We start from the raw sequence: 227,138 nt of genomic DNA, 5'->3' as shown, positions 1-227,138 counted from the left end.
GAGCAGCAGCGCGGGTGGGGCTGGCTTGGGCTGGTGGTATTAGTTTCGCTGAGTGTGGTGGCCTGGCAGGTCAACCGGCTGATCCAAAATGGCCTGTTGCGGCGGTTCCAGAACCAGGCGCTGATCGAGCATTGGCAGCAGGCGCAAGCCCGCAGCGCACAGCTCAATGAGGCGCTGGGTCGTGAAGTCGAACAACGTCGCTCTGCCGAGGAAAAACTGCGGGTGGCCCAAGTTGGTCTGGAGGCGCGGGTAGCGCAGCGCAGCCTTGAGTTGGAGGCGGCCAGCCAGGCCCTGAGCAAGAGTGAGGCGCGTCTGGCCCTGGCGCTCAAGGCCAGTGAGCTGGGTTTGTGGGACTGGAACCTGCAGACCGACGAAGTCCACCACACCCAACTCAAGGAGCTGTTCGGCCTGGAGCCCGAATTTGTCACCGCTATGCTCAGTCATCTCAAGCCGCGCCTGCATCCCCAGGACCTGCCGGCCCTCAAGCGTGCGTTGGTCGAACACCTCAAGGGTCGCAGCGAGGATTACCAGATCGAATATCGTGTGCGACACGGCGACGGTCATTGGGTGTGGATCGAAGACCGCGGCCGGGCCGTGGAGCGCAGCGCGAGTGGGCGGGTGCTGCGCATGGTTGGCACCCGGCGAGACATCAGCGCCAGTAAAGAGCTCGAGCAGCAACAACAGCTGGCGGCCACGGTATTCGAGGCCGCCAGCGAGGGCATCGTGATTTTCGATCCGAGCTTCGCGCTGCTCGCCGCCAATCAGGCGTTCACGCGGGTCACCGGCTTCAATATCGAAGACATGCTAGGGCACAACGTGGTGGACCTGCCGTGCAGTCGTGATGCGCGCCGGCACTACCCCGTCATTCGCCAAGCCCTCAAGCAGCACGGTACCTGGCAGGGTGAACTGGTCGAAGCGCGGGCCAATGGCGAACTGTATCCGCAGTGGCTGCAACTGAACGTAGTGCGCGACACTCGGGGAAATACCAGCCATATAGTGGGCTTCTTCGCCGATCTGTCGGCTCGACGCGAATCCGAAGAGCGGATGCGCTACCTCACGCATTACGACGAACTGACCGGCTTGGCCAATCGCTCGCTGTTCCGCGAGCGCCTGCACGAGGCTCACCAGCGGGTGCGCCAAGGCGGACGGCGCAGCCTGGCGTTGCTGCATATCAACCTGGACCGCTTCAAACTGCTCAACGACAGCCTCGGCCACGACATTGCCGACCAGCTGTTGCAGAAAATGGCCCGGCGCCTGATCAATGCACTGCCCGAAGCCGACACCATCGCTCGATTGTCCGGCGATGAGTTCGCCGTGCTGTTCGATGCCTATGGCAACCTTTCCAGCCTGGCGCGGGTGACGACCCGTTTGTCCGCCAAGCTGCGCCTGCCGCTGACCATCGAAGGCCATGAACTGGTGGTCAGTGCCTCCATCGGTATCAGTATGCTGCCCGATAACGCGCGGGAAATTTCCACGCTGGTCAGCCAGGCAAACATGGCCATGCAACATGCCAAGCATCTGGGCGGCAACAATTTCCAGTTCTACACCGACAGCCTCCAGGCCAGCACGCTGGAGCGCCTGCAGCTGGAGAATCAGCTACGCAAGGCCCTCGAAGAGCAGCAGTTGAAGGTTTTCTACCAGCCCAAGTTGTGCCTGGCGACCGGGCGCTTGAACGCCGCTGAGGCATTGGTGCGCTGGGATCATCCGGTCATGGGCGAGGTCCCGCCGGTAGATTTCATTGGCCTGGCGGAAGAGACCGGGCTGATCGGGCCGATTGGCGAGTTCGTGTTGCGCCAGGCCTGTTGGCAGGCGTGCGAATGGCAGCGCCAGGGCCTTGCGCCGATCAGGGTGTCGGTCAACCTGTCGGTGCATCAGCTGCGCCAGGGCAAGCTGGTCAGCCTGGTGCGACAAGTGCTGGAAGAAACCGGCCTGGAACCCCAATACCTGGAACTGGAGCTGACCGAGAGCCAATTGCTCGACAGCGTTGAACACATCATTGCGACGTTCCAGCAACTGCGCGACCTTGGGGTCAAGCTGGCGATCGATGATTTTGGCACCGGCTACTCGTCCCTGAGTTACCTCAAGCGCATCCCGGTGGACTACGTGAAGATCGACCAGGCGTTCATTCGTGGGTTGGAAGAGGGGGGAGAGGATGCGGCGATTACCCGGGCGATCATTGCAATGGCCCATGGGTTGTCGCTCAAGGTAGTGGCCGAAGGTGTCGAGCGCCAGGAGCAGCTTGAGTTTCTGGAGGCCGAACGCTGCGACGAGGTCCAGGGCTACCTCATCAGCCGGCCGGTTGAGGCCGAGGGCCTGGCCCAACTGCTGCGAGAGCAGCGCTTGGAATGAGGCTTCCCGCCGGAGTGTCACGCCCGGTGTCGCTCCGACGGGAAGCTTATTATGTATTAATGCGTGATGATGACTTCATCAATATGATGAACGAGTTCATCTTCGAAGAAGATGCTGACGCCGGTTACGTTAGAATCACCGAGAACTTTATACTCGACATGTTTGTGCGTGATCACTTGTAGCGAAACTTCTTCACTTTGTTCGAGTACCAAATCCAGGCGCAGATCGAAGGATTTATCCTGTTTTTCACTCAGGACCAGCTTTGGTGTGATGCCACTGTTCGATACCTCTACCGTTCCAGAGGCGCGGAAAGAAGCTGCGCCGGGCATACGGTCGATTTGGGCTGTCCAGTCTTTGGTATTAATAGCCATGTTAGATAACTCCTGTAGTGGATAGTAAGTTGCGTCCTGCGTCGCCAATATAAGTATGTGCTGCCGCTTGGGAAAGAGATAAATAGTGAGAATTTGAAAGCGTATGTGTGCATGGTCTGTTGTAAGTGCGTCATGAAACTGAGTCGCTGTGGGAAAATATATAGGGCGGGTTTGTATTTATTTTTATACGCGCAAGCTATCTGACTCGTCAGCCGTTTTCGGAAGATAAGGGGGGGCGAAGGAGTGCCCGGTCCAGGGATGAGTGAGTTTTCTCCCTTGTCACAGCCGGCCCGGATGGCTACATGAAGCGCTCTCCGCGAAAACAAGGGGTGGCAAGCTGATTCGGTTACGTATTGGGGCGGGCAAAGAGCCGATTCTTGTAGTATAACTACAAGCTTGCTACATCCCGGCAGCTGCCAATAACAAGAGTCCAGTCCCTTGAACCTGTTGCAACACATCGCCCAGTCACGCCACCTGCTGCGCAAGTCGGAGCTGAAAGTCGCCGATCACGTATTGCTTGATCCTGCGGCCGTGATGCACAGCTCCATGGCTGACCTTGCCCACAGCGTCGGCATCAGCGAACCGACCATCGTGCGTTTCTGCCGGGCCATCGGTTGTTCAGGTTTCCAGGACCTGAAACTCAAGTTGGCGCAAAGCCTTGCGGCTGGTGCGAGCTTTGGCCAGTTTGCGATCCATGAGGACGACTCGGTCGCGGATTACAGCCTGAAAATCTTCGACACGACCTTGCACACGCTGATGGAGGTGCGCGAGAAGCTTGATCCGGTGGCGTTGCAAAAAGCCGTCACGGCGATGTCCCAGGCCCAGCGTGTCGAATTCTATGGCTTCGGTGCTTCGGGCGCGGTGGCGGCCGATGCCCAGCACAAGTTTTTCCGCTTGCTGCTCACGGCAGCGGCCTATTCCGACCCGCACATGCAGGCGATGTCGGCGGTGACGTTGAAGCCCACCGATGTGGCGATCTGCATCTCCCAATCGGGGCGTTCCAAAGACTTGTTGATCACCGCCAACCTGGTGCGCGAAAGCGGTGCCTCGCTGATTACCTTGTGCCCAAGCCAGACGCCATTGGCCGAGCTCTCGACGGTTAACCTGGCCATCGACGTACATGAAGACACCGAAATCTACACGCCGCTGACCTCGCGCATCGCGCACCTGGTGGTGATCGATGTGCTGGCGATGGGCGTCGCCATGGCGCGCGGCCCGAGCCTGGTCAACCATCTCAAGAGCGTGAAGCGCAGCCTTCGTAGCCTGCGGCTGTCGCCCAAGTCGGTAAAAGCGTTGGACGACTGATGCCTAAGTCCTGAGGTCGAGGGCTTTTGTGGCGAGGGAGCTTGCTCCTCGCTACAGGGGGCATTTGCGAATTCATCGTTCTGTAACGCTCGCGCCGCCAAACCGTCATCGCATGCCTTCATCGTAAAGCTCCCGTATACGTCTTGGGAGACTCGACATGACCCAGTCCTACGAAGAACGCAGCGCCGTCAAAACCCGTCGTCAGCAGGAAGACCAGCGCCGCATGGCGTTTCGTCGTGCGATCGAAGACCGCTACGAGCAGCGTCAGCTCCTGGCAGAAATCAGCGAATTTCCCGACGCGGCAGAGTTCAACTACTGGCAGGCATCGCCGGCGGCTTCCCGTCGAAACGCTCAACCAGGCCAATGATCTGAGCGCGTTCACCGCGAACGAATGCCAGGAAGGCATGAGCCACCGGTGACAAGCGTTTTGCTCGGGCCTGTACCAGGCACCAACTGCGGTACAGCGGCAGTTCCTCCACCGGCAACTCGATGAGTGCGCCGGACGACAGCTCCCGGCTCACGGCGTGGCGCGTCAACAGCGCCACGCCCAGCCCGGCCACCACGCATTCGCGTTGGGCCTCGGCCGATGCCACTTCCAGTGTCTGGGTAAAGTGCACCCGTTTCTCCTTGAAATACTCCTCACAGGCCTGCCGCGTGCCTGACCCCGGTTCGCGCAACAGCAGCGTATACGGCTCCAGATCCTGCAGGCGCAGCGGGCCCATATGGCACAGCGGATGATCGGGCGGTGCCACGGCTACGATCGGATTGTTGAGAAACGGCAAGAACTCCAGCCCCATGTCCTGAGGCACCATGGACATGATGACCAGGTCATCACGGTTGTCCGAAAGTCGTCGAATGACCTGCCCGCGATTGACCACCGTGAGGTTGAGGTTGACCTCCGGATGTTGGCGCTTGAACGCGGCGAACAGGTGCGGCACGAAATACTTGGCGCTGGACTCCACTGCAAGCTTGAGCTGCCCTTGCAGCGAACCCTGCATGTCCGAGAGCTGCATGTCGAGGTTTTCCAGGCGCCCGAAGATGTCCCGGCTGGCGCGTTGCAGCGCTTCGGCGGCTTCGGTCATGTAGAGTTTTTTGCCGACGTATTCGAACAGTGGCTGGCCAATCAGCTCTTCAAGGGATCGAATCTGTAGGCTAACGGCCGGTTGTGTGAGAGACATTTCGTCAGCTGCACGGCTGTAGGACCTCAGGTCGCACACCTCGTTGAAAATCTGCAATTGACGCAATGTCATACGCATCAATGACTTACGCATTGTCTAAGCACTCGAGAGCGAAGCGGGTAGCACAACTATAAGTCTTTACTTATGCGCGACCCAATAAATATTCATTTTTGTTAATCCCCAGCCAGGACTAGTGTGGAGCTGCGACCAATTGTTACATCTGGTCACGCGTCGGCCTGGACACCAGGTCGTGGTACCACCGGCTCAAGGGAACCTCCAATTGATAACAAAGATCCTGATCGCCAACCGTGGTGAGATTGCCGTTCGAATCGTGCGCGCGTGCGCCGAGATGGGCATTCGCTCGGTCGCGGTCTATTCCGACGCTGACCGCCATGCCTTGCATGTCAAGCGTGCGGACGAGGCCCACAGCATCGGCGCCGATCCGCTGGCCGGCTATCTCAACCCGCGAAAACTGGTGAACCTGGCGGTGGAAACCGGCTGCGATGCATTGCACCCCGGTTACGGCTTCCTTTCGGAAAATGCCGAGCTGGCAGACATCTGTGCCGAACGCGGAATCAAATTCATTGGCCCGTCGGCGGAAGTCATTCGCCGCATGGGTGACAAGACCGAAGCACGCCGCAGCATGATCAAGGCCGGTGTGCCGGTTACGCCAGGTACCGAAGGCAACGTGTCGGGCATCGAAGAAGCCCTGACCGAAGGTGACCGCATTGGTTATCCGGTGATGCTCAAGGCCACCTCCGGTGGCGGCGGTCGTGGTATCCGTCGCTGCAACAGCCGTGAAGAACTCGAACAGGCCTTCCCGCGGGTCATCTCCGAAGCGACCAAGGCGTTCGGCTCGGCGGAAGTGTTCCTGGAAAAATGCATCGTCAATCCCAAGCACATTGAGGCGCAGATCCTCGGTGACAGCTTCGGTAACGTGGTGCATCTGTTCGAGCGTGACTGCTCGATCCAGCGGCGCAACCAGAAGCTGATCGAAATCGCCCCCAGCCCGCAACTGACACCCGAGCAACGCGCCTACATCGGCGATTTGTCGGTGCGCGCCGCCAAGGCGGTGGGCTACGAGAACGCCGGCACCGTGGAGTTCCTGCTCGCCGAGGGCGAGGTGTACTTCATGGAGATGAACACCCGGGTGCAGGTGGAACACACCATCACCGAAGAAATCACTGGTATCGACATTGTCCGCGAACAGATCCGCATCGCCTCCGGGCTGCCGCTGTCGGTCAAGCAGGAAGACATTCTGCACCGTGGTTTTGCGTTGCAATTTCGGATCAACGCCGAGGACCCGAAAAACAACTTCCTGCCCAGCTTCGGCAAGATCACCCGCTACTACGCCCCTGGCGGCCCGGGCGTGCGCACCGATACGGCGATCTACACCGGCTACACCATTCCACCGTTCTACGATTCGATGTGCCTGAAACTGGTGGTCTGGGCGTTGACATGGGAAGAAGCCATGGACCGTGGCTTGCGGGCTTTGGACGACATGCGCCTGCAAGGGGTCAAGACCACCGCCGCGTATTACCAGGAGATCCTGCGCAATCCGGAATTTCGCAGCGGCCAGTTCAATACCAGCTTCGTCGAAAGCCATCCTGAACTGACCAACTACTCGATCAAGCGCAAACCCGAAGAGCTGGCCCTGGCCATCGCCGCCGCCATTGCCGCCCACGCAGGCCTGTAAGGAAGTATGACCATGTCCAAGAAGATCTTTGTTACCGACACAATCCTGCGCGACGCCCACCAATCGCTGCTTGCCACCCGCATGCGCACCGAAGACATGCTGCCGATTTGCGACAAGCTCGACAAAGTCGGCTATTGGTCGCTGGAAGTCTGGGGCGGCGCGACGTTCGATGCCTGCGTGCGCTTCCTGAAGGAAGACCCGTGGGAACGCCTGCGCCAACTGCGTGCGGCGCTGCCCAACACCCGTCTGCAAATGCTGCTGCGCGGCCAGAACCTGCTGGGCTATCGCCATTACAGCGATGACGTGGTCAAGGCGTTCGTGGCCAAGGCTGCGGTCAACGGCATTGATGTGTTCCGTATTTTCGATGCGATGAACGACGTGCGTAACCTGCGGGTTGCCATCGAAGCGGTAAAGGCCGCTGGCAAGCACGCCCAGGGCACCATCGCCTACACCACCAGCCCGGTGCACACCATTGAAGCTTTCGTGGCCCAAGCCAAACAGATGGAAGCCATGGGTTGCGACTCAGTGGCGATCAAGGACATGGCCGGCCTGCTGACCCCATACGCCACTGGCGAGCTGGTGAAGGCACTGAAGACCGAGCAGTCGTTGCCGGTATTCATCCATTCCCATGACACCGCCGGCCTGGCCGCGATGTGCCAGCTCAAGGCGATCGAAAACGGCGCCGATCACATCGATACCGCCATCTCCAGCTTCGCCTGGGGCACCAGCCATCCGGGCACCGAATCGATGGTCGCGGCCCTCAAGGGCAGCGAGTTCGACACCGGCCTGAATCTGGAATTGCTCCAGGAAATCGGCCTGTATTTCTATGCCGTGCGCAAAAAGTACCACCAGTTCGAAAGCGAGTTCACCGCGGTGGACACCCGGGTCCAGGTCAACCAGGTACCGGGCGGGATGATTTCCAACCTGGCCAACCAGTTGAAAGAGCAGGGCGCGCTGAACCGGATGAACGAAGTGCTGGCGGAAATTCCGCGAGTGCGCGAAGACCTCGGCTTCCCGCCGTTGGTGACCCCGACCTCGCAGATCGTCGGTACCCAGGCGTTTTTCAACGTGTTGGCCGGCGAGCGCTACAAGACCATCACCAATGAAGTGAAGCTCTACTTGCAGGGCGGCTACGGCAAGGCGCCGGGTTTGGTCAATGAGAAGCTGCGCCGTCAGGCCATCGGCAGCGAAGACGTGATCGACGTGCGTCCGGCTGACCTGCTCAAGCCGGAAATGACCAAGCTGCGCGGCGAGATCGGCGCGCTGGCCAAATCCGAAGAAGACGTACTGACCTACGCCATGTTCCCGGACATCGGGCGCAAGTTCCTCGAAGAACGGGAAGCCGGCACCCTGACGCCAGAAGTGCTGTTGCCTATTCCTGAGGCGGGCAGTGTGAGCTCGGCGGGCGGCGAAGGTGTGCCGACCGAGTTCGTCATCGACGTTCACGGCGAAACCTACCGCGTTGATATCACCGGTGTGGGCGTCAAGGCCGAAGGCAAGCGTCACTTCTACCTGTCCATCGACGGCATGCCCGAAGAGGTCGTGTTCGAACCGCTCAATGAATTTGTCGGCGGCGGCAGCAGCAAGCGCAAGCAAGCCACTGCGCCGGGCCACGTCAGCACCACCATGCCGGGCAACATCGTTGATGTGCTGGTCAAGGAGGGCGACGTGGTGAAGGCCGGCCAAGCGGTGCTCATCACCGAAGCCATGAAGATGGAAACCGAAGTGCAGGCGGCCATCGCCGGCAAGGTCACCGCTATTCATGTGGCCAAGGGCGACCGGGTCAATCCGGGCGAGATCCTGATCGAGATCGAAGGCTGAGTTAACAGCCTCGATACAACCTTTTAACCTCGGGGGGGCATGTGCTCCCCTTTTTTTTGCCCGCCAAATGGTCAGAACATCATTCGCCATTGACCCATCAGAGCACTGTTGCGGTTGTCCTGACCGGTTTCACCCTTATAGCTCACCCCCAATGTGTGCCGAGACGAAACAGCCAGGTCCAGCCCTGTTTCAAAGAGCAGGCTGTCACGGTCCAGTTCGACGCCTTCGACGGTATACGTGTTGCCTGCGCCGGCCAGGCGCTGGCGGGACGTGCCCCGGGTCTTGCCGTATAGGTGTTTCCAACCGAGATTCAAGCGGGGAGTCAGTTGCATACCTTGATCAAGAGGGAAGGCCCGGTCGAGGCGTAGGCCCACGTTGCTGTTGTAGTTGTCCTGGGTTTGGCCATTGAATCGCAGCGCCGCGTCGCCACCTTTCTCTGTGTAGCGATCACGTTGGTAGCGTTGGTAGCCCAGTTGGAGATAAGGCTCGATATCGACATGACCGACGTCCAGGTTGTAGCCGATTTGCCCAAAGACCTGCTGCGTGTTGGCATCGTACCGCCCCTTGAGGCGATCGCTGAAACCGTTAAAGGTCACCTGGCGCTTGGTACTGCCGTCATGATTGCCGTGAACGGCGCCCAGGCGCAGCGCCAGCGGTCCGTCCTGGCGCACGGCGTAGGCGCCCACATGCCAACTGTCGAGCCGGCCATCGAAGCGGTGACTGTCCAGCCGTGTCTGGGTCTTGCTGCCGATTATCCCCAGACGCCAATCAGGGCTGACAGCCCAATCGGTCCCCAGCATCAGACCTTTGGTCGAATGCTTCAGGGCATAGCTGCCCAATTGCTTCCCGATGCGCCCGCTGTTGCCGATGGCCTGCACCCAGACTTGGCCGTCGGTATGTACGTTCTCCGGGTTTTTCTGGCCCATGGCTGAGAGCATGCCGGTGCCGATTGGCGTGACGCTGCTCAAGGTGGCATTGCCCAGGTCCGCCGTGTTGTAGCCGCTTAGTTGGTCGATGGCATCGGCGGCGGTCGCCATGTTGGTGCCGAGCAGGGCGTTGATGGCTTTGTTAGGTTTCGCGGCTGGCTTGGAGGCTTGCAATTGGCCGAGGGGTTTTGATGCGGCACTGGGGATTTCTGGTGGCTCGGCGGGTTTGTGTGAGGTGTCTACGACCTTCGTTTTGCTGGCGTCGGCGGCGCTAGTCATATCGCTGCCGAGCAGGACGTTGATGGCTTTGTTGGGTTTTGTTTCTGGCTTGGCAGCGTGCAATTGGCCGACGGGTTTTGATGCGGCACGGGTGATTTCTGGCGGTTCAGCGGGCTCGTTTGTTGGGGCCTCGGTTTTTGGGTTGGCTGCAAGTGCCTGTGCGACGGTGGGGACATCAATGGGTTCGGCTGGTTTGGCCGGTAGCGGCTCTTCGATACTGGCCGTAAATGCTCGCCCGTTATCGGAAGTGGCTGCTTCCTTGAGTGGGACATCGTTGCGGGCATAAGTCAGGCTGACTTGCGTATCGGTGGGGGTCAGCGTCGCCGTCATGAATGCAAGCTTGCTGGAAACCGTGCCGAACGCTCCTTCGATCGTCCTCGCACGGATGACGGTGTGCTCGCGCGCCTCAATGTATTCGCCTGGCACGCCGGCAACTGTCAGCGTCGCGTTGTTCAGGAACGCGGTGCCTTCAACGTTGATCGTGGAGCTACCGCCATCTACATTAACCCCGTAGATCAGCTCGGCAGTCTCCGCCAACGAGAAATCCTTGGTAATGGAGGGGGCGCCCATTTCGGGGCCGACTTCCAACTGGCCCGCGACACTCAAGAACTCCACTGTCCCATTGCCGCTGAAGCTGGCCTTCTCACGCACTTCCACGTGACCGGCCATTCCTGAGTTCATCATGTGGGCGCCTGGCTCGACAATCACACGATTGGCCACCACTCCCTTGTTATCCAGCTTGCCGAGAACCCCTAGCTGTCCGTCGATTCGGCCAGTGTTGATCAACGTGGTGTCCGGCTCGATCACTCCCCAGCCAGCGAAACTCCCGGTGTGCTGCCATTCGCCTGTGGCAACCTGCAAAGCTATGAAGTTGCGGGTTTCAGCCAATATTGGATGTTTGGCGGCATCAAGTCGCAGAACGTTTTTTCCACCACCGCCATCAATGATTCCGGGGAATTTTCCATTTCCGCTGATGATGACCAAGTCATTTTTGCCAGTCCATTTCGCGTCGCCTTTGCGGGAAGTGTTGGCATTTTGCTGCTTGGTGTCCGCAGCGTCGGAGAAGGCCTTGAGGCGCTCTTGTTGCTCGGCGGTTGTGGGGATCTCGGCTGGTTGCTGAGCCATCGAAACATCGACGCAACCAAGCGCCAAGGCGACTGCCAGGGCAAGGTGTTGGGGTGGGGAAAAGTGTTGAATAGACATCGAATGCGGCCTCTCTTGAAAGGAGTCCGCACTTTAAAAATTCCACCCCAGGCCACGATGCCAGCTAACGCCACGCCTTGGGCAAGACACAGCAGATGAAATCTGTAGGCTGGTCGTGTTGCGATCCAGACATCGTCGCGTTGGCTTCCACGATCTGAAGCTTCGCCCTACAACTTCTTCGGATCTGTCCTGTCAGCTGCGCTTGAGATACGCCTTCCCATAATGCCGCTCCATCCGCGCCTGAATCAGCTCCAGCGCAATGGACATCAACCAGTAAATGATCGCCGCCGTCGTCAGCATCTCGATATAGCGATAGCTGGAACGACCGTAGGATTGCGCCAGGAACATCACTTCCCAGACACCCATCACCGAGATCAGTGAGGAGTCCTTGAGCATCGAGATGAACTGGTTGGTGGTCGGCGGGATGATGGTGCGCATGGCCTGGGGCAGGGTGACGCGCCAGAAGATCACGGTTTCGCTCAAGCCCAGCGCCAGCGAGGCTTCGCGCTGGCCGTGGGGGACGCCGAGGATGCCGGCGCGGAAGATTTCGCTCAGGTAGGCGCCGTAGTTCAGCGACAGGGCGATGATCCCGGCGGCGATGGCGCCCGGGACCACGCCCAGTTGTGGCAGGCCCAGGTAGATCAGCAAGATCTGGATCAGCAGCGGCGTGCCGCGAAAGAACGATGCGTAGAAGCTGGCGATGCCGAACGCCACCGCGCTGTTGGACAGCCGCGCCAGGGCGGTGATGAAGCCCAGCAATGACGACGCGACGATGGAGCACAGGCACAGAAACAGCGTCAGCACCGCGCCTTGCAGAAAGCCGTTGGGGGCCAGGTGCACGCCGAGCAGGTTCGGCAGTTTGTCGAGGATGATGGAGAACTTCAGGTCGAAGCTCAGGAAAAAACTCGCGAACAGCACCAGCATCGCCGCCCAGGTCAGGTACAGCCGGGTGCGAAAGCCGAAGATTTTTTGCAGACGCGACTCAGCCACCGGGTGCGGTGGCCGAGACGGAGACGGAAAAGAGGTCATTGGGTGATGTCGGCGCCGATCCATTTCTGCGAGAGTTTGCTCAAGGTGCCGTCCTGTTTCAACTGCGCGAAGACTTCACGCACCTTGGCGTTCCACTGGGCGTCGCCCTTTTCGATGGCCACCGAGTTCGGTTCGGAATAGAGCGCCTCGCCCGCCAGTTTGAAGCGCTTGTCTTCGGTCAGGCGCGGCTGCGCGGTCACCAGGTTGGTCAGCACCGCATCCAAACGCACCCCGGCGCCCAGGCCAAGGTCCTGGAACGCTACGTTGTCGGTGTCGTACGGGGCGATCTGCACGTTCTCGAAGGGATAGCTCAGGCGGGTGTCTTCAGCGCCTTCGATCACCAGGTTCTTGTTCAGGTAACTCTCGTAGCTGGAGGCGCTGGTGAGGCCGACTTTCTTGCCGCTCAGGTCTTTGGCGCCGTGGATGCTATCGTCCTTGGCGTTGACCACGATCACCGCTGGCGAGGCGTAATACTGCACCGGGAAATCGAACACTTCGGCGCGCGCCTTGCTCGGCGTCATGGAGCAGATGCAGATGTCATAGCGCCCGCTCCAGTGCCCGGCAGCGATCACGTCCCAGGACGGTGTTTCCAGGCGTAGCTTCACGCCCAGCTTTTCAGCGACCGCTTTGGCGACATCTACGTCAAAACCGTCGAGCTGGTTCTGATCGTTCAGGAACGAGAAGGGCGGGTAGCTTTCCATCAATACACCGACCAGTTCTTTTTTCTGTTCGATGCGATCCAGGGTGGTGCCGGCGAAGGCTTGCGACGAAGCGGCCAGCAGGGTCAGGCCCAGGGCCAGCAATGGTTGTAGTTTCACGTGAAGTCCCTGGTAGAAAAATAAGTTGTAGTTAGCCGATTGGTGCGTATTAAATAGTTATAAGAACAACTCCGGTAGTGAGTATTTTTCATAAGCTTATGAGTGAATCGCATATGGGCTCAGCAACGACAGTCATTCTCGATGGCGGCATGGGCCGCGAACTGCAACGCCGGGGCGCGCCGTTCCGACAGCCCGAGTGGTCGGCCCTGGCCTTGAGTGAAGCGCCTCAGGCCGTAGAGGCCGTGCATGCAGCCTACATCGCCAGCGGCGCCCATGTAATCACCAGCAACAGCTACGCCGTAGTGCCGTTTCACATTGGTGAAGCGCGCTTCGCTGCAGAAGGCCAGGCCCTGGCCGCGCTGGCGGGAGAGCTGGCGCGGCGGGCGGTGCAAGCTTCAGGCAAAGCGGTACGGGTTGCCGGGTCGCTGCCGCCGTTGTTCGGTTCCTATCGTCCGGATCTGTTCGACGCTTCCCGCGCCAGTGAGTTGCTCGCGCCATTGGTGACCGGCCTGGCGCCCCATGTCGATCTGTGGCTGGCCGAAACCCAAAGCTCGACGGTCGAAGCGCAGGCGATTCACGCCGGGCTGCCCAAGGACGGCAAGCCGTTCTGGCTGTCGTTTACCTTGAAAGATGAAGACACCGATGAAGTGCCGCGCCTGCGTTCCGGTGAACCGGTGGCGGACGCTGCGGCGGTCGCGGCCGAGCTGGGTGTCGAAGTGCTGCTGTTCAACTGCAGCCAGCCGGAAGTGATCGGCGCGGCGATTGATGCCACGCGGGAAACCTTCGAGCGCCTGGGGGTGAAGATCCACATCGGTGCCTACGCCAACGCCTTCCCGCCGCAACCGAAGGAAGCGACGGCCAACGACGGCCTGGACCCGCTGCGCGAAGACCTCGATCCACCGGGCTACCTGCAGTGGGCGGCGGATTGGCAGCAGCGTGGAGCCAGTCATCTGGGTGGCTGCTGCGGGATCGGGCCGGAGCATATTGCGGTGTTGGCGCAAAAGCTGATCTGAATCTTGATGTGAAATACTCCTGTGGCGAGGGAGCTTGCTCCCGCTCGGTTGCGCAGCAACCACAAAATCCTGGGGCCGCTGCGCAGCCCACGGGGATAAATCCCCTCGCCACAGCACTCGCTGAAATTCGGGCTTACGCTTTTCCCCGAGTCCTCTAGCCTCCGCTATACATATGTATGTCATTTGCGCTCGAACGGCGCGATAGGGTCCCAGCCCTGATCACAACCGGGACACTTAAATGACGGTCTTCTCTGAACATGAACATGGCGCGCCTTCTGTCGTGCCCTTGAAACCCCTCACCCTGTTATCCAACGGTCTTCGATTCCAACCGCATGCCTTTGCCGATCAATGGCTGGGCCAGTGGGGCCTTGTTGGCGACGCGCCAGTGCTGGTCACTTATCAAGAGGTCGAGACCGAAGAGTCGGCCGCGATCAGTCAGCGCACATCGGTGCCGTTGCGTGACGCCGTGACACAAGGCTTTTTGATCGCCCACCAAAGCCGGGTCTATCCCTCCGGCCATTCGCCGCGTGAGGGCTGGATTTATCCACATCGAAGCCATATGTCCCTGGACTTCTCGTCGCTGCGGGTCAACGGTAACGCCCTTTCGCCAGACGTCTTGCAGCAGTTGCAGACGGGCATTGCCCCCGGCTACCAGGGCACGGGCCAGCCCGTTGTCACCGAGGTGGATGCCCAAGGCAATCTGCTCAGTGTCCGTGGTAAAGAACAAGTCCGGCAGTTGGCACTGCTGGACAGCAATCAGGTGAAACTGGCGCGTTTGTTCGCCGGCCTGCCCACGTTCGACTCGGTGCTCAAGAGCCTGCTGATCGGCAAGCTCAAGATAAAGATCGCCGAGACGAAATTTCGCCCATCACTGCTTGAGCATATCGATCCGGATCATTGGTATGTGAACCACTTCCGCATCGACGCCGTCGGCGGACGTTCATTGATCGCCTCGCAGAGTTTTACCGATGTTCTATTGAGCTGTCTGGCGACGGATACACCGCCGACGTACTCGGTCGGTGGCGTGGGGTTCTTCACCCGTCCGGATGCCGTGGAAGAGGCGGACAGCGTATTTGCCAGCCCGGTGGGCAGGAACATCCTGGCGGCCATGGAGGCGGTTTTCTATATCGCCCAACCCACAATCAACGACAGCCTGAAACGTCAGTTCCGTGACGATTTCATCGCCTTTCGCCGTAACAAGCACTGGGGCGACTCGCTCGAGACCTCAACCCCGTCTACCGCTGAAGCGGCCCTCGCTCATTTGTTGTCTCGACGATTCCTGCACCTTTTCGACCTGTACAAGGCCGATCGGGATTCAGGCATTGCGTTAACCCAAAGTGAACGAAGCCAGCAGGGTGAAGAAGATCGCCTGTTGGACCTCATCACCACCCATCCGGGCATGGCGGACAGAAACCGCTTGTTGCGAGCGCCCATCCCCCATGTCTACGCCGTCATGCTCGATATGGGCAGCGCGACCGCGCAGAAATGGCCCGCTGCAATGGTGATCAAACGCACGGATCAACCTTCATTGTTTCTCTACTCCCTGGAAGGGGGTATACAGCGCTTCCATTCTTTCCAGGCGTTGGTCAATCAAGTAAGCCCTACCTACGACGGGCAGAAACGCACGATTCGGGATATTTCCTCTGAATTGTCCGGACATGTTTTTGAAGTGGCGGCAGATGACCTGCTGCAGATCCAAGGCACTGCCCTGGAAGCGTATCTGAATGCTCCGCAAAACGAGACGGTCGCTTTGGCGGCCTTTGCGCTGAATGTTGAAGATGTGCTGGATTTACCCATGTTGTCACTTGCCGGACCGCTGGCTGTCCGTCAGGAAGTCCTGGTTGAAAACAGTCGCCCGGATTTCTACAAGCGCGCGGCTGGTTCGGAGCAATCGACCTATCGCAACTTGGAAAAACAGGTCTTGGAAGCGGCCTATGAACTGGGTGCCCGCGATATCCAGACGCTGTGGCAGTTCACCCGCCAGAAGGTCAAACACTACCTTCAACAAACGGTGCACCCGGGCATCGATCCCGATCCGGACAAGTGCCTGGTCACGTTTTCCTTCGGGGAAAGTGCCAGCTCAAGGCAGTCCCGTACCTCCAGCTTGACTCAGTTGATGCTCGATAACCTGCGTCCGACTCAGTACCCCAATGCCCTGCGGGAAGTGCAGACGGTCTATGTTGCCGACCAGGATGGGCAACGTATCCGGCATCCGGCCAACGGTTATTTCGTCACGTTGAGCGGGCGCGAATTGGCCCGGATGGTGACGAGCATCGATGCCGGAGGAAGCTACCAAACCCTGCTCGGCAAGGAGATGAACAAGCCGGACTACAAGAGGGCTTGGCAAACGGCGTATCTGGCCAATATGAAATTCAAAGGTTACGAAGCTGCGCTCAGGGGCAATGAAGTGTTCAAGAGCACCGTGCTCGATACGGCCTGCACTCCACCGAAGCCGTGCAAGCGCCTCGCGCTCTGGCTGGATGCGGTCCTGCGTTCGCCGACGGCACAGGCACGCCCCTTGGTCTTGGGGCGACGGGTGCATGTCCATGGTCTTCTGCTTGGCGGTAGCGTGGGCGCTGGAGAGCAGCATGGAAGGATGAGCAATGCGCTCAGCATCGATGGCCCGCTGATCTTTTCCGATCAGGAAGGGCCGGACATCAAGGGAACGGTTGGCGTTTATTTTCCAGACAGCCCCGAGGGCGACGACTTCCATGAGTTTGCCGATCTGAGCGATGGCGTGGCAGGGCTATTGCCACGAGAGGAATGGCAGGCGTATTTCCGTTCGCGCATTGCCACCAGCGATCCTGAAGAGATCAAACGTACCCTGGGGCAGCGAGGCGGCCGCCCGCTGATTCGTGGCGCGTTGATCAGCGGCGATCTGCTGGAGGCCCTTCACCGGGCGCACGTCAACTTCCACAGTGCGCATGCCGACCATCGCTCCACTAGCAACCTGGATGTTCATTATCAAACGCTCGGCAGGTTTGGACAGGTGGCGGTCGAGATTGCCCTGGAACTGGCGACGATGTTCCTGGCCCCCGGTTTCCAGATGCTCAAGAGCATCATCAAGACCGGCCTGTTGATATCCAGGACCGGTTCTATCCCGCTGAACCTGAAAACCCTGGCATTCGTGCACACGGTGGCCAACCACGGAGGCTGGCGCCTGGTCCGAAACGTGACGCTTGCGCCACGAGGCCAATCCTCTTTCCGGACGCTGACGGCTCGCCAAACCCAGGACGAGGCACTGACGGGGCTGCCGTTGGAGGCGGCGGTCTACCGATCCTATGCCGTTTCGGATACCTCGGTGATACAAGGACTGACAGCGGACGCACGCGGCTTTTATCGCACGACAGTCAGCGATATGGCCACCGGCCGGGTTATTGCTCACCCGGTCTATGTGCGACAACCCGATGGCACCGTGTTCCGCGTGCACGACCATACGAAGTTGAACGCAACCGAGGCCACGCTGGTGGACCCTGTTACCGGATTGAACATCCGCTCTGTCGGGGTGATGAGAAGTACGGTGGCGCGGCTGCCCAATGGCGAGTGGCGCGCCGTAGGATTTGGCCGGGGCGGCGGCAAACGCCCGGCGGATACGCCTGCCCAACCGGGCCCTTCAAAGAAGCCTGCCCTATCGGTTTCCGCTGTTTCCAATTCGATACGCACGCCGGGCACTTGGAACAATCGGATCATGGACCTGGTCCCGTCAATCATGACGCGGCTGGCGATCTGGCCACAAAACCGCAGCTTGCTGATCATTGATGAAATATCCGCAGGGCGTGCCTGGTCGGTGCGTTTTACCCCTGGGCAACATGAAACGATTTATCCGGTGGCCGAGCATCCGGATAGAGCGGACACAGATGTCGTTTTGAGACGAACCGGTCATAGCCATTACAGTTTGCTCTTGGGTGAGCGCGTGGTGGAGATCAATGCCGATGGCGATTGCTTATTCAATGGCTTGGCGGCGGGGTTGAATGAAGGGCAGTCTCAGCAGACGTTCACGATGCAGGGGCTGCGCGATGCCGCAGCCGATCATATCGATCAGCATCCGGAGTTGAGTCAATATGTGGCGCCGCCAGTCTCCAGAGTGCAGCAAGCGCTCGTTGAATATGCGCCATCGCTGGTCAATCTCCTGGACAATGCGGCGATGCTCGATCTCACCCGGATCGTCCACGGAACGGCCAACCCGTATCGCTTGTTCCAACCGACCTTGGATTACTTGGATTTGCATGCAAACAGGACTGTTCGTATGGCAATCACTGAGGCGCCAGGGACTAAGTTACCCCCCGAGATCCTGCAGGAAGTCGGCCGCATATTATCGCCCCGGTCCCCGGCCAAGCTGACGGCGGGCACCAGCGCCCCTTTTTCCGCACAGGAAAAAGTCACCATGAAGCAATTGTTCGAGGACATTCTGCTGTGGCCTGTCGATGATCAGAACATTCTCCGGCTACTCGATAACAAGTACCTGCTGGTTTCCAAGGACGTGGCTCATATCATGCTGGAGTATGGGCTCACCGCCCGGCAGTTGCTCGGTCATCATCCCCGCAATAGCCTGGGCTATGTCAGGTACGATGAAGAGTTGCACGGCCATCTGGACGCGGATGCGATTGAAGAGCTGCTGGACGGTGCCCATCTCGTGGATCGCAATGATTTGGATGACGCAAAAGACCTGCTGATGCGTGTTCGGGGCAGGTTCGTCGATGACGATGCTGAGCTGTTCGATCAGTTCATGTATGCCGACAGGGTCGAGCGGACCATTGATTTACTCAGAACGGCCCTTGGGCGTTTCCCTGTTTTGCGGCGGCGGGTCGACATTATCCTGAGATCCCCCGTTATCATTCACAATCTCGGTGGCATGTTGCCCGTGAGTGAAGTCGCGAGGTTGATCCGTAATCCGGCGCTCTCCGACAGGCGCTTTGAACTCATCGCCGCGTATGCAGACGCCCGTTATGGCGAACTGGAGCGTACGGGGCGCATCGACCTCGACTGGATGCAGGTGTTCGATGATCGGAACCTGCAAAGCATCATCACTTATCAAGATAATCTGACGGCGTTCATGAGGTTCCTGGGCGGAGCGCGGCAGAACATCGAGAGCATAGACGTGCCTGCCGTCGCAAAGCTGTTCAGCCCTCCAGGGCAGTCGCCTTCCAATGCCCGGGCGGCCCTCCTGTTCAATACCCCGGGTTTATTGGGGAACCTCATGCGCCTGCCCCCCGATTACGCCATGCAGATCTGGCTTGACCTGATTGGGCCGCACTTTAGCGATGCGACTATTCGGCAGGCGCTTGGACGACCGGGGTCGCTGCGTACTGGACTGGATTTTGGATTGGCATTAAGGGACAGCCTGGGAGCAGAAGAAGCCCGTGCGAATCGGATTGTTCAACACCTGCTTTCCGTCAGCCAGCGTCGGGCCCAGCTCTATCTCTACAACTTTGACTTCCCCACTAACCGCTTGGGGCATAGCCGTCTGGATTTTGCCGTGTACTTGGAAAGTCATCTGAGCATCCCGGCCTGGGCCTGGCAGTATGCGCGGCGAGGCGTGACCCCTGACTCGCTCAAGCAGTTTGGTGAGATGAAGCCGAAATTGGAGTGATGGGTCAGTTGGCAGGCGACGAATGCGTTGACTGATAAATCGCCATCGCGAGCAGGCTCACTCCCACAAGGGGTTGGCGGCGAACGCAGATTTTGCAGCCGCCCCGGGCCCCCTGTGGGAGCGAGCTTGCTCGCGATAGCGGACGACCCATCACCGAAAATCTACGAGCGACACTCCACCAACCCAAGCACCTGCCCATCCGCGCTCTGGTTCTCCTCACTCAACCAGCGCTCGAACCCCGCGGCGATCGCCGGCCATTCCGAATCCAGTATCGAGTACCACGCGGTGTCGCGGTTCTGCCCCTTGACCACCATGTGCTGGCGGAACACCCCTTCAAACGTGAAGCCCAGCCGTTCGGCGGCGTATTTGGAGCGGGCGTTGCCGTTGTTGCACTTCCATTCCAGGCGGCGATAACCCAGGGCGAAAGACTCCTTGGCCAGCAGATAAATTGCCTCGGTGCTTTTCGGCGAGCGCTGCATCGGCGCGCCGAAGGTCACGTGGCCGATCTCGATGCGGCCCTGGGCCGGCACGATGGACATCAGGCTGAGGATGCCCTGCACCTGGCCATTGGCGCGGTCGATCACGCTGAAGAAATACGGGTCGACATTGGCCGCATGATTCTCCAGCCAGGCATCGAAAGCGCCGCGATCCTTGAAGGGCCCGTAGGGCAAGTAATCCCAGAGTTTCGGGTCGGCCCCGGGACCTTCCAGCGCTTGCCACAGACCGTCGGCGTGACGCGCCGGATCGAGTTTTTCCAGGCGAATGAAACGCCCTTCGATCAACTGCGTAGACGGCGCCGGGACACCTTTCCAATCGGCGAGTGAAGTCGACATGCTGCGCTCCTTACAGGGCTTTGCGAAATTGAATGAAACCCGGGCGTTCGGCGATGCGCTCGTAGAGCTGGATCGCGGTCGCGTTGGTTTCGTGGGTCAACCAGTGCACTTTGCAGCAACCGTCGGCCTTGGCGGTGCGGTAGACGAACTCGATGAGCTGGCGACCGACGCCAGTGCCGCGGCAGTGTTCCGTTACCAGCAGGTCTTGCAGGTAGCAGGAGTTTTCAATGCTCCAGTTCGATCGGTGATAAATGAAATGCACCAGGCCCACCGCCGTGTCGCCGTGCCAGGCGAGGGCAGCATGGGTCGGCTCGCGGTCGTCGAGCAAGCGCTGCCAGGTGCTTTGGCTGACCGCGTCTGGCAGTTCGGTGTTGTAGAACCGCAGGTAGGCTTGCCACAACGGCAGCCAGGCGGCGTGATCGTCTGCGCTGACGAGGCGGATTTCGGCTTGGTTCATGTTCACTCCTTGGACAATTGTTCAGGCATCAGGCACGCAAGCGCCTGGTCCTGTGGATCAGGGCTGGCGGCGAGCCCGTTGCGCACCCCGGCGGCATCCACCGGGCTGCGGTTCTGGCTGAGCTTGCGTTTGCCTTCCAGGCGCTGGATGGGCAGGGCGAAGCCAACGATGGCCCTGAGCATGCTGTCGATGTACTCGGCCGGAGCATCGTCGATGCTCCAGGGCAAGGCGCGGCCGCTTTCGTGGCGGTCGGTGAGGGCGCCGACCAGGTTGCGCAGGCGCTCAGGATCGTTGAACACCTCGGCGGTGCCGTAGGCGTGTACGGCCTGGTAGTTCCAGGTTGGAACGACTTTGCCGTGTTCGGCCTTGCTAGGGTACAAGTCCGGGCTGACGTAGGCGTCGGCCCCGGCGAAGATCACCAAGGCTTCGGCGCCGGCTTGCAGGTCGCGCCATTGTGGGTTGGCCCGGGCCATGTGCCCGTAAAGGCTGCCGTTGGGGCCTTGTTGCGTGTCCAGCAACAGCGGCAAATGACTGGCTTGCAAGCCGTGTTCACCGTGAGTGATCAATACGGCCAGGCGGCAATCGACCATCATCTGTTGCAGTTGGAGCAGGTCTTCGACGGCAAAGGCTTTAGGGTTGTACATGACGATTTTCCTTGGCGAATGCGAGCATCCTAGGCAGGCTATTGGTCTGTTGTAAGAGCCACTTCTGACCAATTTGATAGGTCCATTTTCAGGTGCCGTCATGAACAACACCGTACCGCCACTGTCATTCAACCCCGCCGGCATCGAACTGGATCGGCGTCAGGGGCTCAGTCGTCAGCTGTACCAAGCGTTGCGTGCCCGGGTGCTGGACGGGCGGTTGGCCAGCGGCACGCGCCTGCCGGCCAGTCGCGATCTGGCGGCGGCCTTGTCGATTTCCCGCAACAGCGTGGTACGGGCCTACGATCAGCTCTACGCCGAAGGCTTCATTGAGGGGCGGGTCGGTGACGGTACTTATGTGGCAAAGCTGTCTGCGACGGCGTTACCGCTCAAAAACATATCCACAAAAGTGTCCACAGGGTTTTCAACAGGCTTACCCACAGCCTTATCCACAGATTGGCTGGATTTACCTGTGGTTTCATCCAGCCAAGTTATCCACAGCGACGCCTTGGAGCGGGTTGAAAAGCATCATTTGGTCCAGCCGCCCAGCGGCCCGCCGAGGGCGTTTCGAGTCGGTATTCCTGCGTTCGATCTGTTTCCTTTTGACGTGTGGGCCAAGCTGAATGCGGCTTTCTGGCGCAAGCCGGATCTGCAGCAGCTGTGTTATGGCGATTCTCAAGGTGATGCACGCTTGCGCGGCCTGATCGCGGCGTACCTGCGCAGCTCCCGAGGGCTGCACTGCACTGCTGAACAAATTGTGATCACCAGCGGTGCCCAGCAGGGCATCAGCCTTTGTGCACAGCTGTTGGTGGACCCGGGCGATGTCGTCGCTGTGGAAAACCCCGGCTATCGCGCCGCCGGGCATGCGTTTGCCGTGGCCGGTGCCGAGGTGAGAGGCGTATCGGTTGATAGCGATGGTCTCGATTGCACGGCATTGAGTACGTTGAGCCACTGTCGGCTGGCCTATGTCACGCCGTCCCATCAGTACCCGACCGGGGTGGTCATGAGCCTGGCACGGCGCTTGGAACTGCTGGCCTGGGCCGAGCGCAACGACGGCTGGATCGTCGAGGATGACTACGACGGTGAATACCGCTACAGCGGCGCGCCGTTGGCGCCATTGGCCGCGCTGGATCGCCAGGGCCGTGTGCTTTACGTTGGCACCTTTGGCAAAGTGGCTTTTCCGGCCCTGCGCCTGGGTTATCTGGTTTTGCCGCCTGGCCTGGTGAGCGCCTTCGCCCGCCGCCGCGCCGTGGATGTGCGCCACTCGGAAGTCAGTACCCAGGCGGTGATGGCCGAATTCATGGCAGCGGGGCATTTTCAGCGGCACATCAGGCGCATGCGTCGGGCCGCCCTGGTCCGGCGTGATGCGCTGCTGGCCGGCTGGCCGAAGGCGGTTGCCGGTGTCGGCACCATGCCCACGGTGGTGGCCGGGCTGCATGTCACCGTGCCGGTGGACAGCGTCGAGCGTGAATACGAGCTCATAGCGCAAGCGACCCATGCCGGTGTCGAAATCAATGGCTTGAGTGGCTATTGGTTGCCCACTACGACGACGCCAGTGCGAGCCGGGCTGGTGCTGGGGTTTGCGGCTGTGCCGCCAGCGGCGATTGGCACCGCGCTGGCGAACCTGGCAAAGGCCTGGAAAAGATGAAGGCGGAATGCCTGCCGGTCAGTCAAACGCCATCCCTGTGGGAGCGGGCTCCTGACCGTTATGAGGGCTGCTTTGGAAAGAACACTTCCTTGGCCTGGTCCACCGCGATTTCGCTGCGGTAAAGATCGATCAGTTGACGCTGGGTGAGGTCCTGGGTGGTGTCGGCGCGTGCTCCCTTGTTGACTTGTTCCGGTGTTTTCAAGCGACCGGAAAGGTAGGCGTGGGCGGGGACCCAGTCGGTGGAGTAACGGAAATCCGCAAACCAAAGCGTTTTGTTTTCCTTCACGTCCCGGATCTCGTACCGGTCGAGATAGCCGTGAAGCGGGCCTTTGTTTTTTTGTCGGTTCTTTAGTTTGGTGATGGAAATGCGATTGCGGCTTTTAAGCCATATGACGCCATCCATGGTTGGGGGACGATGTTTGATGACATTCAGTACGGCATCGAAGGCTTCCTCATAAAGGGCCTTCGCTTGCGTCTTGAGTTCCGTACGCAAGGCTTCGGCCGTACGCTTTTGTTTCACTGAAACTTCAACGGTTTCGTTCGAGGCACTGTCCATTGCCTTTTTGATTGCAATGCCGACTTTCTCCATCCTGTTTGCATGAGCGTTCAGAATCATCCCGATACCGGTGGGCGATCGGCCTGGCGCATTCATGTGCTCCTCGACCTGCGCCTGGAGCGCCTCCAGTCCATCGACCAGGGCTCGGCCCTTTGCAAGGCTGGTTGCCAGGGACGGGACGATCTGTGGCGTATCGGTGAGCGCATGGGGCACCCACTCACCCGTTCCCTTGCGGTGGAAGGTGGCGATGATCTTGTCTGTGACCGGGTTCTTGACATCGACCCAATCGGTTTCTTCGTGCATTTTCGTTAACCGAGGTTCGCCGCTGACCAGGCCCCAGAAACGTGCCCTGATGAACTTCTTCCTGAACCTGGGGCGTGGCTCATAAGGGTTGCCCATGCTGCGCCGGTTGCTCCTCTCATCGAGGGCCTGGGCCAAATGTTGCAATGCCCGTTTTTTCAGGCTGCTGATCTGCTTGCTCAGCCGATTGAGTTCGGCCGGGCGGGCGCTCTCCTTGTACTCGGTGCCCACGTATTCGAGTTGTTCTTCAAGGGCGGTGAACTGCTCCGTAAGGCTGCCGAATGCATCGATTTGTTCGTCCAGTCGGATCACGCTGCGTTCCTCGATGGCATCGTGCAGGCTTTGAAAGGCAATCGTGGCGCTATCAACCAGTTGGTTAATGACTGCCCAACCTTCGGGCATGGTATTGACGCTATCGAGCGTCAGGCAGAGGTGGCGATACATGTCTAACTGGATAAGGCGGATACCGTCGCTCTTGTAGGTCGGCATTCTTCCTCGGTGCTGCCGGATAAATTCAAAACCTTCACGCCCCAGTACCTTGAGCCTGGAAAAACGTGTCTCCATGTAATCCAGGCGCTCGTTCATGTCCTCGCCGACCCGGATCATGCTCTCGGCTGCATCGACGTGCTGCTGCTCCACGACCGCGACGCCGGTGGTGGCCATGTCCATGGCTGTTCTCAGGGCCGGGGTAAACCGCTCTTTCAGCGCGTCTATCTCTTCGAACGTGAAGTTGATTTGTGCGTTCAGGTAGCCAAGCCTGGCTTTGGGCGCGTCGGGCCTTGATTGGAAGACGGGCCATTGAGTCAAGATGTTCAACGCTTCTTCATAGCTTTCGCGCTGGGTTTTCAAGGTACTCAAGTAAACGTTGCGCTTGGTCTCCTTGGTGGAGCCCGAGGCGTTGTTCAGCTCCTGCGCGTTCATTGTCAGCAGCGCCTGGTGCTCCGGTTTTTTTTCTTCGAAGTGGTTCAGTTCGGCCAGCAGTTGAACACTGCGGCGGTGAGTGTCGGCGATGACTTTTTCCATCGCACCTTTTGATCCCGTGCCGCGCAGGCGCAGGCGGATGTCGATATGCCAATGGCCGTGTATATCGAGCCGCAGGGGAGGGCCCAGGCGCGAGGGATTCTTCCCGTCGACGACACAGACCTTATCGCCCACCATCGTCACGTTGAACCATTTTTCTGCCACTTTGGCGTACCACAGCCCCTGTCGGTGATAGAGCCCTTTGAACGTGCCATCGATATGGGCCTGCCCTGGTGTTTCGGGCGCGTCGACACTGAACGTCTCAAGGAGCTTGGCGCCCTCTCCCGATTTGCCCGTCAGGGCGCCGCTGGAATGGATGGACTCATAGTGCTCAGGGTGCAGTTCCTTGCCGGTGGAAGGCGCGAGTTTTTCGATGACGAGCTTGGGTTTAACCAGCTTGACCGGCTCCTCTATCACCTCCGGCGCCGCTGCCCTGCGACTGCGTGTGCCTTCTCTGGCATGGTCGATAGCGTGAGTGGTGATCGCCATGGCCAGGTTCAGCAACAGGTCGACGAATGCCTCCCATGTGGCCTGGTCGTTGGCGTGTTCGCTGTCCTGCATCAGCGTTTCAATGTCATCCAGAATTTGCCAGAGCCAGACGGCGGTGCCCACGGCAGCGCCCAGGTAAGGCAGGGCCAGGTTGAAAATCAGCCAGCCAGCCTGCTTGAAGGTACTCCAGCGGGTTTCGCTGTTAGACACCGATTGTCGATCTGCAAGCTCGACCAGGGCATTGGCATTGGCCTTGAACAACAGTGGCAGGAAATCGGGGCCCAGGGTTTTTTCGCTCAAGCCGACGGGGGCGGTATCGAGCCATGATGTAAAAGGGTCCGTCGCAAACTCAACGATGACCCAGGGTGAGGGCAGGGGGCCCGAGAAAATGTATCGGCTGTAATTGCTGCGCACCTCATCGGGCAGCCAGGCCAGGACCGATTGGCGCAATTCAGGGATTTGCCTGATCGCATACAACAGGTTGCTGGACGAGGGGTACTGGCACAACTGCGGCTCGAGCAGCGGTCGATAAAGCAGGCAGGGACCGGCGCCTGGATTCTTCGGACCGATCACGAACATATTGGTCACGATGTCCTCCGAGGGGATCAGTTTCTGTTCGGATATGAAGGCCAGCCTGCGCAGAACGATGGGTTGTCCGTCGACCTTGCGATCGGCTTCCTCCGGCTCCATCAGTGCGGCGACATAACGGTAGCCCCGTTCGTCGATGTTCCCACGCCCTCGGATCTTTCCCTCCAGCGCGAGCATGGGCAGTTGAATGCGCAACTGGGAGGTGTACAACTCTTCGCGGCGGGCCGATTCGGTCGGATCGTCGAGCAGTTTGCTCTTCACCAGATCGGGATAGACGCGACCGATATCGATTTTGGTGATGAGGCTTTCGATGTAGTCAGTCGTCATCCAGGTGGGCAACACCTTGCCGTTGAGGGACCTGACGGTTTTGTTGCCCAAGGGCAGTGCAATCAGGTTTTGCAAGGCCAGCTCAACGAGATTGAACCGGGTGGTCTCGAATTTGCCCGGAACGATAAAAGAACCCCAGGCCACGAGGCTGCGAATCTGGATCTCGATTTTTTCCGGATCGAGTGTCGCAGCGTCGGCATGGTCCGCTTGCATCTGTTTCTTGAGGGCGTTCAACGCAAACTCTTTGATAGGAGCAATAGCGTCGAGGTAGGTCTTGCCGGCATGGGAACTGCTCAGCGCCGAAAGGTTTTTCATGTGCTGGGCGAATAGAATCTGATCGGATATCGACGCTGCCAGCAGCCAGTCGGGTATCTTTTTATCGAACCAGGTCGCGCCAATACCTTTTTCTGCGTCCAGCCCGCTGGTCACGGGCTGGTCGTCCTCGATGGATGAAACTTTTTTCAGGAAGCTGGGGGAGCCGAGGATCTTGACCTGCATGGCGATCAGCCCGCAGGCCTTGTGATCGAAGATGTTGCCGGTGGGCTCATACAGCCGCCACTGGATTTTCTTGCGGAATGTGGTGTCCAGTTGCGTCGGGAGAAATTGCCCCAGCGCTTGCTGTGAGTCGAATTTTTTATAGCTGTCGCGCAGCGAGTACGTAAGGATGACCTCTTTGCCGGCGATGGTTCCGATCAGTACCACCAGCGAGTTTTCGTTCAGGCGACGGACGTTGGTCCCGTCAACTTCATCGATGTCGATCAGGTACGCGTGAGTGTCGTAGCGATCATGTTGCTTGCGGTCCTCCAGATTGGGGTAAAGGAACAATTGCCTGGCCATGTCGCATTCAGTCGCGGTCCAGCCATTGACCTCTTTGACGTCCCAGATCTTGCGCAGCGTTCTGGAGAGCTCATGCCAGCGTGGGCCGGAGGTGCCCACTGGAGCGTTCCAGTACGCCAGTTGTTGTTCCTGGCAGGCGGACAACATGACAGGCTCCAGTTCGTTGATCAGGGCTCCGATCTGTTCGATACGTACCGGCAGATGCACCTCCGGGGTGCTGATCGGCAGTTGGGTCAGAAAGTGCACGCCTTCGATCAGCATGGTCGAATCGCTCGCGCCTACTCGTTCGGCCACCATATCGCTGAGGGTTTCGTAACGAGTGGGCAGTTCCAGGATTTCGCTGTCGACAATGTCCCAGCGAGGCTCGCCAACGACTGTGTTGAGCGGATCGAGGTCCAGGGCCGGATACATTTTCTTGAGGGCCCTGCGCAGGAGCACGGCGGCAACTTCCGGGGAGGTGGGGCCTGCGAGTAGCTGGTTGAGCACAGCATTCTTGAGGCTGGCTTCGGGTGTAGTGTTCGTGGTTGTAGAGGTTCTGGTCATCTGACGCTCCCTGTCTTGCGCTAGGTGGAATCCCCGCCGCTGAATGCTTCGGGGATTCCATGCTAGGGAGGTACCAGACAGGGAGGGTGGTAACTATGTATATGCCAAGTAAACCTTGTGGCGAGGGGATTTAACGAAACGTCGCACCGCCCCGCTGGGGCTGCGAAGCAGCCCTGATTACGTTCTCCTCGCTCAGGCTACTGCCCGGATTTGATCCGGGTCCAGGCCCGTGTCCGCGCGCGCTCGGCATCCCGGGGCAAGGGTTGCAGGGTGTACAGCGTGGCCATCGCCGCCTCGGTCGGGTACAGGTTGGGATTGTTGCGGATCGCCGGGTCGACCATGTCCGTGGCGTCCTTGTTCGGGTTTGGATAGCCGACGAAATCGCTGACGGGTGCGATCACCTTCGGTTGCAACAAATAGTTGATGAAGGTGTAGGCGTCGTCGGGGTTTTTCGCGCCTTTGGGGATGGCGAGCATGTCGAACCAGATCGGCGCGCCTTCCTTGGGCAGGCGCATGTCCACGGTCACGCCGTTCTTGGCTTCCTTGGCGCGGTTGGCCGCCTGGGAGAAGCTGCCGGAGTAACCGACGGCCACGCAGATGTCGCCATTGGCGATGTCGGCCATGTACTTGGATGAGTGGAAGTAAGTGATGTGCGGGCGGATCTTCATCAACAACGCTTCAGCCTTGGCGTAGTCCGCTGGCTTCTTGCTGTTAGGGTCCAGGCCCAGGTGCTGCAAGGCCAGGGGCAGGATTTCCGACGGTGAATCGAGCAGTGCCACACCGCATTGCTTGAGCTTGCTGAGGTTCTCTTCCTTGAAAATCAGGTCCCAACTGTCCACCGGTGCGTTGTCACCCAGGGCGGCCTTGACCTTGTCCGGGTTGAAGCCGATCAGGATGGTGCCGTACATGTAGGGCACGGCGAATTTGTTGCCCGGGTCGTTGGCTTCGATCAGCTTCATCAGCTTGGGATCGAGGTGGTTCCAATTCGGCAGTTTGCTGCGGTCCAGGGGCTGGAACACACCGGCTTCGATCTGCTTGGCCAGGAACACGTTGGACGGCACCACCACGTCGTAGCCGGAATTGCCGGTCAGCAGCTTGGCCTCCAGCGCTTCGTTGGTGTCGAAGATGTCATAGACCAGTTTGACCTGGCTGTTCTGCGCCTTGAAATCGTCCAGGGCCTTGGGCGTGATGTAGTCGAACCAGTTGTAGACGCGCAGGGTGCGCTCTTCGGCCTGGGCAGCGCCGCACAGCAGCGCGGCGCACAGGCTGGGAACCATTAAACGCTTGAGTCTGTTCATGCTGTTATTTCCTCATTGGGCGCTTTGAAAACCTTCGAGAACGTTCACGGCATTGATGCCGATTTCTGCTACCGCGTAACCGCCCTCCATCACGAACAGGGTCGGTTTGCCGAGCGCCGCGATGCGTTTGCCCATCGCCAGGTAATCCGGGCTGTCGAGCTTGAACTGCGAGATCGGGTCGTCCTTGAAGGTGTCCACACCCAGGGAGACGACGATGACATCGGCGTCGTAGCCTTGGATTTCGCCGCAAGCCTGCTCCAGCGCGGCGCTCCAGGTGTCCCAGCCTGAGCCGGCCGGCAGAGGATAGTTGAAGTTGAAGCCGTCACCGGCGCCTTCACCGTACTCATCGGCGTAGCCGAGGAAGAACGGAAACTCGGCTTCAGGGTGGCCGTGGATCGAAGCGAACAGCACGTCGCTGCGCTCGTAGAAAATCGACTGGGTGCCGTTGCCGTGGTGGTAATCGACATCGAGGATCGCGACCTGCTTATGGCCCTGGTCGAGAAAAGCCTGGGCGGCGATGGCGGCGTTGTTGAGGTAGCAATAGCCGCCCATCAAGTCACTGGCGGCGTGGTGTCCCGGCGGGCGGCACAGGGCAAAGGCACTGCGGGCGCCGCGCTGGATCTCGGCCTGGGCGGTGAGGGCGACCTGGGCGGCGCTGTAGGCTGCCTGCCAAGTGCCCGCGGTAATCGGTGCGCCGCCGTCGAAGCTGTAATAGCCGAGCTGGCCGTGCAGGCTTGTCGGAATGACCGTGCGCAAGGTCCGCGCCGGCCAGGTGAAAGGCAGCAAATCGCCGTCGCGCTCGAACTCAGCCCAGCGATCCCAGGCGCCTTTGAAAAATTCCAGGTACGCCGGGCTGTGAATGCGCTGGATCGGCCCCAGGCCGAAATCATGGGGCGCTTCGACCGGGCCCAGCGCCCGGGCCTTGACCCGCTCCAGCACATGATCGGCCCGGGAGGGCATTTCAAAGCAGGGCATCAATTGCCCGTCCATCAACTCGCAGCGTCCGTGGTGCAGGTGGTGATCGTCTGAGTAGATCGTCAGCATTATTGTTCTCCGCAAGGCTGATCCGGTTGCTCACAGTCTTGCGGCGCGTGGGGTTTTGGAGAACGGCAGGAGAGGCCAAAAGGGGATCGAAATGGCCAAAAGGTTTGACCGTAAATCGCCCCTTGTTGGCGCAGGTGTGCGCGGGTTTGGGGCATAAGGGCGGCTTCGATGGCGACGCGGAGATTTGTGGCGAGGGCGCTTGCTCCCGCTCGGCGGCGCAGCCGTCGTAGACCGGTTAATGCGCTCTGCCTGAATGAATGCGTCAGCCTGTTTTGGGGCGACTGCGCCACCCAGCGGGAGCAAGCTCCCTCGCCACGGGGTTGATGGTGTAACGGCTAGCGTGACTCGACGTTATCCAGCGCTCGATTCGCCAGCAATGAACTCAGTTCGATCAGTTGCTGGATGCCGAGGGCGATGTGGCGGCGTGAGCCTTCCAGTTCGAAGGCCAGGTCGTTGACCATTGCATCGGCTGACGCCAGGGTTTCGCTAAGATTGGTCAGTAGGCTTTCGTTGTCGATGTCTTTTACGACGGTGAATATCTGGCCGGGGTGGGTCGCGTCTTCAGGCTTTGTCTTTGGCGACAGATAGAAATCCAGAGCGCGATTGGCGGCTTCGTCGAGCTTTTGGGTTTTGGATTTGGTGCGCGAGGGAGTGGGGGCCGCCTCTGGCGGATTCGGTGTAGGTTTGAACATGGTGGAGCTCCTTTCGTAAGAGGAACCATCACCGTCTGCCGCCAAGCAGATTGGGTGACGGATTACACAAGGTTGGCGGACCGGAACGAAAGGAACCCGGCATCCCCGAAGGGATCCTTGCGCAACCCGCCATAATGTAAGAGTGCCTATGCCCGAGGCATCGCAATCATGCTTGAAGGTGTTGTTGCGCCTTTCGAGTACCGGGCCGCCAAGCCCGTTCGCTGGGTGTGCAGCGACGGGGAAACGATAGAGCCCGGGAGCAAGGCGCACAAGCGGGCGGATTCTGGCGTAGTTGTAGGCAATGGCGCAAGGTTGCGTGGGTTGGTGGAGGGGTGGCGGTGGGAGGATAAACAGAGCTTCGTGTTGCTCTGCGATTCGTGGCGAGGGAGCTTGCTCCCGCTCGGCGGCGCAGCCGTCGTAGACCGGTTGTTGCGGTCTACCTGGCGTCCGCCTTTAGGGCGCTGGATGTGTCTGAGCGGACGCCATCGCGGGCAAGCCTTGCTCCCACAGGGGTTAGGTGTTGTGCGTGAAAGCGGCGATTGCCGAAGGTTCAGGACCTGAACTGACTCGGCGCCACCCCACTCCAGCGCACGAAGGCATGCCGAAAACTGGCGGTTTCGCTGAAGCCGAGTATTTCGGCGATCCGATAGATTGGCAGTTGGTCTTCGCAGAGCATTTGCTTGGCCCGCTCAAAGCGCAGTTCGTCCAGCAATTCTTGATAGCTGCAACCCAGATTCTTGAGGTGTCGGCGCAAGGTGCGTGCCGAGCAGTTCATTTGCGCGGCCAGGCCTTCCAGGCCGGGGGCGGCGTCCAGTTGTGCGCTGAGCAATTGGCGAATCCGCCCCAGCCAGGCCTGGCGTCCGGTGAACTCGGTGTTCTGTCGGCGGCAGCGTTCGGCCATGGCGTGATGGGTGATGGGGTCGGCCAGGGGCAGGGGCTGTTCGAGCCAGTGACGGTCGAAGGCAAACGCGTTATCGAGGCTGTCGAAGCGCACCGGGCAATTGAACAGCGCTGCGTAGCGCGCCTGGTAATCGGGCGCCGGATGTTCGAAGCGCGCCGCGCGCAATGGTAGCGCATGGCCGAGCAGGTCGTTGCAGATGACTTTCAGCGAGACCATGCAGAACTCGGCGTTGAACACCGCCAGGGTCGGGTTCTCCCGATAATCGCTGGCGCTGAGCCAGACCGTCTCCTGGTCTTCTTCCAGGTTCAGTTCGAAGAGTGTTCCCAATAGCGCCGGATAGCGCAGCGCCAGGCGCAAAGCGTCACCTAAGGTGGCACTGGTGAGCAGGGCATAACCGAGCATGCCGTAGGACGAAACGTGCATGCGCAGACCCAGTTCCAGGCCGATGTCGCGCTTGAGGGCCACGGCGTTGGCGCAGACCTGCATCTCCTGGTTGGTGGTGATGCGCGTGTCGGCCCGGCTCAGATCCGCCGCGCTGATGCCGCTGCCGGCCAGCAACGCGTCGCTGGGCAGCCCTTCATGCTTGAAGGTGCTGAGCACCAGGGAGACGGCGTTGAGGGTGGTGAGGTGGGAATGAAGCATGTCCGTTTCCAGCCTTGGGAGGCTGGAGATGGAGCAAGTTGTATGCCGGGCGAAGATTGCCAGGCTTGAGCGAACCCCTGTGGGAGCTCGTTCCCACAGGTTCTGCTAGGTGTCAGGCGAGCTCGCCACACAGATCCAGCTCAACCAGCCGCCGAATCTCTTCCACTGGCAACCCCGCGCCAATCAGCGCCTGCAACTTGCCGAATGCGGCCTCGCGGGTCATGCCGCCACCGGATAGCACGCCGACGCCACGCAAGCGACTGCCGGCCTCGTACACATCCAGCTCCACGCCGCCTTCATGGCATTGGGTCACCGCCACCACCACCACGCCGCTGTCCCGCGCCCGCTCGAGGCTGGCGAGGAAGGCTGGGTTGTCGCTCGGCCCGGTGCCGCTGCCGTAGCACTCCAGCACCAGGCCCTGGATCCCGCTGCCGAGCAGGCCATCGAGAATCTCGGCGCTGATGCCGGGAAACAGCGGCAGCACCGCGATATTCGCCAGTTGCTTGGGCTGGTTGTAATTCAACGGCGCCGGCAGCGAAGCGGCTTTGGTACCGCCACCCTGACGCTCCAGGCGCTTGAACGGATGACGCCCGAAGCTGCGCACCTTGGCGCAACGGGTGGGTTCCAGCAGCTCACCGTGGAAATACAGATGCACCCCCGGCGCCAGACCCTGGCCGAGGGCAACCAACGCGCCGCTGAGGTTTTCCCAGGCGTCGCTGTCGGTCACGCCAGCGGGCAGCATCGAACCGGTGAAGCATACCCGCGCATGCAGGCCCAGCAGTTGGAAGCTCATTGCGGCCGCGCTGTAGGCCAGCGTATCGGTGCCGTGCAGGATCAGTACGCTGTCGCAGCCCTGCACATCCACGGCATCGACCACCGCTTCACGCAGTTGCTGCCAGTAGGCCGGAGTCATGTTGGCGCTGTCGATCAGCGGCGACATTTCCCGGAAGCGCCATTGCGGAACAACGAGTTCGGGTTGGCTGTGCAGGTAGTCGCGCATCCGCGCTTCGAAACCGGATGCCGGGGCCAGGCCGTGGGCGCTGGCCTGCATGCCGATGGTTCCACCGGTGTAGAGCACCATGACGTGCTGCGCGGCAGGATAGGTCGAGGAATTCATGGGGGTTCTCCGAGGACGAAAACGGCAGCTTTACTTCGCTGCCACAACATAAGGCCGAGCATGACGCCGACCTTAGGCTGTGTCACGCCGGGCGCAGGGGATGCGCCCGGTTTTTTCCAAACAGCTTATTACCGATCAGCGTTGCGCTGCGGCCACGCCAGCAGTCTCGGCGTCAGGTTTGGCAACCGGTGCCGACGGGGTGGCTGGCCAGGCGTTGCGGTCCAGATCCAGGTCCGGGAACTTGCTGGAGTCGAAGACCGGAACCTTGATGCCGGCCGAACGCTGGTCATCGTAGTCACGCAGGATGCGCATGCCGACCTTGAACAGCAGGAACAGCGCGATCAGGTTCACGAACGCCAGCAGGGTCATGGTGATGTCAGCGAAGGCGAACACGGTGCCCAGGTTTTCGATGGCACCCCAGAAGATCAATACCAGCACCAGGGCGCGATAGCCCATCAGCACCTTGCGGTTTTCACCGACCATGAAGCGCAGGTTGTTCTCACCCAGATAGTAGTTGTAGAGGATCGAGGTGAACACGAACAACGACAGGGCCACGGAGATGAAAATCCGACCCCAGTCACCGACCACGGCGGCCAGGGAGTTCTGGGTCAGGGCAATGCCGTCGCCTTCGAAGCCAGGGGTGTAGAAGCCCGACAACAGGATCAGCAACGCGGTGCAGGTGCAGATGACGAAAGTGTCCAGGAATACGCTGAACGCTTGGACCACACCTTGGGCTACCGGATGCTCGACCGAGGCTACTGCGGCGACGTTAGGCGCACTGCCCAGGCCGGCTTCGTTGGCGAATACGCCACGCTTGACGCCCATGACGATGGCGCTGCCGATCAGGCCGCCAAAGGCTTGGTCCAGGCCGAACGCACTTCTGACGATAGTCACCAGCATGTCCGGTACGTGTTCGAACTGCAGCACGATCACGTAGAGAGTTACGCCGATGTACGCCAGGGTTTTGACCGGTACCAGCAGGTCGGCCACCTTGGCGATGCGCTTGATCCCGCCAATGAACACCAGGCCCAGCAATACCGCCAGGGCCAGGCCGGTGTAGGTAGTGTCAAAGCCGAAAGCGTTGTTCAGGGAGTGGGTCACGGCGTGGGCTTGCAGGCCGTTGAAAGCGAAGCCGAAGGTGATCAGCAGCAGGAATGCCATGATCATGCCCAGCCAGCGTTTCTGCAGGCCGTGCTGGATGTAGTAGGACGGGCCGCCACGGTACTGGCCTTCGGAGTCGCAGCGCTTGTAGAGCTGGCCGAGGGAGCATTCGAAGAAGCTGCTGGACATGCCGACCAGCGCGGTCACCCACATCCAGAACACCGCACCAGGACCGCCGAGGGTCACCGCGATGCCGACACCGGCAATGTTACCCGCGCCGACACGACCGGCCAGGCTGAGCATCAGGGCCTGGAACGAACTGAGCTGGTCAGTGCTGCTCTTGAGGCTGTCACGGAACACCGTGAACATGTGAAAGAAATGGCGGAACTGGACGAAACGCGAGCGGATCGTGAAGTAGCCACCGAGCCCGACAATGAGCACGATCAGCACTTTCCCTGAAAGGAAGTCGTTGATGACTTCGAGCATGAGTATTCCTCGCTGTTTTTTGTTTAAGCGAATGCTGGCCATTTGGACACATCGTGTTACATCGGTTGGCGCGCGGCACATGAGGTAAGGCGATGTTTCGTTCCGGTCTATTCGCGGGTTTGTTATTAGTTCGGTTTTCGCATGTTTTAAGGCCTCGTTACCGACGACCGCTCACGCGAAGAGGGGCGGCACTATACCTATCAGCGCGGTGCCCGTCTGCACAGTTGTGGTGCGTCCGACGAAACGGAGCCTATGTTTCACCTGGCCTCCTGGTCAGGTTTTTGTGGGGGCGAGCCCGCTCGCAATGGCTGATGACGCGGTTTACAACGGCAGCGCGTCATCGTTTATCGCGAGAAGATTCGTTCCTACAGTTCGGTCATCCTTGTCGCTATCAATTAAAAAAAGGGCTTGGGGAAGATCCCCAAGCCCTCAAAAGGTGAGAGGTGTCTAGTCCCTCGACCTGGTGAGCGTTAGTTGCGTCGATCACGCTTTGAGCGGAACCAGACGCGGAGCAATCATGTTTTCCGGGCGCAGGATGTCGTCGAGCATGGCGTCGTCGAGCAAGCCTTCTTCGCGCACCAGCTCCAGCACGCCGCGGCCGCTTTCCAGGGCAACACGGGCGATGCGGGTGGCGTTTTCATAGCCGATGTACGGGTTCAGCGCAGTGACCAGACCGATCGAGTGCTCGACCAGTTCGCGGCAGCGCGCTTCGTTGGCGGTGATGCCGACGATGCAGTGCTCGCGCAGCATGTCCATGGCCCGTTGCAGCAGGCGGATCGAGTCGAAGATCTTGAAGGCGATCAGCGGTTCCATCACGTTCAGTTGCAGCTGGCCGCCTTCGGCCGCGATCGTCAGGGCCAGGTCGTTGCCGATGATCTGGAACGCCACTTGGTTGACTGCTTCCGGGATGACCGGGTTGACCTTGCCGGGCATGATCGAGCTGCCTGGCTGGCGGGCCGGCAGGTTGATTTCGTTGATGCCGGTACGTGGGCCGCTGGACAGCAGGCGCAAGTCGTTGCAGATCTTCGACAGCTTGACCGCGGTGCGCTTGAGCATGCCGGAGAACAGCACGAAGGCGCCCATGTCGGAGGTGGCTTCGATCAGGTCGGCGGCTGGAACCAGCGGCTGGCCGCTGATGGTTGCCAGGCGCTGCACGGCCAGGGCCTGGTAGCGCGGGTCGGCGTTGATGCCGGTGCCGATGGCGGTGCCGCCCAGGTTCACTTCGGTGAGCAATTCCGGGGCCAGGGTTTTCAGGCGCGCCAGGTCTTCGCTCAGGGTGGTGGCGAAGGCGCGGAATTCCTGGCCGAGGGTCATCGGCACAGCATCCTGCAGCTGGGTGCGGCCCATTTTCAGGACGTGGCTGAATTCTTCACCCTTGGCCGCGAATGCCTGGATCAGGCTGTCGAGGCTGGCCAGCAACGCATCGTGACCTAGCAGCAGACCGAGGCGGATCGCGGTCGGGTAGGCGTCGTTGGTGGACTGCGCCATGTTCACGTCGTTGTTCGGGTGCAGGTACTGGTATTCGCCTTTCTGGTGACCCATGGCCTCCAGCGCGATGTTGGCGATGACTTCGTTGGCATTCATGTTGGTCGACGTGCCGGCGCCGCCCTGGATCATGTCCACCACGAATTCTTCGTGGAAGTCGCCGCGGATCAATCGTGCACAGGCTTCGCTGATGGCTGCGTGCTTGGCTTCGCTGAGCTGGCCCAGTTCGCGGTTGGCGTCAGCGGCGGCTTGTTTGACCATTGCCAGACCGACCACCAGCTTGGGGTAATGCGAGATCGGGACGCCGGAGAGACGGAAGTTGTTTACCGCTCGCAGGGTCTGGATGCCGTAATACGCTTGCGCCGGTACTTCGAGTACGCCAAGCAGGTCTTTTTCTGTGCGGAAGGATGCAGCGGAGGACATGATAGAAATCATCTCGAATAAGGACCCGGTCTGAGCCGGAACGCTGTGAATCCTAGGCTCTGGAAAAAAATAGGGCCAATGCTGTTAAACACTGGCCTATGCATATTCGGCATAATGTCGGTGTGACGTCGGCGGTGCGGCGAACGTGTGACCTGTTTTGGTGCGTTTAACGGGAGGACGTGATGAATCTTGAAAGCAAGTGGCTCGAGGACTTCAGTGCCTTGGCCGCCACCCGCAGTTTCTCCCAGGCGGCCGAGCGGCGCTTCGTGACACAACCGGCCTTCAGTCGGCGAATTCGCAGCCTCGAAGCGGCGTTGGGACTGACCTTGGTCAACCGTTCCCGCACACCTGTTGAGCTGACGGCGGCGGGGCAGCTGTTTTTGGTGACGGCGCGCACGGTGGTCGAGCAACTGGGTGAGGTGCTGCGGCATTTGCATCACCTGGAAGGTGGGCAGGGCGAAGTCATCCAAGTGGCCGCCGCGCACTCCCTGGCATTGGGCTTTTTCCCGCGCTGGATCGCGCAACTGCGCAACGAAGGGATGAACATCGCTACGCGACTGGTGGCCACCAACGTCGGCGATGCCGTGCATGCCTTGCGCGAAGGTGGTTGCGACCTGATGCTGGCTTTCTACGACCCGGATTCGGCGATGCAGATGGACCCGGAGATTTTCCCGTCACTGCACCTGGGCCAGACCGAAATGCTTCCGGTGTGCGCGGCCGATGCCGATGGCAAGCCTCTGTTCGACCTCGAGGGCGAGGCCAGTGTGCCGCTGCTGGCCTACAGCGCAGGGGCGTTTCTCGGTCGTTCGGTCAACCAGTTGCTGCGCCAGCGGGCGCTGCGTTTCACCACGGTCTATGAGACGGCCATGGCTGACAGCCTGAAAAGCATGGCCCTGGAAGGCCTGGGCATCGCCTGGGTGCCGCATCTGAGCGTGCGCGCCGAACTGGCCCGGGGTGAACTGGTGATCTGTGGCGGTACGCAATGGCACGTGCCACTGGAAATTCGCCTGTACCGCTGCGCCCTGGTGCGCAAGGCCAATGTGCGGTTGTTGTGGCGCAAGCTTGAGGGTGGTGCGGCGCAGGGTGCCGCGGGGTCTTGATAACAACGCTCCCACAGGAAGATTTTGTGTGGTGCATTCGCTGACCTGCGAGTCAATAAAACCACCGCCTCCCCCCAAACGACAGACTGTCGGCGAAAGTGCGTTTAACGCACCATTTTCGGTATACTGCCCGGCCTTCGGTCGGCTTGCCCGGCCATAATTCGTACAACAAGCCACGCCGGTTTCCTGCGTGGCTTGTTGTTTTTTGACGCGCCTGCGGGCGCCCAGAGAGAAGAGGCACGACGATGAGTGCACTGGTTGGCGTGATCATGGGCTCCAAGTCCGATTGGTCCACCCTTAGCCACACCGCCGATATGCTGGAAAAGCTCGGCATCCCTTACGAGGTGAAAGTGGTTTCCGCCCACCGCACCCCGGACCTGCTGTTCCAGTACGCCGAAGAGGCTGAGTCCCGTGGCATCGAGGTGATCATCGCCGGTGCCGGTGGCGCGGCCCACTTGCCTGGCATGTGTGCGGCCAAGACCCACCTGCCGGTGCTGGGCGTGCCGGTGCAGTCGTCGATGCTCTCGGGCGTCGATTCGCTGCTGTCGATCGTGCAGATGCCGGCCGGTATTCCGGTCGCGACCCTGGCCATCGGCAAGGCCGGTGCGATCAACGCGGCCTTGCTCTCGGCGAGCATCCTGGGCGCCAAGCATCCACAATTTCATACCGTGCTGAAAAAGTTCCGCGCTGAGCAGACAGACAGCGTCCTGGACAATCCAGACCCACGCATTGCCTGAGGTTGTTGACGAATGAAGATCGGTGTAATCGGTGGCGGCCAGTTGGGTCGCATGTTGGCCCTGGCGGGTACGCCGCTGGGGATGAACTTCGCTTTCCTGGACCCGGCGCCGGACGCCTGCGCCAGCGCGCTGGGTGAACACCTGCGAGCCGACTACGGCGACCAGGATCACCTGCGTCAGTTGGCCGATGAAGTGGACCTGGTGACCTTCGAGTTCGAAAGCGTCCCGGCCGAAACCGTTGCATTCCTGTCCCAGTTCGTCCCGGTCTACCCAAGTGCCGAAGCCTTGCGCATCGCCCGTGACCGCTGGTTCGAAAAGAACATGTTCAAGGACCTGGGCATCCCCACGCCGGCCTTCGCCGACATTCAGTCCCAGGCCGACCTGGACGCAGCCGTTGCGTCCATTGGTCTGCCGGCCGTGCTCAAGACCCGTACCCTGGGTTACGACGGCAAGGGCCAGAAAGTCTTGCGCAGCCCTGAAGACGTGGTCGGCACGTTTGCCGAACTCGGCAGCGTGGCCTGCCTGCTGGAGGGCTTCGTGCCGTTCACTGGGGAAGTCTCGCTGATTGCCGTACGGGCCCGCGACGGTGAAATCCGTTACTACCCGCTGGTGCACAACACCCACAAGGACGGCATCCTCAAGCTGTCCGTCGCCAGCACCGACCATCCGTTGCAGGCCCTGGCCGAAGACTACTCCAGCCGGGTGCTCAAGCAGCTCGACTATGTCGGCGTGATGGCCTTCGAGTTCTTTGAAGTGGACGGCGGCCTCAAGGCCAACGAAATCGCGCCTCGGGTCCACAACTCCGGGCACTGGACGACCGAAGGCGCCGAGTGCAGCCAGTTCGAAAACCACCTGCGGGCGGTGGCCGGGTTACCGCTGGGCTCGACCGCGAAGGTCGGCGAGAGCGCGATGCTCAACTTCATTGGCAAGGTGCCGGACAGCGAGAAAGTCCTGGCGATTGCCGATTGCCACCTGCATCACTATGGCAAGGCATTCAAGGCCGGGCGCAAGGTCGGCCACGCCAACCTGCGCTGCGCTGATCGGGCGACGCTGGCCCAGCAGATCATCAAGGTCGAGACGCTGATCGCCGAGCAATAATCTGAAGCACCGGTGGAACCATTCGTCGGCCGGCTTCTCTCATGGCAAGGTGCCAAAGCCCGATTAGGCTTTGGCCTAGCTGTTCAACCAAAGGGGATATGCCATGGGAATCATTGGAACCATCTTTATCGGCTTGATCGTAGGCCTGCTGGCGCGCTTCCTGAAACCGGGCGATGACAGCATGGGCTGGATCATGACCATCCTGCTCGGTATTGGCGGTTCGTTGGCAGCCACGTATGGCGGCCAAGCCCTGGGCATCTACCAGGCCGGTCAAGGCGCTGGCTTCATCGGTGCCCTGGTGGGCGCGGTGGTGCTGCTGGTGATCTACGGCCTGATCAAAAGAAACTGATTCAAATGCGACAAAGCCCTCTCTGCGTGGCGCGTGGAGAGGGCTAGAATGCCCGGCGTTGTACTTCCCACTTATTGCCGAGCCCTTCATGCGCCGTCTAGTGTTGACCCTTCTTCTGCTGGGCAGTGGCCTGGCCCATGCCGCCGAGCTGCCGGAAACCGACTGGCTCCAATTGATGCCCAAGTCGGACCAGAAAGCCCTCGAGGCCATGCCCGAGATCGACCACGACTCCCCAGAAGCCAATGGCACCTTCACTGAGAAAGGGGGCCTGAAGCAAAGCAAAGGCTTGCCGGCGGTGATGTATTCGACCAAAACCGTGGCGTCGATGAACGACAAGCACATTCGCATCGGCGGTTACCCGGTGCCCCTGGAAAGCGACGCCAAGGGCCGTAGCACGCTGTTCTTCCTGGTGCCTTACCCAGGCGCCTGCATCCACGTCCCGCCACCGCCGCCTAATCAACTGGTGCTGGTTCGCTATCCCAAGGGCCTGAAGCTGGACGACATCTACACGCCGCTGTGGGTGACCGGTACGCTGAAGATCGAAAAGGTCGACAACGACCTGGCCAGCGCGGCGTATGCGCTGGACGCGGAGAAGGTGCGGGTGGTGCAGGAGGCGGATTTGTAATAGGCCGGTTGGCCTGACACAAATCCCAATGTGGGAGCGAGCTTGCTCGCGATGGCGGTGTGTCAGTCGACGCTGATGTTGACTGTTATCCCGCTATCGCGAGCAAGCTCGCTCCCACAGTGGTTTTTGTGGTGTGGCTTAGAGCGGCTTGCTGCCGATGCTCACACCCAGGGTATGACTGGCCTGCGGCAACAGCGTCACCACGTCGTTCATCACATTCGCCGTCTCGATGCACAGCATGCGCTGCCAGCCATCGTCGGCCATGTCGCTGAACGCCTTGGCACGTTCGGTCCAGGGGTTCCAGATCACCGCCGAGCGCGAACCGCTGCTGGTCAGTTCGATCCGTCGTTCCCACTGCGGGTCGACGATGCTCAGCTTCGGTGGGGTATCGAGGTAGATGCGGTCGGTCTCGCCGGCAAAGTGCAGGTCGCCGGCCTGGGTGACGGTTTTCCAGTCGTCCAGGGTCTCGATATAGCTCAAGCCATCCACCCCTTCGACGTGCACATTGCGCACATCGCTCACGGCGAAATAGCTGTGCAGCGCCTGGCTGAGGCTGACGGTTTCGCTGCCGCGGTTGTGGCTGGTGAGGCTGATGTGCAACTGCTCGTCCATCACGATGGTCAGCGTCAGGTCCACCTGATGCGGCCAGCCTGAGAGACCGTTTTCGGGGTAGGGCAGCACGAACTCGACCTTGAGGCGTTCGCCTTCGGCTTCGATGCCCTTCAACTCCCAGTCCATCGCCCGCACCAAGCCGTGGGCGGTGGCCGGATCGTTGGTTACGCGCATGGCCTGAACGCTGTCGGGGTTACGGGTCAGGTTGCCGAACCACGGCCAGCACACCGGCACGCCGGCGCGGATGCTCTTGCCGGTCTTGAACGTGGCCTGGTCGTTGAGCCAGATCAGCGGCGGCTGGCCGTCCACTTGATAGCTGAGGATGTGCGCGCCTTGCTGGGCCACCAGCAACTCGGCCTGACCGTGGCGGATGCGCCAGCCGTTCAGTTCATCCAGTTTGACGGCTTCGACATGGGGCGTAGGCATGCTGCAAATCTCGTTCAGGAACAGGGACTGCAATGGACCGCAAAACGGCCGTCGTGTTTAACGCGCGCGCGGCGGAACCGAGCGGGTACGGCCACTGCCGTCGATGGCGACGAACACAAACACCGCTTCGGTGACCTTGCGCCATTCGCTGGACAACGGGTCGTCGCTCCAGACCTCGACCATCATCTGGATCGAGCTGCGGCCGATTTCCAGCGCCTGGGTATAAAAGGAAAGCTGCGCACCCACCGCCACCGGTACCAGGAACGCCATGCGATCGATCGCGACGGTGGCCACGCGTCCGCCGGCCACCTTACTGGCCATTGCGGTGCCGGCCAGGTCCATCTGGGACACCAGCCAGCCGCCGAAAATATCGCCGAAGCCGTTGGTCTCGCGAGGGAGCGCGGTGATTTGCAGGGCCAGGTCGCCTTGCGGGATTGGATCTTCTTGTTCGAGCTCTATCATGCCGGGGGTGCCTCTGACCCGTAACGCTGTCTTGTGTTGCAGGTGAATAGCCGTCTTTGTAAAAAACGATTCAGCCCGAACATGCTACGTTCGTCACGTTTTTCGTAAAGGCGTGCCAAAGGGAAACTCTGCGAAACCGGCTGGTTCTGGTACTACGCCACCAACGACGTTTTCGCACAGCAACCCCTTACAGAGTGTTGCAACATTGCGAGTATATCGGGCGATAGTCGTCGAGACGACCACTCGGTTCTGATTTTGACTGTCAATTACGCGCCTCTATGTGTTTTTTCGAACAATTTGCTATCGTGCCGAACTCGCCACAGGCCGTAGGCCCTACCCACGCGGTCGGGTTGCGGAACTGACTAATAAGAGAAGCCTTGCCATGACCACTGCGCCTTCGAGCACAGCGACACCTGCACAACCCGCTCGTCCGTTGACCCGCAACGATTACAAGACCTTATCGCTTTCTGCCTTGGGCGGTGCGCTGGAGTTCTACGATTTCATCATTTTCGTGTTCTTTGCCACCGTGGTCGGCAAATTGTTTTTCCCCGCGGAAATGCCCGAATGGCTGCGCTTGATGCAGACGTTCGGCATTTTTGCCGCCGGTTACCTGGCCCGGCCGCTGGGCGGGATCATCATGGCCCACTTCGGCGACCTGCTGGGGCGCAAGAAAATGTTCACCCTGAGCATTTTCATGATGGCCGTGCCGACCCTGATCATGGGCCTGCTGCCGACCTACGCGCAGATCGGCATGTGGGCGCCGATCCTGCTGTTGCTGATGCGGGTGATCCAGGGCGCGGCCATTGGCGGCGAAGTGCCGGGGGCCTGGGTATTCGTTTCCGAACATGTTCCGGCGCGCCACATCGGCTATGCCTGCGGCACGTTGACGTGTGGCCTGACGGCGGGAATCCTGTTGGGTTCGCTGGTCGCCACCGCCATCAACAGTATTTATACGCCGGTGGAAGTGGCGGATTACGCCTGGCGGATTCCATTCCTGCTGGGCGGTGTGTTCGGCCTGTTCTCGGTGTACCTGCGCCGCTGGCTGCACGAAACCCCGGTGTTCGCCGAGCTGCAGTTGCGCAAGGCCCTGGCCGAGGAAGTGCCGCTGCGGGCCGTGCTGCGTGATCATCGTGGTGCCATCGCCATTTCGATGCTGCTGACCTGGCTGTTGTCGGCCGGCATCATCGTGATCATCCTGATGACCCCGACCGTGCTGCAGACCGTGTACCACTTCAGCCCGACTACCGCGCTGCAGGCCAACAGCCTGGCAATCGTGTTCCTGAGCTTTGGCTGCATCGGCTCCGGCGTACTGGCCGACCGTTTCGGTGCCGGGCGGGTCTTCGTGTTTGGCAGCACTTTGCTGCTGATTACCTCCTGGACGTTCTACCACTGTCTGTTCGACCACCCCGAGTGGCTATTCCCGCTCTATGCCCTGAGCGGGCTGCTGGTGGGCACCATCGGCGCGGTGCCCTACGTCATGGTCAAGGCGTTCCCGGCCGTGGTGCGCTTCAGCGGCCTGTCGTTCTCCTACAACCTGGCGTACGCGATCTTCGGCGGCTTGACCCCGATGATCGTTACGTTGCTGCTCAAGGAGAGCCCACTGGGACCGGCCTATTACGTGGCGGTGATCTGCGGTATCGGGATTGCGGTGGGTGCTTATCTTTGGAAGAAGGGGCGCTAGGCGCCAATATCGTTCACTTAAGGTGGGTGTGATTCATTGTGGCGAGGCTGCGCAGCAGCCTTTTTTGTGAGCGCTACGCGCTCAAGCGGGAGCAAGCTCCCTCGCTACGGAGTCATTCGTCTCTGTAAATGAGCGGGTCTTTCGCCTGACTCTTTTATTGGTGCCAATCACGTTGTAGAACTCAATGCTGGCCTTTCATCCAATTGTCATATTTCAGCCATAGAGTGTTCACACGGCTTACAGATACTTTGGCCGACTTAACACACCCTATCTGCTAGGAGTAAGGCATGAAACTGAAGCGTTTGATGGCGGCAATGACTTTTGTCGCTGCTGGCGTTGCGACTGCCAACGCGGTTGCCGCTGTTGACCCTGCGATCCCGAGCTACACCAAGACCACTGGTGTGTCGGGCAACCTGTCCAGCGTCGGCTCCGATACCCTGGCCAACCTGATGACCTTGTGGGCTGAGCACTACAAGAAAGAATACCCGAACGTAAACATCCAGATTCAAGCTGCCGGTTCCTCCACCGCGCCGCCCGCACTCACCGAAGGCACTGCCAACCTGGGCCCGATGAGCCGCAAGATGAAGGACAACGAGCTGCAGGCTTTCGAAACCAAGTACGGTTACAAGCCTACCGCCATCCCGGTTGCCGTGGACGCCCTGGCTGTATTCGTACACAAGGACAACCCGATCAAGCACCTGACCATGGAACAGGTCGACGCGATTTTCTCGTCCACTCGTCTGTGCGGCGGTAAAACCGACGTGAAAACCTGGGGTGACCTGGGCGTGACCGGCGACCTGGCCAACAAGCCGGTTCAACTGTTCGGTCGTAACTCGGTATCCGGTACCTACGGCTACTTCAAGGAAGAAGCCCTGTGCAAAGGCGACTACAAGCCAAACGTCAACGAACAACCAGGCTCGGCTTCGGTCGTGCAGTCGATCAGCTCTTCGCTGAACGGCGTCGGTTACTCGGGCATCGGCTACAAGACCGCCAGCGTGAAGACCGTGGCCCTGGCCAAGAAAGGCAGCACTGAGTTCGTTGAAGACACCGAAGAAAACGCCCTGAACGGCAAGTACCCGCTGTCGCGCTTCCTCTACGTTTACGTCAACAAGGCGCCGAACAAGCCTCTGGCTCCGCTGGAAGCTGAGTTCGTGAAGCTGATCCTGTCCAAGCAAGGCCAGGAAGTTGTGGTCAAGGACGGCTACATCCCGCTGCCAGCCAAAGTAGCCGCCAAGGCACTGGCTGACCTGGGTCTGTCGGAAGGCGGCAACGTCGCCAAGAAGTAACACCTGAGCCCGGGCCAAAGTCCGGACTCTTGTGGGAGCGAGCTTGCTCGCGACGCGGTCAGTGCATTCAACACGGATGTTGACTGACCCGGCGAGCTAGCCTGCTCCCACACCCCAAAATTCCTGTCCGCTGCCGATACTCTCGGCGGCGGATTTGTTGCGTCACTGCATTGTCATCTTTCTGTCATACAGGATCGCTAGGGTGTGCGCATGAATGATCTGGCCAACTCCACAATGACTACGACTTCCCCTCCCAAGCGCATTGACTTCAATACGCCTGAGCTGCAACGCAAGCGCCGTATTCGTGCGCTCAAGGATCGCCTGACCCGCTGGTACGTCCTGATTGGCGGCCTCGCTGTTCTGGCGGCCATTACCCTGATCTTCTTCTTCCTGGCTTATGTGGTCGTCCCGCTGTTCCAAGGTGCGGACCTGACCGCCAAGGACTCGATCACTCCGGCCTGGATGCAAGACGCCGGCAAACCGCTGATGATCGCTATCGAAGAGCAGAATCAGGTGGCGATGCGGGTTTCCGACAAGGGGCAGGCGCTGTTCTTCGACATCGACAGCGGTGCGCAGCTGCGTCGTGTCGACCTGCCGATTCCGGCCGGTGTCAGCGTGGCCTCCATCGGCGAAGACCAGCCCGGTAGCCCACTGGTAGTGGTCGGCCTGTCCAATGGCCAGGCCCTGGTGTTCCGTCATACCTATAAGGTCAGCTATCCGGACGGTAAGAAAACCATCTCGCCGGCTATCGAATACCCTTACGGCGAGACGCCAATTGCCTTGAACGAGCAGGGCATGCCCTTGGAGCATGTCAGCCTCAATGCCACCGATTCGACCCTGCTGCTTGCCGGTTCCAGCGGTGCCCAGTTGTATGTTCTGTCGCTCTCCAGCGAAGAAAACATGATGACCGGTGAAGTCACCAACGAGCAGACGCGTATCGAGCTGCCGCAGATGACCGAGCCTGTAAAGAACATCTTCGTCGACCCGCGTCAGCAATGGCTGTACGTGATCAACGGTCGTGCCCAGGCCGACGTGTTCAGCCTGCGGGAAAAGAGCCTCAACGGTCGTTACAAACTGCTGGAAAACGGTGACGCCCAAGTCACCGCCACGACCCAGTTGGTGGGCGGGATTTCGCTGATCGTTGGCGACTCCACAGGCGGCCTGGCCCAGTGGTTCATGGCCCGCGACCCAGACGGCGAGCTGCGCTTCAAACAGATTCGTACCTTCCAGATGGGCAGCGCGCCCATCGTCGAGATCAGCGCCGAAGAACGCCGCAAAGGCTTCGTCGCCCTTGACGCATCCGGCAAGCTCGGCGTGTTCCACAGTACCGCCCACCGCACCTTGCTGGTGGATCAGGTGATCGAAGGCGAGGGTCTGTTCGGCATGTCGCCACGGGCCAACCGCCTGATCGTGGAGCAGGGCGGCAAGCTGCAACCGCTGCTGCTGGAAAACCCGCACCCGGAAGTTTCGTGGAGCTCGTTGTGGAGCAAGGTCTGGTACGAAAACTACGACGAGCCTAAATACGTCTGGCAATCGACCGCCGCCAACACCGACTTCGAACCCAAGCTGAGCCTCTCGCCGCTGACCTTCGGTACCCTGAAAGCCGCGTTCTACGCAATGCTGCTGGCCGCGCCACTGGCGGTTGCCGCGGCGATCTACACCGCGTACTTCATGGCTCCGGGCATGCGTCGCAAGGTCAAGCCGGTGATCGAGCTGATGGAGGCGATGCCGACGGTGATCCTCGGTTTCTTCGCCGGCCTGTTCCTGGCGCCGTACGTCGAAGGGCATCTGCCGGGCATCTTCAGTCTGCTGATGCTGCTGCCGATTGGCATCCTGGTGGCCGGTTTTGTCTTCAGCCGCCTGCCCGAGTCGATCCGCCTGAAGGTGCCGGAAGGCTGGGAAAGCGCGATGCTGATTCCGGTGATCCTGTTCGTGGGCTGGCTCTCGCTGTACATGAGCCCGTACATGGAAGCCTGGTTCTTCGGCGGCGACATGCGCATGTGGATTTCCCATGACCTGGGCATCACCTACGACCAGCGCAACGCCCTGGTGGTTGGCCTGGCAATGGGCTTTGCGGTTATCCCGAACATCTACTCCATTGCCGAAGACGCTGTGTTCAGCGTGCCGCGCGGTCTGACCCTGGGCTCACTGGCCCTCGGTGCCACGCCGTGGCAGACCATGACCCGCGTGGTGATCCTCACCGCCAGCCCGGGCATCTTCTCGGCGCTGATGATCGGCATGGGCCGGGCGGTCGGCGAGACCATGATCGTGCTGATGGCCACCGGTAATACGCCGGTCATGGAAATGAACCTGTTCGAAGGTCTGCGCACCCTGGCGGCCAACGTGGCGGTGGAAATGCCGGAATCGGAAGTCGGCGGCAGCCATTACCGCGTGTTGTTCCTGTCGGCACTGGTGCTGCTGTTGTTCACCTTCGTCATGAACACCCTCGCCGAGCTGATCCGTCAGCGTCTGCGCAAGAAATATTCGTCGCTTTAAGAAAGGTAGAAGTCTGTGAAACAGAACTCCCTGAAAGGATGGTTCAAGAGCGGCGCCCCCGGCGTCTGGATCAGCGGTGGTGCGGTGTCCATCGCGGTCATCATGACCATTGGCCTGCTGGCGGTGATTGCCGTGCGCGGTCTGGGCCACTTCTGGCCGGCGGACCTGATCCACGCTAACTACAACGTGCCGGGCATGCCTGCGCACTTGGTGGTCGGCGAAGTGGTGCAGAAAGAAGAAGTGCCTCGCGAACGCCTGAAAAGTGCCGGCCTGCCGGTGCCGGACGAAGGCCCCGAGTTCATGACCCGCGAGCTGATCAAGGTCGGCAACCGGGACCTGAACGGCACCGACTTCACCTGGATCGTTGGCGACTGGTTGACCAACCAGACGACCCCGCCAGAGCTGATGGCCCTGGAGCGACGTGAGTGGGGCAACTTCTACGGTTACCTGGTCAACGTCAAGGAGCAAGGCAAGGTCATCGCCGAAGGCGAGGCTGCCTGGCCGCAACTGCAGGCCCGTATACAACGGGTCAACCAGTTGGCCGCCGATCTCAAGACCTTGGAAAAAGTCGACATCGGCGCGATCAACGCCGGCCTGGAACGCGTCCGTCTGCATGGCCGCAAACTGGAGTTGGCGGGCAAGCTCGATGCCGCCGCACAAGCAGACCTGGAAAGCGAACGGGCTGAATACACTGCCCGTTACAAGGACATTGAAGTCCGCCTCGCCGACCTGCATGCGCAGTTCAATCGTGACAGCCTGACCGCACGCGATGCCAACGGCAAAGAAGTGGAAATCGACATCGGTAAAGTGGTGCACGCCTACCAGCCGAACGGTATGGGCACCTTCGCCAAGATCGGCTTCTATTTCAGTAAGGTCTGGGAGTTCCTCAGCGACGACCCACGTGAAGCCAACACTGAGGGCGGGATTTTCCCGGCGATTTTCGGCACGGTGATGATGACCCTGATCATGGCGATGATCGTGACGCCATTCGGCGTGCTGGCAGCGGTTTACCTGCGCGAATACGCCCGCCAGGGGCCGATGACTCGCCTGATCCGCATTGCGGTGAATAACCTGGCGGGAGTGCCGGCCATCGTTTACGGCGTGTTCGGCCTGGGCTTCTTCGTCTATGTACTGGGCGGCTCGGTTGACCGTCTGTTCTTCCCCGAAGCCCTGCCGGCGCCGACATTTGGTACCCCAGGCCTGCTCTGGGCCTCGTTGACCCTGGCGCTGCTGGCGGTGCCGGTGGTGATCGTGGCCACCGAAGAAGGCCTGGCGCGGATCCCGCGTACCGTGCGTGAAGGCTCCCTGGCCCTGGGCGCGACCAAGGCCGAGACGCTGTGGAAAATCGTCCTGCCCATGGCGAGCCCGGCGATGATGACCGGCATGATCCTCGCCGTGGCCCGCGCCGCGGGTGAAGTGGCGCCGCTGATGCTGGTGGGCGTGGTGAAACTGGCCCCGTCGCTACCGCTGGACGGCAACTACCCGTACCTGCACCTGGACCAGAAGATCATGCACTTGGGCTTCCACATCTATGACGTGGGCTTCCAGAGCCCGAACGTCGAAGCGGCACGCCCGCTGGTGTACGCCACGGCGCTGTTGCTGGTGCTGGTGATCGCCACGCTCAACCTGTCGGCGGTGTGGATCCGTAACCACCTGCGCGAGAAGTACAAAGCACTGGATAGCTGATTTCCATGTGGGAGCGGGCTTGCTCGCGAAGACGGCGGCACATTCAGCACAGATGCAAGCTGACACACCGCTTTCGCGAGCAAGCCCGCTCCCACAAGTACACCGAATGGCATTGCCGCTCAGCGGCCAACGAACCGAATTTGTTAGCACAGGGAGCCTCCCATGCAACACGAAGTACAAGCACGCGGCATCAACATGTCGGCCCTGGGCCGCGACAAGCAGAGCCTGGACCTGGCTCAGGAAACCGTCGCCATCGAAGTGCCCGGCCTGAACCTGTTCTACGGCCAGAAGCAGGCGTTGTATGACGTCAGCCTGAACATCCCGAAACAGCGCGTCACCGCGTTCATCGGTCCGTCGGGCTGCGGCAAGTCGACCTTGCTGCGCACCTTCAACCGCATGAACGACCTGGTGGACGGTTGCCGCGTCGAGGGTGAAATCAACCTCTACGGCAACAACATCTACCGCAAGGGCGAAGACGTGGCCGAGCTGCGTCGTCGCGTGGGCATGGTGTTCCAGAAGCCCAACCCGTTTCCGAAAACCATCTACGAGAACGTGGTCTATGGTTTGCGCATCCAGGGCATCAACAAGAAGCGCATCCTCGACGAAGCCGTAGAGTGGGCCCTCAAGGGCGCGGCGTTGTGGGACGAGGTCAAGGACCGCCTGCATGAGTCGGCGCTGGGTTTGTCCGGCGGTCAGCAGCAGCGTCTGGTGATTGCCCGCACCATCGCCGTGGAGCCGGAAGTCTTGCTGCTCGACGAACCTTGCTCGGCCTTGGACCCGATCTCGACGCTGAAAGTCGAAGAGCTGATCTACGAGCTCAAGTCCAAGTTCACCATCGTCATCGTGACCCACAACATGCAACAGGCGGCGCGGGTTTCGGACTACACCGCGTTCATGTACATGGGCAAACTGGTGGAATTCGGCGACACCGATACCCTGTTCACCAATCCGGCCAAGAAGCAGACCGAGGACTACATTACCGGTCGTTACGGCTAGTCGAGGTCGCTGCAAGCCGCAGGACCGAGGCGGTGCGATCAGGATCAACATTTAACTGCTTGAAGCTTGCAGCTTGAAGCTTGCAACTTTCGCGGAGCGAACAAGATGATTTCGAAGGAAGGCCTTACTCACCACATTTCCGCCCAGTTCAACGCCGAGCTGGAGGAGGTGCGCAGCCACCTGCTGGCCATGGGCGGGCTGGTGGAAAAGCAGGTCAACGACGCGGTGACCGCGCTGATCGAGGCCGATTCGGGCCTGGCCCAGCAGGTGCGCGAGATCGACGACCAGATCAACCAGATGGAGCGCAACATTGACGAAGAATGCCTGCGCATCCTGGCCCGTCGTCAACCGGCCGCTTCCGACCTGCGCCTGATCATCAGCATTTCCAAGTCGGTCATCGACCTTGAGCGGATCGGCGACGAAGCCACCAAGATCGCCCGCCGTGCCATTCAGTTGTGTGAAGAAGGCGAAGCGCCGCGCGGTTATGTCGAGGTTCGCCACATTGGCGACCAGGTGCGCAACATGGTCCGCGATGCGCTGGACGCCTTTGCCCGCTTCGATGCCGACCTGGCGTTGTCGGTGGCCCAGTACGACAAGATCATCGACCGCGAATACAAGACCGCCCTGCGCGAGCTGGCGACCTACATGATGGAAGACCCACGCTCCATCTCCCGGGTACTGAGCATCATCTGGGTGCTGCGTTCCCTGGAGCGTATCGGCGATCATGCGCGCAACATCTCGGAACTTGTGATCTATCTGGTGCGCGGCACCGATGTGCGGCATTTGGGGCTCAAGCGAATGAAAGAAGAAGTTGAGGGCACCCTGTCCGAAACTGCTAATGTTCCTGGCGAAACTGACGATAAGTAAGATTGCCCGAGAAAAGCGCCCGGCCTTCTGGTCGGGCTTTTTTTTGTGGTCTTTTTAATTGAAAGCAGCACCCCGCGAACGAAGAGTCCCGGCGTGACTGAAGGTTTTTGGCAATGTGCCATCAGTAAAAGCGGTATGCTTGCCGGGATTTTTTAGAGGTGTATCTGGATGAGTAAGGTCAGTGTGTTGGTCGTGGACGATGCTTCGTTCATTCGTGACCTGGTGAAGAAGTGCCTGCGCAACTACTTCCCGGGCATCCGCATCGAAGATGCCGTGAATGGCAAGAAAGCCCAGGCTATGCTGGCCCGTGAGGCGTTCGACCTGGTGCTGTGCGACTGGGAAATGCCGGAAATGTCCGGCCTGGAACTGTTGTCGTGGTGCCGCCAGCAGGACACCCTCAAGGGTATGCCGTTCGTGATGGTCACCAGCCGCGGCGACAAGGAAAACGTGGTCCAGGCGATTCAGGCCGGCGTTTCCGGCTACGTCAGCAAGCCGTTTACCAACGAACAGTTGCTGACCAAGGTCAAGCAGGCGCTGCACAAGGTCGGCAAGCTCGACACGTTGATGAACAGCGCCCCGACCAAAATGAACTCGGCGTTCGGCAATGACTCCCTCAGCGCTCTGACCGGTGGCAAGGCGCCAGTTGCCGCTGTCGCTTCGGCGCCTGCGGCGAACCCTTTTGCCAAGCCAGCCGTCGTTGCAGCGCCTGCTCCCGCAGCTGCAGCAGCCCCGGCCCGTGGCTTGCTCAACAGCCCGCCCGTCAAGGCCCCGGCGGCCTCCGCTCCGGCCGCCAACCGTGGCCAGGGCCAGTTGCGCCTGCCTAGCGGCACCCAGCAATGCGTGATCAAGGCCTTGAGCCTCAAGGAAGCGCTGCTGGTGGTCAAACGCACCGACACTCTGCCGCAAGTGCTGGAAAGCGCGGTGCTGGACATGGAGCAGGGCGACAACGCCGAAACCGCTCGCCTCAACGGCTACCTGCACGCCATTGTCGCCCACGAGCAGACGCCCGACAGCGAATGGCTGCAACTGACTTTCCGCTTCGTCGACAAAGACCCGCAGAAACTCGACTACATCTCCCGCCTGATCGCTCGCGGTACGGCGCAGAAACACTTCGTGCCGGGCGCCTGATTCGGCGGCGTCTGTCAGTCCGTCATCGCGAGCAAGCCCGCTCCCACACTCGATCCAGTGAACACTGAAGATTTTATGTGGGAGCGGGCATGCTCGCGAAGGGGCCATAAGATTCAACATCAATAGTTGATCCAATTTTGAAACATCCGTCGACTACGCTGGTCCATCCCAGCTGCTAGGCTGCTGTGCAGGCCTTCACTTTTCGACAGAACCTTTGCCCATGCTCGCGCCCCTGTTGTTCGCCTGCGGTCTTGTCCTGGCCTCCACCTCGGCCATGGCCATGACGATCTATAAATCCACCGACGCCAATGGCGTGGTGTCCTACAGTGACCGTCCCAGTAGGGGCGCCCAAGTGTTCGTGTTCCGTGACCGCATGGTTGAACGCCTGGAGCGACAGGTCTTTCTCGACATCAAGAAGCAAAAGGGCGCGGATGCAGTGTTCGTGCGCAACGACCTGTACGCGCCGGTGGAGATCGAGTTGAGTTTCGCCGGGTTGCGCAACGTCAGCGGGGCGCCGAGCCGGCCGATTCGTCGGGTGCTGCCGGCGCGTAGCAACCTGCGTCTGGCGCTGCTCACGGCCACGCAACCTGGCAGGCCGTTGGTGTATACCCCAAGGTTCGAATATTCCCTGGGCGACCCTGCAGGCTCGGCACAGGCCTATCGGTATCCGTTGCCGTGGCAAGGAGGGCCGTTCCGGCTGAGCCAGGGTGCCAACGGGCAGTACAGCCACTACGGGCCGAAAAACCGTTACGCCATGGACATCGCCATGCCCGAAGGCACGCCGATCATCGCGGCGCGGGGCGGCGTGGTGATCAAAACCGAAAATGCGCAGACCGGCCGTGGGGATGATCCCTCGGGCAATTTCGTGCGGGTGCTGCACGATGACGGGACCATGGGCGTTTACCTGCACCTGCAAAAAGGCTCGGTGAGCGTGCGGGAAGGGCAGCGGGTCGGGGTGGGCTCGCCGTTGGCGTTGTCGGGCAATACCGGCAACAGCTCGGGCCCGCACCTGCATTTCGTGGTGCAGCGCAATACCGGGTTGGGGCTGGTGTCGATTCCCTACCAGTTCAATCAACCGGTGGGGGAGTTGCCCAACTTTGCGGTGGGCAAGCAATAGCGCTGAGGTGTGGCGAAGGGGCTTTTGTGGTGGAGGGCTCTATCTGTGGGAGCAAGGCTTGCCCGCGACGAAGGCGACGCGGTCTTTCAGCTCTGTAGGCGCTGGCGAAGCCTGCGATCTTCCGCTCCAGACTCAATGGGCAGTGAAAAGATCGCAGCCCCGCTTCGCTCGTCAGCTCCTACAGACTCAGTCATGCACTCGGCTTGGTGTTGATGCTCAATCGAGCATCAACACCTTCGCCAGAATGATCTTCGGCCCTTTCATCTTCTTGATGATGATCCGCAGGCCTTCGACTTCCAGTACTTCTTCCTCTTCCGGCACCCGCTTCAGGGTTTCGTAGACCAACCCGGCGAGGGTTTCGGCCTCGATGTGATCCAGATCGATCCCGAGCAAGCGCTCGACCTTGAACAGCGGCGTGTCGCCGCGTACCAGCAGCTTGCCCGGCTGGTAGGCCAGGATGCCGCGTTCGGCCTTGCGGTGTTCGTCCTGGATGTCGCCCACCAGCACTTCCAGCACGTCTTCCATGGTCAGGTAGCCGATGATGTTGCCGTCGGCTTCTTCGACCACGGCGAAGTGCGAACCGCCCTTGCGGAACTGCTCCAGCAACTGCGACAGCGGCATATGCCGCGATACGCGCTCCAGCGGTCGGGTCAGCTCGGCCAGGTTGAACGACTCGGGAATGTGATCCAGGGCCGCCAGTTCCAGCAGCAGGTCCTTGATGTGCAGCAGGCCGACGAACTCCTGGCGCTCGCTGTCGTACACCGGATAACGGCTGAACTTGTGGCGACGGAACATCGCCAGGATTTCCTTGAGCGGTGCGTTGAACTCCAGCGTCACCAGGTCTTCCCGGGAGTTGGCCCAGTCCACCACTTCCAGCTCGCCCATCTCCACGGCCGAGGCCAGTACGCGCATGCCCTGGTCGCTGGGGTCCTGGCCACGGCTGGAGTGCAGGATCAGCTTCAGTTCTTCACGGCTGTAATGATGTTCGTGATGTGGGCCGGGCTCGCCTTGGCCGGCGATGCGCAGAATGGCGTTGGCGCTGGCGTTGAGCAGGTAGATCGCCGGGTACATGGCCCAATAGAACAGGTACAGCGGCACGGCGGTCCACAGCGACAGCAGCTCGGGTTTGCGGATTGCCCAGGATTTGGGCGCCAGCTCACCGACCACGATGTGCAGGTACGAAATGATGAAGAACGCGGTGAAGAACGATACGCCCTTGATCACTTCCGGCGACTCGACGCCAACCGCGCCCAGCAGCGGCTCGAGGATGTGGGCGAACGCCGGCTCACCGACCCAGCCCAAGCCCAGGGAGGCCAGGGTGATACCCAACTGGCAGGCCGACAGGTAAGCGTCGAGCTGGCTGTGGACGGTGCGCAGGATATGCCCGCGCCAGCCGTTTTTTTCGGCAATGGCTTCGACTCGGGTCGAACGCAGCTTGACCATGGCGAATTCGGCCGCAACGAAAAAACCGTTGAGCAAAACCAGGATCAGAGCAAAAAGAATCATGCCGAATTCGGCGAAGAGTGTTGCGAGGGACAAGCCAGGGGAAGGGTCCATGATGGAGTTTTGCGGGTTCCGTATATTCGTAAGGGTTAGAAATGAGTACCTGAAAAGGCAGGCACAAGTCAGCCAATGTAGCGGCTGACTCGGCGGTTGCCTAGTGGCGAGTGCTGATCGGCATCAATCGGCAGGGCTGGCGAGACGCACGCGAACCACCTGCGTCGGGGCGAAGTGGCAGGTAAACGTGCTGCCGTGGCCTGGCACGCTGCTGATTTCCATGCGTCCGCGATGACGTAACAAAACGTGCTTCACGATCGCCAGGCCCAACCCGGTGCCGCCGGTGTTGGAGTTGCGGCTGGAATCGACCCGGTAGAAGCGTTCGGTCAGGCGCGGCAGGTGTTTGCTGTCGATGCCGATGCCTGAATCCTGCACGCTCAAGTGCGCGCCTTGCTCATCGCCCCACCAGCGAACGCGGATCTGGCCTTGCTCCGGCGTGTACTTGACCGCGTTGAACACCAGGTTGGAAAACGCGCTGCGCAGTTCGGCCTCGCTGCCTTTGAGCTGCACGACCGGGTCGGCTTCCAGTGTGATGCGCTGCTGCTTGGGGCCGGACAGTTCTTGCGCGTCTTCAGTGATGGTTTGCAGCAGGTCGTCGATGGGCACCGGTTGGTTGTCCGACGGGTAGTCGGTGGCTTCCAGTTTCGCCAGCAGCAGCAAGTCGTTGAGCAGGGTCTGCATGCGCCCGCTCTGCTGGTGCATCTGCTGCAAGGCACGGGTCCAACGCGGGTTCACCTCCTCGACGTTGTCGAGCAGGGTTTCCAGGTAACCGCAGATCACCGTCAACGGCGTGCGCAATTCATGGGAAACGTTGGCGATGAAGTCTTTGCGCATCTGTTCCAGCTGATGGATGCGCGTTACGTCACGCACCAGCATCAAGTGCTCGTTGTTGCCATAGCGGGTGATGTACAGCTGGATACGCAGCCGATCATTGGTGGGCGAAGGAATTTCCAGCGGCTCGGCATAGTTGCTTTGCTCGAAATATTCCTTGAAGCGCGGATGGCGCACCAGGTTGGTTACCGGCTGACCGCTGTCCTGTGGCGTCTTGAGGCCCAGCAGGGTCTCGGCGGCGCGGTTCCACCATTCCAGGTTGCCGTCGCTGTCGAGCATGATCACCGCGTCTTTCAGCGCGGCAGTGGATTCCTGGACCCGGTCGATCACCGCTTGCAGGCGCCCGCGAACGCGCTGGTCACGCCGTTGCAGGTGGTAAATGCTGTCGAACACTTCACCCCACAGGCCATAGCCGTCGGGCGGTGCTTCGTCGGGTTGGTGCAGGCGCAGCCACTCATGCAGGCGCAGCAATTGCTTGAGGGTCCAGGCCAGGTAGAGCCCCAGGCCTGCGGCCAGGCTCCAACCGTAATAGCCGCTGATCAAGCCGATCACCAGACAGCCGGTCACCAGCAGCAACATGTGGCGAATCAGGGTGCCATGCCAGTTTTGATTCAATTGAACGCGCGTCCTTGTCAGCTTGTCGGGCGGTAAGGGCTCGGATCAGGCCTTGGTAGAAAAACGATAACCGGTGCCGCGCACCGTTTGTACCAGATTCTCGTAAGCATCGCCGAGGGCTTTGCGTAGGCGACGGATGTGCACGTCCACCGTGCGTTCCTCGACATAGACGTTGCCGCCCCAGACCTGATCCAGCAGTTGCCCGCGGGTGTAGGCGCGCTCCTGGTGGGTCATGAAAAACTGTAGCAGGCGGTATTCGGTCGGGCCCATCTCGGCGGGTTTGCCGTCGATGGTCACGCGGTGGCTGATGGGGTCCAGCAGCAGGCCACCGACTTCAATCGGCGCCTCGCCATCGGTTGGCCCGGCACGACGCAGCACGGCCTTCAGGCGCGCCACCAGCTCCCGTGGGGAAAACGGCTTGGTGATGTAGTCATCGGCGCCCACTTCCAGGCCCTGGATCTTGTTGTCCTCTTCGCCTTTGGCGGTGAGCATGATGATCGGAATATCACCGGTCAGCTCATCACGCTTGAGGCGCCGCGCCAATTCAATGCCAGACGTACCGGGCAGCATCCAGTCCAGCAGAATCAGGTCGGGCTTGCGGTCGACGATGATGGCGTGGGCCTGTTGAGAGTTCTCTGCTTCCATGCAGTCATAGCCGGCCATCTCCAACGCGACGGCAATCATCTCGCGGATGGGCGCCTCGTCGTCGACGATCAGAATGCTCCTGCCAACCATGGGGTAATCCTCTTGTCATTTAACTGTCTTGCGCCGCATTAGATAACGGAATTATTGCAGTCGTGTGACAGATATTTCGGTATCCGGCAGTGTAGAGGATCCTCGACTAAGCTTTTCAGTCCGAATCCTGACAACCACACAAGAAGGTTTCCATGACTTACTTCACCCAAACCATCAAGGTTCTGGCGGTGACCGCTGCGCTGGCGCTGCCGGCATTGGTGTTCGCGGCTGAGCCGGCGATGGAAAAAGGCGGCATGTTCACCGATCACAAAGGCATGACGCTGTATACGTTTGCCAACGACAAAGACGGCAGGTCGGTGTGCAATGATAAATGCGCGCAGAACTGGCCGCCGCTCATGGTCGAAGGCGAGGCCAAGCCTTCAGGCAAATGGACTGTGATCACCCGTGACGATGGTAAGAAGCAGTGGGCCTACGATGGCAAGCCGCTGTACACCTTCATCATGGACAAGAAGGAGGGAGACATGACCGGCGACGAGAAAATGGACGGCGCCTGGAAGATCGCCAAGCCTGATTAACAGGTTTTCACCAAGTTAAGCGACAGATCCTCTGTGGCGAGGGGATTTATGTGGGAGCAAAGCTTGCTCGCGATGAAGGCGCTGCGGTCTTTCAGAGATCGAGGCGCCTGTTTCGCGAGCAAGCTTTGCTCCCACAGCAAACGGGGATAAATCCCCTCGCCACAAGGTAACAGCCTGGAGACCGGTGGCCTCACCGCAACGCATAATCCAGCACAATTCCCACGAAAATCGCCAACCCGGCCCAATGGTTGTGCAAAAACGCCTGGAAGCAGCGCATCCGGTCCCTGCCACGGGTGTACCAGAACTCCCAGGCGAAGCACGCGGCAGCGGCCACCAGCCCCAGGTGGAACCAGCCGCCCAGTTGGAACTTCGACCCGGCCAGCAACAGGCAGCCCAGTGCCAGGCCTTGCAGCGTCAGGATGATCACCCGGTCGGCATCGCCAAACAGGATCGCCGTGGACTTCACGCCGATCCGCAAGTCATCGTCCCGGTCGGTCATCGCGTAATAAGTGTCGTAGCCTACCGTCCACAGCAGGTTGGCGATGTACAGCAGCCACGCGGCCGCCGGTAAATGGCCGGTCTCGGCGGTGAACGCCATCGGCATGCCCCAGGAAAACGCCGCGCCCAGCACCACTTGCGGGTAGTAGGTGTAGCGCTTCATGAACGGGTAACTGAACGCCAGCGCCAGTCCACCGAGAGACAGCAAAATAGTTGGCGCATTGGTGCACAGCACCAGCAGGAAACTTACGCTCATCAGCACCGCAAAGAACACCAGCGCCTCTTTCGAGCTGATCTTGCCGCTCACCAGCGGGCGCTGTTCAGTGCGTTTGACGTGGCCGTCCACCTTGCGATCGGCCCAGTCGTTGATCACACAACCGCCGGCGCGGGTCAGCACCACGCCCAGGACGAAAATCACGATGTTGGCGACAGACGGTGAACCTTCACCGGCAATCCACAACGCCCACAGGGTCGGCCACAGCAGTAGATAAATGCCGATGGGCTTGTCCATGCGGGTCAGTTGCACGAAGTCCCAGGCCCGCGGGTTCAGGCGGTTCAAGGATTTGAGCAGTTGCACGTACATCAGCAATTCTCCGAATAGGCGCGGGCGACGGTCCACAGGCGCGGCAGGAAGACTTCCGCCACCAACACGCTCAACGCACCGCGATCGAAACGCGAACGGCGGCCCCATAGCTGCGCGGCGCGAGCCTCAACCGGCAACCAGGCCTCGGGGTAATGGCAAACCTCGATGGCCCGGCGCTGGAACGCCTGGTCACAAAACAGCAACTCCCCCAGGGAACGGCTGCCCAGCTCATCCATCTGCAGCCCATCGCCCTGCAACGCGCTGCGCGCCGCCACACTGCGGGCGAACACCCAAGGCTGGCCGTGGCCGCGCAAATACACTTCGCGTACCCAGCCCTCGCTGCCTTCGGCCAGATCCAGTGCCGCGCACTCGTCGGCGCGCAATGGCTGCCAGCCTTCGAACAACGGCGTCACGCTGAAGCGCTCGTCCGACAGGCGCGTCAGGCGTCGGGTCAACGAGCCTTCGTCGAACAGCCAGTCGAGCACACAGGCGTCGGGGCGGGGCGACAGCAGGGGCTGGGGCAACCATTGGAGTGTAGGAAATATCGAATTTGTATGCGGCACAGAGGTCTTGATTGGCAGCAAATGAGGCCGCGAGCTTACCATGTCGGTCGTCGATTTTAACGGCCCTGGCCGCTGGCGCGCGCGATCATGCTTGCATCTGCGGCGACCGATCAGTACAAAACGCCCTGAGCCGGAAAGCGCCTTGAGCGACCCGAGCATACCGGCAAACGCCTGACCCCTGAGGAAGTACCTGAATGAAGAAGTGGCAATGTGTCGTCTGCGGCCTGATCTACAACGAAGCCGATGGTTGGCCGGATGATGGCATCGCCCCCGGCACCCTTTGGCAAGACGTCCCGGAAGACTGGCTCTGCCCGGACTGCGGCGTCGGCAAAATGGATTTTGAGATGATCGAAATCAACTGATCGTTTCCCACCTGCATGGAGAGCACCACATGGAGAGCAACATGAGTGCACCTGTCGTCATCGTCGGTACCGGGCTGGCCGGTTACAACCTGGCCCGGGAGTTTCGCAAACTCGACAGCGAAACCCCGTTGCTGCTGATCAGCGCCGATGACGGCCGCTCATACTCCAAACCCATGCTCTCCACGGGCTTTGGCAAAAACAAGGATGCCGACGGCCTGAGCATGGCCGAGCCGGGGGCGATGGCCGAGCAACTCAAGGCCCAAGTGCGCACCCACACCCGCATCAGCGGCATCGATCCGGGCCACAAGCGTTTGTGGATCGGCGAAGAAGCGGTGAACTACCGCGACCTGATCCTGGCCTGGGGCGCGGAAACCGTGCGCGTGCCGGTGCAGGGCGATGCAGCGGATCTGATCTTCCCCATCAACGATCTGGAAGATTACGCACGCTTTCGCGCGGCGGCCGCCGGCAAGCGCCGGGTGCTGCTGCTCGGCGCCGGCCTGATTGGCTGCGAATTCGCCAATGACCTGATCCTGGGCGGCTACGAAGTGCAACTGGTGGCGCCATGCGAGCAGGTCATGCCAACGCTGCTGCACCCGGCCGCCGCCGCTGCCGTGCAGGCCGGCCTGGAAAGTATTGGCGCGCGCTTCCACCTGGGGCCGGTGCTCAACCGTTTGCAACGAGTGGCCGATGGATTGGAAGCCCACCTGTCCGATGGTCAGGTGATCGCCTGCGACCTGGTGGTCTCGGCCATCGGCCTGCGCCCGCGCATCGACCAGGCCGCTGCTGCCGGCCTGGTGGTCAATCGCGGCGTGGTGGTCGACCGCCAGCTGAAAACCTCCCATGCCAACATCTACGCCCTGGGCGACTGCGCCGAAGTCGACGGTTTGAACCTGCTGTACGTCATGCCACTGATGAGCTGCGCCCGCGCCCTGGCCCAGACCCTGGCCGGCAACCCCACCGCTGTCAGCTACGGCGCCATGCCGATCACCGTGAAAACCCCGGTGTGCCCGCTGGTGGTTTCGCCGCCACCGCGTGGCAGCGAAGGCACCTGGAACGTCGAAGGGCAGGGCACCGACATCAAGGCCCTGTGCCGCGATGCCCAAGGCAACCTGCTGGGCTATGCCTTGACCGGCACGGCGGTGATGGAAAAACTGGCGCTGAACAAAGAGCTTCCACCCTTGCTGGCGTAAATACTGGTCGTTCTGTCGCAAAAACCCTACTTTTGATGCCTCAAAGGTCGCCCGGACACTGGCGCCGCCTGCGGCCCCGTGCCATCCTCACTCCCGTCTGCCGCAGAGTAGAGCCTGCGGCGCCTTAGGGGCTGTTCCCATGAGTACAGCCCAGACATAACAACAAAAAAACCGTCAAAAGGGGCTTCATTCATGCGTAAACCAGACCTCGCCGCCGCCATCGCGGAAAAAGCAGACCTCACCAAAGAACAAGCCAATCGCGTCCTCAACGCCGTTCTCGAAGAAATCACGGGCGCCCTGCACCGCAAGGACAGCGTCACCCTGGTCGGCTTCGGCACCTTCCTGCAGCGCCACCGCGGTGCCCGCACCGGCAAAAACCCACAAACCGGTGAGCCGGTGAAGATCAAGGCCAGCAACACCGTTGCCTTCAAACCAGGCAAGTCGCTGAAGGACAGCGTTAATCCGTAATTGCTGCGGGTTCCTCGGTTAGAGGGACAAGCGCTAGAAAAAAGGGCACGCCGATGGAGTCGGGTGCCCTTTTTTTACGCCATTTTTGATGTGGACTTGGGTGTCAGGTAGAGGCTGCGCCAACCCCCACCGTGGTGCGCAACCGGCCTTCCAGCCTGCGCTTGAGCCCATGGGATTCGATCAGCAGCTTCGAACCCTTGCTGGCATTCGCCCGGCCCCACTCTTCCAGCAACTCCAGGCATGAATGGTCGATGTAGCTCAGATTATTGAGCGGCACATGCACGGTCGCGCCTGTCGGTATGGCGCCCAGCACCTGAGTCAGTGCCGGAACCTTGAGAAAGGTTGCCGCCCCCACCAGCCGCAATTCCATCTCACCTTCCTGGGGCAGATCGATCAGGCTGATTTTCAGCCGCGAAGCTTTCCAGGCCAGTTTCGCCAGGGTCAGGCCGAAACCGATCAGCACGCCGGTCAGCAGGTCGGTGAAGATGATTGCCAGGGCCGTCGCGGCATAGGTGAACATTGGCATCCGGCCATAACGGCCCAGGCTGCGAAACGCCTTGAGATCCACCAGTTTGAAACCGGTGTACACCAGCACACCCGCCAGGCTCGCCACCGGAATGCTTTGCAGCACGCTGGACAGCAACAGCACGAAGAGCAACAGCCACAGACCGTGGAAAATCGTCGACATCCGCGTGGTGGCGCCGGCCTGGACGTTGGCCGAGCTGCGCACGATCACGCCGGTCATCGGCAGCGCGCCGAGCAGGCCGCAGAGCATATTGCCGATACCTTGAGCCGACAGTTCCCGGTCAAAGTCCGCACGTTCACCGCTGTGCATGCGATCCACCGCGGCGGCCGACAACAGGGTTTCGGCGCTGGCAATGAAGGCCACGGCGAACGCGGCGATCAGTAGCGAGGGGTCGGCCAGGTTCAGCAGATCGGCAGGGCGCAGCCAATCAATGGCTTCGGTGAGGTTCTGGGGTACTTCCACACGTTTGACCTGCAAAGCCAGCATCAGACTGGCAATGGTCGTCAGGCCTACACCGAGCAGAGCGCCGGGAACGAAGCGCAGGCTGTGGGGGCGAAACTTTTCCCACAGCCACATCACCGCAATCGTCGACAAACCGAGCAGGCCGGCCTGCCAGCCAAAGGACGGCAACGCCTGGGCCACAGCCGCAGGGAATGCCGCCAGGTTATCCAGCCCTGAAGGCTTGGGCGCCGCGTCGAGCATTACATGGACCTGGGACAGTACGATCAGCACACCGATACCCGCGAGCATGCCGTAGACCACCGCAGGCGCGGTGACCCGGAACCAGCAGCCCAGGCGAAAGCGCCCGGCCAACAGTTGCAGAAGACCCGCCAGCAACAGAATCGGCCCGAGCATCGCCACGCCATGCTGGCGCACCAGTTCGAAGACCAGCACCGCCAACCCGGCGGCCGGGCCACTGACCTGAAGCTTTGAGCCGGCCAGGAAACCCACCACCAGGCCACCGATGATGCCAGTGATCAAGCCCTTGGCCGGCGGCAGGCCAGACGCGATGGCAATGCCCATGCACAAGGGCAGCGCCACCAGAAATACAACCACCGAAGCCAATAGCTCCCGTGGCACAACAGCTTTTAATTGAGCAGCACGCATGGCGACTCTCCCGCAGTTTTCTTCAGGCATGGCAAGGCCCTACCGCTCAAACAGCGGCAAGGCTTGAACCACACAAGGATGTTTAGGAGTGGTTAGAAGCGCGCTTTGGGCGTCGCCACCGGTATCGGATGGCTGCCATCGAGCGGCAGGAAACGTCCCTGGTCCGCGTCATAGGCTTTGATCTCGCTGGTCTCGATGTTGTACACCCAGCCGTGGATGAACAACTGACCGTTGGCCATGCGCGAGGCCACCGAGGGGTGCGTTCGCAGATGTTGCAGCTGCGCGATCACGTTCTCTTCGGTGAGGATGGGCATGGTTTGTTTTTCGTCAGCGCACGGGCAGTTGTCATGGACCATGGTCTTGGCCACTTCGGCGTGGCGCAGCCAGGCTTTGACCGTGGGCATTTTTTCCAGGGTGTCTGGGTTGAGTACCGCGCGCATGGCGCCGCAATCGGAATGGCCACACACAATGATGTGCTGCACACCGAGGGCCAGCACGGCGTACTCGATGGCGGTGGAGACGCCGCCGTTCATCTGCCCGTAAGGCGGAACGACGTTGCCGACGTTGCGGGTCACGAACAGGTCGCCGGGGGAGCTATGGGTGATCAACTCGGGCACGATGCGCGAATCGGCGCAGGTGATGAACATCGCCCGGGGCTTCTGGGCGGTGGCGAGTTTCTTGAAGAGTTCTTCCTGCTGCGGAAAGATCTCGTGATGGAAATGCAAAAAGCCGTCAACAATATGCTGCAGCGCTGCATCGGCGGTCTCCGCCTCGGGTTGGGCTGAAGCCGACGCAGCCAACGGCTGTTTATCCTTGTCACTCATGATTCATCCTCTTTGACGGTATGACGCCAGTGGCTGGTTAAAAATGTCCAGGTCGAAATGCCCGACCTGTCAGTCACTCGATGAACAAGGTAGCGGCCGAAACTTAACTCAAACTGAATCGAAGGCTCTAGACCAACGATTACAGATGTAACAAATGCGGATGCCGACATGTCCGGCACGTGTTTCAAGTTCAACTTTAATCAAATCAACGACATCTGCCGACCTGGCGGACAAAAGGCGTCGCAATCGAGATTGTAGCCTTCGCGGCGATCAAGCCCCAGACGCTTGATCGCTTTGGTGAAGCGCTGGGCCAGCAGGTCGGCGAAGGGGCCTTCGCCGCGCATTCGGGTACCGAACTGGCTATCGTACAGTTCGCCGCCACGGCTCTGGCGGACCAGGCTCAACACATGGGCGGCGCGTTGCGGGTAGTGCGCCTGCAACCACTCTTCGAACAGCGGCGCCACTTCCAGCGGCAGGCGCAACATGATGTAGGCGGCACTCTGTGCGCCGGCGGCGTGGGCCTCGGCGAGCAGGTTCTCGATCTCGCTGTCGTTGATCATCGGGATCATCGGTGAGCACAGCACGCCCACAGGAATACCCGCCTCGCGCATGACCTTGATCGCCCGCAACCGTGCCTTGGGCGCCGCTGCGCGGGGTTCGAGAATGCGCTTGAGTTCATCGTCCAGGGTGGTGAGGCTGATCATTACGGCCACCAGGCGCTGTTGCGCCAGTTCGGTCAGCAGGTCCAGGTCGCGCAGGATCAGCGAGCCCTTGGTCACGATGGTCACCGGGTGACGGTAACGCAGCAGCACCTCCAGGATCCTGCGGGTAATGCGCTGTTCGCGCTCTATGGGCTGGTAAGGGTCGGTGTTGGAGCCCAGGTTGATCGGCGCGCATTGATAGCCGCGCTTGGACAGCTGTTGCTCCAGTACATCGGCGGCGTTGGTCTTGGCGATCAGCTTCGTTTCGAAATCCAGCCCGGGCGACATGTCCCAGTAAGCATGGCTGGGCCGCGCATAGCAGTAGATACAGCCGTGCTCACAGCCTCGGTAGGGGTTGATGGAGCGGTCGAAAGGAATATCCGGCGAGGTGTTGCGGGTGATGATGGTCTTGGCCATTTCGATGCGCACTTCGGTGCCTTGGGTCGGCGGGACTTCCTGGTACCAACCGTCATCTTCGGCCACCGAGCGGCTCGGGGCGAAGCGGTTGTGCGGGTTGGTGGCGGTGCCACGGCCACGGGGCGCAAGGGGGGTGGGCATGGGAATACTCCGATTGCTGTATGTGCATACAGTATTCGCTGCATTCGATTAAGACCAGTGCCATTCAGCAGTCCGGCCTGGCCCTGGAATAACCCCTGGCGTCTCGTTCACACCGCTTTGACGTTCTCCTCACAGGCTTTTAACCGGAGCGAGGCGAAACTGCACGCTTCGAATGTTTCGTTTCCGGTCCGCACATGCCCAAGCGTTCTTTGCGTTCACTGCTCTGCCTGACCTTACTCTTCCTGGTTGCCGGGTCTGCGGCCCAGGCGGCTGACTTCAAGGAGGCGAGACCGGCTGATTGGGCCCAGCCGGTGGAAAAGCACTACAACCTGTATCAGATGTCGCCGACGCTTTATCGCAGCTCCTTGCCCGACGGCGGTGCCTTGCCCCTGCTGACGAAACTCAAGATCGGCACGGTCATCACGTTTCTGCCTGACTCGGATGCGAGCTGGTTATCCACACCCGGCATCAAGCAGGTGCAATTGCCTTATCGCACCAATCATGTCGACGACAGCGACATACTCAAGGCCTTGCGCGCTGTCCAGGTTGCCGAAACCAATGGCCCGGTGCTGATGCACTGCAAGCACGGCTCGGACCGCACCGGGCTGGTGGCGGCCATGTATCGGGTGGTGGTGCAGGGCTGGAGCAAAGAAGACGCCTTGAACGAAATGACCGAAGGTGGCTTCGGTGACAGCTATCACTTCAAGGATGGGGTTCGCTACATGATGCAGGCCGATGTTGAAAAACTCCGTACGGCATTGGCCAACGGCGATTGCAGCACCAGCGTCTTTGCGCTTTGCTCCTTGAAAAGCTGGGTCAACTCGACCGCTACGGCCCATCACCTTGACCCCCGGCTTGCCCTTCCCGAGCAATGATCGGTGGCGTGCTTGAAAAGGCTGCGATGGATTCGGACAGCGGTCGCGAATCGCCCGGTGCGAATAGCGTTTCGCGTAGCCTGCGACCGGTTTGCGCGTTGAACAGCCCCTCGCGCTTGAATCTCTGGAACACGGCCATCGCCAACTCTTTCGACCAGGCATAGGCGTAAATTTTGGCCGCATAGCCGGTCACCATGTAGTCCAGGCCATTGGGCCAGCGTTCGTTGGCGAACACGGGCAGATGCCCTGTTTGCGCATTGACCTGATCGAACACCTGCTGGACGGTGCGCCCATCGCCATGGGTGCGGTGCAACTCCATATCCAACAGCGCGTTGCGCAACAGCAGGGCGGTTTCCCAACTGGCCTGGGTATTGGCGAAGGTCAGTAATTGATCGGCGACCTTATCAGGCATCGCCGCACCGGTTTGGTAGTGCTTTGCCACGCGAACCAGGCATTGCTTGGAGAAGCACCATTGTTCGAACAACATGCCCGCAAACTCGGAGGTATCGCGGGATAGATCGGTGATGCCGGAAACGTCGCGGTACTCAGCCCGGGTCAGCACATGGTGCAGGCAATGGCCGAACTCATGAAAAAGAATGCGCAACTGCAAGTGGTCGAGCACGGTCGGTTCGGCGCCTGAGCCGCGTGGCAGCCAGCCATGCAGGATCGCGATGGGGTGTCGGGGGCGACCCTCGGCGGTGATGCGTCGGTTTCGCAGGGTGGTGGTATTGGGGTAGCCGTTGCGGTTCGCATCGTCGAACGGGTCGAAATAGAGATAACCAATGACTTGTCCCCACTCGTGAACTTCAAAAAGACGCACCTCGGGATGCCAGGTAGCAACATCCTGACGCTCGATGAAGTCCACCCCGAACAGCGCCTTTGCGATCAGCAGCAACTGTGAAAAAGTCGATTCCAGGGGAAACCAGGCACTGAGCGCATGCCGAGAGATTCCCGCCGTCTGTTGACGGAGCTTTTCCGTCAGGTACGGATAATCCCAAGGCTGGAGCTCGCCGAAACCATTCTGGTTGGCAAATGCCTTGAGCTGTTCAGTGTCCCTGGTAAAAGCGCTTTGGTGCAGGGCGAGTTGCCCTTGCAAGAATGTCGTGACCTGTTCGGCAGACTCGGCTTGCTCTGGCTCGATCGCCATCTGAGCGAAATTCGCGTAGCCGAGCGACGTTGCGTAGCGGTGACGGTCCTCCAGCAATTGCCTGAGTACCTCGCCGTTGTCGAACTGGCCGGCCTGGGGCCCCTGGTCCGATGCGCGCGTGCTGTAGGCCACGTACAGTGCCTGGCGCAAAAGGCGATTGTCGGCGTAGCCCATGACAATGCCAAATGACTCGTCGCTGAGGGTCAGCAGCCATCCCGTGCGCCCGGCCTTACGCGCCTGGCGGGCCATCTGCTGTTTGAAAGCCGAGGGCAGGCCACTCAATTGGGCCTCATCGTCGAAGGTTTTGCTCCAGGCGTTATTGGCTTTGTGCAGGTTCTCCAGGAACAACTGCTGAGCCCCTTGGATACGGCGTTTCAAGGCGTTCAGGTCGGCCCGCGACGTGAGTGCCTGGTCGTTTTGGCGAAAGTGTCGAAGGATTTTTTCCAGGACGCGTTTACGCGCCGGTTCGAAATGCCGGGCGATCTGGCTGTCTGCCAGGCGCTGATAAAGCTGGAACAGTTCCGGATGCTGTCTCAGCGACCGCTGGAAGTCATGCAGCCGCTCAGTGCAGTCCAGTGAAGCCTGGGTCCACTCGTCTCCCGTCCTGGCCGAGGTCAGAAGATCCAGCAGTGAGTCGAAACCTTCCAGCCGCGTATGGATTTCATCCATGGCCAGCACCAGATCGTCCCAGGTGGGAAACGGTGTCTGGGTCCTGATGATATCGGCCACCTGAACGCGGCTCTCTGCAAGGATCCGGTCGAGGGCCGGTGAGAAATGCCTGGCTTGGATCTGGGCGAAAGGGGGCAGGTCATAGGCCTGCAACAGCGGGTTGTCAGCGTTGGGCATGGAAGCCTTCCTGTCAGTGGACTTGATGGACAAGTCTGGGCAGGACGGCTGCAAGCCAGGCGGTATATATGTATCGCTTCCGGGCCGGGCGGCCCGGAAGGTGATGCCGGATAATTCAGTCGGTTTTTTTCTTCAACTTGGGGTTGGGGAAAAACTGCACTGCCTGAACCTTGGCGTCCGGCACTTTAGGCGCCGACGTATTGACCCGGGTGCCCAACTCCTTGGGCACCGACAGGCCTTGTTCGTTGAGGGTGTCGGAATAACCGCAGGCCACACACTCACGGTGGGGCACGCCGTCTTCGTTCCACATCATCAACTTGTCCGGCTCACTGCACGCCGGGCAAACCGCCCCGGCGATGAAGCGTCGTTTGGTAATCACAGGCCCCTCGTTCATGCTGCGGCGTCCTCGGTCAGGCCGCTGTGGCGCAAGAGTGCGTCAATCGACGGCTCACGGCCACGGAAGTCGACGAACAGCACCATCGGCTCCTGGGAGCCGCCACGGGCCAGGATCGCCTCACGGAAGGCGCGGCCGGTTTCGGCGTTGAGCACACCGTCCTCTTCGAACTTGGAAAACGCATCAGCCGACAGCACTTCCGCCCATTTGTAGCTGTAGTAGCCCGCCGCATAACCGCCGGCAAAGATGTGGGCGAAGCTGTTGGGGAAGCGGTTATAGGCCGGCGGGCGCATGACCGAGACTTCATCGCGCACGCCTTCAAGCACTTGCAGCACGCTGCGGCCGTCGCCGTGGGTGGCGTGCAGCTCGAAGTCGAACAGCGAGAACTCCAGTTGGCGAACCATCATCAGGCCGGACTGGAAGTTTTTCGCCGCGAGCATTTTTTCCAGCAGGTCCTGGGGCAGTGGTTCACCGGTTTCGTAGTGACCGGAAATCAGTGCCAGGCCTTCAGGCTCCCAGCACCAGTTCTCCATGAACTGGCTCGGCAGTTCCACGGCATCCCAGGCCACGCCGTTGATGCCGGACACGCCAGCGTGTTCGACGCGGGTCAGCAGGTGGTGCAGGCCATGGCCGAACTCGTGGAACAGCGTGGTGACTTCGTCGTGGGTCAGCAGCGCCGGTTTGCCGCTGTCAGCCGGGGTGAAGTTGCACACCAGGTTGGCGACCGGGCTTTGCAGCACGCCATCGAAGGTGCGCCGACGGTCACGGGCGCCGTCCATCCAGGCGCCGCCACGCTTGTTGGCGCGGGCGTAGAGGTCGAAGAAGAAGCGGCCGACGTGCTGCCCGTTTTCCTTGATTTCGAACAGGCGCACGTCCGGATGCCAAGTGTCGAAACCTTTCAGTTCGGCGATTTCGATACCGTAGAGGCGTTGCACGATGGCGAACAGACCGCCCAGCACCTTATCGATCGGGAAGTACGCGCGCAGGGCTTCCTGGGCCACGCTGTAACGCTGCTGGCGCAGCTTTTCACCGTAGAAACCGCTGTCCCAGCTCTGCAGGTCGGGGCAGCCCTGTTCGGCGGCGAACGCCTTCAACTGTTCCAGATCCAGGGCGGCAAATGGTTTGCTGCGCTTGGCCAGGTCGCGCAGGAAGCTGAGCACCTGATCGCTGGACTCAGCCATTTTGGTCGCCAGGCTCAGTTCCGCGAAATTGGCGAAGCCCAGCAATTGGGCCAGTTCCTGGCGCAGGTCGAGGATCTCTTCCATTACCGGGGTGTTATCGTTCTGGCCGGCATTCGGGCCCTGGTCCGACGCGCGGGTGCAGTACGCGGCGTAGACTTCCTCACGCAGGGCGCGGTCTTCGGCGTAGGTCATCACCGCGTAGTAGCTGGGGAATTCCAGGTTGATCAGCCAACCGTCCAGCTCTTTGGCCTGGGCGGCCGCAGCCATTTGCGCCTTGGCCGAATCGGTCAGGCCGGCGAGGGTGGTTTCGTCGGTGACGTGCTTGGTCCAGGCCTGGGTCGCGTCCAGCAGTTGGTTGGAGAAACGGCTGCCCAGCTCGGACAGTTTGCTCTGCACCTCGGCGTAGCGCTTCTGCTGCTCGGGCGGCAGGTCGATGCCCGACAGGCGGAAGTCCCGCAGGGAATGCTCGAGGATGGTTTTTTGCGCGACGTCGAAACCGGCGGCTTCAGGGCTGCTCGCCAGGGCTTCGAACGCCTGGAACAGCTCGCGGTTCTGGCCCAGCTCCGTGGAGTAAGCACTCAGCGCCGGCAGGCAGGCCTCGTAGGCTTCACGCAGTTCGGGGCTGTTGCGCACGGCGTTCAAATGGCTCACCGGGCTCCAGGCGGCGCCCAGGCGATCATTGAGCTCGTCCATCGCCAGCACCAGGCCGGCCCAGGTAGGCTGCTGGCCTTGGGTCTTGAGGATCTCGGCGATGGCGGCACGGTTGTCAGCCAGGATCTGCTCGATGGCCGGTTGCACGTGCTCGGCACGGATCGTCGAGAATGGCGGCAGGTCGTAGGACTGCAAAAGAGGGTTGTTCACGCTCACGGTTGACACCTTGGCTGGAAGAAACATGGGCCCATCTTAATTACAATCGACGTTCACCGCAGCTAGCAGCGCCTATCACCGGATAAGAGAGAGCCTATCGTGACCCTTCGCACGTACCAGAATCACCGCCCACGGCTTGCCCGCGGGGCTTTTGTCGACAGCACCGCAGTGGTGATCGGCGACGTCGAAATCGGCGAAGACAGCTCCGTCTGGCCGCTGACGGTCATTCGCGGCGACATGCACCGCATCCGCATCGGTGCCCGCACCAGCGTCCAGGATGGTTGCGTGCTGCACATCACCCACGCCGGCCCGTTCAATCCCGATGGCTTTCCGCTGTTGATCGGCGACGACGTGACCATCGCCCACAAAGTCATGCTCCATGGCTGCTCCGTAGGCAGTCGGATCCTGATCGGCATGGGTAGCATCGTCATGGACGGCGCGGTCGTCGAGGACGACGTGATCATCGGCGCCGGTAGCCTCGTACCGCCGGGCAAGCGCCTGGAAAGCGGCTTCCTGTACGTGGGCAGCCCGGTGAAACAGGCCCGGCCACTGACCGACAAGGAACGCGCCTTTTTCACCTACAGCGCGGCGAACTACGTGAAGCTCAAGGACCTGCATTTGGCCGAAGGTTACGACCAGGTCTGAACCGTCCCACCATTGCCCAGGAATTTTCATGCATTACCCAACCGTACTCTTTGACCTCGACGGCACCCTCACCGACCCCCGCGAGGGCATCACCCGCTCGATCCAGTTCGCCTTGAGCCAACTGGGCATCGACGAACCCGACCTGACCCGCCTCGAACACTTCATCGGCCCGCCGCTGTTGCAGGCTTTTATGCAGTTCTACGACTTCGATGAAGCGAAAGCCTGGGAAGCGGTGGGTTTCTATCGCGAACGCTTCAAAGTCACCGGGTTGTACGAAAACCGGGTGTTTGACGGCGTGGTGCCCCTGCTGGAAACCTTGGGCGAGCAGGGCCGGCAACTGTACATCGCCACCTCCAAACCCTGGGTCTTCGCCCGGGAAATCGCCCGCCACTTCGACTTCGCCCGGCACTTCAAAGTGATCTATGGCAGTGAGCTGGATGGTACGCGCACCGACAAAGTCGAGTTGATTGCTCACCTGATGGCTGAAGAAGGCCTCGACCCGGCAAATACCTTGATGATTGGCGACCGCAAGCATGACCTGATCGGCGCTCGTAGCAATGGGCTGGATGCGGCGGCGGTGGGGTATGGGTTTGGCAGTTATGAGGAGTTGAATGCGGAGGGGCCGGTTTATCACTTTGAAACGCTGGATGAGTTGCATCGGGCGTTTTTGCGGGGTTAGTCATATTGCTATCGCGGGCAAGCCTTGCTCCCACAAGGGGGTATGTCACTGAGGTCTATTGTGGGAGCGAGCTTGCTCGCGATGAGGCCGGTTCAGTCAACAGACGTCTTCGATCCTGCCAGCGCCTTCAATGCCGCTTTGCGTTCATCAGCAGGCAACTTGCCGAGCTTTTCCACAGCGGCATAAAACGCAGTCCAGTCCCTGCGCTCTTGCTGGAACAGCGCCGCAAACGCCGGCACCCATTGGTCATACAACCCAAACGGCAATAACCGCGCATTGTTCAGCGGCGCGTAGACCCAGGCGTCGTAGCGCTTGTTGCCTGCCCACTGGGTGTCGCGCAGTTGCTGGTAGTCGGTGCGCAGGCGCTGGAATTCTTGGGCCTTGCGCTGGCGCATTTGTTCGGCCGGCAGGGCTTGGGTGTAGAGCTTTTCCAGGCGCTGGCGAGTGTCGAGGACCAGTTGGATGAACTGGTCGCGCTGGCGCATCTGGTTACCGGTATCCGGGGCTAAGCCGCGACTGGCGCGCCACTGGCGGGTGCCTTCCTGTTCGACGAAGGTGGCGAAGGATTCGTTGAATTCGGTGTCGTCCTTTACATAGAAGCGCTGGTGCGCCAGTTCGTGAAAGATCAGTGTCGCCAGGCGTTCGTCGCCCCAGTGCATCATCGAGCTCAGGATCGGGTCGTTGAACCAGCCCAGCGTTGAGTAAGCCTCTACGCCGCCAATCGCCACATCCATGCCACGCAAGCGCTGCAAGGCAGCCTCGCCACGGGCGGCACCCTGGGTGTAGTAGCCGCGATAGGCCACGCAACCGGCGATGGGGAAGCAGTGATTTTGCGGGGCCAGGGAAAATTCTGGCGTGGCGAAGACATTCCAGACTACGAACGGGCGGCCAATGTCCGCATACAGGCGGTAGCTTTTGTTGTCCGGCAGGTGCAGGTGCGCACTGGCGAATGTTCGGGCTTCGCGGGCCTGGGCCAGATGAGCGCGCAATTTTGGATCGCGGGCGGGGTCGGCAATCACTTGGTCGATTGGCTCGCGGGCCTGCAACAGTCGCAGTTGCCCGCTGGCGAGCTGGCTGTAGTAACCGACGCTTGCACAACCGTTGAGTAACAAAAGCAGGAGGCCTGGAAACAAAATCCGGAAAACACGGTCGAGTAACCGATGGCTTGAATGCGGCCTGATCAATTGGAATCACCCTGGGAAAGTCTGCCCACAAGACTATCTCGCCTGCCTGGAGCTTCGCTATGCGCGTGTTGATGCTGACGAGTGGCTTGTTGCTGCTGACCGGTTGTGCCGGTTTGCCTGACCCTGATCCATCCCAAGCGTGGATCGACCTGGGAAGTCATCAGGACACCGCGCTGCAGGCGCTGGAAGTCGACGACAAGACGTCCATCGACCGACGTTATTTCGAAGTGCAGCCCGGCAGTCATGAGCTGACGGTGCGCTATCAATTTGCCGTCGAGCCCGGCAACATCGGCCCCGATGCCGAGCCGCTGTGGCGTGATTGCCGGTTGAACGTGAAATTCAAGGATTTCAACGCTGGCCAGCGGTACCAGTTGCAGGCCGGCAACATTGGTTTCCGGCCGTGGGCCAAGCTTTATGACCAACAGCGCAAAGTGGTAGGTCAAGGGACGCCGGCCGGCTGCCAGCAAAGCTGATCGGCGCTATGCTCAAGCACCTGACGTAAGGAAATTCATCATGCGCCTCTACATGCTATTGCTGGTTTTCGTCTCCATGAGCGGGTGTGCAACCAGCTCGCCGCCCCAGGTTGATCCGAACATGGCCTGGGTCGATTTCGCGACGCCCATGCCAGGGGGCAAGATGCTGATGGCTGAAAGCCTCGATGGCCAGCGACTGCGGGACGGACGGTTTTTTCAGGTTTCGCCGGGCAGTCATGAGCTGAGGGTGCGCTTCGACTTTGAAGTCCTTGGCGGTGGTGGGCTGGGCATGCAAGCCGAGCCGCAAGAGCGGCTGTGCTACATGATCGTGCGTTACGATCATTTCGAAGCCGGCCAGCGTTATCGCCTGGAGGGTCGCAACCTGGCGTTCACCCCGAGCGCACGGCTCTATAACGCCAAGCGGGAAATTGTTGCTGAAGAACGGCAAATCAACTGCATTCCGTAGCGCCTTTCAGCGGTCGTTCTTTTGATAGATGATTTTTTTCGTGCCGTTTTCGCAACTGCCCACGACCATATTCTCGTCGTGCACTTCGTCGTTAGTGACAATTTCCAGCGTGTAGGATGTCACGCCTTGGGCCTGGATCTTGGCTTCGATCTCAGCCTTGAGTTCGTCGCAGGGTTTGGGGGCCGCGAGAGCTGATGTGGCTACTGCGTACCCGATGATCGCCAGGGCAAATCGTTTCATGCTCGAATTCCTCATTACAGCGCGTACTGCCTGTACGCTGAAACTGCAGGGCTGCATTCGACCACAATTGTCTGTGGGTAAACAGATCACAACCTTCAGCCGAAGCTGAGGCTGTGATCGTTGTCGCATCAGCTCACCAGCGTGGCATCCAGGGTGATCTTCGCGTTCAGCACCTTGGAAACCGGGCAACCTTCCTTGGCCTTGGTGCTCAGTTCTTCGAATTGCGCTTGGCTGGCACCGGGGATCTTGGCCTTGAGAATCAGTTTTACGGCGGTAATCGCAAAGCCGCCGTCGACCTGGTCCAGGGTGACTTCGGCGTTGGTGTCGATACTGTCAGCCTTGAGCCCGGCATCGCCGAGGATCATCGAAAATGCCATGGAGAAGCAGCCCGCATGGGCCGCGCCGATCAGTTCTTCAGGGTTGGTGCCCTTGCCGCCTTCGAAGCGCGCCTTGAAGCCATAGGGGGCTTCGCGCAACACGCCGGTTTCCGTGGAGATGGAGCCGATGCCGGTTTTCAGGTCACCTTCCCAATGAGCCGATGCTTTCTTGATGATAGCCATGTCTGCCTCCTCAATATCCGGCGCGGGGTTCGCGCCTGGTGTTTTTCGTTGTCAGGGTTGTGAGGATAGACCGCCCGATAAAGTTCATCCTGTCGATTAGCCGACCGATTTAGTAGGAAATTTCGCTGCTGCTATTGAAACTCGGGTATATGCCCACATTGCATGGAACACACCTATAGAAACGGCAGGCTTTTGCCCCAAGGAAAAGCCCGGAACGCCGTTGGAGATCCCGGCCCATGAAACAGCTGTCCGAAGTGAAGTTCTCAACCCTCGACCTTGTGCCTGTTCGCGCCGACGGCAATGCCGCCCAATCCTTGCGCAACTCGCTGGACCTGGCGCAGCACGTGGAAAAATTCGGCTACACCCGCTTCTGGGTGGCCGAGCACCACAACATGGATGGCATCGCCAGCTCCGCCACCGCGGTGCTGCTGGGCTATCTGGCGGGGGGCACTTCGACGATTCGCGTTGGCTCCGGCGGCGTGATGCTGCCCAACCATGCACCGTTGATCATCGCTGAACAGTTCGGCACGCTGGAAAGCCTTTACCCGGGGCGAATCGATCTGGGCCTTGGGCGCGCGCCTGGCTCCGACCAGATGACCGCCCGGGCGCTGCGTCGCGAGCGCTCTGGCAGTGCGGACGACTTCCCCGAAGACGTGGCTGAGCTGATGCGTTATCTCGGCCCGCGTACCCCGGACCAACGCATCATCGCCATGCCCGGCACGGGGACCAATGTGCCGGTATGGCTGCTGGGTTCGAGCCTGTTCAGCGCGCAACTGGCCGGCGAGCGCGGTTTGCCCTACGCCTTCGCCTCGCATTTCGCCCCGCGCTATATGCACGAGGCGATCCGCATCTACCGCAACCACTTCAAGCCGTCGGCGGTGCTCGACAAGCCTTACGTGATGCTCGGTGTACCTTTGGTCGCGGCGGACACGGACGAACAGGCCGATTACCTGGCGACCTCGGTGTATCAGCGGATCCTGGCACTGATGCGCGGCCAGAGCCTGGTGCAGCGCCCGCCGGTGGAGACCATGAATGGACTCTGGTTGCCCCATGAGAAAGAAGCGGTTGGCGATTTCCTTGGCCTGGCCATGGTCGGTGGGCCGCAGAAAATCAGGGCCAAGCTCGAAGTGCTGATCGAGCAAACCCAAGCCGATGAATTGATCTTCACCAGCGATCTGTATGAGCACGCTGATCGCTTGCGCTCGTATGAGTTGCTGGCGCAGGTCATGAAAGGCTGATCCCGCGCATAAAAAAGCCGACGCATTGCGTCGGCTTTGACGTACGCACAGGATCAGCCGCGTTTGTAGACGATCTCTTTCGCGCCGCCCTCACAGCTGCCGACGACTTTTCCGTCAGTTGCTGCGCCTTTATCGACGATTTCCAGCGAGTAACCTGACACGCCCTTGGCATCGAGCTTTGCGGCGATTTCGCTTTTCAGCTCCTCGCAGGGCTTGCCGGCCGCAAATGCACCACCCGCAAGGCTCAGCAAACCCAGGGCCACCATCAACTTGTTCATCGCTCGCACTCCTTGGTCGGATCAATAGGGCAGGTATCGGACAGGCTGATGCGCTTGCCGGATAGCGCATCGCCATTCCCTATGGCACTCCGCCAGCGTGCAAGTTCACTGCTCCTCAGCTATTAACAATCCGGAACCCGACTTTGAGGGTCACCTGGAAGTGCGCGGCCCGACCGTTTTCGATGTGCCCGCGGGTTTCCGTGACTTCGAACCATTCCAGGTGCTTGAGGCTTTTGCTGGCCTCGGCCAGGGCATTGTTGATGGCGTCTTCAATACTGGTGGGCGACGAGCCGACCAGCTCGACTTTTTTGTACGTGTGATGGTCACTCATGACGTTCTCCTTGGTTGTCTTAAACAGCCTAGCAGCGATTTTTCGCCTTACGTGTGGCGCCGTTTGCGCTTTGAAGTTCAGATTTACTGCACTTTCAGAAACGACCGCAGTCCCAATTCACACACGCCACTCAACCACTGCAGGAGAGAGCCACCATGGCCAGCAATTCGTTACGTAAAGCCTCGTTGCAAAGCATGGAAGCGGAGATCGAGAGTCTGCTCAAGTCGTTGGAGAGCCTGAAGGACGACGCTTCGGACGAGTCGCGCAAGACCCTCAAGTCGCTCAAGGCAAACGCTGAAAACGCGCTGAAACATTCTCGCCATCTGCTCAGCGATGCGTATGAAGAGGTCAAGGTGAAAACCCGTGAAACCGGGATCGCCACTCGTGACTACGCTCAGGAACACCCATGGACCACGGCCGGTGTCGCGGTCGGGGCGCTGGGTTTGTTGGCCGCTTATTTGTTGTGCAAACGCGGCGACTAGGCCGGTTGGCTCAGCTCATGCCTGAGCCATTGCGCCAATTGCCGGGCGCGACCGTCCGCAGCGCGCTTGGGTAGCCACAACGCCAGTCGCGCCGGGGTTTCGTCGAAACCCCACGGCGCGACCAGGCGACCGGCGCGCAGGTCCTCGGCCACCAGCGGCTCGGGGGCGATGGCCACGCCCAGCCCGGCAACAGCAGCCTCCAGCAAATAATACAAATGCTCGAAACCTTGCCCGAACTTCAATGCCTGGGGGTCAAGGGCGTTTTGTCGTGCCCAGGTTGGCCAGGCTTGGGGGCGAGACGTGGTATGCAACAACGGCTCGCCCAGCAGCGCACTGACCGGTGCGGCTTGCAGGCGGGCGAAACCGGCGTAACGCGGGCTCATCACCGGGCCGATCCGCTCGCTGACCAGTTCATACACTTGCATGTCGGCGGGCCAGGGCGGTTCGGCGAACACCAGCAGGGCGTCCAGCCCTGGCCGCCTGGGGTCCAGGTCGCCTTCGCCGGCGGACAGGTGCAAGCGCAAGTCTGGCAAGTCGGCATTGAGCCTCCCCAGGCGGGGTATAAACCAGCGCGCCAGCAGGCTTCCCGAACAACCGAGTACGAACGGGGCATCCGCTGTGCTTCGGGTCAGTTCCGCGCAAACACTGCGTAGGCGTTCGAACGCGTCAGCGCTGGCATCGCGCAGGCGCAAGCCCGCATCTGTGAGTTTAAGGCCGCGTCCATCCTTGATGAACAGGCTGACACCCAAGTGCTCTTCCAGCACCTTGAGTTGTCGACTGACGGCGCCGTGGGTGACGTGCAGCTGTTCGGCCGCCTGGCTTACGCTGTTCAGGCGGGCGGTGGCCTCGAAAGCGCGCAGGGCGTTGAGCGGGGGAAGGTCGTGGCTCATGAGATCTGTGAGTTTTCCTGACGGGTTGTGGCGATCTTATCGGTTTTCAGCGCGGGATGTGAGGGGTAGAGTGACCCTCATTGTCTTTCTATGCATTTGCCTGGAGCGCCCCGATGACCCAGCCTACGACCCCTTTCAATCTGCGCAGTGGTCCTGACGCCAACGGCCTGTTCGGCGCGTTCGGTGGCCGCTATGTGGCCGAAACCCTCATGCCGCTGATCCTCGATCTGGCCCGCGAATACGAAGTTGCGAAGGAAGATCCGGCGTTCCTCGAGGAATTGGCCTACTTCCAGCGCGACTACGTCGGACGTCCGAGCCCGCTCTACTTCGCCGAGCGCCTCACTGAATACTGCGGCGGCGCCAAGATCTATCTCAAGCGCGAAGAGCTGAACCACACCGGCGCGCACAAGATCAACAACTGCATCGGCCAGATCCTGCTGGCGCGGCGCATGGGTAAAAAACGCATCATCGCCGAGACCGGCGCCGGCATGCACGGTGTGGCCACCGCCACCGTCGCTGCACGTTTCGGTCTGGATTGCGTGATCTACATGGGCACCACCGACATTGAGCGCCAGCAGGCCAACGTGTTCCGCATGAAGCTGCTGGGCGCCGAAGTGATCCCGGTGGTCGCCGGCACCGGCACCCTGAAGGATGCGATGAACGAGGCCCTGCGTGACTGGGTCACCAACGTCGACAGCACGTTCTACCTGATCGGCACCGTGGCGGGGCCGCACCCTTACCCGGCCATGGTTCGCGACTTCCAGGCGGTGATCGGCAAGGAAACCCGCGAGCAATTGCAAGCCCAGGAAGGTCGCCTGCCGGATAGCCTGGTGGCCTGCATCGGCGGTGGCTCCAACGCCATGGGCCTGTTCCATCCGTTCCTGGACGACAAGAGCGTCGAAATCATCGGTGTCGAAGCCGCAGGTTATGGCATCGAGACCGGCAAGCATGCGGCGAGCCTGAACGGCGGCGTGCCGGGGGTATTGCACGGCAACCGCACCTTCCTGTTGCAGGACGAGGACGGCCAGATCATCGACGCCCATTCGATTTCCGCCGGCCTCGACTACCCGGGTATCGGCCCGGAACACGCCTGGTTGCACGACATTGGCCGCGTCCAATACACCTCGGTCACCGACGCCGAAGCCCTGGAAGCCTTTCACAAATGCTGCCGCCTGGAAGGGATCATTCCCGCCCTGGAAAGCGCCCATGCCTTGGCTGAAGTGTTCAAACGCGCGCCGAACCTGCCCAAAGATCACTTGATGGTGGTCAACCTGTCCGGCCGTGGCGACAAAGACATGCAAACCGTGATGCACCATATGGAACAGTCCCAGCAGGAGAAACACTGATGAGCCGCCTGCAAACCCGTTTTGCCGAACTCAAGGAACAGAACCGCGCCGCCCTGGTGACTTTCGTCACGGCCGGCGACCCGGACTACGACACCTCGCTGGCGATTCTCAAGGGCCTGCCGGCGGCCGGTGCCGACGTGATCGAATTGGGCATGCCGTTCACCGATCCGATGGCCGATGGCCCAGCGATCCAGCTGGCAAACATCCGCGCCTTGGGCGCCCAGCAGAACCTGGCGAAAACCCTGAAGATGGTGCGTGAGTTCCGTGAGGGCAATACCGAGACGCCGCTGGTGCTGATGGGGTACTTCAACCCGATCCATCGCTACGGCGTGCAGCGTTTCATTGGCGAGGCCCTGGACTCTGGCGTGGATGGCCTGATCGTCGTGGACATGCCGCCTGAGCACAACAGCGAACTGTGCGAACCGGCCCAGGCTGCTGGCCTGGACTTCATCCGCCTGACTACGCCAACCACCGATGACGTGCGTTTGCCGACCGTGCTCAACGGCAGTTCCGGTTTCGTGTACTACGTCTCGGTAGCGGGTGTGACCGGCGCTGGCGCCGCGACGCTGGAGCATGTGGAAGAAGCCGTGGCGCGTCTGCGTCGCCACACCGATTTGCCGATCAGCATCGGCTTCGGCATCCGTACGCCAGAGCAGGCCGCCGCCATTGCACGGTTGGCCGACGGGGTGGTGGTCGGCTCGGCGCTGATCGACCATATCGCCAACGCGCAGACGTCGGAGCAAGCGATTGATGGGGTGTTGAGCTTGTGTGCCGCCCTGGCTGATGGTGTGCGCAAGGCACGTGTCAGCTGATCTGAATTTGGCTTACGCAAAAGGGGTTCAGGACTTGGTTCTGAACCCCTTTTTTGGCTGCGTACAACTCCTCCGCTATCGCAGATCGACGTTATCCAGCGCGCGGTTCGCCAGCAACGAACTCAGTTCGATTAGCTGCTGAATGCCGAGGGCAACGTGACGTCGTGAGCCTTCCAGCTCGAAGGCCAGGTCGTTGACCATCGCATCGGCTGAAGCCAGGGTTTCAGTGAGGTTGGCCAAGAGGCTTTCGTTGTCGATGTCTTTTATGACGGTGAATATCTGGCCGGGTTGGGTCGTGTCTTCAGGCTTTGTCTTTGGCGACAGGTAGAAATCCAGGGCGCGATTGGCGGCTTCGTCGAGCTTTTGGGTTTTGGATTTGGTGCGCGGGGGAACTTGGTCCGCCTCTGGCGGATTCGGGGTAGGTTTGAACATGTGCTGATTACTCCATGGTTAAGCCGCAACCTCTTCCCTACTAAAAGAAGGGTGGCGGCTGTACGCAGGTTAGTAGACCGGGGAGATCAGCATTGCCGGCGCGCCGAAGCGCCCTGCGCACAGCCACCATCAAGGGCAAGGTAAGAACCTGCCTGGATGGAGAGCTCATGCATCCTACTGACACAACCCCGGGCTACTAAACCCGATCACTGATGGGCAGTGGCAGGAAGACGATAGAACCCATGGGCAAGGCGCACAAGCGGGCGGATTCTGGCGTAGTTGTAGGCAACGGCGCAAGGATGTGTGGGTTGGGGGAAGGGTGGCGGTGGGGGAATAAACAGAGCTTTGTTTTGTCCTGGGATTCGGGGCTAGAGGGTTTGTTTTTGCTGGGTGGGGCGGCGTTGTAAGCGGCTGATGTGGTTTTTTCTGTAGGAATGATTGGGGCTGCTGCGCAGCCCAGCGGGGATAAATCCCCTCGCCACAGGGGAAGGCCGGCTATCGAGATCGACGTATAACCAGCCCAAGCATAGTGAGCAACGTTTGAGTTTTAGTCCCGCATTCCTTGTGGGAATGCAGCACATAAAATTAATGAATTTTTCTTATCGCGACGTGTGGCGTAGCTTGATTTGAGGACATGGAGAACCGCCTTGAAATCATCCCCGCTCCCCTCAGCTGAAAAATTCGATACATCACGGGCCAATGAGTACGGACGGCAGAGTCGTATCGCCCTGGCCGGCTATGACGCCTGTCAGGATTTGGCGGCGTGCATGCTGGCGGCGAGCTTCGGCCCTGCAAGCTCGGCAAAAATACTGGTGGTGGGTGCCGGTGGTACAGCGCAGGAGATTATTGCGATGGCGTCGCTGGAGCCAGGTTGGCGCTTCACCGCTGTTGATCCCTCCGAGCCGATGCTGGAGGCGGCGAAGCAGCAGCTGGAGGCGAACCATTTACTCGAACGCACCAGCCTGCACCTTGGGCGTGTCGAGGATTTGGCAGCCGATGAGTCATACGACGCCGCGACCTTGATCGGTGTGTTCCATCATCTCGATGGCGATGATGCCAAGCGGCAGATCTTTCAAGCCATTCGGGCTCATCTCAAACCGGGCGCGCCGCTGATCGTCGCGGGGAATCAATACGCTTACGCCAGCCAACCGTTGTTGCTGGCGGCCTGGGGCCAACGTTGGCGGCAGCATGGTGCAAGCCCGGATGAAGTGAAGGTCAAACTGGGGAAAATTCTCCAAGGCGCTGACCCTCCGCATTCCGAGGCGGCGGTTCAACAATTGTTGCATGAGGCCGGGTTCGGCGATGCCACCCGCTTCTTCAGCAGCCTGTTCTGGAGTGCTTGGTTGACGTGTAAAACGGGCTGAGGTGGCAGCGCTATGCACTGACAAACCCGACGCAAGGCGTGCTCTGGTCGCCTCGCCACAAGGGATTTGCGCCATGGACCATTTTTTCGTCTTTTCAGGGTGCAGGACCTGTTAGTTCTTACAGGTGATTCCGGAGAACAGCGGTATCACATACATAAACGTCAAGGGGCAGGGCCATGAGTGCAATGTGCCCATTTGCGTTTTTGTTCAAAAACCCCCGTCATGTCCCACGGAGGCGTATGCATTTCAAGATTTTCATCTCTCTTTTCCCCGTTCTGGCGCTTGTCGGAGGGTGCAGTGCTTCCAGGCCGGAGTCGGGCACGATGCTCAAGACTTGGTCGCATTACGGGGTAGATAATCGTTGTTGTATTTGGCCTTGTGCTTGTTGTGGTGTACAGGTTGTGCTTCTTTCTAGGTGGCATTCAGACGGATAGTTTGATGGTTTATGTTATTGAGGTTTATGAAGCCAGGAAGAAAAGTCCGAAACGTAGATTTCATCCAGTATTAGCGTCGGTGGTATGTTTTCGAGGCTGTCAGCTATCTCGTCATAAGGTGCTGGCAGGACATAGCAGAGGCCGAAATCTTCATTGAGGATTATGACGCCATTAAATATGCGCTGGCGTTCGGTCAGCTTTTTTATCTGATCAAAAGGCATACCTGCGGAAAGTGTGTTTTGGTAAAGCCCTTTATATCGCGCGTTGCAACCTATTGAGAAAATTGTTCCGTCAGGTAGGGTCGAGAGGGTCAGCGTACTATCGATGATGTACGCTGTTCTTGTTTCACCGTCAGGTAGCGTGTAGTTTTTTATCTCGACTTTATGATGTTCATAGAGTTCGTTCATGTAGGTCGAGATGTTGTCGTGCAATAAAATGTTCGCAATTGAATGTTTGGATTTTATGTCGGCTGCAAAATCAATCATTTAAATTCCACCATTCATTAACGTACCGTTTACGTAAACCGGGGAGTCTTTTATAAGGTCATAGTTTTTAAAGTCACCATGTCCAATCCTGCCAAATACAACATCTTCACCGGATTTATTGACTTTATAAACCTTCCAGTAATCATTTCCATGGATGTTGGGCTGGGTAGGGCTGCCGCCTGGATGATAGTCAAGCTTGTAGGTGGCTCCGGATTTTGTACTGCGCACATACTGGACGTGCTGAATCGCATCCGGTCTTCCGGCTTGTGGATAGGTTTTGGTCCATCCTCGCGATGTCAGGTAACCATCGACGTCAGCAGGTTTTTTCCCAGTTAGTTTTCCAGTCCATCGTTTGGTTATCGTATTTTTTCTGGCAAAGCCTTTGGCTGAGGTACAGCTTAGTCCTAGTGGGTCGGCATACCCTGCGGGGTTCGGCGCATAAGCGTAGAAATTAATTCCCCCCGCCAACCCAATCGGATCCGGCGTGGTAAACCGGCCCACATCCGGGTCATAAAACCTGAATGTATTGAAATGCAGCCCCGTTTCCCGGTCCAGGTACTGCCCCTGGAACCGCAGGTTCTGTTCCTCGATGTAATACGGCTCGCGCACCTCTTCCAGGGTGTTGCCCCACACCCGATACGTGGCTTGCCAAACGTTGTGGCCGTCGGCTTCGGTGAGTTGTTCCGGCAGGCCGTTGAGGTCGTTGTGGTAGTAGCGGATTTTTTGCAGCGGGCCGCTGCCGTCGACGCGGGCCAGGGGGGCGTAGCTGTCGTCTTCGTAGAGGTACAGGCTGGTTTGCTGGTGACGGTGTTCCTGCAACAGGCGCAGGCCGTCCCAGGTGAAGTGGGTTTCGCCCAGCGGGTAGCCGTGGCTGTCGTGTTCGGTTTTTCCGATACGCCGGCCCAGCGGGTCGTAGGCCATTTTGACCACGCTGCCGTTGTCATTGCGCACTTCAATCAAGCGGCTTTCGGCGTCGTAGGCGAAGCGTTGCAGGCCGCGAGCGGTGCTGCGTTTTTCGATCATCCGGCCAAAGGCGTCGTAGCGGTAGCGCTTGTCCTGGTAGGTCAGGAGTTTGTTGTGCAGCACCAGCCCGGCGCCGGGTTGTGGGCCGTCCAGCAGGTTGGCGGCGGCGTCGTAGGCGAAGGTTTCGCGTTGGCCGTGCAGGCTGTCCTGGCTGGCGAGGATGCGGCCGGTGGTGTCGTAGTGCAGCAACTGGCGGTGTTGTGCGGCGGGTTGCTGGTCGAGTTTGCCGATGAGGTTATCGGCGGGGTCGTACTCGAAGTGTTTTTGCACCGCCGCCGGCAGCAACGAAGGTTGGCTGCTGTGGCGGCGTTGCCGTGCGCGCAGGCGACCGCTGCGGTCGTATTCGCTGCGGGTGCTGACCTGGCCTTGGGTGCGCAGCACTTCGCGGTGCAGGCGGTCGCGTTCAAAGTCGCTGATGACCTGGCCGTCGAGGTTGATCTGGTGCAGGTGGCCGCTGCCGTAGTACAGGCGATTGACCCAGCGACCATCGGGCAGTTGGGTCTGGATCCGGTTGCCGAGTTCGTCATAGTGGTGTTGCAGGCTGCCGGTGGCGCTGTGCTCGGCGAGTAATTGGCCGCTGGCATCGTAGGCGAAGCCCAGGGTTTGCGCGTTGCCCTGCAGGTCGGTGGAGGTGACGGCGGTGAGCTGGTCCAGCGGGTCGTAGGTGTATTCGGTGCGACCATCGTCAGTGGTTTTGGTGATCAGCCGGCCCACGGCGTCGCGTTCCAGGCGGTGGACGATGGGCGTTGGGGGCGTTTCGGGGATGACGGCCAGGCCTGTACCGTGCGGCGCTGGCATCGCCGTCACCGCCGTGACATTGTCGAGCCGGTCGTAGGTGTAGCGCTTGGCGCTGCCGTCCAGGTCTTGCTGTTCGGTCAAGCGATCCCCAGCATCCCAGGCAAACCGATAACTCTCGCCATTCTCATTGACCAGCGCTTGCAGCCGCCCGTAGCTGTCGTATGCAAATTGCACTTGGCGGCCCTGGGCGTCAGTGCGTTGGCGCACCTGGCCGCGGCGGTTGTGTTGGTAGTGTGTGGTGTGCCCGGCCGGGTCGGTGTAGCCGGTCAACTGGCCGGCGATGTCGCGCTGGTACTGTTCGGTGCGGCCATCCGGCAACCGGCTGCTGAGCAGGCGCCCTTGGGCGTCGTAGCTGAAGTGGGTGCGCTCGCCGAGGGCGTCGGTGATGGTTTGCAGGTAGCCCCGCGGGTCGTAGCTGAAGCGCGTCGGGTAACCCGAACAATCCACATGCTCCACCAGTTGCCCGAACGGGTTCCAGCGCAGTTTTTTGCTCTTGCCGGTGGCGTCGATGATTTCCACCACCTGGCCGTGGGCGTCGTAGCGGTAGCGGGTGACGTGGCCCAGTGGATCGGTTTCGGCGATGCAGTTGCCGCGTTGATCGTAGCGGTATTTCCAGCCGTTGCCGGCGGCGTCGATGTCCACCAGCGGCAGGGCCCAGTGTTCGAGCCAGACGGTGGACTCGCTGCGGCCCAACGGGTCGGTTTCGCTGATCAGGTTGCCGGCTTCGTCGTAGCTGAATTGGTACTGGCCGCCTTGTGGATCGGTGGCGCTGAGCATCTGGCGCTCGTCGTTCCACTCGAACAGCCAGGTCTGGCCGAGGTTGTCGGTGAACCGGGTGATCTGGTGCTGGTTGTTCCACTGCCGGGTGCTGACGCGCTGCAAGCTGTCGCTGATGCGGGTGGTGCCGGTCTTGAGGTCGTAGTCGAACTGATAGGCATCGCCCTCGTCGGTCCAGTGCCGGACCACGCGCCATTCCTGATCTTCGATCAACGCCCATTCGTAGAAACAACGCAGGCCGCTGGGCAACTGGTGCTCCACCATTCGCCGCCCGGCGTCGTAGCTGAAGCGCCGTTGCACTTGGCCGCTGGCGTCGCGCACTTCGCTCAGGTTGTTCGCGGCATCGTAGGCGTAGCTGACGAGTACCTCGCGGCATTGGTCGGGGTAGAGGCGTTCTATCCGGGTGACACGTTCGTGTTCGCGGATCAGCTCGACCTGCACCAGATCGAAGGTGTCGCGCAGTCGCACCAGACGTCCGTTGTCGTCGTAGTCGAGGTAGACGCGGTTGTCGTTGCGGTCGCCGAGTTGGTTCAAGCGCAATAGCGATGGGTTGGCCGGGGCGGGTTCGAACAAGCGATACAGGCCATCGTCGCTTTCAATCAGCAACTGCCCATTGACGTGGCGCCGTACGGCGAGGCCTTCGCCAGCACTGAACACCGCACCGCCCAACGGGATGGAGCCCATGTCGATAGGGCGGCCCTGCTCGTCGGTGTAAACCAGGGTTTCGCCGCCGTCCGGATGGGGGTGGATTTCGACTTGCACCTCGTAGGCCACGCTCCACCCGGCGCCGAACACGCTGTCGCGGCGCTCGTCGCGGCTGTTGTACACGCGTTGCCAGTCGAGCGGCAGGATGCCCGGCAACACGAAATCCAATTCTTCATCGCCGCCCAGCACCTTGGCGCCGGTGGCGGCATGCACCGGGTTCGACGAGCCCATGGCGGCGTTGGCGGCCGCGTTCGCCGCGCTGCTGGCGGCCATGGACACCGCGCCGCCCACCAGCATGCACGGCAGTTTGCTGAAGAATTTGCCCTTGCCGCCCTTGAGCATCAACAGCGCCGTGACCGCCAACCCGACGCCCGGGGTCTTGCCGCTGCGGATCTCGCGCACCACCACCGAACCGCCGCCAATGGTCACGTCAGGGGAAATCAAACCGGCCGACACCACCGTCGCATCGCAGGTGCTGCGATCGCCGCTGCGCACGGCGGGTTGGCCGTTGATGGTGACCTTGTCCGAACCTTCGGCCATGAACTGCGGCGGCATGGGCGGGTGCTTGGTGCAGATGACCAGGTCTTCCGGCTTTGGCACCGCGCCGGGCGCGGGCATGGCGACGGTGGGGCGCCACATCTGCGAGAAGAAGTTCCCGGCCATGTCCAGGTAGCTGGGCTCGGCTTCTGGCTCAGGGGCCTCAAGCTCGGTGCCGGCTGGCGCAACATGGGATTCAATCGCCCCGGCGGCGCGGGCTGCGGGGATGTTGTTGGTGAGGGTGTTGGTGGAACCGGTGAGAATGTTCGCCTGCACCGTGGGCGGAAAGAGCGCGTTGCCGATGCCCTCGCATATATTGCTCAGCCCTTTGTCGGCCCCGGTCTTGCTCATGGCCAGGCCGACGATGGTGCCGACCACCAGGCCGAGAACGAAGCAACCCAGGCCACCGGTGACCACGGTGATGCCGGTGGCCGCGACCACGGCAGCGGTTGCCAGGGCGGTGATCGCGATGTTCGCTGCCACCTCCAGGACGCCGCCGAGGATGTCGGCCATCATTGAGGTGTGGTTCAGTGCATCGCCGAGGCGGGCCGCCCAGAGCACGTCAGACATGGCAGGGGCTCATGCTGGAGGAGCGTTTAAGCGATGGGATACCTTGCATTCGCACCGAGGTCCTTGTTGGTTACGGCATGCTCATTAGCGCCATTCTCAGGCGTTTGATGAGTTTCAGTTTCTTTGAGGCAAGCTGACCCGCCGCTTTCGCGAGCAAGCCCGCTCCCACACAGGTGTGCGGTGGCTGTCAGGCCGGAGCGTCGAACACCAGGGAACCCTTGATCGTCGCCCAATGCGCCGCTTCGGCATCGCCCAGTTTCTCGGCTTTCACGTAGCTCAGGGCAAGCATTTTGCGGGTGCCGGGCAGCACCAGGGCCAGCTGAAACTGGAAGACCTTTTCATTGCCCTTGTTGAACTGGCTGCGCAGTTCGATGGCTTCGACTTCCTGATTGGCGCCCACGCGCACGGTGGCACCCGGTTGGCAGCGCAGGTCCTGGACTTGTTTCTCCAGGCGCTTGAGCTGGTCGTCGAGGTTGCTTTGCAGGGTTTCGCCCTCGGCCAGCAAGCTGCGACTGACGATCAAGGACGTGCCCAGCTCGGGGAACTTGAGGATGTTGATCGTGGCGTCCAGCAATTCGCTGGGCGGCAGCTGGAACTGGAATTCATTGAGGCGGTAAGTCATGGCGCATAAATCTCGAAGTTAGCCCTTGGGGAACGCGGCGCTGATGTTGGCATCGATGCTGCCTTTGACGCCCTGGCCGTCCGGTGTGGCGCCGGGGCCGCCGCCGTTGTTCAGGTGCAGCACGCCGCCGGTGTTGAACTCGGCGTCGCCGCTGGCGTAGAAGCTGATTTGTACGCCGGTCAGGTTGATCTGGCCGCTGGCGTTGAGCTCCAGGATGCTTTCACCGCACACCAGGCGCAGGTTCTCGCCCACTTCGATGACGTAGCTCTGGCTGATGCTGTCGGTCTTGCGCTGGCCTACCGACAGGATGTCCTCCTGCTTGACGATGCGCAGGCGGTTGTTGCCAATGGTCACCGTCTCATTGTGGCCGATGCTCTTGTTGCGGTCGTGGCCCACCGAGTGGCTTTCATCCACCTCGACCACGATGTCCTGGTTGCGCTCGGCATGGATGTACAACTGCTCGGCGCCTTTTTTGTCTTCCATGCGGATTTCGTTGAAGTTCGCCGGCGTGCCGCCCTTGCTCGAACGGCTTTTCATGCCGCTCTGGGTGGCGTTTGCCGGCAAGTCATAGGGCACGGTCTGTTCGGCGTTGTAGACGCGACCGGTGATGATGGGCCGGTCCGGGTCACCTTCGAGAAAGCTGACGATCACTTCCTGGCCAATGCGTGGGATCTGCATCGAGCCCCAGTTTTTCCCGGCCCAGGATTGCGACACGCGAATCCAGCATGAGCTGTTTTCGTTGGACTGGTCGTGCCGGTCCCAATAGAAATGCACCTTCACCCGGCCAAACTGGTCGGTCCAGATTTCCTCGCCTTTGGGGCCGACCACCAATGCAGTTTGCGGGCCTTTGACGATAGGCCGGTGGGTGGTCGCCAGGGGGCGATAGCTTTGCTGGGCGTCGATGCAGGTCAGGCTGCTTTCGAACTGGGCCGACGGTGCGCCGCCGCTGGTTTCACCGCTTTCCTGGGAAATGTAATAGCGGGCGCCGACGATCAGGTATTCGCGGTTCTGGTCCTGGCGGCTGAAGCCGGTGAGGCTGAACAGATGACCTGAGCCCAGGCCCCGGGCGTTACCCGATAACTCGACCTGTTCGTGCAACGTCTGCAAGGCTTCGATGCGAGTTCGAGCGTAGTGTTCGCCGTCCTGGCTCTGCACGTAGGTGCCGGGGTAGTCATACAGCGGGTAGTCACCGGCGGTGTGCGGGCGGGGCATGGCCGAGCGTACGTCGATGCGTGCGCTGGGGCGCTGGAAGTCGTAGTCGTTGAGCTCCAGCGAACCGGGCTGGACTTCCTGGGCCAGGTGCCAGTCGTGAATGTGGTCACGCTCGCGCTGCTGCTCGTTCTTCGGGTAGTAAGGCACCGATCCATAGCCCGGAGCCGTGGTGTGGGCACCATAGGCGTCGGCCAGCACCAGCACATGCCGGCCCTGCTCATGACGGAAGAAGTAGTAGATCCCTTCCTGTTCCATCAGGCGGCTGACGAAGTCGAAGCTGGTTTCGCGATACTGCACGCAGTATTCCCACTCGCGATAGGCGTGGCTCAAGGCGTCTTCGAAATCGGAAAACCCCAGGTCGCGGAACACCTGCTTGATGATCTGCGGGATGGTCAGGTTCTGGAAGATCCGGCAATCGGAAGTGCGGGTCAGTAGCCAGAACCACGGACGCAACGTCGCCTGGTAGCTGGCGAACTGGCCTTGGTCGACGTTCTGGCTGCAACGGGCGACGATGCCATGGAAGTAGCGCTCGCCACCGCCATCGAGTTGCAGGCTCACGCACATGGGCTTGCCGAGCAACTGGTTGAGGTCGATGGCGTTGTCCAGCGAATGCAGCTGCAACTCGTAGTTGAACAGCCGCCCAAGTTCTTCGCCGCCGCCCATGTCCTTGAGCAACAGGACCTCGGGCCCAAGGGGGCTGGTGATCTTGGCCAGGCGTGAGGCTTGGTTGAATAACATCGGTTGTCCTTATCGCTGCCGCAGTCCATTTGACGCTGCGCAAGATTGCCGGTTTTTGACGTTGAAGATCAAGCGATCGCGCCCTTTGACCGCTCGTGCACAGGCATGAAATCGCCAGAGTAGTGACGTTGATCGCATAATGTAGTTCGTTACTTGGGGCAGAGGAACCCGGTTCTTGATTGTTCCCAGGCATTACTTGAATATTCGCTCCTTCGTGCGTCACCTCACGTCCATGGAAAGCGATTACTGTGACCTCTTACCGCATTCAAGAAGCCGATCTCGAAATCCCCGATACCTGGCAGGATCAGAGCATCAATATTTTCAAGCTGCCGGCAGTCGGTCCTGCTAAAGAAGCCAGTTTCGTGATCAGTCGCGATGCCGCCCAAGGCGACGCTCCCTTTGCCGAGTACGTGGACCGCCAACTCAAAAGCGCGGAGCAGCAACTGCCGGGCTTCAAGCTGGTTCAGCGCTGGGACACCGTGCTGCAAGGGCACACCACCACGTTGCTGGATTACACCTGGCAACGCGAGGGGCGTGAGCTGATGCTGCGCCAGGTGTTCATCGAGCGTAAGCCCGCTGTGCTGATCACTACCTTGACCACCACACCGAATGATTTCGCCTATCACGAGCCTGCCTGGAAGCTGGCGATGCATTCGTTCAAGCCACAGCCTCCGATTGTCTGAGCATCGATACGTCCCTCTGAGCAGTCATACACATCAGTAAGGTAGATGCGCGCGATGGATGCACAGGCAGCAGCACGTCTGGGTGACGAAATAGCCCACGGGTTCGGGTTGGCCGCGATGGTCGCCGGTGCCGTGGCCGGTGCCTTGATCGGCGCTGCGGTCGTTGCCGCGACAGTCGCCACCGGCGGCGTGGCGCTGGCCATCATGGCGGGCTCGATTGCCGCTGGCGGCTTGTCGATGTTCCAGATCGTCAAGGGGCTCTCCACCATCTTCAACCTGCCCGAGCCCACCACGGGGGCGTTGATAATGGGCAGCTTCAACGTCTACATCAACGACCGCAATGCCATGAGGGCGGGCGAGGACACTGCGTCTTCCTGCACCGGGCTGCCGATGAATCATCCGATCTGGCCCTTTCCGGTGCTGATCGCCGAAGGCAGCGCCACGGTATTCATCAACGGCAAACCGGCCGCGCGCTTGCACAGCAAGATGGTCTGCGGTGCGCACATCAAGAGCGGCAGCCCCAATACGTTTATCGGTGGGCCAACGGTGTCGGTGGCGTTTGTCCTGGATCTTGAAGGGTGGATGCATACTGGGTTGGAGGCGTTGGGGTTATTGGCCATGGGAGGCGCAGCGATTCTTGCGGCCATGGCCGGCGTGGCCGCTTTAGTCGGTTTTGTGGTGATCGGCGGCGCGATGATGGCTGGCATGGCGTTGCTGGGGGATTTGGGGGATCGCTTGGGGCCGGGCTACCGTGACCTGCTCCAGGGTGTGGCCGGAATGGCGCTTTTGGGCCTGGGCCCGAAAATGGCGAAAATCGGTACGGCGCCCAAGCCCCGTTCGGTGGTCTTCAAACCGGGCCATACGTCGGACGATATCGCTTCGATGCCCAAGTTCAGCCGCCCGAAGGATCCTGCCGATTACCTTGAGGCGTCCTATATCGACAAGCACCTCAAAGTCTTCCAGGATGAAGGCGGTGCGTTTCTATTTACGCCCGATGATATCGCCAACCCCATGTATCAGACCTTTAGCCCGAATAAATACGTCATGGCAAAGTCAGATCTGCACGGTGTGGTGGCTGAGTTCAACAAAACCGGCGACGTTGCGCTGTTGGAGTCTGCCCTGGGCTATGACCCGGGCAGCCTGGCCGGCAAGCAGATCTACATGATGGACTTGAGCAATCCCAAGGTGGTCATGCCAACCGGCAACGAATATGGGGCGAACCCGCTATGGCGTCCTGGCGGCCTGACCCACCCCGGTGGTATGCGCGAAGCGGTCATGGATAATGTGGGCATCCCACACAATAACGACATCAATTTCCTGCTCGCGAACCCGGATGTAGTGAGAATCCAATGAGTGCCAACCTAGACAACGTATTGCTGCTGGCCCTGGCCAATGACGAGCTGGATAAATTCCTTGTCGGCGAACCGTTCTACTTTCAAGAAGCCAGGAATGACAATGAAGAGCCGCAGAACATCGTCGCGGCTTTCGATTCGCTGGTGCTGCTTTACTGGCAACAGACCCGTGACCCCCAGTTTCCTGGGCGCTTTGTGGCGGCTTTGCTCAAGATTCTCGCGACCTACCCTGATCGTAATCGGGCGATTTATGTCGCAGCGGTGTGGGTCTGGTACTACCGGTTTTGCCTGAGCAAAAAGCAGGCACAACCCGAGGGGCTTTATGCCGACTTGTTCGAGATCGATATGGGTGCCGTGGCGCTGGCCCTTCAGCGGCAGCTTGAGCTCAACAAGGCTGAGCTTGTTCAGGATACGCGGTGGGCGGGCGGCACCTGGAACAGCCAGAACGGCTTGTGGGGGCCGCTGATGCGCACCGCTCTGTTTGTCCGGGATAAGCTGGGCGGCCCTGACTTCGTGCCGGCCAATCTCTGAGTGATGAATGATAGGCTGAAGGCCTACGTGGAAAGAGCCGACGGTGAATCGATTCGTGTTCGAATCATGGATAACGCGCTGGATTCTTCCCTGCGTGTCATCGGGTTTTCGAATGCGACAGAACAAGATATCTACCTTTTGCGCGTCGCGGACAACAAGCAGAAGGCTAAGGTATTCGATGAGCTCCGTTCATTGGGCGTGGCCTTTTCGGCGGGCAAGGAATGGTGCCCCTCTGAAGTTTTCGAATATCTTCGTGACGAGCAACTGTTGAGCGGCAAGTACTTGCGAGTCGCGTGGACGCAGCCCGGTCAATACCGGCTTACGGACGCATGAGATTTCAAGATGCCTTGCTCCACCGCCAACATAGGTTCTGCGTGGGTGGTAACGATAAACCCGTGGCGAGGGAGCTTGCTCCCGCTTGAGTGCGAAGCGCTCACAAAAAAAGGGGCTGCTACGCAGCCCAGCGGGAGCAAGCTCCCTCGCCACGGGGCCATCGTTTTTCTTAAGTGAAGAGCATTGCAGTGAGGCCACGGATGTTCCGGCCGTGAGCCTCAGCGTTTGGCTTTTGCCGGGAATAACGCTTTTACCGCCGCATCGATCACACCCTTGATGCCCTTGCCCTTGGCATCCACTTCTCCGGCGCCTCCAGAGTTGAGGTCCAAACGGCCGCCGGTATCGATGTTGCCATTGCCGCTGGCGTAGATGTTGAACGCGGTGCCCGAGATGTTGATCTCGCCACTGGCATTGAACTCCAGCACGCTTTTGCCACAGACCAGTCGAATCTGCGAACCCGCCTCCACGAGGTATTGGGTACTGATGCTGTCGCTCTTGGTTCCGCCGACGAGCAGAGTATCGTTGCGCTGCACGGCGCGCAGGCGGTCTTCGCCAATCCGTACGATTTCGTTGCGGTCGATATTCTTGCGACGATCGCGGCCAACCCAGTGGCTTTCATCCACTTCCACGGCGATGTCCTGGTTGCGCTCGGCGTGGATGTACAGCTGCTCGGCGCCTTTTTTATCTTCCATGCGGATTTCGTTGAAATTCGCTGGCGTACCGCCCTTGCTGGAGCGGCTTTTGGTGCCGCTTTGAGTGGCATTGGCAGGTAATGCATACGGTACGGTCTGTTCCGCGTTATAGACACGACCGGTGACGATAGGCCTATCGGGATCCCCCTCAAGGAAGCTGACGATCACCTCCTGGCCAATGCGCGGGATCTGCACCGAGCCCCAGTTTTTGCCGGCCCAAGCCTGCGACACGCGAATCCAGCACGAGCTGTTTTCGTTGGACTGGTCGTGCCTGTCCCAATAGAAATGCACCTTCACCCGGCCAAACTGGTCGGTCCAGATTTCCTCGCCTTTCGGGCCGACCACCAACGCGGTCTGCGGACCTTTGACGATAGGCCGGTGGGTGGTCGCCAGGGGGCGATAGCTTTGCTGGGCGTCGATGCAGGTCAGGCTGCTTTCGAACTGGGCCGACGGCGCGCCACCGCTGGTTTCGCCGCTTTCCTGGGAAATGTAATAGCGGGCGCCGACGATCAGGTATTCGCGGTTCTGGTCCTGGCGGCTGAAGCCGGTGAGGCTGAACAGATGACCTGAGCCCAGGCCCCGGGCGTTACCCGATAACTCGACCTGTTCGTGCAACGTCTGCAAGGCTTCGATGCGAGTGCGAGCATAGTGTTCGCCGTCCTGGCTCTGCACGTAGGTGCCGGGGTAGTCGTACAGCGGGTAGTCGCCGGCGGTGTGTGGACGGGGCATGGCCGAGCGTACGTCGATGCGTGCGCTGGGGCGCTGGAAGTCGTAGTCGTTGAGCTCCAGCGAACCGGGCTGGACTTCCTGGGCCAGGTGCCAGTCGTGAATGTGGTCACGCTCGCGCTGCTGCTCGTTCTTCGGGTAGTAGGGCACTGACCCGTAGCCCGGAGCGCGGGTGTGGGCGCCATAGGCGTCGGCCAGCACCAGCACATGCCGGCCCTGCTCATGGCGGAAGAAGTAATAGATGCCTTCCTGTTCCATCAAGCGGCTGACGAAATCGAAACTGGTCTCGCGATACTGCACGCAGTATTCCCACTCGCGATAAGGTCGGCTCAAGGCGTCTTCGAAATCGGAAAAGCCCAGGTCGCGGAACACCTGCTTGATGATCTGCGGGATGGTCAGGTTCTGGAAAATCCGGCAATCGGAGGTGCGGGTCAGCAGCCACAGCCACGGACGCAACGTCGCCTGGTAGCTGGCGAACTGGCCCTGGTCGACGTTCTGGCTGCAACGGGCGACGATGCCATGGAAGTAGCGCTCGCCACCGCCATCGAGTTGCAGGCTCACGCACATCGGCTTGCCGAGCAACTGGTTGAGGTCGATGGCGTTGTCCAGCGAGTGCAGCTGCAACTCGTAGTTGAACAGCCGCCCCAGCTCTTCACCGCCGCCCATGTCCTTGAGCAACAGGACCTCGGGCCCAAGGGGGCTGGTGATCTTGGCCAGGCGCGAGGCTTGGTTGAATAACATCGGTTATCCCATAAACGTTGTGGTGGTCTCGCCACTTTCTTTCTGTAGGAACCGGATCGAATATGGGAGCGGGCTTGCTCGCGAATGCGGTGTGTCAGTCGCCATCAACGTCGCTGACAAATTGCATTCGCGAGCAAGCCCGCTCCCACATGATTGGCCGTATTGCTCAGATCAAGCCGCGTCGCTGAAATCGTACTGCAATTCGTTATCCACGGCGCTGATCCGCACCCCGGCCAGTGCCTTGCCTTCGAGCATGCGGGTCAGGAACTCGCGGCTCATGTCCGGCAGCAGGCTGTTGGTCAGGATGGTGTCGATCATGCGGCCGCCGCTTTCGGTTTCGGTGCAACGCGAGACGATCAGGTCGATCACCGCGTCGTCGTAGTCGAACGCCACTTTGTGGGTGCTCTCCACGCGCTTCTTGATGCGGTTGAGTTGCAGGCGGGTGATGGCCTTGAGCATCTCGTCGCTGAGCGGATAGTACGGGATCGTCACCAGACGGCCGAGCAGGGCCGGCGGGAAAATTTCCAGCAGCGGCTGGCGCAGGGCCTTGGCGATTTCTTCTGGCTCGGGCACGTTCTGCGGGTCTTTGCAGACCTGGGCAATCAGCTCGGTGCCGGCGTTGGTGGTCAGCAGGATCAAGGTGTTCTTGAAGTCGATAACCCGACCTTCGCCGTCCTCCATCACGCCTTTGTCGAACACCTGGAAGAAGATTTCATGCACGTCCGGGTGGGCTTTTTCCACCTCGTCCAGCAGCACCACGCTGTACGGTTTGCGCCGCACGGCCTCGGTCAACACGCCGCCTTCGCCATAGCCAATGTAGCCCGGTGGCGCGCCCTTGAGGGTGGACACTGTGTGGGCTTCCTGGAACTCGCTCATGTTGATGGTGATGACGTTCTGCTCGCCGCCGTACATGGCTTCGGCCAGGGCCAGGGCGGTTTCGGTCTTGCCCACGCCGGAGGTGCCGGCGAGCATGAACACGCCAATCGGCTTGCTTGGGTTGTCGAGGCCGGCGCGGGAGGTCTGGATGCGCTTGGCGATCATCTGCAGGGCGTGGTCCTGGCCGATGATGCGTTTTTTCAGGTGCTGGTCGAGGTTGAGCACGGTTTCCAGTTCGTTGCGAGCCATGCGGCCCACCGGGATGCCGGTCCAGTCGGCGACCACCGAGGCCACGGCCTGGTAGTCCACGGTCGGCAGGATCAGCGGGGTTTCGCCTTGCAGGGCGCTCAGGCGCTGTTGCAGGTCCACCAGCTTCTCGCGCAGTTCGTGGCTGGTCTCGCTGCCATCCTCGCTGTCCACCACGCCGACGCGCTCGCGCAGGGTGGCGCGGGTGGCGAGCAGTTCGTCCACCAGGGTTTTCTCTTCGGCCCAGCGGCCTTCCAGCTCGGCCAGGCGTTCGCGCTCGGCGCTCAGCAGGTTCTCGCTCTGGGTCTGGCGGCTGCCGATGGCGATGCCGATGGCGTGCTCGCGGGCGATGATTTGCAGCTCGGTTTCCAGCGCTTCGATGCGCCGACGGCTGTCGTCCACTTCGGCCGGCACGGCGTGCAGGCTGATGGCGACACGGGCGCAGGCGGTGTCCAGCAGGCTGACGGATTTGTCCGGCAACTGGCGCGCGGGGATGTAGCGATGGGACAACTTGACCGAGGCTTCCAGGGCTTCGTCGAGGATCTGCACCTGGTGGTGTTTTTCCATAGTCGAGGCCACGCCGCGCATCATCAGCAGCGCCTTGTCTTCTGACGGTTCGGCCACTTGCACCACTTGGAAACGACGGGTCAGGGCCGGGTCTTTTTCGATGTGCTTCTTGTACTCGGCCCAGGTGGTAGCAGCCACGGTGCGCAAGGTGCCACGGGCCAGGGCTGGTTTGAGCAGGTTGGCCGCGTCACCGGTGCCGGCGGCGCCACCGGCACCCACCAGGGTGTGGGCTTCGTCGATGAACAGGATGATCGGTTTGGGCGAGGCCTGGACGTCTTCGATGACCTGGCGCAGGCGCTGTTCGAACTCGCCTTTCATGCTCGCGCCGGCCTGCAACAGGCCAACGTCGAGGCTGCGCAGTTCCACGTCCTTGAGGGCCGGCGGTACGTCACCGGCGACGATGCGCAGGGCAAAGCCTTCGACCACGGCGGTTTTACCCACCCCGGCTTCACCGGTGAGGATCGGGTTGTTCTGCCGGCGGCGCATGAGGATGTCCACCAGTTGGCGGATCTCCTCATCACGGCCGACGATCGGGTCGAGCTTGCCGCTGCGGGCTTGTTCGGTGAGGTCGACGGTGAAGCGCTTGAGGGCTTCCTGCTTGCCCATGGCGCTGGGGGCCATGGCGCCGCTGGCTTCGCCGGGCACGGCACCGGCGTTGAAACCGTCGCTGGCGGTCAGGGCGTTTTCCGGCGAGTCGCCGACGTATTCGTCAAAGCGCTCGCTCAGGGCTTCGACCTTGACCTTGTCGAACTCCGACGACAGGCCCAGCAACGCATGGCGCAGGCTTGGGGTCTTGAGAATGCCCAGCACCAGGTAACCGGTGCGCACCTGGCTTTCGCCGAACATCAGGCTGCCGTAGACCCAGCCGCGTTCCACGGCTTCTTCCACGTGGGACGACAAATCGGTGATGGACGTCGAACCCCGTGGCAAACGGTCCAGCGCTTCGGTCAGATCGCGCGCCAGGCGCGCCGGCTCGATATTGAACTGGCGGATGATGCGGTGCAGGTCCGAGTCCTGCAGTTGCAGCAACTGGTGAAACCAGTGGGCCAGTTCCACGTAAGGGTTACCGCGCAACTTGCAGAATACGGTGGCGGCTTCGATGGCTTTGTAGGCCACGCTGTTGAGTTTGCCGAACAACGCGGCGCGACTGATTTCACCCATGCTCATGGCTCCTTGAGGTCTGTGAGGTGTTGGCCTGTTCGGCGTAATGCCGGGCCAGTATTAAATCGTTGGCATCTGTTTCGGGACGTCCCAGCCAGGTGTTGAACCCCAGGCGGAAACGACCGTTGAGTTGTAGCGCCGGGACTTCGGGCTGCTCCAGGACCAGGTTCAGGTCCCAGTCCAGTTCATGGCCCAGGTATTCGGCGACCCAGGCCACCAGCTCATTGAACGGTTGGCTGCCGGGCAACATACCCATGTAGTCAACGAGCTTGAGCGGCCCCAGGCGAATGCGGAATTTGTGCTGGCGATCCCACACGTAGCGGCCCAGGCAGAAGTCCACACCCAGTTGGGCGTTGACACCGACGCGGCTGCGTTCCGGCAGCTCCAGCCATTGACCGACGTATTCTTCGATCTCCACCGGCAGGCCGAAGTACTCGCTGAGAATGGCCTTCAAGCCGTCCGGGTAGCGGGTTTGTGCCGCCAAGTGGCCGCTGTAGTGCAGCTTCGCCGTGTCGGGGATCAGCCCTTGCTTGAGCAGGCTCGGCATGCCCCGGCCGCTGAGGGCGGCCAGGCGCGCGGACCAGTAGTCATCGTCCGGACGGTCATGGCTGATCGTTGGCCGCGCTTCGGCCCAGGCCCGGTAAAACAGGCTGAGCAGGCGATGATGGAACACATCGAGGAAGCGCTTGCTGGTGCTGTCGGCGTTGTTGCGCTGGCGTTCGCGTACGTATTCGGTGATGTGCAGCGGCATCGGGCCGTTGGGGCCACCGAGGCCGAAGAAGAACTGCTCCAGGCGTGCCGGCGCGCCGTCGATGCCCGGTTGCACCGAAGCCAGGGTCGCCGGGGCAAAGGTGCATTCGGCCTGTTGCCCGAGGCGCAGCGGGTCATCGGCCAGGCGCAAGGAATGGCCCAGGCGCGGCAGCTCGGGGGATTCGCACTCGATGCGCCGCAACGCCTGGAAGAAGTCGTATTCCCAGGGTTCCTGGTGCATCGCCTCCAGGGTACTCACAGGGTCGGACGACGTCCGGGCTTGGCTTTCCATCGCATGATCTCGCCGCGTTCGGTGGTACGGATCACCGTCTCGGTAAAACTGTTGATCGACACGTAGCGTGCCAGGAAGCGCTCGAACACGGCGCCGAGCAGGAACACCCCGGTGCCGCGAAACGCGTTTTCATCAAATTCCAGGGTGATCTCCAGGCCACGACCAAACACGATCGGGCCGGGCATCGGCAAGCGGCGGGTGCAGGCTTTGCTGCTGACTTCGCGCAGGCCTTCGATTTGCAATTGCAACGCCGCGTCGTTGCTGTCGCCGTACAGGCGCAGCAGTTCCCGCAGGGCAGCGGCGCCCTGGCCTTGCTCGCTGAGGGACAAATAGTTCAGCGACAGCTGGCTGATCAGTCGCCAGGCCTTGGCGTCGTGGGCATGGCTGGCCCTTGGACGACTCGGGCCGGCGACACAGCGCACCGCGCCGACTGGCGCACTGTCGGCCAGGGTGAAGTCGGTCTTGCCGCTGCCCACGCTCATGAACAGCGGCAGGTCGCGGTTGGTGCACAACGCCGTCACGCCCAGTTGGCGCAAGTCGTAGCGATAGGGCGCTTGCTGGCTGTCCACCAGGCTGACGAAGGTTTCGCTGCCGATGTAGGTCGAGCGCGGGCCGTTGCGACGCTGGTCGCTGGACAACACGCGCGGCTCACGGCGTACGGTGTAGTAGGCCTGATCGCGCCCGTAGCGGGACGGATCGCGCACGGCGTAGAACGGCAGGAACGGCTGTTCCGGCCCGGTGCCATGGCCGGTGAGGCCGGTCAGCGAATGCACTTCGAAGTCCATCGGCCGGGTGCGGTCGGCGATCACGTGGTGTTCGTTGACCCGCTCCGACAGGTGGATGCGATCCAGGCGCTTAGGGAACAGGTTGATCGCCGGGGTGCAGAACGGCAGGAACTGCGAAGCACCGACGCTGCCTTCCAGGCTTGGGTCATGACGGTCGAACAGCACGATCAGCTCCAGCTCCTGGCCGTCGCAGCGCTTGACCGCCCGGCTCAGTTGAGTGAAGTCGACAAACAGGAAACGGTGGGGCAGGGCGAAGTATTCCTGCAACAGGCGGTAGCCCTGGAAGGCCCGCGGCACTACAGGCAGCGCGGCGTCGGCATCATCGAAGCCACGTGAGCGCAGCGCGTCTTGCGGCAGGCGTTCCACCCAATTACCGCCAGGCTTGCGGGCGAACACTGCGCAGGCGTTGCCCAGCAGTTGTTCGTAGAGGCGGAACGGCTGCTCGTCGGCGCCGCTGAGGTACAGCGGCAGGTTGTCCAGGGTCAGGCTGTTGAACGGCAGCTCGGCGCCGGTACGCAGTGTGATGCGCAGTCCGGCCTTGGCCTTCGGTTCGCTGGCGGCCAGGCGCCCGAGCACGGCGGACGGGTTGCCGAAGTACTCGGCGTGACTGACCTGCAGCGGCCACAACGTCACCGCGTGGGCGGTGCGATACTCGCAGCAGGTCTGGGTTTCGCGCCCCAGGGCCGCGCGCAGGACCGTGTCCCGAGGCAACGGGAAGCCGCTGCTCAGCGAGCCTTCATCGGGATCGGCCTGCATCTGCACCACGGTCATCGACGGTGTCGGCGCCAGGTAATGCGGGTAGGCGATTTCCAGCAGGTTGTGGGTGAAGGTCGGGTATTCGGCATCCAGCTTGAGTTGCACCCGCGCCGTCAGGTAGGCGAAGCCTTCGAGCAAACGCTCGACGTATGGGTCGGCGCAGTCCATCCCGGACAACGTCAGCCGACTGGCGATCTTCGGGTATTCCTTGGCGAACTCCGCCGCGCTTTCGCGCACGTGGTGCAGTTCCTGGTTGTACAGCTCCAGCAGGCGCGGGTTCATGGGCGCCTCCGCTGGTCGGCGTTAACCACCCGCACATGCCCGGACTCCAGGTCCAGGTCGGTTTGCAGCATCAGGCGCAGCGGCACGGGCTGGGCCCACAGATCGCCTTCGATCTCGAAACTCAACGCATTGTGGTTCATCTCGGCCGTCGCCCGGGCTCGCACCCGCAAAGTGTGGCGCAGGATGCGCGGTTCGAAGGTGGCAATGGCCTGGTGGATCAAGGTTTCCAGGGCCGAGACATCGACGTTCGACGCGCTGTTACCGGCCAGTGCCGGCAGCCCGAAATTCACCACCGAGGTGCCCGCCGGGGTATGCAGCGTGGCATCGGCGCTGAGCAATGAGGTGGTATTGAGCAACCACGCCAAGTCACGCAGCACCGAGGCTTTCAATTGGGTCAGGGAGAGCACGCGCTTGTCGGCGCTTTCCTTGGGATTGGTCGGGTCGTCGTCGGTCAACCGGTCCAGCAGGGACGGTTGCAGGCGATCGCGGGTGGCGATTTCGGTTACCACCGAAAGAGCGCCGTATACATTTTTTGATCCCATTGGCCAGGACCGCAGGAGGCGAACTGGCTCACATCCGAGACCTCCAATGTTTTCTTGACCAGGCGTACTGCTTGAATTTTGGTCAAGCAATCGCGGCTGGGAGCGGGCATGTGTTCGCTGCGTTCGACCAAGAAAATCGGCACTTGGTTGAACGTCTCCACACGCAGTTGCTTGTCCGGACCCAGGCTGAACTGGCAAGGCCATTCCATATCGAGCGTCAGGTGGCTCTGGTCAGGTTTAACGAGGGTACAGCGACCTTGAACGTCGATCAGGCTCATCGGATGTCCGACGAAAACTGCTTGAGTTGGGGCTGGCGGAGCGACTGTTTCCTGCCCGGCGCACGCGCTTAGACTGACGAGGCTTGCCGCCAGCGCCGAAAGAAACAAAGGGCTGCGCATCACGAAAGCTCCCAGAACCAGATGGCCTTGGATCTTGAGAACAGATCACCGCTCTTGGTCAGGCCACGGTTCCACAGGTCGATGTGATCGCCAGTAGGTCGGCCGGCAGTGTCGCTATTCTGTTGGTAGCAGTCTTTGAAGAAGATGATTCCGGTCTTGCCCATCAGTGTTGTGCGGTCTGCCACGCTGGTGGTGTAGACCTTCGGCGCGCCGAGGCGGTTCTTCTTCCATAGCCAGTTGGCCAATGATTCCGCGCCACGGGCATGTCCATGGGCGCATTTGGGATCCAGCGTATAAGTCGAAGAGTTGACCGGTAAGGTCTTTTCTCCGCACAAGGCGATGCTCATACGAATAGCGCACTGGTTGATATAGGGACCGTCGCACGCCGGACTGGCGGAGGGGTAGGGCGGATAGCTGTTCCACAAATTGACAAACGAAGGCTTGGCCATGACTCAGATACCACGTGGGAAAGAATTGGATTCGAGCAAGCACCAAACACCCCCGGCGCGTGGCACCGGGGGCATTTTTGATTACACCTTGACGTTCTGACGGATGTTCCAGCCGAACTTGACCGGACCGCCTTCCTTGGTGCCGTCGGCTTTCTGCGGCTGATAGTCCACCAGCACCTTGGCGAAGTTCAGGGTGACGTTTTCGGTCAGGCGGTCATCGCTGCCCGAGCCGCCGGTGCTCAGGGAGGTAACCAGCACTTCTTCCAGGTTGATGATCATGTACTCGACCTGGCTTTCACCGCCGGCCTTGCGCACGGTCAGCTTGACCTTGTCGATGTGCTTGCCGCTTGCGCAGTGCATCATCAGGTTTGGCGAAGCCTTGTCGACGTACTTGGTCAGCGACAGGTCCTGCACGTTCACCTTGCCCGCACCACCGCCACTGCCCACGTGCATGTTGCCGGACTGGGACATGCCCCAGCTCCAGTTCAGGACATCGATCTCGTCCTTGTGGGCTTTGTCCATGGACTCGCCCTTGATGTCGCCGATCTTGATGAAAATATCAACAGCCATGTTTTCTCCCTGTGTGGTTTCTAACCACATTGTTTGGTTGACGCTGACCTTGCGAAATTACGTGTGCCGAACGGCCCCGATGATCTCCGACCCACTGAAGATTCCCTGTGGGAGCGAGCTTGCTCGCTCCCACAGGGGCCTTGCACCGTTCTGTAAACCTTTATGCGCCCTTGGCCGAAGGCAGTTTCGATACCAGGCGCAGCGACACGGTCAGTCCTTCGAGCTGATAGTGCGGACGCAGGTAGAACTTGGAGTTGTAGTACCCCGGGTTGCCTTCGACTTCTTCGACGATCACTTCGGCCGCTGCCAGTGGGTGCTGGGCCTTGGTGGTCTCGGTGGAGTGCGCCGGATCACCGTCGACGTAGTTGAGGATCCAGTCCTGCAACCAGCGCTGCATCTCGTCCTTCTCTTTGAAGGAACCGATCTTGTCGCGCACGATGCACTTCAGGTAATGGGCGAAACGGCAGGTGGCGAACAGGTACGGCAGGCGCGCGGCCAGGTTGGCGTTGGCGGTGGCGTCCGGGTCGTCGTATTCGGCCGGTTTCTGCAACGACTGGGCGCCGATGAAGGCCGCGAAGTCGGTGTTTTTCTTGTGCAGCAGCGGCATGAAACCGTTCTTCGCCAGTTCCGCTTCACGGCGGTCCGAGATGGCGATTTCGGTCGGGCACTTCATGTCCACGCCACCGTCGTCGGTCGGGAACGTGTGGGCCGGCAGGTTTTCCACTTCACCGCCAGATTCAACGCCACGGATGCGTGAGCACCAGCCGAAGTGTTTGAACGAACGGTTGATGTTCACTGCCATCGCGTAAGCGGCGTTGGCCCAGGTGTACTTGGAGCTGTCGGCGCCGTCGGTGTTTTCTTCGAAGGCGAAGGCTTCCACCGGGTCGGTCTTGGCGCCGTACGGCAGGCGCGCCAGGAAGCGCGGCATGGTCAGGCCGATGTAGCGCGAGTCTTCCGATTCACGCAGCGAACGCCAGCCGGCGTATTCCGGAGTGGTGAAGATTTTGGTCAGGTCGCGTGGGTTCGACAGTTCCTGCCACGAGCCCATGCCCATCACGGTCGGCGATGCCGCGGCGATGAACGGCGAGTGCATGGCCGCGCAGACTTTCGACAGTTCGCCCAGCAGTTCGACATCCGGTGGCGACTGGTCGAAGTAGTAGTCGCCCACCAGGCAACCGTAAGGTTCGCCGCCGAACTGGCCGTATTCTTCTTCGTACATCTTCTTGAAGATCGGGCTCTGGTCCCACGCGGTGCCCTTGAATTTCTTCAGGGTCTTGTGCAGGTCGGTCTTGGAGATGTTGAGCACGCGGATCTTGAGCTGCTCATCGCTCTCGGTGTTGTTGACCAGGTAGTGCAGGCCACGCCAGGCGCTTTCCAGTTGCTGGAAGTCGGGGTGGTGAATGACCTGGTTGACCTGGGCGGTGAGCTTGGCGTCGATGGCGGCGATGATCGATTCGATCGACTTGATGGCGTCGTTGGACACCAGGTCGGTCTGCGCCAGGGCCTGTTCGGCCAGGGTACGCACGGCGGTCTCGACGGCTTCGCGGGCGCGCTCGGTCTTGGGCTTGAATTCTTGCAGCAGCAGGGACGCGAACTCGCTGGTTTCTTGGGTGGCACCCAGGTCCTGAGCGCCTTCGCGGGCGGTATTGTCAGTCATGTCATTGATCCTGTGCTGGCTTCGGCGCGCTCGCCAGGGCTTGCAACAGCGCTGGGTCCTTGATCGCCTTCATGATGATTTCTTCGGCGCCGGTCTTGCCGTCCATGTAGGTCAGCAGGTTGGCCAGCTGGGTGCGCGCTTCGAGCAATTTGTTCAGCGAGTCGACCTTGCGGGCCACGGCTGCCGGGCTGAAGTCGTCCATGCTTTCGAAGGTCAGGTCCAGGCTCAGATTGCCTTCGCCGGTCAGTTCGTTGGGCACATGGAACGCCACGCGCGGTTGCATGGCCTTGAGGCGCGAGTCGAAGTTATCGACGTCGACTTCTAGGAACTTGCGATCGGCCACAGGTGCCAGAGGCTCGGCGGGCTTGCCGGCGAGGTCGGCCATTACCCCCATGACGAAGGGCAACTGGACCTTTTTCTCGGCGCCGTAGAGCTCGACGTCGTACTCGATCTGCACTCGAGGCGCGCGGTTGCGCGCGATGAACTTCTGAGAACTTTGCTTCGCCACGTTGCTGCTCCTGGTCGCTTGAGCGACGGTGTTGGCGTCATCGGGGGTACCGGTGACGTGACTGCGTGATCCGTTCGCTTTTTATTCGCTGTCTGGGCCGCGCAGGTTTTCAAATTGACTCATGCCGTCGGGAATCAGATTGCGCACGATGGCCGCAAAGTCGGCGTGCACCAGATTCTTGGCCCGGTTCAACAGCACCGGCAGCGGGCTGGAGGGCTCATGACGGGTGTAGTAAGCAAGAATCCGGTCCAGGCTGCGCAGCACGTCGTCGCGGTTGTTGATTTCACCGCTGACGGTGCTGGTGCCGGTGTTGCGCGGTGCGCTTGGCGCGCTGGCATATTCAGCTGTCGCGGCGCTGTCGTCGCTGACGGGATCGGACAGGGCGCTGTCGCCACTCTGTGGGGCGAACTGACCGAGAATCTGCAAGGCCATCTTGAGCGGTTGCTTCAACGGGCCAAGGTCCACGCCTTGGGCAGAACCGACCTGGTCGCTGACCTGCTGCTCGATGGCTTCGGCGGCGCTGCGGGCTTCCAGCAGGGCGGCACGGGTGATCTCCAACTGCTCGGGATCGCTGTCGAGCAAGGCCCCGGCGAGTTGTTCGGCGCCGAGGTTTTCATCCGGGAAACTTTGCAGGCCGCTGGCATTGGCGGCGGCGCGCAGCCTGACGGCGCCGAAGGTCCGGGAACGGGCCAGGATGCTTTCGCGCAGCAGGCGAATGGTGACATCGGACGTCAGGCCCGCGAGGGCATTGATGCGCACGGTGGGGTCGTTGTCGTCATCGGCGTCCAGGCGCGGGTGCAGCTCGGCCCAGTATTGCTTGAGCAATTCGCTGATCAGCGTCAGCACACGGGCCAGGCCCGGAATGCCTTCAAGGGCCAAGGAGCTTTGCAACAGGAAATGGGTGATGCGCAGGTCTTTGCTGCGTTGCAGCAGGTCCAGGCTTTGCTGCTGGATGCTGCGCCACTCAGGCGGTTCGGCAGGCAAAATCGAATCGCCCATGCTGCGTTCGGGCTGGCCCCGGGAATCGCGTTCCAGGCGCAAGAAATCCGCGTCATATTCCAAATCTTCACCGCACGGCGAGGTCGCGGATACGGCGGCGAGCAGCAAAGGCACATCCACTTGGATCGATCTCCCTATCGCCCGCTGAAGAAGTCGGGCAGTTCACACGCAAGTTTCGGATGAAACTTCGCATGTTCCTTGAAGGTAATGGCCTTATAGATGCGTGATGATCTTAAAGTGCCATCATTTATATTCAAGAAGTTGTGCATTTTTGGTGTAGTACTTATCGCTTGTCAAGGTAAGCTATTTCGACCGTGTGACAGTTGTGAGGTGCTTAACAACCCGCGCGACCCGTAGGTCGAAGCAGGCACAGACGCAGGTTTTTTGTCACGCGAGAAGGTTAAAATCCGTATGGATGCTGGCAAAAAGCCGGTTTCACGGTTGTTACAAAGTTTGATGGCGAGTCGCCAGGGTGAAAATCCCTTCACTGCCCGCACGCGATGACGCGACAAGAAGTATTCAGCAAGGAGGCGAGATGCCGCTGTGTTTGACTATCACTAGTTATCACAAGATTACCCCAGGCCAGTGTTCTGAAAAGTCCATGAACCAGGGGGTGATGGCAATTGGCCGCAATTCCGATAATGACTGGGTATTGCCGGATCCTGAGCGTCTGGTTTCCGGCAAACATTGCGTTATCCAATACAAGGACGGGCGCTATTACTTAACCGATAACAGCACCAATGGTGTGGAATTGGTCAAGGCTGGTATTCGCCTGCGCAAGGGCAACAGCGAGCCGCTGCAAGATGGTGAAGTGATCCGCATCGGTGACTATGAAATCCAGGCACGCGTCGATTTCAACCTGCCGGTCACCGACAGCAACCCGTTCGCCGAAGCGCCCAGCAGCTTCGAGGCGTTGATGGGGCACCAAAGCGCTGCCGTGAATACACCATCGTCGATCCCGGTGGCCCCGCCGGCGCATTTCCAGGGCGTGTCGTCCATGGACACCCTGCCGGACCTGTTCGACTTCCTGACCCCGACCAGCGTCCCGCCGGCTGCCCAGCCTGACCATGTGCCGGCCGAGCAGCACAATTTCCGCCCGCCGACGCCAATTGCCCGGCCGAGCCCGCCGCCGGTGGTTGAGCCGGTGATACCACCGTCCGCTTCGGTGATCCCGGACGACTGGGACCCCTTCAGCGACAAGCCTGCACCGGTGGCCGTTGCTCCGCTGCCCGTGGCCCCGCCGTCGGTGCCGCTACCGCCGGTGGTCGAGCCGGTTGCAACGCCTATTGCGCAGGCTCCGCTCGTCGACATCTTTGCTGAAATCAGTGCACCGCCGCCGGCGCCGGTGCGGGAAGCGCCGGTGACCCGCGTCGAGCCCCCGGTCGCTCCAGTCGCTCCAGTTGCACCTGTTGCTGCGGTCGAAACCGCCCAGCCCGATCTGCTGCAAGCCTTCCTGCGCGGCGCCGGGCTCGATCAGTTGCGCCTGGACAAGGCCCAGGCCGAAGCGCAGATGGAAAGCATCGGGCGCAGTTATCGGCTGATGGTCGAGGGCCTGATCGATGTCTTGCGCGCTCGTAGCAGCCTCAAGGGTGAGTTCCGCATTCAGCAGACAATGATTCAACCGGTGGAAAACAATCCACTGAAGTTCGCGCCCAACGTCGACGAAGCGCTGCTCTTGCTATTGCGCCACGGCAATCAGGCGTTCATGGCGCCGGACGCGGCGGTGCGTGACAGTTTCGACGATCTACGTGCCCACCAATTGGCCGTGATGGCCGGCGTGGAAGCGGCGATCAAACATCTGCTGGCGCGCTTCGAGCCGGCACAATTGGAAGAGCGCATGGGCAAACCCGGCGGGTTGTCGGGGATTTTCAGTGGTTCGCGACAGGCCCAGTACTGGCAGCAATTCACCGAGCTCTACGGCAACATTTCCCGTGAGGCCCAGGAGGATTTCCAGGACCTGTTCGGTCGTGAATTCAGTCGCGCCTACGAAGAACACAGCACACGACAGCGACGCCGTTGAGCGTCGCTGTCCTATAACAATACTGATAAGCCAACAACGGATAGCTCAAACGTCATTGAGGACGCAGGATGATTCCCAGGTTTTTACTCGCAGTCGCCACCGCGCTTCTGCTGACGGCGTGCGCCAAGGATGCGGCCCAACCCCAGCCCGAAGAAGCTGAGGCCGACACCGCCGCCATCGAGCTGCACTTTCATGCCATTGCCGGGCTCAACCCCGGTGCCACCGGCCAACCGGCCCCGGTCCGGGTGCGTATTTTCGAGTTGAAAAATGCCGCCACTTTCGGCCGCTCCGACTACTTCGCCCTGGCCGAACGCGCCCAGGCAACGCTGGGCGCCGACCTGATCGACCAGGACGAGGTGCTGATCCAACCCGGCCAGCAGTTGAGCCTGCAACGCGACCTCGACCCGGCCACGCGGCATATCGGAATACTGGTGGGCTATCGCGAGTTGGATCAGTCGCTGTGGCGCACGGTGATGAATGTCCCGGCGCGCGAATACACCGAATACCAGATCAGCCTCGACGTGCGCGCCGTGCGCAGCGCCGTCGTCGTTCCCCCATCCAGCCCTGCCCAATAAGCAATCGGAGCCCCCATGTCCTGGAATAATCGCGTGGTCTGGTCGGAAGGCATGTTCATTGGAACGCAGCACTTCCAGCAGCACGACCGTTACCTGGAAAACCTCATTGACGCTCGCAGCCGCCCGTTGTCGGCCGGCGCCTGGGGTTTTTCCGAATTGCTGATCGACCAGGGCCTGCTGGCCCAGGGCAAGCTGGCGATTATCTCGGCGCGCGGCCTGCTGCCGGACGGCACGCCGTTCAACATTCCCCAGGATGACCTGGCGCCCACACCGCTGAACGTCGACGACAACCTGCGCGATGGCCTGGTGTACCTGGCCTTGCCGCTCAAGCGTGCCGGCGCCCGTGACACCGTGGATGAAGGCGAAGCCCTGGGCGCGGCGCGCTACGTCAGCCAGGTGAGCGAAGTGCGCGACGACAACGCACCGTTCGAAAACCGTGCGCCGGTGGCCCTGGGCTCCCGGGCGTTGCGCCTTTTGACCGCTCAGGATGGCATCGGTGACTACGCCGCCGTCGGTGTGGTGCGCATCAAGGAAAAACGTGCCGACCGCGCCCTGGTGCTCGACGACAGCTACATCCCGCCGCTGCTGGACGTGATCGCTTCCAAACCGTTGGCGGCGTTTCGCAGCGAACTGCTGGGCCTGCTCCATCAACGCGGCGAAGCCCTCGCCGGGCGGGTGGTGGCTTCCGGTGCCGGTGGTGCTTCGGAGATCGCTGATTTCATGCTGCTGCAACTGGTCAACCGCGCTCAACCGCTGATCCAGCACCTGAGCCAGTTGAGCCCTTTGCACCCCGAACGGTTCTACAGCGAGCTGGTGAGCCTGGCCGGCGAGTTCTCCACGTTCACCGCTTCCGGGCGACGACCGCAGGAGTACCCGCAATACCAGCACGATGATCTGGCACTCAGTTACGCGCCGGTGATGCAGGCCCTGCGCGAAGCCCTGTCGATGCTGATCGACAGCAGGGCCACGCCGATTCCGATTGTCGAGAAAGCCTACGGCATCCACGTGGCGATGCTGGCCGACAAGACCCTGCTCGACAGCGCCAGTTTCATCCTGGTGGTGCGCGCCGACGTCCCGGCCGAAACCCTGCGCGGCCGCTTCGGCCAGCAGAGCAAGGTCGGTTCGGTGGAGCACATCCGCGACCTGGTCAACCTGCAACTGCCAGGCATCGGCCTGCTGCCATTGCCAGTGGCGCCACGCCAGTTGCCGTACCACGCCGGTTCTACCTACTACGAACTCGACCGGGGCAGCGACCACTGGCAGCAACTGAGCAACTCCGGCGGCTTTGCGTTCCACATCGCCGGCCAGTTCCCAGGGCTGAACCTGGCTTTCTGGGCGATCCGAGGATAAACCGCGATGAGCAACGACGATCGTACCCAGTTCATGCCAACCCCCGGTGGCCGCGGTGGAGATCCCTTCCGCCCGGACGCTGGTCGCCCACAGCCGACGCCTGCGCCGGCACCACTGTCGATGCCGGCCGCGCCGGTCCTGACGGGCAAAGCCCAGGGCCTCAATCCCTTGGAGAGCGCCGCCGGCCCGCTGTTGGCCCTGCTGACGCGCCTGCGCAGCACCATTGCTCACCCGGCCCCGGCCAGTTTGCGCGCGCAACTGCTGGCCTACCTGCGCCAGTTCGAAGAACGCGCCGAGGCCGCCGGCGTGGTGCGCAACGAAGTGTTGCTGGCCCGCTACGCCTTGTGCACCGCCCTCGATGAAGCGGTGTTGAGCACGCCGTGGGGTGGCACCAGCGACTGGGGCAAGCAGAGCCTGTTGATCACCGTGCACAACGAAGCCTGGGGCGGCGAGAAGGTCTTCCAGCTGCTGGAGCATTGCCTGCAAAGCCCGCGTGAGCGCTTGTATCTACTGGAGCTGTTGTACCTGTGCATGTGCCTGGGTTTCGAGGGGCGCTACCGGGTGATGAACGACGGTCGCAGCCAATTGGAAGCGTTGCGTGAGCGCACCGCGGGCGTGATCCGCAGTGCCCGTGGCGACTACGAGCGTGAGCTGTCGCCGCACTGGCGCGGTGTCACGGTGGCCCGCGATCGGCTCGCGCAATTCATGCCGCCGTGGATCGCCGTGGCCATCGGCGCGGCGCTGCTGCTGGCGCTGCTGTTCGGTCTGCGTATGAAGCTGGCCTCCGATGCCGAACCGGTGTTCAAGAACATTCACTTCCTGGGTGAAATCCCGGTACAGACCATCGACCGTCCCGTGGTGCAACCGAAGGTGATCGAACGGCCACGCCTGGCCGGTTTCCTCGCCGATGAAATCAGGGCCGGCCGGATTGCGGTGGAAGACGCCGTTGACCGCTCGGTGGTGACCATCCGTGGCGATGAACTGTTCGCCTCCGGCAGCGCCAGCATCAAGGACGATTTCCAGCCGTTGATGCTGCGCATTGCCGATGCGGTGCGCAAGGTCAAGGGCCAGGTTCTGGTGACCGGCCACAGCGACAATCGACCGATCGCCACCCTCAGGTTCCCGTCCAACTGGGCCTTGTCCGAGGCGCGGGCCAGGTCGGTGCTGGAGATTCTCTCGGCCAAGACCGGCCAGCCTGAGCGCTTCAGCGCGGAAGGTCGCAGCGACACCGAGCCGCTGGCGTCCAACGCCACCACAGAGGGGCGTGCGCGCAATCGTCGGGTTGAAATCACAGTATTGGCGGAGGGGGTCGAGTGAAGGCGTTTTTCAGTTTTATGACCCGCTGGGTCATTCCGTTGCTGGGGCTGATTGCCCTGAGCCTGATCATCTGGTTCGTCGGCCCGCTGTTGGAGTGGCTGGTGCCCGAAGGCCGGCGCTGGGCATTGATCATTCTGGTGTTCGCGGTGTGGATCGCCTACCGGGTGCTACGCATCATCCAGGCTCGCCGTCAGGCCGCCGAAGTGATGCGCAGCCTGGCCGCGCAAACCCCGCCCGACCCCAGCAGCATCGCCACTGCCGAAGAGCTCGAAACCCTGCGCCAGCGCATGGACGAAGCCCTGACCCTGCTCAAGAAAGCCAAGCTGGGCGGTGATGAGCGTCGCAACCTCTACGAGTTGCCGTGGTACGTGATCATCGGCCCGCCGGGTTCGGGCAAGACCACGGCGCTGGTGAATTCCGGGCTGCATTTCCCGCTGGCCGCGCAACTGGGCGCCGGTGCGGTGCGCGGCGTGGGCGGCACGCGCAATTGTGATTGGTGGTTCACCGACCAGGCCGTCCTGCTCGACACCGCCGGCCGCTACACCACCCAGGACAGTGACGCGACCGTCGACAAGGCCGCGTGGCTGGGCTTCCTTGGCCTGCTGAAAAAACAACGGGCCCGGCGCCCGATTGACGGTGCGTTCATCGCCATCAGCCTGTCCGACCTGTTGCTGGGCAGCGACGCCGAGCGTGCCGCCCATGCCGCCGCGATTCGCTTGCGGATCCAGGAGTTGTACACCCAATTGGGCGTGCGCTTCCCGATCTACCTGATGCTCACCAAGCTCGACCTGGTGCCCGGGTTCATGGAGTATTTCGATACCCTGAGCAAGGAAGAGCGCGCCCAGGTCTGGGGCATGACCTTCGCCCTGGACGATGGCAAGAGCAACGACAGCCCGCTGGCGCACCTGCAAAGCGAATTCACCGGCCTTGAGCAACGCCTCAACGACCGCTTGGTCGAGCGCTTGCAGCAAGAGCGTGATCCGGCGCGGCGCGATCTGATCTACGGCTTCCCGCAGCAATTCGGCGCCTTGAAAGATTGCCTGCAAAGCTTCCTCGAAGGCGTGTTCAAACCCAACGCCTTCGAAGAGCGCGTGTTGCTGCGCGGTGTGTATTTCACCAGTGGCACCCAGGAAGGCAGCCCGATCGACCGCCTGATCGGTTCCATGGCCCAGAGCATGAACCTGGACCGCCAGCACCTGGCGCGCCAGACCGGCACCGGGCGCAGTTACTTCATCGAAAAACTCTTCACCGCCGTGGCCTTCGCCGAGCGCGGGCTGGTGGGCGTCGATCCGAAAGTCGAGCGTCGACGCAAGTGGATCGCCCGGGGCGTACTGGCCTCCACCGTGGTGCTGGTGTTGGTGGTCAGCACGTTGTGGTGGGTCAGCTACCGCGCCAACCAGGCCTACATCACCCAGGTCGACCAGAAGGTCGCGCCGTTGGGCCAGACCGTGCAAAACCTCAGCCCGGCCCAGCGCGATGTGCTGACGGTGCTGCCATTGCTCAATGCCGTGAAGCACTTGGCCGATGATGCGCCTGACTGGGCTGAAGGTCTGGGGCTGTACCAGGGCGACATGCTCGAAGCCGAGTCCGGCAGCGTCTATCGCAAGTTGCTGATCGCGGTGTTCGCCCCACGGCTGCTGACCCGCATCGAAGAACAGCTGCACAGCGGCGGTAATTCGGACTTCCTCTACGAGGGCTTGAAGGCCTACCTGATGCTCGCCGACAACGAGCACTACGATGCCGATTTCATCAAGGCCTGGATCGCCCTGGATTGGGACCGCAGCCTGCCGCGAGACTTGCCGGCAGAGCAACGTGCGGCCTTGACCGCGCATCTGCAATCGCTGTTCGAGCGGCGTCCACCGACTGCGCGCCTGGACCCACGCCTGATCGAAGACCTGCGCCGGCAGTTGCAACAATTGCCCGTGGCCCAGCGTGTCTACGACCGGATCAAACGCCAGAAACTGCCTGAAGGCGTACCGGATTTCCGCATCAACGAAGCCGCCGGGCGTGACGCGGCGCTGGTGTTCAGCCGCAAGAGCGGCAAGCCGTTGGGCGAGCCTTTGAGCGGCTTCTTCACCGTCAAGGGCTACCGCCAGGGCTTCCTGCTCACCAGCCTGAGCCAGACCGGCACCCTGGCCGAGGAGCAGTGGGTGCTGGGTCACGAACAGGCCGATCAGCAGAACGTCGCCAGCCTGGCCGCCGATGTGCGTCGCCTGTACTTCCAGGACTATCAGCGTCAATGGGACGCCTTGCTGGCGGATATCGACTTCGTGCCGATCACCAGCGTGGCCCAGGCCGCCGATGTGTTGCGGGTGCTTTCCGGCCCGAGCTCGCCGTTGAAGAAGCTGCTGGTGGCTGTGGCGAAGGAAACCGACCTGCAACAGGATGAACGCCTGCTGGCCGCCCAAGGTGCGCCGGTGGAGGGTGGCGTGGACAAGCTCAAGGAGCGCCTGGGCAGTTTGCTCGGCCAGGAGCAGGCGAGCTCAAACGCACCGGCGACCAGCGATGATCCGATCACCGCGCACTTCGCCGAGCTCAACAGCATCGTCAGTAAGCAAGAAGGCGAACCGGCGGCCATCGATGGCCTGCTGGCCGACATGAACGCCTTGTACGTGCAGGTCAGCGCCATGGTCGGAGCCAGCGGCGATGCCTTGCTCGGTGAAGCCAAGAACCAGGCATCGGCCGCCGCCACCCGCGTCAGCCTCAATGCTGAACGCCAGCCGCCGCTGGTGCAGGGCCTGGTCAAGTCGGTGGTCAACTCCACCACCAACAGCATGATGGGTGGGGTGCGCAATCAACTGAACGCCGCCTGGACCAGCGAAGTGGTGAACATCTACCGTCAGTCCCTGGCCGGGCGTTACCCGATGTCGCCGGGCAGTGCGCGGGACGCGACCCTGGATGACTTCGGTCAGTTCTTCGGGGTTGGCGGAGTCATGGACAATTACTTCCGCAAGTACCTGCAACCCTACGTCGACACCTCGACCCCGACCTGGCGCTGGCAGCCGGGCGCGGCGCAGAAGCTCGGCATCGCCCCAGGCGTGCTGCAGACCTTCCAGCGGGCGGCGACCATCCGCGATGCGTTCTTCCGTTCCGGCGGCACCCAGCCGATGGTGCGTTTCGAGCTCAAACCGGTGGCGATGGACTCGACCATCACCCAATTTCTGCTCGACCTCGACGGCCAACAGTTGAGCTACGACCACGGCCCGAGCCGTCCGACCGCCATGCAATGGCCCAATCCGGGCAGCATTGGCGTGGTGCGGATCTCGATCATGCCGCCTTCCTCCAGCGGTCGCTCCGGCATCACTCTGGATGGGCCATGGGCCTGGTTCCGACTGCTGGAACAATCGGACCTGACCGCCGGCAACTCGCCGGATCGCTTCAACCTGCGGCTGCGGGTCGATGGCGCCAGCGCCTCTTACGAGTTGCGCGCCAACAGCGCCTTCAACCCCTTCAAGAGCCGGGTGCTCAGCGGCTTCAGCCTGCCGGAGCGGCTATGAGTACGCCGGGCTTCTACGGAAAGTTGGCCAGCCGTGGCGATTTCGTCAGCCGTGGTTTGCCGCAGAGCTTTATCAGCCCGTGGGACTCGTGGCTGGCGGCGGGTTTGCTCGCCAGCCAGACCAGCCTCGGCGAGCGCTGGCTGGATGCCTATCTGGTCAGCCCGTTGTGGCGCTTCATGGTCGCGCCCGGGGTCTGTGGACCGGACGCCGCCGTCGGCGTGGTGATGCCGAGCATCGACCGGGTCGGCCGCTATTTTCCGCTGACCGTTGCGGTGCTGCTGGAGCCCGACGCGGACCCCGCGTCGGTGGTGGGCGGTGCGGACGACTGGTTCGAACGGGTGGAGAACCTGTTGCTGAGCACGTTGAGCGTGGAGGCCAGTTTCGAGGCCTTCGGCGCAGAACTGGAAAACCTGGGTAGCCCGCAGCATCTGCCACGCACCCCCAGCAGTCGGTTTGCCAGCCTGCATCGCTTCGATGCCACTGACCCGCAACGACGCATGTCTGCCCTGGCCGAGTCGGCCTGCGAAGGCGTCAGCCTGTGGTGGGGCCAGGGTTCGGAGCGCATCGCGCCCGGTTTGATGCGCTGCCAGGGCCTGCCGGCCGCCGCTGATTTTGCCCAATTTTTGCTCGGCCAAGAGGGTGTTGTGTAGATGCGTCCAAGTGCCGGAAAAGCATTCAAGTCTGCAAGCAAGAGCCACGTCGGCATGGTCCGCCAGGTCAACGAAGACGCCTGCCTGGACCTGCCGGAAAACGGCCTGTGGGTGGTCGCCGATGGCATGGGTGGGCACGCGGCGGGCGACTACGTCAGCAGCCTGATCGTCGACAGCCTGCGCAGCATCGCCGTGGGCCGCTCGCTGGACGAATACGTCGCGGCGCTGCAAAGCGACCTGCTGCGGGTCAACGCCGCCGTGCGGGAGGAAACCGCCAACCGTGGCGTGACCATGATGGGCAGCACCGTGGTGGTATTGGCCACCCGCGACCTGCGCGGCATGTGCCTGTGGGCCGGTGACAGTCGCTTGTATCGCCTGCGCGACGGCGTGCTCGAAGGCGTCTCTCGCGATCACAGCTACGTTCAGGACCTGCAGGACAGCGGCCTGCTCAGCGAAGCCGAAGCGCGGGTGCATCCACGGGCCAACATCGTCACCCGGGCCATTGGCGTCGAGGCGCAACTGAACCTGGCGATGGCCGAGTTGCTGTTGGTCCCCGGCGACAGCTACCTGCTGTGCAGCGACGGGCTGACCAAGACCGTCGAGGACGACGAAATCCGCGAAGTGTTGAGCCACGACGAGCCCGGCGAAATCGCCAGCAGCCTGGTGTCCCTGGGCCTGATGCGCGGCGCGCCGGACAACATCACCGTGGTTGTCGTGAAGGTGCCGTCATGAGCTTGACCCTGAACATTGTCATCCCCGGCTACGACATCGAAGGGCCGATCGGTGAAGGTGCGATGGCCAGCGTCTACCTGGCGACCCAGCGCTCCCTGGAGCGCAAGGTCGCGTTGAAAGTCATGGCGGCGGCGCTGGCCGCCGACCCGACGTTCTGCGAGCGTTTCCTGCGCGAAGGCAAGACCCTGGCGCGCTTGTCGCACCCGCACACCGTCACCATCCATGACATCGGCAATGTCGGTGAACTGTATTACATGGCGATGGAGTACCTGCCCAACGGCACGCTCAAGGAGCGCATCGCCGCCGGCCTGACGCCGGAGCAGGGCCTGATCTACATTCGCCAGATCGCTTCGGCCCTGGGTTATGCCCATGGGCTGGGCCTGGTCCACCGCGACGTCAAGCCAGCCAACATTCTGTTCCGTGCCGACGGCACGGCGGTGCTCTCGGACTTCGGCATCGCCAAGTCCCTGGACGACCGCACCCAATTCACCCAGGCCGGTTTCGCGGTCGGCACGCCCAGCTACATGAGCCCGGAACAGGCCCGTGGGCAGGACATCGATGGCCGCGCCGACCTGTACGCCCTCGGCGTGGTGCTCTACGAAATTCTTGTCGGCAAACTGCCGTATACCGGTAACGACGCACTGTCCACGGCGTTGGCGCATCTGACCGAACCACTGCCGGAATTGCCGGTGCACCATGGCCGTTACCAGGACGTGTTGCGCAAGCTGTTGGCGAAGGATCCGGCGGAGCGTTTCCCGGATGCGGCGGCGTTGCTGCGGGCGCTGGATAACCTGCCCCAAGAATCGGAAGCGACGCTGATCCGGCCGTTGCCGCTGCCTGTTTCGACGAAGTCGGCGGGCGACGACTTGGCGGGTTTGACGCCGATGTCCATCGACATTCCCACCGGACCGGCGCAACCCCAACCACAGTCCAAGCCCGTTCCGCCGCCGGTAAAACCGACGCCTCAGTCCTCGGTGTCGGAGCAGCGCAAGGGGCCGGTGTTCGCCCTCGCCGCCGTTGCGGTGGCCGTGGCGCTGGCGTTGGGTGGTGCGGGTTATTGGTGGTTGTCCGGTGATGCTGAAAAGCCCGCGAAGCCGCCGACGGCCTCGACCTCGACGGTGAAACCCCCTGAAGTTTCGCCGCCGAAGACTCCGCAAGTACCCGGGGTCAAACCGCCTGCTCAACCACCGGTAGCGACCGAGGCCGACGGCGGCCAGCGTCCGCTGTTGATGGCCGGCAAGAAAACCCTGTTCCAGCGCGTGCTCAGCAAACCGGGGGCGAAGCTCGCCGATGCGCCAGGTGCGGCACCGGGCAAGGCGCTGCCGGCGTTTTCCGTACTGTACGTGTATCAGCGCAAGGACGTCGACGGCAGTGCATGGGTGCGGGTCGGCGCCGCCACGGACGGGCGCAGCGACGGCTGGTTGCCGGCCGCCCAGGTCAGCGACTGGAAGCAAAGCCTGGTGCTCAAATTCACCGAACGTTCCGGCCGTGCGCCGGTGATGTTCCTGCGTCAGCCCGGCGAAGTGGAAAAGCTGCTGGCTAACCCTTCGGCGGCCAAGAACGTGCTGCTCAAGGCCCAGCAGAGCCCGCAAGAGGACCAGCAAGTACTGGCCCTGGAACCGGCCGCCAGCGCTGTGCCGCAAAACCAGTTCTACCTGTTGCCGATCTTCGATTCCCGCGAGAGCCTCGATGAGAACGGCCAACCGGTGCAGTTGCTGAATGTGGCGTCTATCGACCCGGGTAACACGCCAAGGGCGGCGACCAACACGCCCATCACCACCGCCAACGCCGACGCGTTCCGCACCGCCGTGGTGCTGGTGGTGGACACCACCGTGTCGATGCAGCCCTACATCGACCAGGTCCGCGATGTGGTCCACGAGCTGCAGACCCGCATCGCCGAGCGTGGCGAGTTGGACAGCGTCAGCTTCGGCATGGTGGGTTTCCGCAGCAGCATCAAGAAAACCCCCGGCCTGGAATACGTCGCCAAGACCCTGATCACCCTGGAACAGGGCCGCGACCCGCAACGCTTCATGGAGTTGGCGCGGCAGGTCAAGGCGTCCACGGTATCGAGCCATTCGTTCAACGAAGATGCGTTTGCCGGGGTCATGGAAGCCGTCGAAGGCATGGACTGGTCCGGTTACGGCGGGCGCTTGATCCTGTTGGTCACCGACGCTGGCGCCTTGCGCAAGAACGATCCGTTTGCCGCCACGCAAATGAACGAGGCCGAAGTGCGCCAGGCGGCGCTGGGCAAGCAGATCAAGATCTACGCGTTGCACCTGCTCAGCGACGCCGGCAAGAAAACCCACGGCGGTGCCCAGAGCCAATACCGCACCCTGACCGCCGACGCCAACCCGCAGATCGGTGACCTGTACATTCCGGTGCCGGGCGCCGATGTGCGCAAGTTCGGCGAGCGTGTCGACGAGATCGGCTCGGTGTTCGCCAACCTGGTGCACCAGGTGCGCAGCAACAAGCCGCAAGCCGTGCCGCTGCTGAGCGCCGCACCGAGCCTGGCCGACAAATCGGCGGCGGTCGGCTATGCCATGCACATGGACTTTTTGGGGCGTAAATCCGCCAGCCAGGCCCCGCAACTGGTCAGTGCCTGGACTGCCGACCGCGACCTGACCAATCCGGCGCTGCCGGCGTTCCAGGTCTGCGTGATGCTGACCAAGCTGCAACTCAACGACTTGCAGCAATCGCTCAAGCTGATCGTCGACGCGGCCCGCAAGACCCAGAGTTCGCCCAAGGATTTCTTCCAGGAAATCGCCAGCGCCAGCGCCTACATGAGCCGCGACCCGTCAGCCTTGCGCAAAGGCGGCAACCTGGCCGATGGCGGGATCCTCGGCGAGTACCTCGAAGGGCTGCCGTACCGCAGCAAGTCGCTGAACATGACCCAGGATTTGTGGCTGTCCTTGAGCGTGGCGGAGCAGGAAGACTTCATCGACGAGCTGGATTCGAAAATCCGTCTCTACGAGACCTTCCACAACGACTTGGCAAACTGGGTGCGTTTCGGCGATGCCGAACCGGGTGACGCCTTGTACCGCGTTCCATTGTCGACGCTGCCGTGATGCTGGACATGAGCGCAGTGCACAAAAGCCGGGGCGCCGGCAGCCAGCGCTACAGCCTGGTGATTCCACGGCTGCAATTGCGTGGCGGTGAACAACTGGCGGTGGTCGGGCCCAGTGGCTGTGGCAAGAGCACCTTGCTGGATCTGCTGGCGTTGGTACTGGCGCCGGATCAGGCCGGGCGGTTCGACTTCACGCCTGCCAATGCGCCGCTGGACATCGCCAAATTGTGGCGTGCGTCGCAACAGGGCACCTTGGCTGACCTGCGCAGTCGTCACCTGGGTTATGTTTTGCAAACCGGCGGCCTGTTGGGCTTTCTGGACGTGCGCGGCAACATCGAGTTGTCGCGAAAACTGTTGGGTTTGAAGGATGACGGCAGCGTGACGCGCCTGGCTGGGCAGTTGGATATTGCCGATCAACTGGACAAGAAACCGGCGGACTTGTCCGTCGGCCAACGCCAGCGGGTCAGCTGTGCCCGGGCCCTGGCCCATGCTCCGCGGCTGTTGTTGGCGGATGAGCCGACCGCTGCCCTCGACCCGCTGAACGCCGAGCGCGTCATGCAGTTGCTGGTGGCCCAGGCCCGCGAGCACGGTGTGTGCTGTGTGGTCGCCACCCATGACGAGGCGCTGGCCCGCGCCAGCGGTTTGCAGGTGCGCCGCATCAGTTGCCGGCGCGACGTCGATGGCGGCGTCACCGCCACCCTCGGGGAGGCTTGCTGATGCGCGGCGCGCTGGTGGCTTCCCTGGCCTGGCAGGATTACCGCAACGATGCCTGGCTGTCGGCCTGTTCGGTGCTGGCCCTGGTGGCGGTGGTGGCGCCGTTGCTGGTGTTGTTCGGCCTGAAGTTCGGCCTGGTCAGCAGCCTCACCGAACGCCTGCAGAACGACCCGGCGACCCGGGAAATCATCCCCTTGGGCGGCGGTCGCTTCAGCGCCGGATTCATCGAACAATTGGCCCTGCGCAGTGACGTGGCCTTCGCTTTGCCGCGCACCCGGCAAATCGCCGCGACCGCTGATTTGAGCGGCGACGCTTCGGCTGTCACCGTGGAAATGATCCCCACCGCCGCGGGCGATCCGTTGCTCGAGCGCTTGCCGTTGCCTCAGGGGTTGGACCAAGTGGTGCTCAGCCAGACCGCCGCGGAAAAACTCGGCGCCAAGTCTGGCGATTGGTTGCAGGCCAGTTTCGGTCGGCAGGTAGCCGGTCGCAGTGAGGCGCAGCGCACCCGCGTGCAGGTGCTGCACGTGCTGCCGCTGGAAGCCTTCGCCCGGGACGGCTTGTTCGCACCGCTGGCGCTGTTGGAGGCGGCAGAGGATTACCGCGACGGCCGCGCTGTGCCGGCGTTCAACTGGCCGGGCGATGCGGTGGGCGTGAGCGGGCAACGGGTCTATCCGGCGTTTCGTCTGTACGCCCGCAGCCTCGACGATGTGGAGCCGCTGCGCCAGTATTTCGCAGCGCAGAACCTGCTGGTGTCGACTCAGGCCCAGACCATCGCACAAGTGCAATCGTTGAGCCGCAATCTGTCGATCGTGTTCTGGATCATCGCCGGGTTGGCGTTGGCCGGGGCCTTCGCGGCGATTTTTGCCGGTGCCCTGGCGGCGGTCGAGCGTAAGCGTCGAGAGCTGTCGGTGCTGCGCCTGCTGGGGGTTTCCACGGCGGCGCTGTTGTTGTTTGTGGTGTTGCAGGCGCTCTACAGTGCCACCTTTGCGGCCCTGTTGAGTGCCGGGCTGTATGGCCTGGCGCAGTCGGGTCTCAATCATTTATTTGCGCAGTCGCCAGGCGAGTACGCCAGCCATCTGCTGGCGCGTCACTACACCTTGGCCCTGCTGGCCGTGCTCGGCGTCAGCGCCGTGGCGGCGGCGTGTGGCGGTTGGCGGGTGGCGCGCATCCAGGCGTGTGAAGGAATTCGCGATGTATAAGTTATTGGGCGCCGCCGTGGCGCTGAGCCTGGCCAGCATGGTCTGGGCCGATGAAGGCAGCGACAAGCTCGACAACCCCAAGCCGTTGCCCGATGACGTCAGCCTGCCGCTGCCGTGCGAAGGGCAGATGGTGTTCCGTTACGTCTACATCCTCGCCCAGGGCACCCTGGACGACCGTGAAATCAGCCTCGGTTATCCGTTCAGCGAAGGCGAGGCCGGTTACCAGCAGTCGTTCATTTCCGGTTACCGGCGCGACTTCATCAACGGCCAGTTCACCCTCAAGGATCTGCCCAAGGACTGGAACAAAACCATCACGCCGGTGATGCCCAAGACCGACGCCAAGACGCCGCTCAAGCCGATGCTGTACTTCATCGGCAAGTACGAGGTTACGGCCCGGCAATACGCCCAGGTCATGGCCCAGGCGCAATCGCTGGCCAGCGGCGAAGCGGCGCCGGCCTGTGAAACCTTGCAAGCCGATTTGCCCCAAGGCGTGGCCGGGCGTTTGCCCAAGGTGAAACTGTCGAAGTTCGAAGCTGAGCGTTTCTCGGCGGTGTACAGCGCTTGGCTGATGAAGTACCACAAGGACCTGCTGCCGGTGAGCGGTCGCGGCACCTCCGCCGAAGACGGTGGGCTGGGTTTTGTGCGCTTGCCGACGGAAGTGGAGTGGGAATTCGCCGCCCGGGGCGGCCAGGCCGTCAGCCGCCAGGACCTGGAAGGGCGGCTCTTTCCCCGGCGCCTGGAAGGCAGTGAAAGCGACGGGCCGCTGGCCGATTGGGCGGTGTTCAACCAAGTCGCCGGCGGCACCGGCCAAGCCGCGCGGCTGATGCCCATCGGCACCAAGCTGCCGAACCCTATCGGTCTGTTCGACGTGGTCGGCAACGCCGCCGAAATGGTCCAGGAATCCTTCCAATTGGTGCATGCCGGCCGCCGCCAGGGCGCTTACGGCGGCTTCGTGGTCAAGGGCGGCAACTACCTGGAAGGCGAGGGCACGCTGTTCACCGGCATGCGCCGCGAGTACCCGTTGTTCACTGCCGACGGCACCGAGCAAAGCAATGAAACCACCGGCTTTCGCGTGGCGGTCGGGGCGTTGTCGGCGCCGCGTTCGCGCTACAAGGAATTGTTTGCCCAGTGGCAAAAAGAAGGCCGGCTGGCGTCGCTGACCGATGCTATCGACGACGCCGAAGACCCGACCAAGCGCCTGGACAGCATCATCGCCGCCAGCGTCGACCCGCGCCTGCAAGCCGAGTTGGGGTTGGTCAACGAAGAGCTCAAGCGCAACGTCTCGCTCATCGCCCAGCAGCGCGAAGAAGCGGCGGGCAACCTGATCCAGTCGTCGGCCTTGGTGGCCGAGACCGTCAACAACTACAACATTCGCCTGACCAATCTGCAGAACAGTCGGCAAGTTGCCCTGGACGCCAAGGACGAGGCCAGCGCCCAGCTGTTTGCCACGGCCATCGACAATGGTCGCAGTGCCCTGGACGGCGCGGTGGCGATTTATATCGACAACCTGGCCACCGGCACGCGTTACACCGATGCGGTGATCCAGGCGCAGTTTCAACGCATCAAGGAAGAGTTGGAGCGCAAGCCGGTACTGGGCAAGAGCCTGGTGGCGCGCGCCACGTTATTCGTTCGTCATGTCGGGGACTATCGTCAGCAAAAACGCGCCGACCCGGCGGCGATATTGAAGGAATTGCTCGCATCGAACGCTCAGCGGTCCTGAGCATTCGTTGTCAGCGAGCTTGGAAGGGACTCAGGCGGCGATGGGGCTGTGCTGAGCTGGTCAAAACTTAAAACGAGAACACAACTATGCTTTTCTCCCGTAAACCTTTTGCTTCGGTTTCCAAGCGTCACTTGCTGATGGTCGCTGTCGGCTTCAGCACCGTACTGACTGGCTGCGCCACGTCGCCGACCTCCAAGGTCGCCTCGAGCACCAAGGTCGAGTACTACCCGAACTGCTACGAGCCGGTGCAGCACTTGCGCTCCACCGAGGGCAACATGACCAAGTCCGTGGTCACCGGCGCAGCCGTTGGCGCGGTCGGTGGTGCGCTGCTGGGCGCTCTGACCGCCGACAAGGAAGACCGTGGTCGCAACGCGGCCATCGGTGCTGCTGGCGGCGCCCTGGCCGGTGGTGCAGCCGGTTACTACACCGAGCGCCAGAAGCAGATCGCCGATGACAACCAGCGCATTGCGTCCTACGCCGCCGACGTCAACAAAAGCGTCTCCGATATCGACCGCAGCACCGCTTACGCCCGGACGTCGCAGCAGTGCTACCAGAACGCGTTCAGCAAACTGGTTGCCGACCGCAAGGCCAAGACCGTCAACGATACTGAAGGTCGCAAGCGCCTGGCAGAAATCGTCTCCGGCCTGAAAGAGTCGAACGACCTGATCGTTGCGGTCAACGGCAAAGCGTCCGAAGACCTGAACAACTACACCCAGGCCTATGAGAAGGACCTGCAGCAAGTGGGTGTGCAGCGTACTGACGTGGTGACCGTGGCGACTGCTGACACTACGCCGGTTGTGGCTCAGACCAGCACCAAGAAAAAGAACAAGATCGTACAACCGGCGAAGAAGAAAGAGCTGCCACCCGTGCCGAAAGAAGCGGTCACCACCGAGAAAACCCTGTTGACCGCCAAGGCCAAGCAGGATGAAAGCAAGCAGGTTGCCAGCGCTGGTACCACTCAGGTCAACAGCATGTGCAAAAACCCGGACCTGGGCGACTGGGCACCGGTTCCTTGCCCGAATGTTTGATTGAGTGACTGTGGCTGATCATTGATCAGCCACTAAAACCTGTGGGGGCGAGCTTGCTCGCGATGGCGTTGGTTCAGTTGGCCTTGATGTCGACTGACGCACCGCCATCGCGAGCAAGCTCGCTCCCACTTTTGTTTTGTGCTGGCTCGAATATTCGCGCCAACCTCCAGTCCCCTGTGGGAGCAAAGCTTGCTCGCGAGGCGGCCTGACAGCCGGCCTGTCTCTCCCGGTTGTACCCCGATCCAATTGTGGGAGCGAGCTTGCTCGCGATGGCGGCCTGACAGTCGGCCAGGATTTTGTTGACCGGGTACATATCCATTGCTGCGGTAACGGCCACTTATGGTTCCGCTCTTACAGCGGGTCACTTTCGAAAAGCGCGAAAGTAACCAAAGCGCTTCTGCCCCACCACTCGGTGCCTCGCCTAGGCTCGGCATGCCCGAACGCAGGCATTGCTCCGTGGGCCCGCCGCGAAGGGCCATCCATGGCCCAGCGCGGCTATCCCGGCATCCATGCCGGGATGCCCACTGCGCAATACCTGCGTTCGGCCATCGTGGTTAACGGGGCCCCGAAATCAACGTCCACCGCGAGGCGGCCTGACAGCCGGCCTGGCTCTCCCGGTCGTACACCCCTCAGATCTGTTTGAGCAGGACCTGTGGGAGCAAAGCTTGCTCGCGATGGCGTCGGCTCAGCCTGCATCAATGCAAGGCTCTATGCCTTGGCGCCAGGCGTCACCACCTCCTTTGTCTCCAAATGATCCAACGCCCGCTCAACCAGCAACTGAACCCCATCGGCCATGCGGCTGATTGCCAGGGCGATGCAGCGGCGTGAGTCATCCACGTCGTCAGCCAGGTCGGCGGCGATGGTGCTGATTGATTGCAGGTCTTCGGAGGCGTTGGCCAGCAGGGTTTCGGTGTCTATGTGAGGCGAGACGATGAAGAGCTGGTTTTTGTCGGGTTCGGGCGGGGAGGGTTGGGGGTTGAGGTAGTAATCGAGGGCGCGGGTGGCGGCATCGTCGAGTTTTTTAGCTTCGAGGTTTTCGACGCGGGATTTGTGGCCGCTTTGCGGCGGATTCGGTGAAGGCTTGACCATATTTATGTACCAGAGTTGGGGTCGACATCCTTTCGCTTGCATTCGAAGAGGTGGCAACTGTACGTAGGTGTGCAAGACCGGTCTGGTACCGCCGGCAGACCCGAAGGTCTCCCACGCACAATTGCCATAACGGACGCGAGCATAAAAAAATGCTCGGTCAATAGCCATAACCAATTGCGTACCAGTTCGGACTTGCACGTCCGTGTCACCGTTTTTTGCGATGACGAACAAAGGTTAGCGGCCCATGCCCAGCGCGCCTAGTTCATGAACAGCCCGGCGTGTTGAAGGAAATGTCCGAGGGTTTGGCGGGGAAAAAGGGTCAAAAGATCGCAGCCTTCGGCAGCTCCTACGGAAATCGATGTAGGAGCTGCCAAAAGCTGCGATCTTTTGATTTTTGGTTTTGTGACTTGGCAGTCATCTTTCGCGAAAACAAGCTGATCTTCCGCTAAAGCGATCCGATGATGGCGTTGCGCTGAAGAATCGCTAAACTGCCCGCCATTGATCTTTTCTCACGAGGCGGTGCCCATGAAATTTCGTTTTCTGCTGTGGATGCTGGGGTTGTTGATGGGCAAGGCCAGCCGGACCAATCCGGCGTTCCAGCAGCAGTTGGGCGATAAGGAACTGGTGTTTCAACTGCAAACCCTGGACGGCAAGGTCGCGCGGCATTTCACCGTGAAAAACCAGCGCATCACCAGCCGGTCCGGCACTTACCCGGAGCCTGCCTTCGCCATCGCCTTCAAGGACGCCGCCTATGGTTTTGCCACGATGCAGGCCAAGAACAAGCAACTGGCGTTCATGACGGGGATTCAGGACAAGTCGATCCAGATCAAGGGCAACCCGGCGCTGGTGATCTGGTTCCAGGGGCTGACCAAGTATTTGAAGCCGAAGAAGGCTAAGCCTAAGGCTTGATTAGTGAGTTGGTCTAACCGGCCTGTGCCTTATCTCCAAAAGATAGCTCGACCTGTCATTCCTTACAGGTGTAAAGACGCGCGTTTGGGGGCTCCATTAGGGGGCGTTGCATACACCTCAAAGGAGCGGAAATCATGACTCACCCAACACGCGCCGCGACAGCGGGCACTCTGGACCCGAGTTTCGCCAGCGGGGGAATACTGAAGTTCCCGATACCCGAGATTTCCGGATTCCATACCGTAGCTGTCCTGGAGTTACCTGAAAGAAAATTACTGGTCGCCATTCATTTATCAGGAGTAAACGCCCCTACCGCTATAGCCAGGCTGAACGAGGATGGCTCACTCGACATAGACTTTGGTGGAAACGGGTCCGGGCTTGTCGAGATTTATATAGAAGGGGCTCAACTGGACGTCAGGGAACTCTGCAGACTGAGCGATGGCGGGTGGTTGGTAATGGGACAGTACACGACGATCGCCGACGGTGGCCTGTATGTCGTGCGGCACCGCGAGGATGGGCAGTTGGATGAGTCCTTCGGTGAAAAAGGTGTGCGTCTGCTTCCTTACGGCAGTATGGGCAACCCCAAGTATGTTGGAGTAGGAAGGCGCGTACCTGGATGGGATAACGAAGAGTCCTCCGCGGGGGCACCATGGGGCTCGGGTAGTAAAGGAGCCTCTGCGGTCCAGCAATTGGATGGGAAAATTTTTTTGGCCGGTGGTGTAAGTACTGAATCCGGTCAGACGAAAGGGATCGTGCTTCGCCTTAACTCAGATGGTTCTACCGACTATACGTTTAACGGTCTTGGCTTTGCGATTGTCGAGCTCGAAGGTATCGCCTATGACGAGAATTATACTGAGACTGTTGCCGTTCAGGCAGATGGAAAAGTATTGGTATGTGGTGACTATAGATTGAGATCTCCCGATTCCCGAGGTGTTTATGTGACCCGTTTCGATGAAATGGGACGCCTCGATAGAAGTTTCAATGGCGGGACTGTGACGGTGCGCAGCTCTAATAGCATATACATGGAGGCTATTGAGGTAAGAGAGATTGATGGCAGTATCGTCGCGATAGGCGAGGCTCTGCGCGATGGTATTTACAATGGCTTGATGTTCGTTTTAACCAGCGGCGGATTTTTCGATTTCAACTTCAATCGCGGACAGCCTTTGTTCTCCACACTCGTGCCCCAAGGCTTGAAATGGCGGCGTTGTGCATTGCAGGCGGATGGTTCGATCATCGTCGCTGGTACTACCGGCAGGGGGTTCGCCACTGAGGAGGCGACAGCGCTAACGGCACGTTTTCGTTCTGACGGTTCTCTGGATCAGACGTTCAACGGCACCGGTTTTATCGTTTTCGACGAAGATGAAACGTATGAGAGCTTGGAAGACATGACGATCATGAAGGATGGGCGGATTGTCGTGTGCGGGTTGACGTGGGTGGAGGCTAAGCCCTGGGCTTATGCTGCGGGCGGTTGGGTGATCCGCTATCTGGCTTAAGCTAACTGGCGAGGGACTTGCTCCCGCTGGGCTGCGAAGCGACCTCCAAATGGGTATATGCAGCCTTCCTGGAGGATCGCGTCAGCTGGTTTTGCGACCGCTGCGCAGTCAAGCGGGAGCAAGCTCCCTTGCCACAAGAGCTCGTCCGCCTGACACGGAGCCGTTTTTAGCCGTGGCTGAACTGCGAAGCCAGTTCCCGCAACAACACTTCAGCCTCGAGCACTTTGCTGACCACGTCATTGACCTTGTCCCGAGACAGGCCTACGCGTTCGAGCAATGCATCGGGAATTTCCTCGTCCGGACCGGAGCCGATACCGCGCGAGCGCAGCAGGCGCACGGCCAGGCAGACCAGGTTCGGGTAGGCGGCGTATTCGCCGTCGTAGTGTGGGTCGTGCTGGAAGCGCAGGGCGGTGGCCAGTTCGTCGGGCATGTCCCAGTAGCGCATCAGCCAGGCGCCGATCTGTTCGCGACTGATGCCCAGCAGGTGCTGTTCTACGTAGCTGTGGCACAGGTGCGGGTTGACTTCCAGGTGCCGGCAGATCAGCGAGAAGTGCGGCGGGAACACGTGGGCCAGCAACAGGTAGCCGAAGTTGTGCAGCAGGCCGGACAGATAGGTCAGGCCACCTTCGGGGCGCTCGGCCCGAGGCATGGCGCGGGTCAGGCCTTCGATAACGGCGGCAGTGTAGATCGACTGGTGCCAGTACGGTGTGGTGTGTTGCGGGTGGTCCTTGGGCAGGCTCAGGGTCTTGCCCAAGGCCAGGCCCAGCGCCAGGTTGATCACCAGGTCGAAGCCCAGGACCCGGACGATGGCGTCTTCCACTGAACGAATCTTGCCCGGCGAGGCGTAGTAGGGCGATGCGGCCCAGCTCACTACTTGCGCGGCCAGGGCCGGGTCGGTTTCCACGACGCCGGTGATGTCGTCGATGGTCGCGTCAGGGTCGACCCGCAACTTGATGATTTTTTGCGCGGTTTCGGCCAGCGGTGGGATCTCGATGGTTTCTTCCAGGCGTTGCTGGATACGCCGCGCGGTAAACGCCTGGACGGCCTGGGTGATTTCCGCGCGGTCGTCGTGCGGGCGGTCCAGGTTGGGTGTGATGTTGCTCACGGCTTCGCCAAATGTCGCGGCGCTGGCTTTGGTGAGCATGGTCTTGAACGCTTCGCTGGTGACTTCCAGCAGCAGCCCCGGCTCGCCCGAGTTGATCAGCAGCTTCGGTTCACGCAGCAGGCTTTCTTCATACAGGCAGGGGGAACTGGTCAGCGCCGGCAGGCCGGGCAGCAGGCTCAGGCTGTGTTTGCCAAGCATGCGTTCCAGGCGGTCGGTAGGCACCGCCGTGAGCTTGCGACCGGTGAGTTCGGCCAGGCGGTTGAGGTCTAGCAGCTGGCTTTGTGGAAACAGCACCATGAGCGCGCCAACGGCATCGTGCAGCAGAACGGCCTGTACTTTGCGGGCAGGGTTCAGGCCCGGTCGTTCGATAATTTCGTCAAAGGCGATGCCCAGTTTCTCGAGCAACAGCCGAATAACAGACGGAGCGTGCGGGGAGTCGGGGACGAGGGCAGCTTCAGTCATGGTCTGTATCCGTTTTCCTACAAGTTGAGCAGTATAACCAGCTTGCCCGGTAGGTGCGTCCGGAAACTGAGAGCGTGCTCACACTTGGCCATATTGCTGCCCATGACGCAGCCAGCGATCCAACAGCGGGCTGACGTGATCGGGCCAGCGTTCCAGTAGCGCCTGGGCGGCGTCGCGTACTGCAGGGAGCAGATCGGCGTCGCGCATCAGGTCGGCTACCTTGAATTGAAGCAGACCGGTCTGGCGCGTGCCGAGCATTTCACCAGGGCCGCGCAATTCGAGGTCTTTTTCGGCGATGACAAAGCCGTCGTTGGTTTCGCGCATGATGCCCAGCCGCTGCCGACCGATTTGGGACAGGGGGGGGTGATACAGCAAGACGCAATGGCTGGCGGCGCTGCCCCGACCGACGCGGCCGCGCAACTGGTGCAACTGCGCCAGGCCCAGGCGTTCGGGGTTCTCGATGATCATCAGGCTGGCGTTGGGCACGTCCACACCGACCTCGATCACCGTGGTGGCGACCAGCAGTTGCAGGGCGCCGGCCTTGAATTCGGCCATGACGGCGGCTTTCTCGGCGGGTTTCATGCGCCCGTGGATCAGCCCGACCTTCAACTCACCGAGGGCGGCGGTGAGGTCTTCATAGGTGGTTTCAGCGGCCTGGCAGGTCAGTTCTTCCGATTCTTCGATCAGGGTGCAGACCCAATAGGCCTGGCGCCCTTCGGCACAGGCGCTGCGCACGCGCTCGATCACTTCGACCCGCCGGGTGTCGGTGACCAGCACGGTATTGACCGGTGTGCGGCCCGGGGGCAGTTCGTCGAGGATCGAGGTGTCGAGGTCGGCGTAGGCGCTCATGGCCAGGGTCCGTGGGATCGGCGTGGCGGTCATGATCAACTGGTGCGGACACATCCGCCCGCCCACGCCTTTCTGCCGCAGGGCCAGGCGTTGCTGCACGCCGAAACGGTGCTGCTCGTCGATGATCACCAACGCCAGGTTCTTGAACTGCACTTCGTCCTGGAACAAGGCATGGGTGCCCACCACCATCGGTGCGCCTTCGGCGATCTGCGCCAGGGCGGCTGCGCGATTCTTGCCCTTGAGCTTGCCGGCCAGCCAGGCGACTTCGATGCCCAGCGGTTCGAGCCAGCGCTGGAAGGTGATGAAATGTTGTTCGGCAAGGATCTCGGTGGGCGCCATCAACGCCACCTGATAACCCGCTTCCAGGGCCTGGAGCGCGGCGAGGGCGGCGACCACGGTCTTGCCGGCGCCGACGTCGCCCTGGATCAGCCGTAGCATCGGCTCGGGCTGGCTCAGGTCATAGGCGATTTCGTTGCCGACCCGCTGCTGGGCGCCGGTGGGCGCGAAGCCAAGGTTGGCCAGGTAACGGGTGGGCAGATCCTTGGCCTTGGGCATGGCCGGGGCGCGCAGGGAGCGCAGGCTTTCCCGCAGGCGTTGCTGCGACAGTTGATGGGTCAGCAACTCTTCAAAGGCCAAGCGATGCTGGGCCCAGTGATGGCCGAGGGCGAGCTCGTCGACATCGGCATCGGCGGGCGGGTGGTGCAGGTAGCGGATCGCATCGGCCAACGGCGCCAATTGGTAATCCCGGGCCAGTTCCATGGGCAGCCAGTCGGGCAGGCTGCTGGGGCCCAGCAACGTCAGGGTTTGCTGGCAGAGCTGGCGCAGGCGCTGTTGAGTCAGGCCTTCGGTGAGCGGATAGACCGGGGTCAGGGTCTCATCCACCGGCGGCGGTTCGTCGCCAGTGATGCTGCGGTATTCCGGATGATAGATCTCCAGTCCCGAGGCACCAGGCCGAGCCTCGCCGTAGCAGCGCACGCGGGTGCCACGCTTGAGGCCTTCCTTTTGTGCATTGCTGAAGTGATAGAAGCGCAGGCTGAGCCCGCCGGTGCCGTCCTGCAGGCGCACCACCAGGCTACGGCGCCGGCCCATGACCACGTCGGCGCCGCTGACGGTGCCTTCGATCACCGCGTCCTGCCCCGGTCGCAAGTGACCGATGGGCACCACGCGGGTGCGATCCTGATAGCGCAGCGGCAGGTGGAACAGCACGTCCTGGAGGTTTTCCAGGCCGACCTTGGCCAGTTTCTCGGCCATGGCTTCACCGACACCCTTGAGTGCCGTGACCGGCACGTTCGACAGCTCAGTCATGGCCGCGACTTACTTGGCTGTGGGCGGCTTTGCCACGGAACACAGGCGGATCGAGTCAGCGAGGATCTCGATGGCCTTGGGCCGCGGGAAGCTGGCGCGCCAGGCGATGGCAACGGTGCGGAACGGCACGGGCGGTGTCAGTGGGCGAACTTCGATCACGCCGGGGGCGTAGTGGTGGCTGTCCACCGCCGACAGCGGCAGGATCGAAATGCCCAGGCCCGAGGCGACCATGTGGCGGATGGTTTCCAGGGAGCTGGATTCCACCGTGGTGTGCTTGGCGCCTTCGCCGCCCTTGGTCAGGGTCGGGCAGGCTTCGAGCACCTGGTCGCGGAAGCAGTGGCCTTCGCCGAGCAGCAGCAGGCTCTTGTCGTTGAGCAGGGCGGCGTCGATGGTTTTTTTCTGGGTCCAGGGGTGCTGGGCCGGCATCAGGACGTAGAACGGTTCGTCGTAGAGCGGCAGGGTCAGGACGTCGGCTTCGTTGAACGGCAGGGCGATGATGATCGCGTCCAGCTCGCCGTTGCGCAGCTTGTCGCGCAGCACATGGGTGAAGTTTTCTTCGATGTACAACGGCATCTGCGGGGCGACCCGGTGCAGTTGCGGGATCAGGTGCGGGAACAGGTACGGGCCGACGGTGTAGATCGCACCGACTTTCAGCGGGGCGGTCAGCTGGTTCTTGCCGGCCTGGGCCAACTCACGGATGCCCTGGGCCTGCTCCAGTACCTTCTGTGCCTGGGCCACGATGCCTTCGCCGACCGGGGTCAGGCGCACGGCGCTTTTGCTGCGCTCGAAAATCAGCACGCCGAGCTCGTCTTCAAGCTTTTTCACACCCACCGACAGCGTCGGCTGGCTGACATGGCAACGCTCGGCCGCATGGCCGAAATGCTGCTCTTGGGCGAGGGTCACGATGTAGCGTAATTCTGTGAGGGTCATGGCGAGCGTCCGTGAAGTTGCGAGCCAAGCATACCGGCTGCAATCGATAGACGCACGTTATCAGACTGGGGGCGCGGTGTGACACTGTCTAATGTGCATTACCTGTGGGAGCAAGGCTTGCCCGCGATGAAGTCAACGCAATGCTCGTTGGGACCGGGGTGCTTGTATCGCGAGCAAGCTTTGCTCCCACAGATGCCTTTGCTCCCAATTACCTGTGCTCCAAAAACCTCTTTGGCAGAAACAAGAAGCCCCTGTTACAGGGGCTGGTAATTGAGGTTAGCGCCGACGCTTTTCGATGGAGTACACAAACGGTGCCGTCAGTTCGATGGTGCCATTGGTCAGCAACTCCGCCGGTGGCTTGGGCAGCGGTTGGGCGAGGCGGATCATTTCCAGGGTGGCCCGGTCCAGGGACTCGGTGCCAGCGCTGCCCACCAGTTCGAAGGACAACACGTTTCCATTGGCATCCACCACAAAGCGCAGGCGGTTCATGCCTTCCTTGTTCATCTGCCGGGCCCTGAGCGGGTACTTCTTGTACTTGCCCAGGTGCGCCAGCAGCGTGCCTTGCCAATTGGCCTTGGCCGCCGCTTGCGCGGGCGAAGGGCCAGGGGCCGGTTGCGCGGATTTCTCGGTCGGTGCCGGGGTTGGCGGGGTGTCGCTGGGCTTTTGCTCCGACGGCTCTTCCTTGGGCGGCTCCGGCTTTTTTTCCACCGGCTTTGGCTTGGGCGGTTGAGGCTTAGGCTTGGGCTTGACCGGCTTGGGTACGACAATCTCGGCCTTCGGTGCTTCGGCCAGTTTAGGCAGCGGCAGTTCTTCGACCGGCGCCGGCGGTTGCGGCGGCGTGACGACTTTTGGCGGTGCCGGTGGCGGCGGGGCGGGCACCGGCGCCAGCTCGACCATCATCGCCTGGGGGGGCAATTCGATGGGCGGGCGGGACGTCCAGTTCAGCGCCAGCGCGATGGCGAGCGCGTGCACGCCCAACACCACGGCCAGGCTACCGCTGTAACGCGTCAGCTTTTGGCGCATCGTGATCATTGCTTGGGCGCCGTCTCGAGTCCGACCAGGCCGACCTTCAAGTAACCGGCGGCGCGCAGGGCGTCCATCACGTTCATCAGGTCGCCGTAGTCCACGCCTTTATCGGCCTGGAAGAAGATCGTCGTGTCCTTCTTGCCCTGGGTCTTGGCGTCGAGGGTCGCGCCGAGGCTTTCGGGCTTGACCTCGTCTTCGCCGAGGAACAGGCGCTGGTCGGCCTTGACGCTCAGGAACACCGGTTTCTCCGGCCGTGGCGACGGCTTGGCCGTCGAGGCCGGAAGGTCAACCTTGATGTCCACGGTAGCGAGCGGGGCCGCCACCATGAAGATGATCAACAACACCAGCATCACGTCGATGAACGGCGTGACGTTGATTTCGTGGTTCTCGGCCAGATCGTCGTCTGCGCCTTCTTTCAAATGCAGGCCCATGGCCGATTACCCCACTTTCACCATGTGCGGTTGCGAGCTGCGCTCGGGCGGCAGGTGGTCGAGGTCGCGGCTGACCAGCAACAGGACTTCAGCCGAAGCGTCGGAGACCTGGGCCTTGTAGCCGGCGATGGAGCGGGCGAAGACGTTGTAGATAACCACGGCCGGGATCGCTGCGACCAGGCCGAGGGCGGTCGCCAGCAGGGCTTCGGCGATGCCGGGAGCGACGACGGCGAGGTTGGTGGTCTGGGTCTTGGCGATGCCGATGAAGCTGTTCATGATGCCCCATACGGTGCCGAACAGGCCGACGAACGGCGCGGTGGAACCAATGGTGGCAAGTACGCCGGTGCCGCTGCTCATGTTGCGACCACAGGCGGCGACCAGGCGTTCGAGGCGGAAGCTCACGCGCTCCTTGATGCCTTCCTTTTCGCGGCTGTTGGCCGACAGGCGCATTTCTTCGAGTGCGTCATGCACCAGCAGGTTGGCGAGGGTGCCTTCCTTCCCGGCGCTGGCGCTGGCTTCCTTGAGGGTGGTGGCCTTTTTCAGGGCGGCGATCTCACCGCGCAGGCGACGTTTGGCACCCAGCAGTTCGAAGCCTTTGGCGATCCAGATGGTCCAGGTGATGATCGAGGCGATGGCCAGGCCGATCATCACGATCTTGACGATGATGTCGGCGTTTTTGTACATGCCCCATGGCGACAGGTCGTGGGCCATGCCCAGGGTGTTGTCGGCTTCGAGTACTTCAGGTGTATCGGCGGCGCTGGCCTCGACGGCTTGGGCCGGGTCGGTGGCCACCGGCGTCGCTACGGGAGCGCCAGCGTCGGCAGGCGCTTGGGCCGCTGTGGGTGTGGTGGTAGTCGGGGTAGTGGCTGGCGTCTGTGCATCGGCGAACGCGGCGGCGGGCGCCAGCAGCAGGCTGAGCAGCAGGGCTGCCACGGCGCTCCAGGCGCGAGGTCGATTGGTTGGCGAAGCGAGGGATATTGAGCGTTTCATGCTGGCCGGACCTGAGAGGAAAAGAAGGTTGATGTTCTTCCAGGCCTCGTGGGGCCGAGAACAAAAGTGGCGAGCATTATTGCAAGTAATTCTTGTTAACAAAAGTAATACAGTTACTTTTTTTGTCGCATGGGTAGCCGCTCGTCCCTCACGGAGGCTAGTCTGCGGCTTTACCAGAGGAGTTTTTGATGTCCGCGCCTTCTGTTTTGATCGCCGGCTGCGGTGATATCGGCGGCCGCCTGGCCAGCCAGTTAGTGGCCGAACATTGGCAAGTCCATGGCTTGCGCCGTACGGTTTCGCACCTGCCGGCCGGGGTTGTCGGGGTGGCGGGGGATTTGTTCAGCGAGCAATGTCCTGTTGATTGGCCCACCGGACCGCTGGACTACCTGGTGTACAGCGCCGCCGCCACCGAGCATGACGAAGCGGGTTATCGCGCGGCGTACGTTGAAGGGTTGCAGCATGTGTTGGGCTGGTTGAAGCAGCATGGCCAGCGGCCCAAGCGTTTGCTTTTTGTGTCCAGCAGCAGTGTTTATGGGCAACAGAAAGGTGAGTGGGTCGATGAAACTTCGCCCACCGAGGCCGGCGGTTATTCCGGTCGGCTGATGCTCGAAGCCGAGCAGGTGGCGCTCGACAGCGGCATCCCGGCCAGCCGCGTGCGCCTGACCGGCATCTACGGCCCCGGGCGTGAGTGGCTGTTGAGCCAGGTGCGCCAGGGCTATAGCGTGGTGGAAGATCCGCCCCTGTACGCCAATCGCATCCATGCCGACGATGCGGCGGGCCTGCTGGCGTTTCTGCTTGAGGCTGATCGCCAGGGCAAGACCCTGGAAGACTGCTACATCGGCGTCGACGACGCCCCCGCCGCGCTGGCCGACGTGGTGGGCTGGCTGCGCGACTACATGGGCGTCACCCAATGGGCTGAAAACGCCAGCGTACGCCGCGCCGGCAGTAAACGCTGCAGCAATGCCCGGGCCAAGGCCTTGGGTTGGACGCCGCGGTATCCGAGTTTTCGTGAAGGGTATGCGGCGATTCTGGAAGGGCGCTGCTGACCGGCATCAACGGGTCTTTAGGCAAAGGCTCACTCATTGCCGGAGAGCCCAGCGCCGAGTCCTGTGGCAAGCGGGCTTGTTCGTTCAGGCAGAGCCTGCTCGGCGTGTGCCTGACGATGGGGTTCGGCGCCAAGGGCTATGTCCTGTTTTGGCTCTCACCGTAGCTCAGCATCTTCTGGTCTTGACTTGCTTCATCGAGCTCGCCGAGCATTGCCCGATGCTTGCCCAAGCCAAGAGCGATGTGCAGGCCACCCGCAACCGCTTCAGTCAATCCGTTCGAGCCTACCTAACAGCGACAGGGACCGTCATCAATGCAAGCTAGTTTCAGCAAAGGCGTTATCTTTGCACTCTCCGCCGCCGCGCTTAACGCCACGATAGGTGTGCTCAGTAAAGTGCTCATGAGTAATGGTTTCACTGCCAGCAGTGTCGCCGTCATAAAGACGGTCCTGGGTTGTGTGCTGCTCTCAGCCTTGCTGCTGTTTTTCAAGCGCCCGGCAACAACGGCCAAATGGACCCAGGCGGCGATCTGCGCGTTTCTCGGTATCTTTGTGCTGTTCCACTTCGAAACGGCTGCCTATCGGCATTACGCCGCGGCGGGCGTAGTGGTGATGCTGATGGCCAGTGCTTCCATCTCCTCGATTGTGCTCGCACGCATATTTCTCAAGGATGCGATCACCGCGAACGCCACTGTGGGTGCCGCTCTGGCTATCGCCGGAATCGCGGTGATCTTCGGCGCCGACCTGCGACAGGGCTTCACGCTCCAAGGCGTTGCACTCGCTTCCATGGCGGGCTGCGGCTACGGGGCGTTTTCGGTAGCCATGAAGCGGATGGGGGTGTCCGGTGGGCTGCACTTCACTCGTCAGTTGCTGTTCTTCGGCGGCCTGTACTTGCTTATGCCGGCTTCGGCCGACGGCTTCGTCATCGGTGAACTGTCGCCCTTGGCAATTGCCGCACTGCTGGGGTTGGCCGCGCTGCCGACCATCCTCGGCTTTTTCTGCACCACCAAGGCAATCGAGTACCTCAAGCCATCCCAGGTGCAAGCCTTGGAGCTGACCGAGCCGCTCTTCGCCGCACTGCTGGCGTTTGTAGTGCTCAATGAGGTGCCCCGCGAAAGCCTGTATCCGGGAGCGCTACTGATCATCGTTGGGTTGTGTTTCTCCAATGAGCTGATCCGCCTGGGCAGAAAAAAGCCTGTCCCATCTCGCGCGTGAACCTTGACCGGAGGGCGCCTGTACATTTATTTCAAGGCGCCGTCTCGCTCACTGCTTTTCCAACAACCACTGCCGAGTACCCGGCGTGAACGACGGCATTTCATCGGCCAGCGCGGTATTGACGGTCTGGAAGATTTCCAGCTTCTTGCCGTCGCGGGCGAAGATCCAGGTGTTGCCCTGGCCGTTCTGTTGCAACCAGATGTTGTCGTTGCCGCCGCTCATGGAGGCGCAATCGCCCGCCAAGCACAAGGCGTAGCGATCGGCGCCGGGCAGGCCGCTGACCTGGCCGTCGGGTTGGAATTGCACACTGGCGCCCTGGCCGGGGCCGTTGACGATGTTCCAGGTGCCACCGAGGTAGGCGGCGTATAGCGCTCGCTCGAAACTTGCACCGATTGGCGCGCCTTCCGGCACCTGGACTTGCGCGCGGTCGAACACCTGTTGCGGTTCGTTCTCGGTGGCCGCCTGGCTCAGTTGGTCGCCGTCGCGCTTCAGTTCGCTGGCCGAGCTGCCGTAGAAATCGACTTTCCACGCGCCGTCTTCTTCGCCCAGCAACTTGCCTTCGACGTTTTCAAAACCGTTGGTGTAGCGCGCCTGGCCAGCCCGGGTGTTGACGTCCCATTCCAGGTTCGGGCCGTAGCCCTGCAGTGCCTCGCGAAGCGGGCCACCTTTGGCGGCAGCGTCGATGGCTGCCTGGTTGATCCAGGTGCCGCTGATGTCACGGTCGGCAGGGTCGCTGGCGCAGCCGCCCAGGAGCAGGGCAGCCAGCGAGAGAGCAAGCGCTTTGCGCATGGTGGAATCCTTTCAAGACGAAAACGGCGCAGCGGGGGAGGCTGCGCCGACCTTATTACTCGATGACCAGGATGGCATCCATCTCAACCTGCGCGCCCTTTGGCAGGGCCGCCACGCCAATGGCGGCGCGGGCAGGGTAAGGCTGGTCGAAGTACTTGCCCATGATCTCGTTGACCTTGGCGAAGTGGCTCAGGTCGGTGAGGAAGATGTTGAGCTTGACGATGTCCTTGAACGAACCGCCAGCAGCTTCGGCCACGGCCTTGAGGTTTTCGAACACCTGCACGGTCTGGGCTTCGAAGCCTTCCACCAGCTCCATGGTCTTCGGGTCCAGCGGGATCTGGCCCGACATGTACACGGTGTTGCCCGCCTTGATCGCCTGGGAATAAGTACCGATGGCGGCCGGGGCCTTGTCGCTGGTGATAACGGTTTTGGTCATGGATGACTCCTTGTAATGGATGGGCCTATGGGGGTTATGCGCGCATCCGGGTGATGCGGATGACGCCCGTCAGGGCACGCAACTTCTTGATCACGCGGGCCAGGTGCACACGGTCGTGCACGCTGACCACCAGTTGGACCACGCTGATGCGGCCGTCGCGTTCGTCCATGCTGATTTTCTCGATATTGCCGTCGGCGGCGTTGACGCTGCTGGCCAGCAGGGCGATCAGGCCACGCTGGTGTTCCAGCTCGACCCGCAGCTCGACGTTGAATTCGCCGGTGACATCCTTGGCCCAGGAGAGCTGGATGCATTTTTCCGGGTTGTGGCGGATTTCGCTGATGTTGCGGCAGTTGTCCAGGTGCACCACCATGCCTTTGCCGGCGGACAGGTGGCCGACAATCGGGTCGCCCGGGATCGGCGTGCAGCACTTGGCGTAACTGAGCACCAGGCCCTCGGTGCCGCGAATCGCCAGCGGGCCTTCAGGGCTTGGCAACTGTTCGCCTTCGCCGAGCAGGCGGCGGGCGACGACATAGGCCATGCGGTTGCCCAGGCCGATGTCTTCGAGCAGGTCTTCGATCAGTTCGAGACGGTATTCGTGGAGCATGACCTGCACGCGTTCGGCCGGGATCTTGTCCAGGGAGCTGTCGAAACCGTTCAGCACTTTGTTCAGCAGGCGTTCGCCGAGGCTGATGGATTCGGAGCGCCGTTGCAGCTTCAGGGCGTGGCGGATGTGCGTGCGGGCCTTGCCGGTGACCACGAAATTGAGCCATGCGGGATTCGGCCGGGCGCCGGGGGCGCTGACGATTTCCACCGTGGAGCCGCTTTGCAGCGGTTCGGACAACGGCGCCAGGCGGCGGTTGATCCGACACGCGATGCAGCTGTTGCCGACGTCGGTGTGCACCGCGTAGGCGAAGTCCACCGCCGTGGAGCCTTTAGGCAGCTCCATGATCCGGCCTTTGGGCGTAAAGACGTAGACCTCGTCCGGGAACAGGTCGATCTTCACGCTTTCAATGAATTCCAGGGAGTTGCCGGCCCGTTGCTGCATTTCCAGCACACCCTTGACCCACTGCCGGGCGCGGGCGTGGGTGCTCTTGGGTTGTTCGTCGCCGCTGGATTTGTAGAGCCAGTGGGCGGCGATGCCGTTGTTGGCCATCTCTTCCATTTCACGGGTGCGGATCTGGATTTCGATCGGTACGCCGTGCATGCCGAACAACGTGGTGTGCAGCGATTGATAGCCGTTGGCCTTGGGAATCGCGATGTAATCCTTGAAGCGCCCCGGCAGCGGTTTGTACAAATTATGCACAGCACCCAACACGCGGTAGCAGGTATCGACCTTGTCGACGATGATCCGGAACGCGTAGACGTCCATGATCTCGTTGAAGGCTCGACGCTTGCCGCGCATTTTCTTGTAGATGCCGTAGAGGTGTTTCTGCCGCCCGCTGACTTCGCCTTCGATGCCGTCGATGGCCAGGCAGTGGCTCAGGGACTCTTCGATTTTGTTGACGATTTCCTTGCGGTTGCCCCGAGCGCGCTTGACGGCCTGGTTGATCCGCGCCGAACGCATCGGGTGCATGGCCTTGAAGCCCAGGTCTTCGAACTCGATGCGGATCGCGTGCATGCCCAGGCGATTGGCGATGGGGGCGTAGATTTCCAGGGTTTCCTTGGCGATGCGTCGGCGTTTTTCGCCGGACAGCACTTCCAGGGTGCGCATGTTGTGCAAGCGGTCGGCGAGCTTGACCAGGATCACGCGAATGTCGCGGGCCATGGCCATGGCCATTTTCTGGAAGTTTTCGGCCTGGGCCTCGGCCTTGGTCTCGAAGTTCATCTGGGTCAGTTTGCTGACCCCATCGACCAGTTCGGCCACGGTTTCGCCGAACTGCGCTTGCAGCGCTTCCTTGGCAATGCCGGTGTCTTCGATCACGTCATGCAGCATCGCCGCCATCAGGCTCTGATGGTCCATGTGCATGTCGGCAAGAATATTCGCCACCGCAAGAGGATGCGTGACGTACGCCTCGCCGCTGCGGCGGCGTTGGCCGTCGTGGGCTTGTTCAGCGTAGAAATAGGCTCGGCGGACCAGGTTGACCTGGTCCGTGCCGAGGTAGGCCGATAAGCGATCGGCGAGGGCGTCTATGCTCGGCATGATGATGACTCCTGCCGTTTGCTGTGACCCCGCGCCGTGCTACGTCGACCAGGCATAGGCTTAGACCGCCTCGTTGGACTCGTCCTCGAACGCTGCGAACAGCGGTTCGTCTTCGACGATTTCAGCGTTGGCGATGAACTCGTAGCTCATCAGGCCCTCGGCGATTTCACGCAGCGCTACTACTGTAGGCTTGTCGTTTTCCCACTGGACCAATGGCTCTTTGCCGCCGGTGGCCAGTTGACGGGCACGCTTGGTAGAGAGCATGACCAGCTCAAAGCGGTTTTCCACGTGTTCTAGGCAGTCTTCAACGGTTACGCGGGCCATGGTATTCCTCGGAGCGAATGCAATATGCGCGCTGCCCGGTTGGGCGAGCGGACTCGACAGTTTAAAAAAACACCAGCGTTTAGGGAAGCGCTGATTTTTTAACCAAACCCCTCGGCGCGCTGCGACTACCAATGTAAAGCCGTCGCAGCGGTTTTGGGAAGGGCTGATCAGCCCAACAATTCGGCCAATAATTTACCGAAACGTTGCTGCTGGCGTTTCTGCTGCAGCTGGCTGGCGCGGAAAATCGCCTTCAGGTCATCCAGCGCATGGGCGAAATCGTCGTTGATGATCAGGTAATCGTAGTCGACGTAGTGGCTCATTTCGCTGACTGCTTCGCGCATCCGGCCTTCGATGATGTCGTCGCTGTCCTGGCCGCGGTTGGTCAGGCGCTGGCGCAAGGCCTGCTGGCTTGGCGGCAGGATGAAGATCGAGCGGGCCTGGGGCATCAGCTTGCGCACCTGCTCGGCGCCTTGCCAGTCGATTTCCAGGATCAGGTCGTGACCTTCGTCCAGGGTCTGCTGCAAGTAGCTTTGCGAAGTGCCATAGAGGTTGCCGAAGACTTCGGCACGCTCCAGGAAGTCGCCGTGTTCGGCCATTTTCACGAACTCTTCGCGGTCGACGAAGTGATAATTCACGCCGTTCACTTCCCCCGGGCGCATGGCGCGGGTGGTGTGCGAGATCGAGACGCGAATCTGCGGTTCGGCATCGATCAGCGCCTTGACCAGGCTGGTCTTGCCGGCGCCCGAGGGCGCGGAAATGATGTAAAGAGTGCCGGTGCTGTGGGTCATGTTGTGAGCCTTACTCAATGTTTTGCACTTGTTCGCGCATTTGCTCGATCAACACCTTGAGGTTGACCGCCGCCTGGGTGCTGCGCGGGTCGAAGGCTTTGGAGCCCAGTGTATTGGCTTCGCGGTTGAGTTCCTGCATCAAAAAGTCCAGGCGGCGGCCGGCCGCACCACCGGACTTGAGCACCCGGCGAACTTCGATGATGTGGGTGCTCAGGCGATCCAGTTCTTCGGCCACATCGCTCTTTTGCGCGAGCATGACCATTTCCTGTTCCAGGCGCTGCGGGTCCAGCTCGGCCTTCATGTCGGCGAAGCGGTCGAGCACCTTCTGACGCTGGGTGGCGAGCATCTGCGGGACCAGCTCGCGCAGGGTGCTGACGTCTCCTTCAATGGACGTCAGGCGCTCGTTGATCAGCCGCGCCAGCTCCGCGCCTTCACGCTCGCGGCCGGCCTTGAGTTCCTTGAGCCCCTCACTGAACAACGCCATCGCCTCGGCGTTCAGCGCTTGCGGATCGCTCGCATCGCCCACCAGTACGCCGGGCCAGGCCAGGACTTCCAACGGGTTCAGGGCGGCGGGGTTGTTGATCAGGCTGGCGACGGTTTCGGCGGCGGCCACCAGCTGTGCGGCGCGCTCGCGGTCTACCTGCAGGGTCTTGCCGGTGCTTTCTTCGGTAAAACGCAGGGTGCATTCCAGCTTGCCCCGGGACAGGCCCTGGCGCAGCGCCTCGCGCACGCCGCCTTCAAGGTCGCGAAAGGATTCCGGCAGGCGCAGGTGCGGCTCCAGGTAACGGCTGTTGACCGAGCGCAGTTCCCAACTCAGCGTGCCTTGGGCCCCGGCCTTTTCGACGCGGGCGAAGGCAGTCATGCTGTGCACCATGGAGGTTCCTCGCAATGCAGGCCGGCCACAACCGGTGGTCGTGGGGCCTGGAATCTGTGAATAAAAGCCGAAGGGCAGCAAAGGCGCAGGATTGTAGCGCAGTGAGGCGCATGCCCCCAACCGCACTTATGACAAAGCGCAGTTGCCCGCCGGGCGGGCCTTTGCGCGGCTTCGCTCGCGCCGGATTTTTTGAACTGCGCTACGTTTAACTGCCCTATGACGATTCACGGCTCTATAATGCTCGGCAGTTTTCCGTCCTCTGTACAGGTGTTCCCTATGAAACGTCCAAGTGGTCGCGTTGCCGATCAGCTTCGCTCGATCCGCATTACCCGCAACTACACCAAACACGCCGAGGGATCTGTACTGGTCGAATTCGGTGATACCAAGGTCATCTGTACTGTCAGCGTCGAAAACGGCGTGCCACGGTTCCTCAAGGGCCAGGGCCAGGGTTGGTTGACCGCCGAATATGGCATGCTGCCGCGCGCTACCGGTGAGCGGAACCAGCGCGAAGCCAGCCGTGGCAAGCAGGGCGGTCGCACCCTGGAAATCCAGCGCCTGATCGGCCGTTCGCTGCGCGCCGCGCTGGATATGTCCAAGCTGGGCGACGTGACGCTGTATGTCGATTGCGACGTGATCCAGGCCGACGGCGGCACGCGTACCGCGTCCATTACTGGTGCCATGGTCGCGCTGGTCGATGCCTTGAAGGTGATCAAGAAGCGTGGCGGCCTCAAGGGCGGCGACCCGCTCAAGCAGATGATCGCCGCGGTGTCCGTGGGCATGTACCAGGGTGAGCCGGTGCTGGACCTGGACTACCTGGAAGACTCCGCCGCCGAGACCGATCTGAATGTGGTCATGACCAGCGCTGGCGGCTTCATCGAAGTCCAGGGCACCGCCGAAGGCGCGCCGTTCCAGCCGGAAGAATTGAACGCTATGCTGGAATTGGCGAAGAAAGGCATGAACGAGATTTTCGAACTGCAAAAAGCCGCATTGGCTGACTGATTGTTTCGCGCTTCAGACAAGGAGAGTGTCATGAGTGATGAGCAAGTCCTACTGCCCCAGCCGAGCAAAGAGGCGCGTCAATGGGCAATGTTTTGTCACCTGTCCGCCTTGTTGGGGATCTGGATTCCGTTCGGCACGTTGATTGGGCCGTTGGTGCTCTGGCAACTCAAGCGCGAAACTGACCCGTTCATCGATGCCCAGGGCAAGGAAGCGCTGAACTTCCAGATCACCGTGGCCATCGCCTCGGCGATCAGCCTCCTGCTGATGGTCGTGGTCATTGGCTTCTTTCTGTTCGGCCTGGTGGCCATTGGTGCGCTGGTGCTGACCATCATTGGTGGGGTGAAGGCCAATGAGGGGCAGCCGTATCGGTATCCGTTTACTTGGCGGTTGGTCAAATAACGATCAGTGAGGGCCTGTCCCTGTGGGGGCGAGCTTTCAGGGCCTACAAAAAAACCGACATTGCTGTCGGTTTTTTGTAGGTACGAATGCTGCTTAGATCGTTAGCGTCCAGTCGTAATCGACGATCAGCGGCGCATGCTGCGAGAACCGTGGCTGGCGCGGCAGGCGGGCGCTGCGTACGAAGCGGCGCAGGCCGGGCGTCAGCAACTGGTAGTCGAAACGCCAGCCGAGGTTGAGCATCTCGGCCTGTTCGTTGTCTGGCCACCAGCTGTACTGGTCGCCTTCACGGCTGACTTCGCGCAGGGCGTCGACATAACCCATGTTGCCAATGATCTCGTCCATCCAGGCCCGTTCCGGCGCCAGGAAGCCAGGAGATTGCTGGCTGTCGCGCCAGTTCTTGATATCCAGCTTCTGTTGCGCCACATACAGCGAGCCACAATAGATGTACTCGCGACGTTTGCGCCGCTGTTTATCCAGATAGCGGGCGAAGTCGTCCATTAACTTGAATTTCTGATTCAAATCTTCATCGCCGTTCTGTCCCGACGGGAGCAGTAAGGTCGCGATGCTGACCTTGTCGAAATCGGCTTGCAGGTAGCGCCCGTAGCGGTCCGCCGTCTCGAAACCGAGACCGTTGATGACAGCCTTCGGTTGCAGCCGCGAGTACAAAGCCACGCCACCCTGGGCGGGGACTTCGGCATCGCAGGCATAAAGGAAGTAACCATCCAGTTGGAAGGCTGCATCGTCCAGTTCAAAGGCGGAGGCGCGGGTGTCCTGCAGGCAGATGACGTCGGCATTCTGTGCTTGCAGCCAACTGAGCAAACCACGCTCCACTGCAGCCTGAATACCATTGACGTTCACACTGATGATCCGCATAAATGGCCCCAAAAATCACGTGCGTGTATGATACACGGCGTGTACCTATTTAGCTAAATCCGCGGTATTTGAGGCTTTTTTTCATGCAGGCGTATCAGCGCGATTTCATTCGCTTTGCCATCGATCGCGGCGTTTTGCGCTTCGGTGAGTTCACCCTCAAGTCCGGGCGCACCAGCCCGTACTTCTTCAATGCCGGCCTGTTCAACACCGGTTCCGCCCTGGCGCAACTGGGCCGTTTCTATGCGGCGGCCATCGTCGAGAGCGGCATCCCGTTCGACGTGCTGTTCGGCCCGGCCTACAAAGGCATCCCGCTGGCCGCCACGACTGCCGTCGCTCTGGCCGAGCACCACGACCGCGACCTGCCCTGGTGCTTCAACCGCAAGGAAGCCAAGGCTCACGGTGAAGGCGGCAGCCTGGTGGGCGCACCGCTGACCGGTGACGTGCTGATCATCGATGACGTGATCACCGCCGGCACCGCGATCCGCGAAGTGATGCAGATCATCGGCTCCCAGGAAGGCGCCAAGGCCGCCGGCGTATTGATCGCCCTGAACCGTCAGGAGCGCGGCAACGGTGAGCTGTCGGCGATCCAGGAAGTGGAACGCGACTTCGGCATCCCGGTGATCAGCATTGTGTCGCTGACCCAGGTGCTGGAGTTTTTGGCCGACGATCCGCAGCTCAAGCAGCATTTGCCGGCGGTTGAGGCTTATCGGGCGCAGTTCGGCGTTTGATCGGCACGCGCTAAACCCTGTGGGAGCGAGCAAGCTCGCTCCCACAGGGAGTAAGGCAAAAAAAGACCCCGCTCAACCAGGTTGAGCGGGGTCTTTTTTTACCGGTGTCGCTTAAGGACGCTTGCGATTACTGATCAAGGTACCCACGCCAGTATCGGTGAAGATCTCCAGCAGGATCGCATTCGGAACACGGCCGTCGATGATCAGCGAGCTGCCGACGCCGCCCTGTACCGCTTCCAGCGCGCAACGGATCTTGGGCAGCATGCCGCCGTAGATGGTGCCGTCGGCGATCAGGTCGTCGACCTGTTGGGTCGACAGGCCGGTCAGGACCTTGCCCGACTTGTCCATCAGACCAGCGATGTTGGTCAGCAGCATCAGCTTCTCAGCTTTCAGCGCTTCGGCGACCTTGCCGGCGACCAGGTCGGCGTTGATGTTGTACGACTCGCCATTGGCGCCTACGCCGATGGGCGCGATCACCGGGATGAAGTCGCCCTTGACCAGCAGGTTCAGCAAGTCGGTGTTGATCCCGACTACTTCACCCACGTGACCGATGTCGATGATTTCCGGCTGGGTCATCTCCGGCGTCTGGCGGGTGACGGTGAGCTTCTTCGCCCGGATCAGCTCGGCGTCCTTGCCTGTCAGGCCGATGGCGCTGCCGCCATGACGGTTGATCAGGTTGACGATGTCCTTGTTGACTTGGCCGCCGAGGACCATTTCCACCACGTCCATGGTCTGCGCGTCGGTGACGCGCATGCCATCGATGAAGTGGCTTTCGATCGACAGGCGCTTGAGCAGATCACCGATCTGCGGGCCACCGCCGTGCACCACCACCGGGTTGATGCCCACGGCCTTCATCAGCACGATGTCGCGGGCGAAGCCGGTTTTCAGCTCCTCGCTTTCCATCGCGTTGCCGCCGTATTTGATCACCAGGGTCTTGCCGACGTAGCGTCGGATATAAGGCAACGCTTCGGACAGGACCTTGGCGGTATTGGCGGCGGCTTCGCGTTCGAGGGTCATTCAGGGCTCCGGTGGTACTTCAAAAATCAGAACGGTAGTTGAAGATCAGGTGCAACACGTTTGAGTTGGCTGTGGAACACATCCTTGATGCGCTGCAGTTCGGCTTCGTTGTCGGCCTCGAAACGCAGCACCAGCACCGGTGTGGTGTTGGATGCGCGAACCAGGCCCCAACCTTGGGGATAGTCGACCCGCACACCGTCGATGGTGGTCAGTTCGGCGCCTTCGCCCCATTGAGCGTCGTGCAGTGCATCAATGATGCTGAATTTGCTCTCTTCGGTCACATGGATATTGATTTCTGGCGTAGAAATATCATTTGGGAAGGTCGCGAACAGCTCTTCGGCCGTGGATTTTTCCTTGCTGAGGATTTCCAGCAGGCGCGCGGCGCTGTAAATGCCGTCGTCGAAACCGAACCAGCGCTCCTTGAAGAAGATGTGGCCGCTCATTTCGCCAGCCAGCAGGGCGCCGCTTTGTTTCATTTTCTTCTTGATCAACGAATGGCCGGTCTTCCACATCAGTGGGCGACCGCCATATTCCTTGATCAGCGGCACCAGGCGACGGGTGCACTTAACGTCGAAGATGATTTCGGCGTTCGGATTGCGTCCCACTACGTCACGAGCGAACAGCATCAGCAGGCGGTCCGGGAACACCACGCTGCCGGTATTGGTCACCACGCCCACGCGGTCGCCGTCGCCGTCGAAGGCCAGGCCCAGGTCGGCATTGGTTTCCTTGACCTTGGCGATCAGGTCTTCGAGGTTTTCCAGCTTGCCCGGGTCCGGGTGATGGTTCGGGAAGTTGCCGTCCACGTCGCAGAACAGCGGGATGACTTCGCAGTTCAGCGCTTCGATCAGTTGCGGGGCAATCACGCCGGCCGCGCCGTTGCCGCAATCGACCACCACTTTCAGGCGACGAGCGAGCTTCACGTCGTTAACGATTTCGTCGTTGTAGCGCTCGAGGATATCGACCTTGGTGATGCTGCCCTGGCCCCTGCTCAGGTCGTTGGTCTTGAGGCGGGTGTGCAGGGCCTGGATCTGCTCGTTGGCGAGGGTGTCGCCGGCGATGACGATCTTGAAGCCGTTGTAGTTCGACGGGTTGTGGCTGCCGGTGAGCATCACACCGGACTTGCCGGCCAGCACATTGGCGGCGTAGTACAGCGCCGGGGTCGGCACCAGGCCCACGTCGCTGACGTGGCAGCCACTGTCGGCAACGCCTTTGATCAACTGTTCGACCAGCTCAGGGCCCGACAAACGGCCGTCGCGGCCGACGGACACGTTCGGCTCACCCTGGGCCAGGCTCTGGGAGCCAATGGCGCGGCCGATCCAGTAGGCGGTTTCGGCGGTAAGGGTTTCCGGTACCACGCCACGGATGTCGTAGGCGCGAAAGATGCTGTCAGGGAAGATCGGGGCGATTGCAGCTGGGGTGTTCATGGGCGGGGCGCTCTATCAGGAAAGTGACTGGACAGGCCGACGGCTAGCGTCGACAGGCTCAAACTGAAGGGTATGACGGCGTTTTTGACAGAGAGTTCGTGGTGGGAAAATGCCATGAGACAGCGTTACCCCGACCTCGGACGCCTAATACATTGATTCCGGATGGGAAACCTAGCAGAAAGCCATTGCGCATTTTTTGTCCTGAAACAGAAGCTTAATAAACCGGCCGGGCAGGACGCCCGGCCCGAAACAGCAGGATCAGTGGCTGCCGGAGTGCCCGAAACCGCCGGCGCCGCGCTGGCTCTCGTCGAATTCTTCCACCAATTCGAAGTGCGCCTGGACCACCGGCACCAGCACCAACTGGGCGATGCGTTCGCCTACGACGATGTTGAACGCTGTCTGGCCACGGTTCCAGCACGAGACCATCAGTTCGCCCTGGTAATCGGAGTCGATCAGGCCTACCAGGTTGCCCAGCACGATGCCGTGCTTATGGCCCAGGCCCGAGCGTGGCAGGATCAGGGCCGCCAGGCCCGGGTCGCCGATGTACACCGACAGGCCGGTCGGGATCAGCAGGGTCTGGCCCGGCTCAAGGATCGTGTCCTGCTTGAGCATCGCCCGCAGGTCGAGGCCGGCGGAGCCCGGTGTGGCGTATTGCGGCAGCGGGAATTCGTTGCCGATGCGTGGGTCGAGAATCTTGGCTTGTAGAGCGTGCATGAAAATTAAACCTGGTTCAGTCGTTCGGCGATGAAAGTGATCAGTTGGCGGGCAATCTTGCTCTTGCTGGTCTGGGCGAAAAGTGTGGCGTGCAACTGGCGGTCGATCACGCTGCAGGCGTTTTCTTCGCTGTTGAAGCCGATGCTCGGGTTGGCGACGTCGTTGGCGACGATCAAGTCCAGGTTCTTGTCCTTGAGCTTGCGCGCAGCGTAATCGAGCAGGTGTTCGGTTTCGGCGGCGAAGCCGACACTGAACGGACGGTCAGGGCGAGTGGCGATGGTGGCGAGAATGTCTGGGTTGCGCACCATTTGTAGTAGCAGGCCGTCGCCGCTTGTAGGGTCTTTCTTCAATTTTTGCGGGGCGACGACTTCGGGGCGGTAGTCCGCCACCGCCGCCGAGGCGATGAACAGGTCGCACGGGATGGCCGCTTCGCAGGCGGCGAGCATGTCCCGGGCGCTGACCACGTCGATGCGGGTGACCCGGTCCGGGGTCGGCAAGTGTACGGGGCCGGTGATCAGCGTCACTCGCGCGCCGGCTTCCACCGCGGCTTCGGCCAGGGCGAAGCCCATTTTTCCCGAACTGTGGTTGGTGATATAGCGCACCGGGTCGATGTTTTCCTGGGTCGGCCCGGCGGTGATCAGCACGTGTTTGCCGGTCAGCGCCTGGCGCTGGAAGCAGTCGGCGGCGCACTGGGCCAGGTCGGTGGCTTCGAGCATGCGGCCCATGCCGACATCGCCACAGGCCTGGCTGCCGGAGGCCGGACCAAAGACTTTCAGGTCGCGGCTTTCGAGTAGTTGCAGGTTGGCCTGGGTGGCCGGGTCGCGCCACATGGCTTGGTTCATGGCGGGTGCGACGGCGACCACGGCGTCGGTGGCGAGCACCAGCGTGGTCAACAGATCGTCGGCGATGCCCTGGGCCAGACGGGCGATCAGATCGGCCGTGGCCGGGGCGATCAGCACCAGGTCGGCCCACTTGGCCAACTCGATATGACCCATGGCGGCTTCAGCCGCCGGGTCGAGCAAGTCCAGGTGGACCGGGTGTCCGGACAGGGCCTGCATGGTCAGCGGGGTGATGAACTCACTACCGCCGCGAGTCATGACGACCCGCACTTCTGCGCCCTGGTCGATAAGCCTGCGAACCAGCTCGGCGCTCTTGTAGGCGGCAATGCCGCCGCCGACGCCCAGAACGATGCGTTTCCGATACAGCCGCTGCATAGGCCTGCCTTTGGATTTCAGTGGTCAGTGCAAGGCGAACCCCTTGGCAGCAGCCTGCCAGGGTGCAAATCGCCTGCAAAAAAGATGGGCTACGATATCACAGCGACCGCTACGGAACAGCGGCGCCCAAGATCAGGGAGATGCTATGAGTATTCGGGATTGGCCTGCGGCGGAGCGCCCGCGGGAGAAACTGCTGGACCAGGGGCCGGCGAGCCTGTCGGACGCCGAATTGCTGGCGATCTTCCTGCGCACCGGCGTGTCCGGCAAAAGTGCCGTGGACCTGGCGCGACACCTGCTGCATCAATTTGGCAGCCTGCGGGCTTTACTGGAGGCCGACCTGCGATCCTTCAGGGCGCAACTGGGTCTTGGCCCGGCGAAGTTCGCACAGTTGCAGGCGGTGCTGGAAATGGGGCGTCGTCACCTGGCCGAAGACTTGCGACGAGATTCAGTGCTGGAGAGCCCGCTGGCCGTGCGTGATTACCTCAAGGCCATGCTGCGCCATGAACCTCACGAGGTGTTTGGGTGCCTGTTCCTGGATTCGCGGCATCGGGTGCTGGCGTATGAGTCGCTGTTTCACGGCTCGATCGACAGCGCCAGTGTCTATCCTCGGCAGGTGGTCAAGCGGGCCCTGGCCCACAACGCCGCCGCGTTGATCCTGTGTCACAACCATCCCTCCGGCAACACCGAGCCCAGCCAGGCCGACCGGGTGCTCACCGATCGACTGCAAGAGGCCTTGGAGTTGATTGATGTTCGGGTGCTGGATCATTTCATTGTCGGCGATGGGGAGCCGCTGTCGATGGCGGAATATGGGTGGGTGTAGGCGACATCAGGCGATACGAAGCTCTTTGTGGGAGCGGGCTTGCTCGCGAAGGGGGCGTGTCAGGCAGCATCATCGTTGACTGATCGACCGCATTGGCGAGCAAGCCCGCTCCTACAGGTGGTTACTTGAGGCTGACTTTGGAGTAATCCTGCCGCCCAAACGGGCTGACCGCGTAACCCTGTACATCCTTGCGGGTCAGCGCGAACGCGGTCGGGTGCGCGAGGGGCAGCCATAGGGCCTGTTGCTGGATCTGTGCCTGGGCCTGTTCGTAGAGCTTGGTGCGCACGCCTTGTTCGCCAGTGGTCTTGCCGGCGCTGATCAGCTTGTCCAGGTCCGGGTTGCAGTAGCGGGCGAAGTTGGTGCCGGACTTGAGCGCCGCGCAGGAAAACTGCGGCGTGAGGAAATTATCCGGATCGCCGTTGTCGCCAGCCCAGCCCATGAACAGCAGGTCGTGTTCGCCGGCCTTGGCGCGGCGGATCAGCTCCCCCCATTCGATCACCCGGATCTCGGCCTGGATACCGATTTCCGCCAGGTCGGACTGCAGCAGTTGCGCGCCAAGGCTGGGGTTGGGGTTCAGCAGGCTGCCGGAAGGGCGGGTCCAGATGGTGGTCTGGAAGCCTTCTTTCAAGCCGGCCTTGGCCAGCAGGTCGCGGGCTTTGGCCGGGTCATGGGCGTAGCCGGGCAGGCTCCTGGCGTAGCTCCAGGTGTTCGGTGGATAGGGGCCATTGGCCGCTTCGGCAGTGCCTTCGAAGACAGCCTTGAGGTAGCTGGCCTTGTCGAAGGCGAGGTTGATGGCCTGGCGCACCTCGGGTTTGTCCAGCGGCGGATGTTGGCTGTTGATCGCCACGAACGCGGTCATGAAGGCGTCGGTCTGGGCCACATTCAGCGTAGGCTCTTGCCTGGCGGCTTGTACGTCCAATGGCTTGGGCGACAGGGCAATCTGGCATTCGTTGCGGCGCAATTTCTGCAGGCGCACGTTGGCGTCCGGCGTGATGGCGAAGATCAAGGGATCCACTTGGGGCTTGCCGCCGAAATAATCAGCGTTGGCCTTGTAGCGAATCGAAGCGTCTTTCTGGAACCGGTTGAAAACGAAAGGGCCGGTGCCGATAGGCAGATTGTTGAGCTTTTCTGGCGTGCCGGCCTTCAGCAACTGATCGGCGTATTCGGCCGAATAGATGGACGCAAACCCCATGCTCAACGTCGCCAGGAAGGTCGAATCCGCGTGATTGAGGGTGAAACGCACGGTCAACGGATCCAGTGCGTCGATTTTCTTGATCAGCGCTGGCAGTTGCATGGACTGGGCATGGGGAAAGCCGCTCTGCGCAACCTTGTGCCAAGGGTTCGCCGGGTCGAGCATGCGCTCGAAGCTGAATTTCACGTCCTCGGCGTTCAGGTCGCGGCGCGGCGTGAAGTACTCGGTGCGATGGAATTTGACCTGTGGGTGCAGCTTGAACACGTAGGTCAGGCCATCGGTCGAGACTTCCCAGTGGTCAGCCAGGCTAGGCACCACTTTGCCGCTGGCGGTGTCGAAATCCACCAGACGGTTCATCAGCACGTCGGCGGAGGCGTTGGTGGTGGTCAATGAGTTGTACTGGACGACATCGAACCCTTCCGGGCTGGCTTCGGTGCAGACGCTCAGGGCAGCGGCCAAGGCCTGCGGGCTGATCAGCAGAGGGGCGAGCAACAGTGGTAGGGCAGCGAGGCGCATGGTCGGTTTCCTGTGCAAGTCGGAGGCCCATCTGCGAGTGCAGTCTGGAAAAGGCCTACCCTAGTGGGCTCGCCGCCAAATGACTATCCCCTTTTTGCATTTTCCGGCACTCTGCGCCGGCGCGTTGATGGCTCAAAACCGCCGTGGGTGAAAAAAACCTGCGCGCAGCGACGAGTGGTAACGGGCCGCGCCAGCCTTTGCCCCAGCCGTCCAGGGCGGTTGGTCGAGCACTTCCTGCGAAGACAAATCACATCGGCTGTTGTTGCACTGTGGTCTTTCTGGTATAAAGCAGCGCTCTTTTCTAGGGGCCCGGTTCCTTCACTGTAGGTGTAGCCGGTAAGACCCTTAAAGAAACGCGGCGCCTGGCGCCAAATGACTGAGAGATTAAGCGGCCAACCCATGCCGGGTTGGGCATGTGGTTTTAGAGGGCTGAGGCATGTCGAGAGTCTGTCAAGTTACCGGTAAGGGTCCGGTGACTGGGAATAACATTTCCCACGCAAACAACAAAACCCGTCGTCGTTTCCTGCCGAACCTGCAGCATCACCGCTTCTGGGTTGAAGAAGAGAAACGTTTTGTGCGTCTGCGCGTATCTGCCAAAGGCATGCGTATCATCGACAAGCGTGGCATCAGTGTCGTGCTGGCCGAACTTCGTCGCGATGGCAAGGTTTAAGGGAGCTAATCATGCGTGAATTGATTCGTTTGATCTCGAGCGCCGGTACTGGTCACTTCTACACTACCGACAAGAACAAGCGTACTACCCCGGACAAAATCGAGATCAAGAAATATGATCCGGTTGTTCGCAAGCACGTGATCTACAAGGAAGGCAAAATCAAGTAATTGATTTTTCCCTTCTTACGAAAAAGGCCCGTATCGCGAGATACGGGCCTTTTTTGTTGTGCGTCAGTTTGTGTGTCCGCGACGGTGTCGATCAGCCGCAGTTGATGCTGACAATGATTCTGTCGGCATTGGTGTGCAGGTTGATACGTCGCGGACGCAGATCCCAGCTCGAAGGGTATTTCGGGCCGGTGGCGCGTACGGGAGCCCCGTTGGCCAGGGCGCGAACCTCTTCAAGCAGTTCGGGGGTGCATTTTTGGCCGATGGTGTATTGGGCGATGGCGAGATCGCATTGATCGGGTAAGACGGGCATATTGCCTCCTTGCAAATATATATAGGATCAGGGCGCTCACATTGTCGAATTGGCCGCACATCCTGTGCATTGCCATTGCGACGATGAAACATGTAGCGCCTGTGCGCAGTCTTACCGGCTGCGGCGGTCATTGGCCAGCGATAGAGTGTCAGCGTCCTTTTCGGCGGGGTTCAACTCTTCTGTTCAAACACCACATAAATCTTGCGGCAAGGCTCCAACACTTCCCACGTGCCCTTGAACCCCGCCGGAATCACAAAACGATCACCGGCCCGCAATGTCTTGGCATTGCCATCGTCGTCCCGCAGCACGGAAACGCCCTGGACGATCTCGCAGTATTCATGTTCGGTGTAATTGACCATCCACTGGCCGACGGCGCCTTCCCATACGCCAGCGTTCATCTGCCCGCACGGGCTGCTGTAGTGGTTGAACACCGTTTGCTCGGGGTCGCCCTTGAACACCTTGGCTGGGTCCGGGCGATAGCGTTCGGCGGTGGTGTTGGCCTGGCTGAAGTCGACGATATCCTGAATGCTCATGCGGTAATCCCCGGTAATGACGGCGCGAATGGCTGGAAGCGTCAAAGTCTATGTTTATTAAAACGAACATCGCAAGGCCGTTTGCCGGCGTTGTGTCAAATATATTGAAACATGACCGGCCGCTGGTTTAGGGTGGCGGGTGCCCCATGCCAAAAAAAGCATCGAAAACAGGCTGGCCGGGCAGAATTCTTGGAGCGCTGTGCACTGCGCAGCGTCCGTACCCAAACAAGAGGAGGACACTCGCATGACCACCCTGACTCGTGCCGACTGGGAACAACGCGCTCGCGACCTGAAGATCGAAGGCCGCGCCTTCATCAACGGCGAATACACCGATGCGGTGTCCGGCGAAGCCTTTGATTGCCTCAGCCCGGTCGATGGCCGCCTGCTGGGCAAGATCGCCAGTTGCGACGTCGCCGACGCCCAACGTGCCGTGGAAAACGCCCGCGCCACCTTCAACTCCGGTGTCTGGTCGCGCCTGGCGCCGAGCAAGCGCAAAGCGACCATGATTCGTTTTGCCGGCCTGCTCAAGCAGAACGCCGAAGAACTGGCGCTGCTCGAAACCCTGGACATGGGCAAGCCGATCAGCGACTCCTTGAACATCGATGTTCCCGGTGCAGCTCAAGCGTTGAGCTGGAGCGGTGAAGCCATCGACAAGATTTACGATGAAGTGGCCGCTACCCCCCACGATCAACTGGGCCTGGTGACCCGCGAACCGGTGGGCGTCGTTGGCGCTATCGTGCCGTGGAACTTCCCTTTGATGATGGCCTGCTGGAAGCTCGGCCCGGCGCTGTCCACCGGTAACTCGGTGGTGCTCAAGCCCTCGGAAAAATCCCCGCTGACCGCCATCCGCATTGCCGCACTGGCGATTGAGGCCGGCATTCCGAAAGGCGTGCTGAACGTGCTGCCGGGCTACGGTCATACCGTTGGCAAGGCCCTGGCCCTGCACATGGACGTCGATACCCTGGTGTTCACCGGTTCCACCAAGATCGCCAAGCAACTGATGATTTACTCCGGCGAATCGAACATGAAGCGCATCTGGCTGGAAGCCGGTGGCAAGAGTCCGAACATCGTGTTCGCCGATGCCCCGGACCTGCAAGCCGCCGCCGAGTCCGCCGCCAGCGCCATCGCCTTCAACCAGGGGGAAGTCTGCACCGCCGGCTCGCGGCTGTTGGTGGAGCGCTCCATCAAGGACACGTTCCTGCCGCTGGTGATCGAGGCCCTCAAAGGCTGGAAGCCCGGCAATCCGTTGGATCCGGCCACCACTGTCGGTGCCCTGGTGGACACCCAGCAAATGAACACCGTGCTGTCCTACATCGAAGCCGGTCACAGCGATGGCGCCAAACTGGTGGCTGGCGGCAAGCGGATCCTTGAGGAAACTGGCGGCACCTACGTCGAGCCGACGATTTTTGATGGCGTGAGCAACGCGATGAAGATCGCCCAGGAAGAGATTTTTGGTCCGGTGCTGTCGGTTATCGCTTTCGACACCGCCGAGCAAGCCATCCAGATCGCCAACGACACGCCGTACGGCCTGGCCGCAGCGGTATGGACCAAGGACATCTCCAAGGCTCACCTGACCGCCAAGGCCCTGCGTGCGGGCAGCGTATGGGTCAACCAGTACGACGGCGGCGACATGACCGCGCCGTTCGGTGGTTTCAAGCAGTCGGGCAACGGTCGCGACAAGTCGCTGCATGCCTTTGACAAGTACACCGAACTGAAGTCGACCTGGATCAAGCTGTAACGATGACGCCCCCGGATCCTGTCCGGGGCTTCAAGCAGCGCTGATCCCCTGTGGGAGCGAGCTTGCTCGCGATAGCGGTATAGCAGTCGACGACTTTGTTGAATGTTGCGCCGTCATCGCGAGCAAGCTCGCTCCCACATTTGTTTTGCATAGCGCTTGAAACATCACTGTCCACAGGAGCGTGGAAATGCGTTGGGCGACCTATTTCGCCGTATTGGCCTCTGTCCTGAGCGTCGGCCTGGCCCTGGGCGTGAGCATGCCGCTGGTGTCGCTGCGTCTGGAAGGCTGGGGCTATGGTTCGTTTGCCATTGGCGTGATGGCCGCCATGCCGGCCGTTGGGGTATTGCTCGGCGCCAAGGTGTCGAGTCGGCTGGCGGCTCGGTTCGGCACGGCGACGTTGATGCGCCTGTGCCTGTGGGGCGGGGCGTTGTCTATCGGGTTGCTGGCACTGCTGCCCAGTTATCCGGTCTGGTTGGTGCTGCGCCTGGTGATTGGCGTGGTCCTGACCTTGGTGTTCATTCTTGGCGAAAGCTGGATCAACCAACTGGTCATTGAAAAGTGGCGCGGGCGGCTGGTGGCGCTATACGGCAGCAGTTACGCGCTGAGCCAGTTGTCCGGCCCGTTGTTGCTCGGCGCGCTGGGCACTGATCACGATTACGGGTTCTGGGTGGGCGTCGGTCTGTTATTGATCGCGCCCTTGCTGTTGCTGGGGCGCAGCGGTGCGCCAAGCAGCGAGGCCAGCAGCGTGACGTTCGGGGATCTGTGGGCGTTCTGCCGAGGTTTGCCGGCAATCGCCTGGGCTGTGTCGTTGTTCGCCGCGTTCGAGGCGATGATCCTGACCTTGCTGCCGGTTTATTGCCTGCGCCAGGGCTTTAGCGCCGACATTGCCCTGGCGATGGTCAGCACCGTGGTGGTCGGTGATGCCTTGTTGCAGTTGCCCATCGGCGCCCTGGCCGATCGCCTGTCGCGCCGGTCGTTGTTCACCGGCTGCGCGGTGGCGCTGACGTTGTCGAGCCTCGCGGTTCCGCTGCTGATCGATACCCTGTTGATCTGGCCGCTGTGGGTGCTGTTCGGTGCCAGCGCGGGTGGTTTGTTTACCTTGTCGTTGATCCTGATCGGCGAGCGTTATCGCGACGATGCGCTGGTACGGGCCAATGCCCATATTGCACAGCTGTGGGGGATCGGCTGCCTGGTCGGCCCGTTGGCAGCGGGCGCGGGCAGTCAATGGGTCAGTGGGCATGCGCTGCCGTTGTTCATGGCGGCGGGGGCGTTTGGGTTGGTGATTCTGTTGTTGCGCCAGGGGGCATTTGGGGCCACCCAAGCGGCTTGAACACACCAAAGGGGGCAGACCTACAACATCCGTTCTAGCCCGACGGTTGTGGAGAACCAGGCATTGAACCGGCGCCACCAACTGCCCGGCTCGCGGTCCAGATCGTGCAGTTGGCCGTTGTCTTCGGTGGTCCACACCATCTTTCCATCTTTCAGCCGGGCCTGATAACTCAGGGCTGGCGCCATGCCTTGTAACGCCAGTTCACGCACTTGGCCGGCGAGTTCCGGGCTGTCCACCAATACGCCGACTTCGGTGTTCCACAGCACTGAACGCGGGTCGAAATTGAACGAGCCAATGAATGACTTCTGCCGGTCGAAAATGATCGCCTTGCTGTGCAGGCTGGAGTCCGATTCGCCGTAGGACTTGCTGTAGAACAGGTGAGGACTGCTGTCTGTATCGCCCGGTTGTCGGCGAAGCTCGTACAGGCGTACGCCATGTTCCAGCAGCGCCCTGCGATAGGGTGCATAACCGCCATGCACGGCTGGTACGTCGGTGGCTTCCAGGGCATTGGTCAAAAGGCTTACCGACACCCCGGCATCGGCGCGGCCGGTCAGGTACACCAAGCCTGTCTGGCCGGGAACGAAATAGGCCGAAATCATGATCAATTCATGGCTGACGCCGGTCAGTTCCGGGGCCAGTTGCGTGGTCAGCAACAGCTGCGGATCCGGCTCGTCGTTGGCCAGTACCTTGCTGGGGGCGTCCCACAGTGCCTGGTTCCAGGCCCAGACCAGTTGACTGCGCCAGCTATCGAGGCGCGGCTCGGTCTTGTAGCGGGTCAACTGCTGATAGAGCGCGTGATTCTCTTTGTGCGTCTGCTCCATGGACTCTTGCAGGCGCAGGCGGCTGTTGGCCAGGTCCTTGGGGGTGGGGCGATGGGACAGGAATTGCTCGATGGGTTTGCTCAGGGCACTGTTCCAGTACTGGTCGAAGCTGTGCCCCAGTTGCTCGGCCACCGGCCCGACGCTGAGCAGATCGATGTCGGTGAAGTTCAGGTTCGGTTCGGCGTCGAAATATTCATCCCCCAGGTTGCGGCCGCCGACGATGGCCATGCTGTTGTCCGCCAGCCAGAGCTTGTTGTGCATGCGGCGATGCTGCTGTGACAGGTTGAGCAGGCGCCCAAGACTGCGGGTCACGCCGGTGGCGCGCCCCAGGTGCAGGGGGTTGAACAGGCGGATCTGGATCCTTGGGTGAGCGGCGAGGGTCGCGATGATTTGGTCCTGGCCATCGCTGGTGGTGTCGTCCAGCAGGATCCGTACGCGCACCCCCCGGTCTGCAGCCTTGAGCAATTCATCCACCAGCATCCGCGTGCTGATGCCGTCGTGAACAATGTAGTACTGCAAATCCAGGCTGCTTTGGGCGTTGCGAATCAGCTCGGCCCGGGCCGTAAAGGCATCGGTGCTGTCTGAAAGCAGGCGAAACCCCGACTGGCCTTCATGGGGCGCGGCCTGGGTCTGGACCGAGCGGCCGAAGGACGATTCGGAGGCCGGTAACGCTTGGGAGGGTTCGCGGGTGACATCAAAGCTTGCGCAGCCGCCCAGTAGTGAGGCGACTAACAGAAGCACATGCAGGATCGGTCTGGATCTCACGTAGGATCGTTCCGCTGGTTTGCATTGTTCGGCGGTTGAGTGTTGCTTCCCTGTGTACAGTTCAGACGGCGTCGCGCTGGGTTTCGTTCAACAGCGCGATGGCGGCGGCACCGACCTTGCGCACGGCTTCTTCGATCTGTGCCGTTGGCTTGGCAGCGTAGTTCACGCGCAGGCAATTGCGGTACTTGCCCGACGCCGAAAAGATGCTGCCAACGGCGACCTGTACGCCCTGGTCGAGCAGGACCCGGTTGAGTTTCAGCGTATCAAAACCTTCAGGCAATTCGACCCACAGCATGAAACTGCCTCGTGGTCGGCTGGCCCGGGTGCCGTGGGGGAAATAGCGGCTGACCCAGTCGATCATCACGTCGCGATTGCGCTGGTATTGCGTACGCATCCGCCGCAAATGCGGTTCGAAATGCCCGCCTTTGAGGAATTCGGCAATGGCAATCTGCGGTTGTGGCGCGGTGGAGCCGGTGCTGATGTATTTCATGTGCAGTACCCGTTCCAGATACCGCCCCGGTGCAACCCAGCCAATGCGCAGGCCCGGTGCCAGGGTCTTGGAAAAAGAACTGCAGAGCAGGACGCGGCCGTCTTCGTCGAAGGATTTGATGGTGCGGGGGCGCGGGTAGGTGTAGGCCAATTCCCCATACACATCGTCTTCGATAATTGCCACGTCGAAGCGTTGCGCCAGGGTCAGCAAGGCGCGTTTATTGGCGTCGGGCATGATGTAGCCCAACGGGTTATTGCAGCTGGGGGTCAACTGTATGGCCTTGATGGGCCATTGCTCCAGCGCCAGTTCCAGTGCCTCCAGGCTGATGCCAGTCAGTGGATCGGTAGGGATTTCCAGGGCCTTCATGCCCAGGCCCTTGAGGGTTTGCATGGCCCCGTGAAAGCTCGGCGAATCCACCGCGACGATATCGCCTTGCTCGCAGGTGGCGCGGATGCTGACAGACAGCGCCTCGTGACAGCCGGTGGTGACGATCAGGTCGCCTGGGTCCAGTTGGCAGCCGGCGTCCAGCGACAGGCGGGCGATCTGTTCGCGCAGTGCGAGGTTGCCGTAGATGTTGTCGTAATACAGGCCGGGCATGTCTTGCCGGCGGCTGATCTGCGCCAGGCTGCGCAGCAGCGGTTTCATGGTCGGCGAGTGAATGTCCGGCATGCCACGCCCCAGTTGCACCACATCCTTGCGAGGTACGGCGCGTATCAGTTCCAGCACCTGGTCCCATTGGGAGATATCCACCGGTCGCTGGGCTGGACGGCCCACTGCCGGCAGGTCTGGCAGTTCACGGCTGGCCGGTACGAAATAGCCGGATTTGGGTTTCGGCATCGCCAGCCCGCTGTCCTCCAGCACCCGGTAAGCCTGTTGCACCGTACTGAGGCTGACGCCATGTTCCGTGCTCAACGCGCGTACCGACGGCAGCCGGTCACCGGGGCGATAGAAGCCCTGTTCGATGCGGGTACCGAGCAATTCGGCGAGGTTCACGTACAGGGTCATGGTGTGCTCCCAATGAGTTGGACAACGGCAACCAATACAGTTGAGTCAGAAAAAGAAGATTCAGTCGCAAAAAGGCTCACTCTGTATGTATATAAAACATACTGTTTGAATCTGTATTGCTTCTGGCCGTCCGCGCATCATGAAACCTCTGGCTACCCAAGTAAACAGGAGCGATCAAAATGAACGGCTTGAGCGATGTGCGGCTGACGTTACACAGTCAGGAACTGGCGGCGGGGCAGGAGAAGGGGTTGCGCAGCGCGATGTCGCGCAATGCACCGACCTGCCTGGGTCGTTGGGGCCTGTTCTGGCATCGCCTGCATACACGCAAAGCCTTGCTGGAGCTGACACCCGAACAGTTGCGTGATATCGGGCTGAGCCGGGAGCAGGCGCGGGAGGAGGGGCTTAGACCGTTCTGGCGGCTTTGAAGGGCTTAGGCGTTGAACACCGAACCTGTGGCGAGGGAGCTTGCTCCCACTGGGCCGTAGGAGCTGTCGAGTGCAACGAGGCTGCGATCTTTCCGCTGCCCATTGAGTCAGAAGCGAAAGATCAAAATCAAAAGATCGCAGCCTGCGGCAGCTCCTGCAACGGGGTCAAACCAGCTCTTTCAACCGATGCCACAACATCCCCAGCGCCAGCAGCGGCGAGCGCAGATGCTTCCCGCCCGGGAAGGTCATGTGCGGCACCTGGGCGAACAGGTCAAAGCCGCCGCTCTGTTGCCCGCTGATGGCTTCGGCCAACAACTTGCCGGCCAGGTGCGTGGCATTCACCCCATGGCCGGAATAGGCCTGGGCGTAATACACGTTGGGTTGGTCCTTGAGCTTGCCGATCTGCGGCAAACGGTTGGCCCCGATGCCGATCATCCCGCCCCATTGATAATCGATTTTCACATCCGCCAATTGCGGGAAGACCTTGAGCATTTTCGGACGCATGTAGGCGCCAATGTCTTGCGGGTCGCGGCCCGAATAGTGACAAGCGCCGCCGAACAATAAGCGTCGATCCGCCGAAAGGCGGTAGTAATCCAGCGCCACCCGTTGATCACAGACCGCCATGTTCTGCGGCAGTAATGCCTGGGCCTGGGCCTCGCTCAAAGGTTCGGTGGCGATGATGTAGCTGCCGGCCGGTAACACTTTGCCGCTGAGTTCCGGGTTGAGCCCGCTGAGGTAAGCGTTGCAGCCCAGCACCAGGGTCTTGGCGCGGACCGAACCTTGTTGAGTATGGACCTTCACTTCAGGGCCATATTCGATGCGCGTGACCGCCGATTGCTCGAACAGCCTGACGCCCAGTTGCTGCGCGGCGGCGGCTTCGCCCAGGGCCAGGTTCAGCGGATGCAGATGGCCCGAGCCCATATCGATCAGGCCGCCCACGTAGCGATCCGAACCCACTACGCTGTGCATTTCATGGGCTTGCAGTAGCCGGGTCTGGTGGCGATAACCCAGGCTGCGCAATTCTTCGGCGTCCTCGGCGAAGCCTTCCAGATCGCCGGGTTTGTTGGCCAGGTCGCAGTAGCCCCAGGTGAGGTCGCAGGGGATCTGAAAGCGCTCGACACGTTGGCGGACGATTTCCACCGCTTCGAGGCCCATGAGTTTCATCTGGCGTACGCCGTCGGCACCGATGACCGGGGCGAATTGATCGAGGCCGTGGCCGACGCCGCGAATCAGCTGGCCGCCGTTGCGCCCGCTGGCGCCCCAGCCAATCTTGTGCGCTTCCAGCAAAACGACGCTCATGCCACGTTCGGCCAGTTCGATCGCCGTGTTCAGCCCGGAAAAACCGCCGCCGACCACGCACACGTCCGCCACCGCTTCGCCTTGCAGCACCGGATGGTCCGGTTGCGGCAAGCTGCTGGCGGCGTAATAAGAGGCGGCGTGCGCGTGGCTCGGGACAGGTTGCTGAACACGGGCGTTCATGTGCGTAATCCTGATTGTTGTGTTTGAGAAATTTTACGGAGCATAAGCCGTGGATTCATTTGTGGGCAACACCGGTCGGCTGGCCCTGTCTGGAGTAAGGCTTTTAGGGCAGAATCGCGAACTGTCCCACCTCGGTAACCGCCTCGATGAGCTGCAACAGTCAAAAAATCCGCACGTTGCGCCAACAGATTCCCTCGTTCGAGTGCGTACCGGGTTGCCATGACTGCTGTGGTCCGGTGACCACCTCACCCGAAGAAATGGCCCGTTTGCCGCGTAAGACCCGCGCCGAACAGGACGCGGCCATGGACGCACTCGATTGCGTGCACCTGGGGCCGAACGGTTGCACGGTCTACGACGAGCGGCCGCTGATCTGCCGGCTGTTCGGCACCACGGCGACCCTGCCGTGCCCCAACGGGCGGCGGCCGGTGGAGTTGATCCATCCGCGGGTCGAAAAGCAGATTCATGAATACATGGCCAGCACCCGGCAGGTGTTGGTGTAGGTAAAACGCTGCTTCAGTCCGGAATCGGCAGGTTCAAACTCTCCTTCACCTCTTCCATCACGATGTAGCTCTTGGATTCACGCACATGGGGCAGCTTGAGCAAAATGTCGCCCAATAGCTTGCGATACGAAGCCATCTCGGAAATCCGCGCTTTCACCAGATAGTCAAAATCCCCCGACACCAGATGACATTCCAGCACGTGGGGCAATTTCAGCACCGCGCGTCGGAACTCTTCAAAGGTGTCGCCGGATTTGTAATCGAGGCTGATTTCGACAAACACCAGCAGGCTACCCTTCAAGTGCTGCGGGTTGAGCCGGGCGTTGTAGCCCATGATGATCCCCTCGCGCTCCAGGCGCCGCACCCGCTCAGTGCAGGGCGTCGTGGAGAGGCCGACTTTTTCCCCCAGCTCGGTGAAGGAGATCCGCCCGTCCGCCTGGAGGATGCGCAGGATGTTGCGGTCGATCTTGTCCAGTTCGCGTTTGGTCTGGGTGTTGGTACGCACAGGGGATGCACCTCCGTAAAAAGGGTTATTGCCGAGAATTCTCGCCAAATATAGGCATTTATATAGTGAAAAGCACTGGCTAATCTTTTTTACACTGCGCGCATCAAAGCTTTGTATAACAAACGTCAGCGGTTATCCGCGATGAGGGCATCAACATGCGCGTTCTGGTATTGGGTAGCGGCGTCATCGGTACCGTCAGTGCTTACTATCTGGCCCGGGCCGGGTTTGAAGTGGTGGTGGTCGACCGTCAACCGGCGCCTGCCATGGAGACCAGTTTCGCCAACGCCGGCCAGGTGTCGCCGGGTTATGCCTCGCCGTGGGCCGCGCCGGGTGTGCCGCTCAAGGCCATCAAGTGGCTGTTGCAGCGCCACGCTCCGCTGGCCATCAAGGCCACCGCCGACATCGACCAGTACCTGTGGATGGCGCAGATGCTGCGCAACTGCACCGCCAGCCGCTATGCCATCAACAAAGAGCGCATGGTGCGCCTGTCCGAGTACAGCCGTGACTGTCTCGATGAGTTGCGCGCTGAAACCGGCATTGCCTACGAAGGTCGTAGCCTGGGGACTACACAACTGTTCCGCACCCAGGCACAGCTCGATGGCGCGGCAAAGGACATTGCGGTGCTGAAAGAGTCCGGCGTGCCGTTCGAAGTGCTCGACCGCGAGGGTATTGCCCGAGTCGAACCGGCCCTGGCCAATGTCACCGACATCCTGGCGGGTGCCCTGCGTCTGCCCAACGACCAGACCGGCGACTGTCAGATGTTTACCACGCGTTTGGCGGAAATGGCCGAGAAACTCGGTGTGCAATTCCGCTTCGGCCAGGATATCCAGCGCCTGGACTACGCCGGCGACCGGATCAACGGCGTCTGGATCGACGGCAAGCTGGAAACCGCCGACCGCTACGTCCTGGCCCTGGGCAGTTACTCGCCGCAACTGCTCAAGCCGCTGGGGATTCGCGCGCCGGTGTATCCGCTCAAGGGCTATTCCCTGACCGTGCCGATCACCAACCCGGCGATGGCGCCGACCTCGACCATTCTCGACGAAACCTACAAAGTCGCGATCACCCGGTTCGACAACCGCATTCGTGTGGGCGGCATGGCAGAAATCGCCGGATTTGACCTGTCCCTCAACCCGCGTCGACGTGAAACCCTGGAGATGATCGTCAACGACCTTTATCCTCTGGGCGGCGACCTGGCCCAGGCCAGTTTCTGGACCGGGTTGCGTCCGACCACCCCCGACGGCACGCCAATCGTGGGTGCTACACCGTTCAAGAATTTGTTTCTGAATACCGGCCACGGCACGCTGGGCTGGACCATGGCTTGTGGTTCCGGTCGCTTGCTGGCGGACCTGATGGCGAAGAAAAAGCCGCAGATCAGCGCCGAAGGCCTCGATATTTCCCGTTATGGCAGCAAACACCAGGAGTCTGCAAAACATGTCAATCCAGCGCCAGCTCACCAATGACCGCATGAGCCAGGTTGTCGTGCACAACGGCACCGTTTACCTGGCGGGACAGGTCGGCGACGACATGAGCGCCGGTATCGAGCAGCAGACCCGCGAAACCCTGGCCAATATCGAGCGCTTGCTGGACTTGGCCGGGACCGACAAGAACCGTCTGCTGTCGGTGACGATCTATCTGAAAGATATTGAGGCCCACTTCGAAGGCATGAATGCGATCTGGGACAAATGGCTGCCCAAAGGCGTCGCCCCGGCCCGTGCCACCGTGGAGGCCAAGCTGTGCGAGCCGGAGATTCTGGTGGAGCTGTCGGTTGTGGCTGCGCTGCCTTAATCCCCGTCAAAACGAATCCCTCTTCCGGCGCTGTTGGTGGTTCATGCCTTCAGCCCGCGCCGGTTTTTTATTCATGACCGCCTAGAAGCCCGCCGCCATGCGTCCTGCCCGTGCCCTGATCGACCTTCAAGCCTTGCGTCACAACTACCAATTGGCCCGCGAAGTCACGGGGGCCAAGGCCCTCGCGGTGGTCAAGGCCGATGCCTATGGGCATGGCGCGGTGCGGTGCGCCGAGGCTTTGCAGGACACGGCGGACGGGTTTGCCGTGGCGTGCATTGAAGAGGCCCTGGAGCTGCGAGCCGGCGGGATTCGTGGGCCAATCCTGTTGCTGGAGGGTTTTTTCGAGGCCGATGAGTTGCCGTTGATCGTCGAGCACGATTTCTGGTGCGTGGTGCATTCGTTGTGGCAGCTCGAAGCAATTGAAAACGCAACGCTGAGCAAGCCGATCACCGTCTGGCTCAAGCTCGATTCGGGGATGCATCGAGTCGGGCTGCATCCTGCGGATTACCAGGCGGCCTATCGCCGTCTGCTGGCCAGCGGCAAAGTGGCGAAGATCGTGCTGATGAGCCACTTCGCCCGCGCTGATGAGCTGCACGATCCCAGCAGTATTCAACAACTGGCCGTGTTCGAGGCGGCCCGCCAGGGGTTGGTGGCGGAGATCAGCCTGCGCAACTCCCCGGCCGTGTTGGGCTGGCCGCAGATGCCGAGCGACTGGGTGCGGCCGGGCATCATGCTCTATGGCGCAACGCCCTTCGAGGAACCCAATGCCGTCGCCTCGCGCCTGCAGCCGGTCATGACCCTGGAATCGAAGATCATCTGCGTGCGTGAATTGCCCGCTGGCGAGCCGGTGGGCTACGGCGCTCGTTTTGTGACCGCGCAACCGACCCGGGTCGGGGTGGTCGCCATGGGGTATGCCGACGGCTACCCACGCCAGGCACCCAGCGGCACACCGGTGCTGGTGGACGGGCAGCGCAGCCAACTGGTCGGACGGGTGTCGATGGACATGCTGTGCGTCGACTTGACCGATATTCCCCAGGCCGGGCTCGGTTCGACGGTGGAGTTATGGGGCAAGACCATCCTCGCCAGCGACGTGGCCAAGGCCGCTGACACGATTCCCTATCAGATTTTCTGCAACCTGCGGCGGGTGCCACGGCTCTATTGCGGGCTCTGACGCCAGGCGCCACCTACCGAAAGTCGCTTCACCGCACAGGATTCGGGTCAAAGTGTTGTAAATACTGAACGCTGTCGCCATGATAACGGTCACTTTCCACACAACCTGATTCCCTGGAGGCTCCAGCATTGGACGTCGGTGAACGACTGCAATCCATTCGTAAACTCAAAGGCCTTTCCCAGCGTGAACTCGCCAAGCGCGCGGGCGTCACCAACAGCACTATTTCGATGATCGAGAAGAACAGCGTCAGCCCCTCGATCAGCTCGCTGCGTAAGGTCCTTGGCGGGATTCCCATGTCCATGGTCGAGTTTTTCTCCGAAGAAATCCTTCAGGAGAAACCGACTCAGATCGTCTACAAAGCCAACGAACTGATCGACATCTCCGACGGCGCCGTGACCATGAAACTGGTGGGCAGGGCACACCCGAGCCGGGCGATTGCCTTCCTGAATGAAATCTATCCGCCTGGCGCCGACACCGGTGACGAGATGCTCACCCATGAGGGCGAGGAAACCGGGATTCTGGTGGAGGGGCGGCTGGAGTTGGTGGTCGGCGTCGAAACTTTCGTGCTCGAAGCCGGCGACAGCTACTATTTCGAGAGCACCAAGCCCCACCGTTTCCGTAATCCGTTCGATGTGCCGGCGCGACTGATCAGCGCAGCTACGCCGGCCAATTTCTAAGAAAAGCGGCGCCGAGCCTATTTGGCGGAGGCGCCCGAAGGTCGAGCTGTCATGACGAACAAAACCCTTAGGTCTTTGGGGTTGTTCCCGTGTGACGGCCTTACCGCTATACTTGCGCCCGCCTGCAAACCGTGGCCGCAGGCGTGACTAGCCACCATTGAGGGTGTACGCGTGAACCTAATTATGAAAATGCTGGCTGCACCAGCAACCGTATTGGCCCTATGGGCAGTCAGTGCCCAAGCGGCGACCAACGACGAAATCGCCAAGCGCCTTGAACCGGTCGGCCAGGTCTGCGTTCAGGGGAAGGAATGCAAGGGGATGGAAGTCGTAGCTTCGGCTGGCGGCGGCGGTGCGAAGGCGCCGAAAGATGTTATTGCAAAGCATTGCAATGCTTGCCACGGCACCGGCCTGTTGGGTGCTCCGAAAATCGGTGACAAGGCTGCCTGGAAAGAGCGCGCCGATCACCAGGGCGGTCTCGACGGCATCCTGGCCAAGGCCATTACCGGCGTCAACGCCATGCCGCCAAAAGGTACCTGTGCCGATTGCTCGGATGACGAACTCAAGGGCGCCATCAAAGAGATGTCCGGCCTGTAACGAGCCAGCATCCTTCACAAAAAAGCCGCTTACGAGCGGCTTTTTTGTGCCTGGTGTTTTTCCAGGGGCTGGTCATCGCAACCAAGACCCGGCAAGCTCGGTCCAACCCACATTCATGGAATGTCCTGGAGGGTCGGATGGTGCAGTTGTGTTCAATCGAACAGGCGGTGGATGATGTGCTCGAGCGTCTGCCCGCGCATATTCACCTTGGCATGCCCCTGGGGCTGGGCAAGCCCAACCTGTTTGCCAACGCGCTGTATCGACGCATCGCGCAATTGCCCGAGCGCCAACTGACCATTTACACGGCCCTGAGCCTGGGCCGGCCGAACCTGGGCGATGGTTTGCAAAAGCGCTTCCTGGAGCCCTTTATCGAGCGGGTCTTCGGTGATTACCCCGAACTGGATTATCTCGCCGACCTGCATCGCGACAGTCTGCCGGCCAACATCCGCGTCCAGCAGTTTTTCATGCAGCCCGGCAGCCTGCTGCACAGTGCATCGGCTCAACAGAATTATGTCAGCAGCAACTACAGCCACGCCGCCCGGGACATCAACGCTGCGGGCTTGAACCTGGTGGCGCAACTGGTGGCGAGCGACCCGCAACATCCCGATCGCCTGAGCCTGAGCTGCAACCCGGACATCACCCTCGACCTGTTGCCGATGATCGCCAAGCGGCGCGCGGCCGGGGAGACCATTCTCCTGGTCGGCCAGGTGCACAGCGATTTGCCCTACATGCCGGGGGACGCGGAGATCGGCATCGACGCTTTCGACCTGCTGATCGACGAGAAGGACAGCCACACGTTGTTTTCCACGCCGAACATGCCGGTGGGGTTCCAGGATCATCTGATCGGCCTGCACGCCAGTACCCTGGTGCGTGACGGCGGGACGCTGCAGATCGGCATCGGTGCCATGGGCGACGCGTTGACGGCGGCGCTGCTGGCGCGCCAGGCCGATAACGCCGGCTACCAGGCGTTGCTGGCGGACCTGAACCTGAGCCAGTGGGCGCAACTGATCGAGCGCGAGGGCGGAGTCGAGCCGTTTGTCAAAGGGCTGTACGGCTGCAGTGAGATGTTCGTCAACGGTTTGCTGGTGCTGGCGGATGCCGGGATCATCCGGCGCAAGGTCTACCCCGACGAGCCGACTCAGGAACAGGCCAACGCCGGCACCCTCGACGAGGCGGCGCAGCCGGACGGCATCTGTATACATGGCGGGTTCTTCCTCGGCCCGCGCAGTTTTTACGAGCGCTTGCGCGAGTTGCCACAGAGCCGCCGAGTTGAATTCAACATGACCCGCATCAGTTACATCAACGAGCTATACGGCCAGGAGCAGCTCAAACGCCTGCAGCGACTCGATGCACGCTTTATCAACACGGTGTTCACCATGACCCTGATGGGGGCAGGGGTGGCCGACCAATTGGAAGACGGCCGGGTACTCAGTGGCGTGGGCGGGCAGTACAACTTCGTTGCCCAGGGCCATGCGCTGGAGGGCGGGCGTTCGATTCTGCTGTTGCGTAGCTGGCGCGAGGCGGGGGGCGAGATCAGCTCGAACATCGTCTGGGAGTACGGCCATTGCACGATTCCCCGGCACCTGCGGGACATCGTGGTGACCGAATATGGCATCGCCGACCTGCGCGGCAAGACCGATGCCGCAGTGATCGAAGCACTCTTGAACATCAGCGATTCACGTTTCCAGCCGGGACTGATCGAGCAAGCGCAAAAGGCCGGCAAGTTGCCCAGGGATTTCCGCCCCGATCCGCGGTTCGCTGACAACACTTCCGAGCGTTTGCAGGCCATCCAGGCACGGCATTCGAATCTGTTTCCGGAGTATCCGCTGGGTTGTGATTTCGACGGGGTAGAGCGGGACCTGTTGCGGGCGCTGAACTGGCTCAAGAGCAAGTTCAAGCTCACTGAGATTCTGGAATTGGGCAAGGCGGCGCTGGATGCGCCGGAGCCTTCGGCGTTTCCCGAGCATTTGGAGCGGATGCAGTTGGCGAGCCCCGAGGGACTGAAAGAGGAACTGGGCCAGCGGTTGTTGCTCGCCGGGCTCAAGGCCACTGCTATCTAATGATCGACACAGATCCATTGTGGGAGCGGGCTTGCTCGCGAATGCGGTGTGTCAGTCGATATATTTCTGGCTGATACACCGCATTCGCGAGCAAGCCCGCTCCCACAGGGTCAGTCGATAAAGGTCACGACGCCACCCGCCAGCGACTGCACCCGAGCCAACGATTCGACGCGATAGCCCTGGGCATCCAGTTCCGCACGACCGCCCTGAAACGACTTCTCGATCACGATTCCCAGGCCTGCCACGGTGGCGCCGGCCTGCTTGATGATGGAGATCAGCGCCTGGGAGGCTTTGCCATTGGCCAAAAAGTCATCAATGATCAGCACCCGGTCGCTGCTGGTCAGGTGACGTGGGCTGATGGCCACGGTGCTTTCGGTTTTCTTGGTGAACGAATACACGGTCGCCGACAGCAGGTTTTCCGTCAGGGTCAGGGACTGTTGCTTGCGGGCGAAAATGACCGGTACGCCGAGGTTCAGGCCGGTCATGATCGCCGGGGCAATGCCCGAGGCTTCGATGGTGACGATTTTGGTGATGCCCGAATCCTTGAACAGCGCGGCAAATTCATCGCCGATCAACTTCATCAACTGCGGGTCGATCTGGTGGTTCAGGAACGCGTCGACCTTGAGGACCTGGTCGGACAGCACGATGCCTTGTTCACGAATTTTCTGCTGCAGGGCTTCCATGAAGCCTCCTCTAATGACGCTTTCAGCGCCTTGAAGTCGATGAAAAAAGTAGTCGATTCTAGCGCTTTAGCATCGCTCGTATATCGGCCAGGGCACTGTTGCCGCGCACGGCTTTGACTTCGGTCGGGGTGTCGTCGTTGCCTTCCCAGGCCAGGTCGTCCGGCGGCAGCTCATCGAGAAAGCGGCTCGGGGCGCAGTCGATCACTTCGCCGTATTGCTTGCGCTTGGCGGCGAAGGTGAAGGCCAGCGTCTGACGGGCGCGGGTAATGCCAACGTAGGCCAGGCGCCGTTCTTCTTCGATGGTGTCGGCCTCGATGCTGGAGCGGTGCGGGAGGATTTCTTCTTCCATGCCCATGATGAACACGTAAGGAAATTCCAGGCCCTTGGAGGCGTGAAGCGTCATCATCTGCACGCCTTCGGCGCCGTCTTCCTCTTCCTGCTGGCGTTCCAGCATGTCCCGCAGCACGAGTTTGCCGATGGCGTCCTCGACCGTCATGTCGCCGTCTTCGTCTTTTTCCAGGGTGTTTTTCAACGCCTCGATCAGGAACCAGACGTTGCCCATGCGGTAATCGGCGGCCTTGTCGCTGGAGCTGTTGGTGCGCAACCAGTTCTCGTAGTCGATGTCCATGACCATGCTGCGCAGTGCCGAGATCGGATCTTCGCCGGCGCACTGCTCGCGCACCTTGTCCATGAAGCGCTTGAAGCGCGCCAGGCGATCGGTGAAGCGGCTGTCCAGGTGCTCGCCCAGGCCGATTTCGTCGGTCGCGGCGTACATCGAGATCTTGCGCTCGGTGGCGTAGTTGCCGAGTTTTTCCAGGGTGGTCGAGCCGATTTCCCGGCGCGGGACGTTGATCACCCGCAGGAACGCGTTGTCGTCGTCCGGGTTCACGATCAGGCGGAAGTAGGCCATCAGGTCCTTCACTTCCTGGCGTCCGAAAAAGCTGTTGCCCCCCGACAGGCGATAGGGGATCTGGTGATGCTGCAATTTCAGCTCGATCAGCTTGGCCTGGTAGTTGCCGCGATACAGGATCGCGAAGTCGCTGTACGGCCGGTCGGTGCGCAGGTGCAGGCTGAGTATTTCCATGGCCACGCGTTCGGCTTCGGCGTCTTCGTTGCGGCAGCGGATCACGCGGATCTCATCTCCGTGGCCCATCTCGCTCCACAGTTGCTTTTCGAACTCGTGGGGGTTGTTGGAAATCAGCACGTTGGCGCAGCGCAGGATGCGGCTGGTGGAGCGGTAGTTCTGCTCCAGCATCACCACTTTGAGCGACGGATAGTCTTCCTTGAGCAGCATCAGGTTTTCCGGCCGCGCGCCACGCCAGGCATAGATCGACTGGTCATCGTCGCCCACCACGGTGAACTGGTTGCGTTTGCCGATCAGCAGCTTCACCAGCAGGTACTGGCTGGCGTTGGTGTCCTGGTATTCGTCCACCAGCAGGTAGCGGACCTTGTTCTGCCATTTTTCAAGGATGTCGGCGTTGTCCTGGAACAGCTTGACCGGCAGCAGGATCAGGTCGTCGAAGTCCACCGCGTTGAACGCCTTGAGCGTGCGCTGATAGTGGGTGTAGACGATGGCTGCGGTCTGTTCCTTGGGGTTACGGGCGTTTTCCAGGGCTTCGGGCGGCAGGATCAGGTCGTTTTTCCAGGCGCCGATCATGTTCTTGATCTCATCCACGCCGTCGTCGCCCGAATACTCCTTTTGCATGATGTCGGTCATCAAGGCCTTGACATCGGTCTCGTCGAAAATCGAGAAGCCCGGTTTGTAGCCTAGCCGGGCGTGTTCCTTGCGGATGATATTCAGGCCCAGGTTGTGGAAGGTGCAGACCGTCAGGCCACGACCTTCGCCGGCGCGCAGCAGGCCGCCGACCCGCTCTTTCATTTCTCGAGCGGCCTTGTTGGTAAAGGTCATGGCGACGATGTACTGGGCACGGATGCCGCAATTCTGGATCAGGTGCGCAATTTTGCGGGTGATCACACTGGTCTTGCCGGAGCCTGCACCGGCGAGCACCAAAAGAGGGCCGCCGACATAGTTCACGGCTTCTTGCTGCCGGGGATTGAGTCGGGACATGACAGGGTCAGAGGGTCGTTTGCGAAATGGGCCGGCATTTTAACAGGCTCAGAGAATTGTGCTGCTCTGTCCGACTTGTGACGTAACACATCATTGTCATTTGCCGCTTTTCCCACTTTCGCGCAGGATGTCGGGCGCACATGCGTCTAACGTGCGATTTCGCGTGTAAAAAACCGCCAAAAGCAAGTGTTTGAGAACCATTGGCATTGGTCATTGCCGATCGGCAAGGTCATAATGCCCGGCGCCAACCACCTTGCAGAGTCTAGGGAGTCAGCTTGTCTACGCCTGTCGAACCCTTGCGTTTGCTGCTATTGGCCGAAACGCCTGAGTGGTCAGCGATATTGCGCGAGTGCCTGGCGCCCATGGGGCCGTCGGTCGTGCTGATCAGCGCCCCGAGCTGGGACTCGGTCAGCAGCCTGTTCGAAGACAACCGTCACGCGGTACTGCTGACGATTGCGGCGTTGCAACCGGCGCCAGGCCGCTGCCGCTTGCCGACAGTCCTGCTGCTTGAGCATGAACCCTCGACGCCACCCGATGGCGTCAGCGACTGGCTGGTGCGTGATGTACTCGACGGGCCGACCCTGCGTCGTTGCCTGCGCCATGTGCGTGAGCGCGGGGTGCTGGAAAACACGCTGCAGCGCCTCGCTGAGCAGGATCCGTTGACTGGCATCGCCAATCGCCAGGGTTTCCAGACTTTGCTGGCGGCACGCCTGGCTGAAAACGAAGGTCGCGGCCTGGCACTCGGTCACCTGGACCTGGACAACTTCCGTCACGCCAACGATGCCCTCGGCCACCAGGCCGGTGACCGTTTGATTTTGCAGGTGGTATCGCGGCTCAAAGGGTCACTTGAGGCGGGCGATCAACTGGCCCGGTTGGGCAGCGATGAATTCGCCTTGCTCATCGACACCCGCCGTGCCCCGCAGCGGGCCGAATGGATGGCTGAGCGCATCACCGAAGCCATGGCCGAACCTTATTGGGTAGATGGCGAAAGCCTGTTGATCGGTTGCAGCCTGGGTATCGCTCACGCCCGTGCCCAGGCCGGCGCGGACCCGCTGATGTGGCACGCGCATATCGCCATGCAGCAGGCCAAGAGCACCCAAGGCTGCACCTTCCATATCTTCAATGAGCGCATCAACCGTAACGCCCGTAGCCTCGCCGATCTGGAAAGCGAACTGCGCCGGGCGCTGCGTCGCGATGAACTGGAGCTGCATTACCAGCCCCGGCTGGACCTCGATGGCGGCCACATCGTCGGCCTCGAAGCCCTGGTGCGCTGGCGTCACGGCGAACGCGGGCTGCTGCCGCCAAGTGAGTTCGTGCCGCTGGCCGAACAGAGTGGCCTGATCGTGCCGCTGGGCTACTGGGTGATTTCCCGGGCGTTGCGCGACATGCAGGCCCTGCGCGAGCGGGGGCTGGCGCCGTTGCACATGGCGGTCAACCTGTCGTTCCGGCAGTTCCAGGACAGCCAGCTACTGCCGACCCTGAGCCGGCTGATTGCCGAGCGGGGAGTCGAGGCCCAGTGGCTGGAATTCGAACTCACCGAAACCGCCGTCATGCGCCGCAGCGAACTGGTCAAACAGACCATGGATGCCTTGGGTCGCTTGGGGGTGCGCTTCTCCCTGGACGACTTCGGCACCGGATTCTCCTCGTTCGTGCACCTCAACAGCCTGCCCATCGCGCTGCTCAAGATCGACAAGAGCTTTGTCGGCGGCATGGAGCAGCGCGAAGAGAACCGCAAACTGGTGCATGCGATGATCAACCTCGCGCACAACCTCAACCTGGAAGTGGTGGCCGAAGGCGTGGAAACCCGGGAACAGCTGGATTTGCTACGTGGCTTCGGGTGCGATCAGGTGCAGGGTTTTTTGATCAGCAAGCCCTTGCCGTTGCCTGAGCTGGTGCAATACCTGACGTTTGATGGCGATCAATCAGCGCGGGAAGTTGTGAGCTAACGCAACCCTTAGTGGGAGCGGGCTTGCTCGCGAAGGCGGTGGGTCAGTCGATACATTTCTGGCTGATCCACCGCCTTCGCGAGCAAGCCCGCTCCCACAGGGGTATTCATTCAGTCTGGACGACCTTGAAACGCCGCGGCCCAGCCTCACCCCTGATCATCCGCCGCATCTTCCATTCAAACGCCAGCGTCAGGCTCACCGCCGCGCAGGCCAGCCCCAGGGCCAGGCCCCACCAGACCCCCGTCGGCCCCAAGTCCAGGTGAAAAGCCATCCACCACGCCGCCGGTGCGCCGATCAACCAATAGCAACCCAGGCCCACCAGGAAGGTGGTCTTGGCGTCCTTGAGCCCGCGAATGCAGCCCATCGCGATGGTTTGTGCGCCGTCGAACAGCTCGAACCACGCCGCCACGGCCAGCAGGCTCACGGCCAGGTCGATCACCGGGCGGAACGCTGGGTCGTTGTGGTCCAGGAACAAGCCGATCAACTGATTGGGCAGCAGCCAGAACACCATCGCGAACGCCAGCATCACGGCGGCGCCAAAGCCAATGCCGACCCGCCCGGCCAGTCGCGCCATCGGCAGTTGCCCCGCACCGTAGTGCTGGCCGATGCGCATGGTGATGGCGTAGGACATCCCCGCCGGAACCATGAACGCCACCGAGACGATCTGCAGGGCGATCTGGTGTGCCGCCAGCGGTGTGCTGCCCATGGTGCCGATGCACAGCGCGGCGAAGGCGAACAGCCCGACTTCCACCGCGTAGGTGCCGCCAATCGGCAGGCCCAGGCGCCACAGCTCCTTGAGGTAATGGCGATTGGGCCGTGACAGTCCGTTCAGCAGCGGATAAGCCCGGTAGGCCGGATGCCGATGGATATGCCAGGCCAGCGCCAGGGCCATGCAGTTGGCGACGATGGCCGTGACCAGGCCAATCCCCATCAAGCCTAGTTTCGGCAGGCCGAACAGGCCGGTGATGAGCGCGTAATTGAGCAGGAAGTTAGCCACCGTGCCGCCGAGGCTGATCACCATGACCGGCGTGGCCCGGCCGATGGCGCTGGTGAAGCCGCGCAGGGCCATGAAGCTCAAATAGCCGGGCAGGGCGAACGGCAGCGCCAGCAGGAACTGGCCGGCGGAAAGCACGTTGGTTTCGGTCTGGCCGAACAGCAACAACACCGGCTTGAGGTTCCACAACAATAAGCCGGCCACCAGCGCCATCAGCCACGCCAGCCACAACCCGGCCTGGGTCAGCCGGGTGGCGCCTTCAACATCGCCGGCGCCCTGACGGATGGCCACCAAGGTACCCACCGCCGCGATCACACCGATGCAGAAAATCGACACGAACGAGTAAGTGGCTGCCCCGAGCCCGCCGCCGGCCAGGGCCTCGGGGCTCAGGCGCGCCATCATCACGGTGTCAGTGAGCACCATCAGCATGTGCGCCAACTGCGAGGCAATCAACGGCCCCGCCAGCCGCAGGATGGCCCAGAGTTCAGTACGCACCGGATGCCGCATGATCATCACTCTCCATGTTCAAACAAGGCTGTAAAGCGGTGATTCTCGGCGCTTGTGGCGGTTTGCACAAAAGGATAAAAAAGATCGCTGGCATGATTAAAACTCATGCTGAAAGACTTTCTGGTAGGGTTTCGCCAAACGCTATAGGAGTTTTCCTGATGTCTCGTCGTCTCCCTCCTCTTTATGCGCTGCGGGCATTCGAAGCGGCGGCGCGATACAGCTCGTTTACCCGGGCGGCTGAAGAACTGTCGATTACCCAAAGTGCGGTCAGCCGGCATATTCGTACCCTTGAAGAGCACTTTGCCTGTCGGTTGTTTCAGCGCAGTGGTCGCAACCTTCAGTTGACCGAGGCGGCGCGGTTGCTGCTGCCGGGGGTGCGGGAAGGTTTCATGGCGCTGGAGCGGGCCTGTCATACCTTGCACGGTGAAGATGGCATCCTGCGGATGAAAGCGCCGTCGACCCTGACCATGCGCTGGCTGCTGGCACGCTTGAGTCGGTTCCGACATCTGCAGCCCGGCAACGAGGTGCAACTGACCAGCGCCTGGATGGACGTCGACTCGGTTGACTTCAACACAGAACCCTTCGATTGCGCGGTATTGCTGGGCAATGGGCATTTTCCCGCAGACTGGGAGGCCAGCCTGCTATTCCCCGAGGAGTTGATCCCGGTGGGCGCGCCGAACCTGTTGAACGACCAGCCCTGGGATGTGGCGCGCTTGGCCAGCGCCGAACTGCTGCACCCCACGCCGGACCGCCGTGACTGGCGCAACTGGCTTCAGCGCATGGGCCTGTCCGACAAGGTCTCGCTCAAGGGCGGGCAGGTGTTCGATACGCTTGAGCTGGGCATGATCGCGGCGGCCCGTGGTTACGGTGTATCCATGGGCGATTTGTTGATGGTGGCCGAAGACGTCGCCCAGGGGCGCTTGAGCCTGCCGTGGCCGACCGCGGTTGCCAGCGGCGAGCACTATTACCTCGTCTGGCCGAAAACCCGCCCCGGAGGTGAACGCTTGCGTCGACTCAGCGATTTTCTCCAGAGCGAAGTGAAGGCCATGCAATTACCTGTTGTAGAGCGTCTTGGGTGAAGTGTTGCAGTGCTGGTGATGGCTATTTGGCATTAATCCTTCCATGGCGCTCAAGTATTCGATTTCGCCGCCGAAGGTGTTGAGGTAGTACTTTCGTATTAGAAAGTACTCCCTACACATCACCCGAATAAATTGCCGAGTGCGCGACGTGATCAGGACGATCCGGTCTCTCGGCCAGGAGCTGTCATGTCTCAACCCCGTGCCCGGATCGCCTCACAGCTAGGCCTTGCCCTTGCTGTGATACTGGCGGTCGTGATCTCCGGCAGTACCCTCTTTGCCCTGCGTTCGCTGGACACTGCCAACCTTGCCACCCGTGAAGAACACCTGGCCAGTGAAGCGCGTCTGATGGCCGACCAGCTCAACACCTTCCACGATACTTTGCGTGAAAGCACCCAGCGGTTGAGCGGTCTGTTCGAAAAGCGTTTCAGCGCTGGCCTGAGCGTGCACCCGGATCAGCCGGTTACGGTGGCGGGTGTCCAGACGCCGAGCCTGAACCTGGGCAGCGAAGTGCTGAACAACAACTTCAAGGAAGTTGACGAGTTCAAGCAAACGACCGCCGGAGTGGCTACGGTATTCGTGCGCAGCGGTGATGACTTCATCCGAATCAGTACTTCGTTGAGCAAGCAGGACGGTACGCGTGCCATCGGTACCATGCTCGACCGGGCCGGCCCGGCTTATGCCCCGGTGATGAGTGGGCAGAGCTATATCGGTCGCGCGTTGCTTTTTGGACGTTTCTACATGTCGCAGTACACACCCGTACGCGACAGCAGCGGTAAGGTCATTGCCGTGTTGTATGTAGGATTTGATTACACCGATGCACAGAACGCGCAGTTCGAGAATCTCAAGCGCTTCCGTATCGGCCAGACCGGTTCGTTGGCCTTGCTGGACGAGCAAAACAAATGGCTGGTGCCGCCGGCAGGTGTGCAAGCCTTGGATCAAGCGGCCACTACCATCGTCGGTCTGGTCAAAAAACCGGGTAAGGGTGCGTTCTGGAGTGATACCGCCGAAGATTTCTACAGCGTTGCCGTGCCATTCACAGGCGGGCCGTGGGCGGTAGTGGCAAGCATGCCGAAAGCTGAAATTCGCGCCGTGACCTGGAGCGTCGGAACGCAACTGGCCATTGGCAGTCTGTTGGCGATGTTGCTGGCGGTCGGCGCGGCAATGTGGCTGCTACGCAGCAAGCTGGCGCCGTTGGGGGATTTGGTGCGTCAGGCTGAAGCGTTGGGTGCCGGCGATCTGAGCGTGCGTCTGAATGTCTCGAGCCATGACGAAATCGGCCAACTGGCGCGCGCTTTCAACCAGATGAGCCAGGCCCTGTCGACCATGGTCGAGCACATCCGAAAAGCTTCGCAAGAGGTCAACAGCCGTGCACAGGCCCTGTCCGGGTTGTCCAACGGGGCCTATGAAGGGATGGAGCAGCAGTCCGGGGAAATCACCAGCATGGCCGGCGCGGTGGAAGAGTTCAGCGCTACCTCGCTGGACATCGCCGACAACATGGGCAACACCGAGCGCCTGGCCCAGGAAAACGCCCAGCAAACCCGGATCGGTCGTACGTCGATGGATGAAGCGTCGTCGTCCCTGGAGCAAATTGCCGGCGCGCTGAATAGCACGGCCACGGTCATCAACACCCTCGGCCAGCGCTCCCAGGAGATTGGCGGCATTGTCGGGGTGATTACCTCGATCGCCGAGCAGACCAACCTGCTGGCTTTGAATGCCGCCATCGAAGCTGCCCGTGCCGGTGAGCAGGGCCGTGGTTTCGCCGTGGTGGCTGACGAAGTTCGCAGCCTGGCTTCCCGTACTCGTCAGGCCACTGACGAAATTTCCGGCATGATCAACAGCATCCAGCAGGAAACCGGCAACGCCATCAGCACCATGGAGCAGGGCAAGCTGTTGATGCAGGAAGGTCTGTCGCGCAACGCCAACGTAGCCTCGGCTCTGGCGCGCATCGACGAGCAGAGCCGCTCCGCTGGCCAACAGTTCGCTGCCATTACCACTGCCACCCAGGAACAAAGCAGCACCGCGACCCTGCTTAGCAGCAACCTGCAAAGCATCGCCATGGCCAACAGCGAACAGCGTCAAGTGGTCTCGAACCTGGCGGTCACCGCCAAGGAACTGGAAAAACTGGCCCAGGACCTGCGTCAAGAGGTTGATCGGTTCCGCTGAGTTTTTTCGCCGGCGCCATCGCGAGCAATCCCCCCCGAGCTCCCACAGGATTTGTGGTGAACACAGGATCTGTGAACACCCGGGACCCATGTGGGAGCCGAGCTTGCTCGCGATGACGGCGGTACTGCCAACATCAACCGTTGACTGACCCACCGCCTTCGCGATCAACCTTCTCCCACAAAGCTTTCCCCTCCAATTTGTGGTTTTTTCCGAGATGTTGCCGTTTTTAAGCTTGCTGAAACGTTTCTTCAAGTCTATAAAAACCGCACAACTCCAAGAAAAGGCCGTGTCCATGAATTCGCTCAAACTCTTCGTTGCCCTTAGCGCCTTGGGCGCTGCTTCCCACGCCATGGCTTGGGACTATGTCCTGCTCGATACCGATAAGGCTGCCCAGCCCTGGCAAATCACCAGCCAGCAACTCGGCGTGAAAACCGACAAACCCTTTTCCGTGACGATGCGCACCCTGCACGGCGGCCGGCAAGAAGGCGTCAGCATTATCGACATCGACAACGGCACCATGAAGCTTTCAGTGGTTCCGACCCGGGGCATGAATGTGCTGCAGGCATCGGTCGGGAATGTGCGCATGGGCTGGGACTCACCAGTCAAGGAAGTGGTCAATCCGGCGTTCATTGAACTCAATGGTCGCGGCGGATTGGGCTGGCTGGAAGGTTTCAATGAGTTGGTGACCCGCTGTGGCTACGAATGGGTCGGCCACCCCGGCATCGACAACGGTGAATTGCTGACCCTGCATGGTCGCGCTGCCAACATCCCGGCCAATAAGGTCACGTTGCACATCGACGAAAAACCGCCGTACGCCATCACGCTGCGGGGTGAGTTGAAGGAGCAGGCGTTCAAGAAGGTCGACTTCTCGGTACAGACCGAACTGGTCACCGAGGCAGGCAGCGTGACGTTCGCCCTCAGCGATACCCTGACCAACAACGGTGACTATCCGAAGGAATACCAGGCGCTCTACCACAGCAACTTCAGCACACCTTTCCTGGAGCAGGGCGCTCGTTTCGCCGCGCCGGTCAAGCAGGTCTCGCCGTTCAACGACAAGGCCAAGGGCGATTTGCCTGATTGGCAAACCTACCGGGCGCCGACCAAGGACTACGACGAAACCGTCTACAACGTCGTGCCATACGCCGACGCCAAGGGCGACACCCTTACCGTGCTGCATAACAAGGCCGGTAGCCTCGGCGTATCGGTCGGCTTCAACACCGGGACGCTTCCCGTGTTCTCCCTGTGGAAAAACACCGATACCCAAGGCCAGGGCTACGTGACCGGGCTGGAGCCAGGCACCAGTTTCTCCTATAACCGCCGGTATCAGCGACCACTGGGCCTGGTGCCCACTATCGCGCCGAAAGAGCACAAGCAATTCCAGATCCACTACAGCCTGTTGGCGGACAAGGGCGCCGTGGATAAGGCACTCAAGCGCATCGATGAAATCCAGAACGGTCAAAAAACCGAGGTACGGGAAACGCCGCTGGTAGACCTGACCAAGCCGTGACGCGCTTCAAGGTGTAGCGGGTCGATATTGCAGGGCTTCGGCCAGATGCTCCCGGCGGATACTCGCCGCTTGCTCCAGGTCCGCCAGCGTCCGGGCGACCTTGAGCAGGCGGTGGGCGGCGCGCAGCGACAAGGTCAGCCGTTCGCAAGCGGTTTCCAGCCACGTTTCATCGGTTGTGGATAACTTGCAGTGCCGACGCAAACCCGGCAGATCCAGGAAGGCGTTGGCGCAGCCCTGGCGTTTTTGCTGACGCTCCCGGGCTTCGGCCACTTGCTCGGCGACCGTGGCTGTATCGTCCCCGGGTTCGAGCTTGGGGCTCAGGGCTGTGGCCTCACGGGCGACGGTCAGGTGCAGGTCGATGCGGTCCAGCAGGGGGCCGGAGAGCTTATTGCGGTAGCGCTGCACCATGTCCGGCGTACACGAACAACGCCCGCTGGGCTCGCCTAGATATCCACAGGGGCAGGGATTCATCGCCGCCACCAGTTGGAAGCGTGCCGGAAAACGCACCCGGTCACGGGCGCGAGAAACTACGATGTGGCCCGACTCCAGCGGTTCCCTCAGAACTTCCAGCACTTTGCGGTCGAACTCTGGCAGTTCATCCAGGAACAGCACGCCATGGTGGGCGAGGGTGATTTCCCCAGGTTGCGGTTTCGATCCGCCACCCACCAATGCGGGGCCGGAGGCCGAGTGGTGCGGCTGGCGAAACGGGCGTTGCGGCCAATGGCTCAGCGGCACGCAACTGGCGACCGATTGGATGGCTGCAACTTCCAGCGCCTCGCTTTCCGCCAACGGCGGCAACAGCCCAGGCAAACGACTCGCCAGCAGGGTCTTGCCGGTGCCCGGCGGGCCGCTGAACAACAGGTTGTGCGCCCCCGCGGCGGCGATCAGCAACGCCCGCTTGGCCCCGGCCTGGCCTTGTACTTCATTCAGGTCGGGATAGGGCTTGCTGGCCGAAAGCAGCCCGTTGGAAACAAACGTTTTGACCGGGGTATGGCCATTAAAATGAGCCACGGCTTCGAGCAGGTGATTCACCGCAATCACCTTCAGCCCCGACGCCAGGCAGGCTTCCTCGGCATTCGCCCACGGCACCACCAGCGTACGCCCAGCCTTGCGCGCCGCCAGCGCTGCCGGCAATACCCCGCGTACCGGTCGTACGGCGCCGGATAACGCCAACTCGCCGAGGCATTCCACGTCGTCGAGCATCAAGGTTGGTACTTGCACGCTGGCCGCCAGGATCCCCAAGGCAATGGCCAGGTCGAACCGTCCGCCGTCCTTCGGCAGATCCGCCGGCGCCAGGTTCAAGGTGATGCGTCGCGCCGGGAAATTCAGCCCCGAATTGATGATCGCGCTGCGCACCCGGTCCTTGCTTTCCTTCACCGCCGCCTCCGGCAAGCCGACCATCGTCAGTGACGGCAAGCCATTGGCCAGATGAACTTCAACGGTAACGGGGGGAGCCTCCACTCCCACCTGGGCGCGGCTATGGACGATGGCAAGCGACATGAAACGTTCCTTGAGTGAGTAGGGTGCCGCATCCTGCGGCTCTTGAAGGTTAGTCGTGGGGACATGTATCGGAGCGGGAATCGAAGTGAGAAATTTTGGCAGGATGTTGCGGGCGCGGATGACGAGGCGTTCGAAAAATGACCGGACCAGGCCTCTGCTAGACTGCGATTTGCCCCATCGGCACTTGGCGGTATCAGCGGCGCTACGAGGAGGTGGCCCATGAACGATCTGCTGGCGCTGTTGACCGACAAGCGCTTTATCCCCCATGGGCATTGCTATATGTGGCGCCCGGATTTGCTGTGGACCAATGTGATCGCCGATGGTTTGATCACCCTCTCCTACGTCACCATTCCCTTCACGCTGATCTACTTCATCCACAAGCGCAAAGACGTGCCTTTTGACTGGATGCTGACGGCTTTTGGCGTGTTTATCCTGGCCTGCGGCACCAGCCATGTGATGGAAATCCTGACCATCTGGCAGCCTTATTATTGGCTATCGGCGCTGGTCAAGGTGATCACTGCGATGGCCTCGGTGATTACCGCCATCCTGCTGATCCGGCTGGTGCCCGCCGCCCTGAAAATCCCCAGCCCGCAGCAACTGGCCAAGGTCAACGACGAGTTGCGCGAGGCGCAGGCCGAACTGGTCACCACTGCGCGCCGGGCCGGCATGGCTGAAATCGCCACCAATGTGCTGCACAACGTGGGCAATGTGCTCAATAGCGTCAACGTGTCGGCCCAGGTCCTGTACGAGAAGGTGCATACCTCCAAAGGGCCGGGGGTCGCCAAGGTCGTTCAATTGATGAAGGAGCACCCCGATGATCTCGGCGACTTCATCAGCAGCGATCCAAAAGGCCGCGCGCTACCGGACTATCTCGGCAAGCTGGCCGAGGCCCTGGCAGTCGAACAACACAGCATGATCGCCGAGCTGGCGCAGTTGACCCGGCGAATCGACCACATCAAGGAGATCGTCGCCACCCAGCAGTCCTACGCCGGCAACTCCAGCGTGCTGGAACCGGGCTCGCTGCGAGAACTGGTCGAGGATGTGGTACGCATTTGCGATGTGTCCCTTGCCCTCCATCAGGTAACGCTGGTCAAGGAGTTCGATGATGTCCCGACAATGCCGCTGGACAAGCACAAAGTGCTGCAGATTCTGGTCAATCTGATCAACAACGCCCAGCAGGCACTGGGCTCGGGCGCGGGGCGGCCGTCGCGGATTACCCTGCGTCTGAAGGTCGTTGACGACACGCGCGTGCGGGTCGAAGTGGAGGACAACGGCGAGGGGATTTCGACGGAGAATCTTGGACGGGTGTTCGAGCACGGCTTCACGACGCGCGCCGATGGTCATGGCTTTGGCCTGCACAGCTGCATCCTGGCCGCGCACGAGATGGGCGGTGAGCTGACGGCACTGAGCGCGGGGCCGGGCAAGGGCGCGCTCTTTATCCTGGAGTTGCCGCTGGCGCTTGCCCAAGGCTCATCCCAGCGGGTCGCGAGTGGTTGAGCCGCCAGCCCGGGCGGCTTACTCCTGTGCTGGAGCCAGTCGCGCTTCCATTTCCGCGACCTTGGCCTCCAGGCTTTCGAGCCGCGCCCGGGTTCGGGCCAGCACGACCATCTGACTGTCGAATTCTTCCCGGCTCACCAGGTCCAGCTTGCTGAACCCGCTTTGCAGCAGGGCCTTGAACTGGCTTTCTATTTCGCTTTTGGGCAGTGGAGTATCACCGCTCAAGAGGCGGGAGGCGTGGCCGCTCAGGGCGTCGAGGAGATCTTTGGGCGCAAGCATGTGCAGGTGTCCTGAAAACGATGGCGGGCAGTGTACCACGCAGTGTCTATAGTCAATTTGCGCGCAAGGGATGCACGCTTTTCGCGCATAGGGTCGGGCATCGCTGCACTGTTGTTGTGCGTATCGCTGTGGTTCGTGGTGCGGCGCACGCGGGCGCGGTGGCCAAGAGGCTGAAATCAGAGGGTTTGGGCACAGATGGCAAGCTTTCTGCTTAGAGGCTGATGACCCATGCACTGATGCAGTCGTTGTGACGAATGCAGTGCAGCAGGCGGAGCGGGGAGTTTCGTCAGGAGCGGTTAACTGGCACCTGTCGGGCTACTTGGGCCGACGATGCGTTACAAAGCCAGGCACTGCGCTTAGACTTGAGTCGGGTTTGTTTTCCTGGGGCAAGTCCACCAATTCGGGAGAGAGTTTCATGAAGCTAGTCACTGCCATCATCAAGCCGTTCAAGTTGGACGACGTGCGCGAGTCGTTGTCCGAGATCGGCGTGCAGGGCATTACCGTTACTGAGGTCAAAGGCTTCGGTCGGCAGAAAGGTCACACCGAGCTGTATCGTGGCGCGGAATACGTGGTCGATTTCCTGCCCAAGGTGAAGATCGATGTCGCCATTGACGACAAGGATCTTGACCGGGTGATCGAGGCGATCACCAAGGCCGCCAACACCGGCAAGATCGGTGACGGAAAAATCTTTGTGGTCAATCTGGAACAGGCTATTCGCATCCGTACCGGCGAAACCGATACCGACGCTATTTAAGCCGCCAAACCCAACGCCCCAGGAGAAAACAATATGACTCTGCGTAAATTCGCAGGGCTAGGAGCCCTGTTGTCCTTCGCAATGCCTGGCCTGGCCATGGCAGAAGAAGCGGCAGCCCCAGTCCTGAACTCCGGCGATACCGCCTGGATGCTGACTGCCACGATTCTTGTACTGTTCATGACCATTCCCGGCCTGGCGCTGTTCTACGGCGGCATGGTTCGGTCGAAAAACCTTCTTTCCGTGATGATGCAGTGCTTCGCCATTACCGGTCTGATCAGCGTCCTGTGGGTCATTTATGGCTACAGCATCGCGTTCGACACCACGGGCATGGAGCAGGGCGTCGTCAACTTCAACTCCTTCGTGGGCGGCCTGGGCAAAGCCTTCCTGGCGGGTGTCACCCCGTCCAGCCTGACCGGTCCGGCGGCGCTGTTCCCTGAAGCGGTGTTCATCACCTTCCAGATGACCTTCGCCATCATCACCCCGGCCCTGATCGTCGGCGCCTTCGCCGAGCGGATGAAGTTCTCCGCCATGCTGATCTTCATGGGCGTGTGGTTCACTCTGGTGTATGCGCCGATTGCACACATGGTCTGGTCCGGTAACGGCGGCCTGCTATGGGACTGGGGCGTGCTGGACTTCGCCGGCGGCACCGTGGTGCACATCAACGCCGGTATCGCCGGCCTGGTGGCGTGCCTGGTGCTGGGCAAGCGCAAAGGCTTCCCGACCACGCCGATGGCGCCGCATAACCTCGGTTACACCCTGATGGGCGCTGCCATGCTGTGGGTTGGCTGGTTTGGCTTCAACGCCGGCTCCGCCGTCGCCGCCAACGGCACCGCCGGCATGGCGATGCTGGTGACTCAGATTGCCACTGCCGCCGCTGCATTGGGCTGGATGTTTGCCGAGTGGATCACCCACGGCAAGCCAAGCGCACTGGGCATTGCCTCGGGCGTGGTAGCGGGTCTGGTTGCGATCACTCCGGCTGCCGGCACCGTGGGCCCGATGGGTGCTCTGGTCATCGGTCTGGCGGCGGGCGTGGTGTGCTTCTTCTGCGCAACCACCCTCAAGCGCAAACTCGGCTATGACGATTCCCTGGACGCCTTCGGTGTGCACGGCATTGGCGGTATCCTCGGCGCGATCCTGACCGGCGTGTTTGCAGCACCGGCCCTGGGTGGCTTCGGCACCGTGACCGATATCGGTGCGCAAGTGTGGATTCAATTCAAAGGTGTGGCCTTCACGGTGGTTTACACCGCGATCGTCACCTTCATCATCCTCAAGGTGCTGGACGCCGTCATGGGTCTGCGTGTCTCCGAGGAAGAAGAAGCCGTGGGCCTGGACTTGGCCCAGCACAACGAGCGTGGCTACAACCTGTAAGCACACGCAATAAAAAATGCCCGGCTTGCCGGGCATTTTTTTGTCTGGAATTTGTCAGTGCTCACACAGAGTGCTGGTTTTTCCGACGCCTTTTGTTGTGTAGGCGACATGGGTTTTTCTGCGGCCAAAGGCTTACATGGAAGCAGGCGCATTAGGCCCTTTGTTTTTTCCCAGAGCGCGCTAGAATGCGCGCCGAACGTGCGGAGATCTGTATGTGGCAACAGACGCTGATAACCCTGCGGGCAAGGCCTCGGGGCTTTCATCTGGTAACGGACGAGTTACTCGCCGGCCTGCCTGAACTCCAGGCGTGTCGTGTCGGTCTGTTGCATCTGTGGCTGCAGCATACCTCGGCCTCGTTGACCATCAACGAGAACGCCGATCCGGCGGTACGTCGAGACTTCGAACGGTTTTTCAATCGGCTGATCCCACAAGGAACCGCCGATTATGAGCACAACGACGAAGGCCTTGACGACCTCCCGGCGCACTTCAAGGCTAGCGTGCTTGGTTGTCAGCTCAGCCTGCCGATCACGGCAGGACGGCTGGCGCTGGGTACCTGGCAAGGTGTCTATCTGGGCGAGCACCGGGATCATGGCGGTGCTCGTAGAGTCCTCGCCACTTTGTACGGTGATGGGGCATAACCGCTGATTGCCGGCGGATGTTGAATTTTTTCTGGCAGCCTTCGACAGATGGCGAAGCTGGGCTATAACTAATCTGCTTTTCGCAAGTCATGAGGTAGAACATGAGCGACGATGATCTGGAAAACGACGACCTCGAAGTAGGTGACGAAGACGAGGCTGAAGAAGGCCTTGAAGCAGCGGCTGAAGACGTTGCCGATGATGAGGGGGCCGATGTACCGGTCCCTACCGCCAAAGGCAAGGCCAAGGCGGCAGTGTCGGTCGACGAGTTGCCGAGCGTAGAGGCCAAGAACAAGGAGCGTGACGCGCTCGCCAAGGCCATGGAGGAATTCCTGGCCAGGGGTGGAAAGGTGCAGGAAGTGGAGGCCAATGTGGTCGCTGATCCGCCCAAGAAGCCTGATAACAAGTACGGCAGCCGCCCTATCTGAGTTTCTGCTTGCTGAAAAAGCCCGCCGTCGCTGCGGGCTTTTTCATGGGCTGGATAAAATTTTCAGGCTAAGCACCGTCCCTGTGGGAGCGAGCTTGCTCGCGATAGCGGTTTACCTGTCACATCAATGCTGGATGTGCCGCCGCCATCGCGAGCAAGCTCGCTCCCACAAAGGGGCTTTGGCGGCTACAGAGCAGGGGTTCAGCGCTGGCTATGCCAGCCCGCCAGCAACCCCGGTAGCTCAGTCAGGCTGCGAATCTCTGCATCCGGCGCATGATCGGCGTCCCAGGTCTTGCCCGCCGGGTTGAACCACACCGCGCGCAGGCCGGCCTGTTGGGCACCGGCGATGTCATCGCCTGGATGATCGCCAATGTGCACGGCGGTCTGCGCCGTGGCGCCGCCGCGTTGCAGGGCTTCGTGGAACAGTCGGGCGTCAGGTTTGGCGATGCCGATGTCTTCTGCGCACAGGGCAAACTTGAAATAATCCGCCAACCCCAGGCGACGCACGTCGGCGTTGCCATTGGTGACCACGCCGAGGGCGAAATGGTTGGCCAGGATTTCCAGGGTGGGCTGCACCTCGGGGAAAATCTCCAGTTGATGACGGGCATGCAAGAAGGTCTCGAATGCCTGGTCCGCCAGTTCAGACGCTTGCCACTGGTCGTAGCCGGCTTCCTGCAATGCACGAAACAGCACCCGCCGGCGCAACGCGCTGATGCGATGCTTGAGGGTGGGCTCTTCGCGCAGCACCTGTTCGCGAATGGCAAACAGGTGCTCCACCGGCAAGCCGCCCAGATTCGGTGCGTTGTCGGTCAGCCATTGGCGTAAGACGGCTTCGGCGCTGGCGATCACGGGGGCGGTGTCCCACAGCGTGTCGTCGAGGTCGAAAGTGATGAGCTCGATGGTCATGATTCGTCGCCCTTGATGCGTTTGGCCCTGGGGTGGGCACTGTCATAGACCGTTGCCAGGTGCTGGAAGTCCAGGTGGGTGTAGATCTGGGTGGTCTTGATGTCCGAGTGGCCGAGCAGTTCCTGGACGGCACGCAGGTCCTGGGAGGACTCCAGCAGATGGCTGGCAAAGGAGTGCCTGAGCATGTGCGGGTGCAGGTTCTGCCCCAATTCCCGTTCGCCGGCCGCCTTGACCCGTACCTGGATCGCCCGCGGACCGAGGCGTCGGCCTTGTTGGCTGACGAACACCGCGTCGTCGGCGGGGTTGGTCAGCGCCCGCAGCGGCAGCCACAGTTCCAGGGCTTCGCGGGCCTTGCGGCCGATGGGCAGCAGGCGGGTCTTGCTGCCCTTGCCGAGCACCTGGACCATGCCGTCGGCCAGGTCCAGTTGATCCAGGTTCAACCCCGTCAACTCCGATAGCCGCAGGCCGGAAGAATAGAACAGCTCGAGGATCGCCTGGTCTCGCCGTGCCAGGAAGTCGTCCTCGACGGCACCTTCAAGCAGTTGCAGGGCGCGATCGGTGTCGAGGGTTTTCGGCAGGCGGCGTTCGCCCTTGGGCGGCGCCAGGCCGGTGGCCGGGTCGTGATCGCAGAGACCTTCGCGGTTGAGGTAGTGGTACAAGCCGCGCACTGCCGACAACAGTCGCGCCAGGCTGCGGGAGGATTGCCCTTGTTGGTGCAGGCGGGCGATCAGGCTACGCAGGCGCTGGATGTCCAGCGCTGACCAGCTGCCAATGTTCTGTTTCTGGCACCAGCCCAGGACTTTGTCCAGGTCGCGACGATAGGCCGACAACGTGTGGGGCGACACCTGGCGCTCACTGCGCAAGTGTTCGCAGTAGGCGTCCAGTTGCCGTTCCATCATCAGCGTACCGAGCGCAGCGAACCGGCAACCCGTGGCAGCACCCGGCCGGTGACTTCGGCGATGTAGCTCAGGAACAATGTGCCCACCGAGCTCTTGTAGTGCTGCGGATCGCGGCTGGCGATGGCCAGCACACCGTGCACGCCCTGATGAGCAATGGCGACGACGGCGGTGGAGCCGATCTGCTTGCGCTGCTCTTCACCGAACAGGAAGTCCAGTTCATGCTCGCGCAGGCTGCCACTGACGCTTTTGTTTTCCGTGAGCAGGCCGCCGATGGCGGTCTGTGCATCGGCATGAGTCACCCAGCGGCCCACCGGCATGGCGTTGTCGCCAAACAGGATCAGGCTGACAAAAGGTACCTGGAAATCCTGGCGCAGGCTGTCTTCGACACTCATCACCAGGTCTTCGAGGGTGCTGGCGTCCATCAGCGCCAGGATCAATCGACGGGTCTTGTCGAAGAGCCGATCATTGTCCCGTGCCACGTCCATCAGGTGCGAAAGTCGATGGCGCATCTCGATGTTGCGCTCGCGCAGGATCTTCATCTGATGTTCCACCAGCGACACGGTGTCGCCGCGCCGGTGGGGGATGCGCATCGTCGCAAGCAATTCTTCGTGCTCGACGAAGAAGTCCGGATGAGCCTCCAGGTAAGCGGCTACCGCCGCGGCCTGCGGGAGCGGGCTAGGGGATTCGTCGGGCTGTGGGGCTGGAACCTGTGGCTGGTCGGTCATGGGTTTGGCTCACTCAAAGACGAACTTGTCCTTCGTATACGCGTACTGCCGGACCGGTCATCATCACCGGTTGGCCGGGGCCTGCCCATTCGATGGACAGGCGCCCGCCAGGCAGGTCGATCAACAATGGCGAATCCATCCACCCCTGGCTGATCGCAGCGACTGCGGCGGCGCAGGCGCCGGTACCGCAGGCCTGGGTTTCCCCGGCACCGCGCTCCCAGACGCGCAATTGCGCACGGTGGCGATCGATGACCTGCAGGAAACCGACATTCACCCGCGCAGGAAAGCGCGGATGGTGCTCGATTTTCGGCCCCAGCTCATGCACCGGAGCACTGTTGATATCGGTCACTCGCAGCACGGCATGGGGGTTGCCCATGGACACCGCCGCCAGTTCCACGGTGGTGCCGTCGACGTCCACCTGATAGCTCAGGGCCTGGGCCGGCGCTTCGAACGGAATGTCCGCCGGTACCAGGCGCGGGGCGCCCATGTTGACGCCGATCTGGCCGTCGCTGCGTACATCCAGTTCGATGATGCCGCTTTTGGTTTCGACGCGAATCTGCCGTTTGGCGGTCAGGCGCTTGTCCAGCACAAAGCGGGCGAAGCAGCGCGCACCGTTGCCGCATTGCTCCACTTCCGAACCGTCGGCGTTGAAGATCCGATAGCGGAAATCCACGTCCGGGTTGTTAGGTGCCTCGACGATCAGCAACTGGTCGAAACCGATACCGGTGTGCCGGTCGCCCCATTGCTTGGCGTGCTTGGGCAGGATGTGCGCGTGCTGGCTGACCAGGTCAAGGACCATGAAGTCGTTGCCCAGGCCGTGCATCTTGGTAAAACGCAGCAGCATGGTTTTACTCCGGCAGCAGGCTTTCGCCGGCAAACAACTCGGCTACCGTCTCGCGGCGACGCACTTGGAATGCCTGATCACCGTCCACCAGCACCTCGGCGCAGCGGCCGCGGGTGTTGTAGTTGGAGCTCATGACAAACCCGTAGGCGCCGGCCGAGTGCACGGCCAGCAGATCGCCTTCTTCCAGCGCCAGCTCCCGGCCCTTGGCCAGGAAGTCACCGGTTTCGCAGATCGGCCCGACGATGTCATAGCTGCGAGCAGCGGTATTGCGAGGGCGCACCGCGGTCACGTCCATCCACGCCTGGTACAGCGCCGGGCGGATCAGGTCGTTCATGGCCGCATCGACGATGGCGAAGTCCTTGTGCTCGGTGTGCTTGAGGTATTCGACCTGGGTCAGCAGCACGCCGGCATTGGCGACGATGTAGCGGCCCGGCTCGAACATCAGCGCCAGGTCACGCCCTTCGAGGCGCTCACGCACCGTCTTGATGTAGTCGGCCACCAGCGGCGGCTCTTCGTCGCGGTAGCGCACGCCGACACCGCCACCGAGGTCGATGTGACGCAGGTAGATGCCGCAATCACTGAGGCGGTCGACCAGCGCCAGCAGGCGGTCAAGGGCATCGATGAAGGGTTCCAGGGTGGTCAGCTGCGAGCCGATGTGGCAATCGACACCCAGCACTTCCAGGTTTGGCAGTTGGGCGGCGCGCACGTACACGTCTTCGGCGTCGGCAATGGCGATGCCGAACTTGTTTTCCTTGAGACCGGTGGAAATGTACGGGTGGGTACCCGCGTCGACGTCCGGGTTCACGCGCAGGGAGATCGGCGCGCGGACACCCAGCTCGGCGGCGACGATCTGCAGGCGCTCCAGCTCGTCGGTGGATTCGATGTTGAAGCAGTGCACACCGACTTCCAGTGCGCGGCGCATGTCTTCACGGGTCTTGCCGACCCCGGAAAATACGATCTTGTCAGCGCTGCCGCCAGCGGCCAGGACGCGTTCGAGCTCACCACCGGAGACGATGTCGAACCCCGCGCCCAGACGTGCCAGGACATTGAGCACACCCAGGTTGGAGTTGGCTTTTACGGCGAAACACACCAGGTGCGGCATGCCGACGAGGGCATCGGCGAAGGCCAGGTATTGGGCTTCGATGTGAGCTCGGGAATAGACGTAGGTCGGCGTGCCGAAACGCTCGGCGATCGCGGACAGGGCAACCCCTTCCGCGAACAGCTCCCCGCCACGGTAGTTAAAAGCGTCCATGGCGTTCCCTTAGTAAGTGGTGTGGGTGTCGTGCGCGTGGGATTTGGCTTGCGACGACTTGGCCTGCTCTTCAGGGGACTTGCTGTCATCAGGCAGGTACAGCGGACCTTTTTGACCACAGGCTGTTACAAGGCAGGCAACCGCGACGAGCGCAGCAAGGGAAGAGATCAGGCGCTTCATGGCGAAATCCTTGAAAATGCGTTAATTGCGCCGGAGTATACCGGCCACCCGGCAGCTTGCCTATGCGACGGGGCTCCCGTCCGGCGGGCCTGGGCATTTGACGGCGCCGCCGGTCGTCGGTCGGTATATCCTTTGCAATCATCGGGACGCGCCCGTATCTTGCGGCGCTTGAGCATGAGCAGACATTTTTGAGGTTGCCACAATGAGTTTGACTGAAGCCCGTTTCCACGATCTGGTCGATAGCACCCAGCAGACGCTGGAGGATGTGTTTGACGAAAGTGGCCTGGATATCGATCTGGAGAGCTCCGCTGGTGTGCTGACCGTCAAGTTCGAGAACGGCAGCCAGTTGATCTTCAGTCGCCAGGAGCCGTTGCGGCAGTTGTGGCTGGCAGCGGTCTCCGGTGGCTTCCATTTCGACTACGACGAGGAAAGCGAGCGCTGGATGTGCGACAAGAGCGAAGAGCAGTTGGGCGAGATGCTCGAGCGCATCGTCAAGCAGCAGGCTGATGTAGAACTCGATTTCGAAGGCCTGTGACCGCGTGAGCCAGACCGGAACGGCGCGGCCGCCCAAGCCGCTCTACAGTAATGTCAGCCCGGCGGTGCCGTCGCCGTGTACCAGCGTGTGCAAGCTGGATGAACAGAGAGTCTGCCTCGGCTGTTTCCGTCATGTGGAGGATATCCGCGAATGGCGCTCGGCCGATGATGAGCGGCGGCGGGTCATCTGCGCCGAGGCGCTCAAGCGCAAATCCCGGTAGGAGCTGCCGAAGGCTGCGATCTTTGGATTTTGATCTTTGGGGGCTTTCGTTTAGTACTCAATTGTCTGGGGCAAGATCGCAGCCTCGTTGCACTCGTCGGCGCCTACTGTTAGTGTCCGGCTACGCCTCAACTCATCGAGGCCCGTGAAAACCCCGCCTTTTTGTGGCGGGGTTTTGCTTTTTTCGTGCAGAAGAACGGAGTCTGCCAGGATCATGACCGCACCTTCCATTACCCTTACCCGTCTGGACGTACAGCGTCTGGAACGCCTGATCGACAGCCTTGATGAAACGCTGCCGGGCGTGATTGCGCTGCAAACCGAACTGGATCGCGCCGAGAACGTGGTGGGCCACGATGAAGTGCCCGCCGATGTCGTGACCATGAACTCGCGCGTGCACTGCCGCGAAGAAAGCAGTGGCAAGGATTACCACCTGACCCTGGTTTACCCGCAGGACGCGAATGCCGACGACGGCCGGATCTCGATCCTGGCTCCGGTGGGCAGTGCATTGCTGGGCCTGAAGGTCGGCCAGCATATTGACTGGCCGGCGCCGGGTGGCAAAACGCTGAAGCTGACGTTGCTGGGTGTGGAATACCAGCCTGAAGCGGGCGGTGATTTCCACCTCTGAGCACGTCAGGCCAAGGCCAGTGCCTCGTTCAGCGCGCGTTCCAGGTCGGCCTTGTAGCGCAGGTACAAATTACTTGAGCAGCCACCGTCACCTACCAGGCCGGAGAGGTCCAGGTCGGTGATGTAGCAGCGGTAGCGTTCGGTCTCGCGACGCTGTCCAACGATCTCCTTGGCGACCACGCGGAACAACTGGTCGCCATGCTCCAGCTCCGAAAACTCCTGCTGATCGCAATACAAGGTGACGTGCACTTGCCCGTGCGCGACTTTGCCGATAATGGCCTGTACGTCGTAAAACGGTTTGTTCACCGGTGTCTGCGGCGCCTGCCGCGACTCGATCCGTCGTGCCCGTCCGCTGCCTGAGGGCAGAAGCTGGTAGTACAGGGTTTCCAGGCTCAACGGTTGGGTGGCATCCATCGGCAGCAAAGCGTCGCGGCGGTACAGCACCGATTGCAGAAAGCGCTGCAAGGGCACCAACAGGCTGTGTTCGTCGTGATAGGGCAAGCGCTGTTGCCACAAGGCGTTGAGTTCATCGAGCACGTACAGCTCGGCGTCGTGCTCGTTGACCCGATAGAACACTTGGATGCACTCAGGCTGGCCCATGGGCAAGAGCAACGCCAGGTCGTGGTCTTCCAAGGCCATCGGATCCAGGTGCAGCGGGCTGTAGGCCGTCAGTTCCTCGCCCAGGTAGTCCATCAGCGCCGACAGGCTGCCCAGCGCCACATGGTTGACCTGGCCGGGCACCAGTTCCAGTACGTGATAGTGCTGCTGGACCTGAAGCAGATAACGGTGATTGAGCCGGCTCAACAGCAGGGTCTGGGCCGTTTCGAAGACTTCTTCGACCCGCCGTGCAATGAACTGGGCGCGGTTGTGGCAGAAACAGCGTACCTGCAAACGCGGCTGGTGCTGCGTGACGGGCAGGTCGTTGAGGTAGTCGCGCAGGCAGTCGAGCAGGGCGTGCTCATCGTCAAAACGGTTGACCAGCACTTCATTCCAGCTGTTGAGCGTGACCTGGTCGAGGGTCAGCACCAGGTTCTCCCGTACCCCGGCGTAGCTCAGGGAGTCGGTACGCTCGGTGGTCATCAGGATATTCAGGTCGCGGTGATGCTTGAGCGGGTCGACGCCGACGTTCACCAGGATCAGCACTTCGCTAGGCACGCTGGCACGCAATAACTGTTCTTCGTCGACCGTGGTCAGGGGCAGGGCGATGGACTGTTGCAGGCTGCCCAGCAGATTGAACAGTTCGAACTCGCTCAGGTCGCTTTCCCCGGGGTGCAGCGCCAGGCGCGTGCTGCTGTCAATCACGCCGTTGCGATGGCTCCAGGTCAAGAGCTCCAGCAACTCGCGGCTGCGCTTGATTGGCGCGAAGTTCTCCCACTCCAGGGCGTTGAGGCTGCCGTTATACAAACCCCACTGGTGCTGTCCCGGCTCTTTCTTATTGGGTGACTGGACCAGTGTCAGGGTGTCTTCGGCCAAGTCCGGGGCAATGCCGGGGTTGATGAACTCGACCTTGTCGGCCTTGCGTTCGAAGGCGGCGTACAACCGCCTGCCGAGGACGTTGAGGTCGCGCTTGTTGATCAGACTGACGGTTTTCTCGTTGCGGGCAAACTGGGTCAGGAAGCGATAGCTGTAGGTCAGCTCGTTGACCAGCGCCCGTCGCTCGGTGCTGACCTGGCGTACCTTCCACTGGCTGCGGCTGTCGAGCAGTGCCAGTTGGCGTTGGTCCCAGCCCCATTCCCGGGCCAGTCGCTCGAGCAGCACCCGCTGCCAGCCGCTGCTGCGCGCCTGGCCGGTGAGCTTGCGATTGACCTTCAGGTACAGCGCCCGGCGGATCAGTTCCAGGCGTTCGGGTTCGCCGCGGGCATTGAGGTATTCCTCGAGGCGGCGATAAACCACCATGTATGGGTCCAGCTCTTCCAGGTCCAGGTTGTTGGCAAACACGGCTTGTTTGAAGCGCAGGCTCAGACAGCGGACGTTCGGGTGTTCGCTGGCATACACCTCGGTCAACAGTAGCTTGAGCACTGACTTGTAAGGCGATTCGATGCCTTTGAACAATTGCCAGAGCCCGGCGCCGATGAATTCTCCTGCCGGGATGTAGGCCAGATGCCCCAGGTCCAGGGTTTCATCCGCGCGGATAAAGCGCTTGGAAATCAGTGTGTGGGTGTACTGCTCATAATCTTCTTCTTCGTAGACCGGCACCAGCCACCAGATGGGCGTGCGCCCGGCCAGCCAGATGGCGGTGCGGTAGAACTCGTCCAGCAGCAGGTAATGTTGGGTCGTACCGCAATCGTCGGAACTGAGCTGGTTGTCCCGCTCGCCTCGCACGAAGCGCGCCGGGTCGATCAGGAAAAAATGTGCTTCGGCCCCCTGAGTCGCGGCCCAGATCTCCAGCAGCTGGCATTTCCTGTGCAGCTCGGCCAGTTCCTCCTCGCTCAAGTCCGGGCCGTGGCAGACCCACACATCCATGTCGCTCTGATCGGCCTGGGCCAGCGTGCCAAGGCTACCCATCAAGAACAGGCCAAGAATGGGTCGCGGCGGGTTACTGCCGTGGCGCGGCTTGTAGGAAAACGAGCGGGTCAGCCGCTGGGCTTCGGCCAGGACGCTGGCATCGGGTTCATAGTTCGACAGCCCGGCAGGCGTGCTGCCCGAGACGTAGCCGGGCAACAGGGGATGGTTGACGTGGAAAAACAGCGGCAACAGCGTCAACACACCTTGCTGGCGGGTCGATAGACCTTCCAGGGCGCGCTCCATCCGGACGCTGTTGAGCTTGAGAAAACGTGCGCGCAACTGGCTCAGGACCTTGCGGTCGATTCCCTCGTCCAGATCGGGGCGTATTTCGTGATTGCGGGTCATGTCAGCTCAAACCGCTCGCGGCGTCGAACGTGGGAGATCACAGGTGATGGCAGTTTAGCGTCCGATCGGCGGAATTCTTAAGCTGAAATAGGGTTTTAACAGCAGAATCTTTACGCGGGGCGCCAGTACGCCTGCGGAAATCTCGCTGAAGGAGATTTCCGTGGGCGGCAGGGGAGAATCAGGCGGTTTCTTGAACGCTGAGTATCGTCAGAACGGTTTGTACACTTTGTGCTGCATCGCGCCCCAGGCTGGTCAGATAACCGCCGTCGGGTTGGTCGATCAGTTCTTTTTCGTACAGGCGTTGGGCAGCGGCAATGGCTTTCGGGGCAGCGGTCTGATGAATTTTCAGGCCTTCCTGGGAACTGTCCAGGTTGAAGAGTGCAAGGATTTCCAGTTCGGCAACCAGCTCAGGGGTAAGCGACATAAGGACTCCAGACTTTCTAGGAATTTGGACGACAGCGACACTAAGGTGAGCGCACTCGGCCGGGCTGTCCAGTGTCAGCGTCATGCTTTTTTTGTTTAAAGCGATTCTTTTGTGGCGAGGGAGCTTGCTCCCGCTCGGCTACGCAGCAGTCGTCAAGCTAGTGGGGCCGCTTCGCGCCCCAGCGGGAGCAAGCTCCCTCGCCACAAGAGCGGTTCAGTTCTTTTCCGGCGGCAACTCAGGCAAGGCGCGCAAGGCGGCTTCATACCACTCGGTATTGAAGGCACGGTCCTCCTCCAGGATCGCGTCAATTTCCACCGCCAGCACATGGGCCATCAGGTTGAGAATTTCTTCGCGCTCATAACCCACCAGGGTCAATTTATTCAAAACAGCCCTGGCTGCTGGCGGGTTTTCGCTTTCGATCTGGTTTTCGATGGCTTCGATCAGCGTCGATTCGACAAATTCTTCTTCGTCGTTATCGATATCGGTTGGCTCGCTCATGGCAGGCTCCTGGGAGAAAGGGCGCCAGTTTACCTGCATTCAGCGGCGTGATGCGCCTGGCGAGAAACGCCTCGGCAGTCTATAACGCAAGGCTGCCAACCCCGCACGGCCTGGAGGCTTTGTAATGCTCAAGCTTTATGGTTTCTCTGTCAGTAATTATTACAACATGGTCAAACTGGCACTGCTGGAGAAGGGCCTGCCCTTCGAGGAGGTGCCGTTCTTTGGCAACCAGACGCCGGAAGCCCTGGCCATCAGCCCGCGCGGCAAGGTGCCGGTGCTGAAGACCGAGCAGGGTTTTATCAACGAGACCAGCGTGATCCTCGAATACATCGAGCAAACCCAGCCAGGCAAGGCCCTGCTGCCCAGTGACCCGTTCGAACGTGCCCAGGTGTTGGCCTTGTGCAGGGAGATCGAGCTGTACATCGAGTTGCCCGGGCGGGCCTGCTATGGCGAGGCATTTTTCGGCATGTCGGTACCCGAGGCCATCAAGGAAAAGACCAGGGCCGAATTGCTGCTGGGGTTCGCCTCGCTGGGCAGGCACGGTAAATTCTCGCCCTACGTGGCAGGCGATAGCTTGAGCGTTGCCGATCTGTATTTTTTCTACAGTGTTTCGCTGGCGTGTCAGGTGGGCAGGAAACTGTTCGATATCGACCTGCTGGCGGATATGCCAGCGGCCAAGGCGCTGATGGAGCGCTTGGGGCAGAACCCGCATGTGCAGCGGATTGCGGCGGATCGAGAAGCGGCGATGCCGGGGTTTTTGGCGATGATCGCGGCCAAGAAGTGAGTTTTGTGGTGTTCTGAAGGACGCTTTCGCGAGCAAGCCCGCTCCCACATTGGATCTCTATATGTTCACAAAATTTGTGTTCACTGAAGATCTACTATGGGAGCGGGCTTGCTCGCGAAGCTTTTAGCGGCTGGCGAGCAACGCCTGGCCGCGCACAACCGCTGCCTTGACCTGCGCCGGTGCCGTGCCGCCAATGTGGTCACGGGCATTGACCGAACCTTCCAGGGTCAGCACCGCAAACACGTCCTGCTCAATCTGGTCGCTGAACTTGCGTAGTTCGTCCAGGCTCATCTCTGCCAGGTCCTTGCCGCTGTCCACACCGTACTTCACGGCATGGCCAACGATTTCATGGCAATCACGGAACGGCAGGCCACGGCGCACCAGGTAATCGGCCAAGTCAGTGGCGGTGGAGAAACCGCGCAGGGCCGCTTCGCGCATTACGGCATGCTTGGGCTTGATCGCCGGAATCATGTCGGCAAAGGCTCGCAGCGAGTCGCGCAGGGTGTCGGCGGCGTCGAACAGCGGCTCCTTGTCTTCCTGATTGTCCTTGTTATAGGCCAGCGGCTGGCCTTTCATCAGGGTCAACAGGCCCATCAGTGCGCCGAACACCCGGCCACTCTTGCCCCGTACCAGTTCCGGCACGTCGGGGTTTTTCTTTTGCGGCATGATCGAGCTGCCGGTGCAGAAGCGGTCCGGCAGGTCAATGAATTGGAATTGCGCACTGGTCCACAGCACCAGCTCTTCGGAGAAGCGCGACAGGTGCATCATCGCGATGCTCGCGGCAGCGCAGAATTCGATGGCGAAATCGCGGTCCGAAACGTTATCCAGCGAGTTGCCGCCCACGGCGTCGAAGCCGAGCAGTTGCGCGGTGTATTGGCGATCGATCGGGTAGGTGGTACCGGCCAGCGCGGCGCTGCCCAGGGGCATGCGGTTGGTGCGCTTGCGGCAATCGACCAGGCGCTCGTAGTCGCGGCTGAGCATTTCGAACCAGGCCAGCATGTGATGCCCGAAGGTCACCGGCTGAGCGGTTTGCAGGTGGGTGAAGCCCGGCATGATGCTTTCGGCCTCACGCTCGGCTTGTTCCAGCAGGCCTTTTTGCAGGCGGGTGATCTCGGCCAGGATCAGGTCGATTTCATCGCGCAGCCACAAGCGGATGTCGGTAGCCACCTGGTCGTTGCGGCTGCGACCGGTGTGCAGTTTCTTGCCGGTCACGCCGATGCGATCGGTCAGGCGTGCTTCGATGTTCATGTGCACGTCTTCAAGATCGATGCGCCAGTCGAACTGGCCGGCTTCGATTTCATCCTGGATGGTTTTCAAGCCATCGATGATGCTGTCGCGCTCGGCATCGGTCAGCACGCCGACCTTGGCCAGCATGGTGGCGTGGGCGATCGAACCCATGATGTCGTGGCGATACAGGCGCTGGTCGAAGTTGACGGAGGCGGTGAAGCGGGCGACGAAGGCGTCGACGGGTTCACTGAAGCGGCCGCCCCAGGACTGATTGGTCTTGTCAGTGCTCATGAATTCGCTCGTGATCGGCTGAAGAAAAAATAGCGGGTTAAGGCTGCGGCGGATGATAGCAGGGTTGTCGGGGCTGGCGCTGGCACTGGTCGGCAGGTTTTTTGCGCACAACCCGAGCATTTAATGAGGCTTTTTGCGCAACGATATTTTCCGATTGAGCAATATCGTCGTGGCAACCGTCTACAGTGGACGGTAGGACTTTTGCTTTTTCCATCCATGGCGCAGCGGACGAATAGAAAAGGGGGAGCTCATATTGGTCAGATCGAGTGTTAACAATCCCTACGGCGACGCCGTGCGACAACGGGTCTCGAGCATCTATCGGCAGGCGCTGGTAAAGATAGGCAACCGCCTCGCGGCACTTTTTGGCCCTCGAGCGAGTCTTAGCGTGGATCGCGGTGACGGATGTCACTTCCCCTGTCTACGCTATCCTTGTGCGAGACTCACGCAGGAATCCAGCGCAATATGAATGTCCTGATCGTTGATGACGAACCACTGGCCCGTGAGCGCCTGAGCCGAATGGTCGGCGAACTCGAGGGTTACAGTGTCCTGGAGCCGAGCGCCACCAATGGCGAAGAGGCGTTGGCCCTTATTGACAGCCACAAGCCGGATATCGTGCTGCTCGACATTCGCATGCCTGGCCTGGATGGCTTGCAGGTCGCGGCGAAGTTGTGCGAACGAGAGTCGCCGCCCGCCGTGGTGTTCTGTACCACCCGGGACGACTTTGCGCCCGAAGTCCTGCAGGCCGGCGCCGTGGGCTATCTGGTCAAGCCGATCGCTGCCGAGGCGCTGGTTGAAGCCTTGCGCAAGGCCGAGCGGCCCAATCGGGTGCAACTGGCGGCGTTGACCCGTCCAGCAGCCGAAAGCGGCAGCGGCCCGCGCAGCCACATCAGTGCGCGCACCCGCAAAGGCATCGAGCTGATCCCGTTGAACCAGGTGGTCTACTTCATTGCCGACCATAAGTACGTGACCCTGCGCCATGAGAGTGGCGAGGTGTTGCTGGACGAGCCGCTCAAGGCCCTTGAAGACGAGTTCGGCGAGCGCTTTGTTCGCATCCACCGCAATGCCCTTGTGGCGCGTGAGCGAATCGAGCGTTTGCAGCGCACCCCTCTGGGGCACTTCCAGCTGTTTCTCAAAGGGCTCAATGGCGATGCGCTGATTGTCAGTCGGCGACACGTGGCCGGTGTGCGCAAGATGATGCAGCAGCTTTAGCGCCGTGTTCCAAGGCGTGCCATGTGCTGCATTCCCAGGACATTGACGGCCAGGGAGGCCTTGGGGTCGTGATTCAAGTCAAAGCGGTTTTGGCTGAGCTGTTATTATCTGCCGTATCTTTTAAGTACGGATTGATCCATGTCCCCTCGCGAGATCCGCATCGCCACCCGTAAAAGTGCCCTGGCCCTCTGGCAGGCCGAATACGTCAAAGCCCGTCTGGAGGCTGCCCACCCAGGCTTGCTCGTGACGCTGGTACCCATGGTCAGTCGCGGTGACAAGCTGCTGGACTCGCCATTGTCAAAAATCGGCGGCAAGGGCCTGTTCGTCAAGGAGCTGGAAACCGCTTTGCTGGACAACGAAGCCGACATTGCCGTGCATTCGATGAAAGACGTGCCCATGGACTTCCCCGAAGGCCTGGGCCTATTTTGCATCTGTGAGCGGGAAGATCCGCGCGATGCATTCGTCTCCAATACGTTTTCCAGCCTTGATGCACTGCCTGCCGGCAGTGTGGTCGGCACCTCCAGTTTGCGTCGTCAGGCACAGTTGCTGACCCGTCGGCCGGATCTGCAAATCCGTTTTCTGCGTGGCAACGTCAACACTCGCCTGGCCAAGCTCGACGCCGGTGAGTATGACGCGATCATCCTTGCCGCCGCGGGCCTGATCCGCCTGGGCTTCGAAGATCGAATCACCTCGGCCATCAGTGTCGACGACAGCTTGCCAGCGGGTGGGCAGGGGGCGGTGGGCATCGAATGCCGTAGCGCCGACAGCGACATCCACGCCCTGCTGGCGCCGCTGCACCACGAAGACACCGCCACCCGGGTGTTCGCCGAGCGAGCTCTCAACAAACATCTCAATGGCGGTTGCCAGGTGCCCATTGCCTGTTACGCCGTGCTGGAAGGCGAGCAGGTCTGGTTGCGTGGCCTGGTGGGCGATCCGAACGGTGGCCGGCTGCTCAGCGCCGAGGCCCGGGCGCCGCGCCGCGATGCCGAGGCTTTGGGCGTGCAGGTTGCCGAAGACCTGCTCAGCCAGGGCGCCGATGACATTCTCAAGGCGGTCTACGGCGAGGCCGGCCACGCGTGACGGGCTGGCGACTGCTGCTCACCCGGCCGGCGGACGAGTCGTCGGCGCTGGCGGCTGTCCTGGCTGACGCGGGGGTGTTCAGCAGCAGCCTGCCGTTGCTGGATATCGAGCCGATCCCCGTATCCGATGCCGAGCAGGCGATCCTTCAAAGGCTGGACCAGTATTGTGCCGTGATCGTGGTCAGCAAACCCGCCGCGCGCCTGTGTGTCGAACTGCTGCGTCAATACTGGCCCGAGCCACCCGACCAGCCATGGTTCAGCGTGGGTGCGGCCACCGGACAGATCCTTGCCGATGCCGGCCTCACCGTGTTTTATCCCGATAACGGCGATGACAGCGAAGCCTTGCTGGAGCACCTGGTGTTACGCCAGGCTATCACCCGGCCCGATCCCAAGGTTCTGATCGTGCGTGGCGAGGGCGGACGCGGGTTGCTGGCGGAGCGTTTGCGCGAGCAAGGTGCTAGTGTCGATTATCTGGAGTTGTACCGGCGCGGTCTGCCCCACTATGGCGAAGGTGAATTGCCAGCGAAGGTTGCAGCGGAACGCTTGAACGCCCTGGTGGTCAGCAGTGGGCAGGGCTTCGAGCATTTGCAGCAGCTGGCTGGCGATGCGTGGCCCGCCCTGGCGCGATTACCGTTGTTTGTTCCAAGCCCGAGGGTTGCCGAGATGGCGCGTGCCGCCGGGGCCCGAACAGTTGTGGATTGCCGTGGCGCCAGTGCCACGGCTTTGCTGGCGGCGTTACGGGAACAATCCGTGCCGTTTTCTAATGCAAAGGATGGATACGTGAGCGAAACAGCCTTGCCAAAAGAAGATCAAGAGCAGCCAGCGATCGATGCGCCGGTTCAAACCCCGGCCCCGGTGGCGCCGCGTCGCGGCAACGGCCTGGCCATTGTCGCGTTGTTATTGGGGGCTGCCGGTGTGGCGGTTGGCGGTTGGGGCGTGTGGCAGGTGCGTCACCTGCAGCTCAATAACCAGCAGCAGTCCAGCCAGGTCCAGGCGCTGAATGACCAGGCCCAGACCCTCAAGCTCAATGAGCAACGCCTGAGTGAACGCCTGGCGCAATTGCCTCCGGCCGAAGAGCTGGAAGAGCGGCGGCGTCAGGTCGCCCAGTTGCAAGGTGATCAGCAGCGTCTGAACCAGCGCCTGGAGACCGTGCTCGGTGCCAGTCGCAAGGACTGGCGCCTGGCTGAAGCCGAACATCTGTTGCGCCTGGCCAGCCTGCGTCTTTCCGCCCTGCAAGACATCAGCAGTGCCCAGGCCCTGGTCCAGGGCGCTGACGAAATCCTCCGGGAGCAGAACGACCCCGGCTCGTTTGCCGCCCGCGAGCAGTTGGCCAAGACCCTCGCGGCGTTGCGCAGCACCGAGCAACCGGATCGTACCGGGCTGTTCCTGCAACTGGGTGCCCTGCGTGATCAGGTGTTGCAGCTCACCGAGTTGGCGCCCGAATACAAGGATCGCGGTGAATCCCTACTGGGCCTGACCGCCGACGGCGATGGCGCCAGCCGCTGGGCACAGTGGTGGGATCAGATCTCGCGCTACATCCGCATCGATTTCAATGCTGACGAGAACGTCCGCCCGCTCTTGGCCGGGCAGAGCCTGGTGCAGGTGCGCCTGGCCTTGAGCCTGGCGTTGGAGCAGGCGCAATGGGCCGCCCTCAACGGCCAGGCGGCGGTGTACACCCAGGCGCTGACCGAAGCCCGGGACGTGCTCAAGAACAACTTCAACCAGGACAACCCGCAAAGCAAAATCATGCTTGAGCGCGTGGGAGAGCTGTCCAAGCAACCGGTGACGGTGGTCACGCCGGACCTGACGGGCACCCTGAGCAGCGTCCAGGCCTACCTTGAGCGCCGCAACCTGAATGTCGAAGAGTCGGTCAAGCCGCTGCCCAAGGCTGGTGAGCAGGGGGCTACGCCATGAAACGTCTCTACGTGATTCTGTTCGTAGTTATCGCTGCCGCCGCGTTGCTGGGCGTGGCGATCGCCGAGCATTCGGGTTACGTGCTGGTGGCGTACAAGAACTTCCGTTACGAAGCCGGCCTGTGGGTCACCCTGGCGCTGGTGGCAGTGCTCTGGCTGGTGTGGCGGGGCGTGAGTGCCTTGGTCGGGCTGGTGACCACCTCCAGCGGCGTGGTCAACCCGTGGTCGCGGCGCAACCGTAGTCGTCGTGTGCAAGTGGCAATCGAGCACGGCCAACTGGACCTGGCCGAAGGTCGCTGGGCCAGTGCCCAACGTCACTTGCATCGTGCCGCCGAAGCCGAGCGCCAGCCGCTGCTGTATTACCTCGGTGCCGCCCGTGCGGCCAACGAACAAGGGCTTTACGAACAGAGCGACAGTTTGCTGGAACGTGCCTTGGAGCGTCAGCCCCAGGCGGAACTGGCCATCGCCCTGACTCACGCGCAACTGCAGACGGATCGCGGCGATACCGACGGCGCATTGACCACGCTGCAGGCCATGCACGAACGCCATCCCCATAACGCCCAGACCCTGCGCCAGTTGCAACGCCTGCATCAGCAGCGTGGTGATTGGTCGGCGGTGATCCGGTTGTTGCCGGAGTTGCGCAAGGACAAGGTCCTGCCTGCCGGCGAACTGACTGAACTTGAGCGCCGGGCGTGGGGCGAGAATCTGACCTTGGCGGCCCACCGTGAAGAGGACGGCAGCGTCGGTTTGCAGTCGCTCAATCGCGCCTGGCAACAACTGACCTCGGCGCAGCGTCAGGAGCCGGCGCTGGTATTGGCCTATGCCGAGCAGTTGCGGCAACTGGGGGCCCAGGTCGAGGCCGAAGAGGTGCTGCGAACGGCGCTCAAGCGTCACTATGACAGCCACCTGGCGCGCCTGTACGGGTTGGTCCGTGGTAATGATCCGGCTCGACAGCTACAAACGGCTGAAGGCTGGCTCAAGGATCATCCTGCCGATCCGAGCCTGCTGCTGACCCTGGGGCGTCTGTGCCTGCAGAACAGTTTGTGGGGCAAGGCGCGCGATTATCTGGAAAGCAGTTTGCGGGTGCAGCGCAACCCCGAAGCGTGCGCCGAACTGGCGCGGCTGTTGGCGCAACTGGGCGATGCCGAGCGCAGCAATCAGTTGTTCCAGGAAGGCTTGGGATTGCTGGATGAGCGTCTGCTGGCCGCACCTTTGCCGGTCCCGGCTCAGGTTTTGTCCACTTGATATTTGTATGAATCATTGTGGCGAGGGAGTAAGCGCCCTCGCCACAGGGTTTCAAGTGGACAGCATTGGAGGCGTTGATACCTGTCTGTTTAAGGCTTTGGCCAAAGTCCTACAGCGGACTGCGCACAATCCCCCAGCGCCTGTCGGGAATTCCCTACACCCTTGGTGAAGTGTCTGCCCAGGCCTGCCTTGAAAGGCCTGAGGGCTTTCCTCTACCGTAACTGCTTGTCTCTTTTGTTACGGAACCGCCATGTCTTTGGCCAGCTCACGCTTCTTGTTTCTCATGGCTTCCATCGCTGCGGCCCTGGCTTTGGGCATCGCCAGTTATTTGGAATATGCGGTCGGTCTGACGCCTTGCAGCCTGTGTATTTTGCAGCGGTTGTGCCTGATGCTGTTTCTGGTGAACGGCCTTGTGGCCTGCGTACATGGCCCGGGCCGAAGGGGCAGCCTCTTCTATGGGGGGATGGGGTTGGTTTTTGCGGCCGGGGGAGTGACCCTGGCATGGCGTCAGGTTCTGGTGCAGAGCGTTTCGTTCGAGCCGTTGCCTGATTGTATTGCGCAACTGCAGAGGGCGGATTCCTGGTGGTGCGCCCTGCATCGCGTCCTCGACGGTGTAGTGGATTGCGCCAACATCACTTGGACGCTGTTCGACCTGAGCATCCCCGAGTGGAGCCTGTTGTTTTTTCTCGCGGTGTCCGGTGCGATGAGCTATCTGCTGCTGCGGCTTGTCTGGAGTGCTCTGGTACGACCGCTTAGCGGCGATACGTCGCAGTTGGTCCGGGCCTTGGATTAAACACTTGTATGAACTTTATCTCCTGCGTACCTTGAAGCGGTTGTCGTGCGGGCATAATCTGGCCCGCACGAGTTATCAGAATTATGCCGCTCGATCATGTTATGTCTGGCTTGCCCCTGATCATTCAGGCATGCGCGGGCTGCGAGGGGCATGACTCACAAGGGAAGAAATCACCATGCTCGAAAGTTGTCAGAATGCTCAGGAACGCTGGGGTGGGGTGCATCTGCTGATTGACCGCTGGTTGCAGGAGCGTCACGAACTGGTTCGGGCCTATGATGCTCTCGGCGACAAGCCTGAAGCGCTGAGCGAAAGCCGCAAACCGTTGCAAGAGTTCTGCGGTGTGCTGGTCGACTATGTGTCTGCCGGTCATTTCGAGATCTACGAACAACTGACGGGTGAGGCCAAGGCCTTCAACGACAAGCGTGGCCTGGAGCTCGCCGAGCAGATCTACCCGCGCATCGACGTCATCACTGAAAAACTGCTGGCGTTCAATGACCTGTGTGATGAAGGCAAGTGCGTAGCGGAAAAATTCAAGGAGCTGGGCGGCTTGCTGCACGAGCGCTTCGAACTGGAAGACTGCCTGATCGAAGTACTGCACAACGCCCACAAGGAAGAGGCCGCGGTCCAGGCCTGAAGAGTTCGCGGTAATAAAAAAAACGGTGCGCATTGCGCACCTTTTTTCGTTTGGGCAGCGTCAGGTCGTCGCGCCCAGCAACTCGATTTCAAACACCAGTGGCGTGAAAGGCGGGATCACATCCCCGGCACCTTCGGCGCCATACGCCAGGGTCGAAGGAATCACCAGTCGCCATTTCGCGCCGACCGGCATTTGCGGCAATGCACTGCGCCAACCGTCAATCACGCTGTCGAGATTGAACCACTGCGCTTGGCGGTTGGAATCGAATACGGTGCCGTCCGGCAATCGACCGATATACAGCACCTGGACCTTGCCGTGCGGACCGGCCTTCGCACCGTGGCCTGGCTTGAGTTCGGTCAACAGGATGCCGTCTGCCAGTTGCTGGACGCCGGGCCGGTTTTTTTCCTCATCGAGAAACTTCTGTTCTGTTTTCAGTGCGACTTCGACCTGCGGCGTCGTCGACTGCGCTGTCAGTTGCGCCTGATGTGTGGCCAGGATCTGTTCGATGCGTTCATCCTTCAGGGCCAGCGGCTTGCCCAGGTAGGCCTGTTGCAGCCCTTCGACCAAGGCCTGGATCTGTAGGTCGGGTACGTCCTGGCGCAGGCGTTCTCCCAGGCTTGCGCCCAGGCTGTACGCCAGATCGTGAGCATCATTTGCGCTGGTTTTTTCAGCGGCCTGAGCCATGGGACACGCCATGCACAGGAATAAAAACAGGTGACGCAACATGTGTGCTCTCCGGCCTCGAGTCGGGGGGGATTATGCCAGTGCCGATCGCTGCAAAGGTGGATTGTCCCGGCGGTGACGTAGAAGATTTTTCGTCTCTTGCAACGCAACGTCTTATGTAGTGTCAACATGCCCTAGCGGCGGTTGTAGCAGAGGTCTAGTATGAGCCGCACTTACGTCAGTCAGGAGGTAAACCATGTCGGCCACCAAGAAGCCCGTAAACACTCCGTTGCACTTGCTCCAACAACTCTCGGGCAGCTTGCTCGAACATTTGGAAAATGCCTGCTCCCAAGCGCTGGCTGATGCTGAAAAACTGCTCGCCAAGCTGGAAAAACAACGCGGCAAAGCACAGGAAAAGCTGCACAAGTCGCGCACTAAACTGCAAGACGCAGCCACCGCTGGCAAGGCCAAGGCACAAGCCAAGGCCAAAGATGTTGTGAAAGAGCTCGAAGATCTGCTCGATGCCTTGAAGGATCGTCAGTCCGAAACCCGCGCCTACATTCTGCAACTCAAGCGTGATGCCCAGGAAAGCCTGAAACTGGCCCAGGGTGTCGGTCGCGTGCAAGAGGCTGTGGGCAAGGCGCTGACGCTGCGCGCTGCCAAGCCTGCTGCTGTATCGGCCAAAAAGCCGGCTGCTAAACCCGTCGCGGCAAAAACACCGGCCAAAGTAGCGGCTAAGCCAGCCGTGAAAGCACCGGCCAAAGCGGCGAGCAAGCCTGCTGCCAAACCGGTCGCTGCCAGCGCTGCCAAACCGGCGGCAAAAAAACCGGCCGTCAAAGCTGCCGCCGCTAAGCCTGTTGCCGCCAAGCCAGCCGCAAAAACGGCTGCCGCTAAGCCTGTTGCTGCCAAGCCTGCTGCAAAAGCTGTCGCCAAGCCTGCGGCTAAAACCGCTGCCGCCAAGCCCGCAGCGACGAAAACTGCGGCGGCCAAACCTGCTGCTAAAGCGGCTGCAAAACCCGCTGCAAAACCTGCCGCTGCAAAACCCGCTGCCAAGCCTGCGGCAACCAAAACTGCCGCTGCCAAACCGGCTGCGGCCAAGCCCGCTGTGAAAACGGCGGCCAAGCCAGTCGCGGCCAAAGCGCCTGCCAAAGCTGCCGCTAAACCGGCTGCCAAACCGGCTGCGGCAAAACCTGTCGCCAAGCCTGCTGCCGCGAAGCCGGCCGCTGCAAAACCTGCCGCCAAGCCTGCGGTAAAACCTGCCGTGAAAAAGCCAGCCGCCGCAAAACCTTCGACTGCGCCAGCAGCCAAGCCTGCGACATCGACGCCGGCTCCAACCGCGGCACCTGCTCCAACCACCACTTCGGCCCCGGCGACCAGCCCATCCGCCGCCGTTGCGCCGAGCACCAGCACCCCAACCAGCGCTTCCTAAGTGCCGGACACCGCGACGCGCAGCTGATGCAGCGCGTCGCGGTTCGCTGGGTCGGCACTCGCCGCCAGCCCTTGCAGCCAGTGTGCTGAATCTGTCTGTTGTACCTCAGGCCAATCCTTGGTCGCCGCCTCCAATCGTTCCAGCAATCGCCGTTCGGCTTGCAACTCCAGTTTCTTGACCTGCTCGCGCAAGCTGTGGAGTGCTGTGTCTTGAAGGGCACTGGTTTTCCATTGGCTACGAAGCGTGCGTAATGGGTTTACCACCTCTGCGTCCCAGGGCTCGGCCAGTTGTCGAAGCTGTTGCAGCCTCTGTTCATTGCAGGTCACGCCACGCTGTTGCAGCCACAGGCCGCAAAGCAGGAGGCAGACGTTGGCGCCGGCGTTCTGTAGCGCCAGGCAGGCAGGTTCCACGCCGGGCTTGGCATAGAGGTCGAGGGAAAAGCTCCACAGGTCAGGGGACATCGTGCTACTCGCGCCAGTTGTGAGCGAAGCTGGTAGACTCCGCCGCCATTATGATCCGACTTCAGAACCTGACTTTACAGCGTGGCCCGCAACGTCTGCTAGAAGACGCCGAGCTGACCCTGCACGCCGGCCACAAAGCCGGCCTCATCGGTGCCAACGGCGCCGGCAAATCGAGCCTGTTCGCCTTGCTGCGGGGTGAGCTGCACCCGGACTCGGGCGATTGCTTGCTGCCGGCCGATTGGCGTATCGCCCACATGCGCCAGGAGGTCGACACCCTCGAGCGCCTGGCGGTGGACTATGTGCTCGATGGCGACCTGCGCCTGCGTCAGGTCCAGCGCGACCTGGCGCTGGCGGAAGCGGCCCATGACGGCGCCGCCCAGGCCCGTCTGCACTCGGAGCTCGATAGCGCCGACGGCTACACCGCCGATGCCCGTGCGCGCAAATTGCTCGCCGGCCTGGGGTTTACCAACGAGCAGATGGACCGTCAGGTCGGGGATTTCTCCGGCGGCTGGCGGATGCGCCTGAACCTGGCGCAGGCCTTGATGTGCCCTTCGGATTTGCTGCTGCTCGATGAACCGACCAACCACTTGGACCTCGACGCCATCATCTGGCTCGAAGACTGGCTCAAAAGCTACCCGGGCACGCTGCTGCTGATTTCCCACGACCGAGACTTCCTCGACGCCGTGGTCGATCACGTGGCCCATGTCGATCAACGCAAGCTCACCTTGTACCGTGGCGGCTACAGCGCTTTCGAGCGCGCCCGTGCCGAACGCCTGGCCCAGCAACAGCAGGCGTACGAGAAGCAGCAGGCGCAGCGTGCGCACATGGAAAGCTACATCGCCCGCTTCAAGGCCCAGGCCACCAAGGCCCGCCAGGCCCAGAGCCGGATCAAGGCGCTGGAGCGGATGGAGGAGCTGTCGGCGGCCCACGTCGATTCACCGTTTGATTTTGTCTTCCGCGAATCGACCAAGATCTCCAGTCCGCTGATCGACCTGTCCGATGCGCGCCTGGGCTATGGCGACAAAACCGTGCTGGAGAAGGTCAAGCTGCAACTGACCCCCGGTGCGCGGATCGGCTTGCTCGGCCCCAACGGTGCCGGTAAGTCGACCCTGATCAAAAACCTTTCCGGTGAGCTCGAGCCTCTGGCCGGGCGCCTGACCCGGGGCGAGAACACCGTGGTCGGTTACTTCGCCCAGCATCAACTCGACTCCCTGGACTCCAAGGCTAGCCCGCTGCTGCACCTGCAACGCTTGGCGCCGACCGAGCGCGAGCAGGTCCTGCGCGATTTCCTCGGTGGTTTCGATTTCCGCGGTGCGCGTATCGATGAGCCGGTGCTGAATTTCTCCGGCGGCGAAAAGGCGCGCCTGGCGCTGGCGTTGATTGCCTGGGGCCGACCGAACTTGCTGCTGCTCGACGAACCGACCAACCACCTCGACCTGGAAATGCGCCTGGCGCTGACCATGGCCTTGCAGGAATTCAGCGGGGCGGTGCTGGTGGTGTCCCACGATCGGCATTTGCTCAAGAGCACCACGGATAATTTTTTCCTGGTAGCCGACGGCAAGGTCGAAGAGTTCGACGGCGACCTGGAAGACTACGCGCGCTGGCTGGTGGAGTACCGCCAGCGCAACGCCCCGGTCAGCACTACGCCAGTCAACCCGGACAAGACCGACAAGAAAGCCCAGCGCCAGGCCGCTGCGGCCTTGCGTCAGCAGTTGGCACCGCACAAGCGCGAAGCCGACAAGCTCGAAGTCGAGTTGGGCAAGCTCCACGAGAAGCTGCAGAAAATCGAAACCAGCCTCGGCGACAGCGGTGTCTACGAGGCGGCGCGCAAGGATGAGTTGCGTGACCTGCTGGCCGAACAGGCCAGGCTGAAGGTTCGGGAAGCGGAGCTTGAGGAGGCGTGGATGCAAGCCTTGGAGTTGCTGGAAAACCTGCAAGCGGAGCTGGAGGCATTGTCCTGATGGAAGCGTTGGCGTTGCCTATACCTGTCATGTGGATCGAGCCGATCTGGCTCGGTGTGCAAATCCTGCTGATTCTGCTGGCCGGTTATGTCGCGCAGCGTGTCGTGGCGCGTGCGCTCACGGGCCTGGGTGAGCGTTACCCGTTCCCACCCCAACTGGTCATTATCCTGCGGGGCGTGCTGCGCTGGCTGATCATGGGCAGCGCAGTGCTGGTGGTACTCGAACGCCTGGGTGTCTCCGCCACAGTGCTGTGGACCGCACTGTCGGGTTTCGTCGCGGTGGCAGCGGTGGCGTTTTTCGCCATCTGGAGCGTGTTGTCGAACCTGCTGTGTGCCGTTTTGATCTACACCGTCGGGCCGTTTCGCCTGGGGGATGTGGTCGAGTTGGTGGACACCACCGACAAGCCCGGCATCAAGGGGCGGGTGGTGGCGATCAACCTGCTGTACACCACGCTGATCGAACCCGAGGAACTCGGCACCGGCAGCGCCATGGTGCAAGTGCCCAACAGCCTGTTCTTCCAACGCTCGGTGCGGCGCTGGCGTGGCAGCGAGGCATTTCCGGTGGGCGGTTTCGTCGAATAACCCGACCCTGGCCGCTCGGCTCTTTTTGGAAAAAAGCGGTGGTCAACCGCTCGACGGCGCATTAGCTTAGTCGTTTCGACGAATCTGAGCCGAGGTGTGCAATGGTGCTGGAAACATGGCTGGCGTTTTTCGCCGCGTGTTGGGTGATCAGCCTTTCGCCGGGTGCCGGTGCCATTGCATCGATGTCCAGCGGTCTGCGGTACGGTTTCTGGCGCGGCTACTGGAATGCCATGGGTCTGCAGCTGGGCCTGGCGTTGCAAGTCGTGATCGTTGCCGCCGGTGTCGGTGCGATTCTCACCGCGTCGGCCACTGCGTTCTATGTGATCAAATGGTTCGGTGTGGCCTACCTGGTTTACCTGGGGGTCAAACAGTGGCGAGCCATCCCCGGCGAGATCAGTGATAACGCGGCCGTACGGCCCATCGGCAACCCCCTGGCGCTGATATTTCGCGGTTTTCTGGTCAATATCAGCAACCCCAAGGCCCTGGTGTTCATGCTGGCGGTGCTGCCGCAATTCATCGACCCCCATGCACCCTTGGTCAAGCAATACCTGATCCTGGGCGGGACCATGATTTGCGTCGATCTCATCGTCATGGCCGGGTACACCGGGCTGGCGGCCAAAGTCTTGCGCCTGCTGCGCACGCCGAAACAGCAGCGGCGGATGAACCGGACTTTTGCCGGACTGTTCATCGGTGCGGCGGGTTTTCTGGCGACGATTCGCAGGGTCACCGTATAACCGCAAAGGGCAGGCGATACCTGTGGCGAGGGAGCAAGCTCCCTCGCCACAAAAGCATCTACCCGGCGGTGTGATTCAGCGCAAGATCACCGGTGCGGTATCGCGCGGTAGATTATTGCGCTGCACAGGCTCACCGGCCTGTTCGTAGCTCGGGCCACCGAGTTGTTCGCTCAGTTGCCGCGCCACGTCTTCACCCAAAGCCTTGGACACCTCGCGCACCACCCGTGGCCGGTTGAGGCTGATGCGCACATCCCGGTGGTTCAACAGCTTGGTGTCCTGGCCTTCGCCCATGGCGGTGAACGCCGAGGTGATTTCGAAAGTCTTGGTGTTGATCAGGCTGAAGTCCGCTACCAGGGTCAGCGCCAGTACTGCCGAGTAGCTGTCCGCGGTGCCCAGTTCGTTGATGTCGCGGGTGAAGTCGATGTCCGACACCGTGCCGAACAGCACATAATCGGCACCCTTGAACTGCCCAGCCTTGATGCGCCTGATCACGTCGTAGACGTCACCCTTGGACGACGCAGTGTGCGGTGAGCCCTGCACCAGCTGGAACATCCCGCTGCGCAGGATCTCGCCCTTGATGTCACCGGTGAACTTGCGCAGCTCGCCCTGCTCGATGTAGCTGCTGGTGGCTTCCATCTCGTCGTAGCTCGACGAGGCGCTGGCGCTATAGGCATTCGCCTGGAAGTTGCTCTGGGCGGAAACGGTGTGGATGTATTCTTCCACTCGCTCCTGGTACGCCAGGTCAGTGACCGCGACTTTTGGGGCCGCCTGCGCGCCGAACGCGCAGGCCAGGGCCATGATGCCAATCCATGTGCGCATGGTTTAACGCTCCGTGGTTTTGCGGATTTCTTTCTCGTCCATCCACTCGGCCAGACCGCTTTCGACGTCGATCAATTGCAGGCTGAATTTGTAGAAGACGTCCTTGTAGTCGCTGCTGCGCTTGACGATCGAGCTGATGGAGCCCTCGATGCGGTATTTGGCAGCGATCATGTTGCCGGTCTTGGCCACGGTGCTTTTCTTGTACAGGCCGCTCTGGTTCTGCAGCTTGAGCTGGTCGACCTGGCTGTCCATGGCGTTGTTGTCGCTGGCAAAACGCGCCGCGCCGGTCTTCATCAGTTGGGTCTTGATGCTGGTGGTGATCTCGCGGGTGTCGATGTATTCGCTGGTCTTGTTCTTCACGTCATAGACCTGGACCACCGGGCGGCCTTGCAGAACGCCGGACTGGGCCAAGGAGCGGGTCATGGACTCGGCGATCATTTGCAGGTCGGTGGAGCCGAACTCGTTGGTCACGGTTTCCACGGCCTTGGTGTCGCCGTAGCTGATGTTCTTGTTGCCCAGGACCGGGGAGTTGTTGGCGCAGCCGCTGACCAGCAGGACGGCGAGGGCGATGGAGGAAATGCGTACAAACATGTGGGTGCTCTCGAAAACTGAAAAAGGGATAACGCGTCACTCGGGCGCTTTTTGTGGGAGCGTTTTTAAGGGGTATTGATTTCCAGTCGGAAATCCACAGCCTTGGGCGTCGGCGCGATGGCCGGCAGGAAGCTGGTTTGTTCGCCGTACATCGTCAGGCTTTTCCAGGTTTCTTCCTCGGCGATGGGAAAGCCTTCCGGCCCCAGCCAGGCAAAGCGGTAATACATGGTCTTGTTGTTGTAGCTGGTGTTGCTCAACTGGACATTGACAGTCATGTAACCGTTTTCCCGGGCCACGCGCATGGCGCCGACCACGATGTTTTTCGTCTTGCCCATCGCCACGACCTTGCTGGCGGCGCTGCCCGGCTCCGGTGGCGGCGGGGTGGCGCAACCGGCCAGCAAGGCCAGGGCGCCGACGGCGATCAGTTTTAAACGCATGTGAATAAGACTCCGTTCTTAAGGTTGCTTAAGGGCAATGGCGGTCGGGTTGGCGCTGGGCATCACTTGAGCGGCGAGGCCGCCGGCGAACACCTGGTTGCCCACCGCCCGCAGGCTGATGACCTGGTAGCGCTGATCGACGGTGACCTTGACCACCGAGCCGCCCACGGCGCTTGGCAAGGTGACCTGGTGCTCACCTTTCTTCAGGCGCAGGCGCACCACTTGGGTGTAGTCCGGCAGAGTGCGCCAGGTCCGGGTGTCGGCGCCTTCGAGCACGGCCGAGGTAATGCCCACGGCCAGGCCGGCCAGTGGATTGGTTTCGTTGATCTGTTTTTGCGCTACGCCACGACTGATGGCACGCACGGTCGTGCGCAGGATGATGCCCGGCATGTCGTCGCGCAGGGCCCGGCGGGACATGGCGGTGGTGCTGTTGAGTTGGGTCAGGTCCATCTGCCGGCCGTCAACGCCGATCTGGGCGAAGGTGGCGGTCGAGGTATCAGGCTTGATCAGCGGGAACGACAAGGGTGTGATGACCAGGTTGCCGCTGATGGGCAAGGGCAGGGGAACGCGGATCGAGTCCCGGGACGGCGCCAGGCCACTCTGCACGACGATCAGGATGTCGCTGTCATCGTTCTTGGCGGCAGGCTTGTCGAGGTTGAGCAGCGCCTGTTCGAGCAGCGGGGTGTTCGGGCGCAGTTCGGCGGCCTTGCGATAGCCCGGCGCGGCCAAGTCCTTTTCGCCCAGGGCTTCGTAGACGAAACCGGCCAGGTAATGGCTGAACGCACTCTGATAACTGTTTTTGAGGCTGACCACTTCCGGGGCGTCGAGGCTGGCCACCGGATAACCCTTGAGGTCCTTGTACTCGGTCTTGACCCCTTGTTTCTCGGCGTCCTCTTCGCGCTTGAGGTATTCCTTGTCCCGCAGGTCGGCGATCACCGCTTCGCGTTCGTGGGTTTTCTTGATTTGGGTCCGCGCACCGTCGAAGTCGTTCACTGCCAGCAGGTTCAGGGCCATCTGCGTGGTCAGCATGACCTTTTCGTAGTCGTAGCCTTCGTAGCGCCGGACTTTGTCGTTGACCAGGAAACTGCCGAACTGGGCCAGGTACTTGGCGGTGTCGAGCTTGACCGCGTCTTCCCACTGGCCGACCTGCTGGTCAGCGCTGGTCCAGGCTGTCTGGCTGCCGGACAGGTCGCCCTTGGCGCGCAGCAGCTCACCTTTCTCGAAGAAGTACAGGAGGTCTTTATCCTGGTTGCTGTTGTTCTTTTCCAGCAGCGTCAACGCCGCATCGACGTTGCCGGAAGCCAGCTGCTGGTTGGTCTGGGCCAGTTCGCTGTCGTAGTTGCGAAAGGCCGAACAGCCGGACAACAAGGTGATCGCACCGAGGGCGAGCGAAAAAGCGGCACGGGATGCCATGACTACATCTTCCCTGAGGTATCAGCCGGGTTGTGCGGGTCGGGCTGGGACGATCCCACGGACAAGCGTCGAAACGCCGTCGGTTCCTCATAAGCAGAGGAGCTTTTATGCCATCTGACAATAAGAAGGCGGCGCGATTATAAACAGGGGCAGAGGCTGTGTAATGGCTTTTCAGTATCTAAATGGTGTTTTTGTGACATCACCTCCAAAGCATGAAAATCCGATGAAAATGTGCCCCCAGGCCAATCGCCTCTTGAGCCAAAGCCATTGGAAGTGAACAATGTGTTACTTCTTATTACCAACTGAGAGTCATTCATGGCTGCCCCGTTTCGTATTCTGGCCTGGCTTGCACTGCCATTGCTGGCCCTGTGCAGCACTCCTTTGCTGGCCGATACCGTTGAAGGTGCCCCCCAGGCGCTGCATTTGCTGGATTACATTGGGGCCGATTATCCAGTGACGGTCGAGGCGGGCAAGGTTGTCGACGAGGCGGAATACCGCGAACAACTGGAGTTCACCCAGGCAGTGGAGGGGTTGATCGCTGCGCTGCCCGCCAAGCCGGAAAAAGCTGAGCTGACCCAAGGCATCGGCGCGTTGCGCAGTGCGATCACCCAGCGCCAGGATGGCGGCGATGTCGCCCGTCTGGCGCGACAACTGGGGGCCAGATTGGCGGTGGCTTACGAAGTGAGCCAAGCACCGGTTATCACCCCGGACCCCACGCGCGGTGCGCCGCTGTACGCCCAGCATTGTTCGGTGTGTCACGGTGACAGCGGTGCCGGCGACGGGCCTGCCGGTGTCGGCCTGGAGCCGCCGCCGGCCAATCTGCGCGACGGCCAGCGCCTGGATCGCCTGAGTCTCTACGCGATCTACAACACCCTCGGCATGGGCGTCGAGGGCACCGACATGCCGGCCTTCGCCGACCAGCTTGACGACCGTCAGCGTTGGGACCTGGCGACCTATATCGCCAGCTTCAGCGCCGACCCGGCTGCTGCGAAAAGTGAACAGACCTACAATCTTGCAGACCTTGCGCGTCAGACGCCGGCCGAAGTCCTCGCGGCGCAAGGCCCGGCAGCCGCGGCCACTTTCCGTGCCCAGCGAGCCCAGCCGCCGCAAGTGCAGCGCGGCCCGGCACAGTTGCTCGACTACACCGCCGCCACCCTGGATAAAAGCATCGCGGCGTATCGCGCCGGTGATCACGACCAGGCCTATGACCTGTCGGTAGCGGCTTACCTGGAAGGTTTCGAACTGGTGGAAAGCTCGCTGGATAACGTCGATGCCAACGTGCGCAAGGACACCGAAAAGTCGCTGATGGCTTATCGACAGTCCTTGCAGGATGGCTTGCCGGTCGAGCAGGCCGAACAGCGCCTGGACGCGGCCAAGACTAAATTGAAGGAATCCGCCGGCCTGCTGGGCGGCGATGGCTTGAGCTGGTCGCTGAGCTACATTTCAGGGTTGTTGATTCTGCTACGCGAAGGGTTGGAAGCGATCCTGGTGCTGGCGGCGATCCTGGCGTTCCTGCGCAACACCGGCCAGCAGTCGGCAGTTCGCAGCGTCAACGTCGGTTGGGGCCTGGCGCTGTTGGCTGGCCTGGCGACGTGGGGGTTGGCGGCGTATGTGATTGACGTCAGCGGTGCCCAGCGTGAGTTGCTCGAAGGTGCGACGGCGTTGTTTGCCAGTGTGATGGTGCTGTGGCTGGGTGTCTGGATGCACGACCGGCGTCATGCGGCGGCCTGGCAGGATTACATCAAGAGCAGTCTGGTGGGCGGCGGCGGGCGTTTTGGTTTCGCGATCCTGGCGTTCTTCTCGGTTTATCGTGAACTGTTCGAAGTGATCCTGTTCTACGAAACCCTGTGGCTGCAGGCTGGCCCCGCCGGCCATGACGCGGTGCTTGCGGGCGGCGCGACGGCGTTGGTATTGCTGGTCGGGTTGGCCTGGGTAATCCTGCGCGGCTCGGCGAAACTGCCACTGGCGCTGTTCTTCAGCATCAACGCCGCGTTGCTGTGCGCACTGTCGGTAGTGTTCGCCGGCCATGGTGTGAAGGCATTGCAGGAAGCCGGGATCTTTGGCACCCATCCGGTGGCGTTCTTCGACTTCGACTGGTTGGGTATTCATGCCGATGCCTATTCGCTGACCGCTCAAGTGGTCGCGATCCTGGCGATCATGGTGCTATATGGACGTAGTTGGGTGGCGGAGAAGCGTCGGGTCCAGGTTTCCTGAACAGCATTCGCTGCGCTCATCATCGCGGGCAAGCCTTGCTCCCCCAGTCAGCACTCACCTGTGGGAGCAAGGCTTGCCCGCGATGCTTTTAAACAGAGGAAGCAACCCAATGCGTGTATGGATCGACGCCGACGCCTGCCCCAAGGCCGCGAAGGATCTGGTGGTCAAGTTCGCCCTCAAGCGTCAGTTCGAAGTGGTGCTGGTGGCCGGTCAGCCGCAGATCAAGCCGGGCCTGGCCTGCGTGAAGCTGATCGTGGTGCCCAGCGGCCCTGACGCGGCGGATGATTACCTGGTGGAGCACGCGGTACCCGGCGAGCTGGTCATTTGCAGTGACGTGCCCCTGGCCGACCGGCTGGTGAAGAACGGCGTTGCAGCCCTTGACCCGCGGGGCAAGGAATTCGATGCCCAGAACATGGGCGATCGACTGGCGGTGCGCAACCTGTTCACCGACTTGCGTGAACAAGGCCACATGGGCGGCGGCCCGGCGGCGTACAGCGAGCGGGACAAGCAGGGGTTTGCCAATGCTCTGGACCGGATATTGACGCGGTTGGCTCGAATCTCCTGAGTCTTGCCTAGATCCCCTGTGGGAGTGGGCTTGCTCGCGAAAGCGGTGTGTCAGCCAATAGATAGGCCAACTGAACCGACGCCTTCGCGAGCAAGCCCGCTCCCACCAGGGCGAGTGCGGTGTCAGACGTCGTTCTCGTGCGTCAACTCCAACACCCGGTCCACCAGCTTATTGATGCCCGAGGCCGCTTCGCTGATGTTCTGCGCAAGCATGTAGGCCGGGGTGCTGACCAGTTTGCGTGCGGTATCTTCGACGATGTCGGTGACGGTACATTCCTCGTGAGTGCCGCCCATCTTGACCACGGCGGCGGCGGTGTCGGCATCGTTGCCGATGGTGCAGACCACGCCAGGGCCATAGATTTTCGCCGCCAGGGCTGGGGAAATGCAGATCAGCCCCACCGGTTTGCCGGCTTCGGCAAAGGCCTCGGCCAGCGCCAGGACTTCTGGCTGGACGCTGCAACCCGGGCCTTCGACGGCAAAGTTGGAGAGGTTTTTCGCCGAGCCAAAGCCGCCGGGTACGATCAAGGCGTCGAAATCCTCGGCCCTGGCTTCGCGCAAATCCTTCACGTTGCCCCGGGCGATCCGCGCCGATTCCACCAGCACGTTACGACTCTCGGGCATTTCTTCGCCGCTCAGGTGATTGATCACATGCAGTTGGGCAATGTTGGGGGCAAAACACTGCACCTGTGCCCCACGTTGGTCGAGACGCAGCAAGGTGATCACGCTTTCGTGGATCTCGGCGCCGTCATACACGCCACAGCCGGAAAGGATCACTGCAATTTTTTTGCTCATGGGTTTTTCTCCAGATTCATGGCGTTAAATGTCCACTAATTTGTCACTCGTTGCCATAGGGTTCTCCAGCGGCTACACCTAATCTGCCGGTTAACTCCATGCTCGGGTCGCGTCATGAATTTCATTCTGTATGCCGTGCCGTTCTTCTTCGTGCTGATTGCCGTCGAGTTGCTGGTTGATCGCTGGCGAGGCGTGAGCCACTACCGTTTGGCGGACGCGATCAACAGCCTGAGCACCGGTGTGCTGTCCACCACCACTGGCCTGTTGACCAAGGGTGTGGGGCTGGTGACCTACGCCTTTGCGGTGGAGCATCTGGCCGTCATTCAATTGGCTGCTGACCAGGCCTGGGTCTGGGTGTTCGCTTTCGTGTTCTACGACTTCTGCTACTACTGGCTGCACCGCCTGGGCCATGAGCGCAACATCCTCTGGGCCGCTCATTCGGTGCACCACCAGAGCGAGGACTACAACCTTTCCACCGCGTTGCGCCAGACCAGCACCGGGTTTGTGCTGAGCTGGATTTTCTACCTGCCGCTGGCTGTGCTCGGCGTGCCGCTGGTGGTGTTCGTCAGCGTTGCGGCGTTGAATCTGCTGTACCAGTTCTGGGTCCACACCCAACATATTCCCAAGCTCGGCTGGCTGGAGTGGTGCTTCGTTACGCCCTCCAATCATCGTGCCCACCATGCACAGAACCCTCTCTACATGGATCGTAACTACGGCGGGGTGTTCATTATTTGGGACCGTCTGTTTGGCACCTTCCAGGAAGAGGACGACAACGAGCCGGTGATTTTTGGCGTGACCACGCCGCTGGCCAGCTGGAATCCGTTGTGGGCGAACCTGCAGTTTTATGCACAGCTATGGGCGGATGCCCGACGGGCCGAGCGCGGCTGGGACAAGCTGCGGATCTGGTTCATGCCCACCGGATGGCGGCCGGCGGACGTGGCCGCCAGGTTCCCGCTGAACAAGCCGGACCTGAGTCAGTTCCGCAAATTCGAGGTGCCGCTGGACGGGCATCAACAGTGGTACGTGGCGCTGCAGTTCTGCGTCTATATCGCGTTGGGCAGCTACTTGATGAACCTGGAGAACAGCTTGCCGGTCGCCGCCCTGGTGCTGGGTTGGGGCACGGTGGCGTTGGGTTTGTTCGTGCTGGGCGTGGCCCTGGAGAATCGCCCATGGGCGCTGAGGCTGGAGCTGTTGCGGCTGGCCTCGAACCTGCCGCTGGTGTGGTTGGCGCCGCTGGTCGGGTTGTGGTCGGCCAGTTCCGTGGCCTGGCTCGGTCTGCTCAGCTACAGCCTGCTTAGCGGTATCGGGCTGTATTGCTGTCGCAAACGACTTACTCGGTTGGCGTCGTAGATTCGCCGGATCGAGCCTGTTCCAGCCGCTCGGCCTCAAGGACTTTTTTTGCCAGTCGCGCATTCTTGATGCGTCGGCGCGCCCACAGGCACAAGCCCAGCACCAGCAGGGCTCCGAGTACCCACAGCTCGTATTTCTTGATGCTGCCCAGCATGCCTTCGAGCACCGCGCCAAAGTGGTAGGCGGCAGCTGCCAGTGCCGTGGCCCAGATCGCCGCACCGATGCCGTTGAGCAACAGGTAGCGGCCCGGCGGATAGCCTGACAGGCCGATGGCCACCGGCATCACCGTGCGCAGGCCATAGACGAAGCGAAAGCTCAGGACCCAGATGTCCGGATGCTTGCGAATGTGCTCCAGCGCGCGATCACCCATCAATTGCCAGCGCGGTTTGCGCGCCAGCAGCTTGCGCCCGTGTTTGCGTCCCAGGAAATACCACAGCTGATCGCCCGCGTAGCTGCCGCAGAACGCCACGACCACGACCAGGTTGATGTCCATGTAGCCACGGAACGCCAGGAAGCCTGCGAGCACGAGGATGGTTTCGCCTTCGAAGAACGTGCCGATAAACAGGGCCAAGTAGCCGAAGTCATGCAGAAATTGTTGGAGCATTGTCTGGGTGCTGGCGAAATGAACGCGCAGCCTAACCCTTCAGGCACATTCAGGAAAGTATCGAAATGTGTCTCGACGTGAACAATTCCTACAATGACAATAACTGCGACGACAGGACGCAGGTGCACATTTCTGTAATACGTTGGTCATAATGGCCGCTTATAACTGTCACGCTCGCCCGTTAGCGCGGGCTCAGGAGTCTGCCGTGAGCTTTACCCCCGCCAACCGTCTGTTCCCTGCTACCCGCCTGCGTCGCAATCGCCGTGATGAGTTCTCTCGTCGGCTGGTGCGTGAAAACGTGCTGACCACCGATGACCTGATCCTGCCGGTGTTCGTGCTGGACGGTGAGAACCGTCGCGAAGCGGTGGCGTCGATGCCCGGGGTGGAGCGTCTGACCATCGATCTGCTGCTCGAAGAAGCCGCCAAGTGGGTCGAGCTGGGCATTCCGGCGCTGGCGCTGTTCCCGGTTACGCCGCCGGCCCTCAAGTCGCTGGATGCTGCCGAAGCCTGGAACCCGGAAGGCATCGCGCAACGTGCCACCCGCGCCTTGCGCGAGCGCTTCCCGGAGTTGGGGGTGATCACCGATGTGGCGCTGGACCCGTTCACCACTCACGGGCAGGATGGCATTCTGGATGAGGACGGCTACGTGCAGAACGACATCACCGTCGATGCACTGGTGCGTCAGGCGCTGTCCCATGCCGAGGCTGGTGCCCAGGTGGTGGCGCCGTCGGACATGATGGATGGGCGCATTCAGGCGATCCGCGAAGCCCTCGAGGTGGCCGGTCATGTCAACGTGCGAATCATGGCCTACTCGGCCAAGTACGCCAGCGCCTATTACGGTCCGTTCCGCGACGCGGTCGGCTCGGCCCTGAACCTGGGCAAGGCCAACAAGGCCTCTTATCAGATGGACCCGGCCAACAGCCACGAGGCCTTGCATGAAGTGGCTGCTGACTTGTCAGAAGGTGCAGACATGGTCATGGTCAAGCCAGGCATGCCTTACCTCGACATTCTTTGTCGGGTCAAAGAAGAATTCAAAGTGCCAACTTTTGTTTATCAGGTCAGCGGCGAGTACGCCATGCACATGGCCGCGATTCAGAACGGCTGGTTGGGCGAAGGGGTGATCCTCGAGTCCTTGACCGCTTTCAAACGCGCAGGAGCTGATGGCATCCTGACTTATTTTGCCGTGCGCGCCGCCCAATTGTTACGAGAGCAGAAATAGCCTCCCAGGAATTTGCGATGAATACCGAAGGACTCTCTGAAGTTGCCGTAAAAGACGCTCAACCCGTGGTCGAGCAAATTGCCGAAACACCGCCGGAGCTGGAGCCTGCTCCCCCGGCTGTCATCGAGCCGCCCCCGGCCCCGGCGATTGCCGTACCCAACCTGGATGACAGCAGCCTGTACATCCATCGCGAGCTGTCGCAACTGCAGTTCAACATCCGCGTGCTGGAACAGGCGCTGGACGAGTCCTACCCGCTGCTGGAACGCCTGAAGTTCCTGTTGATCTTTTCCAGCAACCTGGACGAGTTCTTCGAAATTCGTGTTGCCGGCCTGAAGAAGCAAATCACCTTTGCCCGGGAACAGGCCGGTGCCGATGGCCTGCAGCCGCATCAGGCCCTGGCGCGCATCAGCGAACTGGTCCATGGCCACGTTGACCGCCAATACGCGATCCTCAACGAGATCCTGTTGCCAGAGCTGGAAAAGCACCAGGTGCGCTTCATCCGTCGCCGCTACTGGAACACCAAGATCAAGACCTGGGTACGTCGCTATTTCCGTGACGAGATCGCGCCGATCATTACGCCGATCGGCCTCGACCCCACGCACCCGTTCCCGTTGCTGGTCAACAAGAGCCTGAACTTCATCGTCGAACTGGAAGGCATCGACGCCTTCGGTCGCGATTCCGGCCTGGCGATCATTCCGGCGCCACGCCTGTTGCCGCGCATCATCCGCGTGCCGGAAGACGTCGGCGGCCCCGGCGACAATTATGTGTTCCTGTCGTCGATGATCCATGCCCACGCCGATGACCTGTTCCAGGGCATGAAGGTCAAGGGTTGCTACCAGTTCCGCCTGACCCGTAACGCCGACCTGTCGGTGGACACCGAGGACGTCGAAGACCTGGCCCGTGCCCTGCGCGGTGAGTTGTTCTCCCGTCGCTACGGCGATGCGGTGCGCCTGGAAGTGGCCGATACCTGCCCCAAACACCTGTCTGATTATCTGCTCAAGCAATTCAATCTGCATGAGACCGAGCTGTATCAGGTCAACGGTCCGGTCAACCTGACCCGGCTGTTCAGCATCACGGGCCTGGACAGCCATCCGGAACTGCAATACCTGCCGTTCACGCCGCAGATCCCGAAACTGCTGCAGAACAGTGAGAATATTTTCAGCGTGGTCAGCAAGCAGGACATCCTGCTGTTGCACCCGTTCGAGTCCTTCACCCCGGTGGTCGACCTGCTGCGCCAAGCGGCCAAGGATCCCCACGTATTGGCGGTGCGCCAGACCCTGTACCGCAGTGGCGCCAACTCGGAAATCGTCGATGCCCTGGTGGACGCGGCGCGAAACGGCAAGGAAGTCACAGCGGTGATCGAATTGCGCGCACGCTTCGATGAAGAATCCAACCTGCAACTGGCCAGCCGCCTGCAAGCGGCCGGTGCGGTGGTGATCTACGGCGTGGTCGGCTTCAAGACCCACGCCAAGATGATGCTCATCCTGCGCCGCGAAGCCGGTGAGATCGTGCGTTACGCTCACTTGGGCACCGGTAACTATCACGCGGCCAACGCCCGTCTATATACCGACTACAGCCTGCTGACCTCGGACGACGCCTTGTGCGAAGACGTCGGCAAGTTGTTCAGCCAGTTGATCGGCATGGGCAAGACCCTGCGCATGAAGAAGCTGTTGCATGCGCCGTTCACCCTGAAAAAGGGCATGCTCGACATGATCGCCCGGGAAACCCAGTTCGCCCTGGAAGGCAAGCCGGCCCATATCATTGCCAAGTTCAACTCGCTGACCGACCCGAAAATCATCCGCGCGTTGTACAAGGCCAGTCAGTCGGGCGTGCGCATCGACCTGGTGGTGCGGGGCATGTGCTGCCTGCGACCGGGCATTCCGGGGGTTTCCCATAACATCCATGTACGCTCGATCATTGGGCGTTTCCTGGAGCATACCCGGGTGTTCTACTTCCTCAACGGTGGCGAGGAGCAGATGTTCCTCTCCAGCGCCGACTGGATGGAGCGCAACCTCGACAAGCGGGTCGAGACTTGCTTCCCGGTGGAAGGCAAGAAGCTGATCCTGCGGGTCAAGAAAGAGCTGGAAAGCTACCTTACCGACAACACCCACAGCTGGAGCCTGCAGTCGGATGGTCGCTACATCCGCAACACGCCGACTGGCAACCAGAACCCGCGCAGCGCCCAGGCGACCTTGCTGGAGCGTCTGAGCAGCCCGGTGTTGGCGGTTCGTTAAACGCCTGGAGGCGAGCTTGGTTTTTGTGGCGAGGGAGCCTGCTCCCGCTGGGCTGCGAAGCAGCCCTGAAGCCATTCAGCTCGGTGTGTCAGGAAAAATTCCATTTCAGGCAGATCCTGCGACGGCTGCGCAGCCGAGCGGGAGCAAGCTCCCTCGCTACGGGGGAGCCTGCCGTGGTGCCGATCAGTGAATGTTCAGCACAATCCCGACCCGCGTAAGCCATTCGGCCTCCTGGGCGAAGTCGGCCTGGGTCAGTTGGTTCTCTTCCAGCCAGCCCTCGGGAAACATTACATCCAATTGATCGCCATCGGCGTGCAGGGCCACCTGGGGCATTTCCTGGGTGCCGCGGATGTGGTGGAACAGAATCGCAAAGCGCAGCAGCACGCACAGGCGAATCAGTTTGATGCCTTCATCGCCGAACTCGGCAAATTTATCCTTGGGAATATTGCGTCGGTGGCCGCGCACCAATAGCGCAAGCATCTGCTGGTCTTCCCGGGAGAAGCCTGCCAGGTCCGAGTGCTCGATCAGGTAGGCGCCGTGCTTGTGGTAGTGATAGTGGGCGATGTCCAGGCCCACTTCATGCACCTTGGCGGCCCAGCCCAGCAGTTCGCGCCAGACACCGTCGTTCAGGTCCCAGTCATCGGCCACCTGGTCGAAGGCATGCAGCGCCTTGCGCTCGACCCGCGCGGCCTGTTCCTGGTCGACGTGATAACGCTCCATGAGTGAGCCCAGGGTGCGTTCACGGACATCTTCGTGGTGATGACGCCCCAGTAGGTCATACAGCACGCCTTCGCGCAGCGCACCCTCGCAATGGTCCATGCGTTGCAGTTCAAGGGCGTCGAAAATCGCTTCCAGAATCGCCAGGCCCGCCGGGAAAATCGCCCGGCGGTCAGGCTTGATGCCTTCGAAGTCGATCTTGTCTACATCGCCGAGTTTGAACACCCGGCGCTTGAGCCAGGCCAGACCTTCGGCGTTGACCTCGCCGGTGCCGTGACCGCCGGCCTTGAGCGCCAGGCCAATGGCGCGAATGGTGCCCGAGGAGCCGATGGCTTCATCCCAGGTCAGGCGGTGCAGGGCATGTTCGATGCTCATGATTTCCAGGCGCGCCGCCGTATAGGCCTGGGCGTAGCGAGCCGGGGTGATCTTGCCGTCGCGGAAATAGCGCTGGGTGTAGCTGACGCAGCCCATCTGCAGACTTTCGCGCAGCAGCGGCTCGAAACGCTGGCCAATGATGAATTCGGTACTGCCGCCGCCGATGTCGGCTACCAGGCGCTTGCCTGGGGTATCGGCCAGGGTGTGGGACACGCCGAGGTAGATCAGGCGGGCCTCTTCACGGCCGGAGATAACCTCTACCGGGTGGCCGAGAATCTCTTCGGCGCGGTGAATGAATTCGCCACGGTTACGCGCTTCGCGCAGGGCGTTTGTGCCCACGATCCGCACCGCGCCCAAGGGCAGACCGTTGATCAGTTGCGCGAATCGCTTGAGGCAATCGAGCCCGCGCTGGATGGATTCTTCGCTCAGCTTGCGCTCTTCGTCGATACCGGCAGCCAGTTGGACCTTCTCGCCGAGTCGCTCAAGAATGCGGATTTCCCCGTTCTGGGCCTTGGCGACGACCATGTGGAAGCTATTGGAGCCCAGGTCTATGGCAGCAATCAGGGACAGATTCTTGGCTTGGGATGGCGGCATGGTCAAAAAGTCTCGGTCGATAACCTCGACATCCTGCCACGATCAACCGCTTACGCCAACGCGCCTGATCCAAACCCTTGAGCCAGAGCAGCTTACTGTGGCGAGGGCGCTTGCTCCCGCTGGGCCCGTAGGAGCTGCCGAGCGAAGCGAGGCTGCGATCTTTCCCCGGACGCTTGAGTCTCAAGCGAAAGATCAAAAGATCACAGCCTTCGGCAGCTCCTACAGTGCAACCGAGCGCGAGCTTGCGCCCCCGCCACAGGCGCGATCAGGCGTGTTCGACCGTCCCAATGAAATTCGCCAGCTCCGCCGTCTGCGGCTCGGCGAACAACACTTTGGGATCGCCGACCTCATGCACCTTGCCCTGGTGCATGAACACCAGTTTATCCCCGACCTCCCGGGCGAAACGCATTTCATGGGTGACCATGATCAGGGTCATGCCTTCCTTGGCCAGTTGCCGCACCACGCTGAGCACTTCATTGACCAGTTCCGGGTCCAGGGCCGAGGTGATTTCGTCGCACAGCAGTACTTTCGGCGACATCGCCAGGGCCCGGGCAATGGCTACCCGTTGTTGCTGACCACCGGACAAACGGTCAGGGAAGGCGTCAAACTTCTCGCCGAGGCCGACCCGTTCCAGCATCTGCCGCGCCAATTCAGCCGCCTTGGCCTTGGGTACTTTCTGTACAACCTGCGGTGCGAGCATCACGTTCTCGCCGACCGTCAGGTGCGGGAACAGGTTGAACTGTTGGAACACCATCCCGACTTTCTGCCGCAGGCTGCGCAGGTCGGCACGAGCGGCGTCAAGGTATTCGCCATCCACTTCGATCACGCCGTCGTTGATCGACTCCAGGCCATTGAGGGTGCGCAGCAAAGTGGATTTGCCCGAGCCACTGCGGCCGATGATCGCTACCACCTGGCCTTCCTCGACGGTCAGGTCGATGCCTTTGAGCACGTGGTGATCGCCGTAGTATTTATGCAGGGCGGAAATTCTAAGCAGAGGCATGCAGTCTCCTTTCCAGGTAGCGCGCACTGAGGGACAAGGGGTAGCAGAGCAGGAAGTAACCGAGGGCCACCAGGCCATACACCATGAACGGCTCGAACGTGGCGTTGGCGAGCATGCCGCCGGTCTTGGTCAGTTCGGTAAAACCAATGATCGAGGTCACTGCGGTGCCTTTGACCACCTGCACCGAAAAGCCCACGGTCGGCGCCACGGCGATGCGCAGGGCTTGGGGCAGGATCACGTAGCGCAACTGTTCCAGCGGGTTGAGGGCCAGGCTCGAAGAGGCTTCCCACTGACCGTTGGGGATCGCTTCGACGCAACCGCGCCAGATCTCCGCCAGATAGGCACTGGTAAACAGCGTCAAGGCAATCGCCGCGGCCATCCAGGGCGAAATCTCCACCCCGGCCAGGGCCACGCCGAAGAACACCAGGAACAGCTGCATCAACAGCGGCGTGCCTTGGAACAGCTCAATATAGGTGCGGGCGACGTTGCGGGGCAGGGCGTTTTTGGAAATGCGCAAGACCATGACCAGCAGGCCGATCAGCCCGCCGCCGATAAACGCTACCAACGACAAGGCCAGGGTCCATTGCAAGCCCGTGAGCAGGTTGCGCACCACGTCCCAGAAAGTGAAATCGCTCATTGGCTGCTCCTGGCAATGTAGCGGCGACCCACCCAGTTCAGGAACTGGCGGATCAACAGAGCCATGCACAAATAGATCAGCGTGGTCAGTGCATAGGTTTCGAAGGCGCGGAAGTTGCGCGACTGAATGAAGTTGGCGGCGAAGCTCAATTCTTCGGTGGCGATCTGCGAACAGACCGCCGAGCCGAGCATCACGATGATGATCTGGCTGCTCAGGGCCGGCCAGACCTTGCCCAGCGCCGGCAGCAGCACCACGTGGCGGAAGGCTTCGAAGCGGCTCATCGCCAGGGCCGCGGCGGCTTCCAGCTGCCCCCGCGGGATGGCCTGGATGCCGGCACGAATGATCTCCGTGGAATAGGCGCCGAGGTTGATCACCATCGC

At 61.2% G+C, this 227,138-nt stretch carries 202 protein-coding genes and 3 pseudogenes (2 of these 205 cut by a window edge); 102 read left to right on the top strand and 103 right to left on the bottom strand.

The window, feature by feature from the left end; genetic code table 11:
- Positions 1–2,349: the 3' portion of a putative bifunctional diguanylate cyclase/phosphodiesterase gene (locus tag ACWNZ1_RS11815; protein WP_256453965.1), read on the top strand. Its footprint begins 522 nt before the window's first position; the window shows 2,349 of its 2,871 coding nt (coding positions 523–2,871); its start codon lies beyond the left edge, outside the window; its stop codon occupies positions 2,347–2,349.
- A 56-nt stretch (positions 2,350–2,405) separates the two neighbouring features.
- Here ACWNZ1_RS11815 and ACWNZ1_RS11810 read toward each other — a convergent pair whose 3' ends face one another.
- Positions 2,406–2,720, bottom strand: coding sequence for a hypothetical protein (locus tag ACWNZ1_RS11810; RefSeq protein ID WP_135847878.1), 315 nt, complete (start codon positions 2,718–2,720; stop codon positions 2,406–2,408).
- 438 nt (positions 2,721–3,158) lie between these two features.
- Here ACWNZ1_RS11810 and hexR point away from each other — a divergent pair, with 438 nt between their 5' ends.
- Complete coding sequence (hexR, locus tag ACWNZ1_RS11805; protein WP_003187110.1) at positions 3,159–4,025, top strand: transcriptional regulator HexR; 867 nt, start codon at positions 3,159–3,161, stop codon at positions 4,023–4,025.
- Between the two features lie 157 nt (positions 4,026–4,182).
- Positions 4,183–4,392, top strand: coding sequence for a PA3496 family putative envelope integrity protein (locus ACWNZ1_RS11800; protein ID WP_135847877.1), 210 nt, complete (start codon positions 4,183–4,185; stop codon positions 4,390–4,392).
- On the opposite strand, the gene ACWNZ1_RS11795 is transcribed toward ACWNZ1_RS11800, so the two are convergent.
- On the bottom strand, positions 4,334–5,296 hold the full coding sequence (locus ACWNZ1_RS11795) for a LysR family transcriptional regulator (protein ID WP_135847876.1): 963 nt from the start codon (positions 5,294–5,296) through the stop codon (positions 4,334–4,336). The genes ACWNZ1_RS11800 and ACWNZ1_RS11795 overlap by 59 nt on opposite strands.
- 187 nt (positions 5,297–5,483) lie before the next feature.
- On the opposite strand from ACWNZ1_RS11795, the gene ACWNZ1_RS11790 reads away from it, so the two are divergent.
- Complete coding sequence (locus tag ACWNZ1_RS11790; protein ID WP_025216234.1) at positions 5,484–6,899, top strand: acetyl-CoA carboxylase biotin carboxylase subunit; 1,416 nt, start codon at positions 5,484–5,486, stop codon at positions 6,897–6,899.
- 12 nt (positions 6,900–6,911) lie between these two features.
- Positions 6,912–8,720 (top strand): sodium-extruding oxaloacetate decarboxylase subunit alpha, encoded by a 1,809-nt coding sequence (gene oadA / locus ACWNZ1_RS11785; RefSeq protein ID WP_135847875.1) that lies wholly within the window; start codon positions 6,912–6,914, stop codon positions 8,718–8,720.
- A 71-nt stretch (positions 8,721–8,791) separates the two neighbouring features.
- Here oadA and ACWNZ1_RS11780 read toward each other — a convergent pair whose 3' ends face one another.
- Positions 8,792–10,732, bottom strand: coding sequence for an autotransporter domain-containing protein (locus tag ACWNZ1_RS11780; RefSeq protein ID WP_456027645.1), 1,941 nt, complete (start codon positions 10,730–10,732; stop codon positions 8,792–8,794).
- Between the two features lie 24 nt (positions 10,733–10,756).
- On the opposite strand from ACWNZ1_RS11780, the gene ACWNZ1_RS11775 reads away from it, so the two are divergent.
- Positions 10,757–11,227: a hypothetical protein gene (locus ACWNZ1_RS11775; RefSeq protein WP_280944553.1), complete on the top strand. Its 471-nt coding sequence runs from the start codon at positions 10,757–10,759 to the stop codon at positions 11,225–11,227.
- A gap of 93 nt (positions 11,228–11,320) precedes the next feature.
- Here the strand turns inward: ACWNZ1_RS11775 and ACWNZ1_RS11770 are convergent, their stop codons facing one another.
- Together ACWNZ1_RS11770 and ACWNZ1_RS11765 are read right to left on the bottom strand one after the other, a co-directional pair.
- The gene (locus tag ACWNZ1_RS11770) at positions 11,321–12,157 is read right to left on the bottom strand and encodes an amino acid ABC transporter permease (RefSeq protein ID WP_456027644.1); all 837 of its coding nucleotides are present in this window, start codon (positions 12,155–12,157) and stop codon (positions 11,321–11,323) included.
- Positions 12,154–12,975, bottom strand: a complete 822-nt coding sequence (locus ACWNZ1_RS11765) for an ABC transporter substrate-binding protein (protein ID WP_135847872.1) — start codon at positions 12,973–12,975, stop codon at positions 12,154–12,156. The genes ACWNZ1_RS11770 and ACWNZ1_RS11765 overlap by 4 nt, the downstream gene beginning before the upstream one ends.
- A 113-nt stretch (positions 12,976–13,088) precedes the next feature.
- Here ACWNZ1_RS11765 and ACWNZ1_RS11760 point away from each other — a divergent pair, with 113 nt between their 5' ends.
- Positions 13,089–13,988: a homocysteine S-methyltransferase family protein gene (locus ACWNZ1_RS11760; protein ID WP_456027643.1), complete on the top strand. Its 900-nt coding sequence runs from the start codon at positions 13,089–13,091 to the stop codon at positions 13,986–13,988.
- A 238-nt stretch (positions 13,989–14,226) separates the two neighbouring features.
- The gene (locus ACWNZ1_RS11755) at positions 14,227–19,578 is read left to right on the top strand and encodes a dermonecrotic toxin domain-containing protein (RefSeq protein WP_456027642.1); all 5,352 of its coding nucleotides are present in this window, start codon (positions 14,227–14,229) and stop codon (positions 19,576–19,578) included.
- A 161-nt stretch (positions 19,579–19,739) separates the two neighbouring features.
- On the opposite strand, the gene ACWNZ1_RS11750 is transcribed toward ACWNZ1_RS11755, so the two are convergent.
- From ACWNZ1_RS11750 to ACWNZ1_RS11740, 3 genes are read right to left on the bottom strand one after another with little or no spacing between them, the layout of a single operon-like run.
- The gene (locus ACWNZ1_RS11750) at positions 19,740–20,411 is read right to left on the bottom strand and encodes a GNAT family N-acetyltransferase (protein WP_456027641.1); all 672 of its coding nucleotides are present in this window, start codon (positions 20,409–20,411) and stop codon (positions 19,740–19,742) included.
- A 10-nt stretch (positions 20,412–20,421) separates the two neighbouring features.
- The gene (locus tag ACWNZ1_RS11745; RefSeq protein WP_135847868.1) at positions 20,422–20,868 is read right to left on the bottom strand and encodes a GNAT family N-acetyltransferase; all 447 of its coding nucleotides are present in this window, start codon (positions 20,866–20,868) and stop codon (positions 20,422–20,424) included.
- Positions 20,869–20,870: 2 nt separating this feature from the next.
- Positions 20,871–21,512: an FMN-binding negative transcriptional regulator gene (locus tag ACWNZ1_RS11740; protein WP_280944550.1), complete on the bottom strand. Its 642-nt coding sequence runs from the start codon at positions 21,510–21,512 to the stop codon at positions 20,871–20,873.
- A 100-nt stretch (positions 21,513–21,612) separates the two neighbouring features.
- On the opposite strand from ACWNZ1_RS11740, the gene pdxR reads away from it, so the two are divergent.
- Entirely contained in the window at positions 21,613–23,157 is a 1,545-nt protein-coding gene (gene pdxR / locus ACWNZ1_RS11735) for a MocR-like pyridoxine biosynthesis transcription factor PdxR (RefSeq protein WP_280944549.1), read from the top strand.
- A 58-nt stretch (positions 23,158–23,215) separates the two neighbouring features.
- Here the strand turns inward: pdxR and ACWNZ1_RS11730 are convergent, their stop codons facing one another.
- From ACWNZ1_RS11730 to aspA, 8 genes are all read right to left on the bottom strand, one after another.
- Positions 23,216–27,373 (bottom strand): dermonecrotic toxin domain-containing protein, encoded by a 4,158-nt coding sequence (locus ACWNZ1_RS11730; RefSeq protein WP_456027640.1) that lies wholly within the window; start codon positions 27,371–27,373, stop codon positions 23,216–23,218.
- A 641-nt stretch (positions 27,374–28,014) separates the two neighbouring features.
- A complete protein-coding gene (locus ACWNZ1_RS11725) occupies positions 28,015–29,115 on the bottom strand; it encodes a polyamine ABC transporter substrate-binding protein (protein WP_135847864.1) in 1,101 nt (366 codons plus the stop codon).
- Positions 29,116–29,127: 12 nt separating this feature from the next.
- On the bottom strand, positions 29,128–30,159 hold the full coding sequence (locus ACWNZ1_RS11720; protein WP_135847863.1) for a histone deacetylase family protein: 1,032 nt from the start codon (positions 30,157–30,159) through the stop codon (positions 29,128–29,130).
- Between the two features lie 335 nt (positions 30,160–30,494).
- A complete protein-coding gene (locus ACWNZ1_RS11715; RefSeq protein ID WP_256453955.1) occupies positions 30,495–30,851 on the bottom strand; it encodes a DUF6124 family protein in 357 nt (118 codons plus the stop codon).
- Between the two features lie 550 nt (positions 30,852–31,401).
- Positions 31,402–32,394: an AraC family transcriptional regulator gene (locus tag ACWNZ1_RS11710; RefSeq protein ID WP_256453954.1), complete on the bottom strand. Its 993-nt coding sequence runs from the start codon at positions 32,392–32,394 to the stop codon at positions 31,402–31,404.
- A 112-nt stretch (positions 32,395–32,506) separates the two neighbouring features.
- Positions 32,507–33,511, bottom strand: coding sequence for an asparaginase (locus tag ACWNZ1_RS11705; RefSeq protein WP_256453953.1), 1,005 nt, complete (start codon positions 33,509–33,511; stop codon positions 32,507–32,509).
- A gap of 135 nt (positions 33,512–33,646) precedes the next feature.
- The gene (locus ACWNZ1_RS11700) at positions 33,647–35,098 is read right to left on the bottom strand and encodes an alanine/glycine:cation symporter family protein (RefSeq protein ID WP_135847860.1); all 1,452 of its coding nucleotides are present in this window, start codon (positions 35,096–35,098) and stop codon (positions 33,647–33,649) included.
- 483 nt (positions 35,099–35,581) lie between these two features.
- On the bottom strand, positions 35,582–37,006 hold the full coding sequence (gene aspA / locus ACWNZ1_RS11695; RefSeq protein ID WP_003196363.1) for an aspartate ammonia-lyase: 1,425 nt from the start codon (positions 37,004–37,006) through the stop codon (positions 35,582–35,584).
- 182 nt (positions 37,007–37,188) lie between these two features.
- Between aspA and ACWNZ1_RS11690 the strand changes: the two genes are divergently transcribed.
- From ACWNZ1_RS11690 to ACWNZ1_RS11670, 5 genes are all read left to right on the top strand, one after another.
- Positions 37,189–38,106, top strand: a complete 918-nt coding sequence (locus ACWNZ1_RS11690) for a LysR substrate-binding domain-containing protein (protein ID WP_135847859.1) — start codon at positions 37,189–37,191, stop codon at positions 38,104–38,106.
- Positions 38,107–38,351: 245 nt separating this feature from the next.
- The gene (purE, locus tag ACWNZ1_RS11685; RefSeq protein ID WP_003187060.1) at positions 38,352–38,843 is read left to right on the top strand and encodes a 5-(carboxyamino)imidazole ribonucleotide mutase; all 492 of its coding nucleotides are present in this window, start codon (positions 38,352–38,354) and stop codon (positions 38,841–38,843) included.
- A gap of 12 nt (positions 38,844–38,855) precedes the next feature.
- Positions 38,856–39,941, top strand: a complete 1,086-nt coding sequence (locus ACWNZ1_RS11680) for a 5-(carboxyamino)imidazole ribonucleotide synthase (RefSeq protein ID WP_135847858.1) — start codon at positions 38,856–38,858, stop codon at positions 39,939–39,941.
- A gap of 103 nt (positions 39,942–40,044) precedes the next feature.
- Positions 40,045–40,290 carry a GlsB/YeaQ/YmgE family stress response membrane protein gene (locus tag ACWNZ1_RS11675; protein ID WP_003196372.1) on the top strand — a complete coding sequence of 82 codons (246 nt, stop codon included), beginning with the start codon at positions 40,045–40,047 and terminating at the stop codon, positions 40,288–40,290.
- 88 nt (positions 40,291–40,378) lie between these two features.
- Entirely contained in the window at positions 40,379–40,915 is a 537-nt protein-coding gene (locus ACWNZ1_RS11670; protein WP_135847857.1) for a DUF3299 domain-containing protein, read from the top strand.
- A 138-nt stretch (positions 40,916–41,053) separates the two neighbouring features.
- Here the strand turns inward: ACWNZ1_RS11670 and ACWNZ1_RS11665 are convergent, their stop codons facing one another.
- Positions 41,054–41,953 (bottom strand): D-hexose-6-phosphate mutarotase, encoded by a 900-nt coding sequence (locus ACWNZ1_RS11665; RefSeq protein ID WP_456027639.1) that lies wholly within the window; start codon positions 41,951–41,953, stop codon positions 41,054–41,056.
- A gap of 57 nt (positions 41,954–42,010) precedes the next feature.
- Positions 42,011–42,415: an acyl-CoA thioesterase gene (locus ACWNZ1_RS11660; protein ID WP_003177184.1), complete on the bottom strand. Its 405-nt coding sequence runs from the start codon at positions 42,413–42,415 to the stop codon at positions 42,011–42,013.
- Between the two features lie 382 nt (positions 42,416–42,797).
- On the opposite strand from ACWNZ1_RS11660, the gene ACWNZ1_RS11655 reads away from it, so the two are divergent.
- From ACWNZ1_RS11655 to ACWNZ1_RS11620, 8 genes are all read left to right on the top strand, one after another.
- Positions 42,798–44,096: an MFS transporter gene (locus ACWNZ1_RS11655; RefSeq protein WP_135847855.1), complete on the top strand. Its 1,299-nt coding sequence runs from the start codon at positions 42,798–42,800 to the stop codon at positions 44,094–44,096.
- 287 nt (positions 44,097–44,383) lie between these two features.
- Entirely contained in the window at positions 44,384–45,382 is a 999-nt protein-coding gene (locus tag ACWNZ1_RS11650; protein ID WP_135847854.1) for a phosphate ABC transporter substrate-binding protein PstS, read from the top strand.
- A gap of 462 nt (positions 45,383–45,844) precedes the next feature.
- A complete protein-coding gene (locus tag ACWNZ1_RS11645) occupies positions 45,845–47,878 on the top strand; it encodes an ABC transporter permease subunit (RefSeq protein ID WP_178084346.1) in 2,034 nt (677 codons plus the stop codon).
- Positions 47,879–47,893: 15 nt separating this feature from the next.
- Entirely contained in the window at positions 47,894–49,564 is a 1,671-nt protein-coding gene (pstA, locus tag ACWNZ1_RS11640; RefSeq protein WP_135847852.1) for a phosphate ABC transporter permease PstA, read from the top strand.
- A gap of 162 nt (positions 49,565–49,726) precedes the next feature.
- Positions 49,727–50,560, top strand: a complete 834-nt coding sequence (pstB, locus tag ACWNZ1_RS11635) for a phosphate ABC transporter ATP-binding protein PstB (RefSeq protein WP_135847851.1) — start codon at positions 49,727–49,729, stop codon at positions 50,558–50,560.
- A 105-nt stretch (positions 50,561–50,665) separates the two neighbouring features.
- A complete protein-coding gene (gene phoU / locus ACWNZ1_RS11630) occupies positions 50,666–51,427 on the top strand; it encodes a phosphate signaling complex protein PhoU (RefSeq protein ID WP_025216204.1) in 762 nt (253 codons plus the stop codon).
- A 168-nt stretch (positions 51,428–51,595) separates the two neighbouring features.
- Positions 51,596–52,555, top strand: a complete 960-nt coding sequence (locus ACWNZ1_RS11625; RefSeq protein WP_135847850.1) for a response regulator — start codon at positions 51,596–51,598, stop codon at positions 52,553–52,555.
- Positions 52,556–52,775: 220 nt separating this feature from the next.
- Entirely contained in the window at positions 52,776–53,672 is an 897-nt protein-coding gene (locus tag ACWNZ1_RS11620) for a peptidoglycan DD-metalloendopeptidase family protein (RefSeq protein ID WP_135847849.1), read from the top strand.
- A 216-nt stretch (positions 53,673–53,888) separates the two neighbouring features.
- Here ACWNZ1_RS11620 and ACWNZ1_RS11615 read toward each other — a convergent pair whose 3' ends face one another.
- From ACWNZ1_RS11615 to phoB, 3 genes are all read right to left on the bottom strand, one after another.
- Positions 53,889–55,229 carry a hemolysin family protein gene (locus ACWNZ1_RS11615; protein WP_135847848.1) on the bottom strand — a complete coding sequence of 447 codons (1,341 nt, stop codon included), beginning with the start codon at positions 55,227–55,229 and terminating at the stop codon, positions 53,889–53,891.
- Between the two features lie 123 nt (positions 55,230–55,352).
- A complete protein-coding gene (gene phoR / locus ACWNZ1_RS11610; protein WP_238346776.1) occupies positions 55,353–56,639 on the bottom strand; it encodes a phosphate regulon sensor histidine kinase PhoR in 1,287 nt (428 codons plus the stop codon).
- An 81-nt stretch (positions 56,640–56,720) separates the two neighbouring features.
- Positions 56,721–57,410 (bottom strand): phosphate regulon transcriptional regulator PhoB, encoded by a 690-nt coding sequence (phoB, locus tag ACWNZ1_RS11605; protein ID WP_003177195.1) that lies wholly within the window; start codon positions 57,408–57,410, stop codon positions 56,721–56,723.
- Positions 57,411–57,562: 152 nt separating this feature from the next.
- On the opposite strand from phoB, the gene ACWNZ1_RS11600 reads away from it, so the two are divergent.
- A complete protein-coding gene (locus ACWNZ1_RS11600; RefSeq protein WP_135847846.1) occupies positions 57,563–57,946 on the top strand; it encodes a COG4315 family predicted lipoprotein in 384 nt (127 codons plus the stop codon).
- A gap of 190 nt (positions 57,947–58,136) precedes the next feature.
- On the opposite strand, the gene ubiA is transcribed toward ACWNZ1_RS11600, so the two are convergent.
- Together ubiA and ACWNZ1_RS11590 are read right to left on the bottom strand one after the other, a co-directional pair.
- Positions 58,137–59,027, bottom strand: coding sequence for a 4-hydroxybenzoate octaprenyltransferase (gene ubiA / locus ACWNZ1_RS11595; RefSeq protein WP_135847845.1), 891 nt, complete (start codon positions 59,025–59,027; stop codon positions 58,137–58,139).
- A complete protein-coding gene (locus ACWNZ1_RS11590; RefSeq protein WP_135847844.1) occupies positions 59,027–59,590 on the bottom strand; it encodes a chorismate--pyruvate lyase family protein in 564 nt (187 codons plus the stop codon). The genes ubiA and ACWNZ1_RS11590 overlap by 1 nt, the downstream gene beginning before the upstream one ends.
- A 194-nt stretch (positions 59,591–59,784) precedes the next feature.
- On the opposite strand from ACWNZ1_RS11590, the gene ACWNZ1_RS11585 reads away from it, so the two are divergent.
- The 3 genes from ACWNZ1_RS11585 to ACWNZ1_RS11575 all read left to right on the top strand — a co-directional run bounded on the left by ACWNZ1_RS11585 (position 59,785) and on the right by ACWNZ1_RS11575 (position 61,610).
- Positions 59,785–59,952 (top strand): rubredoxin, encoded by a 168-nt coding sequence (locus tag ACWNZ1_RS11585; protein WP_007954349.1) that lies wholly within the window; start codon positions 59,785–59,787, stop codon positions 59,950–59,952.
- 41 nt (positions 59,953–59,993) lie between these two features.
- Positions 59,994–61,142, top strand: coding sequence for an NAD(P)/FAD-dependent oxidoreductase (locus tag ACWNZ1_RS11580; protein WP_256453951.1), 1,149 nt, complete (start codon positions 59,994–59,996; stop codon positions 61,140–61,142).
- Between the two features lie 192 nt (positions 61,143–61,334).
- Complete coding sequence (locus tag ACWNZ1_RS11575) at positions 61,335–61,610, top strand: HU family DNA-binding protein (RefSeq protein ID WP_003195589.1); 276 nt, start codon at positions 61,335–61,337, stop codon at positions 61,608–61,610.
- A gap of 103 nt (positions 61,611–61,713) precedes the next feature.
- Here ACWNZ1_RS11575 and ACWNZ1_RS11570 read toward each other — a convergent pair whose 3' ends face one another.
- The 3 genes from ACWNZ1_RS11570 to ACWNZ1_RS11560 all read right to left on the bottom strand — a co-directional run bounded on the left by ACWNZ1_RS11570 (position 61,714) and on the right by ACWNZ1_RS11560 (position 65,326).
- The gene (locus ACWNZ1_RS11570; protein WP_256453950.1) at positions 61,714–63,243 is read right to left on the bottom strand and encodes a SulP family inorganic anion transporter; all 1,530 of its coding nucleotides are present in this window, start codon (positions 63,241–63,243) and stop codon (positions 61,714–61,716) included.
- 92 nt (positions 63,244–63,335) lie between these two features.
- On the bottom strand, positions 63,336–64,067 hold the full coding sequence (locus ACWNZ1_RS11565; RefSeq protein WP_135847841.1) for a carbonic anhydrase: 732 nt from the start codon (positions 64,065–64,067) through the stop codon (positions 63,336–63,338).
- 200 nt (positions 64,068–64,267) lie between these two features.
- Positions 64,268–65,326 carry a PA0069 family radical SAM protein gene (locus tag ACWNZ1_RS11560; protein WP_256453948.1) on the bottom strand — a complete coding sequence of 353 codons (1,059 nt, stop codon included), beginning with the start codon at positions 65,324–65,326 and terminating at the stop codon, positions 64,268–64,270.
- Between the two features lie 194 nt (positions 65,327–65,520).
- Between ACWNZ1_RS11560 and ACWNZ1_RS11555 the strand changes: the two genes are divergently transcribed.
- Complete coding sequence (locus ACWNZ1_RS11555; protein WP_265072509.1) at positions 65,521–66,201, top strand: phosphatase domain-containing protein; 681 nt, start codon at positions 65,521–65,523, stop codon at positions 66,199–66,201.
- Here the strand turns inward: ACWNZ1_RS11555 and ACWNZ1_RS11550 are convergent.
- The 3 genes from ACWNZ1_RS11550 to prlC all read right to left on the bottom strand — a co-directional run bounded on the left by ACWNZ1_RS11550 (position 66,155) and on the right by prlC (position 70,663).
- Positions 66,155–68,194: a M3 family metallopeptidase gene (locus ACWNZ1_RS11550; protein ID WP_456027638.1), complete on the bottom strand. Its 2,040-nt coding sequence runs from the start codon at positions 68,192–68,194 to the stop codon at positions 66,155–66,157. The two genes, ACWNZ1_RS11555 and ACWNZ1_RS11550, sit on opposite strands and share 47 nt — an antisense overlap.
- A 115-nt stretch (positions 68,195–68,309) precedes the next feature.
- A complete protein-coding gene (locus ACWNZ1_RS11545; RefSeq protein WP_135847837.1) occupies positions 68,310–68,588 on the bottom strand; it encodes a YheV family putative zinc ribbon protein in 279 nt (92 codons plus the stop codon).
- Complete coding sequence (gene prlC / locus ACWNZ1_RS11540) at positions 68,585–70,663, bottom strand: oligopeptidase A (protein ID WP_178084289.1); 2,079 nt, start codon at positions 70,661–70,663, stop codon at positions 68,585–68,587. The genes ACWNZ1_RS11545 and prlC overlap by 4 nt, the downstream gene beginning before the upstream one ends.
- Positions 70,664–70,735: 72 nt before the next feature.
- Between prlC and ACWNZ1_RS11535 the strand changes: the two genes are divergently transcribed.
- Positions 70,736–71,281 carry a gamma carbonic anhydrase family protein gene (locus ACWNZ1_RS11535; protein ID WP_135847835.1) on the top strand — a complete coding sequence of 182 codons (546 nt, stop codon included), beginning with the start codon at positions 70,736–70,738 and terminating at the stop codon, positions 71,279–71,281.
- A gap of 28 nt (positions 71,282–71,309) precedes the next feature.
- On the top strand, positions 71,310–71,960 hold the full coding sequence (locus ACWNZ1_RS11530) for an HAD family hydrolase (protein ID WP_135847834.1): 651 nt from the start codon (positions 71,310–71,312) through the stop codon (positions 71,958–71,960).
- 92 nt (positions 71,961–72,052) lie between these two features.
- Here ACWNZ1_RS11530 and ACWNZ1_RS11525 read toward each other — a convergent pair whose 3' ends face one another.
- Complete coding sequence (locus ACWNZ1_RS11525) at positions 72,053–73,144, bottom strand: aminopeptidase (protein ID WP_256453945.1); 1,092 nt, start codon at positions 73,142–73,144, stop codon at positions 72,053–72,055.
- A gap of 59 nt (positions 73,145–73,203) precedes the next feature.
- Here ACWNZ1_RS11525 and ACWNZ1_RS11520 point away from each other — a divergent pair, with 59 nt between their 5' ends.
- Positions 73,204–73,617 (top strand): PA0061/PA0062 family lipoprotein, encoded by a 414-nt coding sequence (locus tag ACWNZ1_RS11520; protein ID WP_135847832.1) that lies wholly within the window; start codon positions 73,204–73,206, stop codon positions 73,615–73,617.
- Between the two features lie 40 nt (positions 73,618–73,657).
- The gene (locus ACWNZ1_RS11515) at positions 73,658–74,083 is read left to right on the top strand and encodes a PA0061/PA0062 family lipoprotein (protein ID WP_256453944.1); all 426 of its coding nucleotides are present in this window, start codon (positions 73,658–73,660) and stop codon (positions 74,081–74,083) included.
- Positions 74,084–74,089: 6 nt separating this feature from the next.
- Here the strand turns inward: ACWNZ1_RS11515 and ACWNZ1_RS11510 are convergent, their stop codons facing one another.
- Both ACWNZ1_RS11510 and ACWNZ1_RS11505 read right to left on the bottom strand, forming a co-directional pair.
- Positions 74,090–74,323, bottom strand: a complete 234-nt coding sequence (locus ACWNZ1_RS11510) for a DUF1161 domain-containing protein (RefSeq protein ID WP_135847830.1) — start codon at positions 74,321–74,323, stop codon at positions 74,090–74,092.
- A 128-nt stretch (positions 74,324–74,451) separates the two neighbouring features.
- The gene (locus ACWNZ1_RS11505; protein WP_135847829.1) at positions 74,452–74,883 is read right to left on the bottom strand and encodes an OsmC family protein; all 432 of its coding nucleotides are present in this window, start codon (positions 74,881–74,883) and stop codon (positions 74,452–74,454) included.
- 236 nt (positions 74,884–75,119) lie between these two features.
- Between ACWNZ1_RS11505 and ACWNZ1_RS11500 the strand changes: the two genes are divergently transcribed.
- Positions 75,120–76,121, top strand: a complete 1,002-nt coding sequence (locus ACWNZ1_RS11500) for an LLM class flavin-dependent oxidoreductase (protein ID WP_135847828.1) — start codon at positions 75,120–75,122, stop codon at positions 76,119–76,121.
- 53 nt (positions 76,122–76,174) lie between these two features.
- On the opposite strand, the gene ACWNZ1_RS11495 is transcribed toward ACWNZ1_RS11500, so the two are convergent.
- Both ACWNZ1_RS11495 and ACWNZ1_RS11490 read right to left on the bottom strand, forming a co-directional pair.
- Entirely contained in the window at positions 76,175–76,399 is a 225-nt protein-coding gene (locus ACWNZ1_RS11495) for a DUF1161 domain-containing protein (RefSeq protein ID WP_135847827.1), read from the bottom strand.
- A gap of 115 nt (positions 76,400–76,514) precedes the next feature.
- Entirely contained in the window at positions 76,515–76,730 is a 216-nt protein-coding gene (locus ACWNZ1_RS11490; protein ID WP_003196424.1) for a dodecin, read from the bottom strand.
- A gap of 155 nt (positions 76,731–76,885) precedes the next feature.
- Here ACWNZ1_RS11490 and ACWNZ1_RS11485 point away from each other — a divergent pair, with 155 nt between their 5' ends.
- Complete coding sequence (locus tag ACWNZ1_RS11485) at positions 76,886–77,212, top strand: DUF883 family protein (RefSeq protein WP_003196426.1); 327 nt, start codon at positions 76,886–76,888, stop codon at positions 77,210–77,212.
- Here the strand turns inward: ACWNZ1_RS11485 and ACWNZ1_RS11480 are convergent.
- A complete protein-coding gene (locus tag ACWNZ1_RS11480; protein ID WP_456027637.1) occupies positions 77,209–78,102 on the bottom strand; it encodes a LysR family transcriptional regulator in 894 nt (297 codons plus the stop codon). The two genes, ACWNZ1_RS11485 and ACWNZ1_RS11480, sit on opposite strands and share 4 nt — an antisense overlap.
- A 113-nt stretch (positions 78,103–78,215) precedes the next feature.
- Between ACWNZ1_RS11480 and trpB the strand changes: the two genes are divergently transcribed.
- Both trpB and trpA read left to right on the top strand, forming a co-directional pair.
- Positions 78,216–79,448 (top strand): tryptophan synthase subunit beta, encoded by a 1,233-nt coding sequence (trpB, locus tag ACWNZ1_RS11475; protein WP_135847825.1) that lies wholly within the window; start codon positions 78,216–78,218, stop codon positions 79,446–79,448.
- The gene (gene trpA / locus ACWNZ1_RS11470; protein WP_135847824.1) at positions 79,448–80,260 is read left to right on the top strand and encodes a tryptophan synthase subunit alpha; all 813 of its coding nucleotides are present in this window, start codon (positions 79,448–79,450) and stop codon (positions 80,258–80,260) included. The genes trpB and trpA overlap by 1 nt, the downstream gene beginning before the upstream one ends.
- Positions 80,261–80,335: 75 nt before the next feature.
- Here trpA and ACWNZ1_RS11465 read toward each other — a convergent pair whose 3' ends face one another.
- Positions 80,336–80,692 carry a DUF6124 family protein gene (locus ACWNZ1_RS11465; protein WP_456027636.1) on the bottom strand — a complete coding sequence of 119 codons (357 nt, stop codon included), beginning with the start codon at positions 80,690–80,692 and terminating at the stop codon, positions 80,336–80,338.
- A gap of 647 nt (positions 80,693–81,339) precedes the next feature.
- Between ACWNZ1_RS11465 and ACWNZ1_RS11460 the strand changes: the two genes are divergently transcribed.
- Positions 81,340–82,056, top strand: a complete 717-nt coding sequence (locus tag ACWNZ1_RS11460; protein ID WP_135847822.1) for a class I SAM-dependent methyltransferase — start codon at positions 81,340–81,342, stop codon at positions 82,054–82,056.
- A 448-nt stretch (positions 82,057–82,504) separates the two neighbouring features.
- Here the strand turns inward: ACWNZ1_RS11460 and ACWNZ1_RS11455 are convergent, their stop codons facing one another.
- The 4 genes from ACWNZ1_RS11455 to ACWNZ1_RS11440 form a co-directional block, all read right to left on the bottom strand.
- A complete protein-coding gene (locus ACWNZ1_RS11455) occupies positions 82,505–82,975 on the bottom strand; it encodes a hypothetical protein (protein WP_135847821.1) in 471 nt (156 codons plus the stop codon).
- Positions 82,976–87,385, bottom strand: coding sequence for an RHS repeat-associated core domain-containing protein (locus ACWNZ1_RS11450; protein ID WP_265072505.1), 4,410 nt, complete (start codon positions 87,383–87,385; stop codon positions 82,976–82,978).
- 187 nt (positions 87,386–87,572) lie between these two features.
- Positions 87,573–88,007: a DcrB-related protein gene (locus ACWNZ1_RS11445; RefSeq protein WP_135847820.1), complete on the bottom strand. Its 435-nt coding sequence runs from the start codon at positions 88,005–88,007 to the stop codon at positions 87,573–87,575.
- A gap of 18 nt (positions 88,008–88,025) precedes the next feature.
- Positions 88,026–89,957, bottom strand: a complete 1,932-nt coding sequence (locus ACWNZ1_RS11440; RefSeq protein ID WP_256453937.1) for a type VI secretion system Vgr family protein — start codon at positions 89,955–89,957, stop codon at positions 88,026–88,028.
- A 248-nt stretch (positions 89,958–90,205) separates the two neighbouring features.
- On the opposite strand from ACWNZ1_RS11440, the gene ACWNZ1_RS11435 reads away from it, so the two are divergent.
- The 4 genes from ACWNZ1_RS11435 to ACWNZ1_RS11420 all read left to right on the top strand — a co-directional run bounded on the left by ACWNZ1_RS11435 (position 90,206) and on the right by ACWNZ1_RS11420 (position 92,856).
- Positions 90,206–90,640: a DcrB-related protein gene (locus tag ACWNZ1_RS11435; protein WP_256453936.1), complete on the top strand. Its 435-nt coding sequence runs from the start codon at positions 90,206–90,208 to the stop codon at positions 90,638–90,640.
- A gap of 54 nt (positions 90,641–90,694) precedes the next feature.
- Positions 90,695–91,993 carry a PAAR domain-containing protein gene (locus tag ACWNZ1_RS11430; protein WP_256453935.1) on the top strand — a complete coding sequence of 433 codons (1,299 nt, stop codon included), beginning with the start codon at positions 90,695–90,697 and terminating at the stop codon, positions 91,991–91,993.
- Positions 91,990–92,523, top strand: coding sequence for a hypothetical protein (locus tag ACWNZ1_RS11425; protein WP_456027635.1), 534 nt, complete (start codon positions 91,990–91,992; stop codon positions 92,521–92,523). The genes ACWNZ1_RS11430 and ACWNZ1_RS11425 overlap by 4 nt, the downstream gene beginning before the upstream one ends.
- Positions 92,524–92,589: 66 nt before the next feature.
- A complete protein-coding gene (locus ACWNZ1_RS11420; RefSeq protein WP_256453933.1) occupies positions 92,590–92,856 on the top strand; it encodes a hypothetical protein in 267 nt (88 codons plus the stop codon).
- A 218-nt stretch (positions 92,857–93,074) separates the two neighbouring features.
- On the opposite strand, the gene ACWNZ1_RS11415 is transcribed toward ACWNZ1_RS11420, so the two are convergent.
- The 11 genes from ACWNZ1_RS11415 to tssA all read right to left on the bottom strand — a co-directional run bounded on the left by ACWNZ1_RS11415 (position 93,075) and on the right by tssA (position 105,973).
- A complete protein-coding gene (locus tag ACWNZ1_RS11415; RefSeq protein WP_456027634.1) occupies positions 93,075–95,015 on the bottom strand; it encodes a type VI secretion system Vgr family protein in 1,941 nt (646 codons plus the stop codon).
- 171 nt (positions 95,016–95,186) lie between these two features.
- Positions 95,187–97,865 (bottom strand): type VI secretion system ATPase TssH, encoded by a 2,679-nt coding sequence (gene tssH, locus ACWNZ1_RS11410; RefSeq protein ID WP_265072503.1) that lies wholly within the window; start codon positions 97,863–97,865, stop codon positions 95,187–95,189.
- Positions 97,858–98,907 carry a type VI secretion system baseplate subunit TssG gene (gene tssG, locus ACWNZ1_RS11405; RefSeq protein WP_135847813.1) on the bottom strand — a complete coding sequence of 350 codons (1,050 nt, stop codon included), beginning with the start codon at positions 98,905–98,907 and terminating at the stop codon, positions 97,858–97,860. Before tssG ends, tssH begins: the two co-directional genes overlap by 8 nt.
- Positions 98,871–100,730, bottom strand: a complete 1,860-nt coding sequence (tssF, locus tag ACWNZ1_RS11400) for a type VI secretion system baseplate subunit TssF (RefSeq protein ID WP_456027633.1) — start codon at positions 100,728–100,730, stop codon at positions 98,871–98,873. Before tssF ends, tssG begins: the two co-directional genes overlap by 37 nt.
- The gene (tssE, locus tag ACWNZ1_RS11395; RefSeq protein ID WP_135847811.1) at positions 100,727–101,239 is read right to left on the bottom strand and encodes a type VI secretion system baseplate subunit TssE; all 513 of its coding nucleotides are present in this window, start codon (positions 101,237–101,239) and stop codon (positions 100,727–100,729) included. Before tssE ends, tssF begins: the two co-directional genes overlap by 4 nt.
- Positions 101,233–101,670 carry a hypothetical protein gene (locus ACWNZ1_RS11390; protein ID WP_256453930.1) on the bottom strand — a complete coding sequence of 146 codons (438 nt, stop codon included), beginning with the start codon at positions 101,668–101,670 and terminating at the stop codon, positions 101,233–101,235. The genes tssE and ACWNZ1_RS11390 overlap by 7 nt, the downstream gene beginning before the upstream one ends.
- On the bottom strand, positions 101,670–102,119 hold the full coding sequence (locus tag ACWNZ1_RS11385; protein WP_135847809.1) for a type VI secretion system amidase effector protein Tae4: 450 nt from the start codon (positions 102,117–102,119) through the stop codon (positions 101,670–101,672). The genes ACWNZ1_RS11390 and ACWNZ1_RS11385 overlap by 1 nt, the downstream gene beginning before the upstream one ends.
- A gap of 81 nt (positions 102,120–102,200) precedes the next feature.
- Positions 102,201–102,689 carry an Hcp family type VI secretion system effector gene (locus ACWNZ1_RS11380; protein WP_135847808.1) on the bottom strand — a complete coding sequence of 163 codons (489 nt, stop codon included), beginning with the start codon at positions 102,687–102,689 and terminating at the stop codon, positions 102,201–102,203.
- A gap of 160 nt (positions 102,690–102,849) precedes the next feature.
- On the bottom strand, positions 102,850–104,346 hold the full coding sequence (tssC, locus tag ACWNZ1_RS11375; protein WP_256453929.1) for a type VI secretion system contractile sheath large subunit: 1,497 nt from the start codon (positions 104,344–104,346) through the stop codon (positions 102,850–102,852).
- Position 104,347: 1 nt separating this feature from the next.
- Positions 104,348–104,854 carry a type VI secretion system contractile sheath small subunit gene (gene tssB, locus ACWNZ1_RS11370; RefSeq protein ID WP_135847806.1) on the bottom strand — a complete coding sequence of 169 codons (507 nt, stop codon included), beginning with the start codon at positions 104,852–104,854 and terminating at the stop codon, positions 104,348–104,350.
- Positions 104,855–104,935: 81 nt separating this feature from the next.
- Positions 104,936–105,973: a type VI secretion system protein TssA gene (tssA, locus tag ACWNZ1_RS11365; protein ID WP_135847805.1), complete on the bottom strand. Its 1,038-nt coding sequence runs from the start codon at positions 105,971–105,973 to the stop codon at positions 104,936–104,938.
- A 415-nt stretch (positions 105,974–106,388) separates the two neighbouring features.
- Between tssA and tagH the strand changes: the two genes are divergently transcribed.
- The 12 genes from tagH to tagQ all read left to right on the top strand — a co-directional run bounded on the left by tagH (position 106,389) and on the right by tagQ (position 123,719).
- Entirely contained in the window at positions 106,389–107,873 is a 1,485-nt protein-coding gene (tagH, locus tag ACWNZ1_RS11360) for a type VI secretion system-associated FHA domain protein TagH (protein ID WP_265072501.1), read from the top strand.
- A gap of 68 nt (positions 107,874–107,941) precedes the next feature.
- Positions 107,942–108,448, top strand: coding sequence for a type VI secretion system lipoprotein TssJ (tssJ, locus tag ACWNZ1_RS11355; RefSeq protein WP_256453927.1), 507 nt, complete (start codon positions 107,942–107,944; stop codon positions 108,446–108,448).
- Between the two features lie 15 nt (positions 108,449–108,463).
- Positions 108,464–109,798: a type VI secretion system baseplate subunit TssK gene (gene tssK, locus ACWNZ1_RS11350; RefSeq protein WP_135847802.1), complete on the top strand. Its 1,335-nt coding sequence runs from the start codon at positions 108,464–108,466 to the stop codon at positions 109,796–109,798.
- 6 nt (positions 109,799–109,804) lie between these two features.
- The gene (locus ACWNZ1_RS11345; RefSeq protein ID WP_135847801.1) at positions 109,805–111,115 is read left to right on the top strand and encodes a DotU family type VI secretion system protein; all 1,311 of its coding nucleotides are present in this window, start codon (positions 109,805–109,807) and stop codon (positions 111,113–111,115) included.
- A complete protein-coding gene (gene tssM / locus ACWNZ1_RS11340; protein ID WP_135847800.1) occupies positions 111,112–114,612 on the top strand; it encodes a type VI secretion system membrane subunit TssM in 3,501 nt (1,166 codons plus the stop codon). Before ACWNZ1_RS11345 ends, tssM begins: the two co-directional genes overlap by 4 nt.
- Positions 114,609–115,262, top strand: a complete 654-nt coding sequence (gene tagF, locus ACWNZ1_RS11335; protein WP_456027632.1) for a type VI secretion system-associated protein TagF — start codon at positions 114,609–114,611, stop codon at positions 115,260–115,262. The genes tssM and tagF overlap by 4 nt, the downstream gene beginning before the upstream one ends.
- Complete coding sequence (locus ACWNZ1_RS11330; protein ID WP_135847798.1) at positions 115,263–115,994, top strand: PP2C family protein-serine/threonine phosphatase; 732 nt, start codon at positions 115,263–115,265, stop codon at positions 115,992–115,994. It abuts the gene before it with no gap.
- On the top strand, positions 115,991–119,059 hold the full coding sequence (locus tag ACWNZ1_RS11325; RefSeq protein WP_320109828.1) for a serine/threonine-protein kinase: 3,069 nt from the start codon (positions 115,991–115,993) through the stop codon (positions 119,057–119,059). Before ACWNZ1_RS11330 ends, ACWNZ1_RS11325 begins: the two co-directional genes overlap by 4 nt.
- Positions 119,059–119,775 carry an ABC transporter ATP-binding protein gene (locus ACWNZ1_RS11320; protein WP_135847796.1) on the top strand — a complete coding sequence of 239 codons (717 nt, stop codon included), beginning with the start codon at positions 119,059–119,061 and terminating at the stop codon, positions 119,773–119,775. Before ACWNZ1_RS11325 ends, ACWNZ1_RS11320 begins: the two co-directional genes overlap by 1 nt.
- Complete coding sequence (locus ACWNZ1_RS11315) at positions 119,775–120,971, top strand: ABC transporter permease (protein ID WP_135847795.1); 1,197 nt, start codon at positions 119,775–119,777, stop codon at positions 120,969–120,971. The genes ACWNZ1_RS11320 and ACWNZ1_RS11315 overlap by 1 nt, the downstream gene beginning before the upstream one ends.
- Positions 120,964–122,691, top strand: a complete 1,728-nt coding sequence (locus ACWNZ1_RS11310) for a formylglycine-generating enzyme family protein (RefSeq protein ID WP_425343021.1) — start codon at positions 120,964–120,966, stop codon at positions 122,689–122,691. The genes ACWNZ1_RS11315 and ACWNZ1_RS11310 overlap by 8 nt, the downstream gene beginning before the upstream one ends.
- Positions 122,692–122,777: 86 nt before the next feature.
- Positions 122,778–123,719, top strand: a complete 942-nt coding sequence (tagQ, locus tag ACWNZ1_RS11305; protein WP_456027631.1) for a type VI secretion system-associated lipoprotein TagQ — start codon at positions 122,778–122,780, stop codon at positions 123,717–123,719.
- A 708-nt stretch (positions 123,720–124,427) separates the two neighbouring features.
- Here the strand turns inward: tagQ and ACWNZ1_RS11300 are convergent.
- Positions 124,428–124,808, bottom strand: a complete 381-nt coding sequence (locus tag ACWNZ1_RS11300) for a DUF6124 family protein (RefSeq protein WP_256453926.1) — start codon at positions 124,806–124,808, stop codon at positions 124,428–124,430.
- Positions 124,809–125,333: 525 nt separating this feature from the next.
- On the opposite strand from ACWNZ1_RS11300, the gene ACWNZ1_RS11295 reads away from it, so the two are divergent.
- Both ACWNZ1_RS11295 and ACWNZ1_RS11290 read left to right on the top strand, forming a co-directional pair.
- Entirely contained in the window at positions 125,334–125,717 is a 384-nt protein-coding gene (locus ACWNZ1_RS11295) for a helicase (RefSeq protein ID WP_135847790.1), read from the top strand.
- 134 nt (positions 125,718–125,851) lie between these two features.
- On the top strand, positions 125,852–127,207 hold the full coding sequence (locus tag ACWNZ1_RS11290; RefSeq protein ID WP_256453925.1) for a hypothetical protein: 1,356 nt from the start codon (positions 125,852–125,854) through the stop codon (positions 127,205–127,207).
- A gap of 166 nt (positions 127,208–127,373) precedes the next feature.
- On the opposite strand, the gene ACWNZ1_RS11285 is transcribed toward ACWNZ1_RS11290, so the two are convergent.
- The 6 genes from ACWNZ1_RS11285 to exbB all read right to left on the bottom strand — a co-directional run bounded on the left by ACWNZ1_RS11285 (position 127,374) and on the right by exbB (position 134,305).
- Positions 127,374–128,774 carry an aminoacyl-tRNA deacylase and HDOD domain-containing protein gene (locus ACWNZ1_RS11285; RefSeq protein ID WP_256453924.1) on the bottom strand — a complete coding sequence of 467 codons (1,401 nt, stop codon included), beginning with the start codon at positions 128,772–128,774 and terminating at the stop codon, positions 127,374–127,376.
- A gap of 78 nt (positions 128,775–128,852) precedes the next feature.
- Complete coding sequence (recG, locus tag ACWNZ1_RS11280; RefSeq protein ID WP_280944537.1) at positions 128,853–130,928, bottom strand: ATP-dependent DNA helicase RecG; 2,076 nt, start codon at positions 130,926–130,928, stop codon at positions 128,853–128,855.
- 9 nt (positions 130,929–130,937) lie between these two features.
- Positions 130,938–131,858 carry a hydrogen peroxide-inducible genes activator gene (locus tag ACWNZ1_RS11275; protein WP_256453923.1) on the bottom strand — a complete coding sequence of 307 codons (921 nt, stop codon included), beginning with the start codon at positions 131,856–131,858 and terminating at the stop codon, positions 130,938–130,940.
- 276 nt (positions 131,859–132,134) lie between these two features.
- Positions 132,135–132,890 (bottom strand): TonB family protein, encoded by a 756-nt coding sequence (locus ACWNZ1_RS11270; RefSeq protein ID WP_135847785.1) that lies wholly within the window; start codon positions 132,888–132,890, stop codon positions 132,135–132,137.
- Positions 132,887–133,315: a TonB system transport protein ExbD gene (gene exbD, locus ACWNZ1_RS11265; RefSeq protein WP_135847784.1), complete on the bottom strand. Its 429-nt coding sequence runs from the start codon at positions 133,313–133,315 to the stop codon at positions 132,887–132,889. Before exbD ends, ACWNZ1_RS11270 begins: the two co-directional genes overlap by 4 nt.
- A gap of 6 nt (positions 133,316–133,321) precedes the next feature.
- On the bottom strand, positions 133,322–134,305 hold the full coding sequence (gene exbB / locus ACWNZ1_RS11260; RefSeq protein WP_256453922.1) for a tonB-system energizer ExbB: 984 nt from the start codon (positions 134,303–134,305) through the stop codon (positions 133,322–133,324).
- Between the two features lie 188 nt (positions 134,306–134,493).
- Between exbB and ACWNZ1_RS11255 the strand changes: the two genes are divergently transcribed.
- Both ACWNZ1_RS11255 and ACWNZ1_RS11250 read left to right on the top strand, forming a co-directional pair.
- Complete coding sequence (locus tag ACWNZ1_RS11255) at positions 134,494–135,351, top strand: SDR family oxidoreductase (protein WP_456027630.1); 858 nt, start codon at positions 134,494–134,496, stop codon at positions 135,349–135,351.
- Positions 135,352–135,662: 311 nt separating this feature from the next.
- Positions 135,663–136,562, top strand: coding sequence for a DMT family transporter (locus tag ACWNZ1_RS11250; protein ID WP_256453920.1), 900 nt, complete (start codon positions 135,663–135,665; stop codon positions 136,560–136,562).
- Between the two features lie 48 nt (positions 136,563–136,610).
- On the opposite strand, the gene ACWNZ1_RS11245 is transcribed toward ACWNZ1_RS11250, so the two are convergent.
- From ACWNZ1_RS11245 to ACWNZ1_RS11220, 6 genes are all read right to left on the bottom strand, one after another.
- On the bottom strand, positions 136,611–137,351 hold the full coding sequence (locus ACWNZ1_RS11245) for a hypothetical protein (protein ID WP_135847780.1): 741 nt from the start codon (positions 137,349–137,351) through the stop codon (positions 136,611–136,613).
- 55 nt (positions 137,352–137,406) lie between these two features.
- Positions 137,407–137,787 (bottom strand): RidA family protein, encoded by a 381-nt coding sequence (locus ACWNZ1_RS11240; RefSeq protein WP_014340863.1) that lies wholly within the window; start codon positions 137,785–137,787, stop codon positions 137,407–137,409.
- 34 nt (positions 137,788–137,821) lie between these two features.
- Positions 137,822–139,927: a bifunctional GTP diphosphokinase/guanosine-3',5'-bis pyrophosphate 3'-pyrophosphohydrolase gene (gene spoT / locus ACWNZ1_RS11235; protein WP_030142176.1), complete on the bottom strand. Its 2,106-nt coding sequence runs from the start codon at positions 139,925–139,927 to the stop codon at positions 137,822–137,824.
- Positions 139,928–139,987: 60 nt separating this feature from the next.
- The gene (gene rpoZ, locus ACWNZ1_RS11230) at positions 139,988–140,251 is read right to left on the bottom strand and encodes a DNA-directed RNA polymerase subunit omega (RefSeq protein WP_003177259.1); all 264 of its coding nucleotides are present in this window, start codon (positions 140,249–140,251) and stop codon (positions 139,988–139,990) included.
- Between the two features lie 167 nt (positions 140,252–140,418).
- The gene (gene gmk, locus ACWNZ1_RS11225) at positions 140,419–141,039 is read right to left on the bottom strand and encodes a guanylate kinase (RefSeq protein ID WP_135847779.1); all 621 of its coding nucleotides are present in this window, start codon (positions 141,037–141,039) and stop codon (positions 140,419–140,421) included.
- A 10-nt stretch (positions 141,040–141,049) separates the two neighbouring features.
- Positions 141,050–141,913, bottom strand: coding sequence for a YicC/YloC family endoribonuclease (locus ACWNZ1_RS11220; RefSeq protein WP_135847778.1), 864 nt, complete (start codon positions 141,911–141,913; stop codon positions 141,050–141,052).
- Between the two features lie 276 nt (positions 141,914–142,189).
- On the opposite strand from ACWNZ1_RS11220, the gene rph reads away from it, so the two are divergent.
- Positions 142,190–142,912: a ribonuclease PH gene (gene rph / locus ACWNZ1_RS11215; protein ID WP_123343527.1), complete on the top strand. Its 723-nt coding sequence runs from the start codon at positions 142,190–142,192 to the stop codon at positions 142,910–142,912.
- A 30-nt stretch (positions 142,913–142,942) separates the two neighbouring features.
- Positions 142,943–143,311, top strand: a complete 369-nt coding sequence (locus ACWNZ1_RS11210; RefSeq protein ID WP_135847777.1) for a DUF4870 domain-containing protein — start codon at positions 142,943–142,945, stop codon at positions 143,309–143,311.
- A gap of 93 nt (positions 143,312–143,404) precedes the next feature.
- On the opposite strand, the gene ACWNZ1_RS11205 is transcribed toward ACWNZ1_RS11210, so the two are convergent.
- Positions 143,405–144,184: an exodeoxyribonuclease III gene (locus ACWNZ1_RS11205; RefSeq protein ID WP_013694557.1), complete on the bottom strand. Its 780-nt coding sequence runs from the start codon at positions 144,182–144,184 to the stop codon at positions 143,405–143,407.
- An 83-nt stretch (positions 144,185–144,267) separates the two neighbouring features.
- On the opposite strand from ACWNZ1_RS11205, the gene pyrE reads away from it, so the two are divergent.
- A complete protein-coding gene (pyrE, locus tag ACWNZ1_RS11200; protein WP_135847776.1) occupies positions 144,268–144,912 on the top strand; it encodes an orotate phosphoribosyltransferase in 645 nt (214 codons plus the stop codon).
- 111 nt (positions 144,913–145,023) lie between these two features.
- Here the strand turns inward: pyrE and argB are convergent, their stop codons facing one another.
- The 4 genes and pseudogenes from argB to coaBC all read right to left on the bottom strand — a co-directional run bounded on the left by argB (position 145,024) and on the right by coaBC (position 149,281).
- The gene (gene argB / locus ACWNZ1_RS11195) at positions 145,024–145,929 is read right to left on the bottom strand and encodes an acetylglutamate kinase (protein ID WP_003206871.1); all 906 of its coding nucleotides are present in this window, start codon (positions 145,927–145,929) and stop codon (positions 145,024–145,026) included.
- A 26-nt stretch (positions 145,930–145,955) separates the two neighbouring features.
- Positions 145,956–147,359: pseudogene (locus tag ACWNZ1_RS11190) on the bottom strand (phosphomannomutase/phosphoglucomutase); the annotation flags it as partial.
- A gap of 252 nt (positions 147,360–147,611) precedes the next feature.
- Positions 147,612–148,067 (bottom strand): dUTP diphosphatase, encoded by a 456-nt coding sequence (gene dut, locus ACWNZ1_RS11185; RefSeq protein ID WP_135847774.1) that lies wholly within the window; start codon positions 148,065–148,067, stop codon positions 147,612–147,614.
- A gap of 5 nt (positions 148,068–148,072) precedes the next feature.
- Entirely contained in the window at positions 148,073–149,281 is a 1,209-nt protein-coding gene (gene coaBC / locus ACWNZ1_RS11180) for a bifunctional phosphopantothenoylcysteine decarboxylase/phosphopantothenate--cysteine ligase CoaBC (RefSeq protein WP_135847773.1), read from the bottom strand.
- 145 nt (positions 149,282–149,426) lie between these two features.
- On the opposite strand from coaBC, the gene radC reads away from it, so the two are divergent.
- On the top strand, positions 149,427–150,101 hold the full coding sequence (radC, locus tag ACWNZ1_RS11175) for a RadC family protein (RefSeq protein ID WP_135847772.1): 675 nt from the start codon (positions 149,427–149,429) through the stop codon (positions 150,099–150,101).
- A 121-nt stretch (positions 150,102–150,222) separates the two neighbouring features.
- Here radC and ACWNZ1_RS11170 read toward each other — a convergent pair whose 3' ends face one another.
- A complete protein-coding gene (locus ACWNZ1_RS11170; protein ID WP_135847771.1) occupies positions 150,223–151,809 on the bottom strand; it encodes an ABC transporter substrate-binding protein in 1,587 nt (528 codons plus the stop codon).
- 436 nt (positions 151,810–152,245) lie between these two features.
- Here ACWNZ1_RS11170 and rpmB point away from each other — a divergent pair, with 436 nt between their 5' ends.
- Both rpmB and rpmG read left to right on the top strand, forming a co-directional pair.
- On the top strand, positions 152,246–152,479 hold the full coding sequence (gene rpmB / locus ACWNZ1_RS11165; RefSeq protein WP_003177273.1) for a 50S ribosomal protein L28: 234 nt from the start codon (positions 152,246–152,248) through the stop codon (positions 152,477–152,479).
- Positions 152,480–152,490: 11 nt separating this feature from the next.
- Positions 152,491–152,646, top strand: coding sequence for a 50S ribosomal protein L33 (rpmG, locus tag ACWNZ1_RS11160; protein WP_003177274.1), 156 nt, complete (start codon positions 152,491–152,493; stop codon positions 152,644–152,646).
- 91 nt (positions 152,647–152,737) lie between these two features.
- Here rpmG and ACWNZ1_RS11155 read toward each other — a convergent pair whose 3' ends face one another.
- Entirely contained in the window at positions 152,738–152,956 is a 219-nt protein-coding gene (locus ACWNZ1_RS11155; protein WP_108230896.1) for a peptidase inhibitor, read from the bottom strand.
- A gap of 170 nt (positions 152,957–153,126) precedes the next feature.
- Positions 153,127–153,489: a cupin domain-containing protein gene (locus ACWNZ1_RS11150; RefSeq protein WP_135847769.1), complete on the bottom strand. Its 363-nt coding sequence runs from the start codon at positions 153,487–153,489 to the stop codon at positions 153,127–153,129.
- Between the two features lie 244 nt (positions 153,490–153,733).
- On the opposite strand from ACWNZ1_RS11150, the gene ACWNZ1_RS11145 reads away from it, so the two are divergent.
- Both ACWNZ1_RS11145 and ACWNZ1_RS11140 read left to right on the top strand, forming a co-directional pair.
- Positions 153,734–155,227 carry an aldehyde dehydrogenase gene (locus ACWNZ1_RS11145; protein WP_135847768.1) on the top strand — a complete coding sequence of 498 codons (1,494 nt, stop codon included), beginning with the start codon at positions 153,734–153,736 and terminating at the stop codon, positions 155,225–155,227.
- A 187-nt stretch (positions 155,228–155,414) separates the two neighbouring features.
- Positions 155,415–156,557 carry an MFS transporter gene (locus ACWNZ1_RS11140; protein WP_135847767.1) on the top strand — a complete coding sequence of 381 codons (1,143 nt, stop codon included), beginning with the start codon at positions 155,415–155,417 and terminating at the stop codon, positions 156,555–156,557.
- A gap of 20 nt (positions 156,558–156,577) precedes the next feature.
- Here the strand turns inward: ACWNZ1_RS11140 and ACWNZ1_RS11135 are convergent, their stop codons facing one another.
- Positions 156,578–158,143: a phospholipase D family protein gene (locus ACWNZ1_RS11135; protein ID WP_135847766.1), complete on the bottom strand. Its 1,566-nt coding sequence runs from the start codon at positions 158,141–158,143 to the stop codon at positions 156,578–156,580.
- 61 nt (positions 158,144–158,204) lie between these two features.
- Positions 158,205–159,638: an aminotransferase-like domain-containing protein gene (locus ACWNZ1_RS11130; protein WP_135847765.1), complete on the bottom strand. Its 1,434-nt coding sequence runs from the start codon at positions 159,636–159,638 to the stop codon at positions 158,205–158,207.
- A gap of 179 nt (positions 159,639–159,817) precedes the next feature.
- On the opposite strand from ACWNZ1_RS11130, the gene ACWNZ1_RS11125 reads away from it, so the two are divergent.
- A complete protein-coding gene (locus ACWNZ1_RS11125; protein ID WP_135847764.1) occupies positions 159,818–160,063 on the top strand; it encodes a DUF1127 domain-containing protein in 246 nt (81 codons plus the stop codon).
- A 165-nt stretch (positions 160,064–160,228) separates the two neighbouring features.
- On the opposite strand, the gene ACWNZ1_RS11120 is transcribed toward ACWNZ1_RS11125, so the two are convergent.
- On the bottom strand, positions 160,229–161,542 hold the full coding sequence (locus ACWNZ1_RS11120) for an NAD(P)/FAD-dependent oxidoreductase (protein WP_135847763.1): 1,314 nt from the start codon (positions 161,540–161,542) through the stop codon (positions 160,229–160,231).
- Positions 161,543–161,688: 146 nt separating this feature from the next.
- Between ACWNZ1_RS11120 and ACWNZ1_RS11115 the strand changes: the two genes are divergently transcribed.
- Positions 161,689–162,042 carry a YkgJ family cysteine cluster protein gene (locus ACWNZ1_RS11115; RefSeq protein ID WP_018602566.1) on the top strand — a complete coding sequence of 118 codons (354 nt, stop codon included), beginning with the start codon at positions 161,689–161,691 and terminating at the stop codon, positions 162,040–162,042.
- 13 nt (positions 162,043–162,055) lie between these two features.
- Here the strand turns inward: ACWNZ1_RS11115 and ACWNZ1_RS11110 are convergent, their stop codons facing one another.
- Positions 162,056–162,544 carry an Lrp/AsnC ligand binding domain-containing protein gene (locus ACWNZ1_RS11110; protein ID WP_003206849.1) on the bottom strand — a complete coding sequence of 163 codons (489 nt, stop codon included), beginning with the start codon at positions 162,542–162,544 and terminating at the stop codon, positions 162,056–162,058.
- Between the two features lie 155 nt (positions 162,545–162,699).
- Here ACWNZ1_RS11110 and dadA point away from each other — a divergent pair, with 155 nt between their 5' ends.
- The 6 genes from dadA to ACWNZ1_RS11080 all read left to right on the top strand — a co-directional run bounded on the left by dadA (position 162,700) and on the right by ACWNZ1_RS11080 (position 168,831).
- Positions 162,700–164,004 (top strand): D-amino acid dehydrogenase, encoded by a 1,305-nt coding sequence (gene dadA / locus ACWNZ1_RS11105; protein WP_256453917.1) that lies wholly within the window; start codon positions 162,700–162,702, stop codon positions 164,002–164,004.
- Positions 163,976–164,329, top strand: coding sequence for a RidA family protein (locus ACWNZ1_RS11100; protein WP_210642008.1), 354 nt, complete (start codon positions 163,976–163,978; stop codon positions 164,327–164,329). The genes dadA and ACWNZ1_RS11100 overlap by 29 nt, the downstream gene beginning before the upstream one ends.
- Positions 164,330–164,426: 97 nt before the next feature.
- Complete coding sequence (gene alr / locus ACWNZ1_RS11095; RefSeq protein WP_256453916.1) at positions 164,427–165,500, top strand: alanine racemase; 1,074 nt, start codon at positions 164,427–164,429, stop codon at positions 165,498–165,500.
- A gap of 128 nt (positions 165,501–165,628) precedes the next feature.
- A complete protein-coding gene (locus ACWNZ1_RS11090; protein ID WP_135847759.1) occupies positions 165,629–166,177 on the top strand; it encodes a cupin domain-containing protein in 549 nt (182 codons plus the stop codon).
- A gap of 183 nt (positions 166,178–166,360) precedes the next feature.
- Positions 166,361–166,771, top strand: coding sequence for a c-type cytochrome (locus ACWNZ1_RS11085; protein WP_135848083.1), 411 nt, complete (start codon positions 166,361–166,363; stop codon positions 166,769–166,771).
- A 137-nt stretch (positions 166,772–166,908) separates the two neighbouring features.
- Positions 166,909–168,831 (top strand): acetyl-CoA hydrolase/transferase C-terminal domain-containing protein, encoded by a 1,923-nt coding sequence (locus ACWNZ1_RS11080; protein WP_456027629.1) that lies wholly within the window; start codon positions 166,909–166,911, stop codon positions 168,829–168,831.
- Between the two features lie 110 nt (positions 168,832–168,941).
- Here ACWNZ1_RS11080 and ACWNZ1_RS11075 read toward each other — a convergent pair whose 3' ends face one another.
- A complete protein-coding gene (locus ACWNZ1_RS11075; RefSeq protein WP_135847757.1) occupies positions 168,942–169,514 on the bottom strand; it encodes a xanthine phosphoribosyltransferase in 573 nt (190 codons plus the stop codon).
- Positions 169,515–169,572: 58 nt separating this feature from the next.
- Positions 169,573–171,582 (bottom strand): DNA helicase Rep, encoded by a 2,010-nt coding sequence (gene rep, locus ACWNZ1_RS11070; protein WP_135847756.1) that lies wholly within the window; start codon positions 171,580–171,582, stop codon positions 169,573–169,575.
- Positions 171,583–171,857: 275 nt separating this feature from the next.
- On the opposite strand from rep, the gene ACWNZ1_RS11065 reads away from it, so the two are divergent.
- Entirely contained in the window at positions 171,858–173,528 is a 1,671-nt protein-coding gene (locus tag ACWNZ1_RS11065) for a putative bifunctional diguanylate cyclase/phosphodiesterase (protein WP_135847755.1), read from the top strand.
- 106 nt (positions 173,529–173,634) lie between these two features.
- On the opposite strand, the gene ACWNZ1_RS11060 is transcribed toward ACWNZ1_RS11065, so the two are convergent.
- On the bottom strand, positions 173,635–175,035 hold the full coding sequence (locus tag ACWNZ1_RS11060) for a NorM family multidrug efflux MATE transporter (RefSeq protein WP_135847754.1): 1,401 nt from the start codon (positions 175,033–175,035) through the stop codon (positions 173,635–173,637).
- 152 nt (positions 175,036–175,187) lie between these two features.
- On the opposite strand from ACWNZ1_RS11060, the gene ACWNZ1_RS11055 reads away from it, so the two are divergent.
- From ACWNZ1_RS11055 to ACWNZ1_RS11045, 3 genes are all read left to right on the top strand, one after another.
- Positions 175,188–176,108, top strand: coding sequence for a LysR substrate-binding domain-containing protein (locus ACWNZ1_RS11055; protein ID WP_135847753.1), 921 nt, complete (start codon positions 175,188–175,190; stop codon positions 176,106–176,108).
- A 186-nt stretch (positions 176,109–176,294) separates the two neighbouring features.
- The gene (locus ACWNZ1_RS11050; protein ID WP_135847752.1) at positions 176,295–178,271 is read left to right on the top strand and encodes a methyl-accepting chemotaxis protein; all 1,977 of its coding nucleotides are present in this window, start codon (positions 176,295–176,297) and stop codon (positions 178,269–178,271) included.
- A 292-nt stretch (positions 178,272–178,563) separates the two neighbouring features.
- Positions 178,564–179,778: an aldose 1-epimerase family protein gene (locus ACWNZ1_RS11045; protein WP_135847751.1), complete on the top strand. Its 1,215-nt coding sequence runs from the start codon at positions 178,564–178,566 to the stop codon at positions 179,776–179,778.
- Between the two features lie 6 nt (positions 179,779–179,784).
- Here ACWNZ1_RS11045 and ACWNZ1_RS11040 read toward each other — a convergent pair whose 3' ends face one another.
- Positions 179,785–181,278, bottom strand: coding sequence for a YifB family Mg chelatase-like AAA ATPase (locus tag ACWNZ1_RS11040; RefSeq protein WP_135847750.1), 1,494 nt, complete (start codon positions 181,276–181,278; stop codon positions 179,785–179,787).
- A 219-nt stretch (positions 181,279–181,497) separates the two neighbouring features.
- On the opposite strand from ACWNZ1_RS11040, the gene ACWNZ1_RS11035 reads away from it, so the two are divergent.
- The gene (locus tag ACWNZ1_RS11035; protein WP_256453914.1) at positions 181,498–182,775 is read left to right on the top strand and encodes a sensor histidine kinase; all 1,278 of its coding nucleotides are present in this window, start codon (positions 181,498–181,500) and stop codon (positions 182,773–182,775) included.
- Positions 182,776–182,793: 18 nt separating this feature from the next.
- Here the strand turns inward: ACWNZ1_RS11035 and ACWNZ1_RS11030 are convergent, their stop codons facing one another.
- Complete coding sequence (locus tag ACWNZ1_RS11030) at positions 182,794–183,054, bottom strand: accessory factor UbiK family protein (protein ID WP_135847748.1); 261 nt, start codon at positions 183,052–183,054, stop codon at positions 182,794–182,796.
- A 415-nt stretch (positions 183,055–183,469) separates the two neighbouring features.
- Between ACWNZ1_RS11030 and glnK the strand changes: the two genes are divergently transcribed.
- The 4 genes from glnK to sutA all read left to right on the top strand — a co-directional run bounded on the left by glnK (position 183,470) and on the right by sutA (position 186,239).
- The gene (gene glnK / locus ACWNZ1_RS11025) at positions 183,470–183,808 is read left to right on the top strand and encodes a P-II family nitrogen regulator (protein ID WP_002555808.1); all 339 of its coding nucleotides are present in this window, start codon (positions 183,470–183,472) and stop codon (positions 183,806–183,808) included.
- Between the two features lie 33 nt (positions 183,809–183,841).
- Positions 183,842–185,176, top strand: a complete 1,335-nt coding sequence (locus tag ACWNZ1_RS11020; RefSeq protein WP_135847747.1) for an ammonium transporter — start codon at positions 183,842–183,844, stop codon at positions 185,174–185,176.
- 212 nt (positions 185,177–185,388) lie between these two features.
- Positions 185,389–185,814 (top strand): secondary thiamine-phosphate synthase enzyme YjbQ, encoded by a 426-nt coding sequence (locus tag ACWNZ1_RS11015; RefSeq protein ID WP_135847745.1) that lies wholly within the window; start codon positions 185,389–185,391, stop codon positions 185,812–185,814.
- A 101-nt stretch (positions 185,815–185,915) separates the two neighbouring features.
- A complete protein-coding gene (gene sutA, locus ACWNZ1_RS11010) occupies positions 185,916–186,239 on the top strand; it encodes a transcriptional regulator SutA (RefSeq protein WP_135847744.1) in 324 nt (107 codons plus the stop codon).
- A gap of 200 nt (positions 186,240–186,439) precedes the next feature.
- On the opposite strand, the gene ACWNZ1_RS11005 is transcribed toward sutA, so the two are convergent.
- Genes ACWNZ1_RS11005 through lptM form a run of 6 tightly spaced genes read right to left on the bottom strand, consistent with a single transcriptional unit; the run spans position 186,440 to position 191,044 of the window.
- Positions 186,440–187,144 (bottom strand): HAD family hydrolase, encoded by a 705-nt coding sequence (locus tag ACWNZ1_RS11005; RefSeq protein WP_135847743.1) that lies wholly within the window; start codon positions 187,142–187,144, stop codon positions 186,440–186,442.
- A complete protein-coding gene (gene xerC / locus ACWNZ1_RS11000) occupies positions 187,141–188,040 on the bottom strand; it encodes a tyrosine recombinase XerC (RefSeq protein ID WP_135848082.1) in 900 nt (299 codons plus the stop codon). The genes ACWNZ1_RS11005 and xerC overlap by 4 nt, the downstream gene beginning before the upstream one ends.
- 2 nt (positions 188,041–188,042) lie before the next feature.
- The gene (locus ACWNZ1_RS10995) at positions 188,043–188,768 is read right to left on the bottom strand and encodes a DUF484 family protein (RefSeq protein WP_135847742.1); all 726 of its coding nucleotides are present in this window, start codon (positions 188,766–188,768) and stop codon (positions 188,043–188,045) included.
- Positions 188,769–188,781: 13 nt separating this feature from the next.
- Positions 188,782–189,612, bottom strand: a complete 831-nt coding sequence (gene dapF / locus ACWNZ1_RS10990) for a diaminopimelate epimerase (RefSeq protein WP_123416265.1) — start codon at positions 189,610–189,612, stop codon at positions 188,782–188,784.
- Positions 189,613–189,616: 4 nt separating this feature from the next.
- Positions 189,617–190,864, bottom strand: coding sequence for a diaminopimelate decarboxylase (lysA, locus tag ACWNZ1_RS10985; RefSeq protein ID WP_135847741.1), 1,248 nt, complete (start codon positions 190,862–190,864; stop codon positions 189,617–189,619).
- A 9-nt stretch (positions 190,865–190,873) separates the two neighbouring features.
- Positions 190,874–191,044: an LPS translocon maturation chaperone LptM gene (gene lptM / locus ACWNZ1_RS10980; protein WP_109752655.1), complete on the bottom strand. Its 171-nt coding sequence runs from the start codon at positions 191,042–191,044 to the stop codon at positions 190,874–190,876.
- 202 nt (positions 191,045–191,246) lie between these two features.
- On the opposite strand from lptM, the gene cyaY reads away from it, so the two are divergent.
- From cyaY to rnk, 3 genes are all read left to right on the top strand, one after another.
- Positions 191,247–191,579, top strand: coding sequence for an iron donor protein CyaY (gene cyaY / locus ACWNZ1_RS10975; RefSeq protein ID WP_135847740.1), 333 nt, complete (start codon positions 191,247–191,249; stop codon positions 191,577–191,579).
- Between the two features lie 4 nt (positions 191,580–191,583).
- Positions 191,584–191,799 (top strand): DUF1289 domain-containing protein, encoded by a 216-nt coding sequence (locus ACWNZ1_RS10970; protein ID WP_135847739.1) that lies wholly within the window; start codon positions 191,584–191,586, stop codon positions 191,797–191,799.
- Positions 191,800–192,012: 213 nt separating this feature from the next.
- The gene (rnk, locus tag ACWNZ1_RS10965; RefSeq protein WP_135847738.1) at positions 192,013–192,423 is read left to right on the top strand and encodes a nucleoside diphosphate kinase regulator; all 411 of its coding nucleotides are present in this window, start codon (positions 192,013–192,015) and stop codon (positions 192,421–192,423) included.
- 5 nt (positions 192,424–192,428) lie between these two features.
- Here rnk and ACWNZ1_RS10960 read toward each other — a convergent pair whose 3' ends face one another.
- The 3 genes from ACWNZ1_RS10960 to ACWNZ1_RS10950 form a co-directional block, all read right to left on the bottom strand.
- Positions 192,429–195,272 carry a class I adenylate cyclase gene (locus ACWNZ1_RS10960; protein WP_135847737.1) on the bottom strand — a complete coding sequence of 948 codons (2,844 nt, stop codon included), beginning with the start codon at positions 195,270–195,272 and terminating at the stop codon, positions 192,429–192,431.
- A gap of 178 nt (positions 195,273–195,450) precedes the next feature.
- Positions 195,451–195,696 (bottom strand): TIGR02647 family protein, encoded by a 246-nt coding sequence (locus ACWNZ1_RS10955; RefSeq protein WP_135847736.1) that lies wholly within the window; start codon positions 195,694–195,696, stop codon positions 195,451–195,453.
- A gap of 213 nt (positions 195,697–195,909) precedes the next feature.
- Entirely contained in the window at positions 195,910–196,194 is a 285-nt protein-coding gene (locus tag ACWNZ1_RS10950) for a hypothetical protein (RefSeq protein ID WP_135847735.1), read from the bottom strand.
- Positions 196,195–196,318: 124 nt separating this feature from the next.
- Here ACWNZ1_RS10950 and ACWNZ1_RS10945 point away from each other — a divergent pair, with 124 nt between their 5' ends.
- Positions 196,319–196,978 carry a glutathione S-transferase family protein gene (locus ACWNZ1_RS10945; RefSeq protein ID WP_135847734.1) on the top strand — a complete coding sequence of 220 codons (660 nt, stop codon included), beginning with the start codon at positions 196,319–196,321 and terminating at the stop codon, positions 196,976–196,978.
- A 123-nt stretch (positions 196,979–197,101) separates the two neighbouring features.
- Here ACWNZ1_RS10945 and argH read toward each other — a convergent pair whose 3' ends face one another.
- Complete coding sequence (argH, locus tag ACWNZ1_RS10940) at positions 197,102–198,496, bottom strand: argininosuccinate lyase (protein WP_135847733.1); 1,395 nt, start codon at positions 198,494–198,496, stop codon at positions 197,102–197,104.
- Positions 198,497–198,631: 135 nt separating this feature from the next.
- Between argH and ACWNZ1_RS10935 the strand changes: the two are divergent.
- The 8 genes and pseudogenes from ACWNZ1_RS10935 to ACWNZ1_RS10900 all read left to right on the top strand — a co-directional run.
- Positions 198,632–198,962, top strand: a pseudogene (locus tag ACWNZ1_RS10935) (sensor histidine kinase); the annotation flags it as partial.
- Positions 198,959–199,705, top strand: coding sequence for a LytR/AlgR family response regulator transcription factor (locus tag ACWNZ1_RS10930; RefSeq protein ID WP_135847732.1), 747 nt, complete (start codon positions 198,959–198,961; stop codon positions 199,703–199,705). The pseudogene ACWNZ1_RS10935 and the gene ACWNZ1_RS10930, both read left to right, overlap by 4 nt.
- Positions 199,706–199,843: 138 nt before the next feature.
- Complete coding sequence (gene hemC, locus ACWNZ1_RS10925; RefSeq protein ID WP_135847731.1) at positions 199,844–200,785, top strand: hydroxymethylbilane synthase; 942 nt, start codon at positions 199,844–199,846, stop codon at positions 200,783–200,785.
- Positions 200,782–201,528: pseudogene (locus tag ACWNZ1_RS10920) on the top strand (uroporphyrinogen-III synthase); the annotation flags it as partial. The gene hemC and the pseudogene ACWNZ1_RS10920, both read left to right, overlap by 4 nt.
- Positions 201,529–201,564: 36 nt before the next feature.
- Positions 201,565–202,698 (top strand): uroporphyrinogen-III C-methyltransferase, encoded by a 1,134-nt coding sequence (locus tag ACWNZ1_RS10915; RefSeq protein WP_238346775.1) that lies wholly within the window; start codon positions 201,565–201,567, stop codon positions 202,696–202,698.
- On the top strand, positions 202,695–203,942 hold the full coding sequence (locus tag ACWNZ1_RS10910) for a heme biosynthesis protein HemY (protein WP_135847729.1): 1,248 nt from the start codon (positions 202,695–202,697) through the stop codon (positions 203,940–203,942). Before ACWNZ1_RS10915 ends, ACWNZ1_RS10910 begins: the two co-directional genes overlap by 4 nt.
- A gap of 250 nt (positions 203,943–204,192) precedes the next feature.
- Positions 204,193–204,735: a disulfide bond formation protein B gene (locus ACWNZ1_RS10905; protein ID WP_135847728.1), complete on the top strand. Its 543-nt coding sequence runs from the start codon at positions 204,193–204,195 to the stop codon at positions 204,733–204,735.
- A gap of 175 nt (positions 204,736–204,910) precedes the next feature.
- Positions 204,911–205,369 (top strand): Rsd/AlgQ family anti-sigma factor, encoded by a 459-nt coding sequence (locus tag ACWNZ1_RS10900; protein WP_003206770.1) that lies wholly within the window; start codon positions 204,911–204,913, stop codon positions 205,367–205,369.
- Positions 205,370–205,429: 60 nt separating this feature from the next.
- Here the strand turns inward: ACWNZ1_RS10900 and ACWNZ1_RS10895 are convergent, their stop codons facing one another.
- Complete coding sequence (locus ACWNZ1_RS10895) at positions 205,430–206,095, bottom strand: FKBP-type peptidyl-prolyl cis-trans isomerase (protein ID WP_135847727.1); 666 nt, start codon at positions 206,093–206,095, stop codon at positions 205,430–205,432.
- 193 nt (positions 206,096–206,288) lie between these two features.
- Between ACWNZ1_RS10895 and ACWNZ1_RS10890 the strand changes: the two genes are divergently transcribed.
- Entirely contained in the window at positions 206,289–207,461 is a 1,173-nt protein-coding gene (locus ACWNZ1_RS10890; RefSeq protein ID WP_256453913.1) for an AlgP family protein, read from the top strand.
- Here the strand turns inward: ACWNZ1_RS10890 and ACWNZ1_RS10885 are convergent.
- A complete protein-coding gene (locus ACWNZ1_RS10885; protein ID WP_135847725.1) occupies positions 207,458–207,922 on the bottom strand; it encodes a TIGR02444 family protein in 465 nt (154 codons plus the stop codon). The genes ACWNZ1_RS10890 and ACWNZ1_RS10885 overlap by 4 nt on opposite strands.
- Before the next feature lie 50 nt (positions 207,923–207,972).
- Here ACWNZ1_RS10885 and ACWNZ1_RS10880 point away from each other — a divergent pair, with 50 nt between their 5' ends.
- From ACWNZ1_RS10880 to ACWNZ1_RS10870, 3 genes are all read left to right on the top strand, one after another.
- Positions 207,973–209,883, top strand: a complete 1,911-nt coding sequence (locus tag ACWNZ1_RS10880; RefSeq protein WP_135847724.1) for an ATP-binding cassette domain-containing protein — start codon at positions 207,973–207,975, stop codon at positions 209,881–209,883.
- Positions 209,883–210,464, top strand: a complete 582-nt coding sequence (locus ACWNZ1_RS10875) for a mechanosensitive ion channel family protein (RefSeq protein WP_135847723.1) — start codon at positions 209,883–209,885, stop codon at positions 210,462–210,464. Before ACWNZ1_RS10880 ends, ACWNZ1_RS10875 begins: the two co-directional genes overlap by 1 nt.
- Before the next feature lie 101 nt (positions 210,465–210,565).
- Complete coding sequence (locus tag ACWNZ1_RS10870) at positions 210,566–211,198, top strand: LysE family transporter (protein WP_135847722.1); 633 nt, start codon at positions 210,566–210,568, stop codon at positions 211,196–211,198.
- 75 nt (positions 211,199–211,273) lie between these two features.
- On the opposite strand, the gene ACWNZ1_RS10865 is transcribed toward ACWNZ1_RS10870, so the two are convergent.
- The 4 genes from ACWNZ1_RS10865 to ACWNZ1_RS10850 all read right to left on the bottom strand — a co-directional run bounded on the left by ACWNZ1_RS10865 (position 211,274) and on the right by ACWNZ1_RS10850 (position 214,458).
- Positions 211,274–212,017, bottom strand: coding sequence for a penicillin-binding protein activator LpoB (locus tag ACWNZ1_RS10865; RefSeq protein ID WP_135847721.1), 744 nt, complete (start codon positions 212,015–212,017; stop codon positions 211,274–211,276).
- Positions 212,018–212,020: 3 nt separating this feature from the next.
- Positions 212,021–212,608 (bottom strand): penicillin-binding protein activator LpoB, encoded by a 588-nt coding sequence (lpoB, locus tag ACWNZ1_RS10860; protein WP_135847720.1) that lies wholly within the window; start codon positions 212,606–212,608, stop codon positions 212,021–212,023.
- Between the two features lie 65 nt (positions 212,609–212,673).
- Entirely contained in the window at positions 212,674–213,045 is a 372-nt protein-coding gene (locus tag ACWNZ1_RS10855; protein ID WP_186706841.1) for a YcfL family protein, read from the bottom strand.
- An 18-nt stretch (positions 213,046–213,063) separates the two neighbouring features.
- A complete protein-coding gene (locus tag ACWNZ1_RS10850; protein ID WP_256453912.1) occupies positions 213,064–214,458 on the bottom strand; it encodes a COG3014 family protein in 1,395 nt (464 codons plus the stop codon).
- Between the two features lie 315 nt (positions 214,459–214,773).
- Between ACWNZ1_RS10850 and ACWNZ1_RS10845 the strand changes: the two genes are divergently transcribed.
- Positions 214,774–216,672, top strand: coding sequence for a cytochrome c/FTR1 family iron permease (locus ACWNZ1_RS10845; protein ID WP_135847717.1), 1,899 nt, complete (start codon positions 214,774–214,776; stop codon positions 216,670–216,672).
- A 109-nt stretch (positions 216,673–216,781) separates the two neighbouring features.
- A complete protein-coding gene (locus ACWNZ1_RS10840) occupies positions 216,782–217,237 on the top strand; it encodes a YaiI/YqxD family protein (RefSeq protein ID WP_210641964.1) in 456 nt (151 codons plus the stop codon).
- Positions 217,238–217,359: 122 nt separating this feature from the next.
- Here the strand turns inward: ACWNZ1_RS10840 and elbB are convergent, their stop codons facing one another.
- Complete coding sequence (elbB, locus tag ACWNZ1_RS10835; protein WP_135847715.1) at positions 217,360–218,028, bottom strand: isoprenoid biosynthesis glyoxalase ElbB; 669 nt, start codon at positions 218,026–218,028, stop codon at positions 217,360–217,362.
- A gap of 114 nt (positions 218,029–218,142) precedes the next feature.
- Here elbB and ACWNZ1_RS10830 point away from each other — a divergent pair, with 114 nt between their 5' ends.
- Entirely contained in the window at positions 218,143–219,378 is a 1,236-nt protein-coding gene (locus ACWNZ1_RS10830) for a sterol desaturase family protein (RefSeq protein ID WP_135847714.1), read from the top strand.
- Here the strand turns inward: ACWNZ1_RS10830 and ACWNZ1_RS10825 are convergent.
- Positions 219,359–219,982 carry a DedA family protein gene (locus ACWNZ1_RS10825; protein WP_135847713.1) on the bottom strand — a complete coding sequence of 208 codons (624 nt, stop codon included), beginning with the start codon at positions 219,980–219,982 and terminating at the stop codon, positions 219,359–219,361. The two genes, ACWNZ1_RS10830 and ACWNZ1_RS10825, sit on opposite strands and share 20 nt — an antisense overlap.
- A 205-nt stretch (positions 219,983–220,187) precedes the next feature.
- On the opposite strand from ACWNZ1_RS10825, the gene hemB reads away from it, so the two are divergent.
- Positions 220,188–221,201, top strand: coding sequence for a porphobilinogen synthase (gene hemB / locus ACWNZ1_RS10820; RefSeq protein ID WP_135847712.1), 1,014 nt, complete (start codon positions 220,188–220,190; stop codon positions 221,199–221,201).
- Positions 221,202–221,218: 17 nt separating this feature from the next.
- Positions 221,219–223,435 carry a polyphosphate kinase 1 gene (ppk1, locus tag ACWNZ1_RS10815; protein WP_135847711.1) on the top strand — a complete coding sequence of 739 codons (2,217 nt, stop codon included), beginning with the start codon at positions 221,219–221,221 and terminating at the stop codon, positions 223,433–223,435.
- A 183-nt stretch (positions 223,436–223,618) separates the two neighbouring features.
- Here the strand turns inward: ppk1 and ppx are convergent, their stop codons facing one another.
- From ppx to ACWNZ1_RS10795, 4 genes are all read right to left on the bottom strand, one after another.
- A complete protein-coding gene (ppx, locus tag ACWNZ1_RS10810) occupies positions 223,619–225,121 on the bottom strand; it encodes an exopolyphosphatase (protein WP_135847710.1) in 1,503 nt (500 codons plus the stop codon).
- A 265-nt stretch (positions 225,122–225,386) separates the two neighbouring features.
- Complete coding sequence (locus ACWNZ1_RS10805; protein ID WP_135847709.1) at positions 225,387–226,121, bottom strand: amino acid ABC transporter ATP-binding protein; 735 nt, start codon at positions 226,119–226,121, stop codon at positions 225,387–225,389.
- Positions 226,108–226,758, bottom strand: a complete 651-nt coding sequence (locus ACWNZ1_RS10800; protein ID WP_135847708.1) for an amino acid ABC transporter permease — start codon at positions 226,756–226,758, stop codon at positions 226,108–226,110. Before ACWNZ1_RS10800 ends, ACWNZ1_RS10805 begins: the two co-directional genes overlap by 14 nt.
- On the bottom strand, positions 226,755–227,138 hold the 3' portion of the coding sequence (locus ACWNZ1_RS10795) for an amino acid ABC transporter permease (protein WP_135847707.1). The gene runs 285 nt beyond the window's last position; 384 of the gene's 669 nt are visible here — the last part of the coding sequence; the start codon falls outside the window, past its right edge — the gene reads right to left on this strand; it ends in the stop codon at positions 226,755–226,757. The genes ACWNZ1_RS10800 and ACWNZ1_RS10795 overlap by 4 nt, the downstream gene beginning before the upstream one ends.

Source organism: Pseudomonas sp. CFBP 5748, assembly GCF_053850495.1.
The sequence above is the reverse complement of the archived record's forward strand: the minus strand, read 5'-3'. Positions and strand labels throughout refer to the sequence as shown.

Excerpts from the sequence above, each read along its gene's own strand:
- ACWNZ1_RS11810 (WP_135847878.1), bottom strand. The coding sequence starts at position 2,720 with ATGGCTATTAATACCAAAGACTGGACAGCCCAAATCGACCGTATGCCC.
- ACWNZ1_RS11800 (WP_135847877.1), top strand. The coding sequence starts at position 4,183 with ATGACCCAGTCCTACGAAGAACGCAGCGCCGTCAAAACCCGTCGTCAG.
- ACWNZ1_RS11795 (WP_135847876.1), bottom strand. The coding sequence starts at position 5,296 with ATGCGTAAGTCATTGATGCGTATGACATTGCGTCAATTGCAGATTTTC.
- oadA (WP_135847875.1), top strand. The coding sequence starts at position 6,912 with ATGTCCAAGAAGATCTTTGTTACCGACACAATCCTGCGCGACGCCCAC.
- ACWNZ1_RS11770 (WP_456027644.1), bottom strand. The coding sequence starts at position 12,157 with ATGACCTCTTTTCCGTCTCCGTCTCGGCCACCGCACCCGGTGGCTGAG.
- ACWNZ1_RS11760 (WP_456027643.1), top strand. The coding sequence starts at position 13,089 with ATGGGCTCAGCAACGACAGTCATTCTCGATGGCGGCATGGGCCGCGAA.
- ACWNZ1_RS11755 (WP_456027642.1), top strand. The coding sequence starts at position 14,227 with ATGACGGTCTTCTCTGAACATGAACATGGCGCGCCTTCTGTCGTGCCC.
- ACWNZ1_RS11750 (WP_456027641.1), bottom strand. The coding sequence starts at position 20,411 with ATGTCGACTTCACTCGCCGATTGGAAAGGTGTCCCGGCGCCGTCTACG.
- ACWNZ1_RS11745 (WP_135847868.1), bottom strand. The coding sequence starts at position 20,868 with ATGAACCAAGCCGAAATCCGCCTCGTCAGCGCAGACGATCACGCCGCC.
- ACWNZ1_RS11740 (WP_280944550.1), bottom strand. The coding sequence starts at position 21,512 with ATGTACAACCCTAAAGCCTTTGCCGTCGAAGACCTGCTCCAACTGCAA.
- pdxR (WP_280944549.1), top strand. The coding sequence starts at position 21,613 with ATGAACAACACCGTACCGCCACTGTCATTCAACCCCGCCGGCATCGAA.
- ACWNZ1_RS11725 (WP_135847864.1), bottom strand. The coding sequence starts at position 29,115 with ATGAACAGACTCAAGCGTTTAATGGTTCCCAGCCTGTGCGCCGCGCTG.
- ACWNZ1_RS11720 (WP_135847863.1), bottom strand. The coding sequence starts at position 30,159 with ATGCTGACGATCTACTCAGACGATCACCACCTGCACCACGGACGCTGC.
- ACWNZ1_RS11715 (WP_256453955.1), bottom strand. The coding sequence starts at position 30,851 with ATGTTCAAACCTACACCGAATCCGCCAGAGGCGGCCCCCACTCCCTCG.
- ACWNZ1_RS11710 (WP_256453954.1), bottom strand. The coding sequence starts at position 32,394 with ATGCTTCATTCCCACCTCACCACCCTCAACGCCGTCTCCCTGGTGCTC.
- ACWNZ1_RS11705 (WP_256453953.1), bottom strand. The coding sequence starts at position 33,511 with ATGAATTCCTCGACCTATCCTGCCGCGCAGCACGTCATGGTGCTCTAC.
- ACWNZ1_RS11700 (WP_135847860.1), bottom strand. The coding sequence starts at position 35,098 with ATGCTCGAAGTCATCAACGACTTCCTTTCAGGGAAAGTGCTGATCGTG.
- aspA (WP_003196363.1), bottom strand. The coding sequence starts at position 37,006 with ATGTCCTCCGCTGCATCCTTCCGCACAGAAAAAGACCTGCTTGGCGTA.
- ACWNZ1_RS11690 (WP_135847859.1), top strand. The coding sequence starts at position 37,189 with ATGAATCTTGAAAGCAAGTGGCTCGAGGACTTCAGTGCCTTGGCCGCC.
- purE (WP_003187060.1), top strand. The coding sequence starts at position 38,352 with ATGAGTGCACTGGTTGGCGTGATCATGGGCTCCAAGTCCGATTGGTCC.
- ACWNZ1_RS11680 (WP_135847858.1), top strand. The coding sequence starts at position 38,856 with ATGAAGATCGGTGTAATCGGTGGCGGCCAGTTGGGTCGCATGTTGGCC.
- ACWNZ1_RS11675 (WP_003196372.1), top strand. The coding sequence starts at position 40,045 with ATGGGAATCATTGGAACCATCTTTATCGGCTTGATCGTAGGCCTGCTG.
- ACWNZ1_RS11670 (WP_135847857.1), top strand. The coding sequence starts at position 40,379 with ATGCGCCGTCTAGTGTTGACCCTTCTTCTGCTGGGCAGTGGCCTGGCC.
- ACWNZ1_RS11665 (WP_456027639.1), bottom strand. The coding sequence starts at position 41,953 with ATGCCTACGCCCCATGTCGAAGCCGTCAAACTGGATGAACTGAACGGC.
- ACWNZ1_RS11660 (WP_003177184.1), bottom strand. The coding sequence starts at position 42,415 with ATGATAGAGCTCGAACAAGAAGATCCAATCCCGCAAGGCGACCTGGCC.
- ACWNZ1_RS11655 (WP_135847855.1), top strand. The coding sequence starts at position 42,798 with ATGACCACTGCGCCTTCGAGCACAGCGACACCTGCACAACCCGCTCGT.
- ACWNZ1_RS11650 (WP_135847854.1), top strand. The coding sequence starts at position 44,384 with ATGAAACTGAAGCGTTTGATGGCGGCAATGACTTTTGTCGCTGCTGGC.
- ACWNZ1_RS11645 (WP_178084346.1), top strand. The coding sequence starts at position 45,845 with ATGCAAGACGCCGGCAAACCGCTGATGATCGCTATCGAAGAGCAGAAT.
- pstB (WP_135847851.1), top strand. The coding sequence starts at position 49,727 with ATGCAACACGAAGTACAAGCACGCGGCATCAACATGTCGGCCCTGGGC.
- phoU (WP_025216204.1), top strand. The coding sequence starts at position 50,666 with ATGATTTCGAAGGAAGGCCTTACTCACCACATTTCCGCCCAGTTCAAC.
- ACWNZ1_RS11625 (WP_135847850.1), top strand. The coding sequence starts at position 51,596 with ATGAGTAAGGTCAGTGTGTTGGTCGTGGACGATGCTTCGTTCATTCGT.
- ACWNZ1_RS11620 (WP_135847849.1), top strand. The coding sequence starts at position 52,776 with ATGCTCGCGCCCCTGTTGTTCGCCTGCGGTCTTGTCCTGGCCTCCACC.
- ACWNZ1_RS11615 (WP_135847848.1), bottom strand. The coding sequence starts at position 55,229 with ATGGACCCTTCCCCTGGCTTGTCCCTCGCAACACTCTTCGCCGAATTC.
- phoR (WP_238346776.1), bottom strand. The coding sequence starts at position 56,639 with ATGTTGCTGCTGGTGACCGGCTGTCTGGTGATCGGCTTGATCAGCGGC.
- phoB (WP_003177195.1), bottom strand. The coding sequence starts at position 57,410 with ATGGTTGGCAGGAGCATTCTGATCGTCGACGACGAGGCGCCCATCCGC.
- ACWNZ1_RS11600 (WP_135847846.1), top strand. The coding sequence starts at position 57,563 with ATGACTTACTTCACCCAAACCATCAAGGTTCTGGCGGTGACCGCTGCG.
- ubiA (WP_135847845.1), bottom strand. The coding sequence starts at position 59,027 with ATGTACGTGCAACTGCTCAAATCCTTGAACCGCCTGAACCCGCGGGCC.
- ACWNZ1_RS11585 (WP_007954349.1), top strand. The coding sequence starts at position 59,785 with ATGAAGAAGTGGCAATGTGTCGTCTGCGGCCTGATCTACAACGAAGCC.
- ACWNZ1_RS11580 (WP_256453951.1), top strand. The coding sequence starts at position 59,994 with ATGAGTGCACCTGTCGTCATCGTCGGTACCGGGCTGGCCGGTTACAAC.
- ACWNZ1_RS11575 (WP_003195589.1), top strand. The coding sequence starts at position 61,335 with ATGCGTAAACCAGACCTCGCCGCCGCCATCGCGGAAAAAGCAGACCTC.
- ACWNZ1_RS11570 (WP_256453950.1), bottom strand. The coding sequence starts at position 63,243 with ATGCGTGCTGCTCAATTAAAAGCTGTTGTGCCACGGGAGCTATTGGCT.
- ACWNZ1_RS11565 (WP_135847841.1), bottom strand. The coding sequence starts at position 64,067 with ATGAGTGACAAGGATAAACAGCCGTTGGCTGCGTCGGCTTCAGCCCAA.
- ACWNZ1_RS11560 (WP_256453948.1), bottom strand. The coding sequence starts at position 65,326 with ATGCCCACCCCCCTTGCGCCCCGTGGCCGTGGCACCGCCACCAACCCG.
- ACWNZ1_RS11555 (WP_265072509.1), top strand. The coding sequence starts at position 65,521 with ATGCCCAAGCGTTCTTTGCGTTCACTGCTCTGCCTGACCTTACTCTTC.
- ACWNZ1_RS11550 (WP_456027638.1), bottom strand. The coding sequence starts at position 68,194 with ATGCCCAACGCTGACAACCCGCTGTTGCAGGCCTATGACCTGCCCCCT.
- ACWNZ1_RS11545 (WP_135847837.1), bottom strand. The coding sequence starts at position 68,588 with ATGAACGAGGGGCCTGTGATTACCAAACGACGCTTCATCGCCGGGGCG.
- prlC (WP_178084289.1), bottom strand. The coding sequence starts at position 70,663 with ATGTTTCTTCCAGCCAAGGTGTCAACCGTGAGCGTGAACAACCCTCTT.
- ACWNZ1_RS11530 (WP_135847834.1), top strand. The coding sequence starts at position 71,310 with ATGCATTACCCAACCGTACTCTTTGACCTCGACGGCACCCTCACCGAC.
- ACWNZ1_RS11520 (WP_135847832.1), top strand. The coding sequence starts at position 73,204 with ATGCGCGTGTTGATGCTGACGAGTGGCTTGTTGCTGCTGACCGGTTGT.
- ACWNZ1_RS11515 (WP_256453944.1), top strand. The coding sequence starts at position 73,658 with ATGCGCCTCTACATGCTATTGCTGGTTTTCGTCTCCATGAGCGGGTGT.
- ACWNZ1_RS11510 (WP_135847830.1), bottom strand. The coding sequence starts at position 74,323 with ATGAAACGATTTGCCCTGGCGATCATCGGGTACGCAGTAGCCACATCA.
- ACWNZ1_RS11505 (WP_135847829.1), bottom strand. The coding sequence starts at position 74,883 with ATGGCTATCATCAAGAAAGCATCGGCTCATTGGGAAGGTGACCTGAAA.
- ACWNZ1_RS11500 (WP_135847828.1), top strand. The coding sequence starts at position 75,120 with ATGAAACAGCTGTCCGAAGTGAAGTTCTCAACCCTCGACCTTGTGCCT.
- ACWNZ1_RS11495 (WP_135847827.1), bottom strand. The coding sequence starts at position 76,399 with ATGAACAAGTTGATGGTGGCCCTGGGTTTGCTGAGCCTTGCGGGTGGT.
- ACWNZ1_RS11490 (WP_003196424.1), bottom strand. The coding sequence starts at position 76,730 with ATGAGTGACCATCACACGTACAAAAAAGTCGAGCTGGTCGGCTCGTCG.
- ACWNZ1_RS11485 (WP_003196426.1), top strand. The coding sequence starts at position 76,886 with ATGGCCAGCAATTCGTTACGTAAAGCCTCGTTGCAAAGCATGGAAGCG.
- ACWNZ1_RS11480 (WP_456027637.1), bottom strand. The coding sequence starts at position 78,102 with ATGAGCCACGACCTTCCCCCGCTCAACGCCCTGCGCGCTTTCGAGGCC.
- trpB (WP_135847825.1), top strand. The coding sequence starts at position 78,216 with ATGACCCAGCCTACGACCCCTTTCAATCTGCGCAGTGGTCCTGACGCC.
- trpA (WP_135847824.1), top strand. The coding sequence starts at position 79,448 with ATGAGCCGCCTGCAAACCCGTTTTGCCGAACTCAAGGAACAGAACCGC.
- ACWNZ1_RS11465 (WP_456027636.1), bottom strand. The coding sequence starts at position 80,692 with ATGTTCAAACCTACCCCGAATCCGCCAGAGGCGGACCAAGTTCCCCCG.
- ACWNZ1_RS11455 (WP_135847821.1), bottom strand. The coding sequence starts at position 82,975 with ATGATTGATTTTGCAGCCGACATAAAATCCAAACATTCAATTGCGAAC.
- ACWNZ1_RS11450 (WP_265072505.1), bottom strand. The coding sequence starts at position 87,385 with ATGTCTGACGTGCTCTGGGCGGCCCGCCTCGGCGATGCACTGAACCAC.
- ACWNZ1_RS11445 (WP_135847820.1), bottom strand. The coding sequence starts at position 88,007 with ATGACTTACCGCCTCAATGAATTCCAGTTCCAGCTGCCGCCCAGCGAA.
- ACWNZ1_RS11440 (WP_256453937.1), bottom strand. The coding sequence starts at position 89,957 with ATGTTATTCAACCAAGCCTCACGCCTGGCCAAGATCACCAGCCCCCTT.
- ACWNZ1_RS11430 (WP_256453935.1), top strand. The coding sequence starts at position 90,695 with ATGGATGCACAGGCAGCAGCACGTCTGGGTGACGAAATAGCCCACGGG.
- ACWNZ1_RS11425 (WP_456027635.1), top strand. The coding sequence starts at position 91,990 with ATGAGTGCCAACCTAGACAACGTATTGCTGCTGGCCCTGGCCAATGAC.
- ACWNZ1_RS11420 (WP_256453933.1), top strand. The coding sequence starts at position 92,590 with ATGGATAACGCGCTGGATTCTTCCCTGCGTGTCATCGGGTTTTCGAAT.
- ACWNZ1_RS11415 (WP_456027634.1), bottom strand. The coding sequence starts at position 95,015 with ATGTTATTCAACCAAGCCTCGCGCCTGGCCAAGATCACCAGCCCCCTT.
- tssH (WP_265072503.1), bottom strand. The coding sequence starts at position 97,865 with ATGGGTGAAATCAGTCGCGCCGCGTTGTTCGGCAAACTCAACAGCGTG.
- tssG (WP_135847813.1), bottom strand. The coding sequence starts at position 98,907 with ATGGAAAGCCAAGCCCGGACGTCGTCCGACCCTGTGAGTACCCTGGAG.
- tssF (WP_456027633.1), bottom strand. The coding sequence starts at position 100,730 with ATGAACCCGCGCCTGCTGGAGCTGTACAACCAGGAACTGCACCACGTG.
- ACWNZ1_RS11390 (WP_256453930.1), bottom strand. The coding sequence starts at position 101,670 with ATGCGCAGCCCTTTGTTTCTTTCGGCGCTGGCGGCAAGCCTCGTCAGT.
- ACWNZ1_RS11385 (WP_135847809.1), bottom strand. The coding sequence starts at position 102,119 with ATGGCCAAGCCTTCGTTTGTCAATTTGTGGAACAGCTATCCGCCCTAC.
- ACWNZ1_RS11380 (WP_135847808.1), bottom strand. The coding sequence starts at position 102,689 with ATGGCTGTTGATATTTTCATCAAGATCGGCGACATCAAGGGCGAGTCC.
- tssC (WP_256453929.1), bottom strand. The coding sequence starts at position 104,346 with ATGACTGACAATACCGCCCGCGAAGGCGCTCAGGACCTGGGTGCCACC.
- tagH (WP_265072501.1), top strand. The coding sequence starts at position 106,389 with ATGCCGCTGTGTTTGACTATCACTAGTTATCACAAGATTACCCCAGGC.
- tssJ (WP_256453927.1), top strand. The coding sequence starts at position 107,942 with ATGATTCCCAGGTTTTTACTCGCAGTCGCCACCGCGCTTCTGCTGACG.
- tssK (WP_135847802.1), top strand. The coding sequence starts at position 108,464 with ATGTCCTGGAATAATCGCGTGGTCTGGTCGGAAGGCATGTTCATTGGA.
- ACWNZ1_RS11345 (WP_135847801.1), top strand. The coding sequence starts at position 109,805 with ATGAGCAACGACGATCGTACCCAGTTCATGCCAACCCCCGGTGGCCGC.
- tagF (WP_456027632.1), top strand. The coding sequence starts at position 114,609 with ATGAGTACGCCGGGCTTCTACGGAAAGTTGGCCAGCCGTGGCGATTTC.
- ACWNZ1_RS11330 (WP_135847798.1), top strand. The coding sequence starts at position 115,263 with ATGCGTCCAAGTGCCGGAAAAGCATTCAAGTCTGCAAGCAAGAGCCAC.
- ACWNZ1_RS11325 (WP_320109828.1), top strand. The coding sequence starts at position 115,991 with ATGAGCTTGACCCTGAACATTGTCATCCCCGGCTACGACATCGAAGGG.
- ACWNZ1_RS11320 (WP_135847796.1), top strand. The coding sequence starts at position 119,059 with ATGCTGGACATGAGCGCAGTGCACAAAAGCCGGGGCGCCGGCAGCCAG.
- ACWNZ1_RS11315 (WP_135847795.1), top strand. The coding sequence starts at position 119,775 with ATGCGCGGCGCGCTGGTGGCTTCCCTGGCCTGGCAGGATTACCGCAAC.
- ACWNZ1_RS11310 (WP_425343021.1), top strand. The coding sequence starts at position 120,964 with ATGTATAAGTTATTGGGCGCCGCCGTGGCGCTGAGCCTGGCCAGCATG.
- tagQ (WP_456027631.1), top strand. The coding sequence starts at position 122,778 with ATGCTTTTCTCCCGTAAACCTTTTGCTTCGGTTTCCAAGCGTCACTTG.
- ACWNZ1_RS11300 (WP_256453926.1), bottom strand. The coding sequence starts at position 124,808 with ATGGTCAAGCCTTCACCGAATCCGCCGCAAAGCGGCCACAAATCCCGC.
- ACWNZ1_RS11295 (WP_135847790.1), top strand. The coding sequence starts at position 125,334 with ATGAAATTTCGTTTTCTGCTGTGGATGCTGGGGTTGTTGATGGGCAAG.
- ACWNZ1_RS11290 (WP_256453925.1), top strand. The coding sequence starts at position 125,852 with ATGACTCACCCAACACGCGCCGCGACAGCGGGCACTCTGGACCCGAGT.
- ACWNZ1_RS11285 (WP_256453924.1), bottom strand. The coding sequence starts at position 128,774 with ATGACTGAAGCTGCCCTCGTCCCCGACTCCCCGCACGCTCCGTCTGTT.
- recG (WP_280944537.1), bottom strand. The coding sequence starts at position 130,928 with ATGACTGAGCTGTCGAACGTGCCGGTCACGGCACTCAAGGGTGTCGGT.
- ACWNZ1_RS11275 (WP_256453923.1), bottom strand. The coding sequence starts at position 131,858 with ATGACCCTCACAGAATTACGCTACATCGTGACCCTCGCCCAAGAGCAG.
- ACWNZ1_RS11270 (WP_135847785.1), bottom strand. The coding sequence starts at position 132,890 with ATGATCACGATGCGCCAAAAGCTGACGCGTTACAGCGGTAGCCTGGCC.
- exbD (WP_135847784.1), bottom strand. The coding sequence starts at position 133,315 with ATGGGCCTGCATTTGAAAGAAGGCGCAGACGACGATCTGGCCGAGAAC.
- exbB (WP_256453922.1), bottom strand. The coding sequence starts at position 134,305 with ATGAAACGCTCAATATCCCTCGCTTCGCCAACCAATCGACCTCGCGCC.
- ACWNZ1_RS11255 (WP_456027630.1), top strand. The coding sequence starts at position 134,494 with ATGTCCGCGCCTTCTGTTTTGATCGCCGGCTGCGGTGATATCGGCGGC.
- ACWNZ1_RS11250 (WP_256453920.1), top strand. The coding sequence starts at position 135,663 with ATGCAAGCTAGTTTCAGCAAAGGCGTTATCTTTGCACTCTCCGCCGCC.
- ACWNZ1_RS11245 (WP_135847780.1), bottom strand. The coding sequence starts at position 137,351 with ATGCGCAAAGCGCTTGCTCTCTCGCTGGCTGCCCTGCTCCTGGGCGGC.
- ACWNZ1_RS11240 (WP_014340863.1), bottom strand. The coding sequence starts at position 137,787 with ATGACCAAAACCGTTATCACCAGCGACAAGGCCCCGGCCGCCATCGGT.
- spoT (WP_030142176.1), bottom strand. The coding sequence starts at position 139,927 with ATGCCGAGCATAGACGCCCTCGCCGATCGCTTATCGGCCTACCTCGGC.
- rpoZ (WP_003177259.1), bottom strand. The coding sequence starts at position 140,251 with ATGGCCCGCGTAACCGTTGAAGACTGCCTAGAACACGTGGAAAACCGC.
- gmk (WP_135847779.1), bottom strand. The coding sequence starts at position 141,039 with ATGACCCACAGCACCGGCACTCTTTACATCATTTCCGCGCCCTCGGGC.
- ACWNZ1_RS11220 (WP_135847778.1), bottom strand. The coding sequence starts at position 141,913 with ATGGTGCACAGCATGACTGCCTTCGCCCGCGTCGAAAAGGCCGGGGCC.
- rph (WP_123343527.1), top strand. The coding sequence starts at position 142,190 with ATGAAACGTCCAAGTGGTCGCGTTGCCGATCAGCTTCGCTCGATCCGC.
- ACWNZ1_RS11210 (WP_135847777.1), top strand. The coding sequence starts at position 142,943 with ATGAGTGATGAGCAAGTCCTACTGCCCCAGCCGAGCAAAGAGGCGCGT.
- ACWNZ1_RS11205 (WP_013694557.1), bottom strand. The coding sequence starts at position 144,184 with ATGCGGATCATCAGTGTGAACGTCAATGGTATTCAGGCTGCAGTGGAG.
- pyrE (WP_135847776.1), top strand. The coding sequence starts at position 144,268 with ATGCAGGCGTATCAGCGCGATTTCATTCGCTTTGCCATCGATCGCGGC.
- argB (WP_003206871.1), bottom strand. The coding sequence starts at position 145,929 with ATGACCCTCGAACGCGAAGCCGCCGCCAATACCGCCAAGGTCCTGTCC.
- dut (WP_135847774.1), bottom strand. The coding sequence starts at position 148,067 with ATGCACGCTCTACAAGCCAAGATTCTCGACCCACGCATCGGCAACGAA.
- coaBC (WP_135847773.1), bottom strand. The coding sequence starts at position 149,281 with ATGCAGCGGCTGTATCGGAAACGCATCGTTCTGGGCGTCGGCGGCGGC.
- radC (WP_135847772.1), top strand. The coding sequence starts at position 149,427 with ATGAGTATTCGGGATTGGCCTGCGGCGGAGCGCCCGCGGGAGAAACTG.
- ACWNZ1_RS11170 (WP_135847771.1), bottom strand. The coding sequence starts at position 151,809 with ATGCGCCTCGCTGCCCTACCACTGTTGCTCGCCCCTCTGCTGATCAGC.
- rpmB (WP_003177273.1), top strand. The coding sequence starts at position 152,246 with ATGTCGAGAGTCTGTCAAGTTACCGGTAAGGGTCCGGTGACTGGGAAT.
- rpmG (WP_003177274.1), top strand. The coding sequence starts at position 152,491 with ATGCGTGAATTGATTCGTTTGATCTCGAGCGCCGGTACTGGTCACTTC.
- ACWNZ1_RS11155 (WP_108230896.1), bottom strand. The coding sequence starts at position 152,956 with ATGCCCGTCTTACCCGATCAATGCGATCTCGCCATCGCCCAATACACC.
- ACWNZ1_RS11150 (WP_135847769.1), bottom strand. The coding sequence starts at position 153,489 with ATGAGCATTCAGGATATCGTCGACTTCAGCCAGGCCAACACCACCGCC.
- ACWNZ1_RS11145 (WP_135847768.1), top strand. The coding sequence starts at position 153,734 with ATGACCACCCTGACTCGTGCCGACTGGGAACAACGCGCTCGCGACCTG.
- ACWNZ1_RS11140 (WP_135847767.1), top strand. The coding sequence starts at position 155,415 with ATGCGTTGGGCGACCTATTTCGCCGTATTGGCCTCTGTCCTGAGCGTC.
- ACWNZ1_RS11130 (WP_135847765.1), bottom strand. The coding sequence starts at position 159,638 with ATGACCCTGTACGTGAACCTCGCCGAATTGCTCGGTACCCGCATCGAA.
- ACWNZ1_RS11125 (WP_135847764.1), top strand. The coding sequence starts at position 159,818 with ATGAACGGCTTGAGCGATGTGCGGCTGACGTTACACAGTCAGGAACTG.
- ACWNZ1_RS11120 (WP_135847763.1), bottom strand. The coding sequence starts at position 161,542 with ATGAACGCCCGTGTTCAGCAACCTGTCCCGAGCCACGCGCACGCCGCC.
- ACWNZ1_RS11115 (WP_018602566.1), top strand. The coding sequence starts at position 161,689 with ATGAGCTGCAACAGTCAAAAAATCCGCACGTTGCGCCAACAGATTCCC.
- dadA (WP_256453917.1), top strand. The coding sequence starts at position 162,700 with ATGCGCGTTCTGGTATTGGGTAGCGGCGTCATCGGTACCGTCAGTGCT.
- ACWNZ1_RS11100 (WP_210642008.1), top strand. The coding sequence starts at position 163,976 with ATGTCAATCCAGCGCCAGCTCACCAATGACCGCATGAGCCAGGTTGTC.
- alr (WP_256453916.1), top strand. The coding sequence starts at position 164,427 with ATGCGTCCTGCCCGTGCCCTGATCGACCTTCAAGCCTTGCGTCACAAC.
- ACWNZ1_RS11085 (WP_135848083.1), top strand. The coding sequence starts at position 166,361 with ATGAAAATGCTGGCTGCACCAGCAACCGTATTGGCCCTATGGGCAGTC.
- ACWNZ1_RS11080 (WP_456027629.1), top strand. The coding sequence starts at position 166,909 with ATGGTGCAGTTGTGTTCAATCGAACAGGCGGTGGATGATGTGCTCGAG.
- ACWNZ1_RS11075 (WP_135847757.1), bottom strand. The coding sequence starts at position 169,514 with ATGGAAGCCCTGCAGCAGAAAATTCGTGAACAAGGCATCGTGCTGTCC.
- rep (WP_135847756.1), bottom strand. The coding sequence starts at position 171,582 with ATGTCCCGACTCAATCCCCGGCAGCAAGAAGCCGTGAACTATGTCGGC.
- ACWNZ1_RS11060 (WP_135847754.1), bottom strand. The coding sequence starts at position 175,035 with ATGATCATGCGGCATCCGGTGCGTACTGAACTCTGGGCCATCCTGCGG.
- ACWNZ1_RS11055 (WP_135847753.1), top strand. The coding sequence starts at position 175,188 with ATGTCTCGTCGTCTCCCTCCTCTTTATGCGCTGCGGGCATTCGAAGCG.
- ACWNZ1_RS11050 (WP_135847752.1), top strand. The coding sequence starts at position 176,295 with ATGTCTCAACCCCGTGCCCGGATCGCCTCACAGCTAGGCCTTGCCCTT.
- ACWNZ1_RS11045 (WP_135847751.1), top strand. The coding sequence starts at position 178,564 with ATGAATTCGCTCAAACTCTTCGTTGCCCTTAGCGCCTTGGGCGCTGCT.
- ACWNZ1_RS11040 (WP_135847750.1), bottom strand. The coding sequence starts at position 181,278 with ATGTCGCTTGCCATCGTCCATAGCCGCGCCCAGGTGGGAGTGGAGGCT.
- ACWNZ1_RS11035 (WP_256453914.1), top strand. The coding sequence starts at position 181,498 with ATGAACGATCTGCTGGCGCTGTTGACCGACAAGCGCTTTATCCCCCAT.
- ACWNZ1_RS11030 (WP_135847748.1), bottom strand. The coding sequence starts at position 183,054 with ATGCTTGCGCCCAAAGATCTCCTCGACGCCCTGAGCGGCCACGCCTCC.
- glnK (WP_002555808.1), top strand. The coding sequence starts at position 183,470 with ATGAAGCTAGTCACTGCCATCATCAAGCCGTTCAAGTTGGACGACGTG.
- ACWNZ1_RS11020 (WP_135847747.1), top strand. The coding sequence starts at position 183,842 with ATGACTCTGCGTAAATTCGCAGGGCTAGGAGCCCTGTTGTCCTTCGCA.
- ACWNZ1_RS11015 (WP_135847745.1), top strand. The coding sequence starts at position 185,389 with ATGTGGCAACAGACGCTGATAACCCTGCGGGCAAGGCCTCGGGGCTTT.
- sutA (WP_135847744.1), top strand. The coding sequence starts at position 185,916 with ATGAGCGACGATGATCTGGAAAACGACGACCTCGAAGTAGGTGACGAA.
- ACWNZ1_RS11005 (WP_135847743.1), bottom strand. The coding sequence starts at position 187,144 with ATGACCATCGAGCTCATCACTTTCGACCTCGACGACACGCTGTGGGAC.
- xerC (WP_135848082.1), bottom strand. The coding sequence starts at position 188,040 with ATGGAACGGCAACTGGACGCCTACTGCGAACACTTGCGCAGTGAGCGC.
- ACWNZ1_RS10995 (WP_135847742.1), bottom strand. The coding sequence starts at position 188,768 with ATGACCGACCAGCCACAGGTTCCAGCCCCACAGCCCGACGAATCCCCT.
- dapF (WP_123416265.1), bottom strand. The coding sequence starts at position 189,612 with ATGCTGCTGCGTTTTACCAAGATGCACGGCCTGGGCAACGACTTCATG.
- lysA (WP_135847741.1), bottom strand. The coding sequence starts at position 190,864 with ATGGACGCTTTTAACTACCGTGGCGGGGAGCTGTTCGCGGAAGGGGTT.
- lptM (WP_109752655.1), bottom strand. The coding sequence starts at position 191,044 with ATGAAGCGCCTGATCTCTTCCCTTGCTGCGCTCGTCGCGGTTGCCTGC.
- cyaY (WP_135847740.1), top strand. The coding sequence starts at position 191,247 with ATGAGTTTGACTGAAGCCCGTTTCCACGATCTGGTCGATAGCACCCAG.
- rnk (WP_135847738.1), top strand. The coding sequence starts at position 192,013 with ATGACCGCACCTTCCATTACCCTTACCCGTCTGGACGTACAGCGTCTG.
- ACWNZ1_RS10960 (WP_135847737.1), bottom strand. The coding sequence starts at position 195,272 with ATGACCCGCAATCACGAAATACGCCCCGATCTGGACGAGGGAATCGAC.
- ACWNZ1_RS10955 (WP_135847736.1), bottom strand. The coding sequence starts at position 195,696 with ATGTCGCTTACCCCTGAGCTGGTTGCCGAACTGGAAATCCTTGCACTC.
- ACWNZ1_RS10950 (WP_135847735.1), bottom strand. The coding sequence starts at position 196,194 with ATGAGCGAGCCAACCGATATCGATAACGACGAAGAAGAATTTGTCGAA.
- ACWNZ1_RS10945 (WP_135847734.1), top strand. The coding sequence starts at position 196,319 with ATGCTCAAGCTTTATGGTTTCTCTGTCAGTAATTATTACAACATGGTC.
- argH (WP_135847733.1), bottom strand. The coding sequence starts at position 198,496 with ATGAGCACTGACAAGACCAATCAGTCCTGGGGCGGCCGCTTCAGTGAA.
- ACWNZ1_RS10930 (WP_135847732.1), top strand. The coding sequence starts at position 198,959 with ATGAATGTCCTGATCGTTGATGACGAACCACTGGCCCGTGAGCGCCTG.
- hemC (WP_135847731.1), top strand. The coding sequence starts at position 199,844 with ATGTCCCCTCGCGAGATCCGCATCGCCACCCGTAAAAGTGCCCTGGCC.
- ACWNZ1_RS10910 (WP_135847729.1), top strand. The coding sequence starts at position 202,695 with ATGAAACGTCTCTACGTGATTCTGTTCGTAGTTATCGCTGCCGCCGCG.
- ACWNZ1_RS10905 (WP_135847728.1), top strand. The coding sequence starts at position 204,193 with ATGTCTTTGGCCAGCTCACGCTTCTTGTTTCTCATGGCTTCCATCGCT.
- ACWNZ1_RS10900 (WP_003206770.1), top strand. The coding sequence starts at position 204,911 with ATGCTCGAAAGTTGTCAGAATGCTCAGGAACGCTGGGGTGGGGTGCAT.
- ACWNZ1_RS10895 (WP_135847727.1), bottom strand. The coding sequence starts at position 206,095 with ATGTTGCGTCACCTGTTTTTATTCCTGTGCATGGCGTGTCCCATGGCT.
- ACWNZ1_RS10890 (WP_256453913.1), top strand. The coding sequence starts at position 206,289 with ATGTCGGCCACCAAGAAGCCCGTAAACACTCCGTTGCACTTGCTCCAA.
- ACWNZ1_RS10885 (WP_135847725.1), bottom strand. The coding sequence starts at position 207,922 with ATGTCCCCTGACCTGTGGAGCTTTTCCCTCGACCTCTATGCCAAGCCC.
- ACWNZ1_RS10880 (WP_135847724.1), top strand. The coding sequence starts at position 207,973 with ATGATCCGACTTCAGAACCTGACTTTACAGCGTGGCCCGCAACGTCTG.
- ACWNZ1_RS10875 (WP_135847723.1), top strand. The coding sequence starts at position 209,883 with ATGGAAGCGTTGGCGTTGCCTATACCTGTCATGTGGATCGAGCCGATC.
- ACWNZ1_RS10870 (WP_135847722.1), top strand. The coding sequence starts at position 210,566 with ATGGTGCTGGAAACATGGCTGGCGTTTTTCGCCGCGTGTTGGGTGATC.
- ACWNZ1_RS10865 (WP_135847721.1), bottom strand. The coding sequence starts at position 212,017 with ATGCGCACATGGATTGGCATCATGGCCCTGGCCTGCGCGTTCGGCGCG.
- lpoB (WP_135847720.1), bottom strand. The coding sequence starts at position 212,608 with ATGTTTGTACGCATTTCCTCCATCGCCCTCGCCGTCCTGCTGGTCAGC.
- ACWNZ1_RS10855 (WP_186706841.1), bottom strand. The coding sequence starts at position 213,045 with ATGCGTTTAAAACTGATCGCCGTCGGCGCCCTGGCCTTGCTGGCCGGT.
- ACWNZ1_RS10850 (WP_256453912.1), bottom strand. The coding sequence starts at position 214,458 with ATGGCATCCCGTGCCGCTTTTTCGCTCGCCCTCGGTGCGATCACCTTG.
- ACWNZ1_RS10845 (WP_135847717.1), top strand. The coding sequence starts at position 214,774 with ATGGCTGCCCCGTTTCGTATTCTGGCCTGGCTTGCACTGCCATTGCTG.
- ACWNZ1_RS10840 (WP_210641964.1), top strand. The coding sequence starts at position 216,782 with ATGCGTGTATGGATCGACGCCGACGCCTGCCCCAAGGCCGCGAAGGAT.
- elbB (WP_135847715.1), bottom strand. The coding sequence starts at position 218,028 with ATGAGCAAAAAAATTGCAGTGATCCTTTCCGGCTGTGGCGTGTATGAC.
- ACWNZ1_RS10830 (WP_135847714.1), top strand. The coding sequence starts at position 218,143 with ATGAATTTCATTCTGTATGCCGTGCCGTTCTTCTTCGTGCTGATTGCC.
- ACWNZ1_RS10825 (WP_135847713.1), bottom strand. The coding sequence starts at position 219,982 with ATGCTCCAACAATTTCTGCATGACTTCGGCTACTTGGCCCTGTTTATC.
- ppk1 (WP_135847711.1), top strand. The coding sequence starts at position 221,219 with ATGAATACCGAAGGACTCTCTGAAGTTGCCGTAAAAGACGCTCAACCC.
- ppx (WP_135847710.1), bottom strand. The coding sequence starts at position 225,121 with ATGCCGCCATCCCAAGCCAAGAATCTGTCCCTGATTGCTGCCATAGAC.
- ACWNZ1_RS10805 (WP_135847709.1), bottom strand. The coding sequence starts at position 226,121 with ATGCCTCTGCTTAGAATTTCCGCCCTGCATAAATACTACGGCGATCAC.
- ACWNZ1_RS10800 (WP_135847708.1), bottom strand. The coding sequence starts at position 226,758 with ATGAGCGATTTCACTTTCTGGGACGTGGTGCGCAACCTGCTCACGGGC.